Raw genomic sequence first — 230,686 nt, forward strand, 5'->3', positions numbered from 1 at the left:
AAGTACGGGAGATCGGATTAATTTAACCACCAGAAACCCTCAGAAACCGGGTTTCTTCAACTATCTTTTGATGATTCAACAAAGCTGATGACAGAAACCCGGTTTCTGCCTTAAAAACCTTTATAAGTGGGTTTCCTGGCGTTAGTGGGACTAGGACTATTTAGTTGACTTGTACCACACACCGACTAAAATACTACTTTAACGATTATAATTAACCTGGGATTGCTATATTTTTGACATCAACTCAAAAAATCCTGAATATGAATATCTATTGCACTCGTCCCGGTTGCCCTAACCCTCATAACCATTTCCCCGACTTCCAATATAATATAACCCCAGAAAGGCAACTGTTTTGTCGTACTTGTGGGATGCCCTTAATCTTAACTGCAAAGGGACGACATTATCAACCCTTCCAAGCCTTGGGAAAAGGAGGATTTGGAGCCACTTTTGTATCCGTTGATTTAGATTCAATTAATCAACGGTACTGTGTAGTAAAGCGATTAGAAATTCAACCGCGTTACACACCGAAAGAGGTTGAAGGTATTAAAAAAGCTTTTGAACGGGAAGCTAAAGCTTTGGCAGAATTACATGGAAATCACCTGCAAATTCCTGACCTCTACGATTATTTTATATTGAGAGCACCCCAACTTAATTCCTATATTTCACAAGATTGCAATTATTTAGTTCAGCAATATATTAAAGGTCAAAATTTAAGTCAGGAATTAGAGAAACAAGGTCGTTTTTCAGAAACCCAGATTTTAGAAATCTTGGAGCAAATTTTACCGACATTAGAGTTTATTCACAATCAAAAACTAATTCACCGGGATATTAAACCGAGTAATATTATTCGCCGTCAGGATAATCAAAAGCTTTATTTAATTGATTTTGGTGCAGTTAAACAAGTCACCCGAGGAGTAATATCTCCAGAAAAATCTCTAGTGTTTGGGTGTGAGGGATATGCGCCACCAGAACAAAAACCTGGACAACAAGTTTATCCATCCAGTGATTTATACGCACTGGCGGCTTCTTGTGTTCAATTACTGACTAATCAACATCCACAAAATTTACGCGATACTTATACTCTCAAATGGAATTGGAGATCTATATCTCCTGGCGTTAATCAGGATTTAGCTAATATTTTAGATAAAATGCTCAAACCTGATCCTAGTCATCGGTTTCAGTCGGCAAGGGATGTGATAACTGCTCTAAATAATAAAAATCAGGCTCCAACACCTAATGGTTATTCTAGGAATAAGAATGCTAAGACAACAAGAATTATCAGTCAATCCCAACCTCGAACTTTATTAATTTTAGCAATTGTTTTAACAATTATTGTAATTGTAATTACTCAAATTATTCCTCGTCTTAAATTTGGAGATATTGCGCCCATAACTCAATTAACACCGTCACCCACAACAACACTCCCCACCCCCGCAGCCCAAGTATCCTGGCAAAACCCCACCCTGGTTACTACTCTCACCGGACATTCAGATGCTGTCAGTTCTGTAGCCTTCAGTCCCGATGGTCGGACGTTAGCCAGTGGGAGTTTTGACAACAGGATTAAATTGTGGGATGTGCAGAGCCAACGGGAAATTGCTACTCTCACCGGACATTCAAGTTATGTCACCTCTGTAGCCTTCAGTCCCGATGGTCGGACATTAGCCAGTGGGAGTGATGACAACACGATTAAATTGTGGGATGTGCAGAGCCAACGGCAAATTGCCACTCTCACCGGACATTCAAGTTTTGTCTTGTCTGTAGCCTTCAGTCCCGATGGTCGGACATTAGCCAGTGGGAGTTGGGACACGACGATTAAATTGTGGGATGTACACAGCCAAGGGGAAATTGCTACTCTCACCGGACATTCAAGTTTTGTCTTGTCTGTAGCCTTCAGTCCCGATGGTCGGACATTAGCCAGTGGGAGTTGGGACACGACGATTAAATTGTGGGATGTACACAGCCAAGGGGAAATTGCTACTCTCACCGGACATTCAGATTTTGTCAGGTCTGTAGCCTTCAGTCCCGATGGTCGGATGTTAGCCAGTGGGAGTAAGGACAAGACGATTAAATTGTGGGATGTGCGGAGCCAACGGCAAATTGCTACTCTCACCGGACATTCACATTTTGTCAGGTCTGTAGCCTTCAGTCCTGATGGTCGGACATTAGCCAGTGGGAGTTTGGACACGACGATTAAATTGTGGGATGTGCAGAGCCAAGGGCAAATTGCCACTCTCACCGGACATTCAGATGTAGTCTATTCTGTAGCCTTCAGTCCCGATGGTCGGACATTAGCCAGTGGGAGTTGGGACACCACGATTAAATTGTGGAAAAGACAGTAGGGGTAGATTTATTTACTTTGAATTTCCTTTGCCAAACCCGGCCAATTTTTATCGGCTTTAGTAATATTTCCAGGGATATCCTTTGCCCAGCGCTGTTGAATTTTGGGATTAGCATTTAAGTAGAGCTTCCCATCCACAATTTTCCAGGCATTCGGGTCAATGGGTGCGGTATAACCTTGACTCACCGCCCAAGCACAAAAACCTCCATATTGAGGAACGTATTTTTCAGGATTTTGAACAAATAAATCTCGATTTTCTGCCGTAGAAAATTGCCAATTAACATTCCCCCATTGATAATTAAAGTTAGGATTCCCCGGAATCGCTTGCTCTTGTTGAAAATAGGCAACAACATCAAACCCTTTCAAAGCTATGGAATTTTCGGCATAAAATACTCCCGAAATCCGATCAGATGGCGTAGAATTTGGAGTATTTTGGGGTGGGGGTGGGGTTAAATTAGAATTTGAATTAACCGCAGGTTGAGGACTGGAAATAACAGTTTCCACGTTAAGATTAGAACTACAACTAACTGTTAATCCCAGTATTAATATTGAAGATGTGATTAAAATTGTAAGAGTTGGGTAATTCATCGTTTTATTAATTAGAAATTTATTGGTGTTAACTTAAGTCATAATGCCCTGAACGCGCATTTCGGGCTGTAGAGACGTTGCATACAACATCTCTACTTTTTTAACCCTTTTTAACTGGTTTGAGCTTTTAGCCCGAAATTTATTTCCGGGCGCTGTGTGACTGGGGTTGAGTGCAATAAAACCCAACCTACGTTGGTTAAATTGGCCATTTTCCCATCCATTCTCCCCCCCGAAACCGCCAACGGGGAAATAATAACCGCATCATCACCCAAGCGGATAAATAAACCGCCAACCACACTAAACCATAATGTTTAATGAAGGTAATTAAATCAAATTCAGTTTTAGGAATATTGGGTAAACCGATATTGGCAATCAATAAAGCCAAAACTAATCCCTCCACAACTCCGGCATAAAATTGGAATATTCCTGGCCAATCATGATCCCAAAAATATTTTTGCAGAAAATCATATAATACATCCCAAGCTATTCCCAATAAACCCACATAAAACACAATCCAAAAATAAACAAAATCAGACTTAACGCCTAAATATCCCCAAGAAAAAGGCAAAGAAACTAAAATTCCCACCGTTGCTAATAGAAAAATTCGCGTTTGCCAGCGTCCGAATAAAGTTGGAGTCATGATGATTAATAATACAGTGATCTCAAGTTCTAAACCTTGATTATTGCGTTCTAATTTTTTCACTAAACCATAACAAATTTTATACCAATTTTGGGATTTTCCTTGCTCAACAATGCGTCGCCATTTCTTCCGACTAGCTGTTGTTGTTCCACCCCAAGCCTGCAATAATTCCCGTCGTCCCAAGGGATCTGCCGCCTCTAACATAGCCCGCATATCACCGCCCCAAGTCCCTTTAGGCCAGTTAAAAGGTTGAAATTCCCAATCATGTTCAACCTGGCGTTGGGCTGACTCAAATTGGTTGCCCTTGCGAGGTTCTCGGTTTAAATGAATTACGGTAATATTACGCTGGATTTTATGGGCTTCATACAACCGTTCAAATATTTGTGATGCCACAATTCCCGATCCTCGAATCACAACCGTGCCGCCATTTTTTTCTAACTTCTGATAAATATAATCATGGGATTCATAACCTTGAACTACTGTTTTTTGTTCTCCAGATTCTTCAGGATGTTCTCGATGATATTGTTCCAGATCAGTTAACAGTTTAATGGCTGGATAACCCGTACTGAGATGAATATATTTAGCTAATAAAAATTGGTAATTATCCTGACCCGATGACGAGCGACAATAGGCAATACAATAGCGACCGTCTTCTGTTTTCCGAATGCTGCGAATACTACCATATTCAAGCATTTTATCCCAACTAATGCGATCGCCTTCTCGATTCTACACGCTCACGTCTGATTATTTTACTGTGAAATTTCTGAACCAACTGGACTTTAAAAAACAATTAAATCTAAAATCAATACAAAGTCAATAGGATTTGAGATTAGTTCATTTCTGAATCATTAATTGATAGCCTTGATATATAATTTTTACAGGCTCAGAGACGGTTTGAATAAATTGATCAATTCCTTTACGAGTATCTTCTTCAGGGTGTTCAGGATCTCGATATTCATAATCATCAAAAATTATAATTCCCCCCGGTTTTAGTAAATTCCAAGATAGTAACGCATCCTGTAATACCACTGAGGCTAAATGACAGCCATCAATATAAACAAAATTGTAGGTATTAGGAGTAAGAGTTGATAATATTTCTTGGGAATATCCTTCTAATTTGGTTACTTTTTCAGCTACTCCGGTTTTAGCAATATTCCCATCAAATTCTGGCTTAAAACTTAAATCAATACAGGTTATTTTTGCCGTAGGATGGGTTAAAATATGATCCAGTAACCAACAAGCCGACATCCCTTGAAAACTACCAATTTCTAAGCCTTGAATTTCAGGAATACTCGCGAAAGAATATAATGCTTTTTCCCAATTGAGAATATTAACACTAAACCAATCTTTGGTAAAATGATAATCTTTCTCCAAACTAGCATTCCATCCCCTTAAGTAATGGGATTTTTGATGGGCTTGGATGGCGGTTTCTAATTCCCCAATTTCCGATACAAAGTTCCCTAAATGGGTATGAGCATGGGGTAAATCAGGACTTAATAGGAGGGCTTTTTGAGAAGCTGCGATCGCTTCTTCCCATTGTTTTTGATAACTATAAGCTCGACTTAAAGATAAATAGATAAATGGATTTTTATCTTCTACTTTCAGCGCATCTTGATAACCAGCGATCGCCTGATCCCATTGTTGTAATTTAAACTTAATTTCCGCAATTTGAAAATAGGGTAGATAGGCGGTGGGATTTAATTCTATAACTCGTTGATAACAATGAATGGCATTTTCCCATTTTCTTAATTGTTTATTAGCATTTCCCAAACCCATATAAGAAGGAAACTGTTGATTATTCCTTTCAACAGCTTGACTATAGGCTTGAGCCGCATTTTCCCACTGTTGGAGTTGAAAATAAACTTCCCCTAAATTGTGATAGGCTTCATAAGCATTAGGGTTGGCTTGAATCGCATTTTGATAACAAAAAATTGCTGGGTTAATTTTGCGTTTTTGAAATAGTCGATTTCCCAGGTTTAAATATTCAGTAAATGTTCCTAAACTTGGTTCTAATTGTAAGGCTTTATACCAGAGTTCTTCCCCTTCATCCTGTTGATCAATTTTGATTAAAACCTTGGCTAAATTCCGATAAATTACTGCTAAATTAGGATTACATTCAATCGCTTTTCGATAATTAAAAACAGCCGTTTCCCAGTCCTGTTTTTGACTATAAATATCTCCTAAATTCCCATAAACTTCTGCATAATTCGGCTGTAATTTCAGGGCTTTCTGATACCAAAATTCCGCCTGTTCAAAATCCTCTTGAACTTGCCAAATTACCCCTAAAGTTTTAGAAATAGGTGCATAGTCTGGATCTAAATTAAGAGCTGCTAAACAAACAGAAAGGGCTTGATCAACCTGTTTATGGGCTAAATGATAATTAGCCTGTTGATACAAATACTTAACAAAATTCTGAGGATTTAAAAATGAGTCCATGGGGTCAGTTTGAGTCAAAGTCTTGAGGGTTTCGGTTGACAGTTATAGGTTAACCATCTACTGAAACCGCCATCTATTTTTTAATTAACCTAAGCGGTGATTACTTTCCATTTGAACAGTGCTTTCTTCAGGAGAAGGTGAAGTTAATAAAGGACTATTTTTCGGTTTTAATACCGCTTGAATGGTTCTTAAAAAACGATTGGGTTTAGGTACTTGACCATTTAACAATTGACGTTCTTTTACTTTTTTTGCCAGATGACGCATGACGGATAAATCTAATTCATCAATGAAATGATCAGCAATTCTTTCCCCCATGAATTCAATCGCTTCAGAATACTGTTCCATCAGAGATTCTACGGCTTGGGAAGCATCCGTTGTGATCTGATCAGAAACGGGATTTTGATCAATAATAGGTGGTTGAACTTCTACGGTAGTTTGGACTCGATTTAGGCGATGATTTAAGAAACTTTGATATTCGTCAACGGTCATCCCCAAATTATAAATATGATGATGAACATGATCAATTAAGTCAACTTCCGCCGGGACAAATAGATCATTTTGTTGACAAATTCCATGCAAACTCGCCCAAGTTTTGAGGGTATTAGCATCATGGAGTTGATAGCGGTCTAACAGTTGAGTGGTTGTCATATTGGTTTCGGGAGTTGGCTTAAAATCACTCATAGACTTGTCCTCATTTACAGCTATATCTGACAGTTTGTTTAACACTTTTAATTACATTTAATTTAGCATAATAAGTACCAAAAAACCAAATATTTTGATCTGATTTTCCCTGAGATGTTCAAGGATATAGCAATGAGCAGGTTATTGTTCACAACAACTTCCGTGTCTTTGTGGTTAAATTAAGTCTTCCCGTTGTCAACATAGCCACAATAACTGCTATAGCATCCCGTTGAGTCAATTACCTAAAATTATCACCTCAACTTTTGTATTATCACCGATTTTGGCAAAATTGTATCCGGTTTTCTTTCCCCTTCCCATTTCCTAAAACTTTGGATAAAATTATCCATAATCGGGATCACACCAATTTGCCATTATTGAAATCCAACCCTTTGCTATGCCAATCTACGATTATTTCTGTCCCAGCAACAACCAAACCATAGAAGTTATGCACTCCTATGCCCACGAGATTACCACCTGGGGCGAGGTTTGTCAGTTAGCCAACTGTGACCTCGGAGATACTCCTAAAGATGCTCTAGTGCGTCGGGTGGTGAGTGCACCGATGCTATCTATTCCTACTTCTAATGCCGATTACAAAAACGCCGGATTTACGAAGTTAGTCAAACGAGATCAAGGAGTTTATGAAAATGTCACGGATTCGGATTAACTGAACTAGATTGATGTTTAGCTTTTTCTTTTTTTGGATCACCCATAAATCCCTTTAACTTCTGGTGAAAATCAGGATGTTTTAGGGATAATTTATCGGTTTGACTTGCTTCTAATCCTTGGCTTTCTGGGGTTTTATCTGTTATTAATTTATCTTTGTTTTGACTTTCTAATAACAAGTTTTGGGGAAACCTATTACAAATTAAACGTTCAAATTCTGAAGTAAAATGATAAATTTTTTTCCCTCGCCGTTGCCAAGATATTAAGATATATTCCACAGAAATCGCTTTATAGCGTCCCTGATATAAAGATTCCAAAATAGCGGGTAGAAACCAATCTGGATCATATTGTTTTTCCCAGCGCTTAATAATTTGTTCTGGGGTCTGGTCTGCTAATTCAAAACCATAATATTTGAGCAGATCAGAGGGATTTACCGAACTAGAAATGCTCCTAGGATCTTCCCGAGTCGGTGCTGCGAGATATTTACGGTGTTCTTCATCGTTAAAAGGAAATTCTAAAGCAAACAGAAAAATCACCTCCTTGGCATTATGATCATAAATCTTACACCCTAATTTTCTATTTCAGGAGTAGAACCAAAATAGGGGTCTGGAGTTCCGATCCAGTTAAAATCACTAATTCTGAGATTAATACTGCCAATCCGACGCACCGGATTAATCCTCAGCATCACCCCATAGGTACGGCGACTATATTCTAAGGTTAATTCATTATTTAATGATAAACCACTATCCAAATTAACTGCCGATTCAATCCCAGCCCTTAACCCCCCATAAAGTTGTTGAACTAATCCCATACTTAATACTCGTTGATCGACTAAACGATCAAACAAAAAGGGCGATTGTCCATCCAATATCACTTGAGTATAAAATAGGCTAAACCCCGTATAGTCTAAAAAGTCTTTAGAAAAATGACCCAATTGTCCTTGCACCCCGACGGAGGTACTCAGATAGGATTGGGAATAATCTTGACTATATTGGGTGGTGACTCCTCGGGCAATTAAGGCTAATTGTACAAAGGGAATCACGGGTCGAGGGGTATAACGTAAACCTTCGGTAGCCGTTGGTGGTAAGCCTTCTCCCCGCCATAATAATACCGGATAAATTAAAGTTCCCAACGCCTCATAACGATCTAAAGTGACTCGATTATTCAGACGAGTGGGTTTAAGTAATTCCGGGCGATCGCTATCAGCATTTACCGATTGATAGGATGTTTGAAAGCTAAAGGTAGCCCCCTGGTCATTTAAAGCAATCTTAGGAGAAGTCAGCACCGTCCCTAAACTACTCCAAACGGTACGATACCCCAAAGTTCCATTAAACAAACGGTTACGGTAACTATATTCTCCATTCAGGGCAAATCCAGCCCCCAATTGTTGGCGGACTCGGATACTACCGCGAAGGGCTTTTTCATTCAGATCGGGGAAATTTTCTAAGGTATTTATGGATAAAAACCCACTTAATGCCGTAGTTGGGGTAATTGATCCCGAAATCTTTGCTTCTAACCCCAAGGTTTTCGGATCGAAGGGGGTGACATGATCTTGAAAAGCCCGTTGGATTAATAATCTAGGCGCCACTTGCAGGGTCAACGGGCCAAGGGGAACCGAAGGTAGATTACCTTGAATATAATATCCCCCAAAGTCCCTGAGATCATAACCAAAGGAAAAGGGTAGGGGTTCTTTTTGGCTTCGATCAATGACGGTACGTTCTCGAAATAACGGTAGGTTAAAGGATTGATCCAGCACCAGTCGGGATTTGGTGGTGATCAGTTCATCCCGTAGGGGTGAAACTCGGTTAAATCGGGCGGTATCGGCTCTTAATTCTAGTTCCGGGGGGGAAAAGGGATCATTGGTCAGTCGCACCTGTTGGGCTTCCCATCCCCCATCCCCAAACAGATCAATCCGTTCGGCGGCAAATCTCAAGCGATTCACACTGCCTTTTACCCCAAAGGTTTCCCCCCCTCCGACCGAGACTCCGGCGTTAAGCCCCCCATCAGCTTTGACTTTGGCTAAGGGTTGGGCGGCGGTAATTCGGTCGCTGATCGGGGCATTTAGTAGGGGAGTAACCCCTGGAGTTAGGGGGTCAACTACGGTTAAATCGGTGTCGGCGGAGGGGGTATAAACAACGCCGTTGGCTTGGTAAACTGACCCGGTACCGACAACGAAGTTATAGTCCATGCGATCGCCCCGAATCACTTGATTTCCCCGGGTTAGGGCCACATTCCCTTGGGCAACCACTTGACGGGTATTTAGGTTAACTTGGGCCTGCTCCGCATTGATTAAGGACTGGCGAAACCTCACCATCACGTTCCCTTGGGCGGTGACGATTTGCCTTTGTTGATCATATTCTTGCCGATCGGCGGTGATTTCGACTATATCTGCGGGGGTGGGAACTGGAATAACGGTCGATTCTTGGGTGGGAGTTTTAGGGGGGGTGACAACTATTCTGTTACAAGGACTCTGACAGGAATTATCGCTATTGGTAAAGGAAAAGGAGGCATCAAACCGATATTGATTCTCGGTTAAAGGTGGGGCGGTTTCTATGGTGACGGTTGACCCCAGTAGTTCTGCGGATACAGGGTCGGATGCCTGAATCTGATCTTCAGGTAAAGGATAGCTGATGGTTCTTGGGGTTTTTACCCAGGAAGATATTTGTGGTTCTAATCCGATTATCCCCGTTTCCGTGGTCTGTGGTTGGGGAAGATGACGAATAATTGGGGGTGGTTCAGGTGGTGGTAACGGATAGGGCATACTTGCTGTAACGGAATTCCACAAAATAGCCAGAACTCAGCCCCTTTAGGGAATAGGCTAAAACAATGTCATTAGCTATCAGCCCATCGGGATGATCGCTAATGACACTCCATTTTTTTATCATATCAGGGATTTTGTTCACAGAGGTTGTCGGCATCTGGTTTTGATGTTCAAGCCCTAACTTCTGTTTGGACAACTTCCATGTTTCTCTACTCTAAGTCTCTGCGTTTCGGGTTCCGGGCTGGGTCATTGGACAAGAATCCAAACACGAATAAACTAAAGAAGAACAGAACTACGATATTAACAACGATTTTTAGGGTCAGCATTTGTGAATTTCTCCGAGGCTGCAAGAGTTTATTTATAGCTGTTATGCCGTAAGCACAACTTTACCATCATATCCCAAAATACCCACTGCTTTAAGGATTCTTTTTCTACCCCCTTGACACAAGTTCATTTTGTGTTATTATTATCGTGGGGTATCTATGCTCGCCTATAAAGTATTTTTTCGGTTTCGGCATCTGCCAGAAGGGTTAGAACAATTACGTTACAGTATTCTTCCGATTACCCATTCCCCATCACGGATTTAAGAGGATAACGCAGATTAACACAGATTAAAATCCGTGAAATCCTCCTAAATCCGTGATCCCTATTACCCCATTACTCATAATGGGTAAACCAATACCAAGTTTTAGCGATCGCCTCCTCAACTTTAACCATAACCTGATCTAACCATCCTAAAATCTTCTCTAGGGGATGTTGAATATATCCGGTTGATGTCACCTGAGCTTCTAGCCAGTCGGGGGAATCGGTCGCAGTTGCGGTTTTCTTGGATTCTGTAACACAGTTTTGCGTTTTTGTCAAGGGGTTTTGAGAATTTTCAGAAATTAAACCGATATTTTCCGGGGTCGTTTTTGTGGGGAAACGGTTTAAGGAAGATTGAAGTTTCTGAAAAATCCGATTATTTTCGATAGGGTTATTTTGGGTCTTAGGTTTTTTGAGTTTGGATAAAATATTATTTGTCCGAGTATCAATAGTTGACCAGGGGTCTTCTAGGGAAGAAGATTTTGAATTGGAAATTACCCCGGAATATTCTTCGGGGATATGCTCAGAATTAATAGTATGCTGATGGTCTTTGAAGAAATAATCTATCGCGGCAAAAATCAAGGACTGAACTTGATAAAAATATTGATCAAAACCCGTTTCTAAGGAAGATGCTGATTTTACAGATAAATGGGGATGTTGGCAAGTTTGAATTACGGTTTTTCCCAGGGTTTGACTTTGTTGGACTAAGCTATGGGTAGCTTGAGAGATGGGAATAATAGAATAATCTTCGACTTGCGCGATCGCAAAATCTAAGTTATGAATAAATTCAGGAGAAGGCTGGGGGAGAGAAACCGACTCAACAAAATTAGATTCTCCAAAACAATTAATTTTGACTGCTACAGGACTGGTTTGTACCCAACATAGGACTTGCCAAAATCCTCGAATGGCAGATACAACATTAATAGGATGGCTAAAAGGTTGTAACTGGGGTTGGAAAGGTTTGGGATGTTGTGCTGAATTTCGATAATAATAGTGATAGTCTGCGACTTCTAAACTAATCCGTTGTTGAAGTTGATATTGTTGTTCAACGGTGAGACTATCTAAAATTTGATTATCTTTTTGAACTAATACTAAGGTTTGGGAATCAATTTTACTAGCTACCCCTTGAATTTCTCCTGCTGCGGGTTGGGAAATTATCGAATTTTCAAAGCCTCCCGTGTACGGGGGGTTTGGGGGAGCGGTTTCGGTGGTAACCGTATTTAGAATATGAATAATAGGAGTATCAACATTAGGAGGTTGGGACTTGACCTCAGAATTGAGTTGGGGTAAATGCTGTTTAATCGCCGTCCCTAATTTTTGGGTAGTGACTCGAACGGTTTGCAGGATAAAATAAACTGGGTATAGTGCTGTTTGCAGGGTAATCTCGGTGGCGAACTTAAAATAGCGCCAACTGCGACTGCCCTCATCGGTAAATTTCTGTGCCGTCTGAGAGATAAAATTAAAGAATCGACTTTTGTATGGCCCGGATTCAGCAACAGACATGGTTACACCAAGTTTGATCTATATTCTCCCCTATTAACTATAACATTGACATACTCCCCACGCATAAATGCGGGAGATTCTTGTTCATGGTTCACAGAAATCCACTTGCTATCTCTGGTTTCCCATCAATAGTAGAGGCGGTCTTCTCCCCATGCTTTCCCGATTGCTCGGCAGATCCCTTTTGCCCAAAGGTACTGTTTTGCCATTCTATCCCCAGAATTCCCATACCCTTTTTAAGAATATTAATTGCTGCATTTGTATCACGACAAATCTCTGTTCCACAATTAGGACAGGAATGGGTTCTGGTACTCAATGACTTTTTCGCCCGATAACCGCAACTAGAACAATCTTGAGAGGTATAGTTAGGCGAAACCGCCACAACTGCCTTATCCCAGATCTTTCCGTAATAATCTAGCCATTGGGTGAATTGATACCAACTAGCATCGGAAATCGACTTAGTCAAGTGGTGATTCTTGACCATGTTCGACACCTTTAAATCTTCATAGACAATCACATCGTTAGAGTGAACTACGCACCGAGCTTGCTTAATCGCCCAGTCTTTACGCTATAATATTATTATGGAAATAATAAATAGAAAACGTGCAATAGAGTTAGGGCTAACAATCTATTTTACTGGTAAACCGTGTAAAAATGGGCATACCTGTGAAAGATTTGTAGCCAATAAAACCTGCAAAGAATGCCTTAGATTGTTAAGTGCAAACAGAAGAGAAAATACCCAATTTATAGATGACCATAAAGTATATATGGACAAATACAATAGGGAAAATAGAGAGTCAATACTTCAAAATAGGAGAGACAAACTAAGCCACGACGAAGAGTATAGGCAGAAGGAAAAAAGCAGACAGGCAAGTTGGGCTAAAGAAAACAAGAAGAAAGCGTTAGAGATAAAGGCGCGGTACAGAACATCAAAGGCTAATGCCCCTACAATAGAGGGTAACAAGCAACTAACTAAACAATTCTATTTAGATTGTCCTAGAGATAAAACTGTTGACCACATTATACCTATTTCAAAAGGAGGGGCGCACGATATAGGCAACCTGCAATACCTATCGCCATCACAAAATTCTTCAAAAAAAGATGGTCAGAATATAGCTATTAATGGAATATACTGCATTTCTACGTGGCATATTCTACAGAGCGACAATGTTTTTTAAACTTGGGGTAGCCCTTTTTCTTTTCTTTTTTCTACAACGACTGTAGAAACTAGAAATAGAAGCCCATGCTCTTTCTGCACTAGCTTGACGAGCCGCCGAATTTAACTTTTTGGCAAAAGGAAATAATGCGGCTAAATCTTTGCATAGCGCATACAAACCAGCCTTACCTATTCCTTGATTATCTATCCAGTGTCGAACACATTTGTTTCTGATAAATTGTGCGGTACGAATGGCTTCATCAAGAGCTAGGTATTGCTCCTTGGTTCCGTGCAGTAGTTTGGCTTCTCTAACTATCATGATTCTATTTTATCATAAGGTATTGCAGATAAAGCTATTTTTGTGACAAACTTCTTCAAGGTGGCTAAAGGCTCTCCTGAGCGTAGTCGAAGGGCCACCACCGTGTTCATCCCCACGCCTAAAGTCGGGGGCTTTCCACTCGCTTTTTGGTAAATGTCTTTTTCTACCCCTACCCTGCAATTAAAGATTTCGGAAGTTGCTCAACGGTTACGTCTGTTGACTCAAATTAATCTGCAACCCCATTGGCAGGTTATCAACCCTGGGGAGTCTGATCACCCAGTTGAAATCAATGAAAAAGAACATATTCCTTGGGCGGCGGGAAAACAGGTTTTGAAATTAAGACAAAAAATTATAGTTCCCAGGGAGTTACAGGGTTATCCGTTAATAGGTTTAACTTTAAGATTAGTCTTAAGTTGGTGGGCACAGGATGCTCAAATCTATATTAATAACCAGTTTGTACAAGCCGGAGACTTGTTTGATAGTTATACCCGAATTTTATTAAGTTCATCAGTACAGCCTGGGGATGAATTTGAAATAGAGTTATCTTTGATTAGTCCGGGACACGACCGAGGAGCATTAGTTAATTCCTGCTGTTGGTATGAACTTTCCGACTCCTCAAAAATTGATCCTAGTTTCTTAGCTGACGAGTTAGAAATTTTAGGGATATTTTTAGCATCGGAAAATCACCAACCCGACCTAGAAACCGACTTAACTTCCCTAGGGAAGATTTTAGATATCATTTCTGGCTATATCCTCCCAAAAGTCCCCCGTACACGGGGGGTTTGGGGGGGACAAAATCTAACTGAATTTGAAAATAGCCTGACCCAAGTTCGTCAGATATTAAAATCAGTTATTCCTAAATTAGACTCCTACAAAATTAGCTTACTCGGTCACGCCCATTTAGACTTAGCTTGGTTATGGCCGATAACAGAAACCTGGATAGTCGCGCAAAAAACCTTTGAGTCAGTTTTGCAATTACAAACAGACTTTCCCGAATTAATCTTCTGTCATTCCTCCCCTATTCTTTATGAATGGATAGAAAAACATCGTCCCGATTTATTTAGTCAAATTCAAGATAATATTCAAAAAGGAATCTGGGAAATCGCCGCCGGACTCTGGGTAGAACCAGAATTGAATATTATTAATGGAGAATCTATCGTCCGTCAGGTATTATACGGACAACGATATGTTTTAGAAAAAATGGGTCAACTTTCCACCGTTGCTTGGCTACCAGATACCTTTGGTTTTTGTTGGCAATTACCCCAAATTTTCCAACAAGGAGGTATTGATTATTTTATTACCCAAAAACTGCGTTGGAATGACACAACTAAATTTCCCTACGGGTTGTTTGAATGGCAAGGGTTAGATGGAACTAAAATTATTAGTTTTATGACCGCTTTAATTGGGGAACGAGTTGACCCGGTAAAGATGTTTAAATATGCTCTGGAATGGAAAACCCAAACCGGATTAAATCAGAGTTTATGGTTGCCCGGAGTTGGTGATCATGGGGGCGGGCCGACCCGTGATATGTTAGAAATAACTAGACGCTGGAATCAATCTGCTATTTTTCCAGAGTTTAAGTTTCAAAAGGTGACAGACTATTTAACAGAAGTCCTGAATAATGCCCCCGCACCCCTTCCGATCTGGCAGGATGAATTATATTTAGAATTCCATCGCGGTTGCTATACTACCCACGCAGATCAAAAACGGTTTAATCGTCGGGGGGAAACCCTATTATATGAAGCAGAACTATTTGCAACTATAGCCACCCTTTACTCCGGTTCTATTTATCCCCAGCAGGAAATAGAAACTGCTTGGAAGCAAATTTTGTTAAACCAATTTCACGATATCCTGCCCGGAACTGCCATTACTGAAGTCTACCAGCAGGCAAATCAAGACTGGGAAACCGCTATCAAAACCGCCGAGGAAATTCTCCACCAGTCCTTTGATGCCATTGTTGCCTCTATTTCTGTTAACTTCCCCTCCCAACTCAACGCGCAACCGATTTTTATCTTTAATTCCCTAAATTGGTCACGCTCAGAAGTCGTGGCTGTGCCTATTCCTAATTCCGATAGCTGTTGGCAAATTTATGATTACCAGGGAATACCCCAAACCGCCCAAACACGGGGGGAAAGGTCGGAAAAACCGCAACTGCTATTCCTGGCAAAAAATGTTCCGAGTCTGGGATATCAGGTCTATTGGTTGGGGCGCAAACAGGCTGAAACCCTTGAAATCTCGCAGAAAAACCCCGATATATCCTATATGGGCATACATATTGCTGATTATACTGAAAGTATAGCAGAAAAAAACGGGGTTGTCAAATATTATCAGTTAGAACCTCAAAAGATTAGCTTTGAAAACGATATTTTGCGGGTAATTGTAGATACGGAAACCGGAAATTTAGAACAGGTTTTCGACTTAATTAATCAAAGAAATATCCTCCAACCAGGACTGGGAAATCAATTACAAGTCTTTGCAGATTCAGGACAATATTGGGATGGGTGGAATATTAACCCCAATTATCAACAATATCCCCTAAATTCACCGCAATTAGAATCAATTGAATGGATAGAATCAGGGCCGATAGTTTGGCGGTTGAGAATTATTAAACGATTAAATCAATCAGAGTTTTGCCAGAATTATATTTTAGAACAAGGTTCACCCCTATTAAAAATAGAAACCACCGTTAATTGGCAAGAACGTCATACTTTAATTAAAGTCGCTTTTCCCCTAACTATTAAGGCGGATTTTGCTAGTTATGAAATTCCCTGTGGAGTGATTCAAAGACCTACTAACCCCCAAACCCCCCCAAGCCCTCCGCCCCCCCTGCCCCCCGTCTACGGGGGGTTTCCGGGGGGGAAAGCTAAATGGGAAGTTCCGGCTATTCATTGGGCAGATATTAGTACACCTGATTATGGAATTAGTATATTAAATGATAGTAAATATGGTTATGATGCTCAAAGCGATCAACTGCGATTAACATTATTAAGAGGTTCAACCTGGCCCGACCCAGAAGCCGATTTAGGATGGCATCAATTTAGTTATGCAGTTTATCCCCATGCAGGAGATTGGAAACAAGCAAAAACTGTTCAAAAGGGCTATGAATTTAATCGACCGTTACAGGTTAAAATCTATCCGCCTATATCCGCAACCGCTAATTTAGAATCATCGAGTTGCCAGAGTTTCCTAGAGTTGGGTTCGGAACATTTAATTTTAATGGCATTTAAACAGTCAGAAACTAAGTCCAAACAATGGATATTAAGATGTTATGAATGTCAGGGAGAAGAAACTAGGTTAGAATTACAGAATAATCTGGGATTAACTATAGACTATTCTGTAAATATATTAGAACAACCCCAGGAAACAACTGCTTTTATATCTGCTTGGAAAATAGTTAGTTTTGCTCTAACTTCTAGGGAGAGCTAGATATAATATAGCAATCCTAAATAGGTTGTAATATTTTAATAGGGAATAGAGAATATAGAATAGAGAATGATTGTTTCTTAGATGTCTTGAGTTTGGATTCTGAATTTTGTGCTTTCAGCTACGTTTCTATCCTAAACCCCAAATATCCCAAAAAACTGAAACTTAGCACAGGGTGAATTTTAACCAATGTCAGATATAACTAATGTTTTAGCGATTGCCGTTGGGGCAGTTCCTGGTGCATTATCTCGGTATCAAATTACCGAATGGACAAAAGCCAAATTTGGAGCCAAATTTCCCTACGGAACATTTATTATTAATTTAACTGGATGTTTGGCTATGGGTTTCTTCTTCACTATTTCCAAAGGAATTACAGGCTATCCCAAAGAGTTAGATTTACTGATTAGAACTGGATTTTTAGGTTCTTATACCACATTTTCAACCTATGGCTTTGACACCCTAAGTTTATGGCGGAATAAAGAAACCTTTCTCACAGCTTTTTATTGGGCTGGGAGTGCAATTTTAGGACTAGGAGTAGTGATGATAGGCGTGACGCTCGCCAATGCTGTTGTCCCCCCTTCATCATAAAAAACAGTTGAGATCTAGCTGACAAAAAACCACAAATAATCAATATTTTAGGTAAAACACAATGGAATTTTTGAAAGGACGTTATTCCCTAGCTATAGCAATTGGGGCTATTTTTGGTGCATTGAGTCGTTTCTATTTCACCGAAGCCGCCAAAGCAATTTTTGGCAAAAATTTTGGCTTTTATGGCACATTTTTTATTAACGTGACGGGCTGTTTATTGATTGCTTATATTTTGACTTTAGCGATCGAAAATATTCGGTTGATCTCCCCGGAATTCCGACTGATGACGACAACGGGTTTCTGCGGAGCCTATACAACCTTTTCGACCTACGGTTTAGAAGCCAATAATTTCTTAGCCAAGGGAGATAACCAAACGATGTTCCTTTATTTTTTCGGAAGTGCCGTAGTCGGTATGATTTGTGTCCAAATCGGTGTTTTATTGGCAAGAGCAGGTCTTCCAAAAACTTAAATTGTAGCGGTTTGTAGTCAAATGAGGTAGACTTGCAGTGGCTCTAATTCTGATTAGTAAAGGAGTTGATGCTTGAGGGAAAATATTTCTAAACTTCAGCATTTTAATCCAGCATGGCGAAAAAAGCTGTAACTCTCGTTGTTAGAGAGCTACGCACTAGGGAACAGGGAACAGGATTTAGAAGTATCCTAACTGTAATGCGTAGCGCTATAGATTAAACTTAACCCACCCTTAATATTATTGGACTCCCATGCGAATTTCCGAACAAAAAGAAGCCTGAGTTAGTCCAGTATTATTTTTAACAATGCTAGTTCTAAGTCGGAGATTTGGCATCAAATACCATAACCTTTCTTCTACATAAAAGTTAGGAGATTCTGTAATTATGGTTAATACTTCATCCTCTCCGAAACTATAGCTTCCCGATAGAGATTGATTCGGGTTAGTACCTTGAGATTGGAGTAATTGACCTGCTTGGGGATGTTCAGGATTAATAATTGGAACTAAAATAGCCGAGCCTTTTTGTTGATTAGAGTTTCCTTCTGTTGTTCCATCCCAGGTTAAGCGAAACCCCTCGGAAATTGTGGTCGGGTCAATATGATGCTGTTGACAAAGTTGAATAACTTTAGCATCAGTTTGGGGTAAAGTATCAATGATCAGATTAGACTTACCCGCCTGTAATTGTCCTGATTTTAAATTGTGTAAAGTGCGTTGGGAAAACCATTTGCCAGCACTTAATTCAAAAAATTCAATAATATTCATCTTTGATAAACTAAAAAAGGAAAGGCTGATTTCACTTAGTTTTATTGCATAAAGAAGTTTGATGCAATTGCTTCTTATTGTAGCACAGTCTATTCCAAATTAGAAATAGGGGCGGGTTTAGATAGTTTTGGGGTGAAAATCACAGATAGTCTCGAACCCGCCCCTACGATGATAATTTATATAATGTTTATAACAATTTCTTTGTGTATTTGTGTCTTTGTGGTTAAATTAAATAAACTCTCCCTAACCCCAACTTAATGTTCCCTTTTCTCCATCAAGATTAACCATCATCCCAACGGGTAAAATAGGATTAGATCCTTGATGACCAAAGGGTAAATTAGAGACAATGGGAATGCCTAAATCCCCTAAGCGATCGCGTAATACTTCTTCTAGGGTAAAACTATTATTATTCCCTTTAGCATGACAATCACTAAATCTTCCTAATCCAATTCCTCTAACTCCTTTAAACCCTCCGACCATCCGCCAATAGGTTAACATTCGATCCAAACGATAGGGTTCTTCGTTAACATCTTCAAAAGCAATAATAGTATTAGTTAAATCCGGTTGATAGGCTGTTCCTAATAGGTGGGTTGCTACGGTTAAGTTAGCTGGAAATAATCGACCTGAAACAGATTTTCCACCCCAACCTTCTCCTTGTAAAGTATCAAAAAATCCGGTTTCTATTCCCTTAAATAAACGTTGAATTGACCAATCTGGCTCAGTAGCTAAGGTGGTAATAACTGGGCCATGAATGCCGATAATTTGGGGGTGATTTGCAAAAGCCCATAATAGTCCGGTAATATCAGAAAATCCGATTAAAAATTTAGGATCTGGGGAAATTTGGGTAATATTTTCCCATTTCCAACCTTCTAATAATCGAGTTGACCCAAACCCGCCCCTAGCGCATAAAATCCCGCGACAATTGGGGTCGGTTAAAGCTTCTATTAACTGTTGTCGGCGGTTTTCATCGGTTCCGGCTAAATAGCCTGTAACTTGATCAAAACCTGGTGTTAATTCAATATTATAACCGTGCGATCGCCAAATTTCAACCCCAGCCTCAAACCTTTCCCATTCTCTTAATGCTCCACTGGGGGTAATTACTTTTAATTTATCTCCGGGTTTTAATCTTGGAAAATTGTTCATGATTGTTTGTTTGTGATATAAAATAATAATAAGAAAGCCCTGAAGGGCTTACTACGGGATGAGTTGAAATAACCATTGTTCCATGCGATCGCCTAATCTATCTAAAGAATATTCGGTTTCTGCCTGTTTACGACACACAGAACGGTCAATTTTATCTATATTAATGAATTAATTTACCTTTAAAAAAAGGAGTTAAAAATAAAGGCAACCAATCATAAGCAAAGTTGACAATAATATCATACTGATCAGCAACTTCCCCAGCATAATTCCATAGATTTGTCAATACAGAATTATCGGGTAAAATTACAGGATCATGACGATTTTGGGTTTGGGCATAGGTTTGTAATTCTCCTGAAATTTCTACTACTAAAAAAGATTCTAATTCAGAGGTTTCAGGGGCAACAATTGTAATTTTATGACCCCGTTTTTGCAAAATAGTTGCAATATTTAATACTGTTAACTCTACACCTCCTCCCAACCCAGACCCCAAGGGCCCAACCGGAGTAGATACTAATAATAATTTTAAAGATTTGTTCATATATAGTTATTGTTTTTTGAGTAAATCCACGGCTTCTTGTAATAACTGAATAGCCTGCTCTACTTTACTCAATATTTCTGTTTGACTGACGGGTTTTGGTGTTGGTTTCGGTGTTGTTAATCCGCCTAATTCATTCACATACAGCAATAAATCCCGATCTCGTCGTAACCATCCCGCTAAGAAAACTTCTTGACTGGGGTTAGCTTTTACCCGTTGATAGCGATAGTCAATTCGATTTTGACAATAGCGTTGGGCGGTTGGTAAATTATTGACTTTTTCTAGTGCAGTTTTTGATTTAGCTCCAAAATTTCCATCAACAGTTAACCCGCCAATGGCTTCTTGTAGAAATTCTAAACTACCTTTTACACTAAAATTAACGGCGGTATCAAAATGGGCTACTGCTAAGGGTAACACCATGGAATCTGCTAAACAGGGTTTCCAAAATTGTTCATAATAGACTGCTTCTACTTCAGTTGAGGTAATTTGTAATACCGACTTAGAAGCTAATTTTTTACCTTGTAAATAGCTATCATAAGTTGGTTGAGAAATACCATAATTGACTGTACCCGCTAAATCTCTAGTATCACCTACGCCAGCTTCCCATTTTAAGGTAAATTTTAACGCGGTTTTAAAGGCTTCAGGATATTCAGGCATGATTTTAATTTAGGTAATAGGTAATAGGTAATAGGGAATATTGCAATAGCGAGGGGGGATGCTCGCACTACAACAAATGGAAAGACGATCAACCCCCAAATTTGATTAAAACTAGCTACGCTGAATTTCAGCAAAGATTTCGTTTAAGATTTCTTGGGCTCCTTGATCTTTGAGTTTATGGGCGAGTTGAATACCCAAATCTTCAGCATCAGTGGTATTTCCAATTACAGTATCTTTAATTAACCGTTTGCCATCAAGACTTGCCACCATTCCTACTAAAGTGAGTTGGTCGCCCTCAATAAAAGTATTAACTCCAATGGGAACTTGACAACCGCCTTCCAACTCGCGTAAAAATGCCCTTTCAGCATAACATCTTTGGGCGGTGGGAGTGTGTTCGAGGACTTTAATAATATCAAGAATATCGCTATCTCCTTCTCGACATTCTATCCCTAAAGCACCTTGTCCGACGGCGTGGAGAGAAATTTCTGGGGTGATGACTTGATGAATGCGATCGCTCATATCCAAACGAACTAACCCAGCAACGGCCAGAATAATTGCATCATATTCTCCATTATCCAATTTTTGGAGACGAGTATTCAGGTTGCCGCGAATATCTTTGAATTCTAAATGGGGATAATGATATCTAAGTTGGGCTAGGCGTCGCAGGGAAGAAGTGCCAATAATAGCGCCTGCTGGTAGGGTTTCGAGTTGTTTATCTTTGTGGTTTTCATGAACAACTAAAGCATCGGCCGGATCTTCGCGTTCCGAGACACAGCCTAACATTAATCCTTGGGGAAGTCGAGTTGGTAAATCCTTGAGGGAGTGCACCGCAATATCACTGCTACGGTCAAGCATCCCTAATTCTAATTCTTTGGTAAATAGTCCCTTATCGCCAATTTTAGCCAGGGCGACATCCAGGATGTTATCGCCTTGGGTGGACATAGTTTGCACTTCAAAGGTGATGTCGGGGAAGTGTTTCTGAAGTTCTCCCTGTACCCAATGGGTTTGGACTAGGGCGAGTTGGCTTTTGCGCGATGCAATACGGACGGTACGAGTCGGGGCAGATACAGACATACTAAAGCAATAATACAAGCAAATAAGGTAACTGAATCTAGCCTACCGCAAGGAGGGACGTCAAGGTTGTTAAGGTGTGTGACAAGCGGCGGGTATTTGGTACCGGCATTTTTTATGAGGTGATCTTATAATCTAATTTTTATATGCTATACTTAAAGTTATTATTGATTAAATTTATACAATATGAATGATTACAAATGTCAAAATTTAAAGTTTTATCGGGTCAAGAAGTTATTTCTATCTTAGGTCGCTTTGGTTTTGAAATCCATAGTCAAAAAGGAAGCCATGTTAAACTACGTCGTTATAATTTAGGGAATAAGGAAACTTTAACAGTCCCTAATCACCGACAGTTAGAGCCAGGAACCTGTAAAGCCATTTTTAAACAAGCAGCTAAATATATTCCTGAGTCAGAGCTTGCGGTTTACTTCTATAACAAATATTAATCTTTATAAATAGATCCACTTATTCACGGTTATGAAAAGTTGAATGGAGAAATATAGATTAAAAGTATTGTTGCAGGCGATGTAAATAGAGGCCAGGGTGTGTTAAGTTAAAAGGTAACATACCCTATTTTTTGAGTTTACCGGAAAATTATGTCTATGTCATTAAAAGAAAATATCCAAGCCATTATTCATCGAGGCGAACAACAGGGTTATGTTGCTGAATGCCTTGATATTAATGTAGTCACACAGGGAGAAACCTTAGATGATGTGGTTTATAATTTACAAGAGGCTGTTGCTTTACATTTAGAAGATGAAAATTTAACCGAATTTGGACTCATTGATCATCCTTCAATTTTGATTAAATTTGAGTTAAAGTTTGATTCTGTACCTTTTTTGAAATAAAAAATATGAATTGGATGTTATTGGAAGTATTGTAGATTTACCCACCGATTTGATCACAAATCCTGATTATTTTAATTAATAATGCGATCGCACATCCAAGAAACCGTCTTTCTAAGGATTAATTCTTGTTGGATTTATGGGCCCAAGCCCAACAACGGAGTTTTTAGTTAATCAAAAAAAGGCTATAATATAGTGAGAATTAAACTAATAATTAATAACCCTAAAACAATCAGCCAAACCTTATTCTGTTGTAGCCAAATTCTGAACGCGACAAATAGAGTTTGCTGAGGTTTAATCGCAGTATAAATTAACGGTTCTGAACGATTTTGATAGAGGGTACATTCCTGAGCAAAAGGACGTTGGGGAAAGTTGCAAGTATCATCCTCGTGATAGAGACAAGTTTCACACAAATATTCCTTCCCCGTCGAACGATAGAGGGGAATACCGGGATGTCCAAAGGCTTTGAGTTGAGCTTGACAATGGGGACAACTTAACGCCTGAGAATCAATAAGTTGGTGACACCGGGGACAATGGGACATTTTGAAGACTTCAACCTAGAAAAATCGAATCGGCGAATTGGAGAAAAATACCACAAATTGACACTCCCCCGTCAAGCTCACGCGCTCGACGGGGGATTCTTGTTTCACAGAAGAATGCTTTTTAGTGCAAGTACCAACGAGTCTTACATCCTCTCCACAAGCTTCGATTCCTGTGTGTCCCACAGTATTTGTTGACAATATTCTTATCCCTTCTTCCCTGATGTTTTTTGCTGCATTCTCATCTCTATCATGGTGAGTTTGACAATATGGAGGAAGTCAACCCTTGTATTTGCTATCTTCTCGTGAACCCTAAATCAATCCCTGAAATTTTCCCTATTTTGATTTTGTTAGGGATTAAATCATCGGGTTCAAACAAAATAGCAGCAAAATATTTATCTGTACTGGTTTTGGAAACGGTAACAGATTTTATTTTACTGCTAATTGTTTTTGGGATTTTGGATTTAACAATCCCTAATTTGGGAAGTTTTAAACCATTACCTTTGGTTGTTAGTTTTCTCTAGGTAATAATTCCAAACTAAACGACAGCAGCCAAAACTTTTAGCTAAAGCTATTTCTTGTTCTTTGTTCGGATATATTCTTACCTTGAGAACGTTTAACATTGCGCTGCTACATTGCTACATATTAATCATCCTTTGTTATGATAGCATTAACGGTCAAAAGTTTCAACTATGTATCATCACGGTTTTAGATCGGTTTACAGACTTAACGCTCATATTGTATTAGTCGTAAAGTATCGAAAGTATTTTTACAATAGACCTTATTTTTGGACAGGTTCTTACTTTGTCGCTAGTTGTGGTGGTATTACAGTTGAACAGTAAAAAAATATATTGAGCAACAGGCAACTCCAGAAAATTAAGACGTTAAGATAGAAAATGTGAGTTAGTCTAAACATAAAGCTAGGCTTTATATTTGCACTTTAGCAGCCTAATCAGGTTAGAAACAATGGATAATCAAAATAATTTACTCCGACAACTGTTGATGATTGGGATCGGGACAACTTCCTTAGTAGCGGAAAAATTGCAGGAAGCCACCGATCAGTGGGTCAAAGACGGGACGATGAATACAGACCAAGCCAAAAAGTTTGTCGATGACATGATGCAGGGTCTCAAACTCGATCAAACCAGTTTAGAAGACCTGATGCAGCGCCAATTCCGCAATTTAATGCAGGATGTGGGGGTTCCTCGTCAGTCGGAACTTGATGAGTTACGCGGACGCCTCGACCGCTTAGAACGTCAGATGAGAGACTTGGAAAATCGTCTTTGGCGTTAAAAAGTCCCCAAATAATGTCAAACTTGAATCTTGGGTTTTCCCTGAAACAACAATCCTAAAGGTACATGATTAGATGCAGGAGGATGAATTTTGCGAGAAATTCTAATTAGCTTAGGGGTAATTATTGTTTGTACGGTTGTGTTAGTTGTAGCTCAAATTACAACATCAATAGAACAGGTACAAGCAGCTAATCAAAATACTCCGATTTCAGTGCAACAGACGGTAGCAACTTCTAGTAGTCCTTTGTTCGCACCCGATGTTGTTGCCAATGCTCAAACTCTTATTGCTCAAAATATGACAAATTCAGAAGAAAAGGTAATTACAACTGACTCCGGTTTACAGTATGTGGATTTGGAAGTGGGAGACGGTTCATCTCCTACGAAGGGTCAAACAGTCACGGTTCACTATACGGGAACTTTAACAGATGGTAAAAAGTTTGATAGTTCTCGCGATCGCGAACAACCTTTTCAATTCAAAATTGGTGTTAGTCAAGTGATTAAAGGTTGGGATGAAGGCGTTATGAGCATGAAAGTGGGCGGACGTCGCAAGTTAATTATTCCACCGGAATTGGGGTATGGTTCTCGCGGTGCGGGCGGTGTAATTCCTCCGAATGCAACATTAATTTTTGATGTGGAACTATTGGGCGTGAAGTGAGCCTTTTAGCATCAGAAGTTACCTTATAAACCGGATTTCTAAACACTATCTCTGGACTCCAAACCCAGGTTTTTGTAAAGAAACCCGGTTTTTGATTTATTTTCCTGAATTTAAGCCGATTACACCGATGATAATCAATGCAATTGATATGAATTTAATCGGAGTAATTGACTCCCGAAAAAAACTGACTCCAATAATAGCAATTAGAGTTGTTCCTGCACCAGACCAGACCGAGTAAGCAAGGCTGACTTCAATTTTTTTGAGGACTATGGTTAAACAAGTAAAACTAAGTCCATAGAAAATAAATATTCCCATAGAAGGCCAGATTCGGGTGAAGCCTTGGGATAACTTCATACAGGTTGTCCCCATCACTTCAAACACAATTCCTAATATGAGGTAAATCCCACTGATTGATTCCATCTTAATTTGTCAACGATACTCAAACCATTATCCCTCAAATCGGAAAAATAGGGTTTCAGCAATGTTGTATTGATGGGTAGACAAACCCTAAGTTAAGAATTACAGTTGTTAGAGGTAAAAATCTCTTAATTCCTGTTTAGAGGTAGGGAATCGGGGTTGAATTAGCTAGATCGAGGATTTGCTAAATTTCTAAATTTGGTAAATTGAGGGTCAAATAATAGTTTAATGGTTCCTGTGGGGCCGTTACGATGTTTAGCCATAATAATTTCGGTAATTCCTCGGTCTGGGGTATCAGGATTATAATAATCATCTCGATAGATCATCATCACTAAATCCGCATCTTGTTCGATGGAATTGTGAACAATAATATTATTTGCTACAAAATTATGCAAGCCAGGAACTGTTAAGTCAAATACTTCTTCTTCTCCATCGGGTATAATTGAAACTATTTCATCCCAGTTAATATCACTATTTTCTATTGTAAAACTGGGTAAGGCAATAGGACAGCCTCCATGTAACTCATCTAGTCTTTTCCAACCCTCAATTGTCAGGAATTTATGATTAGCTGTTGCTCTAATTTTTCTCCCTAGTCGAGTTGTTAAGGTAAATACAGGTTTTATACCTGTAGAAAAGGCATTACTCACAATTGCTATTTCTAGCTTCATTGTTTTTTCATTTAATGCCAAAACTGGAAAACCAGATTTACCGATTAATTCTTTAATGGGTACTTGTAATCCAGTATCTGCTAATGTGATTAAGCTATCACCTGTTAAACAACCAGATTCTCTTAAATCCGATAACATTGGCCGTTTATTAGTACGAGATTCAACGCTACGACTTAACTGGGATAGGGCAATTACAGGTACACTTAATTCTCTGGCTAATCCTTTTAATGACCGGGTAATTCTTGATAATTCTTGCACTCGATTATCACTAGCACCTTCCATTAATTGTAAATAATCTATTAAAATTAACCCTAATACCCCCCCATTTTCGGCTTGCAATCTTCGAGCTTTAGAACGCATTTCGGTGACGGTAATATTCGGGGTATCATCAATAAAAATAGGTAATTCTGCTAAGGAACTAATTGCCATGGTTAAAGGTTCCCATTCCGATTGACTAATTCTACCTGAACGAATGCGGTTACTTTCAATTTTTGCTTCACTTGATAATAGTCTTTGGACTAATTGCCCCTTCGACATTTCTAAACTAAAAACCGCAATGGGAAGTTTTTGCCCCTTAGCAATATTATGTCCTAAACCGACCGCAAAACTGGTATTATGAACACAGATATCATTTGCAACAAAATTATGGGTTTCAGGAATGGTTAAGTCATAAACCTGTTTTTCCCCCATAAATTCAATTGAGACAATTTCATCCCAATAAATCTCACTGGTTGCTAACTGTTGTAAGGGTAAATTATCTAAAGTAGTGGCTAAACTCCAAAGTCTTTCCCGTGATAATTGCCGTTTACCAACATGAATATTACTATAGCCTGGAATCCCTGCCCTTTTTGCTAAACTTTGCCAAGATTCATATCCTTTAACCGTTGCGATTTCTTGCCAAATTTTTACGGGAATCAAGTCTCGATTGGTTTGATAGCGTTTATTCATTAACGCATTTTCTATTTTTAAAAGTGCTTTTTCTTTACTAAAAATCCCAATTTCTGAGATAAAGGTTTTAATGGATAAAGCATCAGTAATATCCAGTTGCCAAGCTGTTCGTCCGGTTTCTTTATATTTAATAGAACGCTTTTTCAAAGTTGCAATAACACCAAATCGTAATAATAAGTGTTGAACTTGTCGGGCTAATTCTTCACTAACACTGCCATAACCCAGTTGACATTGACCACTGGCTAATATTGTTGCCCAGCCATCCGTTGCAAACAGACGATTTAGAAATAAAGCAATTTGCGATCGCTCTAATCTAAAAATAATTTCAGGAATAGTTTTTTGATGATAATTTTTACCCCAAAGTCCAATTGTTTCCATCCAAATAACTAACCTCTCCCTAACCCTCCCCTTAGTAAGGAGAGGATAAATTTCGGGTTTATTTTCAATCAATTGTTGAATAGACTCAACAAAATCCTGTTTAATTCTATAATTATCTCTCTTAGCCCCCCATTGACAAGGGGGGGGTGGGGGGGTCGATTTAGGGGAATCCTTGAATGATATTCTATTAATATTCGTCAACCCTCCATCTCCTAGTAAATAACCTAAAATTTTAACTTGATATTCAGGTAATTTTTCCGATCCAAAGCTATTAAATTGACGAGGAACAGCAATTTTATCTCCGGGTTTAATTTCTCCTAAAGGTCGCCATCCTTGAATAGTTAAAAAGGGATGGGTGATGGTAGATTCTACAAAACGCCCTAGTTTTGTGGTGACTCTAAATACGGGTTTAATTCCATCATCAATAAAGTTAGAAGGTTCAGTAATTTTGAATTTCCAATTATTTTCTAACGTTAAAATTTGAGCTTTTTGACGATTATAAATATCTTCAATTGTGACAACACTCCCATCCGATAAAACAATTTTACTATCAAAACTTAAACATTTTCCCATGGACGGTCTACCCGCAATAATAATTAAATCCGACCGTTGAAAACCTCCTGTCATCGCATCTAAATCATAAAATCCGCAGGGAATACCAGGTAAGGAAATTCCCTCATTACGGTCTTCAATTTCTTGGAAAGTATCAATTAAAGTTTCACCAATAGAAACTAAATCCTGTTGCGGTCTAACTTGAGAAATATTAAAGATTTGTTGTTCAGATTTATCGAGAATGGTTTCTAAATCTTGACTGGTATCATAGGCTAATTCAACAATATTATGTCCCCCAGTAATCATACTGCGACGGATTTTTTTATCTAAAACTAATAAACCATATTGATCAATATTAACCGCCGAAACCGTGCGATCTACCAGTTGAGTTAATTTTAATTGTCCTCCCACTTGTTCGAGTAGATTTTGATCCGCTAACCAAGTTGTAACGGTCATTAAATCCGTGGGTTTTCCTTGGGAATGCAGGGTTAAAGTTGCCCGATAAATGATTTGATGGGATTTGAGGGCAAAGGATTCTGGTTGTAATAATTCTGCTACCCGACTAATGGCTTCTGGATCGAGAAGAATACCCCCTAAAATGGCTTCCTCTGCTTCTATGTTTTGAGGGGGAAGGCGATCGCTAATACTAGAAAATTGAGGTTCATTCATCGGATGAGTTAATTGATCAGCAGATTAGACCATTTTATGTTAAACTCTATTATAGAATGGTTATTAGAACTCTTGCAAAATAATTTTATGGTATTATGATAAGTTTTGCTCAATAGTCCTGAGTATGTTTCAACAAGTTAATTTTTAATCTTAATCTTTCAAAAAACGGGTTGATAAATTGCAGCCTGAGTTATCCTCCGTTGAGGATAATTAAAAAATTTATTTCTCAGGATCAAATTGTTTCAACCCGAACAGAAATAACGGCAATTAACGGATATACTCTTTCAAAATACTATTGCGGTTAGGATGACGTAACTTTCTTAACGCTTTCGCCTCTATTTGACGAATTCGTTCCCGGGTGACATTAAAAATCTGACCAATTTCTTCTAATGTCTTCATCCGACCATCATCTAACCCATAACGCAGACGCAATACATCTCGTTCTCTGGGACTGAGGGTATCTAATACATTTTCTAAATCTTCTCGTAATAGATTCTTAGATACTTGATCTTCAGGAGTTTCGCCATCGGATTCAATAAAATCTCCTAAACGAGAATCTTCCTCTTTCCCAATCGGTGTTTCTAAAGAAATCGGAAGTTGAGCCGATTTAGCAATAAACCTTAACTTCTCGATGGTCATTTCCATGCGAGTTGCGATTTCTTCTTCCGTGGGTTTGCGACCCATTTCTTGAGACAATAACTTGGTAGTTTTTTTAATTCGAGAAATGGTTTCATACAGGTGAACTGGTAGTCGAATAGTCCGAGATTGATCGGCGATCGCTCTAGTAATTGCCTGACGAATCCACCAGGTCGCATAAGTGGAAAATTTGTAACCTTTTTCGTGATCAAATTTCTCGGCGGCGCGAATTAATCCTAAACTGCCTTCTTGAATCAAGTCTTGAAAAGAAAGACCCCGATTCATATATTTTTTGGCAATAGAAACCACCAGTCGTAAATTAGACTGTACCATCTTATCTTTTGCCCGACGGCCAATATAAAGACGGCGGCGGAATTCTGGCAACTTCATTTCAACGGCGGTTGCCCATTCTTGCTCATTGGGTTCGCGGTCGTAATGTTCCATCAATTTTTCCCGAATTCGCTCTAGTTCGAGTAAGTCGGCAATTTTACGAGCGAGTTCAATTTCTTCATCTGCGCGTAATAAACGAATCCGACCAATTTCTTGCAGATAGAGACGAATCGAATCTTCTGTAAAGTGTTTTTTCTTTGTCTGAGTTCGACGGCGAGATTTAGCTCCTTTTGCAGCTTTGTTCTCGTCATCTTCCTCCCCGATCACTTCCTCTGAAATTTCTTCTTCTTCAATTAGATCTTCTGCATCTGGCTCATCCTTTGATGAATCCTTGTCCCTGTCCCTGGCTTTATTGTCATTTTTAGGGATATCAACTTGTTTCTCCAGTGGAAGGGTTGCGAGTCCGTTGTTACTTTGGGTCATGCCGCGTTCCTCATGCTCCTCAATTAGTAAAAATTAATTACAGAATAAAGATGTCTATTCATAGACTCCTGAACCAGTGAAACACCGAATCCAGGTTTAAATATTTACCCAGCGAGTTACTGAGTGAGTCATCGTAACCCACCTCAGTCCTAGCATAGTGAAGGTAAATGTTCAAAGGTGATCATTGGATGACGCCAAGACCTTTTCGATTGTAGCCTTTTTAACAAAAATTGCACGGTTTTGTCAAAAAAGAAATCTGATCATCGTTCATTCACCGACGGAGAATTGATCAAGTAGGGAGGGTGAGTACAACTATCTAACCCTTAGGATTGTTCTTTCTTGTAAGTTAACTCAAATCTCTCCGTTTGGGACTCAATCAAACGTTAAATCACGTTAAGTTTTTGACGTCTTTAGGTTGAATCATTATTCAATAGGGGGGAAATAAGTTCTATACAACGTTTATACCTTCAGACATAGACAAATTGATCACGCCTAGCATCCGGTTTTACGATTTGCTGGATTTACTTTTTGCTTCTAAAGTTTCCAAACGACTTCTCAGGTCTTGATTTTCCTTTTTGATTTTGTCGAGTTCCTCCCGCAGTTTTTTCAATGCGGGTTCTGAACCGATTTTTCCCTGAACAGTCTGAATCGCTTCCTCTGCTCGACGGCGAACTCGTCCGTCTAGGGTTTGGTCTGTTAAGGACTGAAGTACATCCATGGCTTTCGGGGTTTCCATCTGTTCCAGGGAGGCAACAACAGCCACTTGCGTCAGGAAAAAGACTTCATTAGATAGTTCTTCTAACCGTTGTACAATCCGTTCGGTATTTGTCGAGGTTTGACCAGTGGAAATACTGCCCAAAGCCCGAATCGAAGTTAACCGTAATGCCTGGGGAATACCGGGGGCTGTATACTTTAAAATCAAGTTTAAGGCGTCTTCTGAGGTTTTGATTTTACTCAGTCCTGAAATTGCCCCGGAACGCACCACTTCATTCCAGCCTTCTCTTTCTTTAAGGACGGATTTTAACAGTTTAACGGTTTGTTCAACTAAATGTTTATCCTCCAGATGGGTAGCGGCAATTTCTCCTAATGCTGTTGCTGTTGAAGATTCAACTAAATAACTAGGATCTCCTTTTTCTAAAAGGGGTTTTAAGACTTGATAACTTTCTGTGGTTTTCAGTTTGGCTAAACTATTAATTACCGCCCGTCTGACCCGGGCATCCTGATCATTTAATCCTTCAACTAATCCTGGGAAAACTTGATCTAATTTTACCCGCACTAATTGTTTGGCAACTTCTACCCGTACCCCCCAAAAACCATCATTTTTTAGAGCATTAGATAGGGCTTTAACGGCTTCTAATCCGCCTTTTTTAGCTAAAGATTTAGCGGCATAAATCCGAGAAATCGGATCGGGATCATATTGTAATTGAGCTTTTAATTCAGCCACCGCATAATCCAAATTTACGGTTTTAAGGATATTATTATTCACATCAAAACTAATAAAATCAGGTTTTTCTTCTGAGGGGAAATAGAAGGTTTGTTCTTTTTCATGAACCTGCACCGTAAAGGTTTTGAGTTTTACTTCCGTTTCTGGGGATTTTTTATCGGGTTTATAGCCAAAACCAATCGGAATTTTTAAATCAAAGAGGTTTGTCTCGCTGAGTTTATCGCTATCTTTAGCTTGATTTTGTTTAATCGTAATTTTGGCTAATTTATTATGATTATCCCAACTATAGGAAACTTTATAATCAGGATGTCCGCCTCGGAATACATATTGATCAAACAGGGGAAGTAAATTAGCTCCGGTTGATTTTTCTAGGGCTCTTAATAAATCAATGGTTTCTACGGTTTTATGGGCATTATCCTGAACAAAAGTTTGAATTGCTTTTTGGAATAGTTCGTCTCCTAATTCGGTTCTAATTAGATGATAAACACAAGCACCTTTTTCATATAAATGGCGATCATAAAGTTCAATTGCTTCCCGATAAATATGGGTGACAATTGGGCGACGATAGCGAGAACTATCCTCAGAAAAATAGTTTCTGGCTTGATTTAAACGATAATAAGCCGCGTCGTCTTTGCCATATTCCTGTTCCGTCCATAATACCTCAGTATAGGTCGCCATGCCTTCTTTAATCCAGGCGTGTGACCAATGTTTAATTACTACTAAATCCCCGAACCATTGATGGGCTAATTCATGGGCAACTAAACTTTCTGTGTTACGATTATCTAGGGTAGCTCGTTCATCTAATAAACAGCGATCGGTTAATAAGGTAGTTGAGGTATTTTCCATCCCGCCAAAAATGAAATCATCTACACAAACTTGAGCATATTTAGGATAGGGATAGACATAGCCAAAATATTTAGAGAAAAACTCAATCATTTGCGGAGTTTTTCCCATGCTCCTTAGAGCATCTTCTTGGCGGTTTTTCTCAACATAATATAAAACAGGAATTCCATTCCATTCGTCTTTAATTTCGGCAAAATCTCCCACCGCTAAGGTCATTAAATAAGTGGGATGAACTTGTTTCTGTGACCAATGATAAATTTTAGTTTTGCCTTTGGTTTCAGTATTAATTAATTCGCCATTGGAAATAGCTAAATATTGTTTAGGAACTTGTACCCGAATTTCTGAAGTCGCTAATTGTCCGGGGTAGTCAAAGCAAGGAAACCAAAAGCGAGAATCTTCATCTTCTCCCTGTGTCCAAACTTGAATCGGTTTATCGGGATAATCTTTATTTGGACTAATAAAATAAAGTCCGCGTTGGGGATTGGTAACGGAATAATTAATGACAATTTTAATTAATTGATTGACCGTTGTAGGTTGCTGTAGATAAATCTGTAATTGTTCGCCATCATAATCAAATTCTTGATTGATGTCCTCAATTTTTACCTTTTTTATTTCTAAGTTGATCGCATCTAAAGTTAAGGTTTCTATGCCACTTTTAACCGGATTCAAATTTAGGGTACAAGTTCCTTTAAAACTTTGATTAGGAATATCGAGAACTAAGTCCAGAAAAATATGTTCTACCTGACCCGGACGGTCAGGGTTATAATGGGGACGAGCGCCTGGTAACTCAAAGGATTTGTGAGTATTGGTTTCTGGATCAAAGTAAAAATTCAGCATCGAATACAATCAAGCTCAAGAATAAGGGATAACAAAACGCGCTATGCGTATGGGTCTATTATATAGCTATAGCAATATTTAGGATTGCTATATAGCAGGGAACAGCCCCCCCAAACCACCCGTGAACGGGGGGCTAGGGGGGGAGGGAACACCGGGGGAAAATACTTAACTGTCTGGGTTCCAAGATCCGTCTTCATCCTAACTGCCTTGGCGGTTGCTGTATATAAAAAAAGTGGGCTATTATTGCCCACCGATAGAATTCTCAAAAACTAAATTAAGATTCTGCTAACACCCTGGCCGCCGCAGCAACTCCCGCACCGGAAGTAAATCCTTGATAACCAAGTTCCTGTAATGCGGCTTCTAAAGATGCGATCGCCGTTAAAATATCGCGATCGCTAACAAATCCTAAATGACCAATGCGGAAAATTTTACCCTTGAGATGATCCTGTCCTCCGGCTAAAACAATATCGAATTTCTTCTTAACAATAGCCCGAATATCTTCAGCATCTAAACCATCGGGAGGAACAACAGCCGTAATCGCCGGACTTGCGCATTCATCGGCGGCAAATAACGATAATCCCATGGCTTTAACCGCCTCACGCGTCACTTTAGTTAAGCGTTGATGACGGGCAAAAATATTTTCTAGCCCTTCTTTTTTCATCATTTGTAAAGTGACTTGTAAAGCAAAAAACAAGTTCACCGGAGGAGTAAAGGGATTAGTATTTTTCTTAGCCGATTTGCTATACAATCCCAAATCTAAATAATAGCGCGGCAGATTAGCGGTTTTATAAGCTTCCCAAGCCTTATCACTCACCGCCACAAATCCCAAACCCGGAGGGATCATATAGCCTTTTTGGGAACCGGAAGCCACCACATCAATCCCCCATTCATCAATAGGAAGATTAAACGCGCCTAAACTGGTGACAGCATCCGCAATCATTAACGCCCCATGAGCTTTTACATGGCGATTAATGGCTTCTAAATCGTTAATTACCCCGGTAGAAGTTTCGCTGTGGGTAATAATAACTGCCTTGATTTCTTTATTAGTATCCGCTTCTAATTTAGCCCGGAATTGTTCGGGGTCGAGGGGTTGTCCCCATTCGGCGGTGACGGTATCGACTTCTAAACCGTAGGCGGTGGCGACTTCAACCCAACGTTCTCCGAATTTACCATTAGAACCACATAATACCTTTTCCCCCCGACTGAGGAAATTAATAATTCCGGCTTCCATCGCCCCGGTGCCACTGACGGTTAAAATTAGCACATCATTTTTGGTTTGGTGTAACCATTTCAGGTTTTCCGTCACCTCGGCCATAATTTTGAAAAAATCGCCACTGCGATGTCCGATGGGGTGTTTGGACAGCGCTAATAAAGCCCCTTCAGGAACCGGAGTTGGCCCTGGAATCATCAACATTAATTTATCGTCCATGGTCTGTTTCTATTAATAAGGGTTCGGTGTTTTGCGTCAGTAGCTAAATTACGAATTACGAATTAGAAATTACGAATTACGAATTAGAAATTTACCCCTTTATGCCTTGTGATTCAGTAATCCCTTTTGGATTAACTTATTGAATTAACATAAGCGAGAATAAGAATCCGTTAGTTAAATTACGAACTACAAATTCGTAATTCGTAATTATCTTCCAATCATATCACTCAACGGCAATCAGTTGACTTAAGGCAACACCAGGATCGGGTTGCTTGATTAAAGATTCCCCAATTAAAACGGCTTTTGCCCCGGCTTGGGTGACTAAACTGATATCCTCACGGGTATATAGTCCCGATTCACTTACGACTAAAATATCACGGGATTGGAATTGAGATTGTCGGCTTTGTAACAATTGGCAAGTGGTTTGTAAATCGACGGAAAAATCCTCTAAATTGCGGTTATTAATTCCAATTAAGTTAACCCCATCGAGGGTTAAGACTCGATCTAATTCTTCGAGGGTATGGACTTCTATTAAGGCGGTCATTCCTAAAACCTTAGCAATTTTTAGGAAATATTGTAGGTCTTGGTCGGAGAGAACCGCCGCAATTAATAAAACCGCATCAGCTCCATAATATCTAGCCAGATAAATTTGATAGGAATAAATAACAAAATCTTTACAAAGTAAGGGTAAATCAACAACATCCCGAACTTTAGACAGGTTATCAAAACTGCCTTGAAAGAATTTTTTATCGGTTAAAACGGATAAACAGCTTGCGCCTCCTTGTTGATAGGATTTAGCGATCGCAACCGGATCAAAATCTTCTCTAATTACTCCTTTACTGGGGGAGGCTTTTTTAACTTCGGCAATCACCGCAGGTTGAGTTTTACTTTGTTTTAAGGCTTGAAAAAAGTTACGGGTGGCAGGAATTGTATTGACTTTTTGCTTTAATTTTTCTAAGGGTAAACGTTCTCGTAGGTCGGTAATTTCTTTTTCTTTATACCAAACAATTTCTTCTAAAATATTTTGGGGCTCCGCACCCGGTATAGCTACTTGATAGCGTAAACCTAAGACTTCAACGGCGGGATTAGGCTGACGACGACGAATTTGTACCATAGAAGTTGAGGAGGTTTACTTTTGTTTAACTCGACTTGATTAAATTAAAGCATAAAATGTGTTATTGTAGGGAAAAGCCCTCCCAAACCCCCCGTGCACGGGGGGGCTAGGGAATTTGTAATTAATTTTGTTTAGGTACTTATCTAATAAACAAAAATAGCGACTCTTTTATAGGCTGGGGTTTCTGATAAAGGATCAATTTGTGCCTTAAATAAAAATATTGGCTTCAGGATAAAACATAAATGCTGCACCAGGTAAAATATTACCCGCAATGATTTCAATAGGGTCTAATTCCCACGCATCTCCTCGAACTTTTACCAGTTGATGGGGTTGAAACCCGGCGTTTTTTATATCTTCGAGATTCATTAAAATACAGTGACGGTGAGGCATTCCTCGATATTTGTCCGCCGGATTATAAACAACGGTATTATGTTGTCCGTAACCTCGACCCGTACCTAAAATTAATAGGTTGTAACATTTTATCGTGGGGGTTGGGTCTCCCAACCCTCTTTGCTAGACCACAATTTACCCCACGCCAACCCATTAGGTCAGCGTGGGGCTTTTCGTCAATTCCGCTCCCACGGATTTAACAAAAATTAACAGTCGTAGTAAAGAGCAAACTCGTAAGGAGTCGGACGTAACCGGGTAGGGTTAACTTCGTTATCGAGTTTGTAGGAAATCCAGTTGGCGATAAAGTCTTCCGTGAACACACCGGGTTCAGTTAAGAAGGCGTGATCCTGTTCCAAGGCTTCCAAGGCCAATTCCAGAGAACCTGGGGTCGAAGGAATTTTCCGCAGTTCTTCAGGACTGAGATCGTAGATATCCACATCCAAAGGTTCACCCGGATCGATTTGGTTTTTAATCCCATCAATCCCGGCGCAGAGCATGGCTGCAAAGGCCATGTAGGGGTTAGCAGTGGCATCAGGACACCGGAACTCTAAACGTTTGGCTTTGGGGTTATTTCCCGACAGAGGAATCCGCACAGAAGCCGAACGGTTGCCTTGAGAGTAGGCCAAGTTCACCGGAGCTTCATACCCAGGAACTAAGCGTTTGTAGGAGTTGGTGCTGGGGTTGGTCAAGGCCAACAACGCCGGGGCGTGTTTGAGAATGCCACCGATGTACCACAGCCCCATGTCGCTGAAACCCGCGTATTTATCGCCAGCAAACATGGGTATACCATCTTTCCAAATGGATTGGTGGACGTGCATCCCAGAGCCGTTATCTGCGAAAACGGGTTTGGGCATGAAGGTGACTGTTCTGCCGTATTTTTTAGCGACGTTTTTGATCACATATTTGTAGATCATCAAGTTATCGGCGGATTCAACCAGCGTCCCGAATTTTAAACCGAGTTCGCACTGTCCACCCGTGGCCACTTCATGGTGATGTTTTTCAATGGGAACCCCACATTTAGCCATGGTTAATAGCATTTCGGTACGAATATCTTGGAAAGTATCCGTGGGAGCTACGGGGAAATAGCCTTCTTTGTAGCCTGGTTTGTAGCCTAAGTTACCACCGGGTTCTTCCCGTCCCGAATTCCAACGACCTTCAACGGAATCGACATAGTAATAGCCGCAATGTTGGGTTTGGTCGAAGCGAACATCATCAAAAATGAAGAATTCCGCTTCCGGGCCAAAAAATGCCGTATCCCCCATTCCGGTCGAAACTAAATAATCAATGGCTTTTTGGGCAATCACCCGGGGACATCGGTTGTAGGGTTCTCCAGTACGGGGTTCTTGAATACTACAAATAATGCTCAGAGTCGGTTCTGCCATGAAAGGATCGATCCAAGCTGTTTTTGGATCTAACACCATGGACATATCAGATTCGTTAATCGCTTTCCAACCGCGAATACTGGAACCATCAAACGGTACGCCGTCTGTAAAGGAGGATTCATCGATTTGGCTGTTGTGTACCGTTAGATGCTGCCAGGTTCCTAGCATATCCACGAATTTCAAGTCAATCATTTGAATCTTTTGGTCTTCGATTAACGATAAGACCTCTTGGGCTGTCTCTGGCATGGATGAATATCTCCTCAAAAATCTTTTTGATTATCTCTGACAGGTTTGGCAGTTGGACTGACAAAGCATCTGGCTGATCATAGTGAGTCAGATTGATTAAGTTTTGTATTGAGTGTTACAATACAACACGTCGCGACTTCAGAATAATTGAAAGATATTATATAGGGAGATAGACTTCATGCAAGATGCCGTTACCAGCTTAATAAAAAATTACGACAGAACGGGTCGCTATTTAGATCGGGACGCCCTCGATCAACTCAAGTCCTATTTTGCAACGGGGACAACCAGAGTTCAAGCTGCTGGGGTGATCAACGGCAATGCTGCGGATTTGGTTAAACAAGCTGCTATGGCTTTGTTCGACGAGATTCCTGAGTTGATTCGTCCTGGGGGAAATGCCTACACTACCCGTCGCTATGCAGCCTGCTTACGCGATATGGGCTACTACCTGCGTTATGCTACCTATGCTCTGGTGGCTGGGAATACGGATGTTTTGGATGAACGGGTGCTTCAAGGTTTACGGGAAACTTACAATTCCTTGAGCGTTCCCGTTGGCCCTACTGTTTTCGGGATCGGGATTCTGAAAGGTTTAGTTACTGCTCAGGTTGCTGCTGCCGGGTTGCCCACTGGAGATTATTTAGAACAACCTTTTGATCATTTAATTCGCGAATTGAGTGAACAGGATATTTAACTCCTTGACTCGATTTTTTTTCAAGCAAATAAAACAGCCAACTCTTATTAAGCCCATGGGTATAATAGGGGTTAGGCTTGATTTGGCTGATAAAAAAATAGGGCGATCAATAATAACTTGGGCGGTAGTCATTTCTACTTTGCCGTTGGGATAAATAATTATGAATCAATTCTCCACTTAAAACGCATCAGTTATCAGTTTATGACCCATTCCCTACTCCCCCTGACCTGTGAAACAACGACTCGATACCTTATTAGTAGACCTGAATTTATGTGAGTCCCGCCAACAGGCTCAAGGTTTAATCCGGGCGGGATCGGTTTTAGTGAATCAACAAATGATTGATAAACCTGGGACGGAAGTTAATGTAGAAGCTAAGATTCAGGTGAAACAGCGATCGCGTTTTGTTTCCAGAGGGGGGGAAAAACTGGCTAAATCGCTGGAGGAATTTAAAATTGAGGTGAGCGATCGCGTCTGTCTGGATGGGGGAATTTCCACTGGAGGTTTTACTGATTGTTTATTAAAAGCCGGGGCGACAAAAGTTTATGGTGTGGATGTGGGTTATGGACAAGTAGACTGGGGAATTAGAAATGATCCCAGGGTGGTTTTGAAAGAACGGACAAACCTGCGATATTTAACTCCCGATCAGTTGTATGGGGAATCAGATACACCGGAAAATTATCCTGATTTTGCCGTTGTGGATGTATCATTTATTTCTTTAACCAAAATCTTGCCACCATTGTGGCAATTATTAAAGCCGAATCGGGAAGTGGTACTCTTAGTCAAACCTCAATTTGAAGTGGGTAGAGAACGGGTGGGTAAAAAGGGAGTTGTCCGAGATTCTAAGGATCAAGCCCGTGCTATCTTTCAGGTGGGTTCTGTGGCGATATCCTTGGGATGGCAATATCGAGATTTAACTTGGTCGCCGCTCCAGGGCCCGGCCGGAAATATTGAGTATTTGTTATGGTTGCATACGGTCGGTCAACCCTTTCCTTCTGAGTTGGCGATCGCCCAAATTACTCAACTCGCCCAACAGTCCCTAACCCAATCCCAGAGTCACCCTTAATCTTTTAAATCTCTTTAATGAATTTACCCAAACTACTAAAGCGAATTACGATTTATGTCATCAGCGCTTTCATGTTTGTTTTCTCTGCATTGGTCTTGACGGTTGTGGCGATCGCAATTAAGGTTTTAGTCCTGAAACTCGCCCATAGATTTGTTTACCCCATTTTTATATTTGGCGATTTACTTAGGGGTTTGGAAATTATTGATTTACTCAATATTTTAGTGTTTGCGATTTTGGGGATGGGATTAGGAGTCGCAACGGGTTTGTTACCTACGACCGATGCTCGAAAAATTAGTCAAGTTTTTCTGATTATTTTAATTCCAATTATTTTAGCGGTTCCTCAAGTGGTTAAATACAATCTTTGGGTCGAGGATATTGCTCAAGATGATGATCTTTCCTTCCATCAAGCGCAAACGGTAGCTGATTCTTTTCTTAAACGTAGAATTAATCAGGATGGGGTTTTTGGGTTTTATTTATATACTGGACAATTTCCGATGGTTCCAACCCGACAATTGCAAATGCAGGAATTAGAACGTTTGGAACAGCAAATTAACTCTAAATTTGTGCGGGTAAGCGGGATTCCTCCGACTTTAATTACGATAATTATGGGGGTTTGTTTTTGGGGAATTCGGATGTTTTATTTTTCCGTTGCTGTGATTACAGCGATCGCCCATTATCGAGAAGGATTAAAGATTGTGGTGAAATAGTTGGATTTTAGAGGGTTAAGGGATTGAGTCGGTTACTATGTTGATTAAAAAGTCAAGAGTATAGTCATGTTAGCCGTAAAGATATTATCTCCTAAATCGAGATTTTTGTCAAGTCGTCTGGGGAACTAATCTGGGGAAAAGTTGGTTTGGAGAAAAAAGACGAAACCGGGTGAGAATGTCAACGCCAATAGGGTCTACCTTTCCAAAATAGACCGATTAAAATTCCCATAATGGTGATTTGAGATGTGCTAAGTAAAATCACAGGGGGAAAGATAGATTTATAGAGGAATAAAACAATTAATAAACTAATAAATAATGCCCATAAACAAGCAACATTAAGAAAAACTTTAGAGGGCTGAATTTCGATTAAATAAATTGATAGGGCTCCCACCCCCACCCCTACTGCAAATATAATCAACATTCCCAGGGGAGGAGTCAATAAAAGCAGCATAATTTGTTTGAATGCTGGAGAGTGGGTGATTCCCCAGAGGGTAAAAACTTCTGCGATCGCAACTATTAAATAAGTCAAGGCGACGCTTTGTAATAAAGATGACCAGGGTAAATTTTTTAGCCGTTGTATAAAATTATTCATAGATTTTTTACTAAAATTCACCAGTCTCAACTGGTAAGATTAAATTATTGGGTAAGTGGGATATCCACACAGACAATGTTAAAGACATGAAACGGGTGCGTTTAATTCGTCCTGTTGAAGTTAGAATCGAGCGTATCTTCAGACCTGAGAGTATCAAAGATTTTTTGATTCAACTTACGTTAAAATTTTTAATGTTGAGAACCCCGAACCAATTCCAAGTCTAAGACCGATAACGCAACAGAGGAGAAACCGTTCACCAACCCCACCCTAAAAGTGCGTCGTCAACTTCACTTAATGCTCCCAGCAAAAAGTGGAATGCGTCGTAAGTATGGGGGTTCTACGACTCGTCATGGATTCCGTAAGGGGGACTTGGTTAAATCTGCCAAGGGTGTTGGTTATGTGTCAGCAGACACCGAAAGACAAGTATCTGTCAGCGATGCTAATTGGAAACGGTTAGGGCAGATTGCTTCTAGTAAAGGACAGTTAATTCGCCGTTCTAACGGGTTGATTGTTATTTAGAAGATTGTGTAAAGCCGTCCTTCGCTTCGCTAAAGGACGGGGTTTCAAACCCATTTTTTCGATGACAGAAACATCAATTAACTGTGCAGAAGCCTGTATAAATGGCTGTGTTTTGGGGGATAAATGCCCTAATCGGGAATATATCCCAGACACGGAGAACTTTATCAATAATACATCCTTAGATCAAATGTTACAAATGGCAGAGGAAGCGATGCGGAAGAAAAGAACGCAGCCCCCCACTTGGATTTTACCGGATTTTCCTGAGTGAATCAATTGGGTAAAGCAAATATTAAACCCGACATACCAATGATCGGGGACTTACGACAATTGAGTTATTGAGAGGGAAAGGGGATAAAATTGATTAGAATATTCCCTTTCCCCCGTGTAATTTACTACTTAATTTTATTAGCTACAATCCGAATTCGCTTGTAGTCAGCAATCCAAGTCCCATTTTTAAATAATTTGGGACGTAAGCGACTTTCGATATCGTTCATAATATGTATTTGTTCTGAGGCTGAAATCCCTTTAAAAAATTCTCCAGCAAACATTCTCAACCAATTATTTAAGCCTTTGTCTCCATCCGTTAATGGAGTGGGACGTTCCACCAAAGTTGCCAGCTTTAACTCAAACCCTTGAGTTTCTAAAAGCATTCCATATTCGCTAATGCTTGGAAAATACCAGGGATTCAGGGTTTTATTTTTAGGGTATCCCGCAGCATCTAAAGCCTGATCAATTGCTGTAATAATCGTATCAATATTGCCTTTCCCGCCAAATTCTGCTATAAAACGTCCGCCGGGTTTTAAGGCTCGACAAACTCCAGAAATAACTTTTTCCGGTTGTTTAATCCAATGTAAAACCGCATTGGAAAACACCGCATCAAATTGTTCTTTCCAGGCTAATTTAGAGGCATCTATGACCAAAAAATTTAGACCGGGATAGGTTTGGCTGGCTCGTTTAATCATGGTTGAAGCATGATCAATCCCCGTAACTTCGGCCCCGGTGTTTGTGATTTTGTAACTCAAGTTACCTGTACCACAACCGAGATCCAGAATGTGTTCCCCTATACGGGGATCAAGCAATTCCAAGAGATCCACAGCTAAATTGGAGACAAAGCTATGGTGACTATCGTATAATTGTGCATCCCAATAAGACACAGGAGCCATGGGCGCATAGTTTACGGTCTTAGTATTCATGGTGGAAGTAAGGCAGAATTTACTTGTCATTATTTATTATCCAACATTCTGTTCGTGATTAACTAAAAGTCAAGGAAAATTTAGACTGATTTCAAGAGGCAGGTTTTGTCCTAAAGCCCAAAGGTTGATTCGGGCGATGAAAGGCGATCTTGACTCCTGGGTGATTGGCGAACAGGAATCTTTTTATACCATCTGGTGAAGCATTATTTCATCTAGTTAAAGATAGAGATTTACTCAACCCCTTATTTTACTTTTATAAAACTATTTAAAATCTTGAGAAAATCTTGATTAGTGAGAGTATATAGCAATCCTAAATAGGTTGTAACATTTTAATTTTGTAGCAGATCCAGAATGCTCTACCCTAGAACATTGGATCTGTATTTTTTTAGGAGAAGTAATTATGTCGGGTAGCGAACTAAAAGCTGATTTTTGGGTGAGTGAGTATATCACACCTTGGGATATTTATGTCCATGGAATTACCAAGGTATTAGCCTATAAAAAAACTGCCTATCAAGATATGTATGTGGTCGAAACCGGGGCTTACGGAAAAGCCTTAGTTCTTGATGGTAAATGGCAATCTTGTACCGGAGATGAATTTCTCTATCATGAGCCATTAGTCCATGTCGCCTCCGTTTATCATGGCGATCCTAAAAAAGTTGCGGTTTTGGGCGGGGGAGAAGGGGCGACCATTCGGGAGGTTTTACGCTGGAAAACTGTTGAATGTGTTGCGATGATTGATTTAGATGGGGATGTGGTCGAAGCCTGTAAAGAGTATCTGCCAGAAATGCACGAAAATGCCTTTGATGACCCCCGTACTCAATTGATTATCGGGGATGCGATCGACTTTTTAGATCAGACTGAGGAAAAATGGGATATTGTGATTTCTGATTTATCCGATCCGATTGAAGATGGGCCATCTTTTAAATTGTTCACCAAGGAATATTTTGAAAAAATTCGTCAAATTTTAACCCCCGATGGCTATGGGGTAATTCAAGCTGGCCCGGTTTCCCCGAATGAGATGAAACTGCACGTCCGCCTGGTGAATACCCTGAAAACGGTTTTTCCCCATGTTCACTCCTATACCAGTTATATTTCCACCTACGGAAGTCCCTGGAGTTTTATTATCGTTTCTGCCCAACCGATTAATACCCGTCCTGAACCGGAAAATGTTGATAAGGTTTTAGAAGCTCAAACCACCGGGGGTCTAAAGATGTTTGATGGGATAACGATGTTAGGAATGTTACAAGTTCCCAAACATCTGCGGGATGCGATCGCGACTGAAACCGAAATTTATACCTTAGCTGAACCGCCGAAATTCTTTGGTAAAGGGGCTAATGCTTAATCAATGATAGGAGGGAACACCGGAACAGCCCCCCTAGCCCCCCGTGCACGGGGGGCTAGGGGGGAGGGAACGCCGGATCTGGGAATAGGGGGACACTTCCTGTTTTCCTCCGATCTCCTGTCTCCTGACTTCTAATTGTATTGATAAACTTTAACCAAAATCCAGTACAATACTCCGTGAACCCTTGATAAAATCGCTAACGGTTATCGTAAATGTTAGGCTGTTCCCTGTTTACTGCTATCAATTCAGTGAATACCCTGAAAAAGTGTGTTCTTTACTGGAACAATTATAAAAAAATCCCACTAATAACCCCTTTTTAGTGATTGAGGAGTCAAACATTAATGGCAAAATCTAAATTATTGCGTCCAGGTAATCTTATTTTACTAGCAGGATTAATCGGTCTGGGTTTTGGGGTACTGGGATGGAAACAACAGTTCGCCAAAGCTCAAAATGCTGAAGTGGCAACGGGTGTAAACTGGTCGGGAGCTTCTTTCCCCGTGGAAGGCTTTCAAGAATATACCTCCCCGTTTGGGTATCGTTCGTCTGGTTTTCACTATGGTTTAGATTTAGCAGCCCCCCAAGGCAGTTATATTCGTAGTTGGTGGCAGGGGACGGTGACAGAAGTTTGGCAAGATGACCGTTGCGGTACTGGCATTGCGATTCAGTCGGGTCAGTGGGAACATATTTATTGTCATATTCAAGGTAGCGTGGAAAAAAACGCTCAAGGGACTTATTTTATTGACCGACAGGGGGGAATTCAACTCTGGGAAGGTCAACAAGTTCCTTCTGGGACGAGAATTGCTAGGGTGGGGATGAGTGGACGGACAACGGGCCCTCACCTACACTGGGGATTAAAGCATAATGGCAACTGGGTTGATCCCGGTCGGGTGTTACGCTCGATGTATAATCAACAAGTTCAACAAGCTAATCGGGGTTAATTGTTGACTCGTACCGCCTGAAGTTAAATTTTTGTCAAAAAAATGAGTAACCCTTGATACAATAGTTAACGTGAGATTTGAACATTTCTACCCGCACCGCAGATGTAGAACGCGGCGTTTAGGTATCTTCAAATTGAAACAACAACGGTATCCATAAACCCAGACCAGCAATTGAGATTTTGCGCTGGTCTTTTTTGTTGGGTAATCGGGAACACGGATTTAAGAGGATTTCACGGATTTCACAGATTTTAATCTGTGTTAATCTGCGTAATCCGTGTTCAGATTTCACGGATTTCAATCCGTGTGAATATGGGTAGTGTCAGAAGATTCCATCGCTTTAGTTAAAAGCTGGATTCTGTAATTTGCCTAGTATTTTTTGAGCAAATGAAACTATTTTTTCGATAAAATACTTTAAATTATCAGGGGATTTAATTGCCCAAATATTAATCACTAAACAGGTTGTTCCTAGGGATAATAGGATATAGGTGGGAATCATTACCACACCAATCATAAACCAAGTGAAAACGTGCAGTACCATCAATCCTGAATACAAACTAGCAAACCCAGAAATTAATAGGATTTGAGAGGTGGGACGATTTAGACCAATAAAAATTAAGGTTTGTAAGGTAGCTAATATATTAAATGGGATTAAAAAGGCACAAATTCCCAAACAGTTATTTCGAGAAAACTCAGCAATTGTTGTTAAATCTATCATGATTAAAACTCTGGTTTTTGAGAATAGCTGGAGATGAAATATTTTTTATACTTTTAACTTCTCTATTATAGCCTTTTTAATGGCTATCGTTTCTTGGTTGTCCAAAAATTGGTAAACATCATCAAAAAACTACCTACAACAATCATTAAAGCGAGTCCGACGGGGAGCGCTGTTTCTAAATCAATATTTTCCATTGTTTCCGTTTCTATACAATCAAGAGATACCTTAACACAGATATTTCTATTTGGGGAAGGGAAAGGCCATAATTTTGAGGATTGACGATTTCACAGACCTTGAGAAACTTTGGCTTTCTTCTGTTACTATTAAATTTGTTACATATCTTAATCTTTAAGTACAGTCCTTTAACAAAATTATCGGGAGAAGGCAATGGTAGAGCAACAAAAAGGACAATGGGATGGGGGAAGGTTTCTAAAAACCCTGGCTTATTTTGGGGTTGTTCCTCTTATTGGTAATATTAGTTGGATACAAAATTTATTGAGAATGGGTACAAAACAACCGCAACAGAAACCGAATATTATATTAGTAGTCGGGGCGACCGGAGGGGTGGGAAAACGAGTTGTTAAACGGTTACAACAGCGGGGAATAACGGTGCGTTGTTTGGTTAGGGATATTAAAAGAGCTAGAACAATATTAGGAAATACGGTAGAATTAATTGAAGCTGATTTAACAATTTCCGAAACCTTGACCTCGGCTATTTTTAAAGATGTTACTGCGATTATTTGTTGTAATGGAACTAAGGTTCAACCTGTGGAGGGAGATACTCCTAATCGAGAAAAATATTATCAAGGAATTAAGTTTTATCTGCCGGAAGTGGTTGATGTGCCGGAATTAGTCGAATATAAAGGCATACAAAATTTAATTTATGCTGTACCTGTAACTCTCAAGAAAGCTGGGGATAAAATTCTGTTTGATTTTACCAAACCCACGGAGGAGATTAAGGAAATTTGGGGAGCATTAGATGATATTGTTATGGGGGGTATTAGTGAAAGTTCGTTAAAATTAATCCCCGATGGCGGATTATTTACGGGATATGTTTCAACGGCTAATTCTGGAGGTTTTGTTTCTATTAGAACTCGCAATTTTGAACCCGCTTTAGATTTATCAGACTATCAGGGAATTGAGTTACGAGTGAAAGGAGATGGAAAACGATATAAATTTATTATTCGCTGTAATGATGGTTGGGATAGTGTGGGATATTGTTATTCTTTTGATACGGTTTATAATATTCCGATTACGATTAGAATTCCGTTTACAGAATTAATTCCGGTATTTCGAGCTAAAACCGTAAAAGATGGAAAACCGTTTGATTCTAGTCAGGTATTTTCCCTACAGTTAATGTTGAGTAAATTTGAATATGATGGAGCTTTAAACCCGAAATTTCAACCTGGATTATTTCAATTAGAAATTGAGTCTATTAAAGCTTATGGTGGGAAAGTATTACCTCGGTTTGTTCAGGTAAGTTCGGCGGGGGTAACTCGTCCGGGGAAACCAGGATTAAATTTAGCAGAAGAACCGCCTGCGGTGCGTTTAAACGAACAATTAGGCGGGATTTTAACTTGGAAGTTAAAAGGAGAGGATGTGATTCGTTCTAGCGGTATTCCCTATACTATTATTCGTCCCTGTGCGTTAACAGAAGTGCCTGGAGGTTCGGCTTTCAAATTTGCCCAAGGTGATACGATTAAAGGGCAAGTTAGTCGAGATGATATTGCCGAACTATGTATCCAAGTATTAACTCAAGCGCCAGCTTGTAATACCACTTTTGAAGTTAAAACAGAACCGGATAGTCAGTTTTCAGGAAATTGGGATGAGTTATTTTCTGAGTTGAAATCCGACTAACATAATTCGTTGTTGCGCTTCAGCGCAATCTTGAGGGCTTTAGCCCAACAACGTTAAAATCCGATTAACATTGGTTCGTTGTTGCGCTTCAGCGCAAAAATAGAGGGCTAAAGCCCAACAACGAACTTTATTAATTATTTAATAAAAAGTGATGTTAAAGTTTAAACCTGTTTTCACGCCTTATTTATTTTTATTTCCGGCTTTATTAATGCTGACCTTAACGGTATTCTGGCCAGCGTTACAAGCATTTTATCTGAGTTTATTTAGTTACGATTTACTCACACCTCCCGAATGGGTGGGATTAAAAAATTTTCAACGGTTATGGACAGATGAGGTATTCTGGGAAACCTTAAAAAATACGTTTCTTTATTTAATCGTAGTGGTTCCAATTTTAGTCTTTGTACCATTAACCTTAGCAATTTTAGTTAACCAAAAATTACGAGGAATGAATGGATTTAGAACTGCTTATTATGTCCCGGTTGTGATTTCTATGGTGGTGGCGGGTATTGCTTGGAAATGGTTATATGCAGAAAATGGTTTTTTCAATCAACTTTTAAACGCTATTGCTATTCCGCCGATTCCTTGGTTAACCAGTCCGAATATTGCCTTATTTAGTGTGATGGCGGTGACTATTTGGAAAGGGTTAGGCTATTATATGGTAATATATTTAGCAGGATTACAAGGGATTCCATTAGAACTATATGAAGCGGCAAGTATTGATGGTTCGGATGGGTTTAAAAAACACTGGGATATTACGTTACCTCTGATGAAACCCTATATGGTTTTAGTTGGGGTAATTTCGGCGATTTCCTCCACGAAAGTATTTGAAGAAGTTTTTATTATGACCCAAGGCGGGCCGAGAAATAGTTCTAAAACCATTGTTTATTATTTATATGAACGAGGATTTCAACAGTTAGAATTTGGCTATGCTTGTACTATCGGGTTAATTCTATTTTTAATTGTTTTAGGATTATCAATTTTACGATTAGTGATTGAAAGATTTACGGAAAATATTAATAGCAGTAATCATTTAACGTAGGATGTTTGATGTCTCGAGGACTGTGGGGTGGGAAGGATTTTTCAGCGAGTGAGGACACTCTGACTGCGAAAAGGATAAAACCTGACAACAGTAATTTGATAGCATAAGTAGTTGCACAAAATAAATTACCTAACCCCCCGTGCACGCGAGGAGCCCCCCAAACCCCCCGTGCACGCGAGGAGCCCCCCCAAACCCCCCGTGCACGGGGGGCTAGGGGGGGAGGGAACAGGGTAGAGGATGTGTAATTAATTTTGTTTAGGTACTTATTAAATTAGACAAGTATTTAGACTCAGAAGGCTTGTAGAAACCATATTGGATTTTTTGATACAATTGTTAATATTCATTTGCAACATTTGTTAATGTTAATTCTCAAGGTTTTGAGAACTTAATCTTTTTTAAGAATAGCCCAAAACTCCCTGGCAGCAATAATCTTTTACATTAGGTTACTATGGAAGTAAAAAGAACCTATATTGTAATAGGGATAGAAGGTGGTAGTCTTGAATATAGAGGAAAAAAACCTCAGTTGAGAACAAAAGTTCAGACCTAGAGAGAAAAACCGGACGCAATTTTAAGAACTGCAAAGTTCAAGAATGATTTAGAGAAACTTAACTTAGAATGTACGAGTAAGTATTAATACGTTCTGACCTAAGTTTGAACTTAAATAAACAATAAAGATTGACTGAATGTTAATAAAACAGTCATTCCAATTGGAGGATTTTAAAAATGGTTAACACTTATGCAACGACTGAAACAGTAAATTCAGAAGCGAAAGAAACAGCTTTTGTACTGTGGTTTGATGAAGTGGGAATTTCTGATATTCCCTCAGTAGGTGGGAAAAACGCATCCTTGGGCGAAATGATTCGAGAACTCGCTTCCCAAGGTGTGAACGTTCCGAATGGATTTGCTACCACTGCCTATGCTTATCGTTATTTTATTGAGTCTGCGGGTTTAGAGAAAAAACTACGGGAACTATTTGCAGACCTCGACGTTGAAGATATGCCAAACCTGCGACAACGCGGGAAACAAGCTCGTTCCTTAATTTTAGACACTCCGTTTCCACCAGAATTAGAAGCAGCGATTACCAGCGCCTATAAAAAACTCTGCGAACGCTACAGCACGGACGGGGATTTTTGTAACCAATTTGGCGAGGAATATAAAGAAGAATGCAAACGCTATTCCAATGATGTAGACGTTGCCGTGCGTTCCTCCGCTACCGCCGAAGACTTACCCGATGCCAGTTTTGCCGGACAACAGGAAACCTACTTAAACGTTTATGGCGAAGAAGGAGTTTTAGAATCCTGCCATAAATGCTTTGCCTCGATTTTCACCGACCGGGCAATTTCCTATCGCACGATTAAAAATTTCGACCATTTTAACGTGGCTCTGTCCGTCGGTGTGCAAAAAATGGTACGGTCTGACCTCGCCTGTTCCGGGGTGATGTTCTCCATTGATACCGAAACCGGATTCAAAAATGCAGCCTTAGTAACTGGAGCCTATGGTTTAGGAGAAAACGTAGTTCAAGGCACGGTTAACCCCGATGAATATTTTGTGTTTAAACCGACCTTACTGCAAGGGTTCCGTCCTATTTTGGAAAAACGCTTAGGCAGTAAAGAACTGAAGATGGTCTATGATATCGGAGGTTCTAAACTAACTAAAAACATCTCAGTTCCTCAGTCTGAACGGGATAAATACTGTATTAACGACGACGAAATTTTACAACTGGCGAAGTGGGCTTGTATTATTGAGAACCACTATTCGCAAGTCCGGGGTACTTATACTCCGATGGATATTGAATGGGCCAAAGATGGAATTACCGGACAATTATTTATCGTCCAGGCCCGTCCTGAAACCGTGCAATCCCAGAAATCCGCTTCCGTTCTCCGCAACTTTAAACTGCTCGGAACCAGTAAGGTTCTATCTCGCGGTCGGGCCGTGGGTGAAATGATTGGTCAAGGGAAAGCGCGGGTGATTCTGGATGTGCATAAAATTGATGAATTCCAAGCGGGTGAAGTGTTAGTCACCAATAAGACTGACCCCGACTGGGAACCCATCATGAAGAAATCCAGCGCTATCGTTACCAACGCGGGCGGACGGACGTGCCACGCAGCAATTATCGCGCGGGAAATGGGCATTCCCGCCATTGTCGGTTGCGGTGATGCCACCTCGGTGATTAAAAACGGCCAAGAAATTACCGTTTCCTCATCTGAAGGAGAAGAAGGTCGGGTTTATGAGGGGTTAGTTCCCTTTGAAATACAAGAAACCGTTCTCGATAATCTGCCCAAAACCCGGACAAAAATTTTAATGAACGTGGGCAACCCGGAAGAAGCCTTCGGTTTGTCTTCGATTCCTTGCGATGGTGTGGGTTTAGCGCGGCTGGAGTTTATTATTGCTAACCATATTAAAGCCCACCCCTTAGCGTTGTTGAAATTTGACCAACTCGAAGATGAGTTAGCCAAACGGGAAATCGCCGAGATGACGAAAATCTACGACCATAAACCGGACTTCTTCGTGGATAAACTGGCCCATGGTATCGGGATGATTGCCGCGGCCTTCTATCCGAATCCGGTGATTGTGCGGATGTCCGACTTCAAGAGTAACGAATACGCCAACCTGTTAGGCGGCCGTCAGTTTGAACCCAAGGAAGAAAACCCGATGATTGGTTGGCGCGGCGCCTCCCGTTACTATGACCCCAACTACCGCGAAGCCTACGGGTTAGAATGTGTGGCCCTGAAACGGGTTCGGGACGAAATGGGTTTAACGAATGTCACCCCGATGATTCCCTTCTGTCGCACCCCCGATGAAGGTCGGAAAGTGTTAGCAGAAATGGAAAAACACGGTCTGAAACGGGGCGTCAATGGTTTGGAAGTTTATGTGATGTGTGAACTTCCCAGTAACGTGATTTTCGCCGATGAATTTGCCGCCGTGTTCGATGGATTCTCGATTGGGTCTAATGATTTAACCCAATTAACGTTAGGTTTAGACCGAGATTCTGCCTTAGTTGCTCATATTTTTGATGAACGGAATGAAGCTGTTCGTCGGATGGTGACCATTGCGATTAAAGCGGCTAAAAAATATGGTCGCAAGATTGGAATTTGTGGTCAAGCACCGAGTGATTATCCTGAGTTTGCCCGGTTCTTGGTGGAGTTAGGAATTGATTCAATTAGTTTGAATCCTGACTCGGTGATTAAAACAATTCTGGATATTGGCAAAATGGAGGAATCTGGCACGTTGTTAGATGAAGTTATGGACGTTGCCAAAGCCAAATAAATTGTTGTAGAGACGTTGTATACAACGTCTCTACGGGGATTGTTTGCTGAATTTTAGGATTTGATATTATTAGGGTATGGCGATGCTGTACCCTTTATTTATTGGGGTTAGGAATAAATGGATGGAAGCTTTAATCTAATTGTCCAAATAATTCTAAAAACTGTTCTAAAAGTTTATAAACTGTTGTACCGATTCTTTGAGGAAAATCCTCATCAGTAGGCTGGCACTCTCCTAGTTTTCTAGCTCGTTCAATTGCAGCAACTAGATACTCACCTTTAATAAATTCTTTATAGTAATTGGATTTAGATTTATCTGGGTGGATATCAGAAAGAACCTTCTTACAGAGTTTGGGTCTACCTTTGATTCCTTCATTTTCAATAACTTCCCTAATTGTAGGTTGTGTAGGTTCTTTGACTTTACGTTTTTTATTGGTTTTACATTTTTTGGGATTATTACCTTTCGCAAATTGACTATCAGCATCTACTTGACTATCAGTGTCTACAAAATGGAGAATTAACCAAAGTTCAAAGCAAGGGTTACTCAATCCCATTTTAAAATTTATCTTTTCGTGAAAGAGTTTTATTAATTCCTCAATTTTATCTTTACGGTTTCTATAATAATCTGTATCAATAATCATCCATAATTCATCATACTCTTGGATATCATATTTTTTAACTAACTCATCATAACATTGCTTTAATTGTGCATAAACAGCAGCAGGATCAGAGTCTCCAGAATTGGTTTTATCAAGATATTTTAACTTAATATTCTTCTTGTTTAACTGTAAACTGTATTGTTGAATTAGCTCTTGAAAATACAAATATTCTGTCTTATCACCTTCTGCTGCAATAACATAAATTTTCCACTTACCATCCTTGCATTCATCTGAAATATCTTGAACTATTCGTTGATAATCCTTTCTTTCTCTAGGCATTTTTTTATCCCCTATTTAGCCAAAATTGGTTCTTCATCATTTTTAATCTCTGGGAAAGAATGGATAGCTCCAAACCGACCGTTAATATAACCTTTAGCTAAATCTAAATTTTCTACATCGGTGTTTGCAAGAGAATAAGCAATTGATTGTCCATGTTTATCTTGTCCAATAAACCAAATTTCATCTTTTCTAAAAAGTTCTTTAATATCCAAAAGAATAGCTTGATGTGTTGTAGCAATTAATTGGCTATTATGCAATTTATCATTTTGATTTTGATTCTCTATTTCAAAATCGAGAAAAAGCTCAAATATTTTCCGTGCTAACAATACATGAAGGCTTCTTTCTATTTCATCAACCACAAAAACAACATCGCCTTGAGAGAGTTTAATTAACATTGGAATTAAATCTATAATTCTTTGGGTTCCATCTGATTCTTCTTCAATTTCAAACAAAACTTCTTTTTTATTTTTATCATGCTTAATTATAACCAATTTCATAACTTTTAAAGCTTTTGAACCTGGAATAGATCGAATCATTAAACTGCTGTCTTTATTTCTCGCTAAAATAAATATTGCATTAGCTGTTTCATCATGATAAGGGAATTCTTCTTGAATCATTTCTTTAACTTCCAGTGGAATTCTCTCATACTTTTCTAAATCAATCTCATTAATATCTACTTTTTCTATTCCTAAATCCAAAGATTTTAATAATTTATTAAATTTTTTTAAAAAACCTTGGTTCAATAATTTTTCATTGTCCTTTAACAGTAACGGAAGTGCAAAAGGTTTACTTTCAGGGAATAAAATTGTTAATACATTTGAGAACCAATTATAAATATTTTCAAAATATTCAATCCTACGTTCTTTACAATTTGTTAAGAACAATAAATTTTGCCTGGTACTTTCTGACTCAAATTCAATTCTAGTTTTTTCTTTATCTTTTATGTCTCTAAATAGAGAATGTTTAAAGTTGAATTGATAATCATTACCATTTCTTTCATAAATGCTTTTTTCTTGATTAATACCTATTTCAAATAACCATTCTTCATAAACTTGAGTAGAATCAATGATAAATCCGTAAGCATACTGTTTTTGATGATGTTTAAACTCAAATTCAAACCGAGAGGGCTTTTTTAAAGAATCTTGATCACGTTTAAATGGACTAACTTTTATATTTTTATTTTTATCAACACCATCTACAATAAAATCTTGAGCAAATTTCATCGCTTTAATCAGGTTAGATTTACCAGCATTAGTAGCTCCATAAATTAAAGAAGTTCTTAATAATCCAATAGATTCTTTGTTATCCTCTTGAACAACATGATCACGATGATTGTTGTCAGGAGAAGCAATCATCGTAAATTCAGTTCTTTCATTAAAAGATAGAAAATTTTCTACAGTAAACCGAATTAACATTGTTTTATTTTAATTTTATTTAAAGTCAAATCATATATAATTTAACTTTAAATATGAAGATAGCTTATTACCTCACAAGTGTCAACCCGATTTTCACGTTTTGAAGGGAAAACGGTTACTTTTGCTTGAGCAGGGGAATTAAGGGGTTTTGCTAGTTCATGCGATCGCAACTTCTTAAACAATGAATCAATCCTTAAAAATTTCTTTCCATAGGGATTATTTAAGCCCACAATTCCCTATTTTTATGCTCTGACTAGGAAAAGAGAAAAAAATGCGATAATGTTGTCTTGATTTACTTACAGCCAGATTTGAGATGACTAATTCACCGAATCCCAATTCTGAATCAATTTTACCCCGCCGACGACGGTTAAAGCGGATTTTGCTTTGGGGCGGTATGGGCTGTGGAGTCACCCTGTTAGCCGTGGGGACGACCGCTAGTTGGTTGATTAGATATCGGTTAGCCCCCATAATTAGCAATGTCTTAGAAGGGATACTACAACGGCCAGTTGATGTTGGCCCCCTGGAACGATTTACCCTAAATAGTATTCGTTTTGGTCATTCGTCCATCCCCCCCACAGCCACGGATACCGATAGGGGGGAAGCGACGGCGGTAGAGGTTAATTTCTCTCTTTTATCCTTGTTTAAACCCAAGGTTAAACTTGATATTACCATAGTTAATCCTAATATTTATATTGAACAAAATTCATCGGGAAACTGGATTGATACTCAACTTAAGTTAGATCCAAATCCTCCAATTACATTGGTTTTTAGAACGATTGGGATTGAAAATGCTCAAATTAATTTAATGCCCTATCAGCTTTTGAAAGCCAAAGAAAAGCCGATTGTGATTGCGGTGGATCAAATCAAAGCTAATTTAACCGAAGATCAGCAGAGCATTCAAGCGGATTTAAGGGGTAAATTTGCAGAAACAGGTACTTTTGCCATCAAGGGAGATGCTTTATTAGAAACAGGAAAAATTAATGCTCAAATTCAAGCTAATAGTTTGAATTTAAGCAATTTAGCTTGGTTTGTAGAAACTCCTGGGATTTCGATTAAACAGGGAAAACTTAATACAAATTTAAACGTTAAATTAAATAATTATAAACCATCAGATGTTCGGGGAACGCTGAATTTAGATCAAGTTAAAATTGCTGTTGATAGTCTTCCTGAACCTGTTAATCTGAGTCAAGCTAAATTACGATTTTCGGGAACTAAATTGATCATTGATCAGTTGAATACTACTATGGCAGATTTGGCTCTAGGATTAACGGGATCGGTTTTAACTAATTCTAACTTAGACTTAGCTAAAACTCAAGTTGATTTATTAGCAAATTTACAACCAGTTCAAGTTTCCACCCTGTTAAAAACCGTAGAAACTATTCAGAACAAACCTGTTACCCTTCCCTTTCCGGTGACGGGAGAATTGAAAGCTAATCTTAACTTAAAAGGAAATTTAAACAGTCCTAAAATTTCAGGAAATATCGGCACAACTCAAAAAACCTTATTAGATCGCGTTTATTTTGATACAATTCAAACGGATTTTAATATATTAACTAAACTTGATCCAAATTTTAAGATTTTAGCTGATCCAATTATTGAGATTCAAAACCTATTAATTCAACCTTCCCTTGGGGGGTCAGTAACCGGAAAAGGGGAAGTTAAATTAGCAGGAATGACCGCGTTATTAGCACCCCCAATAAAACCTCAGCCTACGGTTGATCAAAAAACTTTACTAAAATTACCCCCAAATCCTCAGATTTCACAACAAAAAACCGAACTTAATCCGATTGTTAAGTTAGATTTTAATGTTAATAATATTCCTGTGGATGCGATCGCTAAATCCTACGGATTTATCCCCAGTTTTCCGATTGGAAACCTATCAGCAAATGGTCAAATTTCTGGAGATTTAGACAACTTAAAAGCTAATAGTCAATTCTCCTTACCTTCAACAATTTATCCGATTTTTGGGGAAGCTCAAATTTCAGGAAATACGGCGAAAGCACAGATTAAAATTGCTGAGGGAAATCTGAATATTATTGCTCAACAAACTAATAATCAAATTTGGAATGCTGAAGTCATAGCTAATCAACTTTCCTTAACTCCTTTAGTTGATTTGGGTCTATTATTTGCCACAATTCCTAATACAACTAAACAACAAATTCAATCTATTGATTTAACCGATGGTCAGTTAAATTTAGCCGCCAAATTATCAGCAAATTTGCAAGATTTTTCCCTGAATAGTTTAAAAGCGGATAGTCAAATTCAACTTAATTTTCAGAATAGTACAATTAAGGCGATCGCCCAACTCCAAAACGGACTCCTACAAACGGATTTTTCTAGCGATAATTTATCCTTACCTCGATTAATTAATATTGGATTACCCTTTGCCAACTTAACTGATGCTATCACCTCCCAAATTCAGAGTTTAGATATCAGTCAAGGAACTTTACAAATTGATGGATCTCTATCAGGTAAAATAGAGAATTTTAGCCCAAATAACTTTATCGGAAATGCCAAAACAGTCATTAATTTAGGTAAATTAGGAGGAATAATTACCGCCAATAGTCAACTTAATCAAGGACAATTTCAAGGACAATTCAATGCTCAAGAAATCCAGTTAAATCCTTGGATTAATTTAGGTTTACCCCTCGCTAATTTACCCCCAAACCTCCAGAATCAAATTCAAACCTTAGACTTTCGTAATAGTCGTTTAAACGGAGAAGGAAATCTTACCGGAAATTTAACTAATTTTAATCTTAATAGTCTGATTGCTACGGGATTAGCACAGGTTAATTTAGGGAATTTTGGTGGAATTATTAATGCAGAAGGACAATTAGCAAATAATCAATTAACAGGTCAAGTAATCACCGATCAAATTCCTCTACGACCCTTAATTAATTTCGGATTACCCTTAGCAAATTTACAACCTAGTTTAGTAGCTGAAATTAACGCCTTAAATTTTCAAGGAGGATTCCTACAAGGGTTAGCAAAATTTAATGGGAATCTGACTAATTTTTCCCCTAATAACTTAATAGCTTTCCTCGATAGTAAGGTAAATTTAGGTCGAGACGGCGGTATAGTTTTAGCAACCGGAGAAACTCGACAAGGACAATGGAAAACAACCATTAAAGGAGATCAAATTGCTTTAGGTCGATTCTCTCAATTAGTTGAATCTCAAATACCAAATAGTTTACGTCAAAATGGACTATTACAGCAAGCTGAAAATATGCCTTTATTGCGAGGATTATTAACTACTGAAATCACCGGAGAAGGAAATATTGCCTCCTTTAATCCCAACACTATACAGGCATTAGGTCAATTAAGACTAACAGAATTACCGATTATTAAACAACCTTTTGAAGCCATTGCAAGCTGGAATGGTCGAGAAATTAATATTAAAAAAGCTGAAACCCAGGGATTTTCAACCGATGGCTTAATTGGAGTTGAATTTCAAGGAAATGGTATTCCCCAATTATCTAATTTAAACCTAAATGTTCGGGCTGATAATTTTGATTTACAATCCCCATTAGTGCAAAGTTTCTTAACTGCTTTACCCTTAGAAATTAGAACCGGAGATAGTCCTTTAGTGGCTGGAATTGTTGATTTTAATGGTAAGTTAACTGGAACTCCTTCGGCTTTAAACCTAAACGGAAATTTAAGATTAAATAACTTTGCAGTTCGAGATGTCACCTTTGAACCAATTCTAGCAGGAACGGTTGATATTATTCCGAATCAAAAGGTTAATATTGCCTTGGCAGGAGAAAGGGATAAAATAGAATTAGCTTTGGATAATCAATATTTACCGACTTCATTTTTAGTAAAACGGAATGATAGTCAATTAGTCGGAAACTCTCAAGGGAATAATTTAGAGATTAATTTAGACGACTTTCCTCTACAAACATTAAGTTTATCTCCCTTAGCTGAACTAAATATTGGACAATTAAAAGGTATAGCATCGGGAAAATTAACCGTCTCTAATTTAGCCAGTTTTGATATTAATAAAATAGGGGTAATCGGAAATATTGCGATCCAGAACCTAATTTTAGGTCATATTGAAACCGATTTATTTTTGGGAAATTTTAGTTATCAAAATGGTATTGCTAAGTTAACCGATGCTGAATTGAGCAAAGGCATAACTCAGATTATAATTAATGGTCAAGCCAATATTTCTGATATTTTAGCCAGTCTTTCTACACCTCAAACCCAGAATTTATCCACTGTATCGAATCAATTTGAAGGTACAATTAAAATTCCCCAAGGAAGTTTACAGGATATTTTAACCGCCCTAAAAATCTTTAATTTAGCAGATTTTGGCAGAGGATTAACCCCTCCAAACTATGGAATAGCCGCCGATGTAAAGCCTGTTCCCGTAGGTTTACCCCCCACAGCTACGTTATTTGAACAGTTACAACGCCTAGAAGAAATTAGACGAATATTACAAGAATCCCTAGCAGAAATCGCGGCGGAACCCTTACCTCCTTTACGAGATTTAGACGGAAAATTTACCGGAGAAATTGCATTTAAAGGTTCAATTCAATGGGGAATTAATGCGACAGCAACCATCAAAGGTCAAGATTGGAATTATGGCAGATATACCGCCGATCAGTTTTTATTAGAAGCGAATTTTGTAGATAATGTGGTGCGGGTTGAACCCATTCAATTGCTTGCTGAATCAGCATTATATGATTTTCGCGGACAGTTAAATTTAGCCAATCAACAAATATCAGGTCAGTTTCGGGGTAAAAATATCCGCTTAGAAGAAATTGAAAAAATTGTCGATTTGCCAAATGTGGATTTAACCGGACAATTGAATGTTCGGGCGAGTATTGGGGGAACTTTAGATAATCCCCAATCATCGGGGGAATTAACCTTATTAGAAGCAACGGTTAATAATGAACCAATTCAAGAAGCTCAAAGCAGTTTTAGTTATAATAATGCTCGACTAAGATTTGGCGGAAGTTTGTTGGTGACTGAAACCGATCCAATTAATTTTAGGGGGACTTTACCCTTTCAATTACCCTTTGCAAAAGTGACTTCTGAAAGTGATGTAGTTGATGTTAGAGTTGATATTAAAGATCAAGGATTAGCGGTGATCAATTTACTGAATCCCGAATTAAATTGGCAGGAAGGAAAAGGATTAGTTCAATTAAGAATTAGTGGTAGTTTACAACAACCAGAAACCGGAGGAATTAAACTTGATCTGAAACCAGAAGGATTATTTAAAATCCAAGATGCCGTTTTAACAGCCCGCAGTTTAGAACAATCTATTGTCGGATTAAGTGGAACTGCTGTATTTATTGGCGATCGCATTCAAGTAAAAGATATTGAAGGAGATTTACAAGGAGATAAAGGAACCGGACATATCCGATTAAGTGGGGTTTTACCCGTGTCTCATCCCTTAGATGAAAATGACCCAGATCTGCAAACTCCTCTACAATTAGACCTGGAAAAACTAACACTTAATTTACCCGAACTCTATAAAGGAAATGCTGATGGTGCTATTCTTCTTACAGGAACATTATTAAAACCAAAATTAGGAGGAGAAGTCATATTAAGTCAGGGAAAAGTTACCTTACCTTCGGAACAAACCGCTACCTTACCCACAGATACTACGAATACAACTCAACCTCCTGTTGATGTCAGTCTGAACGGATTAAAACTAACTTTAGGCGACAATATTCAAGTTATGACTCCCCCGATTTTAAATGCACCTTTAATTAATTTTAATGCAAAAGGAACGATTGAATTAAATGGAAGTTTAGCCAGTCTTGATGATATTCGTCCTCAAGGAACGATTGACTTAACCGGAGGACAAGTTAATCTTTATACCAGTCAATTAAGGTTAGATCGAGGCTATCCCCAACGGGCAATATTTGTTCCTTCGGAGGGATTAGATCCAATTTTAGATGTCCGTTTAGTCACCCGTGTTCCTGAAACTTTAAGGTTTGTTTCTCCCCCTTCGGCTTTTCCGGCGGAACAAACGGAAGCCCTAAGTCCTTCTCGATTTGGAACAGTCCGAACTATCCGAATTACCGCAATTGTTCGCGGCCCAGCTTCGGAAATTAATGATATTATTAAGCTACAAAGTTCTCCGTCCCGTTCTCAAAATGAATTGGTGGCTTTATTGGGGGGAAGTGTGATTCAAGGCATTCAAGATGATAGTACATTAGTATTAGCAAATATTGCCAGTACCGGATTATTTGGTAAACTCCAACAGAATGTGATTAACGCCACGGGATTAACGGAATTTAGGATTTATCCCTCACGAATAGCCGAACGTGGTTCCAAGGGCACAGCTTCCGCTTTAGGAGTGGGAATTGAAGTGGGTTTAGATGTGACTGATAATGCTTATGTTTCTTTAAGTCGGGTCTTAGCTGCGGATCAACCGTTTCAATTTAATATTAATTATCGTCTAAATGATAATATATTGTTGCGGGGAGTTACGAATTTTAGGAATGAAAGTGAAATTCGGTTTGAGTATGAAACGAGGTTTTAAATTATTAGATTGTTAACTAGGGTTTTTAAGTCGAAATAGTCGGGTTTTAAACTATAAACTTTGATAAATCCTTCTGAGGTAGTGGGAGGAAAATCTGCGATCGCTTTTCCCATTTGTTCAATCACAGATTCAGGAACTTGACGTTGGCGATTTTGATTCCGCAGCTTGCAAGTTTCTATCGGAGTTTCTAATACCCAAGCAACCCAATATCGAGGGATTTCTGAATAAATTAGAGCGATTTTTTCTAATATATCCAGTCGCCAAGGTCGATAAGCATTAGTCGCATCATAAATAATTGGTTGAGAAGATGCGATCGCTTGTTCCATTTCTTGCAATACTTTTCGTTCAATTTCTAACCAATTCCCCTGAATAATTTCATCCCCATAAAGTTGTTCCCGAATCCGATCCGTCGAAATAATTAAACCCTGGGTGAGATCCGCAAGCTGTTGAGCAACAGTTGACTTTCCCGAACCCGGAATACCGACCAGAAAATGACAAATCATATTGAATAAAATTAAAAAATTTTGCTTGACAATAAATTTATAAGTGTTATAATTTTAGGGTAAGTGACCCGAGAGCTACAATATTTGTATCTAATACAATTCTAAGTTTATTCATCTTCTAATAACTCGGCTAAAATTTCGGGAGTTAAACCGTTAACTTTAGCTTCTTCTCTCACTTGTTTAACAATCTCATCAAAATCAGATGGCTTTAATAATTCTTTCAGAATCAGACTACAAACCCAAATTGCTTTTTCTTGTTTATTACTATCCGCTTCCTGGTAAAGCTTCGCTACTTCATTATCAACTTTAATCGTAATTGCTTCCATTTGTTACTCCTGATTTTATCTAAATTAAAATCTATCTTTATTATATATTCTTTTAGAATTAGAATATTTTTCCCAGAAACCGCGTTTATCAATCAAAAACTCGGTTTCCGTATCAGTCCTATTTTAAAAGTTAACTGAATTAGAGCCGACAAGTTCCCCTCGCCCACTGTCCATCCAGTGAGACAGAAACCTGTGTCCCCGGTTGGACTGCTCCTTTTGATAAGTCGATAACGATGATATCAGCGCCTCCCATATCACCCCCCCGATAAACTAATTCTCCCCGCTCGTTGGGTCGATCATATCTTAATTGATTGGTGCGAGGCGGCCCACTTTGAGGGGTTAAAGTAATCGAGGTAAATCGGCCATCAAGATAACTCACAGAAAACTGCATTCTGTTTTGAGGAAATTGACCCGGACAGTTAAAATTTGTTGCAGCTTCTGCTTTGGGAATGGGTAAAAAGGTTAATGCTGCTATCCCGTAGAGTAGGGTAGATAGGGAAAAAGCCTTAAATTTATTGAGTTTAGTCATCTTTTTAATTGCAATACAATCAACATGAAAACTATATCATGTATAGCTCTAATCTGTTTTAACTCCTGGGGGAGTAAAGCGAATTTCTATCCTTCGTCTAGTTTCATCTGAACTGCGGTTACGGGGAGCATATTTTCCTGATGGTAAAAATAATTGAGCAGCCGAATAAGCTCTAAAGTTCAACCCATTTAAACGACCTTTTTTTTGAATGGCTTGCAATTTTTTCATCACAGCTAAAGCTCGCATTAATCCTAAATCAGCATTAGAACCTGGTTTAAGGTTTTTAACGGGTTGAGAGCCTCCTGCAACTTGTTCTAATATCTGATCTAAATTACTAGCTGGATTAAAAGTTTCTTGACCATCTGTATGTCCGATTATATCCACAACATAACCTTGATAATCTTGAGAATATGTCTCCAGTTTTTCAACAACATTTCCTTCAACAAATAATCGTAAACCTTCTGGTAAATCTGCCTTACCCGTCTCAAATTTTAAGGATCGTCCCTGGGCATCTTTATCAGAGTCTTTAATTACAATTACAGGCGGGGATTGTAATAGTCTAATTTCCGTTTCTAATTGCCTGATTTTCGTATTCGAGTCTTTTATTGTTTGATCTTTTACTTTTGAATCTGATGCTGACTTAAAAATGCCTATTAATAAAAACAAAATCATAATTAAAAAAGCATTGGACATCAAATCCGTGAATGCTTGCCAGATATTTATATCTTCAGAGGAGTTATTAATTTGGGTGGGACGGCGCATAGTTTTAAGTATAATAACAATTAATGGTATTCTTTATCAACCCCAAAATTTGAATTTTTTCTTATTTGGAGTCCTGTTACTTTGTTCTTGTAAAAGTTTGATTAACTGTGATAAATCTGAGTAAATTGTCTTGTTATCTTGTTCTTGCAAAAGTTTAATTACCTGTAATAAATCTGAGTGAATTGTCTTATTATCTTGTGCTTGTAATAGTTTAATTAATTGTGATAAATCTGAGTGAATTGTTGGGTTATCTTGTGCTTGCAAAATCTTAATTACCTGTGATAAATCGTATCTCATCTCAACAAAATACTGAATATTAGGTTTAATTGATTCGTCTAATTTATCTGCGATCGCTTGAGTATAAGATTGATGACTATTCTCTTGATTCCTGATCAGTTTAACCAGAACTTTAGTTAAAAATTCTATTTTTGTATTGACATTATTTGTATAACCATTCATCGTTTCAACGATAGTTTTTAAGTCTTGTTGAACTTGCACAAAACTATCGGATTTATCAACAATTTGTTTTTGGATCTGATCTAAAGTTTGTGAAGCTAATTCAAACCCCTGTGATCCTTCTTTTAGTTGAATAATCATCTCAGATAGAGATTGTTGATTGGTTTGATGCAATTTAAAAACTTGTAATGAACTCTGATTTAGTTGAGTGAAACTGGCTTCCGTCGTCACTAATTGTTGAGTAAAATTCTGAAGTTGAGTTAATGTATTTTCCAGAGATTTAACTGTTTGAGCTAAACCAAATGCTGAGTCAGAAAAATTCTTTTGGTAATCGCCGAAATTAGTAGCTATTGTTGATAATTGTTGGGGAACCTGACTCTGTTCAAAACTTTCTACAACCTGTTCTAATTTTACCACAATTTTATCATTTATTTGTACAGAATTTCCAAAGGCTTCTGTTGCAGTCTGGAAATTATTCGCCCCCCTATCCAATGTTCCGGCTACATTGGATAATTGATTATAAACTGTTTGTGCTAGTTGACTCGCTTCTACATTAGCTTGTGTAATTTCCTTAATATTATCTCTCATGGCTGATTCTACAGCATCTCTAACTGTCTGACCAAAGTTTGTTAAGAAATCCTTAAACTGATTCGACATTCCTGATACAATTTTATCAAGTCGGGTTTGATTATTCAATGTAGAATAATAAATATTATCGAGGTAGTGTTCCAAAGAATTAATTAATTTATATTTGGCTAAATTGGTATTGTAAAAAAAGTTAAAAATAGTTAACAAAGCACTAAAAAATAACCCCGCTAAACTTGTAGAAAAAGCGATCGCCATTCCTTTTAGTGGTTCCTCCAATTTCTTTACTAACTGAATGAAATCCTTGGTTTGATCTGGATTTTGAAGAATAGCTTGACTCAAGGAACTCAAATTCATGGTAATTCCAATAAAAGTTCCAATTAATCCAAAAGCCAGGAGTAAGTTAGGAAGAATTCGACAAAAATAATCAATTTGTTCACAGGATTTCCCTACAACCTTTTCTTGACTATAGGCTTGATCAATTAAAGCCCCCGTGTTCACTTGTTCTAAATTTTGACTAGCTTCCCGAAAACTCTTTTCTAATATTGTGATAATATTAGGCTGAATTCCAGGGGAACTTTTACTAATAACCCGATTAACTTTATCAGCTAAATCATTGAGATGTCGATAAAGATTGAACCGATAATACATACTCATAAACGATGGTAAAACCACAAACAGAATAATCAGAGCTAACATCCAAGGAGGGAGAACAAAAATAGGCATAGCAACATCCTGAAGATTTAAAATAAGTCTGGGAAAAACTCAATCATGGGTTGAGTTAAAGATTCTACAACCCAACTGTTTTTGTTAGGATAAACCATATTTATCCATAATTTCCTTTCTTTTGACTTCATATTCTTTCTGATTAAAATTTCCCTGGTCTAAGCCTTTTTGTAGCTGCTTCAATTCTCGCTCTAAACTGTCACCTCTATTAACTATTAAATCCCCTCTGGCTGTCAGATTGTCATTAACAGAAAGCGGAAGAGTGTTTTGAATTTCTCCTTTAATTCGTTGAATTAAACGATTAATAACTCCTTGTTTTACAATAGTTCCTCGAGCACCGACAACCGTTGATTTACAGGAATAATTAGGACTAGATTCTGGTAATTTATCCACATAATCCACAAACTTCTGTAGCTTCAGTAAATAGTTATTTTCCCAAAGATTAGAATTTTGCCGAATCTGAGAAATCACATCCTCTAATAACTGTTTTAAAGTTGCTGTCATTTCTTGATTATTTGCCAATTCTTCTAAACTTTGATTCCAAACTGGACTAAGTTTGGCTGTATAATAGCAGCTTCTTAAATCATCATAATATTCCAACTGTAAAACCTGGTTTTCTGGATTTAGAAAAATTAACTCAAAAGCCAAACAAGGATAGAAAACATCTGCCAATTTTTCTATTAAGTGTGCATCAGGGGGGATAATATCGGTAAATTGAATCTGATAATCAGAATGACAGGAAGACCCCTCTCGATTTTGTTCTCGGATATAATGATTTCTGATTTCTTCTAAACCATTAATCAATCTTAAAGGAAACCCGCCATATTCCTTGACGATTAAGATTTGATCTTCAGCTTGAGAGGGTTTTAGAATGGTGGGATCGATGCCTAAATCGTGAGTCATGATACTTTTAAATTGGTTAACTTCTAATTCGTCCGTATCTTTAAATCCGATAAATTGTTTGAGTTTATCAGGTAAGTTGGAGAAATAAGGATCACTGGAATTTAAACGTAATAAAGGTTCAGCTTCTTGGATAATTTGCCCTAAACGGATAGGACGGACTGAAGCGGAATAATTTTGGATAAAACGCTTAATTACAGATTTGACAATTTGATTACTACGGGAACCAAATACACTATCTATTTCTTGATTAATTTCGGTTTTTAGTTGTTCAAAAATGCTACGATTCATCAAATAAGAGAGGGATTCTTCCCCGCCTGATGCTTCCGTAATATCTTTACTCACTAACACTAACTGAGAGCGAAAATTAATATCTGGCAAGAGAATTTGATAACATTCTTCAATATCTTCTTGAGCGAAAATTGCCTCCCCACTCATTTCATTAAAATTAGAATTGATTAGATCTTTCTGTTCTTTTTCATAGTCAGTTTTCCAATTTTCAATCACTCGGCTAAAACCGGCGGTTTGTACTGAAAAATCTCTAATACATTTTTGCAAATCGCTGACAATTTTTAAAGCTTCCTGATTCGCTGTTAACTTAAAGTTATCTTCAATTAACTTAAAAATTTTCCTAACAGCACTCTCGGCTTTTTTCTGGATATTGCGATTTTTGCCATTAAATAATGGGAGTTCTATTTTCTCCTCAATATCATCTATTTCCCGTTGTATATCTCGCCATTTATTCTCCATATCTTCAATTTTTTTCATTCCCCCAGCTTGAGAAATTTCTTCCTCTAACTGACGTTGATAACTGTTTAAATCCGCTTCCATGGCATCTAACCAATCTCGAACAGTTTTAATCGAAAAATTGGGATTACTGGGGGTCATTAATTCAGCAATAAACTCATTAATATGATCTTTTAACTGTTTAGTAATGACTGGACTTATCTGTAATAACCGCGTCAACCAAATTCCTCGCGTCGCTTCGGTTTCTCCAGGCTGAACCTTTCTAAATTGAGATCTGAATTGCCACGATAAATCTGTTTTTAATTCCGAACGATTCTCTCGATTTTTACATTCATTGATTTTGTTGTTGATTAAGTTGTTTCTCCATTTTGTCAAGGTATTAGTAAAGCTTTGATTCCCTTCTTGAACGGATTCTGTTAATCGTTCTGTAAAGCCATCCCGTTCTGTTGAATCACTATGCCATCTATACTTGATCATAAATTGTTCAAGTATTAATTGGGGGTCGGGGCTTTGTCCTTCACCATTTAACCAAAAATTTAATAGTTTTAAACTAATCCGATTTAAGGCAATTTTAACAATAATTTCACGCGGGAAATAAATAGCAGCTAACCCAAAGGTTAAATACCCTTGAGGATTAGGACGGGGGTGATTATCCGCTTGAATTAAATGGGTTAATAAATTATCCCGCATTCCTTTAGCGACGGGTGCTAATTCTCCTAAAAAATCTAAAGCAATTTTATGAGCAATCACATTACATAATTTTTGCTGTTCTAATATTGTATATTCACCGTTAGTTTGATTAGAGATTAAATAAGTATAATCAAAGGGGGCGCGAGGTTCTTTAACCAGAACTAAATTTTGCATATCATAACAGGCTTCAAATCGAGTCCCCGGACTGCTGTAATGATTTAATTCTTTTAAGGCGGCATAAGTATTAGCATTCATATAGGAAGCATTGCTATATAATTGCGGACTAATGACTAAATATCCTAATAATTGAGTCCCTTTATCTCCATATAATTTTCTTAAACTATAGGCTATATCTAAAAACATTCCGCTTCCGGTTCCACCACACAAAGAACCAACTACAAAAATATTTAATCCGGGATCAACTTTTAATCCTGATTTGAGTAGAATAGCTTCATGCCCCATAGTTCGTCTTTCTGCGGTTTCAATGGCGGTTCTAATCTTTTGATAATTATGGAAAAAGGCTAATCTTCCCACTGGTCGAATCCCTTTTGCTCCTTCTTCAACTGCTCTAATATTACGCAGTAACTGGGGGGGAAACCACCGCGAGATATGATCATAAGGCCCTTGATGATCATAATTAGAACGCTGTTCTACTCCCTGAACAAAATTACTTACTTCGGCGGCGGTTAGAATCGCATTAATTTTTTCAGAATCTCGGAAACTTAAATCAACACCCCGATAAGTATTACCTGTTTTTAAACTTGAGCCTTGAGTTGCTGTTTTATCGGTATCAATATGAACAAAACTAACAATTGGCAATTTTGTTAAATCCCCATACTGTTCCACAATTAACCGTCGTAGTCGCATTAAAACGTCTCGTCCAGTTCCTCCTAATCCAATACAAATTGTCCGTTGAATTCCTTGCAGTTGATGGTCGTTAGATTGCATGATGAATTTCTCCCTGGTTATTTTTGAATTTTAATTGTAAATTCGTAATTCTTTTTTGCTTTAGAATTTCCTGTTCTTGAATAGGGACAATTTAATTGAAATGAACCACCGGATATAGGTGTTTTTTTAGTCAGGTTTTGACCGTTATATTCAAGGAGACTATCTGGGATTGGTTCTAAATATAATTTTTCTCCTTTCCTAATTAAATAACCTCGAATTTCTGCTCCTGGTGTATCAATAGAATGGTTGCAGTTAGATTCATATTCACCGATAGAAATTCTTTGATGATTACGAAAATAAATGGTTTGTTCTTCTGTCTTTTTATCTGCAAAATTGATAGTAATTTTCCATTTTTTATTGAGATGATAAATTTTAATTCCTAGACCTATACTAGCTAGAATTAGGATGACTAAAGTTAACGCAGGTAAGGATAACTGTTTCCATAAATACGGGGGGACTAAACAAGTTTGTTTAAATCCGGGTGTAGGAGTACAAAATTCTTGGACAGTGGGGGGAAGATCAACAATAGTAAGGTTATATTTTTGCTGATCTTGGGTTTTAATTGATAGAGAACGGGGGGTTAATGGTAATTTATCTAACCACTGTTGACGCTGTTGTGTTTCTTGAGACGTTCCCACTCGGAAAGGACTTTCCCCAGGGGTTTCTATCCATTCTTGGGAAGTAGCGGGGGAGTTCGTGAATAGTTGTGCATCGGTAATCCAAACCACCGATTGGGGTTTAATCGGTTGATTCTGGGTTAAACGACATTGATTCAGATCCGCTAAACCTTGATAGATGGTTAACTCAGCCCGTTGAACATCAGTATTTTGCAGATTCAGATTTGCCTGAAACGGAATCAATTGCAAAATCTTTTCTACATCAGCTTTCCCCTTAAACTGAATTGCGGCTTCCAATTTTAGGAGGTTAATCTCCGGTTCTAAAGGATTAACTTTTGTAGCAAAAGGCACAACATAAACCGTATCTCCTGACTTTAAGCTGTCTTCAACAATTTGGCGTAACCGAATATGGCCTTCATCATTTAAACCGACGCTTTCCGTTAGGTCAATCGCCAGTACCACATCCCGTCCACCCTGTAGACGCCCCACCCATTCCAAGCCTGTTTTTTGGAAATCGGTCAAAGGTTGACCAGGGGTGACTGCTGTACAAATCTCACTCAAGATAGTTTAGTTAGAAACTTATACCGTTGATCATGATATCACAAAACTTTTGACTGACTAGCAAGATTTCGCAAAAAATTAGCTGCATTCTCGTTATCTAAAGTAGCAATAGCCGGAATATTCAGCCGTTCAGAAATAGCAATTGATGATAGCGATCTTTGACACTGTAGTAAGCTACTAGAATTCCACTATCTACAATAATTACGGGATGATAAGTCATTGCGGATCATAAGTAATCACATATAATTAATGACCAGCACCACTGCAAAAATAACGAATATGGAAGAATTACTTACCATCAAAGAACTCCTGCACCAAGGCAATATAACAGAAGCTTTGTTAATTGTAGAAGAATTAGAAGAAATGAGCAAATCTGATAAACTGAATAAAATATTTAGCTATGGGATTATTTTGCTTCTGCACCTGATTAAGCAATCTGCTGAAAACCGCACAACTAGGTTTTGGAATCTTTCTATTCGCAATTCTGTCAAGCAAATTCAACGCACTAATTCTCGTGAAAAAGCAAAAGGAACCTATATGACTGATACAGAATTAGTAACAACCCTGGAAGATGCTTATGATTTGGCATTGGAAAAAGCAGCACTCGAAGCTTTTGAAGGTAAATATGAAGCAGAAGGATTAAGTCAATTAGTCCAACGAGAGGAGATTATAAAAAAGGCAATGAATTTAATCTTGGAACGAGAATAGATACATAATTTATATCGAATACAGTTTCTTATTATACAGAAATAAATTGAAACTGATTAGACGAAATTAAATTAATATCAATCCCGTTTAATTTGGAAGACGCTTTAAACTAATCGGTTTAGATCCTTGGGGTTGTAGATTTTCTTCTAATTCAACCCTTTCCGTGCCCTTTTTGGGATTTAACTGACCCAATTCAGATAGGGTAATTTTGTAGCTGTTTCTCGAATTTCCGCAACATTCGCAATTAACTGTCCGCAACTATCCCACATTCCGGTGATAAAAGATTGACGAGAACCTGCATTCATATTTACATCAATAGTTAAATCTCCACAATAGACTTTCATTGATTCTAAATCTAGGTTAATAGCCACTTTAGGATTAACTTTTAACGCCTCTTGAATCGTCTTGATATCCTCTGGTTCTGCGGTGACACAGGGAATCCCAATTGAGACACAATTGCCCAAGAATATCTCGGCAAAACTTTCACCAATAATCCCTTGAATCCCCCATTTAGTGATAGCTTGTGGCGCGTGTTCTCGGGATGAACCACAACCGAAATTCGCATTAACAACTAATAGATTGGCTCCTTGATATTCGGGTAAATCAAAGGTATGTTTTCCCTGCATTTGTTGGCGATCATCGGCAAAGACCTGTTCCCCTAATCCATCAAAGGTAACACACCGTAAAAACCGCGCTGGAATAATCCGATCGGTATCAATATCATTCCCAACTAAAGGAATCCCTTTTCCTGAAATACTTTTAATTTTGCTCATGGTTGAAATCTTTTAGTTTGTGTGAAGAATTGATCACCATTTTATAGTCAATGTTGATCAATTAAAATTTTGATGAATTCACTCCATCTCCCTATCTTTTCCCCGTCTTAACCGACAACGAAATAGCCCTGGCTTACTCAGGGGATGAAGTGTGCTTATAACCACTCCCGCACATCCGTAATTACCCCGTTGACCGCAGCAGCCACCACCATTACCGGACTCATTAACAATGTGCGTCCTTGGGCCGAACCCTGACGACCTTTAAAGTTGCGGTTAGAGGAAGATGCACTCAGTTGATTTCCCTGTAATTTATCGGGGTTCATCGCCAAACACATCGAACACCCGGCTTCGCGCCATTCAAACCCCGCCGCTTCAAAGATTTTATCGAGCCCTTCGGCTTCGGCTGCAACCTTCACCCGTTCTGAACCAGCAACTACAAAGGCTTTCACCCCATTGGCGACCTTCCGACCCTGGGCAAATTTAGCAGCTTCGCGCAGGTCACTGAGGCGGCCATTGGTACAACTACCAATAAAGCAGACGTCTACTTTTGTCCCTTGAATTGGGGTTCCGGGGGTAAACTCCATATATTGATAGGCTTCTTTTGCAACTTCCCGATCAGTTTCGGTAATCTGCTCTAAAGTCGGAATCAACTCATTAACGGCGATACCCTGTCCCGGGGTAATCCCCCAAGTTACGGTGGGAGCAATCTCGGCGGCATTAAATTTGACTACATCATCATAGACTGCATCCGTACTACTACGGATATTATTCCACCCAGCCACCGCTTTTTCCCAGTCCTCCCCTTTGGGGGCAAAATCCCGACCTTGTAAATAGTCGTAAGTCACCTGATCGGGATTCACATAGCCACATCGAGCACCCCCTTCAATGGACATATTACAGATCGTCATCCGTTCTTCCATGGACATCCCCTCAAGGGTACTTCCAGCGAATTCATAGGCGTAACCTACGCCCCCTTTTACCCCCAATGTTCGGATAATATGGAGCACCACGTCCTTTGCGTATACTCCAGGGGCTAGTTCCCCATTTACCTCAATCCGGCGCACTTTCAGTTTCTCTAACGCTAGGGTTTGAGACGCCAGCACATCCCGCACTTGAGATGTCCCGATGCCAAAGGCGATCGCTCCAAATGCCCCATGGGTGGAGGTGTGGGAGTCTCCGCAAGCAATGGTCATCCCGGGTTGAGTTAACCCCTGTTCCGGTGCGATCACGTGAACAATCCCTTGATTCCCAGAACCGATATTATAAAAACGGATATTGTGTGTTTTGCAGCTTTGTTCTAGGGACTGCATCATTTCTTCCGCTAAGGTATCCACAAATGGACGAGCCTGGTTATCCGTAGGAACGATATGATCTACTGTGGCGACTGTGCGTTCAGGATACAGGACTTTGAGATGGCGATCGCGCAACATGGCAAACGCCTGGGGACTGGTGACTTCATGAATCAGGTGCAAACCAATAAAAAGTTGAGTTTGTCCTGATGATAGGGTTCCAACGGTATGCAACTCCCATACTTTATCAAATAGTGTTCTTTCGCTCATAGAATTCAGATTTAGATGCTCAACAGTTTAGCTCACAAATATTATAGCCGTCGCCATCACAATTAGGACAGGGATTCGGTGCGTGGGCACCGAATGACAGCCTATATATTATCTTAATAACTAATCGCGGTTGCTATATTTAATTCGGAGGAACAATCGGATCATCCTCGCCATGTTTGCGAACTTGAGCTAGAACTATTAATGATTGGGGAGAAACAGCTATTTCAACCATAGAATTACTCCCAATATTGGTGATCATTCGAGAATATTCAGGTAAAAAAACAGTCCCATTGACAACACAAGACAACACAAAAGTCAACATAATTTTATCGTCTCCATTCAAGTGAAAAAAAACACAAAAAACGGGCATCACAAATGCTTCCGTTGCTTTTGTCAGTTATGCCTAAACAGTACGCAGCAGAAATTAATTAAAAAAATCCAGTAGTGTGATTCCTAAAAATTGTCCATTGGTAACAAGGAAGACAAGATTAGAAATCTAGTTGAAAGATGTGTGGTTGTTGAGTAGCAGGTCGAAAACAGCAGAACTAACCCATGGATCTCCCTGAGTACAGTAATTCCATTACCAGTATATATTGAATTCAACACTTATACAAATACCTATACAAATATTGATATTCTGGGACTATCCCCCAATGTCAGGATTTCCCCAGGGGGATGATCTAGCCAAGAGAAACAGGCTAAAGTATGTCCCAACTTGATCAACCCTAAGTTCTCAATAAGTTTTCCGCTATTAGAAACATCCAGAGGGGAAATATCAGCAAACCATCATGAATACAACATCACGAACTCAGCGCGAGTCTGTATTCTATTAACTGGATAATCCTTTAACATTGATTGATGCCCACGAAAGGAGAATAAATGACTGAACCGTTAATTCCTGTTAATGAATGTCCCATCCAAATTGAGGATGATCGGACTGGAACCAGTGTGGAAACCCTGAAACGGGCGTTTGCCGATAATCTATTCTATGAGCTTGGCAAATATGAAGCCATTGCCTCCAAGGAAGATTTTTATATGGCCTTGGCCTATACCCTGCGCGATCGCCTGTTAAGCCGTTGGTTGAAAACCTTTAAAACCTACGATGACAATAACGTCAAAATCGTTTACTACCTATCGGCCGAATTCCTGATGGGGCGACACCTGGGGAACAGTTTAATTAACCTCCACCTGTATGATCGCATCCGTCAGGCCGTGGAAGAATCGGGACTGGATTTAGATGAACTCCTCGAACAAGAACCCGATCCCGGCTTAGGAAATGGGGGTTTAGGACGATTAGCCGCCTGTTTCCTCGACTCCCTGGCTACCTTGGAAATTCCCGCCGTGGGCTACGGAATTCGTTATGAGTTTGGGATTTTTCACCAAATTATGCAGGATGGCTGGCAGGCTGAAATCCCCGATAAATGGTTAAGATTTGGTAATCCTTGGGAAATTCCCCGCCCTGACCAGGCCATTGATGTTAACTTTGGGGGTCATACCGAAACTTATCACGACGAAAAAGGCCGGGAACGAATTCGTTGGATTCCGGCTAAAACCGTGATTGGGATTCCCTACGATACGCCCGTTCCCGGCTATGATACCAATACCGTCAACCCCCTGCGACTGTGGAAAGCCGAAGCTAGTGACGCTTTTAACTTTGACGCCTTCAACGCCGGAAATTATGACGGGGCGGTCGCCGATAAAATGCGATCGGAAACCATCTCTAAAGTTCTATATCCCAATGACAACACCCCCCAGGGTAAACAATTGCGCCTGGAACAACAATATTTCTTTGTGGCTTGTTCTCTGCGCGATATTATCAAACGCCATCTCAAGCACAACAGCAGTCTTTCTAACCTGAATGAAACTGCTGCTATTCAGTTGAATGACACCCACCCGGCGATTGCGATCGCGGAATTAATGCGATTATTGTTGGATGAATATGGCATTGATTGGGATTCCGCCTGGCGAGTCACCCAAAAAACCTTTGCCTATACCAACCATACTCTGTTACCCGAAGCCCTAGAAAAATGGTCTGTGGGTTTGTTTGAGTATTTGTTACCCCGTCATTTGCAAGTCATCTATGAAATTAACCGCCGTTTCATTGAAGATGTGCGCCGTTGGTATCCTGGGGATAATGACTTAATTGGACGGTTATCTCTGATTGAAGAAAGCGGAGAAAAATACGTCCGCATGGCTCATTTAGCCTGCGTCGGTAGTCATGCGGTCAATGGCGTCGCCGCCCTACATACGGAATTGTTGAAACAAGATACCCTGCGGGATTTCTATAAACTCTGGCCAGAGAAGTTTTTCAATAAAACTAATGGTGTCACCCCTCGACGGTGGATTTTATTAAGTAATCCCACCTTGTCCGAATTTTATAGTTCTAAAATTGGGGACGGTTGGCTGAAAGATTTAGACAAACTGCGTCAATTAGAGGCCTACGTTGATGATCCCGAATTCTGCGAACAATGGCATCAAATTAAACTGTACAACAAGAAACTGTTAGCCGATTATATCTGGAAATTTAATGGGATTGAAGCTGACCCCCACTCTATTTTTGATATTCAGGTGAAACGGATTCACGAATACAAACGTCAACATCTGGATGTGCTGCATATTATCACCCTGTATAACCGGATCAAACAGAACCCCAATACCCATATTTGTCCTCGGACTTTTATCTTTGGAGGAAAGGCAGCCCCCGGTTATTTCATGGCAAAATTAATCATTAAATTGATTAATGCCGTTGCGGAAGTTGTTAATAAAGATCCCGATGTCCGGGGACGCTTAAAAGTGGTATTTTTGGCGAACTTTAACGCTTCTTTGGGTCAACGCATCTATCCGGCGGCGGATTTATCCGAACAAATTTCTACGGCTGGAAAAGAAGCCTCTGGAACTGGAAACATGAAATTTGCCATGAATGGTTCCTTAACTATTGGAACTCTGGATGGGGCAAATATTGAAATCCGTGAAGAAGCCGGGTTTGAGAATTTCTTCCTGTTTGGATTAACCGCAGAAGAAGTTTATAATTTGAAATTAAAGGGCTATAAACCCAGCGATTACTATAATAATAACCCGGAATTAAAAGCCGTGATTGATCGAATCTCCTCCGGTTATTTCTCCCATGGTAATCAGGAAATGTTTAAACCCTTGGTAGATTCCTTGATGTACCACGATGAATATATGCTTTTTGCTGATTATCAATCCTATATTGATTGTCAACGGGAAGTTAGTGTGGCATTTCAAGATTCCAAAAAATGGACGAGAATGTCGATTCTCAATGCCCTGCGGATGGGTAAATTCTCAAGCGATCGCACCATCGGCGAATATTGTAACGAAATCTGGAACGTTAAATCCGTACCCGTAGAAATGGAAGGATATAACCCAGAATCCGCCGGATTGCGAGTTATCAATTAGTCTTTGGACTTGTTAAAACGAGGTGGATTTTATCCCCTAAATTCCCCTCGTTTTTTGTCTATTTGAAAGGCACTCCTTCATCCCAATTAAGGGGTGCTTTATTATTCCGGAATTAATTTAGCCACCGAATCCATGTCACAATCCTATCCCCCCAATCCTCGGTCTAATCTCCCCCTAGATGAGATCATCGCCATTGTTGTCGCCCTGGCCACAATTGGGACAATTTTATATTGGGTTTTAAGTCAATCCAACCGAAAATTAGTTTTCAACCCCAATTTAACCTCCCCCACAACCCTAATCCCTTCAACCAATCCAGGTGTCGCCAAAATCCCAAAAGATTCCCCTCCCGATGGGGTTTCCCCTCTCTGGGAAACTCCCACCCCAGCAATAACAACCCCCATTTCACCGACACCACAGGTGAAACAACCTCAATCAGCTATTTTGGGATTAGTCTTTGTAACTCCGGCACAGAAACCGATTCAGCCCGCCCTCAAACCCCAAATTATCCCAGGCACTCAGTCCCAGAACAAAACTTCAACAAAAACCGCTTGTTCGGTTCAACCCACGACAGGAAATATTTGTACAACCCCTTTACCTTCTGCCGTTGTCCCATCTTCCACAACGACCGAATCCTATTGGGCGACTCCATTTATCCTGTATTTTGCTAATCAAAATCGGGCTGTTCAATCGGATCAAAAACAGTTTAAACCCGATGAAAAAATTACCCGGGAACAATTTGCAACTGAACTACAAAAAGCGTTTAATCCTCAACCTAAACAACCTGCTATTCAATTTAAAGATATTCCTCAAAACTCTGCGAATAAATCCGATCTGAAATCGGCTAATCAATCGGGTTTTTTGGCGGGATATCCCCAGGATATATTTAAACCCCAACAGTCGATTCCTCGGGTTCAAGTTTTAGTGGCTTTAGCGAGTGGGCTAGGCTTAAAACCTGCGACTAATTCCCAAGAAACCCTAAAAATATTTAAGGATGCGGATCAAATTCCGCCTTGGGCAATTGAAGGTGTTGCAGCAGCAACAGAAGCCGGATTAGTGGTTAATTATCCTGATAAAAATACCTTAAATCCCAACCAATCGGCGACTTATGGGGAAGTTACCTCGATGATTTACCAAGGGTTAGTCTATCAAAAAAAAGCAGAACCGATTTCCTCTGACTATTTAGTCAAACCGGTTCAACAAAAATAGTAATTCTAATTACGAATTACGAATTGGTAATGGATTATGGGTTGTCAATCAACTAATAACTGATAACTAATAACTAATAACTAATAACTGATAACTGATAACTGATAACTGATAACTGGTAACTGATGACTGATGACTGATTCAGGTTTCACATTCCTTTTTTGTGACTTGATGACGATAATGAAACATATCTTGTAAACGACTATTAACCCAACTTTGTAATATTTGTTCTGCTAAGACTCCACCGGGTAGGGAAAATGCGATCGCATCCGTTAGACGGGTGTGACCATTTTCCGCCACAAATTGATGTCGATGCACCCAACTTTCCAGTATTCCTTCCTGTTGTTCATCGGTAAATAACTGATATAGTTTATATTCAGTATGAACCGCAAGCCATGGCACGGAAAACAACCCTAATCCTATCCGAAATTCAGACATTGCCCCTATTTCTAATCCTCCTTCCCGTCGCAGAATTTCTACAGGTTGCCAAGGGGGAGTTAACACTTGCAAAATATCGGGGCGGGTATGAAACTCCCAAACTACTTCTACAGGGGCATGAATAATCGACGAATATTTAACGTGTTGCATAACGTTCTAAAATTCAGATAACTTATAACTATAAGCTATTTTGCTATAGCAATCCTAAATAGGTTGTAACATTTCAATACTGATATGAAACGGCCAGAAGTATTACCCTAGATCCCTCCCCCCCCTAGCCCCCCGTGCACGGGGGGTTTGGGGGGGGCTGTTCCGGTGTTCCCTTTTGATCAGGGATTTTAAACACAACTCAAATAGGATTGCTATAGTTTCTATCGAGTTTGGTAAAATACAAAATTTAGGGCTATTCTTTTGAATTAAATATGATAGAATTAAGGTTAAATACAGTCACTATTAATTTTGAATCCTATGCTCAATATTTCTCAAATTCTCGCTCAAGAACTGTCTCTTAAACCCTTTCAGGTAGAAAACGCCCTAGAACTGTTTTTCGAGGGAGCAACCATTCCTTTTGTAGCGCGATATCGGAAAGAAATTACGGGTTCCTTAGATGAAATTCAACTGCGGGATCTCTCAGAACGTTATACCTATTTAACAGAATTGGAAGACCGGAAAAAAAGTATTTTAGAAGCGATCGCATCCCAAGAAAAACTTACCGATGAACTCCGAGAACAAATCGAAACCTGTTTACAAAAAACCGAACTAGAAGATTTATATTTACCATACAAACCTAAACGCAGAACTCGCGCCACCGTTGCCAAAGAAAAAGGATTAGAACCCCTAGCTCAATTTATTGCTAATTTTAATCAACCCAATTCCCCAAGTTTTGATTTAAACGCAGAAGCAAAAAAATATATTTCCGAAGAAAAAGGTGTTAAAACTATTGAAGATGCCTTAAATGGAGCCTCTGATATTCTAGCAGAAATCCTATCCGAAAAAGCTAATTTACGAGCCTATTTAAGAGAATATTTAATCAATCGAGGGGTATTTGTTTCCCTAGTCAAAGAAGACTATCCCGAAGGATCAACTAAATTTGAAATGTACCGCCAATATCGAGAAAATGTACAAGATATTAAACCCCATAATCTGTTAGCATTATTGCGGGGAGAAACCGAAGGAATCTTAAAAGTTGAAATTGAATTTGATCAAGATTTTGTGCAGTCTCATTTAGAATCCCAGGAAATTAAAACCAAAAATCCGATAATTAGAAAATTCTATCAACCGATGTTAAAAGATGCTTTTAATCGGTTAATGAAAACATCGTTAATTAGTGAAGTTAGAAGCGATCGCAAAACCTACGCCGATTTAGAATCAATTAAAACCTTTGAATCAAATTTAAGAGAATTATTACTCGCCTCCCCTGCGGGAATGAAACCCACCTTAGCTATTGACCCCGGGTTTAGAACTGGGTGCAAAGTTTCAGTATTATCAGAAACCGGAAAATTCTGTGAATATCATACAATTTTCCCCCATCAAGCGGCAGGTCAACGTCAAGAAGCAGCAAAAAAAGTTAAACAATTAATTGATAAATATAAAATAGAATTAATCGCGATCGGAAATGGAACCGCCGGACGAGAAACCGATGAATTTATAACAGAAATTATCGCTAAATTAGAGCGAAAACCGATCAAAGTAATGGTTAATGAATCCGGTGCATCCATTTATTCCGCTAGTGATGTGGCGCGGCAAGAATTTCCCGATTTAGACTTAACGGTGCGGGGTGCAATTAGTATCGGACGACGGTTACAAGATCCCCTAGCAGAATTAGTAAAAATTGATCCAAAATCCATTGGTGTCGGACAATATCAACACGATGTAGATCAGAAATTATTAAAGAAAAAACTCGATGATACTGTTGAAAGTTGTGTTAATTATGTGGGAGTGGAATTAAACACCGCTTCTAAGGAATTATTAACCTTTGTGTCAGGAATTACCCCAACAGTAGCTCAAAATATTGTCAATTATCGGAATGAAAATGGAGCTTTTAAAACCCGGAAAGAACTGTTAAAAGTCGCTAAATTAGGCCCAAAAGCCTTTCAACAAGCGGCGGGATTTTTAAGAATTCGAGGAGGTGTTAATCCTTTAGATAATACCGCAGTTCACCCCGAAAGTTATGCGGTCGTGGAAATTATGGCGAAGGATGTAGGCGTTACCTTAAATAATATTAGTCAATTTAAGGATAAAATTAAATCGGTGAAACTGGATAAATATGTTACTGATACCATCGGAACTCCTACTTTAAAAGACATTATTAGCGAATTAGAAAAACCCGGACGAGATCCCCGGGCTGAGTTTAAATATGCCACATTCAGAGAAGGAATTAAAGAAATATCCGATTTAAAAATCGGAATGGAATTAGAAGGAAGTGTGACGAATGTGGTGGCTTTTGGTGCATTTGTTGATATTGGAGTCCATCAAGATGGCTTAGTTCATATTTCCCAACTCGCCGATCAATTTGTCGATGACCCGAATAAATTTGTTAAAGTGGGACAAGTTGTTAAAGTGCGAGTTATGGAAATTAATGAGAAGTTAAAACGGATTAGTTTAACCATGAAATTGTAATCAAGGGGTTAAAAATTACTCTGAATTAGGGTTTAAGTTTGATTGAATTTCACTTTTACCCTAATTTATAATAATAGCGATCGCCTTTAATTACAGGAAAACCTATGAATTCAACCACCCATGAACAGGACTTTTATGCCTGGACACAGGAACAATCACAGTTATTAAAAACCGGACAACTCCATCAAATTGATTGGCAAAATATTGCTGAAGAAATAGAAGATATGGGACGCTCGGAAAAACGACAATTAGACAGTAGATTAGAACTTTTAATTATGCACCTCTTAAAATGGCAATTTCAGCCTAATTTACGCTCTCGCAGTTGGCAATTAACCATCAAAGAGCAGCGCCTCCGTTTACAAAAACTTCTGTAAAAAAACCCTAGTCTTGAACCTAATTTGACTGAAGCGATAGAAGATGTTTACCCTTTGGCAACTCTGAGCGCGGAAAGAGAAACCGGGTTATCTTTATTTCCAGAAATTTGTCCCTATACCTTAGCAGAGATTTTATCCCTTGAATTTTTACCCGAATAAAAGAAAGCCAGAACAGTTTAAAATAGCGATCGCTCTTATTTCTTGCTATAATATCCTCCAAAGGTTAACAACACTCAAAAAATATTTATGTCAATTGTTGTAACACTGACTCCCGAACTCGAAGCAAAACTACGAGAAAAAGCCACCAAGCAAGGACAGGATATTAATTATGTTGTCACTGAACTTCTCAATCAAATCTTAACAGGGGAAACGGATGATACAGAAGCAGCGATTGAGGGCATTAAACGAGGGTTAGAAGATTTTGAACAGGGACGATTTCGAGATTTTGAGCAATTTGCTGAAGAACAACGTCGTAAATATAATCTACCTATTGATTGATGAAATATCGCATTGAAATTTCAAGTGTGGCAGAAGCAGAAGCCGATCAAGCGTTTCTCTGGATGTCTCAAGTTACATCCCCAGAAAAGGCAAGACAATGGTATCAAGGACTCTTAAAATCTATTGAATCCCTTTTGCAAATGCCAAAACGTTAAAACTCTAGTATAATAAAATTTAACACCTTAGAGGATAAGGGCTATGATGCAGACAGTATCAATCCAACTCCCTGAAACCGTTTTTTCAGCTTTGCGAAAAGATCCTGAAGAATTAGGCAAAGAAATGAGAATTGCGGCGGCGGTCAAATGGTATGAACTAGGGGAAATTTCTCAAGGGAAAGCGGCAGAAATTGCGGGTATAACTCGGCTAGAATTTATTAATTTGCTCTCCCGTTATCACGTCTCAACTTTTCAATATACCCCGGAAGATATTACTGAGGAGTTAGCTAGTATTAATGGAAAAAGTAGTGATTAATAGTTCCCCTTTAATTGTTTTATTTAAAAGTCAATTAATTAATATACTCCCCCAAGTTTGTCAAGAAATTATTATCCCTAATGCAGTTTGGTTAGAAGTGGTAGAAGCGGGTAAAAACGATCTATCTTCTCAGCAACTTCCTCAAATGACTTGGGGTAAAAAAGTGGATTTAATCTCTGTATCTCCTACAATTACCGCATGGGGATTAGATCCTGGTGAAACTGAGGTATTAAGTTTTGCCTGGGAAAATAAAGGTTATCGTGCAATTATTGATGATGCGGCAGGAAGACGAGTGGCCCGTACTTTAAATATACCATTAGTTGGCACAGCCGGGTTATTATTATTCGCTAAACAAAAGGGTTTTCTGGATTCTATGACTGTTGCTATTCAATTGTTAAAAAATTCTGGTTTATGGTTATCGGATGATTTAGTAAAATATTTGCTAGAACAAGCTGGAGAATAATTAAATCCATTCTCATCTTGCAAAAGTATTCGTTTTAGAGAGAACTAAAAACTGTGCAAAGTCAACCGTCTCAATTTGTGGAACTAATGCAAGAGGTCGATTATTTGACACTAAATTTCAGTTCCTAGTAAAATATGAGCAACAAATCTTGTCCTAGCATAAAAAGCACGAGATGTGCTTCCATGTCCCGGGCCTTTTGTTCTAGGTTGAATTAAAACTCCCATACTACCTGTTAATTTGTCAAATCCCTGCGTAATAATCCTCTCCCGAATTACATTATAGTCATTTTTCACTTGCTCGTAGATAAGAGGATCATCTAAATCAAAAGTTGCTGCTGAGTGTAGTAAGGATGATTCCTCTGCTTTACTCTCAAAAACTCTACCTACAACTACCATTTTTCTCAGTTTATTAAACACATGGCTATCCTCAAAATCTTTTGCAGCTACTTCTACAGGATCAATCATGGTAATAGCCATTGTTTCTTTTAACTAACATAGCCAAAATCTCCTTGTTAAAAATAATTGATCATTTTTCCATCTTCCAATCTTTAGCTTCTAAACGCTTTCTTTTCCCTTCATCCATAATAGTATTTTTTTCACCTAAATAATTAGGCTGATTTGATTCAACTCAACTTACAGGTAATTTTATTCTGTTTAGGGGCATTTTATTTATATCTTGATGATTGTTTTCTAATTCTTCAGAAACATCTAACACTGTTGATAGTGATGCTTCAAATTCTTCTGGTGTCATTCTCAACAACGCTGGAATAACTGCTACTTTTTTACCCTTGAGTAAAATCGTTACCTCGAAATCTGCACCCAAAGCATCTAAATAAGCTAAAACCGATTCAAAAGCATGATCATTATTAGCACTTTCTAACTTAGAAACCCAACTTTGACATACTCCCATTTTTTCAGCTAATTCCGCTTGGGTTAAACCTAATTTTTTTCGCAAATTTCGCATCACTTGAGTTAAGGTTAATCTAAATAATTCCTGTCTTTCGATGAGTTGCATTTCTGGGGTATCAGGAATAATTTGCTCAAGGAAATAGAGAACATCTTGAGTATTCGTTTCTGTCATTAATTTTCCTCCTGTTCTTGAATGATGCGATCGCTCTAATTTCTTGCTATAATACCCTCTAAAGGTTATCTTATTCTCTAAGCAAAGCATTAAACCCTTCTTGCAGAAAATGTTTATCATAAGTCAAAATATCTTGAATTCCTTTTTGACGCATAATTAACATTGAAGCACAGTCTGTTAAGCTGTAACCCTTATCCAATCTTTGACTATAAAATTCAACAGCACTTTTAAACAATTCGCTAGTTTGAAGAACTATTTCAACCTGTGAATCATTTTGTAATTTAGTAGTAATCTCAAGTGCAATTTGTCGCAAATACCGACCTTTGCTCGATAGGGCATTCAAAAGTTCCGTAAGTACCATTTCACTGGTAACAGGAACAAATGCACCCAGCTTTTCTGTTACTTCTATGGCACGTTGATGTAAATCATCACCTGGGTTAGCTAAAGCTTGTAAATATGATGTATCCAAGAAAATAAACTTCATGAATCTTTAGCAACCCCATACAAATAATGTTCAAAGTTTTTAGAAAAATCTTTGGGTAATTTTTCCCATTCTGCTTGAGAAACAGTTGTACCAATTTCTATGATTTTTTGCCAGAAAGGAAGCTGATAATTGTCATCTTCTAAATTCTTGCCCTTGTCCTTTTCAATAATTTTTTGTATGGCATAGTCTATATATTCTAAAATCTCTTGTTTTGCATCTTCTTTCAGAAAAATATTATTCTTAATTAAATTGAGAGATTCAATTAAGCAGCTAGGAGATAAAGATAACGTATCAAGGATATTGGTTTGTAACGCTTCACCTAATGCTGTTTTATCATTTATAACTAAAGAGTATCCGATTAAATATAGATAAAAACTAATATCACCAGTTATTTTTTCCTCCCTCTGTGAAGTTAAAAACAGATCAGGATGACTGTGCTTCAAAGATCGAATTGTATTTTCAATGATTAGTTTTTCATACTTCCCTAAATACTTAGCTGCTTCTAAGAGAGTTTCATTGGATTTTAACCATTCCATAAACTGCTGGAGTTCATGACTGGTCGGAAAAGGTTTTTCAGACTTTACAGATAGGATTGTACTATCAATATTGATTTCCATTTCTTTAACCTGTATTTTATTACTTTGATTTTTACGATCTAATACTAATATAGTAACAGTCCCTTTTCAGATTCACAACTCCCAGATGCCAATGGTAACGCTAAGATAATTAAGGACTGTACCACTCGAAATGTAGTGAACTCAAAATTGCTCTCTGACCCCCTACCCTATCCCAACAACACCCCCAACACCATCCGCATTCGGGGGGCGAAACAACATAACTTGAAAAATGTTGATTTGGAGTTACCCCGCGATCGCCTGATCGTTTTTACGGGGGTTTCCGGCTCTGGGAAATCGTCCCTCGCCTTTGATACCATCTTCGCCGAAGGTCAGCGCCGCTATGTGGAGTCCCTGAGCGCCTACGCCCGCCAATTCCTGGGACAACTGGATAAACCCGACGTCGACGCGATCGATGGCTTGAGTCCCTCCATTTCCATTGACCAAAAATCCACCTCCCATAACCCTCGCTCTACCGTTGGGACGGTGACGGAGATTTATGATTATTTGCGGTTGCTATTTGGTCGGGCTGGACAGCCCCATTGTCCGATGTGCGATCGCAATATTGCGCCCCAAACTATTGATGAAATGTGCGATCGGATCATGGAACTTCCAGACCGGACAAAATTTATTATCCTGGCTCCGGTTGTTAGGGGGAAAAAAGGAACTCACCGCAAGTTATTATCTAGTTTAGCCTCCCAAGGATTTGTGCGCGTTAGGGTGAATAATGAGGTTTTGGAACTATCAGAAAATATTGAATTAGATAAAAACCATACCCATAATATTGAAATTGTTATTGACCGCTTAATTAAAAAACCAGGATTACAAGAACGTCTCGCCGATTCCTTAACTACCTGTTTAAAACAATCGAATGGAATTGCAATTATAAAACTCTTAGATGATAGATCAAATGAAAACTCTGAAGATCAAAAAGATCCAGAACATCGCGATCCTTTAGAACCAGATAACTTTGAAACCCCCTCAATTAAAGGCGTAGAATCTTTACAATTAATATTTTCAGAAAATTTTGCTTGTCCCGAACATGGGGCGGTAATGGAAGAACTTTCTCCTCGGTTATTTTCGTTTAATTCTCCCTTTGGTGCTTGTCCGAGTTGTCATGGTTTAGGACATCTAAAAACCTTTTCCCCAGAGTTAGTAATTCCCGACTTAACTCAACCAGTTTATACTGCAATTGCTCCTTGGTCAGAAAAGGATAATTCCTATTATTTATCAATATTGCATAGTATCGGTCAAGCCTTTGGTTTCGAGATTACAACCCCTTGGAATCAACTCACAAAAGAACAACAACATATTATCCTTTATGGTTCAGAGGAACCTATTTTAATTGAAACCGATTCTCGCTATCGAGAAAATAAAGGATATTATCGACCCTACGCCGGGGTAATTCCATTATTACAACGTCAATATCAAGATAGTGCCTCCGAATTACAAAAGCAAAAATTAGAACAATATTTAATTGATCAACCCTGCGAAGTTTGTCTGGGAAAACGACTCAAACCCGAAGCCCTAGCGGTGCGAGTGGGACAATATCAAATAGATGAATTAACAGGAGTTTCAATTCAGGATTGTTTAAACCGAATTAATCAGTTAAACTTAACCGAAAGACAAGCAAAAATAGCGGAATTAGTCCTACGGGAAATTAGAGCCAGATTGCAATTTTTACTCGATGTAGGATTAGACTATTTAACCTTAGCTAGAACCGCATCTACCCTATCAGGAGGAGAAGCCCAACGCATTCGGTTAGCAACCCAAATTGGAGCGGGTTTAACGGGGGTTTTATATGTATTAGATGAACCCAGTATTGGGTTACATCAACGGGATAATACAAAGTTATTAAATACCTTAATAAAATTACGGGATTTAGGTAACACTTTAATTGTAGTTGAACATGATGAAGAAACTATTCGGGCGGCGGATCATTTAGTGGATATTGGGCCGGGGGCGGGGGTGCATGGCGGTGAAATTGTTGCTCAAGGAAATATAGAGGTTTTATTAAAAACTGAGCGCTCTTTAACGGGTGCTTATTTATCAGGAAGAAAGCAAATTGAGACCCCCACAGAGAGGAGAATGGGGAATGGAAAACGGATTAAATTAATTAACGCTACCCGCAATAACTTAAATAATATTACCGTCGAAATTCCGTTAGGAAAACTGGTTAGTATTACGGGGGTTTCTGGTTCAGGAAAATCAACCTTAATGAGTGAATTACTGTATCCGGCTTTACAACATCATTTTACCAAAAAAGTGCCTTTTCCCAAGAATTTAAAAGCCATAGAAGGATTAGAAGTATTAGATAAAGTAATTGTAATTGATCAATCTCCCATTGGTCGAACCCCCAGATCTAACCCCGCAACTTATACCGGAGTTTTTGATATTATTCGAGAGGTTTTTACAGAAACAATTGAAGCAAAAGCTAGAGGTTATAAAGCCGGACAATTTTCTTTTAATGTTAAAGGAGGGCGTTGTGAAGCCTGCGGCGGACAAGGAGTAAATATAATTGAAATGAACTTTTTACCCGATGTTTATGTGCAGTGTGAAGTGTGCAAAGGAGCCAGATATAACAGGGAAACCTTACAGGTAAAATATAAAGGATATTCGATAGCAGATGTGTTAAATATGCCCGTAGAAACAGCTTTAGAAGTGTTTCAAAATATCCCCAGGGCGGCAGGTCGGTTACAAACTTTAGTGGATGTCGGTTTGGGTTATATTCAGTTAGGACAACCCGCCCCAACGCTATCAGGAGGAGAAGCCCAACGGGTTAAATTAGCATCGGAATTATCTAAAAGAGCCACGGGAAAAACGTTATATTTAATTGACGAACCTACAACGGGTTTATCCTTTTATGACGTGCATCAATTATTAAATGTATTGCAAAGATTAGTGGATAAAGGTAATTCTATTTTAGTAATTGAACATAATTTAGATGTAATTCGTTGTGCAGATTGGGTAATTGATTTAGGGCCAGAGGGGGGAGATAAAGGGGGGGAATTAATTGCCGAAGGAACCCCGGAAGATATTGTTAAAAATGATAAATCTTACACGGGAATATATTTAAAACAGGTGTTAAAACAACATATATAGCAGGGAACAGGGAACAGTTCCCCAAGCCCCCCGTACACGCAGGGCTGTTTCATTCTCTAGGAAAAACTGTGTGACCTCTCCCCCAACCCCTCTCCTCGCAGGAGAGGGGGGACTAATTATTACTATTAAACATAAAAAATTATTTATTACTCCCCCTTCCCTAGTAGGGAAGGGGGTTGGGGGGTTAGGTCTTAGGGGTTGGCAATGGAAAATGAAACAGCCCTGGGGGTTTGGGGGGGCTATTTCCTATTGCTAAAATAGGTTTTAAAAATATCCTGAGCAATCGGAGCCGCAGAAACCGCCCCATATCCTCCGGCTTCGACCAAAACAGCGATCGCAATTTCCGGTTTATTCGCAGGCCCAAACCCCACATACATCGCATTATCAGGCTGTCCATGGATTTCCACGGTTCCTGTTTTACCTCCCGTTAAAGGAATTGAACCATCATTTAATCCCCGTCCAGTTCCTTCTTTTACTACATCAATTAACCCAGCTTGAATCAGATTTAAAGTAGATACAGAAATCTTAGTTTTAATCGGTTTTGTTTGAATTGTATTAGTTTGAGATGTTAATAAATGGGGTTGAACTCGCCAACCACTATTAGCCACGGTAGAAACCATCACAGCTAATTCTAACGGGGTGACTAAGACTAAACCTTGACCAATTGCCATGGTCACCGTATCCCCAATATACCAAGGTTCGCCATATAATTTTTCTTTCTCTTTAGGAGTAGGAATTTGCCCGGGATTTGCGCCATCTAACCCCAATAAATCCAAATTAATTGTCCCAGCAATTCCTAATTCTTTACCCCATTTAGCAATATTTTCTGGCCCCGTTTTCACCCCAACCTGATAGAAAAAGGTATTACTACTAAAAGCTAAAGCTTCTTTAAATCCAATTATACCATAACCTTTTCCATGTTCATTAAAAGAAATTCCCCCAAATTTAATTGATGTAGCAGTAGGGATTTTAGAAGTAATGGAAAAATTCCCCGATTCAATTCCCGCCGTGGTGGTGACAATCTTAAAGGTACTACCCGGAGGATATCCCTGTAAAGCTCGATTTAATAACGGTTGTTCCGCACTTTGTAGCTTTTTCCAGTCCTGATTTGTTACCTGATTTATAAATAAATTAGGATCAAAAGTTGGGCCACTAGCTAATGCTAAAATAGCTCCGGTTTTAACATCTAAAACCACCACCGCTCCCCGACGATTTGCTAAGGATTTTTCGGCGGTTTTTTGTAATTCTAAATCTATGGTTAACTGCACCGATTGACCCGGTTTAGGAGATTGCAACCCTAACTCTTGAATTTCCTGACCTTTGGCATCGACTTCAATTAATCTATTCCCCCAAATACCTTTTATTTGGGAATTTACTAATTTTTCAACTCCCATTTTTCCGACCATCATTCCCATCGGATAATTAGGATTTGCTTTTAATTCTTCCGGTGTTGCCTCTCCAATATAACCTAAAATATGAGCCGCTAATTTTCCATTAGGATAATGACGCCGAGATTCTCCCCGCACTTCAACACCATGTAAATTTTCCACTTTTTCTGCTAAACCAATAAACATTTCAGCAGAAAGATTCGGACTCACTCTGACTGGAATTCGAGATCTATATCCAGTTTTTTCTAATTTTTGCAGAATCTCAGAAGCGGGAAGATTTAAAATAGTATGGAGTTGTTCCGCCGTGATTTTCCATTGTTCAGGAGACTGTTCTTGGGGCCATAAATATACGGAACGCGAGAGTTGACTTCCCGCTAATAAATCTCCTTTTCGGTCTAAAATTTGACCCCGTTTAGCCGGGACAGGAATCAGACGTAAACGGTTATTTTCCGCCCGAATACGATTATATTCTCCCTCGATTAATTGTAACTGTATCAGTTTAATTCCTAAACATCCAAAAAAACACCCAATTAATAATAATAAAATCACCCCTTTATGAGTCCGACGACGTTGGATGATTGAATTTTGTTGGGTTGGGATTGTCAGATATGGAGATTTAGACGGAAATAGAGATTCGTTAGCCATAGTTAAGAAATTCTTAGGTTAAACTTCATTATTCTTAATTGTTAATTCCGGTTTCTTGCCTTAAAATCAGAACAAACTGCCACGTTTTCATGGGGGTCAGATGAATGAGTAGTAGTCATCATCTTGTTTTTCCTCCCCAGAGTTACTCTGGGGAATCCCTTACCACCTCTGAGGTTTTAACTCAACTGAATTTTCCTAACCGTGATGTTGCTGTTGGGAATGATTTGCTGATGTTTTTGGCTATACAAGCTCTACAAAGACAAGTTCCCCCCCGTCTGAAAGCTTTTGATGATTTTACGACCGAATTTCAACGGGAAATCTGCAACTATTTTGGCAGTTATCAACAGACCTGTATTTTGATCAATCAATTATTAATAACTGTTGAAAATCTGAATATTATTACTCAATATTGTCAACAAAGTTCTCTAGGAAAAAAACTACCCAACGCTTTATATATTCATCGTTCAGCTTTACCTGAGTTAAATATTGTATTAAGAATATACGAACAATTAAGTCGCTTTTATTTACCTTCATTCAAACCATTTACTCTGATTAAATTTCATACCAATCAATCATTAATTTCTTATTTGTTTTATCCTGATTTTGATCAAGATCCCCATCCTGCCTTAACAGCTAGTTTTCAAGTAAATGTTAAAACCGGACAGGTAAATATTATGGATTATTCTAATAGTGATAATCCTCCAATTTTACATCGAAAAGAAACCTTTGTAACTGCCAATTATCCCAATTACCAAACGTTTAAACAACTAACCAAAACCGAAGAACGATTAGGATTATTAGAAATACCTAAACTTTCATCACTTCAAGAATTTGTTCACCCAGAAACCCGTTTATATCGAACCATTGGAACTCGTAAAGGTTGGCAACAACACTTACATAAACATGGGGTAGAAATCTATGATCATCGAGTGATGAAACTTTCAGAAATTACTAATGATTTAACCGAATTTAATTCCGAAAATGCCTTGCATTTTTCACCAAAAATCGAACGTCATCGCGCCGCTATTCCGCGTAAAAATTTATCCCGTCCGGTGCGTTTAGCCCTGGAAGCGGAAGTATTTCAAGAACACAGCACTTTTTTTGATTATGGTTGTGGATATGGGGGAGATATTCAACGGTTAGCTGAACAGGGGTATACAGGGAGCGGATGGGATCCTTATTATTCTCCACAGACTCCCCAAATAGAATCGGATATTGTGAATTTGGGATATGTAATTAATGTAATTGAATGTCAAAATGAACGACGGGAAGCCTTAATTCAAGCATGGAATTTAGCTCAAAAAGTTTTAATTGTTGCAGCCCAAGTATTAGTGGATGCTCAAGAAAAAGGGATTATGGTGTATGGAGATGGGGTGATTACCAGTCGCAATACCTTTCAAAAATATTATCAACAGGAAGAACTTAAAGTTTATATTGATCAAGCCTTAACTGTTGATGCAATTCCCTTGGATTTAGGGGTTTATATTGTATTTAGAGATGAGAGCGAAGCCGAAAAATTTCGAGCTTCTCGCTTCCGATCTCGGTTAACTTCTCCCCGAATTCGTTTAAACTTAAAACGGTTTGAAGATTATCAAGAATTACTCCAACCTTTAATTGAATTTATCAGCGATCACGGTCGTTTACCCGTGGAAACTGAACTTCCAGAAGCCGAACAAATTCAACAGGAATTTGGCACTATTAAACGAGCTTTTCAAATTATTTTACAAGTTACAAATCCCGAAGAATGGGACGTAATCGCCCATAAACGCCGTCAAGATTTACTGGTTTATATTGCCTTAAGTCGATTTAGTCGTCGTCCGAAACTGTTTCAACTTTCAGAAGCAATGAAAAATGATATAAAAGGTTTATTCGGTAGTTATAGAAAATCTTGTGATTTAGCAGATTTAATGTTATATACTCTGGGTGATCCTAAAATTATTGCCAATCATTGCCAAAACAGTGAAGTAGGTCAAAAACGAGCCAATTCCCTCTGGATTCATATTTGCGCACTGGAAAAACTATCTCCATTACTGCGACTCTATGAAGGATGTGCTAGTCAAACCCTGGGTCGTCCTGAAGGGGCAAACTTAATTAAGTTTCATATCAAAACTCCCAAAATTTCCTATTTATTTTCCGCAGATTTTGATCTCGAAACCCATCCGACCCTAAGTAACTGTATGCAAATTGACCTGCGGGATCTTCATGTTAGCTATCAAACTTATGATGGCCCCAACCCTCCAATTTTGCATCGTAAACACACCTTAGTCACCCCAGAGTATCCCCACCATCAACAGTTGGTAAAACTCTCTGACCAAGAGGAAAAATGGGGGCTATTCGATAACTTTGGGTTGATTCAAACGCGCCTGGGTTGGTTAAAATGTTTAGAAGATCATTGTGCTCAAATCAGGGGTTATCGTGTCTACTGGCGTACTGATGCCGATCCTTATCGGGTAAAATTATTACGTTCCGCTCGTCGGAATCGCAATAAATTATAGATTTTAACCCCGATATCTTTGTTCATCAGTAGCAAATTTATTGTCGAGTCGGGGTAACACGAATTAGATTAAACATTAAACAATGGATATTAAACAATTACTAGAAAAATACGCCCACGGGGAAAGGGATTTTCGAGGTGCCATCTTAATTGGGATTCAACTCAATGGCGTTGATTTAAGTAGTGTCGATTTAAGTGGAGCAAATTTGATTAATGCCGACTTGCAAGAAGCGGATTTAAGCGAAGCCGATTTGACCGGGGTTAACCTAATTAATGCTAATTTAAGTGGCGCTGATTTAAGTGGTTCTGATCTAAGTCGCGCCTATCTGAATGGAGCTAAATTAGTTGGTGCTTATCTTAACCGCACCCATTTAATTAATACCTATTTAAGTGGAGCTAATTTAATTTATACTAAACTAATTGGAGCTAATTTAACCGGGGCTAATCTAACTAATGTTAAATTAATTAATGCGAATTTGACTAGGGCAATTTTGACCAATTCTAATCTCACTGGAGTTAATTTAATTGGGGCTGATCTCACAAGTGCTAACCTTTTAGGGGCCGATCTTAGGGGTGCAAATTTAAGTGGAACCTTAATTGATGAAACCACCCAACTGAGTGATAAATGGCGACTGGTTCAAGAAATTGTCACCCAGGGGGGAATAGAACGGGATTTACGTTATGCAGATTTGAAAGAAACTAATTTAATTGGAGCAAATTTAACCCGCGCTAATTTAAGTGATGCGGATTTAAGCGGTTCTAATTTAAGTGGAATTTATCTCACCGATACAATTGTTGAAAATGCCAAATTTGTCGGTGTTGTCGGACTCTCTCCCGAAGCTAAATTAAACCTCAAACAACGGGGGGCTATATTAGATTAGGAATGAATTTTCTCTTGATCAATCTCTACTTAACTGTTAATTTTATTCAGGACTTGTAAATTCTGCCAAGCTTGAATAAAATTACCCTGCATCAGTTGAGAAACCCCGGTTAAAATCTTAAATTCAGGTTGATTGGGGTTTAACTCTAAAGCTGGTTTTAAAGCCTGTTCTGCTAATTTTGCTTGTAAATTATACAGATAAACAAATCCTAAATAGGCGTGAGCATTGGGGTTTTTACTATCAAGTTGAGTCACTATTTTTAATGCTGCGATCGCACCTTCAGCATCCTGTTGTAAAACATTAGCCAAAGCCAAATTATAAGCAAAATCCAATCTATTAGGTTCCTGTTTTAAGCGATATTCTAACGCCTTTTCCGCTTGAATGGTATAATCTTGAGTCGGATCATATTGATTAATTCTTCCCACCTGAGCAAAAATCGGATCTAACCCCTTAATTCCTGCGGGTAAATTCACAATTAATAATCTTAACTGCGTCACTAAATCCAACTCAGGGGCGACCATAGGAGCAGCTTTAGGATCAATTTTCAAGGTGACATCAGGGGTATTAATATTATAGCTTTCCCCCGTTTCTCGGTTCAAATAAGTGGCTTCTAATTGATAATTTCCTGGGATCAGATTAACCAAAGGTAGCATCGCCATTCGTTCTATAACTTGATAACTTTGATCCGGTGCATCCCCATATAATTGTCCTGTTCCTATCCCATGATCATGAATCAAAACCGATAAACCTTTAGGGTTAGGGTTAGTTAATTTCCAATTTAAAATCACAATTCCCTGCTGTAATTCCTGTAACGATCCTCGCCATTGATAAGTAACTGGAACCGGAACCCCAGGAGGAGCTTGAGATGGAATTAAAACCCTTTCTAACTCTATTTTGGGAATCGATTCTTTTAGAGGTAAAACCTCTACAAAGGGGATTATTCTTTCATATAAATTTAAAAAACTATTATCCGGTAAAAGCCATTGTTTATTTAGCTTAAATTCGGGACTAATTTCTAAAGTTTGCATCGTCATTTCTTGAGCATCCTGAACCCGATCTACTGAGCCCTGTTGTCCGGTTTTAGTCACAAACCAAGACATTGATCGCACATCCTGTAAAACATGATTTTTATTCGTTCCCACCTGTCTCCCGTGAACCTGAGAACCTTTTAACGAACCATAATAGTTTAAATTATGTTGATTAATTTCTGGCGTTGAAGGTAATACTCCTAAATTGCTTTTTAAATAGGGTTGTGATGCAATCATAGCGCTAATTACTTGTTCATGGGGCCAAGGATTTCCTAAATAAACATGATGTTCATTTCCTGGGTTTAAAGTTCTAATTACTTGTCTAACTGGATAACTCCCAATTGGCCATAAATTAAACATCATTAATATTATTCCTAAACCCAAAGTTCCCCACCGAATTTGTCGCCCCCAAGATTGAGGAAATAAGGTTAAAAAATAGGCTAAAACAATTGCTAAAACTGGAAGTAAGGGCAAAGTATAGCGAAAATCCTTATTAATATTTAACGAAGAAATCAAATATCCTCCCCACCAAAATATCCCTAACCATTTTAAGGATATCCAGTTTAATTGTAATTTTGAGAAATGATCAAAGGGATGATGCTGTTGATCCCAAGATAAAGAATAGTGTTTAATAATATAGAATAAAAGACCAATAATCGGAATAATTAATAGGGGGAAAGAAACATGGGCGGGAAGTAATTTAAAATAATATGTCCAAGCATCTAAAGTATTTAAAGCCGGATCACCTTCGGCGATCGCAGAATCAAGAGTCGCTCTTTTTCCTGAAGTTAACATTAATAACCAATTAGTTCTCGCCCAAGGAAAAATAATCGCTATTGATAATAATAAGGCTGCGAATAATTGTAAAAAACGGTTCCACTGACGATGTTTTAACACTCCTATTGTTACCCATAATAGGGGAGTAAATAGGAAAAAAAGAGCCGTTTGTTTAGTCAAAAGAGCTAACCCAAAAGTCAACCCAAATAGAATAGCCCACCGCCAAGAATGAGTTAGTTTTTTATCGGAATTAGATAGACCAGAAAACCACCATAAAGTCAAGCTATAGAAACTTAATGTCACCATAGCAGTTAAGGGATAATCGAGCAAAAATTGTAACCGATGTTGATAAAGTCCTGGTAAAATAACGCATAACGCCGTTGCCCAAAATCCTACGGAACGATTAAATAATAATGTGCCTAAACCATAAACAGAAGCAAATAAAATAGCACTAAATAATAGATGAACCCCGTTAGTTTGATCCGGCCCTATTCCTAATAAATTCTGAAAGGGAATAGTTAATAAATAGGTCAACGGCGGAATTTTAGGGGACATCATCCACATCTGAGTCCACCAGTCCCCGGAAAACCATTGGGGATGTTGCCAAACTTGCCAATAATTTAACGCCTCATTCAGATAATCAGCCTGATCCCAAGCGGGAACAGACCGATCCATCCTAAACCATAGGCGATCGCTAACGGCCACCACCAGCCAAATTAAGCCAACCCCAATAAGCTCTGCGGGGGGTCTGTTGTGCTTCATCGTTGTACTTTCTAATAAGATTTGTGAACCCAACCCCGAGGGCCGAATCTCCAAAGTCAATTAATCACAGGGTTTGGAGACTAAACCCCTACAATAAAATACTATGACCGATGCCGATCGGAAAAAATTTCTTCACAGGGGGGGTTGCCAAACTCGATCAGATTTGCTAGATTAGTGAAAGTGAAAACAAGCCGGGATAGCTCAGTCGGTAGAGCAGAGGACTGAAAATCCTCGTGTCGGGAGTTCAAGTCTCCCTCCTGGCATTATCAAACACTAGACCGTTGCTGATTAACTCAGTTGCGGTCTAATTTTGTAATGGCGATAACGCCAATAATCTTTGAGAATCCGATCATGATCAAAACAGAGGTTTTGCGGGATTCTCCAGGGTTCAAAAAGTTCTAAATGTTTCGCATCATCGGCGGCTTGGGGTTCACCAATTGCTGTGGCTAAAAAAACCACACTGAGGGTATGTTGACGGGGATCTCGATTCGGATCGGAATATACATAAAATTGTTCAATTAATTCGATATCTAATCCCGTTTCTTCTTTTGCTTCCCGAATGGCGGCGGTTTCAACGGATTCTCCATAATCCACAAACCCCCCAGGAATTGCCCATCCAAAGGGCGGATTTTTGCGTTCAATTAATACAATCGGTCTAGCTGGGCGATCGCTTAATTCAATAATAATATCAACGGTGGGAGCAGGATTGCGATAATCAGTCATCAGTTATCAGTTATCAGTTATCAGTTATCAGTTTAAGAGTTTACAGTTTAATTCAAACCATAAGATTGAGGTTTTAAAATGGTGGGAATTTTTTCTAAGATTTGGGTAACAACCTGTTGAGGGACACCACCAGGATTAATTTTAATTTCGAGATCAGCTTGAGCATATAAAGATTGACGTTTTTCTAATAGAATTTGTAATTGTTGTAACGGGTCGGGATGTTGTAATAAGGGTCGAGTTTGATCTTCTTTTAAACGGTGATAGAGTTCTTCAACAGGAACATTAAGCCAAATAATCATTCCATGTCTGAGATAACTCCAATTCATTTGTTTAAGAATAATTCCTCCTCCTGTCGCCACCACAAATTTTTTATAGGCACAAATTTCCGATAAAACTTTAGACTCTAAATCTCTAAAAACATCTTCGCCTTCTGTAGCAAAAATATCAGTAATAGACCGATGGGTTGTTTGGCTAATTATGTCATCGGTATCCATGAATCGATACCCTAACTGTTTGGCTAATAATCCGCCAATGGTACTTTTCCCTGAACCCATCATCCCAATTAAATAAATATTGATTCCTTTTAATCGTTCTTGCAAAGTTATTAGATCTCCTGAGAAATTAGCCGTCAATTATATCATTTTATAGTTCAAATTTTCAACAGTAAATCTTAATTTTAGGGAAAATTAGGTTGATCCTCCTCATCTTCTAATCCCCAATCTTCTTGATCATAATTATTATGACTTTGAGGTTTAATATCATCTTGAATTTTTGTTTTAGGAGGCGGGGTAATAATTCGATAATCAGCATCATACACCGTTTCAACTTTCCCGACTCCGGTACTACTAGAATCTCGATCTTCGTAGGAATAGGCATAGGATGAATCCGAATCCGTTGCGGTTTGGGGTGATTTTTCTGGGGTTTCTCTCCCTTCTCGCTCCCAAGCAGGGTCAAAAGGTTTTACTTCTGTTTCCCAATCATCATCATCCGCAAAACGACTCCGACGGGGTTCGGGTTCAGAAGGACTCACGGAACTATGGGCCGTATAAACCGCTTCTGGAGTGGGTTCGACGGGTTCGGGAGTATAACCCCAAGAAGACTGATTAACAGGGTCTAGGGGCGGTTTAGCAACGGTTTCAGGGGATGTTTTAGAGGGAGAAAACGGTTTAACCTTCTGATGATTAATTTGAAATAAATTATGAATGATTAAATAGGTTAATATTCCCGCAGCGATCGCAATTAAAATCCAAACAGAAATAGGTAAAGTTGGCAATTGATTTCCTAAAAAAATCAAAGGTAAAGAGGGGGATAGATTTTGGATCGTAAAGATCGCCAAACCCCCCACCAGAATCAGTAAACTAATTAATTGTGTAATAGACATTTTACCAATTACGAATTATGAATTACGAATTTAAGAGGATGACGCAGATTAACACAGATTAAAATCCGTGAAATCCTCTTAAATCCGCGTTAAGATTTAGGAAAAATAGGGTTCGTCGTTATCCTCTGAGGCCTCACTACCACCACCGACCGCGACTAAATCAATTTGTTGACGATAGTAGTCTACACTTTTTACCTGGACTTCGACATTATCCCCTAGACGGTATTGGTTGCGATTTTTGCGACCGACTAAGGTTTGTTGACGAGAACGGTATTCATACCAGTCATCCTTGAGGGAGGAGACATGAACCAGTCCTTCCACCCGTAAAACCTTACCGCCGGGGGACTTCACCTCAATTTCCACAAAAAATCCATAGGACTGAACCCCGGTAATCAACCCAATGAAGTTTTGACCCGTGCGTTCCTTCATGAACCCGGTTTTCTTGAGTCCTTCTAAGTCCTCCTCCCCATCCACAGCCACGCTTTCCCGTTCACTCAAATGAATCACTAACTGGTTAAACTGACTTTCTAAGTCATGCTGAATTTCCGGGGGGAGCACATTCCAGGTAATTTTCCCATGACAGGAAGAATGGCCCAAATCCACCCCCTCCTTAGCCCGGGTGGAACGGCGATCGCGTCCTTCCTCAAATACGCTTTTGAGTACCCGCAAAATCTGTAAATCGCAATAGCGAGACAGAGGGGAAGTGCAATGGGTATAACAGGGAAGGGCCAAACCAAAATGAAGTTTAGCAGTGGTGCTATAAACCGCAGGTTTGAGAGTTTCCTCTAATAAATAACTCAAAACCCTTTCCGCCCGACTATTTGCCAATTCCTCCGTAAATTGTTGGAAGGTACTGGGTTCTACTTCTTCATCCTCATCCAAAAATAATTCCGTCCCCAAATGGGTTGCTAATTTCGCTAACTCCGAGACATCAGACGCTTCTGGAGGTGGTTGGACGCGGTAAATCGCCGGAACACCCAAAGTATGTAAATGACTCCCGACAATTTGATTCGCCAAAACCACCAATTCAGAAACCATCGCCCGGGCGGGAGATAAAGATGAGAGAACAATTGGCCCAAGTTCCCCTTCATCATTAAAATGACAATGACTATCGGGTAAATTTAGTTCAAAACTTCCCCGTTCTAAGCGAATTTGGCGTACCGCCCGACTTAGTTCCAAGAAATTTTCTAGGACATTCGCAAAAGGCGAGGGTTCACCATCGAGAATGGTCTGGGTTTGTTCAAAGCCGAGTTGATGATCAACCCGGATCACGCTGGGTTGGATCTCGTATTCCGTTACCCGTCCCGCCATATCGAGGGTGATCATAATTGAGATAGCCAATCGTTCCTCGTCGGGAACTAGAGCCAAGCGATCACCAGAAATGGTTTCGGGATAAATCGGAATTAATTTATCCGCTAAATGAATCGCCGTTCCCCGTTTGCGGGCTTCTCGGTCAAGATCACTATCGGGAAGAATATAATGGGCAGCATCAGCTAAATGAATCCCTAATTGCCAATGATCGGATTTTGTTTGTTCAATACTAAAGGCATGATCGATACAGGGTGGATGGTTCGGCCGTTCTGAATCCTTGAAAACCGAAAATTCAGGATTGCCTAAATCTGGTTGAAAACTAATCGTTAAAACATTGCGAATATCAACCCGATTTTTTAAGTCACTTTTTTTCGGGTTACGGTCAATCGCCTCCGCTTCCCGTAGGACTCCGGCGGGCCATTTGCGGGGTAAATCGTGTTTACAACAAACAATATCCAAATCATCGGCATCTTCGGCATCGGAACCGAGAATTTGGACAACGTGACCCAGGGGACGATGGACACCAATGGGATAACGCAGGACTTCGACATGAACTAAATGATCCACAGCCCCAGACAGTTCCGACGGATCATTAATTAGGTCTAATTCAAATAACAACCGATCATCTAAAGGAACCGCCCGATATCCGGTTTTGGATTGTTTAATTCTGGCTAAAACTGAAGGATTCGCCCGTTCTAAAATTACATAAACTTCTCCTTCGGGAGAACGGCGGCGACTGCCTTCTTTAATGATTCTAACCAGAACCCGATCGCCATTCCAAGCCGTACTTAGATGACTTTCCCGAATATAAACATCTTCGGCTCCTTCAGCATCTTGAATGGCAAAACAGAAGCCTTTACTGGAACATCGGAGTTTGGCTTCGACAATTCCTTCTTCGGGAACCCGACGATAGCGACCTTTATCTTTTTCCAGAATTCCAATTCTTTCCAAAGCATCCAAAGCAATCTGAAACTTTCGGAGACTTTCCTCGTCGGGGGCGAGTTTTTTCTCTAAAGCCTTGGGGGTGACTAATTTATCATCGGAAAAATAGGCTAATAGTGTAGCGATTGAAAATTCCATGTAGCGATTAATCCTCTTTTTGTCAGAATCAGGTTTTGGGTGTTAGGGATAGGATATTGGGTGTTAAACGGGTGAAGATTGAGCAAAGAAGTGATTTGGTGCTTTCCACACATCGGACACCCAACACCCAATCCCCAAAACCCCATCTTTAAAACACCTGGGGGGGAACTTCTCACGGGCTGATTGTACCAACCCCATAGGGACAGTGTTACAATCAAGGATGCACAAAAGCCGTCCGTTAGATATAGAGGCTACAGGCTAAACAGAGGAGACCCTAGTATCTATTCCCTTGGGCAATGCTAACTTCGAGCTTATGAAATAGCACCTAATGTTGATTCCCTTGGTGCTTGTGAGATAGGGTATAGAATTTGTGACGTTTAGCTTTGTGAATGACTAATCTTTAAGTATATCGTAGTTTGTTTAGGAATTATTTATTATGTTGGCTCAATTGCGATCGCGTTATCCGACGGCAAGTTTAATTTCTGAGTTACTCACCATTTACCTAGGAAAATATGTGGTACGGGCGGTGGTTGAAATCGACGGGGCGATCCTAACCACGGGATTAGCCGCCGCCGATACCGTTGAGTTAGCAGAGGATCAAGCCAAAAAACGGGCGATTCAATCCCTAGATATTGATACCACCCGACCCCAACCTTCTACCCCCAGGGAACCTTTAAAACCGACACCCATGGAACTCAAACCGGAAGTTGCGACGCCTGTTTCAGTTCCCGCAGCCTCTCCTAACCTTGAGAGTCCACCCCCCCTCGCTCCATCTTCTATCCCCGATCAAGATTCTGAGGGAATTCCCTCCGCGTCTCTCACCTCCGATGATTGGTTATCAGCCACCTATATTCAGCCCAAAACCGACAAGACCCCGGACAAGGATACGGAGAGCAAATCGTCCTCTGCTAAGGGTTCTAAAGGACGTAGTGCTTCCTTACCTCCGGTTCCTGCAAGTCCCGAAGTTATCCCCACCTATCCCGATGAACCCGAATTTAGCCAAGCCTCGGCGGGTTCTGGTCGTTCTTTCGAAACAACGGATTTTTCCTCGGATATTGCTAAAACGGATATTGAATTAAAGCGGCTACAATGGACGCAGGAACAAGGTCGCGCCCATTTACTCAAAACCTATGGGAAACGGTCTCGCCAGCATTTAACTGATAATGAATTATTGGATTTTCTGCACTATTTAGAGTCCATTTCCATACCGACCGAATCCCCCTAAAATCGGTTTTAGTCTCCCGTAATATGTACGACTAATTCCCGTGTTTGACGATGACGTCGATGTTCCCAGAGATAGATTCCTTGCCAGGTTCCTAATAGTAACCGTCCTTGGGAAATCGGAATTTCTTCAGAAGTATTGGTCAGAACAGTGCGAATATGGGCGGGCATATCATCGGCTCCTTCGGCATCATGAATATAATAATTGCCTTCGGGAACCAACTTAGATAAAAAGTTCTCTAAATCCCTCAAAACATCAGGATCAGCGTTTTCTTGGATAATTAAACTGGCGGAAGTATGACGTAAAAATAGATGGCAAATTCCGATTTTTATCCCAGAATTATTAACCACTTCCTGTACATAAGCCGTAATTGTAGAAAAGGATTTTCCACTGGTTTGTATTTCCAAAATTTCTTGATAATGCGCCATAATTTCACCCGTAGTAAGCCCTTCAGGGCTTAATTATCCTTAAATAATAAAGTCAACCCATAAGATAGTCAATCACAGATTGAGCGATCGCTTCATTCCCATTTTTATCTAAGGTTTCAGATAAACGGGGTTTGATCAAAGGTTGGTGTAGAAAATTCCAATCCTCTTGAAAAAATTCCGTCGCCTGAATAATCTGATGTGTCCCATAATTTTCTAACCATTCTAATAAAACCGGAGCTTCTGCAAATCCATCTCTGGTTAAAGAAACCACAGGAATATCTAACCGTAATGCCTCCGCAAAGGTACTATAACCGGGTTTAGAAATTACCTGACTACATAGGGGCATTAAATCCACCGGACGGAGATGGAAGGGATGGGAATTGTGATCGGGTAATTTCTGAGAATTACTAACTTGAATTAAATTGGGAAAGGGGGGTAAATGCTGATCAAATGTAATAAACGTATAATCCGATAACCGTTCAATATTATGATAGGGAATTGCCGATAATCCCAAACCACCAAAAGTTAATAATAGGGTTTTTTCGGGTGGGGTTTTAATCCCTAACTTTGCCCGGAGATAGTCTAAATCAAACCGAGGATTTCCCCCGGTTAAACCCACATCAATTTGATGGGGAAAAGCCGTCATCGGTTCATGGAGAGGAAGCCGAAACAGGCGATCGCATTGACTAAAACAACCGCAAATCCAATCTGCTAACTCCATAAATTCTTCCCCCAAATCTCGATAGATAAAATCCCAACCAAAATTACCCATCATCCAACAGGGAATCCCCGCAGCCTTAGCAATTTCCGTGGCAAGGGGAGAAATATCAGCTAAGATTAAATCAACTTTATTTTGTTTAATAAAACTCACTTCCCCAGCAATAATTGCCCGTTGCTGTTGACGGATTTGTTGCCATTGTTCCCGGGTTGCTGTATTATCCATCGTCAAACTATCCGACTGTACCACCCCCACATCAAAACCGCGAGGACGGATAATAAAATCTCCCTCCAAATAAGATTCTAATAACCATCGGGGAGCCGTTGTGACGAGAATTAATAACACATCAGGACAACGTTTTTGGATTTCATTGGCAACCGCAGAGGTTCTAACCGCATGACCAAATCCATGATTGGTAATTGCTAAATATACAGTAGGTCTTGACATTGTAAAAAAAATTTAGTTTGGATTAGATTAACAGAAATTCAATTTTGGTGATTTGATCAAATAATCATACTTAAGATAGATAAAAATTAAGCCAATTTTACCTACAGTCAATAAAATTAGAAACTAAAAATCCATGAAAGTATTGCTGATCTATCCTCAATTTCCCCAATCTTTCTGGTCTTATGATCGCTTCATGGAAATTGCTGGTCTAAAAGCAGTGATTCCACCGTTAGGTATTATTACAGTTGCAGCCCTGTTACCGCAAGACTGGGAGATGAGATTTCGCGATCGCAATGTCACCTGTGAAACCCAAGCCGACTGGGACTGGTGCGATCTGGTGATTCTTTCCGCCATGCTAGTGCAGAAACCTGACTTTGAAGCCTTAATTCAAAAAGCGGTGCGCCTGGGTAAAACCGTAGCCGTGGGTGGCCCCTATCCCACATCCGTCCCCCAAGACGCCCTCGACGCTGGGGCTGATTTCCTGATTCTTGATGAAGGGGAAATGACTATTCCCCTATTCCTAGAAGCCCTGAGTCAAGGTCAAACCCAGGGGATCTTTGGCTCCACTGAAAAGCCCGATGTTAGGCAAAGTCCGATCCCGCGTTTTGACCTGCTTCAGAGGGATAGCTATCTTATGATGGCGATGCAGTTTTCCCGAGGCTGTCCCTTCAACTGCGAATTTTGTGACATTATTTCCCTGTATGGCCGCAAACCCCGCACCAAAGAGCCGTCTCAGGCCCTAGGGGAGTTACAAACCCTCTATGATCTGGGGTGGCGTGGTTCTCTGTTTATTGTCGATGACAACTTTATTGGTAATCAGAAGAATGTTAAGTCCTTTCTGCGGGAATTGATTCCCTGGATGGAGCAACATAACCATCCCTTCACTTTTATTACCGAAGCCTCGGTCAATTTAGCCGAAGATGATGAACTCTTACAACTGATGGGGAAAGCGGGTTTTTATGCGGTTTTCTTGGGAATTGAAACCCCTGACCAAGATAGGCTGAAATTCACCCGCAAACAGCAGAATACCCGTAGTCCCTTATCCGAAGCCTGTCGTAAAATTAACCAGGCGGGGCTACTGATTTATGCCGGGTTTATCCTAGGTTTTGATGGAGAGAAGGCGGGCGCGGGCGATCGGATTCAAGCCTTTATTGAAGAAACCAGTATTCCGCAACCGATGCTGGGTATCCTTCAGGCTCTCCCCAATACGGCGCTTTGGGATCGGCTGAAACAAGAAAAACGCTTAATGGCGGGAAACGGCCATCCCACTGGCGACCAAAATACCCTGATGAATTTCATCCCGACTCGCCCCATGGCCGATATCGCCCAGGAGTATATCGAAGGGTTTTGGACATTATACGAGCCAGAAAATTATCTGCGTCGCTGTTTGCAACAATGTCTGAAAATTAACTGCTCCACAACTAAAAAACAAACCATGCAGTTTCCCCTGGGTAAAGGGTTAAGATTAGTAACCCAGGTGATCTGGCATCAGGGGATACGGCGGCCTGAGATTAGGGGACAGTTTTGGAGTCAACTGTGGATCATCCTCCAGAAAAAACCCCAACTGCTGAATCTGTATCTGGGGCTATGTGCAGCCGGGGAACATTTCTGGGAATATCGGGCCTTGGCCCGAGAAAGGATTAATCAACAGATGAATCTTCACCCCTTAGTAAGTCCTGAATAATTCAGAAATTGAATATACTATTAATTCAGGAAATGTACCGAATCATTAAAAAAGTAGGGTGCAGACGTTAATTTTAGTAACTGATGATCCCAGTTCCCAACTCTGGCAGGATGCTCATACTCAAATCCGGCAATATATGGCTTCGGTATTAGCTACCAAACCGGACTTTCAGGAAGTTCAGATTTTGAGGGCAACTGGGGGACAAATTGTTTTTTCTACTAATCCCAAATCCGAAGGTCAATATCGGGATCAAGAAAAATATTTTCAATCTGGTATTTACAAGACTTTTGTTCAAAATCTTTATATTTCATCTATTACAAATAAACTAAATTTAACGATCTCGACACCAATTAACGGAGATAATGCTGACATGATAAAATGAGCTAACGGAGTTTTTTGGATCAGCCGATAATGGGTCAGTTAACAATTTGAATTAATATTAAATCAATAATGTTATAAATCTAATTTCATCCTTTATGGTAAGTATAAGTTAATGAAAAATGAGCATCTTTCTGAAAAACAACTGTTAGATTATATCAGCCGACTTCGCCAAGATATAGAAACTCTTAAACAAGAAAAAGCTGATCTGGAAATTATATTAGAAGTTATCATTGATCACGGAGATTTAGTCGAAACTCAGTTACGCGAATCCCAGAAAAAACTCAAAGCCGAAATCGAACAACACTATTTAGCCCAACTCAAACTCGAAGCATCTCAAGAACATTTACAATCCTTAGTCACTTTATTAAGTCAGGGAAAAAATAACTTAGAGTTAATCCTAGAAACAACCATCGAACATAGTAATATTGTCGAAGAATCCTTACATTATGATAGTATTCATGATCCCCTAACCGGGTTATTTAATCGGAGATATTTAGATCTCGTATTACCCCAGGTATTCAAATCAGCCCAAAAAATACAAGAGTGTTTAAGTATTTTAATTGCGGATATTGATCATTTTAAGCAATTTAACGATAATTTCGGTCATAAAGCTGGAGATATTGTTTTAAAATTAGTCTCTCAAGCGGTACAAGGAGTGATGCGAACTTCTGATCTGGCTTATCGTTATGGGGGAGAAGAATTAGTCTTTATTTTACCCAATACAAATGTTGAAGTTGCTGAAATTATTGCGGAAGAAATACGTCAAAAGATTAAAAACTTACAGTATGAGTATTCCTATGATTTTTTAATAGGAGTAACTATATCAATTGGGGTCGCGGGGTTTCCTGAACATACCCAATCCTGTGATAATTTATTACAATTTGCAGACCAGGCATTATATCAAGCTAAAGCCCAGGGACGCGATCAGGTTGTTGTTATTAATCCTAATATGAATCAGCAATTTTAAATTGATATTTCCAGTAACTTTTTAACCACTTGCTAAGGATTATAATGGTAATTATTTTTGCTCATTTCATTTTTTTATGTTATACTGAAGTCAAAGATTTAAGCGTTAAATCAAATTTTGATTTAATCTTAACTTACTGATCCTTTTCTTGCTAATTTTGACATCAAAACTATGAAACTTAATGCTCGGTTTTTATTACCCATCCTAGGTCTTCCTATTACCTTGATTTTGGGAGCTTGTACAATGCTTCAATCCCATTCTAAACCCATGACTTCAGAAACAGCAACTCCCGTTAGTTCGGAAACAGTTCTAGCCCAAAATAACGGCATGATGCCAGGAAATCATAGCATGATGATGGATTTGGGGCCGGCTGATGCTGAGTATGATTTACGTTTTATTGATGGGATGATTCCCCACCATCAAGGGGCGATTAAAATGGCTGAACAGGTGCTTCAAAAATCTAATAATCCTGAACTTAAAAAATTAGCAGAAGAAATTATTAAAGCCCAGAAAAAAGAAATTGCTCAGATGCAGGAATGGCGGAAAACATGGTATCCCCAAGCGAAAGATGCTGTCATGTATCATGCCGCTATGGGTCACAGTATGTCCATGTCTAAGGAACAGATGGAATCAATGATGATGATGGTTGATTTAGGCGCTGCTGATGGTAGTTTTGATCAACGATTTATTCAGGCGATGATTCCTCACCATGAAGGGGCATTAATTATGGCAAAAGATGCTCAATCGAAGTCAAAACGACCTGAAATTCAGCAACTTTCCCAAGCTATTTTAGTTTCCCAAGCAGCAGAAATTAAGCTGATGAAACAATGGTTAAAACCCGGATCTAATTAATGTATTATCCCTGTTCCCTTGTACCCAGGAATAATGAATGTAAAGAGTTGATAAAAATTAATTAAAAAAAGGGGTAAATCCGTATTATTAAGTTTAGATGCTGGATTACTCAGTCTACTGCGTTAAGAAAAGCACAAATTAAACTTTTAAAAGGAGAGATAAAATTGGAAAATGGTTATTTACAATTAGACGATAAACAAGCCATTCCTTTACCTCCAGAATTGCAAAATTTACCCTCTAAAAGTCTGACTCACCCCTATTATTGGTCGGGTTTTACCTTAATTGGTAGTCCTTGGTAAATTGAGGTATAATATTTAATATCCATATTGACCTTAGACGCTTTAAAATTAATAACCAATCAATTACCCACAAATAATTATGAGCCAAGATAAAACCCCATCACCGACCCTTAGTGAAGAATCAACGACTCGGACACCGCCTTGGGGTCAGGTTAGCCTACTAGAAGAAGGCGAGCGCTATCGGATTAATCGAATTGTGGTAAATCCGGGTTATCATATCAGTACCCAAATGCACTATCATCGCAGTGAACACTGGATTGTTGTCGCTGGAACCGCTAGGGTCATCTGTGGCGGAGAGGAAATTTTACTACTTCCAAAACAGTCCACCTATGTTCCCATGAATACCCCCCACCGCCTAGAAAATCCTGGGGTAATTCCTTTAGTGATGATTGAAGTTCAAAATGGCGAATATTTAGGAGATGATGATATTACTCGTTTTCCCGAAGAAGATACCAAAAGCCAGACTAAAAAATAACTCGACAGAACGGACAAAATGATAGACAATTTACCTGAGTCTATCAATTTTCTCCTTTACTAAAATACTCATGGATTTAAAGTCTCTCATTCGCAATATTCCCGATTTTCCTAAGCCTGGAATTTTATTTCGAGATATTACTACCCTGTTACAAAACCCCCATGGACTTCGATATACAATTGATTCTTTAACAGAAAAATGTCGTCCTTTGTCTCCTGACTATATTCTGGGAATGGAGTCGAGGGGTTTTTTATTTGGAATGCCCTTAGCCTATCAATTAGAAGTAGGTTTTATTCCAATTCGTAAGCCCAAAAAATTACCCGCAGCCGTCTATCGGGCAGAATATGAATTGGAATATGGGACAGATTGTTTGGAGATGCACCAAGATGCCCTTTCATCGGGGGATAAAGTCTTAATTGTTGATGATTTAATTGCCACTGGAGGCACAGCCAAAGCCACCGCAGAATTAGTTGAACAAGCCGGGGCTACGATAGCAGGATTTTGTTTTGTGGTTGAACTCACCGGGTTAAAGGGACGGGAACAATTGCCCGATGTTCCGGTAATTAGTCTGTTACAATATGATTAATAGTTTTAGAGTTTTTCCAGGGTAAATTTGTTAGTTATCAAGGGGTAAAATTAGGATTATGAGTGAAACATTAGTCTATATTGGTAAGCGATTATTACAAGCGCTTTTAACTCTACTTTTAGCATCGGCTTTATGTTTTACCATTACTCAACTTGCTCCCGGAGATTATTTAGATAACCTCTCAAATAATCCTCAAATTTCCCCTGAAACCTTAGACCAACTGCGAGAACAATTTCTCCTAGATAAATCTCCCCTAGAACAATATTGGCATTGGTTAACCCAAATTGTCACCCGGGGAAATTTTGGCTTTAGTTTTGCCAATCAACGTTCCGTTACTTCCTTGCTAATAGAACGAGTTCCTGCTACATTATTATTAGCATTTTCATCGTTAATTTTAACCTGGATAATCGGCATTCCATTAGGGATAATTGGGGCGGTAAATCAGAATCGTTTTACCGACCGATTTTTGCAAGTTATTAGTTACACCGGACAGGGTTTTCCCAGTTTCATCACCGCTTTATTATTATTATTTTTAGCTCAAAAAACCTCTCCCCTATTTCCCGTTGGCGGCATGACCAGTATTAATTTTCCCGATTTATCACCCCTGGGAAAAATAGCCGATATTGCTTGGCATAGTATTTTACCGACATTAGCATTAAGTATTACCAGTTTTGCCGGGTTACAAAGATTAATGCGAGGACAACTTTTAGATGTTTTACGCCAAGATTATATTCAAACGGCGAGGGCGAAAGGACTCCCAGAAAATCGGGTGATTTATGTTCACGCCCTACGGAATGCCATTAACCCTTTAATCACATTATTAGGCTTTGAATTTGCCAGTTTATTAGGGGGAGCTTTTATCGCCGAAACCTTTTTTAACTGGCCAGGATTGGGTAAATTAATTTTACAAGCGGTACAACAACAGGATTTATATTTAGTTATGGCGAGTTTAATGATGGGGGCGGTTATGTTAATTATTGGGAATTTATTAGCGGATTTACTCTTAAAAGCCGTTGACCCTAGAATTAAATTAGAAGATTTACGATGAAATTTTAGCGGTAAAATAGAGATAATAGGATCAAAATAAATTAGGTTTAACCTAGTTTGCAATTTTAAGGAGACGGTTTAAATGCTCTCTGAAGTTTATTATATTCTGCGCTCAAAAGCTGATGGACGTTATGTTACCGCCCATCCTGAACCCGATAGTCCATCGGCCTATTTATTATTATTTTCAGAAAATTTTGATGCTTTGAGTTATTTAAACAAACACGCTACGGATGTCAAAGATCGGTTTGCGGTAGAATCAGTTACAGGTTATCAAATTAAACCGATTTTACAGCGTTGGGGATTTACTGGTATTGCGATGGTTAAAGAGCCCCTTTTACCGCAGATTGAATTTATCCAAATTAAACAAAATTAACCGGGTAACAAAACAAAGTAAACTGATAGAGTTTGATAGCGATCGCAATTTTCTCTTGGGTTAATTAGAACAGGATCAAAATATTTGTTAGGGTTTTTATCCCTAGAAAACCTCTATATGTACCAGCGTTAGATTTAGGATCTAATTCGAGATTTTCAACAACCAGTTTTTTTCGTTTTGGTTTTGAAGATTTATCGGGTTTTTGATCATTCGTCTGATTAATCATATCCCTAAGAAATCCTCGCACCATTTTTTGTAAAGGATTCGGCTGTTTTTTTGCCATAAATTATTTAAGATATTAAACTTTAGTAGGGTGGGTGATCAACTGTGACTTGATGCTTCAGATTAAAACAGTTGTCAAGTTACCCACCCTATAGTTAACAAAAATTGCTATTGGCTTTAGTCTTTAGATGTTGCTTTCTTCAGTCCATAGGCAGCAAGTCCAACAATTGCACCTAAGCCCACAACAGGCGCCATCCCAATCCCAACAGCAGTTCCACCGATAGCTAAACCCATTCCTCCCAATAAGGCACTTGCTCCTGCTCCTGCTGCTGCTCCTCCGGCGGCAAAACCTGCGGCTTCTTTTAGATTGTCTTCTGGCGGTTGTTTACTCATAACGTTAATCCTCTTTCAAAGGGAACTTGTCAATTCAACATTAACAAAAATAACCATAACTGGGAATTCGTATTTATACGGAACTTTAATATCTTTAATATAATTAGTGATACATCAAGAAAAGGCCGAGTCACCTTTTAAGGGTTTAGAATGGACTCAGGGGATATTGAGTATGCAGCTTTGACGGGACACTATTATAGACTAGATAAAAATACTTTTTGACGGTCAATGGTGATGGGATTGACTGATTTTTAAACTTAAGAAAATAACCGGAATCATCCCCACTAAAACAATCGCTAATGCGGGGGCAGCGGCTTCAGCTAATCGTTCATCGGAAGCTAAATTATAAACCCGAACTGCCAAGGTATCAAAATTAAATGGACGAATCACTAAGGTCGCTGATAATTCTTTCATGACATCGACAAAAGTTAACATTCCGGCTGTTAATAACCCACTCCACATAATCGGGGTATGCACCTTAATTAAAGTGCTAGTTGCTCCATATCCTAAGCTCCGGGCAGCTTCATCTAAATTAGGTTTAATTTTACTCAAACTCGATTCCACTGTCCCAAAAGAAACTGCTAAAAATCGGACTAAATAGGCATAAATTAAAGCGATAATTGTGCCACTCAATAACAATCCCGTAGAAATACCAAAGGTAGACCGCATTACCCCATCAATTGCATTATCTAATCTACCAATAGGAATTAAAATACCCACCGCAATTACCGAACCTGGAATCGCATATCCCATAGCAGCAATACGGGTGGATAATCGCATCAGGGAATTAGCATTTAACCGGACACCATAGGCCATAATTAAGGCGATCAGAACCGCTAAAATTCCGCTAATAGTCGCTAAAGTTAAACTGTGTAAGGCATAACTCCAAAACTCAGCATTCAAAAAAGTGCCTAAATTTTCTAAGGTCATTTTCAATAAAATAATACTAGGAATTAGAAACCCAAAAACAATCGGGAATAAACAGATAAAAAAAGCTAATCCTGCCCGAAATCCCGTGAGTTTAAATTGATTTAAAGATTGAAAGCGATTTCCCGTTTGGTAATATTGGGCTTGACGACGTGACCAAAGTTCGAGTAAAATTAATCCTAAAATAAATAACATTAAAACCGCCGCTAATTGGGAAGCTGCCACCCGTTCTCCCATCCCAAACCAAGTTCGATAAATTCCGGTTGTAAAAGTATCAACTCCGAAATATTGAACGGTTCCAAAATCATTCAGGGTTTCCATTAATGCTAAAGCTAATCCGGCAATAATAGAGGGACGGGCGAGGGGTAAAGCTACGGTAAAAAAACTTTGCCAAGGGTTACAACCGAGGGAACGACTTGCTTCTAAGGTGCAGGTTGATTGTTCTAAAAACGCAACTCTGGTTAATAAATAAACGTAGGGATATAAAGTTAAAGATAATAAAAAAATTGCTCCCCAAATCGAACGAATATCAGGAAACCAATAGTCATCAATTCCGCTCCATCCAAAAGTGTTTCTTAGGAGGGTTTGCACCGGGCCATAAAATTCTAACCATTCAGTGTACACATAGGCGAGAATATAACTAGGGGCGGCCAGGGGAATTAACAACCCCCATTCAAACAAACGGCTACCCGGAAATCGGCACAGGGTAACTAACCAAGCACTACTCACCCCGAGCAGCAACACAATACTACCAACGCCAAAGATTAGCAATAAGGAATTAAGAATATAACCTGGGAGAACCGTTGAGCCTAAATGGTTCCAGACCTCAGTAGAATTGACGAAAACACTGCTTAATACAAATAATACCGGAGTTGCAATCAAAACAGCGATCGCCACCACAAAAACAGTCCAAACGTCCAGCTTCAAGCTACGCAGGGCTTTGCTCAAGGACTCCCAGGACAATAATGACACAACCAAACACTCCTAAAAATTTAATTAAGTCTTAGTGAGAATATATCCTAAAAAGGGAGTATAATTAGAATGAAGTTTCAGCAATATTAGTTTCAACAGTACCGTTCAACCCTAAGATCAAATTAATGCCTGTAAAGATGACTCAATCTGTAATTCTGCATTTAGAGGACGTCGGTAAACAGTTTCCTCAAAACCAGACCCCAGCCGTTCAAGCCGTTAACCTAGACTTACATGAAGGGGATATCCTCGGACTATTAGGCCCTTCTGGGTGTGGGAAAACCACGTTATTGCGAATGATTGCCGGATTTGAACAACCGGACACCGGAACCATTACCCTAGCGGGGCGGGAAGTCGCCGGTTTGGACTATTGGATACCGCCAGAACAAAGAGATGTGGGAATGGTGTTTCAGGATTATGCCTTATTTCCCCATTTAACCGTTGCTAAAAATATTGCCTTTGGCTTAAAAAATACTAAGAAAAAATCTAGTTTAGGGATGAACAGACGGGTAGCAGAAGTTTTAGAATTAGTGGGATTATCGGGTTATGAAAAACGCTATCCCCATGAAATATCGGGAGGACAACAACAACGGGTCGCCCTAGCCCGCGCCTTAGCTCCCCATCCAGCTTTAGTATTATTAGATGAACCTTTAAGTAATTTAGATGTACAGGTTCGGTTAAGATTGCGACAGGAATTACGCGATATTTTAAAAGTAGCAGGAACCACCGCAATTTTTGTTACCCATGACCAAGAAGAAGCCCTAGCCATTTCTGATTGGTTGGCGGTGATGCGAGACGGACACCTAGAACAGTTTGGCACACCGGAAACGATTTATCGACAACCCGCCTCTCGGTTTGTGGCAGAATTTGTTACCCAAGCTAATTTTATTCCCGCCAAACGTCGAGGAGATTTTTGGGAAACGGAATTGGGTTGTTTTGCTATTAACCCCTATCTTGTAGATGCTGTTAACCCAGATTGGGATAAATTAGACCGGGTAGAATTAATGGTACGACAAGAGGATTTTATTCTTAAACCTGATGATAACGCCCCGGTTGTGATTCGCGATCGCCAATTTCTCGGACGGGAAAATCACTATAGTTTGCAGGTTCCATCCGGTCGGGAACTCATCGCCAGAACCAGTGCTACAACGGCTTTACCTGTGGGAATGCGGGTTAATGTTTCTGTCCTTGAAAATGCTTTGCGGGTGTTTCCTAGTCGGAAAAATTAGGGGTTAGTTGACGGATAAATTTGGCAACAATTTTAACAAATTCTGAGGTCGATTCGTAGGGTAAAACATTACGCCCTGGAATTATAGCAGATTGGCAATTTTTCCAGCCTTTTTCATAAAGTTGACAACGTTGTTCTGGGGTTTCTGAAAATCCACTGCGACTAATACTAGATGCAGTTGTCCCAAAAACCGCTAAGGTGGGAATCGAAATTTCTGCCATAATATCCGTATAGTTTTGTCGCCAGAATCCAGCTAAAAAGGAATAAACGGCATAACGGCTTTGATCATTTTTTGCCCCTGTTTCTAATAAGTCTAACCAATTTTGATCGACATCTTCGGCTTTGGCAAAAAGTTGACGAATGGAGAAGGATTCGATAAATTGACGACGACGGGCATAGAGCCAGAATAAATTGCCAATGGGAGAATCAAAGAATAGATTCCAGACGAGTTTTTGCTGTTTTTCTGAACTGGGTTCGTTCATGACTCGCCAAGCTGGGGGGCCGGATAATATTAATCCTTTAATTAAGTTAGAATTAGATTTGTTTTGGAGTTGAGTTAGGGCGATCGCAACGGGTAATAACGCTCCTTGTACTATTATAATGACAGGTTTTTGAATAATATTCTGTAAAAAATAATGCAATTGTTCCGCCCAATCTTGGGGATAATAGGCAAATTTTGGAATATCAGAATTTCCACAACCGATTAAATCGGGATTATAAATGGCATGATTTAATCCATTTTCCCGCGATTCTTGACAAAATCTATACCAAAAATTTCCAGATAATCCCACTCCAATCGGATGAATTAATAATAATGAAATATCATTATCAATATTAGGATTAACGGTCGGATAATATTCATAATAACATTCATATCCCTGCCAATTATAGGATTTTGATTCAGGAGTAAATAGGGAAGATTGGGAATTAGCTTTCATAATATCGGTAAATAATTAATTGAATGAATTTTACAGATTACATTAACCTTTAAACAAACTATTAACGTAATCTGTAAAATTAGATAGTTTACTCGATGTCAACGGTTTGGGTTTCTTCGGTGATGATTTCGGGTTCAATTGTTGATTCTGGTGTGGAATCTTCTATTTAGGGAAGTTCGGGAACTAGATTAATATTTTCTGACCGTTGGGGTTTGGTGACAGGTTCTGAAATGGAAACTTGATCAACAATTTCAGGTGAGGGTATCGGAGAATTAGATGTTATAGCAAGAGGCAATAGGGAATAGGCAATCTCGCTATAGGTAAATACTTACTGTGAGCAGTTTTTAGCTTTCAAGAATGTCCTAATAGATGCGGCAACTGCTATACCTGAACTGGATTTAAAAAAGGAAGATGAAAACGACTCAAAAACTCACCTAATTGTTTAATTAGGGACTCAGGGGAAATATCCGGCGTGGTTTTTTCTGCTGGAATTTCAGTTGCTACTGGTTCCAATGGAGTAGTTTCAGATTCTACTATTGATTCTATATTTTCCAATGGAGTAGTTTCAGATTCTACTATTGATTCTATATTTTCCAATGGAGTAGTTTCAGATTCTACTATTGATTCTATATTTTCCGATGGAGTAGTTTCAGATTCTACTATTGATTCTATAGTTTCCGATGGAGTAGTTTCAGATTCTACTATTGATTCTATAGTTTCCGATGGAGTAGTTTCAGGTTCTACGATTAATTCTGCTTCTGGTGTCGTTTCCTCAAGAGGTTCGGGCGTGGGTTCGTCTAGGGGAGTCGAAATAACTTCGGGTTCGGTGTTAGGAAGTTCTTCCGGTTCAGGGGTTTTAATCAGGTCTTGAGTGGCAAAATTAGGATTCAGGATTCCTTTAACTTCTGCAAAGGATAATTTTTCTTGAGTCAGTTGAGACAGGGTATTTTTGAAATTGGGATTATAGGTAATCACCCGGGCGGTTTTATTAAAAACGTTATCAACTGGATTTCCCTGTTCATTCAGATATTCAATTTGTACCCAGTTTTTACCCGGTTTTAACCCTTTTAGATATAGAGGTTGCCATTTATCGGTGGTGAAACTTTCGCCGTTAAGGGTAATCCGAATTTGCCAATCTATTATTTCATCCGTTGGGTTGTCTTGAGCCACAATATGTAGAGGGGCGTTATTCAGGTGGAAGTCTAGTAAAACTGGTTCCGCACCGTATACTCCTTGGGGACGGTTATAGGTAAGTAGGGGTAAATTTTGGTCGGGGTGATCATTAGGGGTTTTTGTGAAAACATGAAAGGTAGTTTGGGCAAAAGACCCTTCGTTTTTGTAGCTTTCATCCCAGGGATAGGCTGCAAACACCCTTAGAGTATGGGTTCCGGGGTCTAGTTTGGGGAAGGTTATGGGGGTAGTGATATCGTAAATATCAATATTGGGCTGGTTATCGAGGATTACTTGTAAATGTGGCCCTAAACCGAATTTAGGATCTTGGAATAGTGGTAAACCCTGAACTTGGAGTTGCAGGTTAATTGTATCGTCTTCGATTAGTTGATCGGGTTTAGGATTGAGGATGGTAACTTGAGGCTGGTAAGCATCCAAGGATTGATGCAGTTTCTGGATTAGTTTGGGGGAAGAAACTTGGGAAATCGGTGACGCGGATTTGGATATCGTCAGGGTTGGAGGAGTTTGGGGCGGAACTTCTGAGGAGGAATTTCCACATCCAGCCAGACTGACGATTATTAAGAGTGCTAACAGGGTTTTGAGTTGGGTTTTTACTCTTGTCCATATCTGAAGTATGGGATTTAGCACCTGATTTTTTTGAAAGAAGCCCAATCTAATTTTATCCATAAGTTTTTTATTGAAAATCATAAGCCCAGCCTTAATCTATCGGTTTTAGGGGGGTATTTAACCTCCCTGGGTTCGGTAGGGTGCCACTTGAGGAGTTCAGACCAATCCTAGCGCGGAATCGGGACATCAAGCACATAGAGATGAAAGTCCGGTGGAATTGATTTTGATTCCAGCTTGAAATGGACAAGGTTTTCAACCTTCTAAGTTATTTTGATAAATTTTAAGTTTTGTAACATTTATTGAGAAAGATTTGACTTTTTGAAACCCTTATGGAAACTAAAATGATGATTTTGTAAAGAATCAGGGGAAATTTTAATTATTGTTACCAAGTCATTCCCCCCGGATTCAAAAAGATGATATATCATTTAAAGACAACAGCTACCCCAAACGGAAAGCCATTGCTATGCAAGGGTTTAAGTCTGGGTTAGTTGTGGAAATAAAATTTTAAAAGCCTTAAGGCAAACACAGGGGCGTTCTGTTGCCCCCGAACAAAGGTTGGTTTTAGTGCAGGTATAAACCTGAATAATTAGTCTCATAGAAATTTATCTATGGAACAAGTTAACGAAACACTAACTTTTGTTAAGGATTTTGAAAAAGGGGTATAACTTCTGTCAAAATCTGCAACGTTACTTATTTTTTGTCACAGGTCGAGGAGAGTCTAAATGACAATCAGTCCTCCAGAGCGTGAGGCAAAAGTAAAGGTTACGGTTGATAAAGATCCGGTTCCTACATCTTTTGAAAGATGGTCTAAACCTGGACACTTTCGCCGTGACCTCGCCAAAGGGCCAAATACCACCACTTGGATTTGGAACCTACACGCCGACGCTCACGACTTCGATAGTCATACCAGCGATTTAGAAGATATTTCGCGTAAAATCTTTAGCGCCCATTTTGGTCATTTAGCCGTGATTTTTATCTGGTTAAGTGGTGCCTACTTCCACGGCGCTAAATTTTCGAACTACGAAGCTTGGTTGGCTAACCCTACGGGGATTAAGCCTAGCGCTCAAGTTGTATGGCCAATTTTCGGCCAAGAAATTTTAAACGGTGATGTTGGTGGTGGCTTCCACGGGATTCAGATTACCTCTGGGTTATTCCAACTGTGGCGAGCTTCTGGTTTCACCAACACATACCAGCTTTATTGCACCGCCATTGGTGGGCTGGTAATGGCAGGTTTGATGCTGTTTGCTGGTTGGTTCCACTATCACAAACGCGCTCCCAAACTGGAATGGTTTCAGAATGTGGAGTCGATGATGAACCACCACTTAGCTGGCTTGTTGGGTCTAGGCTGTTTGTCTTGGGCAGGACACCAAATTCATGTGTCCTTACCCGTGAACAAATTGCTGGATGCGGGAGTGGCGGCGAAGGATATTCCTTTACCCCATGAATTCATTCTCAATCCCAACCTGATGGCAGAACTGTATCCCAGTTTTAAACAAGGTTTAACACCATTCTTTACCTTGAATTGGGGAGTCTATTCGGACTTCTTAACCTTCAAAGGTGGATTAAACCCCCAAACAGGCGGTCTGTGGTTATCCGATACTGCACACCATCACCTGGCACTGGCAGTCCTGTTCATCATTGCTGGCCATATGTACCGGACAAACTGGGGCATTGGTCACAGCATGAAGGAAATCTTAGTAGCCCATAAAGGCCCCTTCACTGGAGAAGGCCATAAAGGACTCTATGAAATCCTGACCACCTCTTGGCACGCTCAGTTGGCGATTAACCTCGCAATGATGGGTTCTTTGAGTATTATTGTGGCTCAACACATGTACGCAATGCCTCCCTATCCTTACATTGCGACGGATTACCCCACGCAGTTGTCCCTGTTCACGCATCATATGTGGATTGGTGGCTTCCTGATTGTGGGTGCGGGCGCTCACGCTTCCATTTTCATGGTGCGTGATTATGTTCCGGCCAACAATGTCAACAACTTGCTTGATCGGGTGCTTCGTCACCGCGACGCAATTATCTCCCACCTAAACTGGGTCTGTATCTTCCTGGGATTCCATAGCTTTGGGTTATATGTCCATAACGACACCATGCGTGCGTTTGGTCGTCCCCAAGATATGTTCTCGGATACAGGGATTCAACTCCAACCCGTATTTGCCCAATGGATACAAAACATTCACACTCTGGCCCCTGGTAGCACTGCTCCCCATGCCTTAGCCAGTGTTAGCCCCGTGTTTGGTGGCGGTGTCGTAGCCGTCGGTGGCAAAGTAGCAATGATGCCGATTGTGTTAGGTACGGCGGACTTCATGGTTCACCATATCCATGCCTTCACAATTCACGTCACGGTTTTAATTCTGCTGAAAGGCGTTTTATACGCCCGTAGCTCTCGCTTGGTTCCTGACAAGAGTGAATTGGGTTTCCGGTTCCCTTGCGATGGGCCAGGTCGGGGTGGTACTTGCCAAGTCTCTGGCTGGGATCACGTTTTCCTGGGTCTGTTCTGGATGTACAACTCCCTCTCCATCGTAATTTTCCACTTTAGCTGGAAGATGCAATCCGATGTCTGGGGAACAGTTGGTTCAGACGGCACCGTTTCTCACATCACCAGTGGCAACTTTGCCCAGAGTGCCATTACCATCAACGGATGGCTGCGTGATTTCCTGTGGGCGCAAGCTGCTCAGGTAATCAGTTCCTACGGATCAGCCCTCTCCGCCTACGGTCTGTTGTTCTTGGGTGCCCACTTCGTTTGGGCGTTCAGCTTAATGTTCCTGTTCAGTGGCCGCGGTTACTGGCAAGAACTGATTGAGTCCATTGTTTGGGCCCATAACAAGCTGAAATTAGCCCCAGCAATTCAACCTCGCGCTCTGAGTATTACTCAAGGTCGTGCGGTTGGTGTAGCTCACTACCTCTTAGGAGGCATTGCTACAACTTGGGCATTCTTCCTAGCCCGAATTATTTCAGTAGGATGAAAACTCTCTGCTCAGAGGTGGGAGGAAATCTAATCTACTTTCTTCCCCCTTCTGAAGCGGAATCACAAAGAACACGATTTAGTTAGGACTTATGGCAACTAAATTCCCAAAATTTAGCCAGGACTTGGCCCAAGACCCGACAACACGTCGGATTTGGTACGGGATTGCCACAGCCCATGATTTCGAGACCCATGATGGTATAACAGAGGAAAATCTTTACCAAAAGATTTTTGCTTCCCACTTCGGTCACCTCGCTATCATTTTCCTCTGGACTTCAGGCAACCTGTTCCACGTCGCTTGGCAAGGTAATTTTGAACAATGGGTTAAAGATCCTTTAAATGTTCGCCCCATTGCTCACGCCATTTGGGATCCCCAATTTGGCCAACCTGCGGTAGAAGCTTTCACCCAAGCGGGTGCTTCTAACCCAGTTAACATCGCCTATTCTGGGGTGTACCACTGGTGGTATACCATCGGAATGCGCTCAAATGCTGACCTGTATCAAGGGTCTATCTTCCTGTTGCTTTTGGCTGCTACCTTCCTGTTCGCAGGTTGGTTACACCTGCAACCTAAGTATCGTCCCAGTCTGTCTTGGTTCAAGAATGCTGAATCTCGTTTGAACCACCACTTGGCAGGTCTGTTCGGGGTTAGTTCCCTGGCTTGGACTGGTCACTTGGTTCACGTTGCCATTCCTGAATCTCGCGGACAGCACGTGGGTTGGGATAATTTCCTCAGCACTCTGCCCCACCCGGCAGGTCTGGCTCCCTTCTTCACGGGTAACTGGGGTGTGTACGCACAAAACCCAGATACCGCTGGTCACATTTTTGGAACCTCTACGGGTTCTGGAACCGCTATTCTGACCTTCTTAGGTGGTTTCCATCCTCAAACGGAGTCTCTCTGGTTGACGGATATGGCTCACCACCATTTGGCGATCGCAGTGTTATTCATCATTGCGGGCCATATGTACCGGACAAACTTCGGAATTGGTCATAGCATCAAAGAAATGATGAATTCCAAAGATCCTTTGTTCGGATTTAAAAATGAAGGGCCGTTCAACCTGCCTCATCAAGGGTTGTACGACACCATGAATAACTCCCTGCACTTCCAGTTAGCATTTGCTCTGGCTGCGCTGGGTGTGATCACCTCCCTGGTAGCGCAACATATGTACGCGCTGCCTCCCTACGCCTTCATCGCTAAGGATTACACCACGATGGCGGCGCTGTATACCCACCACCAATATATTGCTGGGTTCTTAATGGTCGGGGCTTTCGCTCACGGGGCAATCTTCCTGGTGCGCGACTATGATTCCGAACAGAACAAAGGCAACGTCTTGGATCGGATGTTACAGCACAAAGAGGCCCTCATCTCTCACTTAAGCTGGGTGTCTCTGTTCCTCGGTTTCCACACCCTGGGCTTATATGTCCATAACGATGTTGTGGTTGCCTTTGGAACTCCTGAAAAGCAAATTCTGATTGAACCGGTTTTTGCTCAATTCGTTCAAGCGGCTTCGGGTAAAGTGCTGTACGGCATGGATGTTTTATTGTCCAACGCTGACAGCATCGCCACCACTGCTTGGCCTAACGCTGGTAACGTTTGGTTGCCCGGTTGGTTAGATGCTATCAACTCTGGTAGCAACTCCCTATTCCTGAGCATTGGCCCTGGAGACTTCTTAGTTCACCATGCCATCGCTCTAGGTCTGCACACCACCACCCTGATTTTGGTCAAAGGTGCGTTGGATGCCCGTGGCTCTAAGCTGATGCCCGACAAGAAAGACTTCGGTTATGCCTTCCCTTGTGATGGCCCTGGCCGTGGTGGTACTTGCGACATCTCCGCTTGGGACTCTTTCTACCTGTCGATGTTCTGGATGCTGAATACCATTGGTTGGACTACCTTCTACTGGCACTGGAAGCACCTGGGCGTTTGGCAAGGAAACGTTGCTCAGTTCAACGAATCCTCCACCTACCTGATGGGCTGGTTCCGTGACTATCTGTGGCTGAATTCGGCTCAGTTAATTAACGGTTACAACCCTTATGGAACCAATAACCTGTCGGTTTGGGCTTGGATGTTCCTATTCGGACACCTAGTTTGGGCGACTGGATTTATGTTCCTGATCTCTTGGCGGGGTTACTGGCAAGAGTTAATCGAAACGATTGTCTGGGCCCATGAGCGGACTCCTCTGGCGAACTTAGTTCGTTGGAAAGACAAACCCGTGGCTCTGTCTATCGTTCAAGCTCGTGTGGTTGGTTTAGCTCACTTCACCGTTGGCTATATCCTCACCTACGCGGCGTTCCTAATTGCCTCGACTGCGAGTAAGTTTGGTTGATGTAACTGTTAACTGAATCCTCGTTTCATCGGTAATTAAAAATATCCCCTGCCTTCGAGTGGGGGATTTTTATTGGTTATTTTTTAATAAGTAAAGAGGATTTAACTGATTAATTCCTACCCCATTTTCAAATCTTTGTAGCCATTGATCATGTTTTTCAGCTACAAATTGATAATCAAATGATATCAAAACTTTTTTGCTTGTTTCATCTACAATTACCTGAAAACCTCTATCGCTTCGATTTAAACCATGAATAGTTTGTCGAAAGCTCATTTCCGTTTCTGGATATTTCTTACCGGCTTGTTTGTGCCTCCACCCGTAGCAAGGTAGTAATAATGATGGTACCAGTTTTAATGCCGTTGGAGAGGGTTCAAAATGAAATAATGTCGTTAAAGAGGTCGTATTAATTCGTTGAGTTTTTAATTCCCATTCAGCCGCATTAGGTATGGGTAGGTTATTCTCAGTAATACCGAGTAAATCTTCGAGAGTATTACCAATTCCACCATCATTTCCTTTACGAGCATTTTGGATATATCCTAGCTCACGAATTCTTGCTAATTCCGCTTTTAGTTCATTTTTGGTGTATATTTTCATGAAAATGATAATTCCAATTGAGGTGTATCAGTTCTTAGCCTGTGTTCAGCTTTTTGACAGTATTCTGCCGATAGATCAATCCCAATAAAACTTCTTCCTAGCCTTTTTGCTGCTACTGCTGTCGTGCCACTACCCATAAAAGGATCAAGAATTATTTCGGCATTTGTTGACTCAATACATCGCCTGGCTAATGCTATGGGAAAAGGTGCGGGATGGGAGTTATTCATTTCCTGCGTGAACTCCCAAACATCACCATGAGCATTAGCTTTAGGTGTCAACTTAAATTTTGGCTTCGTTATTAAATAAATGACTTCGTAGGTGGGTAAGAAATAACCCGGGTTGAAGTTAATTCCTCCTTTTCGTCGCCAAATGATAATTTGTCGGACTGGAAAACCCGAAACTATATCTTGTCTGTCTTGAAGCAAACCATCTTGAACCCGCCATTTATGGTTGTAAAATATTGCCCCATCATCTTTTAATAAACGTATCATTTGCGATAGACATTCTCTTTGCCATTCCACATATTTTTCGTGGGGCATATTGTCGTCATAGTCTGAATAACCATGCACAAGTTGAGCATTTTTCCACTTGCCACCTCTACCATCCTTCATCCCATTTCCGGTAGAATTTTTTAGGTTGTAGGGTGGGGAAGTTACAACTAAATCCAGACAATTATCTGGCATTCGACTCATTATGGATATACAATCTCCACAAATAAACTTATCTAATAATTCATTCTGATTCATTATTTATTCCTGATAATAACTTAAAGGTCTTTTATTTGAGTAAAAATAACTAGATATTGACCTGCATTTGCTTTAAAAACACAGCTTTTGCCTCCAGTCAAGAGCTACTCAAAAAAATTGATTATTTTCCAGTATCCATGATTTACGGTAAAATACTTATAGACCCAAAGGGTAATGGAAAATGAGTTCAGCTAATGATCAACTTTCCCTTAACTTTGAGCTAGTTTTAGCCTTGGTCAAACAACTGCAACACTATCATAACCCATAGTGAAGATAACCTCCATTTGCTCGGCTAACACTAACATAAATACGTCTTTAGTTAAAAATCCAGTTAAAGCTATAGATTTAATATAAAATGAGTGTCTCCACCTCGGTATTAACGGAATTGGTGCAGTTTTTGCCCAGTTTAAAGCCCCAAATTTATTTTAAATCCTCTTTAACTGCCCTATCTCATGCGATGGAGGATCAAGTTTTAGCCACAACTGAACAACCTCTAGTAATTGCTACCTTTCAACAGGAAAGATTTTATCGTCAAGAAGCTCACCGTTACCGAAAAATTGCCGCGATCACACCCCAGGTTTATGTGATGGCAGCCGAAAAAACAGAGTTTCAAAACTCCTCTGATATTCACGAAACAGTAGCATTTGATCCCCAGGATAAACTGAGTCAAGAATGGAATTTATTGGTTTTAGGACAATATTATGCAACCTGTTTAGTTTGTGTTGAACGCGAAGATTTAGTACAGAATTCCGATATAACCGAAAAATTATTAATGGATCAGGCTCGTCCCTTTGAAGGGATTTGGACATCCGATCGGCAAGTTTCGATTAAGGTTGCCGAATTACTATTAGAACGGACTTTATATTACCGTCCTGAATTAGCTGAAAAAGTTGAACAAGCCTTTCTATTTTATAATATTCGTTCCGCAACTAAAAAAAGTAAAAAATCTTCAAATCGAACAAAATCTAATTCGAGTTCTAGCGATTATTCTTCCCTGAATGATCCCTTTGCTTATCGTTTAGTCACCTATTTACAAGCGGGTCAACATAAACTTTTACGAGTTTATCGGTCTTTAGCTGCTAAGGAACGAAAAGAACGTTTAGTTAATTCTATTACATCCACCATTCGCCAATCTCTCAATCCTCAAGAGGTGATTAAAGTCGCAACTCATGAGTTAGGGGAAGCTATGGGTGCTTGTCGTTGTCTGATTTATCGCTGCAAAGCCACGGATAATTCTGTTAAAATTTCTAATGAATATTTATGTAATGATGTAGTTTCTATCATCGGAAAAACTTGGCTTTTGCGAGAAAATCCGCTCTTTCAAGAAGTTGTTAAACGTCAAGAACCAATTTATATTAATCAAACGGATGAAATTGACATAGACTGGCTTAATAACAATAATAATAATTCAGTAAAATCCCAAGAATCCTTAAAAAAAATAACCCAAAAATTGGAAATTAAAGGTTGGTTAATGATTCCTATTTTATACCAAGGTCAACTTTTGGGAATGGTAGAATTACACCAATGTAATTGTAATCTTTCCGAGTGGCAAGAAGATGATTTATTAATGGTAGATGCGATCGCAACTCAACTAGGTGCTGCAATTATTCAAGCGGAAACCTATGCCAACTTAGAAGATCTAAACCAACAATTAGAAGCATTAGAACGGACTCGTAGTAATTTAATTGCGATTACCGGCCATGAACTTAGAACTCCCTTATCCACCATTTTAATTTGTTTAGAAAGTTTGAATCAAGAACCAGATATGCCCGTGGAAATGCGAAAAGTAATGTTAGATACGGCCTTAGAAGATGCAGAAAGGTTAAGAAAATTAGTCCAAGATTTTTTAAAATTGTCTCATTTAGAAAGTGGTCGAGTTGATTGGAACCCCGAATCTTTAAGACTCAAAGAATGTATTGATTTAGCAATTAGTGGAATTCGTACCCATCATAATCAAAATCAAGTTCCCGCGATTCAAACAGAAGTTCCCTCGAATTTACCTTTAGTTCAAGCCGACGGCGAATGGTTAGTAGAATTACTCTCTAAACTATTAGATAATGCCTGTAAATTTACCAATTCTGATGGTAAAGTTAAAATTAACGCCAAATGTAATGGAGATCAAATGATAGAAGTGACGATCTCCGATACCGGACGGGGGATTGAACCCAATCGTTTAGACGCGGTATTTGAGCGGTTTTATCAAGAAGAAGGTTCCTTGCGTCGGAGTGTGGGTGGAACGGGCCTAGGATTAGCGATCAGCAGACAAATTGTGAATGGTTGGGGCGGGGAAATTTGGGCAGATTCTCAGGGGAAAAATCAAGGGAGTCAGTTCCATTTTACGATTCCTTATGTTGAAAGTGATTCTTGACTTGTAGTAAGTCTTTTAGGGCTATCTAACTCTGAGTCCTGAAGGACTCTACGAGTTTTGTAGTAAGCCCTTTAGGGCTATCTAACTCTGAGTCCTGAAGGACTCACTACAATAGTGACCAGTGTGGTAAAACATGAGATCCTAGAAAGAGTCAACAATAGTAAATTGAGTTAGAATTTCATGGCAAATCAAGCAACAGTTGTGATTACGGGAGCGTCTTCGGGCGTTGGTTTGCAAGCCGCTAGAGCCTTGGCCGAAAAGGGTTGGTATGTGGTGATGGCCTGTCGGGATTTAGCCAAAACCGAACGGGCGGCCCAATCCGTGGGAATGTCCAAGGACAGCTATACAATTCTTCCCATAGATTTAGGATCTTTAGCCAGTGTAAAACAGTTTGTTGCTAATTTCCGGTCTTTGGGTCGCTCCCTGGATGCCTTGGTCTGTAATGCGGCGATTTATATGCCCTTAATTAAGGAGCCATTATGGAGTCCAGAGGGCTATGAATTAACGATGGCGACCAACCATTTAAACCATTTTTACCTCTGCAATGTCATGTTAGAGGATATGAAAAGATCAACTTTTGCTGATCGCAGAATGGTGATTTTAGGAACAGTTACTCACAACCCCGACGAGTTAGGAGGTAAAATTCCCCCGCGTCCAGATTTAGGAAATCTCGAAGGTTTTGCGGAAGGTTTCAAAGATCCGATTACGATGATTAATGGCAAACAATTTGAACCTGTTAAAGCCTATAAAGATAGTAAGGTTTGTAATGTTTTAACCATGCGAGAATTACATCGCCGTTACCATGATTCTACGGGGATTACTTTTACTTCTCTTTATCCGGGTTGTGTGGCAACAACGGCTTTATTCCGCAACCATTATCCCCTATTTCAAAAGATTTTTCCCCTATTTCAAAAATATATTACCGGGGGATTTGTCACGGAGGAATTATCGGGCGATCGCGTCGCAATGGTGGTGGCTGATCCTGAATATAAACAGTCTGGAATGTATTGGAGTTGGGGAAATCGTCAGAAGAAAGATCGCCAGTCTTTTGTGCAGAAGGTTTCTCCTCAAGCCAGTGATGATGAAAAAGGCAAAAAAATGTGGGATTTAAGTGCTAGGTTGGTGGGATTAGCTTACTAATAAAACGCTTTTAATTGTTGGTAAATAGAACCCCTCCCCTTCCCCCCCTAGCCCGCACGGGGGGTTTGGGGGCCTGTTCCCTGCTATACAATTCATTTAGGATTGCTATAGATTATAATTATGTTAATCAACAAGGAGGTTAAAATGTCAATCCAAGTTTTAAAAAGATATTTTACCGTTGAAGACTATCAGAAAATGGGAGAAGTTGGGGTTTTTAAAGCCGATGAAAATAATGAATTAGTAGCAGGAGAAATCATTAAAATGTCACCAATTGGAAAACGTCATGCGGCTTGTGTTAATCGCTGTAACCATTTATTTTATCAAATATTGGGTGATCGAATTCTGATCAGTGTTCAAAACCCGATTCAATTAAATAATTTATCACAACCTCAACCCGATTTAGTTCTACTGCAACCTCGTCCAGATTTTTATGAAGAAAGACATCCACAACCCTCAGACATTATATTATTAATAGAAGTCTCAGATACAACAATTGATTTTGACCAACAGGTAAAAATTCCTCTCTATTGTCAGAGTGATATTCAGGAAGTTTGGTTAATTGACCTGAATCAAAATATTGTGCGGGTGTATCGAAATCCCACCGCCAACGGTTATCAATCTATTCAGTTTTTTACAGTAGAACAAACCTTAACTTTAGCTGCTTTTCCTGAATTTAATATTAACATTAATCAGATTTTTTGACAACTGCCTAAGCATTTAAAATCAATAAAAACAATAAAATCAAGGAACTGGAACAAAATCATAACCCAATCCCGAAGTATTTCCGGGTTCAATTGTAACTAATTGTAAGGGTTGATTGCGATCGCCCGATGGTAAAAATCTAATCACACCCGTTGCACCTTGGGGAGTAAAATCTGGGGCGGAAAGTGCTTGTTGAACCCCGGTTCGGGTAGGGTTTTTAGTAATAGCAGCAACCAAGGCTTTTGTAGCATCATAGGCGGTGGCGGTACGCCAGTTAACACTCGCTCCCCAGAGTTGATTTGCTGTTTGAGCAAAAGCCGAATTAGGATTAGCTAAAATATGCCAAGGAATCGCAATTACCATCCCCACAGCATCACTTCCAACCTTTAAGGTTTCCGGTCGATATAAACTATCTCCTCCCAATAAAGGTAACTGTCTACGATTAATTCTCACCACTTGTAACGCCTGTTCAATAGTAGAAGAATCGGGAGTTAAGACAATTACTTCTGCTCCCTGTTGGCGAGCTTGTTCTAAGGATTGAAGCGGGTTAAAATCAGGTTTTGCAATATCAAAAACGCTGACTATTTCCCCCCCATCTCCACTTAAAGCGGTGGTAAATTCTGTTTGTAAAGAGGTGCTATATTGATTAGCACTATTAAAAAATATAACCGCTTTTTTTAGGTTTAAAGTATTTAGTAAATATCGAGACAAACTACTTCCAGCAAAGCGATCACTAGGAACAGTTCTAAAAATATAGTCTCCCGCATTAGAAATATTTGTTGATGTACTGGTAGGAGAAATTAAGACTAATTTCCCGGCTTCATAAATCGGTGCTGCGGCTTCGGTGGTATTACTCCCAAAATGACCAACTACTCCTAAAACTTCTGAATTATTGACTAATTTTTGAGCAACTTCTTTAGCAACTTCAGGACTATTATCATCATTGACAATAATCACATTTAATGATTTTCCTGCAATTCCTCCCCCTTGATTGACTTCTATTTGAGCTTGAGCAACTCCCCTTAAAATCTCCTGGGCGGTATTAACAGAAGTTCCAATCGGAATCGAGACAGCTATAGTATAAAAGGGTTGATTATTTTGCAGAATTTGGGCGTTATTTCGATAGACTAAGGCTTCAGGATCGTTTTTATTTTGTTGTAAAGCTGCATTAAATTGTTGAACAGCGTTCTGATATTGACGAGACGCTAAAGCCGCAACTCCCGCCTGTTTGAGAGCTAAATTTCCTGAAGCAATTAAAACTTTTTCCCCTTGACTAATTCGAGTTTCGATAGGCCCAACCGCAATATTAGGTGAGGACGTTGGGGGTAAAGTTCCAGAGGGGTTATTCGTATTCAATAGGGGTTTAGGAGAAAATCTGAAAAATAAAAAATAACCCGCCCCTAATAAGCTCCCTGTAATTAGCAGGGCTAAAAATAAGATTAGAGATTCATTTTTTTGAGACATCGGATTATAAATTGATTGATGCTTAGGTTCTATTTTAACATTTTTTTCTGGGATTAACCTCTAATCTAAGTTAACAGACAGAAACATACCCAGCCCAGAAAACTTAACGGATTCTAATAAATCCCAATTTTTCAATTAAATCTTGACCTTGAGAAGTTAATAAAAGTTGAGTGTATGCTTCCCCGGCTTGTTGTTCAGCTTGATTATTTTGTTTGACAATAATAAATAAACGTCTGGTAAGAGGATATTCTCCATTTTTAAATACAACAGAATCAATTTGATTCCGTTGTTGAGGGCAATTTTCCGGTGGAATTAAGGGGTTTTTATAGGGTTGAACTAAAGCATCAGATGTTATACCAATAGCTAGGGGTTTAATTTTACATTGTTCGACAACTTCCGGGGCGGAAGCATAATATATTCCCCCAGGATTATTAGCGATTTCTCTTAGGGCTTCTGTAGTGGTAGGAATAAATTTTACCGCTTCTCCAAAAGACTCTTTTCCTAATACATTCAGGATGAAAAATTCCGTTGTTCCTCCGGCTTCTTTAGTCCGAGAATAGGCAACAATTGGAATATTTTCGCCTCCGAGTTGATTCCAATTAGTGATTTTACCTGTATAAATTTGTTTTAATTCGTTGATAGTTAACCCTTGAATATTCAAGTTAGGATTAACCGCCACTACAATCCCATCAAGAGCAATAGGAACTTCGATTAAATTTAACCCCCTTTGTCGGGCTTGTTGATATTCTGATTCTTGCAAAGGTCGGGAAGATTCAGCAAAGGTAATTTGATTATCAATTAACATTTTAATCCCACTTCCTGAACCTGGGGATTGACTGGGATTTTGAAAATATCGTAATTGAAATTGAGGAAAAATATTTTGAATTTCGGGATTAATTACTTTACGAATTGGTGCAAATGTGGTACTCCCGCCATAGGTAAAAAGTCCATTAGGAACATTAGGAACTTCAGCAAAGGTTTTAAAATCTTTTGTGGAGATTTGAGGGACAGAGGTAGGTGGAATTGGGGTCGGTTTAGGTGGAATTGAACTTGAGGGAGAGGGATTAGAATTTAAGACTGTGGGCAAATTCATATTGCGAGTAAACCACCAAATTCCGCCACCAATTAATCCTCCGGTAATCAGTAAGGCGAGGATTAAAGTTGTAGTGTCATTTTTTTGAGCCATAAATCTCAAGGGTTTTGGATATTAGGTAAAATTTTAACACTTTTGTAGGATTGTCGGGGCAGTTATTGATATAATGTTACTAAACAGATCAAATAATGGCACAAAAATTATCTAGGATAATTCAAGGAATAATTGCTTATGGTGTCCTCAATAGAGCCTCAATCTAAACTCTCCTTACAAGAGTTTTTGCAATTACCAGAAACGAAACCAGCGCGCGAATATATTAATAGTTATATCTATCAAAAATCTATGCCACAAGGAGAACATAGTATTTTACAAACTCGCTTAGTGACTGCGATTAATCGAGTGGGTGAACCGCAGAAATTAGCCTATGTACTGACCGAATTGCGTTGCATTTTTGGGGGGAGTTCAATTGTTCCAGATATTGCTATTTTTGAATGGGATAATATTCCTTTACGCCCTAATAAAAGGATTAAAAATCGGTTTGAAATTCCTCCAGATTGGATCATTGAAATTCTCTCTCCAGAACAATCTCCTAATCGAGTGATTCAAAAAATTGCTTTCTGTCTTAATCATGGAACAAAGTTAGGTTGGTTTATCGATCCTGAAGATGAATCTGTCAGTATTTTTCAACCGAATTGTATTCCAGAAGTTAAATCAGGTATGGATAGTTTACCCGTGCTGAATGTGTTAAATAATTGGCAATTTTCGGTAACAGATTTATTCAGTTTACTCTATTTAGTCTAGTCTTTAAGTATTTTTAGTTATAAGATTCGTTTGAGCATGAGATAAATTAAGCGAAATAAAGTAGTCACAGCTACGCTAAATATAGCCATAATTAAAGGAACTATAGTTAATGACAAAAAGCCTAATTTTAATAAGATAAAATATAAAACTCCTAGGGAAATTAAGGGGATAATAATAAAATCTAACCCGACTTCGATCCAGCGATGATACAGGGCAAATATTAATCCAGTCACCCCGACTAAACCGATAATCAATAAAACAATAGGGTTAAAATTAAATACTTTAAATATAGCAAATCCTAAGCTGGCGAAAACTCCAACTTCAAACCCAACAAAGGCGGCATTGGATAACAATTCTAAGCTAGAAAAAGAACGAGTTATTGTTAGAGGTTGAACTGGGGTTACTGGAGGGGAAATAGGAGGTAATCGGAGTGGAGGAGGTTGGGGAATGGGTTGAATTTGGGGAGAGTTTAAGGCGGTTAAAACTTGAGTAGCGGAACCAAAGCGATCGCTAGGTGTAGGTAATAACATTTTATCTAAAATATTAGCTAATTCATCGGAAACCCCAACAAATTGTTTCCAGTTCCATTGATTACTATAACTATCAAATAGATCTTGGGGTTCTTTTGCTGTTAATAAGACAAGACAAGTCACCGCTAACGCATATAAATCCGTGGAAGGAAAGACAGTATAACCTCGCATTTGTTCAGGGGGTGCAAACCCTAAAGAATAAATTCCAGTTGATGTTCCCCCTGGACTTTGGGTGACTTGTTTAACTGCACCAAAATCTAATAAATGTAAAATTCCTTGGCGATCGCGCATAATATTAGAAGGTTTAATATCACGGTGAATCACATCATGATCATGAACAAATTCTAGGATTTTAAGAATTTCCTGTAGCACTTCTCGGACTTCCGCTTCCGAAAATTGTCCCTTTGAATTTATTTCTGCTTCTAAATTTTCGCCATTAATATACTCTTGAACAATATAAAAAAATTGTTCCGTTTTTGATGTTCGCCATCCGGGTGCTTCTAAAGGAAAATAGGCAAATAAATCGGGAATTTGGGGATGCTTATTACCTAATTGTTCCAAAACATGAGCTTCTCTTTCAAATAAAATCTGAGCCGTTGCTAATTGTTGAGGGTTTAAATCAGATGAGGGTTTAAATTGTTTAACTACACAATATTTAAAGGTAGGAGAACGGCGATCTTTAGCTAAATAGGCTGTCCCAAATCCCCCTTGTCCTAATAATATTTCCGGTAGATAACGACCATCTAAAATTAAAGGCATTCCGCAGGTGGTACAGAATTTTTGCTGTACTGTTTTGAGGGTCATTTGATCATCTAAATCCGTAAAATTATTGCGATCAGCCCCCAGACAGCCCGGACGAGTACAGTAAATTTTCATATTGTTACTGCCGATAAAAAATTAAAAACGCAGGTTGTAACATTTTAATACTGATATGAAACAGTCAGAAGTATTATCCGGTGTTCCGGTGTTCCGGTGTTCCCTATTCCCTATTCCCTTTTGATCAAGACAACTCAAATAAGATTGCTATAGGTCTTGAGTTTATTCAAAATCCGTAGGAGAAACAAACGTCTCAATGTTAATCAATTTTTTAGAAGAATTTGAGGAAAAACTATGGGTGTTTAATGTCCAATTTTGAGCCGTAAACAAGGGTAAGATATCTCGAATAAAAGCCTCAGATGCCTTGGACTGATAGCGATGGTGGTTAACAATGACTGAAAGCATTCGTTTAACCACAATATCTTCAATCACCATGCGGTGTAAAACTTTCATTTCTAATTCTTTTTCAATGGCTGAAGTCGAAACAAAAGCAGCCCCTAATCCGGCTTGTACCGTATTTTTAATCGCTTCAATAGAATTTAACTCCATTTCAACTTTTAAACAGCGTGGATCAATCTCGGCACGGGTTAAAACTTGATCAATGACTTTGCGAATAGTAGACTGAGAATCTAAAGCCACAAATTCCAATTGATATAAGTCTTCTTTTTGAATTTTATCTAATTTGGCAAAGGGATGGGAAGGGGGAATAATTAAGGCTAATTCATCTTCAATATAGGGTTGAATTGTCAAAGCATCTTGCAATTCCGGCGGCACTTCCCCGCCAACAATTGCTAAATCAATTTGTCCATTTGCCACACTCCAAGCGGTGCGTCGAGTCGAATGAACGTGCAGTTGCACCGCGACATCGGGATATTTTTCTCGAAATAAACCAATCATTCGAGGGAGTAAATAGGTTCCGGTAGTTTGAGAAGCCCCGACAATTAAAGTTCCCCCTTGCAGATTTTGTAAATCCTCAATAGCGCGGCAGGTTTCCTGACATAAACTCAAGATTTTTTCGCCATAATTTAATAAAAGATGTCCAGCTTCTGTTAATTTAGCTCTGCGTCCTCCTCGATCAAATAAAGGAACATTTAACTGTCGTTCTAAATTTTGGACTTGTAAACTAATAGCGGGCTGGGAAACATATAAACTATCCGCCGCCCGCTTAAAACTTCCCTCAGCCGCGATCGCTTTGAGAATGCGTAATTGATCTAAAGTAAAAGGAACATCTGTCATTGTGAGAGTGGGTAAAGAATTGAACAAAAATAGAATCAAAAATCAGTCAGAAAGGGTAAAAAACAACCCAGTGAAATCAATCTGATAAAGGTAAAGCCGTATATTCAGTTGGGTATTGAACATCTATACTATGTTTGTTAAAATCGGGGCTGGCAAACTTGGGTAAAATTTCATTAGTAAATGCCTCGGCTGCCTTGGATCGATAGCGATTCGGATTATAAATCACTGATAATGTCCGTTTGACAATTACCTGATCAATTTTAACCCGTTTGATTACCCCCATTTGTAACTCTTTTTCAATGGCAGATATAGAAACAAACGCGACTCCCAACCCCGATTGAACTGCATTTTTTATCGCTTCAATCGAACTGAGTTCCATTTCTAATTGCAGATGGGTGGTATCAATACCACAACGGGTTAAAACTTGATCAATGACTTTCCGAATGGTTGATTGAGAATCCAAACTAATAAATTTTAAGGAGTATAAATCCTCTTTTAGAATCGTTTCTTGTTGACTAAATTCATGGGAAGTAGGAACAATTAACGCCAGTTCATCCTCCGCATAGGGAACAATTTCTAAAGCTGACATCAATTCCGGGGCAATTTCTCCCCCCACAATAGCTAAGTCAATTTGTCCATTCACCACACTCCAAGCGGTGCGCCGGGTCGAATGAACGTGCAACTGTACCGAAACATCGGGGTATTTTTCTCGAAATAACCCGATCATCCTTGGTAACATATATGTCCCGGTGGTTTGAGACGCCCCAATAATTAAAGTTCCTCCCCGCAAATTTTGTAAATCTTCAATGGCGCGGCAAGTTTCTTGGCACAGGGACAAAATTTTATCCCCATAACTCAGGAGTAAATGACCCGCTTCCGTGAGTTGGGCACGACGTCCTCCTCGGTCAAACAGTGGCACGTTTAACTGTCGCTCCAGGTTTTGTACCTGGAGACTCACGGCAGGTTGGGAGACATAAAGACTATCAGCAGCGCGTTTGAAGCTACCTTCAGCCGCGATCGCTTTCAGGATGCGTAACTGATCTAAAGTAAATGGAACGTCAGACATATTCCTCAACCTCGGTAAAATAAGGAAGCGTGATGACTTTTAGGATGGGGGATCAAGTTCTTTCAGCATACTGCAACCATGAAGGGTAATTGAAATTAAGTTTATTATTAATGGAGAAAAGGTCAAAATGTCTGAGTATTGGCTAACATCTAGCCATTTTGTGATGTTGGGTTTAATTTTAGGGTTTGCGATCGCCCATAGTGGGTTAGCAGCCCTACGACCCTGGGGAGAATCAAAAATTGGGGCGAGGGCTTATCGAGTTTTATTTGCTTTGGTGAGTATCCCCTTTGCCACAGTTCTAATTATCTACTTTTTTAATCATCGTTACGATGGATTACAACTTTGGATGGTACAGGATCGGGTTGTTGTTAAACCCATGGTTTGGATTTTATCAGCAATTTCATTTGTTTTTCTCTATCCAGCCACGTTTAATTTGTTAGAAATTGCCGCCATTCAAAAACCGGAAGTCCATCTCTATGAAACCGGAATTATCCGCATTACCAGACATCCGCAAATGGTGGGTCAAGTAATTTGGTGTGTGGGTCATACCCTGTGGTTGGGGACAAGTTTCACCCTGTTAACCTCCCTGGGGTTGATCTTGCATCACTTATTTGCCGTTTGGCATGGCGATCGCCGTTTGTTGGCCCGTTATGGCAAATCCTTTGAAACCGTGAGATCTCGCACCTCAGTAATTCCATTTTTAGCGATCGCCCAAGGTCGCCAAACCCTTGAATTAAAAGAGTTTTTCCGATGGTCTTATTTAGGAGTCAGTATTTTTATCCTGTTACTCTGGGAAATTCATCCCTTATTAATGCGTGCAACAGGTAACATAGACTGGTAGCATAATCTCAAGGATATAAAAACAGTGATTAATAAAATTTGAGAAATGATGCTATTGTCAGTCAATGAGCAGATGTTTACTCAAGAAGTTCTGAAATCTTCTTCTCCGGTTTTAGTACATTTTTGGGCGCCTTGGTGTGGACTGTGTAAGCTGATTACGCCTCAACTTTGTCAATTCCAGCAGGACTGGCGAGGCACAATTAAAGTGGTTGGTGTGAATGCAGATCAAAGTTTAAAGTTAGCGAATACCTATCGCCTCCAAACTTTACCAACATTAATTATTTTTGATCGAGGTCAAATTTTATATCGGCTCGAACATTTTCAAGGTCGAGAAGATTTACGACGTCGCCTTGATAGTTTTATGGTTAGTGATCTGAATTATCGAAAAATCCGTCAAGCTCAAGAAGTTTTACCCCTAGAAGTTTGACGGACTCCGAGATTAATTTTTTTCGATTCCCAAGCTAGAGCTTGGGAATGCTTTTTTTCAGGGTTAAAAGGTTATTCCTGTTTTTCTTGAAGTTTGCAAGTAGGGGATGGGGGTGTATTTTTGATTCAGTCTTCGACAACAATAGTAATTATTGGTGGAGTATCAATAATATTATTGTCTGGAGCTTTTTCCTGACTGAGTTGGCTTTTTATCTTAAGTTTCAAAGAGTCTGTAACCGGTAAAATATCAATTTCTTTGAGCAAATTGTCTAAAATTTCAGTTTTGCTCCGCTCTACATAAAAGGTGGCAAGAATGATCTCGATTCCATAGCCGGTTAAACTATCTCCGATCACACCAATTGAGCCAGACAAAGCGGTGGCGAGAGTAACTATCAGTCCCGTACCACCAAATGTGGTAAATGTAGCTGCCAGGAGGATACCAGGCAAGCTGAGAGAGGCAAACTTTTTAGCGATTTCGTCAAGAGAAATTCCCATCGACACCAGTTGTTTAGAAATTTCCTCTGGAGAAACTCCTAGATCGCTTAGTTGTTTATTGATTTCGTCCATTGATTTACAACTTTCCCAAATTTTAGTAAATTTTGTGGTTCGATCTTAACTGGATCACAGTATACCGGATTGGGTAATTGTAATCAAACGTTATACTTTTGCCGATGGGTTGAAAGATGTTGACAGCGGCGTTAATATCTCGATCATGAGAAATGCCAATGGTCCTCTTTTGTCACTGGCCTTTAATCTGGATGGCAAAAAAAGCGAGGACAATCCTTAGCAGATGCCAGAAATGCTACTACTCGCCAGGTGGCCAAGATGGTATTCGAGAAACTTTATCGAGAATGGAATAGGTAATTAATCACCCCCCGTTGCTAGAATGGGGGGGTTATCAATCAACTATGCAAAATAGTACAGAATCAAGCTATTACAGTGAATGATCAAAATTTGATTGAAAAAGCACTTTTACTGAAAGTGAAACGACTCACTTCAGCCCGGGGACAACTGGTTCTCCCTTGTGCGCCAGCTTTGATCGATGAATATATGACTCAGTTTAACGCTCTGCTGGCGGCGTTGGGACAGAACTTTACCCCGGAGGAAATGAATGGGTTACGTCAACTTGTCGAACGCAAACTGCATGAAGGATATCAGGCTTCACCCCATGCCCGTTTAATCTTTAGATATGAACCCCCCGAACCCACTCAAGGCTTAACCAGTGGTTTAAAACTAACCGTAACCACCGAAGTCGCCTCTTTAGAAAACAAATATCAACGCTGGTTAACCACCCGCGAGGGGCCATTGTTCGGAGCCCATCCCGATACTAAATTAATGGCCGTGGTGTCCGAATTTCCTGACCCAGCCCGAACTCCGATTTTAGATGTGGGGGCGGGGGTGGGCCGTAATACCTTACCTTTAGCCCGCAAAGGACATCCGGTGGATGCGGTGGAACTCACCCCAGACTTTGCCCAAATTATCGCCAAGGAAGCCAAAGACGCCAGTTTACCAATTCGGGTAATCCAAAGTAATATTCTCAACCCGGCTTTAGTCCTTCCGGCTAATTATTATCGGTTAGGGTTAATTGCAGAAGTGATTTCCCATTTTCGCAACTTGGATGATGTCCAAACCCTGTTAAGCAAAGTCTGTGATGCGGTGGCGGCCGGGGGTTTAATTTTATTCAGTACGTTTATCACCGATGCCGATTTCGAGCCGGATGATAAAATTCGAGAAATGGGTCAAATTCAATGGTCTTATGTGATTACCCCAGGTGAGATGAATTCCTTGCTCCAGGGTTTACCGCTACAATTGATTTCCAATGAGTCGGTGTATGAGTATGAACGCGCTCACCTCCCCCCGGAATCCTGGCCGCCAACGGGTTGGTTTGAACATTGGTCACAGGGTCGAGATGTAGTTCCGATCCAAAAACCCCCGATGTCCTTGCGTTGGTTATTATGTCGGGTAAATAAATAAAGTTTGAGTTTGAGGGGAAGATCATGCTTCCTCATAATGACGAATTACGAATTAGAAATTACGAATTATCTTAATTATTCTGTAATTCGTAATTCGTAATTTTCTGTTTCTAAACATCTAAGTACCTAAACAAAATTAATTACACATCCTCCACTCTGTTCCCTTCCCCCCTAGCCCCCCGTGCACGGGTGGTTCGGGGGGGCTTTTCCGGTGTTCCCTCTCTCAACTAGGTAATTTATTTTGTGTAACTACTTATTATGATTAAGCGAAAAATCTCTAAAATTTGGATTTTGCCCGCGATCGCATCTGGGGCTTTGTTAGTGGGTGTGTTCTTTCCGATGGCGGTCTTTCAGGGATGGAAACAGTCCGTTGAACAAAGTTATTCGGTTGATCAACAAATCCCTGAGTCAAAAGTATTACGATTGGCTTTATCCCCAGTTTCTGAACGTCAAACGGAATTAGAAGCGATCGCCCAAGACCGAAGTGCTTCTTTAGAAAGAAGTCGAGCACGATATTTATTAGCTAGTGATACTTTAGCTGAAAATCCCGAAACAGCGATTAAATTATTAAAAGGATTAGAGCAGGATTATCCCATATTAGGAGGTCATATTTTAGTCAAACGGGCGCGGGCTTATGAAAAAATTGGAGATGTGGAAAAAGCCGAAAAAACTTGGCAGGAATTGTTAACAAACTATGGTGATCAACCCGTTGTAGTCGAAGCATTATATACATTAGGAAAGACAAATCCTGAATATTGGGATCAGGCGATCGCCAAATTTCCCAGTCATCCCAGAACTATAGAAATTGCTGAAACTCGCCTAAAACAAAATCCGAATCAACCGGAATTATTATTCTTAATTGCAAACCATGGATTATCTTTAAAAGACTATGGAACCTATTTAGAACAATTAAAAGCCAAATTCGGAAATCAACTCACCCCGGAACAATGGGAAATTGTAGCTTTTGGCTATTGGGAAAAACAGGATTATGGCAAAGCGGCTATTGCCTATGCTAAAGCACCCAAGACCCCTAAAAATCTTTATCGTCAGGCGAGAGGATTATGGTTAAATGACAAAATTCCTGAGTCTCGAATTGCCTATAAACAATTAATTAATACCTTTCCCCAGGAAATAGATCCTCAAGGAGAAGATGCAGGATTTGGTTTATTGCGTTTATCACGGCTTTCCGATAAAAAAGAGGCTTTAGGGTATTTAGATCAAGTTATTGCTAAATTTCCCCGCCATGCAGCCGAGGCTTTATTAGATAAATCTAAACTATTAGATAAAATGGGATCTGAAAAATTTGCTTCGGAAACTCGTCAACAATTACTCAGTAAATATAGTGATTCTGAAGCCGCTGCCCAATTGCGTTGGGAACTCGCCCAACAAGCCTTAAAAGCCGGGGATTTAAAATCAGCATCCGACTGGGCAAAACAAGTTTCAACGAAGAATCCTGACAGTGAATTTGCCCCAGAAGCGACATTTTGGGTAGGGAAATGGGCGGAAAAAAATGGCAATTCTCAAGAGGCAAAAAAAGCCTTTGAATATTTAATTGTTCGTTATCCTTCCTCCTATTATGCTTGGCGTTCAGCCGTTCATTTAGGATGGCCTGTAGGGGATTTTACCACCGTTCGACCTCTCTCTCCCCATGTGGAACATCCTGATATTAGAGAAGTGCCTCCGGCTGGTTCTGAAACTTTACAAGAACTGTATGCGTTAGGACAAAATCAAGAGGCTTGGAAACTATGGCAAACGGAGTTTAAAAATATTAAACAGCCTTCGGTTGCCGAACAATATACCGATGGTTTAATGCGGATGGGAATTGGGGATAATTTAGAGGGGATTTGGATGTTATCAAGTTTAAATCGTCGGGATGATCCCCAAGAGCGATCGCAATATTTAGAAATTAAACAAAAACCTGCTTATTGGGAAGCATTATATCCATTTCCCTACTTAGAAACTATTGTTAATTGGTCAAAAGAACGGCAGTTAAATCCGGTATTAGTAACGGCATTAATTCGTCAAGAATCGCGGTTTATGCCAGGGATTAAATCCGTTGTTGGCGCTACGGGATTAATGCAAGTAATGCCGGAAACGGGGGCGGATGTGGCTAAACAAATTAAATTGACGGATTATTCCTTGGATAATGTCAATGATAACATCAATTTAGGAACCTATTATCTGGATTTTACCCATCGAGAATATAACAATAATTCGATGTTAGCAGTAGCTAGTTATAATGCTGGGCCGGGGGCTGTTTCGGGTTGGTTACAGCGCTTTGGATTTCAAGATCCCGATGAATTTGTGGTTAAAATCCCCTATCCTGAAACTCAAGATTATGTGAAATCCGTATTTGAGAATTATTGGAATTATCTCAGAATTTATAACCCAGATGTTGCCCAATTAATGGAAGATCATGCCAAGAATTACAAAAATTAATTAGGGAATAGGGATCACGGATTTAAGAGGATTTCACGGATTTCACGGATTTCACGGATTTTAATCTGTGTTAATCTGCGTAATCCGTTTAATCCGTGTTCAGATTTTAATCTGTGTTAATCTCCGTAATCCTCTTATTAAAAACCTAATTTGTTGAACAAACTAAACGAATAAATTGACAGGGATAACCGGAAATATTGCTGTTAAAAGTGCCAATTTCTTGAAATCCGGCTTTTTTATAAAATGCGATCGCCCGTTGATTTCCTGCCATTACAATTGTATAAATAGGAGAACCAATTAGTTTTAAAGCTAAGTCTAACAACCGTTTACCAATGCCTTGATTTTGATAATCTGGATCAACATATAATAAAGCAATACAGTGAGAATCTAGGGCAACAAAAGCGACAACTTTTTTGCCTTTACAGGCTACGAATTTATCGTAAGTATAGCAAATATGATGAACATTGGGATTTTGTTCCAGAGGTCTCATCGCCCTTAAATCACAAGACCCTTTAAATTCATCGGGTTGGGAGCGATCATGCACCTGACAAATAGCCGACCAATCTGTTTCTAAATAAGGACGGATAGTAATTATTTTCATTCATGTTTAGACAAATTGTGGACGTTCTAAAACCTGGGAAAATAGGGTTTTAAATTCAACTTTTTGGGTTTCTAATTCCATCATTTGTTTCCAGGTTTCATAGAAGAAAAATGTGGTTCCGGCGAATTGGCGATCGCGAGTCAGTTGAATTTGTTCTTTGACATTAACAAAAGACATCGGTTTAATTCTTAACCCGGTTAAAATACCAATACTAACAGGAATATGGCTTTTTGCTTCCAAAAGTTCAGGACGTTTTAAATCCGCTAAAAATCCATTGATATCATCCCGATATACTTGTAAAACTAATTCTTCTAAATAGCCTTCTTGTTCCCAGGTTTTCCAATCTTGTAAAAACTGAGAATAGGCAAAAAGATAGGGATTTGGGGATAAAGAAAGAATACAATTCGGTTTATAATCTTTGATCACCCAGAAAACTCTATTCACAAATTCTGTGATCTTTTTCGCTCTCCAACTTACCCAATTTACATCTTGAAAGTCTGTGGGGGGTTGGGGATTTCCCGTTTCTTTCCGATATAATTGGATTGTAAATTCATCATAGCCTAAATCGACAGGTAAACCAAAATGATCATCAAATTGAATCCCATCAACATCATAGGTTTTGACGACTTCAATGATTAAACCTAAAAGAAACTGTTGTACTTGAGGATGAAAGGGATTTAACCATAATTGATTAACTTGACTTTCTTTATAAACTTTCGTACCATCTTGACGACAGGTAATCCAATGGGGACGCAGTTCAACAATTTTAGAGTTTGGGGGAACCATAAACCCATATTCAAACCAAGGAATCACACTAATCTTTTTTTGTTTAGCTAAGGGAATCATTTCCTTGAGAATATCTCGGTCTTTTAATTCAGGAATCGGATAGATTTGAGTTCCGGTAAACCGTTCCATTAAAACACTTGGATAAAGGGTATAACCGTTATTCCAAATGGTAGGATAAATGGTGTTAAAATTATATTCTGCTAATAAATTAATAGCATTAGTTAAGGTATTTTTAGAGAACAAAACATCACTATCAATATTTGTTAACCAAACTCCCCTTAATTCACCCCTAGGAACGGGAATAATTGGCGGTTTAACAATATACTGTTCAGCAATAGTTAAGGCTTCATCAACTTGGCGCAAGGCTTGACAGAAAAACACAGCGACTTCGGCGCGAGTTGCGGGTTTATTAGGGTTTAAAAGTTTCACCTCTGGATAATTAACCACTAACCCAAATTCAATCGCTGCCGTGATCGCATTTTTAGCATAATTAGGAACATCTTTAGCATCATTTAAACTTTGATTTAGGGTTTTAATAATAGACTGACTGGGTTCATAATTTAACCCCTTAACTAAAGCGACTAATGCTTGTACTCTAGGGATATTTTGTTGGGGTTTAAAACTTTGGTCTTCATAGCCACTCATAAACCCCGTACTATAGGTTTTTTGAATCACACTATGAGCCCAAAAATCAGCCGAAACATCCTTAAATTGGATGGTTTCTCGAATGTCTAAAAGTTGGGGAAAGGCTTTAATTAGCATGGTGGCAAACTCAGCACGAGTTAAGGTAGCATCGGGCTTAAAAGTTCCATCTCGATAGCCACTAATAATGCCTTTATTTGCCAGAGTTTCAATACTGTTTTTCGCCCAATGATTTGTGATATCTGTAAAGTTTACCATAGCGTTTAAAAGGGGTAAAAATTGATAAAATTAGTTAGATATTCGTTAAAGATTTCCGTTTAATTGTTAATATTTTTTAACAAAACGATACGATCTATTAACTTTGCCTCTAATTTGATTCAGAAAGAATATAATAGCAGTATGAATTGTACACCAAAGTAGGATAAGTTACAATCTTTAAAAAATGTCAACTTGTCCATATTTTTTCAATCCTTGTTTAGAGGTTTAGAGCTAAATTATGAAACTCATTTCTACCCTGTTTTCTGGAATTACCACCTCGATTACCGCCCTGACCTTGGTGACAGGTCTAGCCATGGCTCAAATGGCCGAAGTCCCCAAACCCAATATGAAAGGAGATTTTATCACAGCAAAAGTTCAAGGAAATCGAGGACTTTATAATAATATTAACTGGTTAGTTGTCGATCCTGAATATTTGAACTGTCGCAATACTCCCGAAGGAACGGTTAAGGCTCGCTTAGAGTCGGGCGCAATGATGACAGCCCTGTTTTCTAATGATGGAAAAGGTGATGCTATTGTACTTAAAAATGGTCAATCTTGGTTAAAAGTAGAAAGTATTCATCCTTATGGGCCTCGATTAAATTCTGGAGTCTGTTATGTTCGGGCTAATTTGAAATATATTGCCCCAATTAATGGTGATTATTTCGATATGTTAAAAAGGAAATAAAAGCTATGCGTTTTATCAATCCCAAAACTGATTTTGCCTTTAAAAAAATATTTGGTTCTTCGGAAAGTAAGGATATTTTAATCAGTTTTCTGAATGCAATGGTTTATAATTCTGAGCTAGTTATTCAGGATTTAGAGATTATTGATCCTTACCTTGCGCCCAAAGTTACCGGATTAAAAGATACTTATTTAGACGTTAAAGCTCAACTAAATACAGGTGAAATTGTCATTATTGAGATGCAGGTGATTAATGTAGAAGCCTTTACCAAACGAGTCTTATATAATGCAGCTAAGACCTATTCTCTGCAATTAGATGTGGGACAAGGCTATCGGTTTTTAAAACCTGTGATTGCTTTAACAATTACGGATTTTATCCAATTTGAAAATACGAATTCTGGGATTTCTCACTTTATTTTTAAAGAAAAAAATCAAAATTTTAATTATTCTGAGAATGAATTAGAGTTAGTATTTGTGGAATTACCTAAATTTCAAAAATCCTTAGAACAATTAGAAACTTTAACGGATAAATGGATTTATTTTATGCAAAGTGCTAGAATCTTAGAAACTGTTCCTGAAACCTTAGAAACTGTCCCTCAAATTCAACGGGCTTTTCAAATTGCTAATCAAACTAATTTAACCCGTGAGGAACTCGATGAAGTTGAAAAAGTAGAACTGTTTTTACAAGATCAAAGAAATGCAATTAGTTTTGCAGAGAATGAAGCTAGACAAGAAAAAGCGGTAGAAATTGCTCGTCAACTTTTGAATATTTTAGATGATCAAACTATTAGTCGAACAACGGGGTTAAGTTTAGCAGAAATTCAAAATTTAAGACCCTAATTTTTCAAGAATTAAGAGGAATATCGACCGTATTTTGCGATCGCATTTTCTTCTGGATTTTGTTGATTTGTTAACCACGCCCAAAGTTGATCACCCTGGGAAAAATGCCACCATTCATTCGGATGTTGTTGAAATCCTGTTAATAGCATAACTTGGGACAAAATTAGACGATTTTGATGATATTCTTTCTCTATTTGATCAGAACTATGCTCAAAATAATTAGGATAGGATCGAGGAGAAATCTGATCAATTTCTGAGCCCATATTGACTATTTTTCCGGTCTGATCAACTAAAGTAATATCCAAAGCCGCACCCGTACTATGGGGGGGAGGAGTGGCAGGATCTAAGCTCGGAGCTGCCCAAAATTGATCAACTTCTGTTAATATAGATTGGTGTTGTTCGGCGGAAAGATTGTCTGGCGTTAATCCCCTTTCTTTTAACAGTTGTTCATAAGAATAATCTACCATAAATTGTTGCACTTCTACGGGACGATAGGCGTCAAAAATCAATATCTTCCAGTTAGGATAATTATTCTCCAATTGTAGTTGTGCTGCGAGCAGACGTTCTAAAATACCTCGTCTTAAATAATAGGGAGAATCTACCGAAGAAAAATGATAAGGTGCCCCTAATTTTTGATAAGCATGGGGAGTTTCTACTACAAATTTTTCCAGGGGGATATTAACTAAAGGTTCGCCACATTCTTGAATCGAAATTTGTTGATAAGGTTTCATAATATTATTTTAAGTAGTAAGCCCTTTAGGGCTTAGAGGTTTAGAGAACCCTGAAGGGCTCACTACGGTTAAGATTTTCGGGATGCAATTAAAGCATAAAATGGGTCGCTTCCTCCCATTCCTAACATTTGCATAAATAGAGGGGTTTTAGATTGACTAGCAATAACTTTAGGGCTATTAAATCCAGGTAAGTTATTGATTTTAACAGAATTAATATAGCTTTTAACTAATTCTATTCTATCGGTTTCTATTGCTTCTCGCCAGGCGGAAATTGCTTTTTGATAAAACATTCGATTAGAAAAGCTAATAATGGTAATTCCACCGGGTTTTAAAATTCGATGAATTTCGGATAAAATTGCTTCAGGATATTGCAAATATTGGATGGAAACACAAATTAAAACCGCATCAAAATCTTGATCGGATAGGGGAAGTTTGAGATTTTGGTTTAAGTCTTGAATAAAATAATGATCAAGTTGAGAATTTTTAGTTAATTCTTCTTCATTCATTCCATGTCCTTCGACATAGGAAAATTGAATTTCAGGGGGAAGGTGAGATACCCAGCTACTCATTAAATCTAAAATCCGAGTTTGGGGTTTAAGATGCTTTTGATACAGAGTTGTTAATTTATCAATAAACCCTTGATCAACGTGGGTTACAAAGCGAGGAAACGAGTAAAATAGTGAGTCCTCTGTCTCGTCTAATTTAATCCGTTCATGGCGTTGGAGTAACATAATTCTATTGATCCTGATAGATGCTATGGGTCTGTCAATCTGAATATGAAGAATTGTATACTAATTTTGATCCAATGGGTATAATTATTCTAATATTGATTAATAAGTCAAAGATATCTTGATTCAAAATCGCTATTAAAAACACCATAGAAACCCATGCCTCGCACACCTACATTATCCTTTGATCGGGGTACACTTTTATTACATCCTCCCCCAAAGGGAAAAAGTTGGATTGATTTTGTGACCTGGGATGATCGGGTAGAAAAATTTAGAAGTCCGGCTTTTTATTATCGCAATTTAGTAGAAACTTTACGCAAAAATCAAGTAGATTTTATCGATCAAGCTCATAATTTTAACCGACTAGAATTAACTCCCAGTTTTGAAATGCCCCCCTATCTTCATCAACAGGAAGCATTAGCAGCTTGGCAAGCGGTAGGAAGTCAAGGAGTGGTGGTTTTACCAACAGCTTCAGGGAAAACCTATTTAGCTCAATTAGCAATGCAAGAGACAGGATATAGTAGCTTAATTATTGTGCCAACCTTGGATTTAATGCACCAGTGGTATGCCCATTTATTAGCGGCTTTTCCTGATATTGAAATTGGATTATTGGGGGGAGGATCAAAGGATAGAACCCCAATTTTAGTGGCAACTTATGATAGTGCAACGATTAATTCTGAGACATTAGGAAATAAATATGGACTGTTAATTTTTGATGAATGTCATCACTTACCCACGGACTTTTATCGAGTTATTGCGGAATATTCCCTCGCTCCTTATCGTTTAGGGCTAACAGCAACTCCTGAACGTTCAGATGGTAAACATAGTGATTTATCCTTGTTAATTGGGTCTACGGTTTATCGCAAAACCCCAGAAGATTTAGCGGGATCGGCATTAGCAAATCATCGAGTTCTACAAATTTTAGTTAAACTTTCTCCCAAGGAAAGAGAAACTTATCAAGAACAAATGAAAGTCAGAAATGAGTTTATTAAAGAGAATAATATTAAATTATCGAGTTTAGAAGGTTGGAAACAATTTGTAATGTTAAGTGCGCGATCGCCTTTAGGAAGAAGGGCAATGTTAGCCCACCGACAAGCTAAGGAAATATCATTATGTACTAACGGAAAATTGAGGATATTAGCAGATTTATTGAGTCAACATCATCTGGAAAAAACCCTAATTTTTACCGCCGATAATTCAACGGTTTATAAAATTTCTCAAAGTTTTTTAATTCCAGCTATTACCCATCAAACCCCCGTAAAAGAACGCCATGAAATCTTAACTAAATTCCGAGCAGGAGACTATAAAACCCTAGTTGCATCCCATGTTTTAAATGAAGGAGTCGATGTTCCCGATGCTAAGATAGCAATTATTTTATCAGGGACAGGTTCAGAACGGGAATATATTCAACGGTTGGGACGAGTTTTACGCAAAGGAAATACCCCCAATAAACAGGCGATTTTGTATGAAGTAGTTACGGAAGATACCAGCGAAGAGCGCACATCCCAACGTCGCAAAGGTGAAACAAAATCTCAACCTCAACCGCCCAAAAAAGTGCCTAAATCTGATTATCAGCAGTTGGATATATTTCAACCTAAACCTTTATATGGTGTTCAGAATTTTCCAGGTAAACGAGTTGCAGAATCCTCAGAAATTTGGAATAATCCAGAAGAATCTGATACCCAAAACCCATCACAGATTTAAAATGATTACGCAGATTAACACAGATTAAAATCCGTGAAATTCGTGAAATATTCTTAAATTCGTGATCCCCATTACCCATTACTCTTCTTATGCTACCTACTGAACTTTTAAGTTATAAACAACAGGGAGAAACAGTAATTCCCCTACGGCTAAATATTGATCCAAAACATATCAATCTAGCAACGGATGTGATTCAATGTTTTGAAGAATCTGTGAATAAAACCCAAGGGGAATTAAATAAACGCTTACAGGAATTTGAAGGGGATAGTCCTGACTATCGGTTAAAAAGAGGGTTAGCCCATTTATTAAGAAGTGGTTTTTGTACTTTTGAGATAGTTAGTCCCCTAGAACCTGTGGAATTACGACAAAAAGTATTTACCTTATCCGCCAAAACAATACCCAGTTTAGCCGCAACAGAACAGACATTAGAACAGTTAGCAACTCAACTAACTCAAGACTTAAATCGAGAGGTTTTACCCCATCAAATTTTATCGGGTATTTATGCAGATTTACAGGAAAATCGGATTTTAACCCAATTAGATTCTCCCACTCCAGAAGCATTATTACATCGGTATAATTTATCTCAAGTTCAGGGAATTTTCTATCAAGCAAGTCAAATTATTATTAACGCCTATCGGAATGATCCAGGGGAATATAAACTCTTATTTCGCTATTTAAAATTATTCCAATTAATGACTTACATTGAAGGAGATGCAGATCACGGTTTTACTTTAACTATTGATGGCCCAACCAGTTTATTTAAAGCCAGTACCCGCTATGGTTTATCTTTAGCTAAAATGATTCCCGCCTTACTTCATGTTACCAAATGGAGTTTAAAAGCTAAATTACAACAACGTGATCCCTATACTCGGGCGATAAAAACGGGTTATTTTAGTCTAAATTCTGATTGCGGTTTAGTCAGTCATTATCCTCCGGGTAAACCCTATGATAGTATGATTGAACAGTCTTTTGCCGAGCGCTGGAATACCTTAAAAACCGAGTGGAAATTAGAACGGGAAGTCGATTTAATTCCGGTTCCAGGTAGTGTAATGATTCCTGATTTTCGCTTAGTTCATCCCGATGGGAGAATGTTTTTATTAGAGATTATTGGTTATTGGCGACCGGAATATTTACAGAAAAAGTTTTATCAAGTTCAATCTTCTGGCTGTGACTATTTAATATTAGCAATTTCTGAACGATTGAATTTAGAAAATGCCGGAATTAATATTAATCGTCTCCCGGTTCCTGTGGTTTGGTTTAAGGATAAATTATCTCCGAAGGCGGTATTAGAAATTTTAGAAAATCAGGTTGACAATTTGAGCATCTCCTAAAATTGCAATTTTGGCAAGGAGAAAGGGAACGAAATCAAGGACATTGGAAAGGAGAAATTATGGCATTTAGGAGACAAATTAACAAGCAACTTAAAAGCAGTCCTAGTCTAAAACCTTATATTTTAGAAATCTTTGATGAATGTTATGAAGATGCGCGAAAAGAAGCGAGCGCTCGTTCTCAACTTCCGTTAGATACTTTTCCGGTAATTTGAATTGGATCTTTAGAACAAATTTTAGATGAAAATTTGTTTCCGATTTAACTTTTCTCTAATTATGCTCACCTCAATTCTCCACTTATTTCGAGATTCATTTCTTTCAGCAATATGATTGATTTTCGAGATTTAGAGTGTTTTTTTAGTATAAATTATTATTTGCTTGTTATGTAATTAATTTTGTTTACCTACTTATAATTAGCTAGAAGCATCAATTTCCGCTAATTCTAACCATCTTTCTGTGGCATTATCAATTTCTATGATAATATTTTCCACCTGTTGATGCAAGTCTTGAACATTAGAAACCGCCCCCGGAGGTGCATAATATAATTTCTGTTCTAATTGGGCTTTTTTCCCTTCTAGTTCAGCAATTTTTGTCTCTAACTTTTCATATTCTCGCTTTTCTTTAGAAGATAATTTCCGTTGTCCGCTTTTATCCCAAGAATACCGTTGAGACTTTTCCGAATCTGTACCCGCAGATAAGTTTTTTTCTTCTGTTTTTACCCCTTGACGACTTAACTCTAATTCCTCGGCTTTTTTATAATCTAAATAAACCGAATAATTCCCCGGATATTGTCGTAAAATTCCCCCTGCTTCAAAGGAAAAAATGGTTTCTACTGTCCGGTCTAAAAAATATCGGTCATGGGAAACCACAATTACACAACCATTAAAATCCTCTAAATAATCTTCTAAAACCGATAATGTTTGGACATCTAAATCATTAGTAGGTTCATCTAAAATCAATACATTGGGCGCACTCATTAATACCCGCAATAAAAATAACCGTCGTTTTTCACCCCCAGAAAGTTTGTTCAAGGGAGAATATTGTTGATTAGGAGGAAACAAAAACCTTTCCAACATTTGTGATGCTGTAATCTGGGTTCCATCGGCAGTTTTTACAAATTCTGCAACTTCTTTTAAGTAATCAATCACACGCTGATTTTCATTCATCGCCGCCAACAAATCCTCCGAATGTTGGTCAAAATAACCGATATGAATTGTTGACCCAATTTCTACTATTCCCTCATCTGGTTTGATTCTACCCGTAATCATATCTAATAAAGTTGATTTTCCTACCCCATTTCCCCCAATAATTCCTAAACGGTCATCGGGATTAAAACTATAGGTAAAATCTTGAATTAAAGGTCGATTATCATAGGACTTAAAAACATGGTTTAATTCAATAACTTTTTTACCGATGCGACGACCGGGCGTGGAAATTTCGACTTTCCCATGGACTTGTTTAAACTCCGTATCTTGCAGCCCTTCAACCCTTTGAATCCTGGCTTTTTGCTTGGTACTCCTAGCTTTTGGCCCCCGTCTTAACCACTCTAATTCCCGACGCAAAACCCCCCGATGTTTGCGTTGTTGACTAACAGCAATATCCTCAGCTTCTGCTTTCTTTTCTAAAAAATAAGAATAATTTCCCCCATGGGTAAATAAATCACCTCGGTCTAATTCTAAAATTCGATTGGTTACTTGGTCTAAAAAGTAGCGGTCGTGGGTAATTAATAATAAAGCCCCGCGATAATTTTTTAAATAATCCTGTAACCATTCCACGGAAGCTGCATCTAAATGGTTTGTAGGTTCATCCATTAATAAAACATCCGGTTCTACTAATAATGCTGTTGCTAAAGCAATGCGTTTGCGATATCCCCCCGATAATTGGCGAATGGGAGTATCAAAATCTTCTATTCCTAATTTTGTTAAAATAATTTTAGCTGTGTTTTCTAATTCCCAAGCATTGGTGGCATCCATGCGTTGCATAACTTGGGAAAATTGCGTTAAGAGTTGGGAATCTTCAGGATGTTTTGCTAATTTGTGGGAGAGGTCTTCATACTCTTGAATTAGGTGCATTTGTTCGCCACTATCGGCAAAAATTTGTTCTAAAACCGTGAGGTTTTCATCTAAATTAGGTTGTTGGGGTAAATAGATAACTTTTGCCCTGGGATTAACCCAAAGTTGCCCTTCATCAATAGATTCTTGTCCCGCAATCATCTTTAATAAAGTTGATTTTCCTGACCCATTGGTTCCAATTAAACCGACTTTATCCGTCGCATCTAAACTAAAGTTAGCATCTCGGAGAATTTCTTTGGTTCCAAATTCTTTTTTAACGGATTGTAAGGTAAAAATAGACATAAGCGTTAAGGGATTAAAAATAGATGATTGTAGCAGAATAAATTAATTCACGGGAATCTACTATAATTATACTATGAAATAGCCGAACTTAAACCGATAAAAATAGGTAAAGTATGATGTCAGCAGATTTACTGTCTCGAATTTCTATTGACCCTAATATTTGTTTTGGTAAACCCTGCATTCGGGGTCATCGCATTTGGGTGTCTCTAATCTTAGATTTTTTAGCCAGTGGAGTCACCATTGAATACCTTTTAGAAGAATATTCTGGAATAGAACGAGAAGATATTCTAGCTTGTATTGCTTATGGTGCTGAATAATTAGAGGGTTTAGTAATTCCTTCTGCTATAAACCCTCTAATTATTTAGGAATTGTGGTTATTCATAACTCATTTCTGAAGTATTCCCTAAATTAAATAAGAAGGGAATCATGCTTTTATCATCCCCATTCATAATTAACACTCTTGGCATTTGAGAACCGCCTTGTTTCCAGGCTTCAATTGCTTCTTTTTGTAAGACTAATTCTCCTCCCGTTGCTTTCAAAGTTTCTGCTAATAAACGTTGAGCTTCCGCCGTTCCTTTTGCTCGGTTAATATCAGCTTGAGCTTGTTGTTCTGCTTCCTGGGCAATATAAACCGCCCGTTTTGATCTTTGTTCAGCAATTTGTTTTTCTTCAACTGCTTTAGCAAATTCAGGAGAAAATGACAAATCAACCACACTGGTATCTAAGACAATAATTCCATATTTATCTAATCGTTCATTCAAGGCTTCATCAAAGTCTGATTTTAATAATTCCCGTTGAGTAATGGCTTCTTCAATGGTTCGTTTTGCCGCTGCAATTTTAAAGCATTCTTGGGTTTGGGGAGCCACAACTTTAGAAACAACATTTTGTAAGGTTCCCTGTTCTCGTCTAATTCTGACTACTTGTATCGGGTCAAGCCTAAAGTTAATGGCAAAACTTGCCGATAATTCTTGTAAATCTTTTGTAGAACTTTGAGCCGGAACTTCAAATTTTTGTACCGTCAAATCGTAAATATCAACAGCAGAAATTAAGGGCGGTTTGAAATGAATGCCTTCTAATAATACCCCATCTTGAGCTTTTCCTAAAATACTCAATACCCCAGCTTGACCTGGGTTAATAATCACAAAAGAATTGACAGAAATCAAAGCTAATATTGCCAAAGCAATTCCGAAAATAATACTGGTTAACCCAGCTTGTGGTTCTGCACTTTTCATGAAACTTACTCCAATTGATAAAATAATTATACCGTTATTGATCAAATCTGAACCACAGCTAAGGTTAATCCGATAGAATTGATTATTGTTTACAAAATTTTCTTTGTCTAGTTTCTTCAGTATCTTGCCAGTCATAACCATAATGACTAAAAGCATTAATTTGAGGAATTGTGCTGTAAATATCTATCATTTGTTGTTCCAAAGACGGGCGATTTTTGATCGATTTTCCCCAGTCTCCCGCTAAAGCTGGGATAACTTGAGTTCCTGGGGGCGCCTGAGTCACAACTTGCTGCACTTGAGCCGTAATACAATTCACCTGACCACAGACAGCATAGGACATGGGATGCCATTCAATCGAGGGCGAAAATTGATCCCAAGGCTGCATTCGAGAGTCAAAACCCATCTGTCCAATTCTGCGATTTCCTTCGGGAAAAAATACCGCTCCGGCTGGAATTCCTTGGCTTTGTACGGGTTGAGTTGCTATTGCTAAAAAATCTAAAACTCCCTGTCTAGCATGGGCAACACTTAGCCGCCATAATTGTAATTGTAAAGTTTCTCCCATCTTGGGAATAGAGGCTAAAGTCTTCCACTGTTTTTCATCTAGCCAATAGGGTTTATCCTTTTCATCTGGATGCTTTTCATTCACTGTTTTAACATCTATTTCGGTAATAAATCCCTGCTGTAAAAATCGCTGCATCAAGTCTCGCCCTTTCTGACTACTGGCTCGATTTAAAAATGCTTGTTGAGAATATTCTCCATAAATCCATAGGTCTTTGACTTTTGAGGCAACGGAATCTGCTCCTAACCCTTTGGGATAGCGAACATAGTCAAATAAAACCCCATCGGGACGACGTTGTAAGATGGCATTTAATAAGGTTAAATAATCTTGTCTGGCTACGGGATGATAGGGGTCAACAAACCCTTGATTCACAAAACTTTCCCCATATTCGTCTATTTTGGTTTGGTCTACTACTGCTGTTGTGGTGGTTTCTCCTTTCCCATTTATGGCTAAAACTGATGTTCGATCTGGTTTTAATGTGTAAGTATAGCCATAGTTTAACATAAACATCCAAGCATAGACTTTCAAACCCCGTTGTCTACCTTTTTGGATGGTTTCTGCTAATAAATCTTGGTTTTCTGTTCCAGGTATTCGGATAGCTGCTGGCCATGCCGTGGGATTCTTTGCCGAAGGTAATAAGACTTGACCATCATAAAAGACTTCTAAATAAACTTTGTTATAACCTTTGTTAATAATATTATCTAAAATCCGATCAATTTCTCCGGTTCTCGTATCACAGGGATATAATCTTAACCAAATGGCTTGATTTTTAGGGGTAATTTGTTGACGACATTGATTGACTTGTTGGGCGTGTTGAGTTAGAATAGTATTATAGTTTTTAACAGCTTCTGAATTTCCCGTTAATACGGCTTGTCGTAAACTTTCTTTTTGGGCGATGGCTTGGGGAGATAGTTTGCAATAGGCTAAGGTTTGAGAATTAGCTACAGAAACTAATAAAAAAGGATTTAAGGAAAGGGTTATCAAAAAATTTAATAATAACCCTGAAAAACGGCGTTGCTGAATCATTAAATTTGACATAAAATTTTATTAGATTTTACTACATTTTCAAGCATTCACAACGTTCTAAATAAAATCAGTAGGGAAACACACTGATAAATAGAACCCGCCCGTATAACTGATAACTGATAACTGACTATGCTCCTCGACTAACGGCAATTTCTACTTGTTTAAATTCCTGTTGCAAACGTTCTTTTAACTTATCTGGGATGGGACGGTTAGGATAGGAGCTATAATGACCCGCTAGGGCGTTGAGGGCTGTACGCATGGTAGTAAAGGAACTCAGGGTGGTTACGGCACTATCGCGACGGTAACGAGCGATAAATTCGTTAATGATTTCCTTGGCTTGACCTTGGGCCTCGGCCTTCTGGGGAGCATCTTCAGGTAACAGAATCGCGGTTCTCAAGCTATCGACAACAACTAAAGTATCTTTAGAATAATTGCCCGTTAACATTCCCGATGGACTTCCACTGCATCCGACTAGAGTAACGGCAGCCACGAGAACTAGGGCTAACAGACGAGAAATGTATTTTTTCATGAGCTTTATTACAATTGGCATTAAAAATTATAATCAAAATCTGGGTCTATCCCCATGCTGAAATAGATTTTTTTTGATTTTCCCCTATTTTTGATTAAGAATAGGGGGGATAATTGTTATAGAAAGTGATTTAAAAAAGTTTCAACTTCTGTTAAGGTAGGTTGGGCTGAAATAGCACCTGGTTTTGTTGTAGTTAATGCCCCGACTGCACTGGCAAACCTAACTATTTTTTCAGCTATTTTAGGATGATTAATTGATTCTATTCCTAATTTACAGAATTGATCAATAATTCCGGCGGTAAAACCATCCCCGGCTCCGGTTGTATCTTCTACTGTAACAGAAAATGCGGGTATTTTCCCATAATTCCCTGCTAAGTAATAGGTACAACCCCCTTCTCCGGCGGTGACAAATACTCCTTTAATTTGTAACTGTTTAGCGATCGCTTCTGGATCTATGGTATTAAATAATAATTCTGCTTCTTCGTCGGTTAATTTCAAAAAATCGGCATTGTGAACAAAGTTTAAAATCAGTTCAATTGCTTGATCGCAATTTTGCCAAAACATCGGTCGCCAGTTAATATCAATAAATAATTTAACGTTATAATTTTTAGCTAATTTAACGGCTGTTAATATAGCCTCTTGACTCTGTTGATAGGCTAACTCTAATGTTCCTAAAACTAGGAAATGTGCAGTTTTAAATAAGTCTTTTGGAAGTTGTTCAGATTGTAAATAAGTATCAGCAAATTCAGTGGTTTTTCGCTCTCCAAATCCTGCAAAACTGCGATCGCCCTTTTCATCTCTCACTACATAAACAATCCGAGTCGGCGCACTAGAATGCCGTTGAACTCCGACAATATTAACCCCAGTTTGAGTTAATACTTCTACTAATTTATCTCCCGATTTATCCTCCCCAATACAGCCAATAAAAGCCGTAGAAATCCCTAATTTCACTAATCCACAAGCCGTATTTGCCGGAGCACCTCCGGGGTAATCTGTCCAAGATTTAACGGTTTCTAAGGGTTTTCCTAATTCATTTGATAACCGATCAAATAGGATTTCACCAATACAAATCACTTGAGGATGAGTCATAATTTTTCACAATAATAAACATTCTAAACTATTGTAGGGTGAGTCAGCAATGCGCAAATACCAGCACCCAGACTTGCATTTATAGGACTTACACACAAGACCAAAGAAACCGGGTTTCTGGCCCTAATTTTGCGGATGAAATCTGGATTTCTCGTTCAGAAACCCGGTTTCTGCGTAAGTCCTAATTTACTTATAAATATAATAGAGAGTTTGCCTCATTCCATCCCGGTTATAATAAGTTGTCACTTGACAATTTGAGTACAATAAACTATAGTTTATACAAGCTCAGAATTTTATGTCTAGGAAAAAACATCCTAAGCCAGAAATTGAAGCAGCCTTGAAGTATGCTGAACAAAATGGATGGCGTATTGTAGAGGGGGGTTCTCATGCGTGGGGAAAGATTTACTGCCCTTATAATGACAATGATTGTCGCTGTGGAGAATTTTGTATTGCCAGTGTTTGGAGTACCCCTAGAAATCCAGGTAATCATGCTAAACTAATCCGTCGTGTTATTGATAACTGTACTATTCATAATCAAACAAAAGAGAAAGAGGAGAACTAAAAAGGTGTCAGAATATAATTTTATTTTAAACTTTAATCTCCCAGATACTCAAGTCAATCCCGATAATTACCTAGAGAGTTTAGCAACAGAAGGCTGTGATGATGCCTTAATTGGAATCGGTAAAAAGGGGAAAATTGCCCTCAATTTTATCCGTGAATCTTCATCTGCTAGAAAAGCAGTTTATAGCGCAATTCAGGATGTGAAACGGGCTATTCCCCAGGCAATTTTGACTGAAGTTAGCCCGGATTATATTAGTTTAACCGAGGTTGCTAAATTGCTCGGATGTACAAGGCAAAATATTCGTAATTTGTTGATAAAGAGTGAAGAAAAATGTCCCAGACCTATCTATAGCGGGACTCCTTCTATCTGGCACTTATCAGATATATTGAACTGGTTATATGAGGAGAAAAAATATAGAAATAGAATTGACCCGACTTTATTAGAGTTATCTAAGGTTAGTAAGGATTTTAATATTGTTAGGCAATGGGAAACAGTTGATTCTGAAGAAAAGGAAAAGATTCAATTATTATTGGCGGAAACTTGTGCTTAATTGACTAATCCCTGGCATTTGTTGTAAGATTGATTCAATAATATTCATAAGGCAATTTGTTAAGCTGGTATATTTTTTTAGCTTAACTTAAAAGAGTGCCTTTTTTCTGTTTTATTTGGCTTCAGATTACACTTACTTTTTTGGTTTCTGGGGTGGGCTACGTTAGTGAAGCTTGCCGTAGGCATCGCTTCCCTATTTAAAAACTGTCCGAAGTATTGCTGAGGTAAGCTGTTGTAATAAATCCATCTGAGTTACTTACTTCCAGATAAGCTGTTGAGCATTTAAACTGCATATTTTAGAGGCTGAAACCCCTTACTGGCTTGGATCGCCTCGAAAATTTAGATAATTAACAGCTTACACCACTACTAAAAACTTCCTACTATCAGGAATTAGGGAATAAAGGAGGTTTTTACAGTTTTCATTTATTCTCGTACTTTTTCCAAAAAAGTTATTTTTTCAAAAGAGCGATCAAGGTTGATAAAATTTGCTCCTTCAAAATTCTTCAGGGCATTAGAAGCTTGTTCCCAAAAATAAATTTCAACGGCCCACCCTTTTTTTACACAACGCTCTAGTGCCGGAATTTGGTCTTGATCTCCTGTGACAATCGCTATAGTACCTGGAGTTGGGTTATCCTCTAATGTATCTCGAATAGCGTTGGTTAATTCTGCATCGACTCGTTTTTCTTTTCCTGTGAATGTACTACGATCAAAAATTCTTGGTTCGATTCCAACGGTTTTTAACTGATTCCAAAATGAATCATTATTGGGAGGTCGAGAGCCAACAAGCACTGTTTCTGCAAGTTTTCTTCCTTGTCTAATTTCCTCCAGTAGATCACCATAGCTAATCCGAACACGAATTACGAGTTCGTCATCGTAGAAATATTGCTGACGAGCTACTCTTTGAGCTTCAATGAATATATTAGAGTTATCTATGAACAAATGTAATCCATTCATTTGCGATTGCCAAAGTTTGACGGAACTATTATACCACAACGACTTGAAAAAAGGCAAAAGGAAAAAAAGCTTTAGCTCATCAACAAAAACTAGAAGAAAAAATGCGTAAGTCCTGACCAGATATTTCTTGTTGCTAGTTTCTACCTAGCAATACTTTAATCAGGCTCCGCCTGCTGTTAACGGGAGGCTCTGCCTCCTGAACAGGGTTCCCTGGTAGAACCAGGGAACCAGAGTTTTTAGTTAAACAATATAAGGAGAATCAACAGCTTGCGCCCGATTAACGGCTACCAAAGTTTGATAGAAAATTGCAGCAATTTCCCCACGAGTAACATCTTTTAACGGGTTAAAAACCTCTTTTTTCGGGTAATTAACCACTATATTTAATTCCGTCGCCGTAATTACTGCATTGGTAGCAAAAGCCGGAATTTGAACACGGTCAGTATAAACGCCCAAACTATTAGATGTTCCCCCGGTTAATTTCAACCCATTGACTAAGGAAACAATCGCTTGAGAACGAGTTAAATTTTGATTTGGTCGGAAAGTTTTATCGGGATAACCTGATAGGAAACCCGCCCGATTTGCCTTGTCAATTGCCTCTTTTCCCCAAAAATTTGCCGCCACATCGGTAAACACAATTCCTTCCCGAATTGGTGTTAATTCAAATGCTTTCATTAACATCGCCGCGTGTTGGGCGCGGGTTAAGGTGGCATCGGGTTTAAACGAACCATCGGGGAAACCGCTAATAATCCCCATATCCGCTAACCTTTCAATAAAAGTTCTCGCCCAATATCCGCCAATATCGTTGAATTTCGCCCCTCCAGGAACCGGAGTTGGAGTCGGTGTGGGACTAGAGCCGCCGGGGGTCGGTGTGGGACTAGGGCCAGGAGTTGGGGTTTGATTGGCTGTAAACTCAATACTTCCCAAAGTTCGGGTCGGGTTAATTTGATTTCCCACAGAAACTAAGGTAAATTTACTGGCATTTTGAACATCATATTTGCCATTATCAACAAATACATTCCCGCCATTATCTTGAGGGCTACCAATATCCGGGGCAGAATCAGCAATTACCGTTAAACCATCTTGAAGATTTTTCTTAATTTGATTTTTTCGTAATACGGGTTTAGACTGTCCTGATAACACAATCCCAGACCGATTTTCCAGAATTTCGTTTTCAATAATTAAGGGAGAAGCTTGGGCTTGGACAGAAATAGCATATCCGGTATTTTGGAATTTATTCCCCCGAATTTCCCCCTTAGCATTTCCCCCCAAAGCAATTCCATTGCCCACATTTTCGATAAAATCACTATTCGTCACCGCAGCAATGGCCGTTCCCGTGGCAAAAACCCCTTCCCGTTTGGATTTCGTCAGGGTACAACTGCCGATATTACAGTAAACCGATTCTACCCAAATTCCAGTCCCTCGCGTTTGGTCATTGGTAATGCTCAACCCCTTAACCGTTGAGTTATTTTCCATCAAAATCGTCACATTTTGAGCCGCCGAACTGGGACTACTGAAGCGACCACTCCCCACAATTACGACATCTTTGCCCTTGGTCGTCTCATTCCCAACAATAGTTACTCCCGACCGCACAATTAACGGAAACGCTTCCCCCGTAGTGGCGTTATAGGTTCCTGGAGCGACTTGAATCAGGGTTCCCGACTGGGCACTGATAATAGCTTTAGCAATGGTTTTTAAGGGGGTAGATTGACCGCCTGTGGCCGAATCATTCCCGGTAGCCGAATTAACAAATAAGGTTGCAGATGCGGCGGTTGGTACGCTTTGAGTCACGACTTGTATATTTCCTTTAACGCGAGTAGAACTAAGAATATTTCCAAAGGATGTTAGGCTGGCAGTTCCGGCATTTTGGACATCAAAACCGCCATTATTCCGAATAGTATTTCCCCCTGGGGTTTGGGCGGTTCCTAAATCCGGTGTAGCTTGATTCATAATTACCACCCCATCCCCGGTATTGCGTTCAATTAAGTTTTGGCGCAAAATCGGTTGGGAGTCCCCGGCAATTAATATCCCAGAACGGTTTTCTACAATAGCATTATCCCGAATTAACGGAGCAGCTTGATTTTTAAGAGAAATCCCGTATCCGGTGTTTTCAAAGGTATTTCCTCCGATTTCTCCTTTGATATCCCCTTCGATGGAGACTCCATAGCCTTCATTTTGGACAAAAATACTATTGAGAATCTGAGGATTTCCCGAACCTACGGCATAAATCCCTTCTCGTTTGCATCGGGTAAAGGTAGAATTAGCAATTATCGGAGATTGAGATTCAATCCAAACTCCCGTTCCTCTAGTTTGAATATTGGTAACGGTGACGCCTCGCAATTGGGCGTTATTTTCCATCAAAATTGTGATATTTTGACTCCCAGCACTGCTACTGCTATGGAGTCCATTCCCTTCGATTAAAATGCCACTGCCTTTTCCCGACTCATTCCCGATGACTATGACACCATCTGCGAGGATAAGGGGAAAGACTTCACCACTTGAACTACTATAAGTTCCTGGTTCTAGGTAAATTGTGGTTCCCGACTGAGCTTGGGAAAGGGCTTTTTTTAGGGTTTTAAAGGGTTTATTCGACTCCCCGGAACTAAAATCATTTCCAGTGGCGGGGTTGACGTAAAGAGTTACCATAGTTTTGTTTTTGTTGAAACTATCTGCGCTTTATTGTAAACTTTAGTTACACCCTTCGTGTTAGGGATTCGGTCAAAAAACCGGAAAAATTCAATTTATTTTAATATTATTGTTTTGTTAGTTACACCCTTAGAGGGTTTGAGCCATTAAGGGTGTTTGTTGTAATTTTAACCGTTGAATGTGCGATTTCGCCATTTGGATAGTTGAGATTCTCCAAAGGAAGCTAACCCATGCAGTTCTAAAACCCGTTTTTCCAAAACATTAATTAAATCATCTTGTTCTTGCAGATAGTTTTTTAGGGCATCATAACTAGCAGTTCCTTGATGTTGGGTTTTAGTGGAAATTAAACTCGCTAATTTTTGTTCCAAAGTTGCCATTTGTGTTTTTTGAGTCGCACAGAGATATTCTAAATTATGATAATTATCTTCTGAAATACTATGATCTAACTTTGCTTCTAATTCCGCAATTCTCCCTTGTTTAACTTGCAGTTCAGCTAGAGAACTATTGCTTTTTTCCACTTCTTTTTCCAGGGTTTCAAGGCGCTGGTTGAGTTGCAATATAGTATTTTGTTCCTGTTCTAACTGGTTTTGCAAGGCTTGGTGAGTTTCTGCGGTCATCGTTTCTGTACCCTGATGTTGGAGTTGTTGTTGTAAATCAGCTAGGGTTTGTTTTTGTTGTTCTGCTTCTTGTTTTAAGGTTTGATATGTTTGGACAGAAACGGTTTGAGCGAGTTGCTGTTTTAACTCTTGAATCGTATTAGCTTGGGCTTCAATCTCCTGTTTTAAAGCAGTATCATCAGTCGCAGGCGCAGGAGATTCTACGTTAACGGTGGCTGTGGTTTCTTCCTCTGGGGTAGCTTGGTTTAAATGTTCTTTAGTCAAACGTTCAAATAATTCTGATTTTGATACCCCTAATTCCTTAGCAAGCACCTCCACCTGTTGAGCAGCATCAGCCGTTAAAGAAACCGTAACTTTTACTTTGTCACTAATGGCAGAAGTGTTACGGGTAGCAGGAGTCGTGCGTTTTTTTCTATTGGTGGACATGAGAATATATTCCTTAAAAATTTCACTGAGGATGCAAAGATTTAGGACTTGGGATGTTCTTTGAACTTAACCCGAAATTTAAAATCGTTTTTGATCCCAAATTGTTAATTTGATGGCGGTAGACTTTCAATTGTGAGGTTATAGGGCTCACTTTTGGGCAGGATAAACGTTGACGCTTTGAATTCCGGTTCAACATTATCCCGCAATCGCCTACATTTAGCAGTATAGGTTGGTGCAAACACAAAAAACTGTAAATTTTGTAAAGAATGAAGAAGGCGGTCTGTGGAGCGGGTATCGTCGCTCGCTAAGGGTGTAGGGAAGATTATAGCAATCCGTGTATGAAAAAAACAATGTAGGGTAGGGGTTGGGAGACAAAACCCCGACGAGAAAATATTACTACCTCGGCGGGGATTGCTATATAATTATTAGTCTAGGCTTCTTGTGGGGACTCACCAGAATTATCAACTTATTAATTAGTGAAAAAATCATGCTAAAAACTTTCAATGCTATTTTAAAAAACAATTCTATTCAATGGCTGGATCAAACTCCAGATATCAACTTAGATAATTCAGTTGAAGTTAAAATTACTTTTTTAGAAGAAGAAATATCAACGAATGCAACTAAATCTAATGGTCAAAAAATGTCTGAAGCCTTAAATAAATTAGCAAAAAACAATGTCTATTCTAAAATCAATCCTCAAAAATGGCAACAAGAAATTCGTCAAGATCGTTCCCTTCCTAATCGAGATTAAAGTTTTTTACATATTTCCCAAAAATAGAAGACAATTTAAACATAATTTTATCCTGTTTTATTTTAGTAACTAAATACCGTTGTTGTAAAGATTGTAACCCATTAATTAAATCCGTTGATGATAATTCTACACTTTCTCTCAATGTTTCTCTGGATAAGGGTTGCTCAAATTCACTTAATTTTAAAACGATTTGTTGTTCAATAGGTGAAAGTCTGTGAAATAATTGGTTAAACTGCGATCGCATTTCCTGAGTAATCACTAATTCATTCTCCGCTAAAAACTCAGCAACATCACCATCAAAAATATTTTTAATTAAAATAGCAATACTTTTTAAACAAACGGGATTACCTTCATATAAATTAATTAAATTTAACCAAGATTCATCATTTTTTAATCCTTTATTATTCAGAATTTCCAGATCATATAAACCTGATAAATCTAAACAATTAATCGGATATAATTCGTTTTCCCAACCTTGCATTTCTGGACATTGCTCTTGACTGATTAAAATTAAGCTTTTTATTGTAGGGTTGTTGAGGGCGCGATCGCTCATTTTAAATCTCTGAATGGATTGATAATCTGTAAAGTATCTTCGATGATTAAACTATCTTGCATATCTTCTGAATATAGAATAGTTATATCGCCTAAAATTGCACTAGCAATGATTATACTATCCCAAAATGAAAATAAATAGCAATCCCGCAATTTTACAGCATACTGAATTGTTGCAAAAGAAACAGGTAAAATTTCACAGCCCGCTCCAAAATCATCAATTATATTTTGAATCTGTGAATTATCAAATTTGGCTTTGCGAATTAAATTTGAGCAGACTTCATTGACAACCTGCGTGCTAATAACTAGGTTTTCTTGACTGGTAATACTTGTAGCTATTTGTTGTTTTGCTCTAGCATCTGAATCATTAGGATTAACGATAAAACGATAGAGCCAAATATTAGAATCAACAAAAAAACGTTGAGGTTTACCAGCGTTCATTCGCTTCCTCTCTTGTCAGGGAATGAAAGTTAGGAATCACAAGAGGATTTGCTGTTAGTTTAGCAATAATTCCCGTTTTAGGAAAGCCTTTCGTTTTTTTCATAGATTCCGATTCTATAATCAGTTTTACGGTTTGACCTTCTGTTAATTGGAAATCAGCTAAGGGGCGAAAAACCCCGTTTTCAAAAACCGCATCAAAACTTTGTTGCATAATGAATTAGGTGATTATTTAACTGCTTGCTATTATAACCTATTTTATTGTAGGAGTGTTGAGAGTGCGATCGCTTTTGCTATTTTGTGCTAACATTAAATTTAATGCAAATTTAGTGCAAAGTCCCCAATCATGATTAATCTAAATCGAGATATTCAATCCCTCTCCACCTTTAAACGGAATACAAATGAAATGATTACCCAGATGAAAGAAACAGGTAATCCTATCGTTTTAACTGTTAATGGGAAAGCCGAATTAGTAGTACAAGATGCTGGATCTTATCAAAAATTACTGGATTTTATAGAGAAATTAGAAACTATTATTGGGATTAAAAAAGGATTAGAAGATATAGCAACAGGTGACACACAACCTCTAAATCAATTCATCGAAGAAATGCAGCAAAAACATGGAATTTCAAGTTAAATTAACCCGGAATGCTAAACTAGAAATAGAATCTGCTTATCTTTGGTTAAAAAATCTTAACCCTAATTATGCTGATCAATGGTTTAGAGATTTAATGAATACTATTGCTACTTTACAAGATAAGCCAAAACGTTTTGCTTTAGCTAGAGAAAACGATGATTTTCCTGAAGAAATCAGACAAATTATTTATGGGAAATCAAGGAATAAATACCGGATTATTTTCACCATTCGAGAGGATATAGTTTATATTCTTTATCTTCGTCATAGCGCACAATCTTTAATTACTTTTAATCCCCTTGATCTGGAGTAAAATTATTAATGCGATCGCTTTTTATTGTAGGGTTGTTAATGGTGCGATCGCTTTTTAGTCTAAGGCAGTTAGGAGTGCGATCGCTTGAAGTACACTAATTTACAAGTCAGGATGTTTTACTGTTGAAATAGATAAACTTTGAGACTTTTTAATAAATTTTTCATCAAAAGTATAAAATTCTAAACAATGATTACTTGAAGCTAAATGAAAAGCATCGGCAAAATCTATACCATTTTCATGCCATTTAATAATTTGTAGAATTAATTTTTCATTTGTTAAATAAATATTCGGTAAACCCAAAACCTTTCTAAAAGATTGGCAAATTTCTAAAGGTTTAAACTTGTAAGCAAACCGCAAAACCCATTCAGTTTCCAAGATGACAGTATCAGGAATAAAAATATTTTTATTTTTGAACAATTCTAAACTTTGTTGATACTGTAATTCATCATCTCTAGTAATAAATCTAACAATAATATTAGTATCAATAGCAATCATTGATTCCATAATTCTTCTATTCCCTGAGCAATTGCTCGATCCATTTCTTCAATTGTTTTGGCTTTTCCTTGATACTTCAAACACCCAGCAACTTCATCTAATGTTGTTTCTGGGAAAGTTTTTTTAGGCTTTAATAAAATTCCATCACCTAGATTAATTATGATTAATTCTTGACCCGCTTCCCAATGATACTGATCTCTTAAGATTTGAGGAATAGTAACTTGACCTTGACTTGACAATTTAGTAGTTTCCATTGAAATAATATTTACATACTTTTTCCTATCTTAAGTTTAACATAAATTACTGTGTGTATCAAACCGATCATTATGCGATCGCTTTAGGGTTGTTGAGGGTGCGATCGCTTCTTGAGATGTAAGGGAATTAGGAGTGCGATCGCTTTTTATTGTAGGGTTGTTGAGGGTGCGATCGCTATATAACACCTCTAACAAAACTTCAACTTATCACTCTACCCAATTCTCTAAACTTAAACCCTCAACTCTCAATAAATCACTATCATTAGAAACCAGAATTAAACCTTTAACAATAGCAGTCGCAGCAATTAAAATATCTTCTGTTTGGATCGGTAATCCTCTTAACCTTAAATTGGCATGAATTTCGGCTGCTTTCTCTAAAATTGCTAAATCATCTAATAAAATAATTTTATAATCTTGGCAAAATTCATTAAATCTCTCTAGTTGTTTAGTTGCTTTTACTGCAAATAATCCTCTTTTAATTTCAAAATAAGTAATGCAACTGATACAGAGTAATTCTTTTTGAGATTCTAATTGTTTGAGCTTTTCCTTAACTTTAAGATTATTTTTCAGGGATAAGGAAACAATATTAGTATCTAATAAATAACTCATACTCATCTATTTCCGTTTAATTACTTCATCAAAAATAGCCATTTGTTCAGGTGTTAATTCATTCAAAGTTCCCGCCACTGCTTCTGTCACCATAATCAGACTACAATGTTTCTTTAATTCCTGATCTGACATCGTGTTAAATTTTTCAAAAGGTAAGTTTTCTTGAAAGAGTTTAAATAACTCTTCAATCATTTTTGACTGATTCAGTTCTTCTTTAAACAAAGGACGTTCTTCCATTAAAATCGAAACAACTTGCTCAATTCTTTTGATCATGGATTCTTGTCTAACATCAGTTGATAACATATTGATTGCCTCCATTCAAATACAATTAGATAACCATTCTAATCTTAGCATATTACAGAAATCTTGTCCAATGATGTTCAAAGATATACTTTTGTTGGTGTAAGGGGTTTAGGAGAATTTGGGATATGGGGTGTAAGGGAGTTAGGAGTGCGATCGCTGCTATAATATACACAGGTAACTTTAGGTTAGGAAAATATTATGAACTTAGTCACCTTAAATCAATCAGGATTTATTGAAATTCCCGAAATTATTAGACAACAATTTAAAAATCAAGAAGCCCAACAAGTGTGGTCAGGAAAGTTACCCGCTTTCCAATGTTGACGTAACTTAACCTCTGCTCTAACTAAAAGATGTTGATAATTTTCACTATTAATAGGTTCAATTTCTTGAATTGTTCCCTGATGTTTATCAAGATGAATCTTTCCTAAATGTTCAGAGTCACTTCCAAAATTATAAGTAACACCTTGCTCATCTTCGTTGACCTTAATTAACATTACATAAAAAGCCATAAAACATTCCTCTAAATAAAGTTTAAATTGATACTCATTAAGGAGTCCATGTTCTCCCTGACTTAATTGTAGCATTATGGGAAGTCCGATAATCAGTTTGAAATATTCCCTCAAAACGAGCTTCAAAATATTCATGCTTCAATAACCTTAGATCCTGATCATTATAATCTCCTTCTTGTAACCTAAACCAAGCATCAGCAATATCAGGATCAGGATCAAACAACCTGATACCATCATCTAATTGATGTTCTTTAAAAAATATATGTTCCTTAATTTTTGCAATTTTAACCTGAGAAAACCCCGTCTTTTCAGCAATTATCTGAATATCATTGGTTGCTCGTATTTTCTGGTAAGATTGTGGTGCATAAACCTCCCATCGGTTAAGATATTCATCAAGTTTACCACCAGTAAAACTAGATAAAATTCCCCGTTTTCTAATTCCAAATAAGACTAAAATTAGGATGATTATGAAAACAATAATAAAGTCAATAAATGTCATTTTTATCAGGAAACAATATTAGTATCTAATAAATAACTCATACTCATCTATTTCCGTTTAATTACTTCATCAAAAACAGTATCAGGAATAAAAATATTTTTATTTTTGAACAATTCTAAACTTTGTTGATACTGTAATTCATTATCTCTAGTAATAAATCTAACAATAATATTAGTATCAATAGCAATTATCAGGAGGAATTTTAACAGAACGCAAGAATGCAGCACTTTCTTCGGGTAAAGCGGTGTTAATATACATTCCACTGCCTAATTCAAATCCGGCGGATAAAGAAACCCTAGGAATTAATGCAATATACCAATGGGAATAATCGGTGCGTTGTTCGGCGGTGGGAATTGAACGAATAGTATAATTATAATCGGGATTATTTAAGCCATAGTAAAATTTAGCTAGAACATTTTTTAAGGTTTTAGCTAAATCCAAGATTTCCACATCTGTAATTTCATCAAATGAGGAACTATGACGACGGGGAAAAATCCAAGTATGGAAGGGAGAAAGGGCGGCATAGGGAATAAAAGCAACGAAATGTTCACTGGTAAAAACAATTCGTTCTTGGGCTTCTAATTCTTCCTTTAATGTGCGACAAAAAATACATTCTCCGGTATCATCATAATGACGAATTGCTTCCCTAACACGGTCACGCCATTGATAGGGAACAATGGGAATTGCAGCAATTTGGGAATGAGGATGTTCTAAAGAAGTTCCCGCTCCTTGACCATGATTTTTAAAGATAATAATAGTTTCTACCCGAGCATCTTGGCGAATATGAATATAACGTTGGCGATAAACTTGAATCACATTTGCTATATCTTTAATTTCCATTAACGCCATTGTTAAATCATGGCGAGGATGTTCAATGACTACTTCATGAAACCCAAACCCTGATAAAGAGTGAAAAATACCATCGGTTTCTCGGACTCTTTCACCTTCAGGAGATAAAGCAGGATACTTATTAGAAACAACGCGAACTTTCCAGTTTAAATCATCCGATAACCGCAATATTTCTCGACCTCCAGTTAACAATTCATTCCCTGGACAAAAGGGACAATTAGAACGATATTCAGGAGTGGGAATAAGTTGGGTTTCAGTTTTAGTAAATTCATCGGGTCGTTTTGCCCTTTCGGTGGCAATAATTACCCAATCTCTGGTGATTAGATTCTGTCTGAGTTCAGTCATATAGAAGGGAACAGGCAACAGGGAACAGGGAATAGCCCCCCCAAACCCCCCGTGCACGCAGGGCTAGGGGGGGGAGGGAATAGGGAATAGGGAACGGATAACAGGGAACGGAGAACACCGGAGGAAAAGAGTATGTATTAGTCTTTGTCCTAACCGCACAGGCGCATTTGCTAATAAAAAGGATTGATTATTTTTTATGGCTGTTTAAACCTCTTTTTGTTCCTAGATAAACGGCAAAACTTCCTAACCAATGACTTCCGCCATAGAAATTACCAGATACAGGATTTAACCCGACTTGGTAATGAAGATTTGCTACAGTTTTCAAAGCGGGGATGCGGTTATCTGTTGGTAATAAACCAGAGATTATCCCTTCTAACATCCACGCCCGACTCAAGTTTAACCCATCAAAATGGGATTGTCCGTAATCTTCAGGATTATTAATAATAATCGGAGAAAACCAATCGGTTTCCAACTTTTGGGGAAGGTGGGGTAAAAAAATAGTTAACCATTCTCCAAATTCAAAATGCGGTAAAATCCGGCGCATTAAATCTGCTTCCGCTAGACAGGGAGAGAGAAAATCATCACCCAAGGGTTCACAATGGAGGGAATAATTGTAATCATGGTAATAAAATTTTTGGATTTTATGTGCAACTTCTTCTAATAATTGTTGATGCTGAGTTAAGGTTGCCCAATCCCAAATTAATCCCAATGCAAAAGCTGTTTGATTATGTAATCCGGTGCGGTTGGGATAGGATAAAGTTAATAACCATTTATGAATATTATTAATAATAACAGTTTTTAAAGGTTGTAAATATTCTAATAAGATTTTAGCTTGTTCGTCTTCCCATTCAGTCAATTCGGCTATTAATTGTAAAAACCAAGCTAACCCATAGGGACATTCAAATCGAGGCTGAGATTGTAAAAATTTAGCTTCTATTTTAATATGTTCTGGGGTAATATTTTTAGTTAAAATATCTCTAGCAGAAGACACAAAATCCCCATCGGGAAAATATTTAATTAACCGAGTTAACATCCAATGGTTATGAACCGCCGAATGCCAATCTAAACAGCCATAAAATGCCGGATTAAGTTGTCGATGGGGAATTAAATCCTGAGAACTTTCTAACCAATAATATTGAATATGAGGATATTCTTGTATAACACATTGCAAGCCAAACTGAGCAAATCGGTTAGCTAAATTTACCGGAAATATTTCTGATTCTAAATTCATGATTGGAATAGGGAACAGCCCCCCCAAACCCCCCGTGCACGGGGGGCTAGAGGGGAGGGAACAGGGAATGGGGATAATACTTTTGACTGTTTCATAGTTGCACTCGTTGTTGCGCTTCAGCGCACTCCTAACAGCTAAATTGACATTATTTAGGACTAGCGGAAGGTGTAGGAATGGGTTGAGGTGTAGGAGGTTTAGGAGGTGTTTGCGGAATTTCTGGGGGCAGTTTCCACTCCTCTATGGGACGATTAATAGTTGATAAAATATCATTAGAAATCACCAAAATATTGACTTCCTTTGTAGAAGGTTGGGGGGAGTCAATTTGGGCATATAAATAATTTCCGCGAAAATCATTTTTCCCTAAACTTAATTTATAGATTGTATTATTTTTAAGTTTAATTTCTATTTTATCCGTGACCGTATCTAACCCATAATCCTTAAGTTTTTCTTTAGAAACCGTTAATTTCTGAATCCCCGAGTTAACATCCGAGGGATTACTTTGATTTTTAAATAGTTCTCTAAGCAAATAATCTACCGAAGCCGGATTAGCCAAAAATTGTATTGGTGCGGTGATTTTCCAAGGAGATTTTTTCAACTCATCGGCGTTAGTCACCCGTTCCAAAGTAACAGTTTGTTGGGGAGTTGTAATAGTAAAGAATTGAATCTCATTCTTAGGAAAAGAAAAAATTTGTTGTTGTTTAGCCTGAATTTCCTGCTGTTGTGTTTTCCCATGAATTTCAAATACATAAACAGCCCCGGTCAAACCCAAAGCTAAACCCATTAAAATTAATGTTGAACGTTGAAATTTCATCAGTTATTAGTTATTAGTTATTAGTAGAGACGTGCGGTGAGCGCAGCGATGCCGTAGGCTATTGGCGCGTCTGTACCAGTTATTAGTTATCAGTTATCGGAAATATTAACTCTTACAGCAGTCGCCAGACCTATTAGGACAAAGAGTGATGCAGCAAAGCTAGACGGTGAAGTCTTTTCCTCCGAGATCCGGCGTTCCCAGATCCGGCGTTCCCTGCTATACTGATAACTGATAACTGTTTACTGATAACTGATTACTCCGTGGGCGTAGGATCAAAACGCTCAATTTTAGCACCCAATTGTCGGAGTTTAGCTTCCAATTGTTCATAACCCCGATCCAGATGTTTTAATCCCTGAATCGTCGTTTCTCCTTCAGCAGCTAAGGCGGCGAGAACTAAAGCAGCCGAAGCCCGTAAATCCGTCGCTGTGACCGGAGCACCCGATAGCAAAGGAACACCTCGGACTAAAACCGTATTCCCCTTCACCTGAATATCAGCACCCATGCGACTGAGTTCAGGAACATGACCAAAACGATTTTCAAATACCGTTTCACTGATCAAACTATTGCCTTCACACAGCGTTAATAGCGCCATAAAGGGGGCTTGCATATCAGTAGGGAAGCCTGGATAGGGTAGGGTTTTAATATCCGTCGCCTTTAGCTGTTCCCCGGGGAGAATGCTTAAATGGTTTAGCCCTTCCATGCGGATTTTCACCCCCATAGTTTTGAGTTTAGCCAGTACAGGACTCAAATGTTCTGGAATAATCGGCGATAGGTTGATTTCACAACCTGTAATCGCCCCAGCTATTAAAAAAGTTCCGGCTTCTATTCGGTCAGGAATAATCGAATAATCCGCAGAATGTAGACTCGGAACTCCAGAAATGATAATAGTTTTACTGCCAGCCCCATGAATTCTGGCTCCCATCGCCCGGCAGAAATTCGCTAAATCGATAACTTCCGGTTCTTGAGCCGCATTTTCAATGATGGTTTCCCCATCCGCTAGGGTGGCCGCCATCATCAAAGTTTCCGTCGCCCCGACACTGGGATAATCCAGATAGATGCGAGCACCCTTGAGCCGACGATTCGCCCCAGCTACATGAGCATGAACAATCCCATGTTCGATGTGTACTTCCGCGCCCATGGATTGAAGTCCACGAACATGAAGATCCACAGGTCTAGCACCAATGGCACATCCCCCAGGTAAGGGAACCCGGGCTATCCCTAAACGAGCCAATATTGGCCCAATGGCAAAGAAACTCGCCCGTAGTTGGCTCACCAGTTCATAGGGGGCTTGTGATTCTGATAACTCACCCGCCTTAATGTCGATAATGTCGCCCTGGCGGTCAATCTTGACACCCAGAGTCATGAGAATCTCACTCATGCTATTGACATCGGCTAAAGAGGGAACATTCCGTAGCCGACAATCTTCGGAACAGAGTAATGCACCCGCCATTAGGACTAAAGCAGAATTCTTAGCTCCGCTAATCGGAACATGACCTTGCAGGGGTTGACGTCCCCAAATTTTAAGACTGGACTGGTTAGCGTGGGACGCAGTTGAAACATTCGATGAACGTATAGCTAGTGTAATGGGTCTATCCTCCAAAAATGGTTTGTACGTTTACGATACTTAGATTTTTTGTTCTGATTCTACCTAAAAGATTCTAAATGTCTAGGGGTTAGACAAATTTTATGTCCCTTATAAACCCGAAATCAGGCCTTGGAAGGGTTTTATAGGAATATCATTCTTGGTATAGCAAAAGTCTTATCGATCTTTAAATCCAGTGTAAAAATCTAATTAAGACTTAGGAGAAATCAGAATTTATGGAAATTGGTATTCCCAAAGAAATCAAGGATCAGGAATTTAGAGTGGGCTTGAATCCTGATAGTGTCAGGGTTTGCACGGAACGAGGTCATCAAGTTTTTGTAGAAACAGGTGCAGGGGAGGGTTCGGGGTTTAGCAATCGCGATTATACACGAGCCGGAGCCACAATCGTTAATTCTGCGACCGATGCCTGGAGTCGGGAACTTGTGGTTAAAGTCAAAGAACCTTTACCCGCCGAATATGGCTTAATTCAAAAAAATCAACTGTTGTTTACCTATCTGCATCTGGCGGCTAATCGAGAACTCACAGAACAATTAATTACAAGTGGTGTCCAGGCGATCGCCTATGAAACCGTAGAACTTCCTGACGGTCGATTACCTTTATTAACGCCCATGAGTATCATCGCCGGACGTTTATCAATTCAGTTTGGCTCCCGTTATTTGGAACGACAACAGGGCGGGAGAGGGGTACTTTTAGCCGGAATTCCTGGGGTAAAAGCCGGAAAAGTTGTGATTTTAGGCGGGGGAATAGTCGGGACTGAAGCAGCAAGAATTGCGATCGGAATGGGGGCAAAAGTTCAAATTTTAGATGTGAATTTGGATCGGTTAGCTTATTTAGAAACGGTGTTTGGTTCGAGTGTGGAATTACTCTATAGTCATCCGTCTCAAATTGAAGAAAGTGTTCCTGAAGCTGATTTATTAATTGGTGCGGTTTTAATCCTAGGAAAACGCGCTCCTAAGTTAGTTTCTCGTAATTTAGTCGCCCAAATGCGCCCCGGTTCTGTGATTGTCGATGTGGCGGTAGATCAAGGGGGATGTATTGAAACCCTCCGTCCGACCTCCCACACTAATCCTACCTATATTGAGGAAGGTATCGTTCATTATGGTGTTCCGAATATGCCTGGGGCTGTGCCTTGGACAGCAACCCAAGCCTTAAATAATAGTACATTACCTTATGTTATTCAGTTAGCAGATAAGGGACTCAAGGCTTTAGAATTAAATCCGGTTTTAGCCAAGGGATTAAATGTGGAAAATCATCATTTAGTTCATCCTGCTGTTAGGGAAGTTTTTCCTGATTTAGTTTAATTCCTATTCTGGGCGAGGTTTACTCGCCCCTACAACGCTACTTGTTTTAAAACGGTTAAGGGATGATAGGATTTAAGCTGTTGCAGTTGTTCTGAATTTTTAACTAATAACGTCCCCCCAAATCCTAAAGAATTAATCGAAATTCCCTCAAATTTTTCTTGAGATCGAGGAATAATCATCATCCAATTTCGAGTTGCTAATAAATTATAAGCCCCGGATTGAAAGGGTTGATCTCCAACGGATAACCCCACTTTAGCTAATAACTCAAGATATAATTCTAAAGTAAAAATTGCTGCGGTTGAAGATTGATTAATCCAGTCAGGGTTAAAGGATGCGATCGCATGAACAAAAGGAAATTCAGGAATTATACCAATAGAATTATTAAACTGTACAGAAGCGATCGCTGGTTCAATCGGAAGATTAATTCCATCTGGGACTAATGGAAACGGAACTAATTGTAAATGTTTATGACGCTGACTCGCCCCGGCTAATTTTCCCCCATTATAAAAAACTAAACCATCAATTTCGGCTAAACTCAGCCACATCGCCTCAAAATCTGCCTGGGTTAGCCAAGTTTCCTGTTCTTCAAATTGTCGAGTAATGATTAATAAATGATAATCAACAACATTAAATTTATTCAGTAAACATAAATGAGTTTCTGACAAATTACCTACAAATAAATCCTGTTCATAAGGCAGAAATGGATTAAACTCCTTACCGGATTTAGCTAATTTTTTTTGCTGTTTTTTCTTGGCTTTCTGCTTTCGAGCTAAGTTAGACAGAATTCTCACCAAAAAGTGAATATTCCCCTCCTCTATAAAATCATAATCCGTTGGAATTGATGCCAATGCACCACAATTGAGCGCATATTCGGTTTGAGTAATTATCCGTTGCCATAATGTACCCGATGGTAACATCAAGTTTGCAGTTGTTGTACTGATCATTTCAGTGTAGGCTATAGCCTAGATTACAATCTTCTTTTTTTATCCTACAGGAGTTAGGGAAACAAGAAACAAGAAGATCCAGCGATTGAAATCGTGGCTACACAAACGAAGTCCGCCTGCGCGGACTATTAACCTCCTTTGCGGCGAGGGTTTGTTCTTCGATTAACCTCCTTTGATCAAGGGTTTAAAACCCGCGCAGGCGGGTTTTGTTTGTGTAGCCACGGTTTTAACCGATGGATCACTGGATCTTTAGGGATGGGAGTGTCAAAACCCGATAGAATTTGATATTTTAGGAATGGGGGTAACTTTGGTTTTCGGTTTCCAGTCATACTCCATATATTGAGCCGTTTTTAAAGCCTTACTATCCCCTAAAAGTTTAGCCACAACATAAAGAGACATATCAATTCCTGCCGAAATTCCCCCAGCCGTAATAATTTTTCCATTATCAACAAATCGTTGATTATCAACAACAGTGGTTTGGGGTGCCATCGCCTGTAATTGATCTAATGCTTGATGATGAGTTGTCGCTACTAAACCATCCAATAAACCGACTTTTGCTAACAGTAAAGCACCCGTACAAACTGATAAAATTAACTCGGCATGATATCCTTTAGATTGAATCCAAGCTAGAATTTGCAGTTGATTCAGAGCCTCTCTAGTCCCTATACCACCAGGAATAATAATAATATCGGGAGGAGGACTATCTAATAGAGTACAATCTGGATTAAAGCTCAAACCATAATGGCATTGAACTGAATTTAAGGTTTCTGCGACTAGAAACACATTAAAAGGTTGATCCTCATTAATTTCTGATGTAATCGAAAATACCTCAAAAGGGCCGATAAAATCTAATAGTTGCACCCCATTAAAAATTAAAATAGCAACATTTGTTTGAGTCATTGGTCAGTAATCCTAAACGCAAAGGGATAAAAGATTAAAATATGTTAAAAAAGTGTCTTAAGCTCCAAAATATTATTCTGGTTATTCTGATTACTCTAGCAATTGTACTAGGTTGGAATAATTTAACTTTAGCACAAGGTTCTACCACTCAACTTGAATATCGCATGAGCCGCATGAGAAACTAAATAATTCATAAAAAAATAGGTGCTGCCATGATCTGAGGAGTTAAAGATGTTCTCCTCATCTTAGAAGATTGATCAAGAGCAGCACAGTCTTTAAAAATTGATGATGTTTAAATTACACAATGATACCGAAATAGTAAGCGGCAACTAAAAAGTTAATTCCTAACAGAAGAATTGCCCAAAATGCACGAAAGGTATAAGAGCCACTGGATGTTTGAGTTTTGGTAGCCATATTTGGTTCCTAAATACAATGATTCAATTAAACCACAGAAGCAACTGCATCGGGATCGGACTCTCCAGCATGATAGGAACTCCGCACTAATGGCCCAGAGCGGACGTGAGCAAACCCGATTTTGGTGGCGATCGCTCCCAAATGCTGAAATTCTTCCGGTGTCCAATATTTTCGCACGGGAAGATGTTTCAGGGACGGACGCATATATTGACCCAGGGTAATTCGGTCACATCCGGCTTCCCGTAAATCTTCCAGGGTTTGAATAATTTCGGCTTCGGTTTCTCCATGTCCTAACATTAAGCCGGATTTTGTGGGAATGCGGGGATCAAGTTGTTTCACAATTCTTAATACGTCCAGCGATCGCCCATACTTAGCCCCCCTTCTCACTGGTGCTTGCAGTCTTTGGACTGTTTCGACATTATGGTTATAACAGGCAGGTTCCGCTTCAACTACGGTGGCAATCCGTTGATATTGGAGTTCCTGGGGATTACCGCCCCCTTGCCCGCCCCAAAAATCCGCCGTCAGGACTTCAATCTGGGTTTCGGGGTTAAGCTCTCGAATTCTGTCCATTGTCGCCACGAACCACCGGGCCCCCCCATCGGCCAAATCATCCCTGGCCACGGAAGTTAAGACCACGTAGCCTAACCCTAAAATTTGTACAGCTTCGGCCACTTTTTGGGGTTCTTCGGGATCAAGGGGCATCGGTGCATGACCCTTATCCACTTGACAAAAGCCACAGGAGCGGGTACAAGTTGGCCCCATTAATAAAAAAGTTGCGGTTTTCTGGGCATAACATTCCCCCCGGTTGGGACAACGACCTTCCTCACAAATCGTATGAATTTGGCGCTGTTTGATAATCCGTTGTACAGAGGATAATTCACTGGCCTTACCGATGGGACGACGTAACCAGGCCGGGATAGGTTCAATGGCATTTTGATCCCGATCACGATAAGATTGTTCTAGTGCTAAATCAGAAGGGGCGGACATATTCAAGTTCCGTTGTTATTTTGGCTTCTTCTCAGATTAATCTAGTTATGTATTCTAAAGATGCAGGTCTTTTTAATCATTGGATCACTTTAACCCAATATAATAATAGTTAACGCATCATTATCGTTATGGGAGTTAGTTGTGGCAGGTCGGAAAATACTGGTTATTGATGATAGTAAAGTAATTAGAGTTCGAGTCAGAGAAATGTTACCCCCTGGTAACTTTGAGGTATTAGAAGCCAAAGATGGCAAAGAAGGACTCGAATTCGTGCAAAAAGAACATCCCAATTTAATTATGCTGGATTTCCTCCTGCCTAAGTTAAGTGGCTGGGATGTGTTTCAGCGAATTCAAGCGGATGAAACCTTGCGGCGCATTCCCCTTGTCCTGATGTCGGGACGGAAAGAAGAAGTCACCGAAAAAATTTCTGAACCCTTTCAATATTTTGAATTTATTGAAAAGCCCTTTGAGAAGAATCAACTAATTTCTGCAATTAAATTGGCCTTCCAAAAAGCCAATCTCCCCCGGCCACCCCTATCCACCCCTGGAACTCCTGCACCGACTTCTGCACCTGCTCCTCAAGTTTCTCATGCTGGAGACGCGACGGATATTGCAGCAATTAAGGCTCAAATGGATACAATGCAGGCGGAACTGGATGCCTTGAAAAAACAAGTGTTGCAACTGAAAAGATTCATTCAGGGGAAATTAAAGTAGAAATATTGACAGTTGACTGTTGATAGTTGACTGTTAATAGTTGAACGACAACTGATCAGAAATATGATACTGGATGCTTCATTTTTGACCCAATTAAACGCCGCAATGGATTCATTATTAAAACGAATGAATCTATTTTCCCAGGCGCGGGTTTTGGTGGTAGGGGATTTAACTTTAGATGAATTTTTGACAGGTCAAGTGGAACGTTTATCCCGTGAAGCTCCGGTATTAATTCTCCGCCATGAACATACCCATCAAATTCCTGGGGGGGGTGCGAATGCGGTTTACAATTTGGCAAAATTAGGAGCCTCGGTAAAGGTTGCTGGACTGGTGGGAAAGGATGATCAAGGAATTGCCCTTTGTGGAATTTTTGAACAGGCGGGAATTGATATTGGGGGAATTTTTATTGATCCCAACCGTCCCACGGTAACGAAAACTCGGATTTCGGGTCATGCTCGTCAATCTGTTACCCAACAAATTGTCAGAGTTGATCGCAAATCTGACGAATTACCGGATATTAAATTACAGTTAAAATTAGCTGAATATATTAGTGAAAATATTGATACTGTAGATGCGGTGGTTTGTTCAGATTATGGGGATGGAGTTTTAACCCAATTGGTAATTGAATCGGCATTAAAAGCTCCTTTAACTATTGTTGATACTCAAAAAGATTTACCTAGATTTACGGGTGCAACTTTGTTTACTCCTAACCTTCCTGAAGCGGAAAAAGCTGTGGGATATTCGATTAAAAATCAGCGAACTTTACAACAGGCGGGACAGGATTTATTAAGATTAACTCAAGCTAGTTCAATGTTAATTACACGCGGGGAAGAAGGAATGAGTTTGTTTGAGGGAGAGCAACAATTTCAAATCCCGCCTTTTAATCGCACGGATGTTTTTGATGTTACGGGTGCAGGAGATACGGTCGTGGCGGCTTTAACTTTGGGTTTATGTACGGGTTCATCGTTGTGGGAATCGGCAGTTTTAGGGAATTTAGCGGCTAGTTTAGTCGTGCGTCAATTTGGAACGGCGACAACAACAATTGAAGAAATGAAAGAGGCTTTGCGATCGCTTTTAAATCCAGAATAATCAATAGGTAATGGGTAATGGGTAATGGGTAATGGGTAATAGGTTTTAGGTTTTAGGTTTTAGATAATGGGTGATGAACAGTTAACTGGTACGGGCGGGTTCATCGAGATTTAGGTGATTAACAAAGATTTAGCACCAACCCGCCCCTACAACTGATTACTTGACAAATATTGATTTTAAGATAAGATTCTGGGGAACCGATATTTATAGGAAAGCGAATGTTAACCCAAGATCAGCCTTTAACTGAAACGGTATTTCTGGCTAAACTCAACGAAATTATTGAAAGTAATCACCTGCTCAAGCACCCCTTTTATCAAATGTGGACGGAAGGGAAGCTGACATTAACCATGTTACAAGAGTATGCCCAGGAATATTATTTGCACGTTCATAACTTCCCCACCTATGTCAGTGCCACCCATGCGGCTTGTGATGACATCAACATTCGCAAAATGTTATTAGAAAACCTGATTGAAGAAGAACGGGGCTCGGCCCATCATCCCGAATTATGGTTACAGTTTGCAGAAGGTTTAGGAGTAGAACGGAGTGCTGTTCTTGACCGTCAACCTTTAAATAAAACCCAAGAATCTGTTAAAATTCTGAAAAAATTATCGCGTAGTGAAGAAGCAGAAAAAGGGTTAGCCGCACTCTATGCTTATGAATCCCAATTTCCTGAAGTTTCTACCACAAAAATTGCCGGATTAGAAGAATTTTATGGTATTAAAGAAGAATCAGCTTTATCCTTCTTTAAAGTTCATGAAAAAGCTGATGAAATCCATAGTCAAATGACTCGTAAAGCTTTGTTACAACTGTGTCAAACCACCGAACAACAACGAGCCGCATTAGACTCCGTACAAACAGCCGTTGATGCGTTTAACTTGCTTTTAGACGGTGTTTACGAAGAATATTGTCAGAATTAAAGTCTAATATCAAGCGGTAGGGGCGAATAGCCATTCGCCCTTACCTGATTTAGACAGACTCACCCTTTGGGTAGAGGCGTGGGGCTTTTGCTATTTAATCTTAAATTAGTTCAACCATTCCATTAGAACTAATACTAATATTTTTATGACCTGCACCACCTGAAGAAATATTGACGGTCAGTTCATTTTTTTCCTCGTCAAATGTTGGTTTCATCCCCAGACGAGTGCCATCTTGGGTATAAACTAAAATGTTGACTTCCCCCGGCTTCGTTTTTATCTGGGAAAACGGTAGAACAGTTGATTGTCCACTGGCTAAAGTTTTAGAGGGATTTTGACTTAAACCAAATAAAACAGGTTTTCCCGCTTCATTGATGAGTCGAACTGTAAAGGGTTTATCGGTTTTAACCCGAAATCCGGTATAAATTTGGGCAACACTGGGACTAGGGGAGAATACAACAGGGGTAACGAAACCTAATATTCCGACCAAAGCAACCGTCGTTAGAAGTTTGATTTTCATAGATTTTATGGAATTAAATCAGAATGAGTTTGGTAATTATTCTAGTCTATATTTTTGAACTTCACACTTTAATTTTTTTAGCTTGTCTTTGATAAAAATTTTATATTTTCTCAACATTTCAACTAGATTAGACTATTTAACAAAACCCCTAAATTCCATGACTTTTCCCAATCACCCAATTCCGACGGAAAAAACGGGATAGGGCCGATTCTTCTAGTTGTAAAACAATTGGACGACCATGGGGACAGGTACGAGGATTGCGGGTTTTCATCCATTGATCTAATATGGTTTGCATCTGGGTTAAACTCAGGGGTGTGCCATTTTTGATCGCACTCCGACAGGCGGTGGCGACCTGTGCGGTTTGTAAATCTCCTCCTAAACTTAATTCTAATAAGGCTTCTGAACAATCACTACGTTTGATTAGTAATTCCGGGGCGTTTCTGACTACCCAAACCCCGTCTCCAAAGGGATCAACTTCTAATCCTAAACGCTGCATTTGTTCTAATTGTGCTGTTGATAAGGATTGTAAAATAATGCTGGGTTCGAGGGGAATTAATCGCCATTGATCACAGATTTGTTCATATAAAATCCGTTCATGGGCAATATGTTGTTCAATTAACCATAATCCGCTAGAATGTTCGGCAATAATATAGGTATTTAAAACTTGGGCGATCGCTTTTATTTCTAATATTCCTAATTCGGTTTGACAGCTTGTAGCATCTAACTGAGTTTCCGAATTAATATTATAGCTGCCTTTTTCTTCCGATACTTTTAATAACTTCTCAATCCGATTTTGCGGAGGAGAAATTCGCTCAAAATTTAACCTTAAAGCCTGTTCAATTCCTTGACTAATCAGTTCTTGCCATTGGTTCAAATTCTGGAGATAAACTTCACTTTTATCCGGGTTTCTATTCCAGTCTATTTGTTCGGGGAACAGGTGTAAATGCACAAAACAAATGGGATAGCGATCGCGGGGACAGGTGCGTGCTAGGGCGGTTAATAGGGTTTGTTCTAATTCCGGCGATCGTACCATTCGGCCATTAATAGCAACCTTAACCCAATCGGGTCGGCGACGTGAAGCGCGATCGGGTAATCCTAATATTAATTCAATTTCCTTTAGATTAATATTATCATAATCTGGCGGAATTTTCAAATAAAATAAATCACTGAATTGAATATTTTTAATAATCTGGGGTAAAATCTGTTGAGCATTCACCCCCGGACTAATTTGAAACCAAGGATTATTGCCTTGACGCAGTTGCCAAGTTACTTGGGGATGACATAAAGCAATTTGCTGAATTATTAACTGAATACCGCGCAATTGTTGAGCCGAAGCAGGTAAAGATTGACGTCGATTTTGCCAATTTTCAAACAAATTAGAAACTGTAATAACTGTTCCCTGGGCGACAGCAATAGTTTCGGTTTTAACAACTTCTCCTTGATGATTATAACTAATACGCCAACCGGAATTAGCAAGGGAAGGAGAACTAGGACGGCTAATAATTTCTAAATCCGATAATTGGGCTAAACTGTGTAAGGCTTCCCCCCGAAATCCTAAACTATTAATTTGAAATAAATCGGTAATCGTGTTAATTTTACTCGTACTATGGGCGACGGCAGCTTGTTCTAAATTAGTTAAGTCCATTCCTAAACCATTATCTACCACTTGCACCCGCCAAGACTCCGGCCAGACTGAAATTGTAATCCGGTTTGCTTGGGCATCTAAGGCATTTTCAACTAATTCCCGAACCACCGCCACTAAGGAGTCAATGACTTCACTCGCCGCAATTAAATCAACAACATCTTTGGGGAGAGGACGAATAGAATTCAAGGAAATAGGTAATGGGTAATGGGTAATAGGTTTAAAGTTTAATTCTAGTTTAATTTGACTTCTTCGGCAACTTCAGCGTGCATTTCTTTTAGTTGAGTTTGGGGGAGTTTAATATAAAAAGTAGTGCCTTGATTGGAAACGGATTTAAACCGAATTTGACCGCCATGGGCATCAATATAGCTAAGAAATCGGTGGGAGGATATATCCATTTTTATAACCCGGGTTGTGATCAAAAATTAGGGTAATCTGGTTTGGTGATATTCAGTATCGGAATTAATCAATTTGAGGGCTGAAAAAGGCAGCTTTCAATAAGGGCAAATTGCTTTTGGAGATTAGAAAAATACAACCGGATAGTATAATAAATTATAGCGTAGATGTTCCCAGCATTTGAGCCAAAGATGTTTGCAATATCGGGGGTAAACGACGCATAATTTTCCCCGTTTGTCCATCAATAGGAACCAAAGTCACTTGGGCGCTGAGATAGTGGGATTGACCATCTAGGGATTCAATCCGGTATTCCCAGGGAATTCGTACCCCCTTAGTAGGTAGGATTCGACTTTTAACCACCACCTGCATTCCCATTTTCACGGGTTTATAGTAGCGAATGTTCAACTCGACAACGGGTAATTCGCAACCCATTTCTACTAAGGTATGATACTCTAATCCCGCCAAACGTAACCGTTCTACCCGGGCTTCTTCCATCCAAGATATATAGGTTCCATGCCAAACGATACCACCATAATCGGTATGGTGGGGAGAAACCCGCACAACATAGTCAAACCAAGGGGTTGACCGGAGAGTATCCGTTGAGCAGGGGGACTGGGGAACGGGATTTGTTTCAAACACTTTACAAATAGATTTAGAACGCAACATTTCTACAAATTATCTGTCAACACGGGGGATTATTCTAGGTATGGATACTGTTTGATCCGTGTTGGATAGATCTGAGCCCTGATAAATAATCTATTTTAATCTGAAGGAAAACCCATGATAAAAAAAATTCTAGTTGCGGTTGCCGGTCGGGGATTATGTGAAGAAATGCTGAATATGCTTTTGGATATCCCCTCTTTCCAACAAGCATCGGTCACGCTTCTACACGTTGTTTCCCCTGAAGTGAGTTCGGATACGATGTCGGAAAAGTTAACTGAGGCTGGGAAAATTCTGGCCGAAGCTGTTACCTTGATTAAACTCGACCCTAAGCAAATTAATCCTCTACTTAAACAAGGTGATCCTAAAGATATCGTTTGTCAAGTGGCCAACGAGGAAGATGTGGATTTAATTATTATGGGTTCCCGGGGTTTAGGACTTCTACAAGCGATTCTGGAAAACTCCGTCAGTCAGTATGTGTTTCAACTCACCACTCGTCCGATGCTATTAGTCAAGGACGATATCTATGTCAAAAAACTGCGTAAAATTATGGTGGCGGTGGATAATTCCGAAGCATCCAAACAGTGTTTACAATTGGCAATTTCCTTTGCTAAAGATATCGCTGGGACTCAACTAATTTTAGTCCACATTAATAAAGATATATCAGGGAAATCGAGCCAAGATTTCAGTAATAATGCCGAAAAAGATCCTATTTTAGCCCCGGCAATTGAAGAAGTAAAACGCATGGGAATCAGCTATCGTTGTGTTAGTGGGATTGGTAAACCAGGCCCAGAATTGTGTAGCGTTGCTGAAGAATTGGGGGCGGATTTATTAATGTTAGGTTCCCCAGACCGTCGCCCCAACATGGCTAAGAGCTTTATTGACTTAGACCGATTGTTGGGAAGTTCCCTCTCAGATTATGTCCGAGTTTATGCTAATTGTCCTGTGTTGTTAACACGGACAACGGCAAAATAATCCACTCTGAATTAACAAATAAGTAGTTGCACAAAATAAATTACCTAGTTGAGAGAGGGAACACCGGAACAGCCCCCCAAACCCAGGGCTGTTTCATTTTACGGCGGGGTGGATGTCAAAATAAAAAGCGCCACAGTAACAGTCTGATGGCGCTTTTTTTGAATTAAAATTCAATCAAAATTCAGGAAAAACTGGTATTAACCTTGTTTACCATCCTGACTTTGGGTTTGAATATACAGAATCAACAGAAAAACCGCAGGAACTGACACAAACAAAATGCTGGCAACAAATCCTAAATCATTAACTTGCATAATTACCCTACCTTAACTTAAATGGGAAATTCAAATACCTCTAGGATATCATTAATTAGCGTTTTTGAATAGATTGATTTTATAGTGGGGAATAGGGAATTACGAATGGGTTTTGGGTTTTGGGTGATATTCAGCGAGCGAGGACGCTCGCACTGCTTCTGCTCTCCCTGCTTCTCCTTCCCCAGTTTAAATACTTAATAGCTTACCAAATCGAAGTTAAATCCAATACAAAACCGGGCAAAATATCCTCGCCTGAAACTTGATTAGGGTGTGCCAAGATTTCCACATCTTGATGCAGACGATAAACTTCAATTTGTTGCTGTTTACGATTAATTAACCAACCTAATTTTGCCCCATTCTCCTGATATTCTTGCATTTTTTGACGAGTTTTTTCTAAACTATCACTTGGAGACATTAATTCCACCACAAAATCAGGACACAAAGGCACAAATTTATCTTGTTGTTCAGGTGTTAAAGATTCCCAACGTTCTCGACTTACCCAAGAAGCATCAGGAGCGCGGTCAGCACCATTAGGAAGGGTAAAACCCGTATTGGAATCAAAAACTTCACCTAAATTATTCTGACGTTTCCAGACTAAAAGTTGAAAAATTAAATCAGCATTCCGTTTACCTGTATTTCCTCCAGTTGGTGGCATAATAATTAACTCTCCTGAAGTCGTGCGTTCAAATTGAAAATCATTATTTTCTTGACACAATTGCCAAAATTGTTCCGAGGTTAAATCCAGTTTTAATTTTAAAATCGGCGGTAAGGTCAGAATATTGGTTTCCATAGTAATTTGGGTTTTTGAAGGGAATGGGGATTAAATACTAAATCGCTTACCAAATCGAAGTTAAATCTAACACAAAACCTGGTAAAATATCCTCACCTGAAACTTGATTAGGGTGTGCCAAGATTTCTACATCTTGATGCAGACGATAAACTTCAATTTGTTGCTGTTTACGATTAATTAACCAACCTAATTTTGCCCCATTCTCCTGATATTCTTGCATTTTTTGACGAGTTTTTTCTAAACTATCACTCGGAGACATTAATTCCACCACAAAATCAGGACACAAAGGCACAAATTTATCTTGTTGTTCAGGTGTTAAAGATTCCCAACGTTCTCGACTTACCCAAGAAGCATCAGGAGCGCGGTCAGCACCATTAGGAAGGGTAAAACCTGTATTAGAATCAAAAACTTCACCTAAACGGGTTTTTGAATTCCATAAATCAATTTGAGTGGTAATTTTAACATTCCGTTTTCCTGTATTTCCTCCAGTTGGTGGCATAATAATTAACTCTCCTGAGTTCGTGCGTTCAAATCTAAAATCATGATTTTCTTGACACAATTGCCAAAATTGTTCCGAGGTTAAATCCAGTTTTAATTTTAAAATCGGCGGTAAGGTTAGAATATTTGTTTCCATAGTAATATGGGTAATGGGTAATGGAGATTTGTTCTATTATATAATAAGGAATATTAGAATTAACTGTCATGATGAACAAACTCATCTCTAGTTGAAGTTAATTTTTGTTACAAAACTGATCAGAGATTCAGATTTTTTCCCATTTTTGAAGCCCAAACATAAACTAAAATTAAATCTTCTGGAATATTCTGGGATTTTGATTAGAATATCTGTTATTACATAAGAAACTATCATAACCGAATCCGATGATAAATTCTAGCCGATTTCGCTTGATTCGCAAGCAGTTTGTCTTCGTTTTTCTATTTATATTAACCTTGGTGGGATGCCGAATTATCAGTAATTCCCCCGTTAGCGAAGTCATCCCGATGATTGCTGACTTACCCAAACCTCAAATTCCTGAATGGATTGAAACAATTAATCCTATCGGTGAAAGTCCAGAATTAAGTCAAATTCATGTTATTTTTAAAAGTCCTTTAATTCCCCTAGAAAGTTTAGATAGTTCAGGACAAAAAAAACTCCTGAATAATTTTGAAATTACCCCAAAAATACCTGGCGAATTTCGATTTTTAACACCTAGAATGATAGGGTTTCAAGCCGATAAAGCCCTACCCTTAGCTACCCGTTTACAAGTTACTATCAAAAAAGGATTAACCGATTTAAACAAAAATCAATTAGACCAGGATATTAGCTGGACATTTGCCACCGAACCGATTAAATTATCTAATTTACCTGGAAGTGAAGAACAACCCGGTTCTCCAGAAAATCCATTAGGATTAAATCCCGAACTCACATTTAATTCCAACGTAGAATTAGATTTAGCATCCTTAAAAGAACACTTACAACTAATTTCTCAAAAAACCAATAAAGCAATTCCTATTGAAGTTAAAATTGCCCAATCAGAAGACAATCAAACCCAGATTGAACCTTTAAAAAGATTCAATTCAGCAACTCAAAACCCAGAATATATTGTTACTCCCAAACAACCATTACAATCTGCTACTAAATATCAATTTAAAATCACACCTGGCTTACGTCCAGTTAAAGGAAATTTAGAAACCCAAGTTGAGATTTCTAGCCAGATTCAAACCTATGATAATTTAAAATTTGTCAGTTTAGAACTTCAGGGTAAAGCTTCCGAAGAAGGAACATCAGGACGATTTGTAACTGGAAATCCTCAACTGCAATTTAATAATGGAATTATTGCCGAATCAGCCCTAAAAAATATTACCATTAAACCTGCCCCTAAACCCGATATTAAAGTCATTCAAGCCTATAATGATTATGAGAGAGTTACCATCAATCCTTGGGCTTTAGAACCCCAAACCAATTATACTATTACGATTGGTGCAGAAGTCGAAGATACATTTAACCAGAAATTAGGAAAACCAGTTACTGTTAGTTATAAAACTGGAGATTTAACCCCAGATATTTCCGTACCTTCGGGATTAAATATTTTCCCCTCTCAACAAAATTTAGAACTGAATATTTCTACTTTAAATTTACCAGAATCCAAATATCAAGCCGCTTATAAAGTGGTGCAACCCACGGATTTAGTTTATACCGATACGGCTTATTCGAGAGATGAAGGAAGAAAAAATCTATTACTTCCCCAGGAAAAATGGACAAATTTTGATGTTCCAACCCCGAAAAATAACATTCAAGAAACCTCAATTAATTTAAAAGATAAATTAGGAGGAAATACGGGAATGTTAGCCTACGGAGTCACGGCAAAAACCACCCGTTATCAACAGGAAGGGGAACAAAAATGGAGTGAACCTCAATTTAATGGACTGGTACAATTAACTAATTTAGGCGTTTTTGCCCAATGGTTTCCAGAGTCAGGAATGGTGCGGGTTAATCACTTAGATAATGGCTCCGTTGTTGCAGGAGCAACCGTTGAAATTTATCCCTCTAAACTCGATGCTAAATCCCATCCTAAACCTCAAACTTGTGCAAAGGGAATTACCAATAATCAAGGCATATTATGGTTAAATTCTCAACAGTTAAAACAATGTATGCAGGGGGAAAGATTTGCCAAAGCACCGGAATTATTAGTGATTGCTAAAGAAGGCAAAGATTGGGCATTTACTCGCACGTTATCCTATAGTGGAGAATATGGATATGGAATTGATGCCAATTGGGAAGATAAACAAACCCTATCCCGGGGCGTGATTTTTTCAGACCGTCAACTGTATCAACCTGGGGAAAAAGTTGCCTTAACGGGTATCGCCTATTCCCTAGAAAATGGCACATTAAAACCAAATAAAAATCAAAATTATACGGTGACTTTGGAAAATCCCAAAAAACAAAAGCAAGTATTAGGAGAGTATAAAACCAATGAATTTGCGACGTTTTCTGTAGAATTTTCCTTAGAAGCAAACCAACCTTTGGGAAATTATATTATTCATGCAGAAGACAAAAATGGGGTAGAACTTTTAGGTGATTTCCGCGTTGCTGAATTTAAACCACCTAATTTTAAAGTATCCCTAAATTTAGATCAAAAATTCGCCAAAATTGGAGATAAAATCACGGCAAATGCTCAGAGTGAATATCTGTTTGGGGCTCCCGTAGCCGACGGTGCTGCTAAATATTATGTTACTCGGAATGGAACGGATTTTATTCCGAAAGCATGGGAAAATTATTCCTTTGGTCGTCAATGGTTTTGGCCGGAAGAAAAACCCAATGTTTCTGATAGTGTATTGCAAGAAAATCAACAGTTAAATGCACAAGGTCAGGGGAGTAAAACCATCACCATTGATAAGGATTTACCCTATCCCATGACCTATCGGGTTGATGTGGAAGTGACGGATATTTCTAACTTATCCGTTGCCAATTCTGAATCCTTTACCGCCCTTCCCAGTGACCGTTTTATTGGGTTAAAAACACCATTTATTGCCGAAGCGGGTAAGGCATTTCCTATTGATATGATTGTCACTGATATTCAAGGAAAACCCATAGAAAATATTGGAGTAAATTTGCAATTGCAAAAAATGGATTATAGCCAAGTGACGCGGGTTGTTGAAGGAGCGCGAACCCCTAAAAATCAAATTCAATATCAAACCGTTGCTCAAGTTGATATTAAGTCGGGTCAAAAGGAACAAAAGGTTGATTTAACCGCCCCAGAGTCCGGTTCCTATCGCATTCGTGCTAATTTTAGCGATGGAAATAATGAAATTACCGCCACGGATTTACAAATTTGGGTGACAGGAAGTGGGTTAGTTTATTGGGGAGGAGATGAAGAACAATTAATAATTAAACTGAATAAAACTACTTATAAACCCGGAGAAACTGCAACGGCTTTAATTCAATCTCCCTATCCAGAAGCAGAATTATATTTTGCCGTAGTACGGGATAAACCCCTTTACGAAAAGGTAATTAAAGTTAAAGGTGGTGCGCCAGAAATTCAGTTTCAAGTCACCCCGGAAATGTTACCAAATGCGGCAGTTGAAGCGGTATTAGTTCGACAAGGAAAACCGATTTCCGAACTCGAACCTGGGAGTTTAGAAAATTTAGCTAAAATTGGATTTACACCCTTTAAAATCAACCTAGAAGATCAATATTTGCAAGTCCAAGTTAATCCCCAACAAGCCAAACTAGAACCCGGTTCCCAACAGACCTTAGACCTAACTTTAACTGATACCAAAAATCAACCTATTCGCGGACAATTCACCGTGATGGTGGTCAATGATTCAGTTTTACAACTCAATAATTATCGACCTCCGAATTTAATAGAAACCGTCTATGCGGAACAACCGATTTCCACAAGATTTAGTGATAATCGTCCGGCGGTTATTTTAAATCAATTAGCCTCTGCTTTAGAAAAAGGTTGGGGTTATGGAGGCGGTTTGTCTACTGCTACAGCTAATACTCGAATTCGCAAAGATTTTCAAGCCTTAGCATTTTATAATGGTTCAATTATTACCGATAATCTAGGAAAAGCCACGGTTAATTTTAAACTTCCTGATGATTTAACTACCTGGCGAGTGATGGTAATAGCAACGGATGGGAGTCAAAAATTTGGGTCGGCTGAAACTACATTTATGACCACTCAAGCATTAATTTCTAACCCCATTTTACCACAATTTGCCCGTCCTGGCGATCGCATTTTAGCCGGATTATCTATTACCAATTTAACCGAAGAAAAGGGCAAATTAAATATTACGGGAACTGTTAACGGTGGGATTCAATTTTCCCCTGAAAACGCCAATCAACAAACCTTAAAAACTAATGCAGAAGCGGGAACAAATGCCTATCGCTTTCCAATTTTAGTTAAACAAGCGGGGGAGGCTCAAGTTCAATTTACCACGGAATTTAACGGTAAATCCGATGGGTTTGAAGTGCCTTTAACGGTTAAAACTTTTGACGTGAATGAACAGGTAATTGAGTCAGGACGGACAACCAATACTGTCACAATTCCCCTGAATATCAGTAAAAAAGTAGTTCCCGATTTCGGAGGATTAGATATTAATTTAGCCAGTACCCTAATTCCCCAACTAACTGCTTCCGCTGAACAGGTATTTAATCGAGAAAAATGGCCGTTTCTCGAACCTGCTGTTAGTGAATTAATTATCGCTGCTAATATGCAGATTTTGGGTAAAAAATACGGTCAAAATTTCAGTAATTTGCAGTTATCTGAACGGGCTAAAACCGCTTTAACAGATATTAAAACACTGCAACTAGAAGACGGTGGAATTACAGCCTATCCTGGTTCAATAGTCTCTAGTCCTTTCCTTTCTGCTTATACAGGGGAAGCCTTAGCTCAAGCTCAAAATACTGGATTTTCGGTTAATTCTAAGTTAATTAAATCTCTCAAAACCTATTTAACTCAAGGTGTAAATGATCCCCTAAAATATGATTTTTGTAGCGATGAAGTTTGCAAAAATCAAATCCGTTTAAATGCCTTAATTGCTTTAGATGCTCTGGGGGAAAAACGCAGTGATTTCTTAGATGATATCTTGCAAAATTTTGATAAATTTGATCAAGTTACCCAGATTAAATTTGTACAATATTTATCTCAATTTCCCCAATGGAAACAGGAGTATAATCGTCTATTTGAGCAAGTGCAAAAACAGATTTATGTAACCGGAAGAACAGCAACTCTGAACTTACCTCAAGGTTATAGTTGGTTGAATTCTGATACAACGATTCAATCCCAAGGGTTACGTTTATTGTTAACTAAAAATTCCCAATCTGCCACCGTTGATAAGCTAGTGGAAAGTTTATTAAATCTGCGTCGAGATGGAACCTGGGGAGGCAGTTATGATAATGCCCAGGCGTTAACAGCTTTAACTGCATATAGTCAAACAGAAGCTACACCCCCTAACTTTAATGTGGCGATTAATTTAGGAGATCAAACATTAGGAGAAACTCAATTCAAAGGGTATAAAGATTCTACTTTTAGTTTGAATATACCCATGTCGGAATTACCCAAGGGCGAAAATAACTTAATTTTAAAACCGTCAAATCAAGGTAAATTAAATTATTGGGTCGCCTATCGTTATCGCTTAAAAGGAAATCAACCCGGACGTTTAAATGGGTTAAGAATTACCCGCACAATTCGCCCAGCTAATGAGGATAAAGTCTTACAAACAATTGACTTAAATTCCCCTAAAGATTTGCTGAAAGTGACACCCGGACAAGTGTTTGATATCGGTTTAGATATTATTACTGATCGTCCCGTTAATCAAGTAATGATTACTGACCCCCTTCCCGCCGGATTTGAAGCTATTAATGCTAGTTTTAAAACCAGTAATTTAGCAGTAGAAGCTCAAAAAAGTAGTTGGCAAATTGACTATCAAACGGTTCATAATGACCGAATTACTGCCTATAGCGATCGCTTAGAACCGGGTATTTATCAACTACATTATTTAGTTCGTGCTGTTACTCCAGGGGAATATTTATGGCCGGGTGCGGAAGCGAAATTACAACATACTCCCGAACAATTTGGCCGCAGTGCATCGACAACTTTATTGGTTTCTAAATCTTAGTTGAGATCCCCCTAAATCCCCCTTATTAATGGGGGTTAGGGGGGATCATCTTACAAAAAAATATTTTAACAAAGCAGAAAAAATGGTAAAATTAAAATAGTTTCAAACCACAGGATAAGGAAATAAATCAATGTCTGTGATCGCGGTAATTGACTATGATATGGGGAATTTGCACTCCGTTTGTAAAGGCTTAGAAAAAGCCGGGGTAACACCTCAAGTAACTGACTCAGCTACAATTATTAAAAATGCTGATGCGGTTGTATTACCTGGGGTGGGTTCCTTTGACCCCGCGATGCAACATTTGCGATCGCGCAATTTAGTCGAACCAATTCAAGATGTAATTGCTTCCGGTATTCCCTTTTTAGGGATTTGTTTAGGGTTACAAATTCTGTTTGAATCTTCAGAAGAAGGTCAAGAAAAAGGCTTAGGAATATTCCCTGGAACAGTCCGACGTTTTCAGTCCGAACCTGGGTTAACTATACCCCATATTGGTTGGAATCAACTATCTTTAATTCAACCTGATTTACCATTATGGAAAACCATTGGTTCCCAACCTTGGGTATATTTTGTGCATTCCTATTATGTTGATCCAACTGATAGGAATTTAACCGCCGCTACCATTCAACATGGAAGTCAAATTATCACGGCTGCGATCGCAAAAGATAACGTGATGGCGGTACAATTTCACCCGGAAAAATCCTCTAACGCCGGGTTAAAAATATTGGATAATTTTGTTGAATTAGTTCAGGGTGAACCTCAAACCATTGAGATGAGAAACCAAGTTTCTGTATAATATAAACCCAGTTTATTATTGATTGGAGGAATAAATTTTTGAGTTTAAGAATCTATGGAAACCGCCTCTTAAAAACCTTACCCGGAGAAGAAACCAGACCGACATTAGCTAGAGTGAGGGAAGCGGTTTTTAATATTTGGCAGGTTAAAATAAAAGGCTGTTGCTGGTTAGATTTATGTACGGGTAGTGGGTCAATGGGGGCCGAGGCATTATGTCGGGGGGCGGCGGTTGTGATCGGGATTGAACAACACGGGAAAGCCTGTAAAGTTATTCAAGAAAATTGGCAAACAATGGCGGATTCTTCCCAACAAATTCAAGTAATTCGGGGAGATATTTTAGGGAAATTAAAGATATTATCGGGGCAAAAATTTGATTGTATTTATTTCGATCCGCCCTATAATAGCAATCTTTATCAACCTGTATTAGAAGCCATATCTCAATATCAACTTCTATCTGATCACGGGGAAATTGCCGTAGAACACCATACCCATCGTTGGCAGATTCAACCAATTACAGACCTAGAAATTTGTCGAGAAAAAACCTACGGCAATTGTGCTTTAACCTTTTATTGTTTAAAATAATAAACACAGATTTAAGAGGGTTTCACAGATTTTAATCTGTGTTAATCTGCGTAATCCTTTTAAATCTGTGATCCCCATTATTGGAGTTTTTATGTCCTACGAAAAAGAAAAAGAAATTGCGATTACAGCCACATTAAGTGCTTGGAAACTGTGTGAAAGAGTGCGGGAAAATATTCCCCAAGCTATGGAGAAAAATGATAAAAGTCCTGTCACCGTGGCTGATTATGGTTCTCAAGCTATTATTTGTAAAGCTTTAGCAGAAGTATTCCCTAATGATCCGGTTGTCGGGGAAGAAGATGCCACGGAATTACGAACTCCAGAAATGGCGGAAAATTTAGCAAAAATTACTGAATATGTACAGGAAATTATTCCTGATGCTACTTCAGAACAAATTATAAACTGGATTAATCAAGGGAATGGCAAGGTTGAAAAAAGGTTTTGGACATTAGACCCAATTGATGGTACAAAGGGCTTTTTAAGACAGGATCAATATGCGATCGCCTTGGCTTTAATTGAGGATGGAGAGGTGAAAGTTGGGGTGATGGGATGCCCAGCTTATCCGGTGGAAAATCATCAACCTGGGGCCCTATTTGTGGCGGTTAGGGGACAGGGTGCAACGATGATAATAGTAGCCACGGGGGAAGAAATTCCGATTCAAGTTGTACCGGAAAATGATATGGAAAATCTGCGATTTGTAGGTAGTATTGAAGCCAGTCATGGTGATATTGAACGCCAGGATGCTGTGGCTAAAGCGGTGGGAATTATTGCCCCAGCAGTTAAGATGGATTCTCAGGCAAAATATGGGGCGGTGGCGTCTGGAAAAGCGGCTTTATATTTGCGACTTCCCTCTCCTAAAACCCCTAATTATCGGGAGAATATTTGGGATCATGCGGCGGGGGCAATTGTAGTAGAAGAAGCGGGGGGACGGGTGAGTGATATGTTTGGTAAACCTTTGGATTTTGCCTCTAATCCTAAGATGTTAGATAACCGGGGTATTATTGTTAGTAATGGGATTATTCATGATACGGTTTTAGGGGTATTAAATCAATAATTATTTGATGGTTTCTGCAAGGCTCAGGCAAAATGGCTATAATGTCTGTTCTCTTGTCGGGAGCCTCGCTATCCCTCTGGGTTTAAATTTGGGTCGCTTAGAGAAACTGAAAAAAGTCAATGATTACCGGAAAGGGGAACAAGGTATATAGCAACCGCTAAGGCAGTTAGGACACCAGACGGATCTTGGAACCCAGACGGTGAAGTATTTCCCCCGGTGTTCCCTCCCCCCCTAGCCCCCTGTGCACCGGGGGTTTGGGGGGGCTGTTCCGGTGTTCCCTGCTATATTACAGAACCCGCCCCTACGGGTTATCCATTTTCTCCTTAAAAATATCACCTAATTTTTGTCCTTTGGGTAACTCAATAAAAACCCGATCTCCAGTTTGTAAACCTTTCAATACTTGAATTTGATTACCGATTTGGGAACCAACGGTAACGGGGTGAAATTGTGGCTTATTATTAGCATCGGGAAGTAACACCCCCGCTTTACCTTTATTTGTTACAATAGCAACGGTGGGAACCACTAACGCTTGTTTGAGTTTCTCCCCAATAAAACGTAAATCAACATTCATTCCCGACTGAAGTTGATCTTTTCCGGTTTCGATAATAATTCGAGCTTGAAATAACGTAACATCCCGTTCTTTTACCGCTTCGGGGGCAATAATATTAACTCGACCTTTAAATACTTGATCGGGATAGGAGTCGGCAATAATTTCAACGGGTTGATTAGGTTTAATTTGAGCAATATCCGCCTCTGGAATTTTAGCTAAAACTTCTATATCTTTGGCTAAAGCAACAATAGAAGTGGAAGTGGCTGAAGTGGCTTCGGAAGCTGAAGTTGCTGGGGTAACAAAGGCACCTTCAACGGCATAACGTTGGGTAATAATTCCCGAAAACGGGGCGCGAACTTTGGTATCTTCGATTTGAACTTGATAGAATTTTACCTGTCCTTCGGCTTCAGCAACTTCCGCTTTTGCGGAGGTAATTTCCTCTGAACGAGTGCCATTTTTTAACTGATTTAATTTACTTTGGGATTCAGCAACTTCTGCTTCTGAACGAGCAATTTCTTCAGCACGAGTGCCATTTTTGAGTTGATTTAAGGCTTGACGTTCCTGTTCAACATTAGCTTGTCTTTGTTGAATTTGCGATCGCTGACTTTGTTGTAATTGTTCTAAGCGTTTTTCCGCTTCATTTTGTAATGCTTCTAACCGTCGTTGATCGCGGAAATATTCATCTAATCGATCCTGAGAAATTGCCCCTTCTCCTTTTAAATTTTGATAGCGTTGTACCCGTTCCGTCGCTAATTTTAATTCGGCTTTGTTGGCATCAATTCTAGCTTTTGCTTGATCAATTTCATCAATTAAACTACCTGATTGAGCATCTTTTAAACGAGATTCCGATTCTTTTAAACGAGCTTTTGCCTGAGCAATTTCTTCGGGACGAGTCCCCGATCGCAGTTGAGATAAATTAGCTTTAACCTGATTTAAACGAGCTTGAGCTTGAACAATTTCCTCCGGTCGGGTTCCGGTTTGCAGCTTGTCTAAATTAGCTTTAACCCGATCCAAACGGGCTTGGGCTTGGAACAGTTGGGCTTCAATTTCGCCACTTTCCATCCGCGCCACAATATCCCCAGCTTGGACAATATCCCCCTGTTCCACATATAATTGCGCTAACCGCCCTTGGGTTTTGGGACTGAGGTTTACCCGGCGCACGGGTTGAACTACCCCACTGGCGGTAATTTTCACCGTTAAATCCTTCGCTTCCACCGGAACCGTCAGGGTCGCGATCGCATCGGGCTTAATTTGATTCCGACTCCGGGCTAAATAAACCGTTGCCAGAATAGCCAATAGTCCCGAAGCCAAAATTGCAATCATCCAAGGTTTCCATCGCCGTCGGGGAACTTCCGAGAACTGAACGGGATGTTTCACTTCCCCATTGCGTTGTACCGTTTCCTCTTTTGGGCCAGTTAACATAACAGATGCGGGTGCGGGTTGATCAGGAACAGAATCAGCCCTGAAGTTCAGAACATGATTCTGTTAATATATCAATTCTAACGATTTCCGTTAATATTTCTTGACGATTAACCGTCAACCCTCTTGAAATAAAGGTGTACTCAAATAACGTTCACCGAAACTTGGCTGGATCAAAACAATCAGTTTTCCTTTATTTTCAGGACGTTTACCCACTTGAATAGCCGCATATAAGGCTGCCCCGGTGGAAATTCCCGATAAAATCCCTTCTTCCCTGGAAATCCGACGGCCAAAAATCATGGCATTTTCATCAGTAACTTGAATCACTTCGTCAATCATATCCACATTCAAAACCGGAGGAACGAACCCCGCCCCAATCCCTTGAATTTTATGGGGGCCAGGTTTACCCCCGGATAAAATTGGACTATTGGCGGGTTCTACTGCGATCGCCTGAAAATCCGTTTTGCGTTGTTTCAGGACTTCAGCTATCCCGGTTAAAGTCCCTCCAGTTCCCACTCCAGAGATTAAAATATCTACAGAGCCATCGGTATCGGCCCAAATTTCCTCGGCGGTGGTTTTGCGGTGAATTTGGGGGTTGGCCGGATTCTGAAATTGTTGCAACATATAGGCATCGGGCAGGGTATCCACAATTTCCTGCGCCCGGCGGATACAGCCACTCATCCCTTCAATTCCGGGGGTGAGTTCCAATTCGGCACCATAGGCTTTTAACATTGCCCGCCGTTCTGAACTCATGGTTTCGGGCATAGTTAAAATTAAACGATAGCCCCTAGCGGCGGCCACCATTGCTAAGGCAATTCCAGTATTACCCGATGTTGGTTCGACTAATACCGTCTTACCCGGAGTAATCATTCCTTCTTTTTCAGCAACATTAATCATATTCACCCCAATTCGATCCTTGACCGAAGCCGAGGGGTTCATGCCTTCTAATTTGACCACTATTTGAGCCACACACCCTTCCGCCTTGGGAATCCGGTTGAGTTGGACGAGGGGGGTGTTACCGACTAATTCCGTAATGTTATGGGCGATACGCATAATTAACTTGAAGATAAACAACAATGATACAAATAGTTTGAGGAACTCATCCCTAAGCCTTCAGATGTAATACATGATATCCTTCTGTTGTCGGGCATCTCTTTGTTCACAAAGGTCTTTTAAGCTGTATTTTTGTAATACAGAATTCGCCATTTGCTCTGCTTCCTGCCAAAATTCCCAGATCACCGTACCTTCAACGGTATTAGGGCAAGAATTTTGAGGAGACGCTTCGGGATCTGATCCCTCTAAGCACTTCACCACATCAAACAGAGTAATTTTCCCTGGTTCCTTCCCCAGATAATATCCACCTTTTGAGCCTCGTTGACTGCGAACAAGGCCACAGCGCCGCAAGGTAGCCAGCAATTGTTCAAGATAGCGATCAGGAATGTTATGCTGGGCGGAAATTTGGCGGACTTGCCTCGGTTCTGGATCATCATAGTGAGTTGCCAACTCCATCAGGGCGAGAAGGGCATACTGACTTTTGCAAGAGAGTTCCACGCAGAAATCATTCAAAAATGTTTCACGATTCTAGTATACTCCGGTTTTCCCCTGGGAATTTGTTAGTTTCGCGACGTTATACCCGATATAGCAGTCCTAAATCAGTGTCAAGAGCATGATATACAGAATTAATTGAATAGATTTGGAGAATTTAGAAATTTTTTATCAGAAATAAATGGGGATAAAGAACCTGATGATTTTTTAATTACTTGTATTTTATTTGCTCCTAATGCTCCGCAACAAAATCCGGTTGAAGATATTTGGTTACAAGCGAAAAACTTTTTGAGGAAGTATTGGTATTTATGCAGGTCGTTTAAGATTATCAAATTTTTGTTTGAGTTCTTTACCAAAGAACATAAATTTGATTTTCCCAAAATTCATCAGTATACTTATACATAGAAAATCATTTAGGATTGCTATAGTTTTTTATTATGCCTTTATAATTTAACCCTCTCTGATCAGGCTCAATAATGCAGCTAAACCAAACCCAATAATTATAATTCCTGAAATCCGGTTAATCCATTGTAAAATATGAGTGTTAATTCTATCTTGAAATAAACTAACCCCACTGACTAAAATTAACCACCATAATCCCGATCCTAAAAAGACTCCTAAAACCAGGATTCCCGCATCCCAATAATTGTTTGTTATGCCTAAACCCAATCCAGCAAAAATAGCAATAAATGATAAAATAGTGATGGGATTGGTAATTGTTAGAAAAAAGGTTGAAGCGTAAGCACTTATCATTTTTTTCGATGTTTTTGCCACTTCTTCTGTTGGTTTTTCTAAGGCTATTTTAAATCCCAAATAACATAAAAATAATCCACCCATCAGTTTTAATCCCATTTGTTGACTCACCAAATAATTAGAAATGATGGTCAATCCAAATCCCGCAATAAAGCCATATAAGGCATCAGCAGTAGCGGCCCCCAATCCAGTAAAAAATCCCGCCCAATACCCTTGAGACAAACAACGACGAATACACAAAATCCCGATGGGCCCAACGGGGGCGGCAATGGAAAAACCAATGATTAAACCCTTAGCTAAAAAACTGATATCCATAATCAATTTAAGGACAAAAGGACTTAGATAGCCCTAAAGGGCTTACTACTATATGATCAGGAGGTAAACTCAGCATAACTCAAAACGGAACCATGATCACCCATAACACTTTAGTTTTAGCAACGGATTTAGATGGGACATTTTTAGGGGGTTCTCTACAGGAACGACAGAAATTTTATAACTATTTGCAGTCAAAACGCGATCGCTTATTATTAATTTTTGTCACAGGTCGTAGTTTAGAATTGACCTTGCGTTTATACGAAGAAAAAAACCTAATCATTCCCAGACCTGATTATATTATTGGGGATGTAGGAACAACCGTTTATGAGGGAAAAACCTTAACACCCGTTGCCCAAGTCCAAAATTGGATTGCCGATATTTGGGGAAATTCTAGCGAATTTGCTACCAAAATATTAGTCGATGAACCGAAATTAATCCTACAACCCCTATCCCCTAAATATCGAGTTTCCTATTATTATAAACCCGATCAAAATCAAGATCGAATCATTAAAAAAATTCAAGATGCCGGATTTGATTGTATTACCTCGGCGGATAAATATTTAGATATTTTGCCCAAAGGTATTGCTAAAGGTTCAACGTTGCTAAAACTAATGAATTACTTAAAAATTGCTTCCCATCAAGTGATTACATCTGGGGATTCCTTAAATGATTTACCCTTATTTGAAACCGGACTTAAAAGTATTGCGGTAGGAAACTCCGAATTAAAATTACTCGATAAAATCAAACCTTTAAAAAATGTTTATTATAGTAATTTCCCTGGAGTTACAGGAATTTTTGATGGAATTCAATATTATAATCAAACCTTCTAAAATCTGATGGGCTTTATGATTCAAGATTCTACTATTATGTCTGACTCCTCAGTATCAAATGAACCCTTAACTTTAGCCATTTTAGGTGCGGGGGCTTGGGGTTCAGCCCTCGCCCAATTAGCTCGTTATAATGGTCATACCGTCCATTTGTGGTCACGGCGTTTAGATAATTCCTTAGCCGAAAGTATTGACTCCATTGATGTCTTAGTTTCTGCAATTTCAATGAGAGGAGTTGCCGTCACCATCGAACAACTGCAAACCCTAAAATTACCCGATAAAATCCCGATTGTCACCGCTACAAAAGGTTTAGATCCTGATAGTACCCTAACTCCTTCCCAACTTTGGGGAATGGGGTTTCCTGACCATCCAATTGTAGTTTTATCTGGGCCGAATTTATCCGCAGAAATTGAACAGGGTTTACCCGCCGCCACGGTGGTAGCGAGTGAAGATTTAGAGGCGGCAAAGATTGTGCAACAGGTATTTGCTTCTAATCGCTTTCGGGTTTATACCAGTTTCGATCCGATGGGAACAGAATTAGGAGGAACCCTAAAAAATGTAATTGCGATCGCGGCGGGGGTTTGCGATGGGTTACAGTTAGGAACTAATGCTAAATCGGCATTATTAACTCGCGCCTTAACCGAAATTATTAGAATTGGAACCCATTTAGGGGGGAAAACAGAAACGTTTTTTGGATTATCCGGTTTGGGGGATATGTTAACCACTTGTAATAGCGCTTTAAGCCGTAATTATCGGGTAGGTTATGGATTAGCAAAAGGCAAAACCTTAGAACAAGTATTAACGGAATTAGGAAGTACGGCCGAAGGTGTAAATACTACTAATGTTTTAATTGAAATTGCCCATCGGGAACAGATTCCTATACCAATTTCCTGGCAAGTTTATCAGCTTTTAAATCATCAAATCACCCCCCAAAAAGCCGTAGAAGCCTTAATGGAAAGGGATTTAAAACCCGAATTTTATCGTTAGAAGGTGAAGGAAGAAACCAATTAGGTATCAGACCCAGCACTCCCAGGACTTACGCAAAACAACCATATCTAGTAGGGGCGAACGGCCGTTAGCCCCTACAGATGGTGTATAATTGGGTATTCTGCGTAAGTCCTGACTCCCCTCAAGATTCCGGTCAAACCAGACACCGTTTGATTGTTAAAGATTTTTCTGCTAATCTCTATCTATAGATAGAGGCACGACTAGAGGAGAGTCCCCTATATTGATAAGCGTACTGGGTGCAATCCTTTATTCCCTCTGGTTAGTCTGGTGGAAACAGAGAGTCAATTCAATCGAGTTATCGATTGTGACTCTCTATTATTTTTTGGGGGTTATTTTGTCGGAGTCTATAGCGCTACGCATTAAAGTTAGGACACTTCTAAATCCTGAAACTCATTCACTGCTTACTGATCCGGTGTTCCGGTGTTCCGGTGTTCCCTAGTGCGTAGCGCTATAGTGGGACAAATGGAAAATATCTGCAAACACTTCCCGCTCAGATAAAATTCGCGTAGGATTTGGCGAATCATACACCACTAATAAACCGGGTTGTCCTAAACTATTAAAAAGTTCTAATCCGTCTGCTTTATGGGTAGTGTTGACTATCATTATTTTGGCACTGCTAACTAGCAATATTACTTATAAGCAAAAACATAAAAACCTTTAACAGTATATGAAGAAAAAGATGTTAGTCATGGACGAAACATTTGCAGAAAAAATTAAAGCACATTGGTTAATTGAAAATCAAGTACATTGGGTCAAAGATGTGAATTTTAATAAAAATAATGGCTATCTTTTGTTATCAATAAATATCAAAATCGTTCATGTTTAATATTTCCAAATTATTTGATAGAAACTAGAGAGAATTTGACCGAAAAAATCATCAATTTTTTTTGAATATAGCGATCGCATTTTTGAAAATGAAAAAACCCTGCCGTGCACGGGGGGTTGTTCCGGTGTTCCCTCTCTCAACTAGGTAATTTATTTTGTGCAATTACTTATATGAATAACTCAGAAATTGTGTCTCATTCTTTTGATAGATGATTTATGAAATGCTTTTCTATATAATCGGGAGTACAAATAGCTTTATCAATAAAAAATGTCTAATTTAATTGAATTTTATCTTTTCGCTCCTTATAACAAAGAAGTAGCTTTAATCGGAAATTTTTCTAACTGGAAAGATATTCCGATGCAAAAGGATGACAAGGGTTATTTTCGGACTCAAGTTGAGTTAGAAGACGAAATCTATCAATACAAATTTCGAGTCCGTTCAAAAAGTTGGTTTTTAGAACCCGATGAGTGGATAGAAGTTGTTGACCCCTACGCCACGGATATTGATGATGCGACTCAAAACGGCATAATTAGGATTAAAGATGGGGAAAAAATTGTTGATACTTATGTTTGGAAAAATGATGACAAACCCTTACCCCCCGATCATAAATTAGTGATTTATGAAATGCACGTCGGGGATTTTTCGGGAGGAGAAGATGATATCCATTCCCGGGGTAAATATCAACACGTTATGGAAAAGTTAGATTATTTGTATGAATTAGGGATAAATGCGATTGAATTAATGCCTGTTAAAGAACATCCAGGGGATCATAGTTGGGGATATAATCCTCGCTATTTCTTCGCGTCCGAGTCTAGTTACGGCACAACGGAACAATTAAAAAACCTGATTGATGAATGTCACGGGCGAGGAATTCGAGTGTTAATTGATGGGGTTTATAACCATTCCGAAGCATCCTGTCCTTTAACTCAAATTGATCATGATTATTGGTATCACCATAGCCAGCAAGATACGGAATATAACTGGGGCCCAGAATTTAATTATGAACACTATGATGAAAAATTAGGCACTTATCCGGCTCGGAAATTTATTGGGGATACGGTAAGATTTTGGACTAAAGAATATCATATTGATGGTATTCGTTATGATGGAGCCAAGCAAATTGGCAACTATGATTTTATGGCTTGGGTCGTGCAGGAAGCTAAACAGGAAGCTGGGGTAAAACCCTTTTATAATGTGGCTGAATATGTGCCGGAAACCCCCACTATTACCAACAGTGATGGGCCGATGGATGGCTGTTGGCATGATAGTTTTTATCATACTCTCACGGATCATTTATGTGGCGATACCTTTGATTTAGAACAACTTAAAGACATTTTAGATGGTAAACGTCAAGGGTTTATGGGGCCGAATAATATTGTAAATTATTTGGGTAATCATGATCATAATCGCTTAATCGTGGAATTAGGAAATCGGGGAATTTTTGATGATGAAGTGTTTAAACGAGTGAAATTAGGGGCGGCATTATTAATCACGGCCGTAGGTATTCCGATGATTTGGATGGGAGAAGAATTCGGAGAATATAAACCCAAAACCTTTGAATCTGCTAAACTGGATTGGAAATTACTGAAAAATGACAGTAATCAGAGTTTATTTGAACATTATAAAGGCTTGATTTTTCTACGGGAAACTAATCATGCTTTATATAGTGGCAATATTGATTTTTTCCATGAAGATCCTGATAATAAAGTTTTAGCTTATACCCGATGGAATGATCAAGGTTCTCGGATTGTGGTGGTTGTGAATTTCTCTGACAATTATTTTGCAGGTTATCAAGTTTCTCACTTCCCAGCCAATGGAACTTGGCATGAGTGGACAAGTAATTATGATATTCAATCGGGAGATGATAATATTATGATCGATTTACCTGAATATGAGGCTAAAGTTTTTGTTTGGAAAGGATAAACAGGAGGGTAATGATTTGCCCACATCCTCTCTTACCCATTAATAGTTTATATAGCAACCGCCAAGGCAGTTAGGATACCAGATGGATCTTGGAACCCAGACGGTGAAGTATTTTCCCCCGGTGTTCCCTCCCCCCCTAGCCCCCCGTGTACGGGGGGTTTGGGGGGGCTGTTCCCAGATCCGGCGTTCCCTGCTATAGCACCTAACTCTGCTCAATTTTTTGGGCTTGATAGAGTTGTTTAAACAGACGTTGTTGTTGATTATGATCGACAATAGGTTCGGGATAACCGCAGGATTTGCGATCGCGAGTTGATATCTTTCCAGTGACTAATTGTTCTATTTCTAAACTTCTTAATTCTGGCAACCATTGGCGAATATATTCGGCTTCGGGATCGAATTTTTGGGTTTGACTGGCGGGGTTAAAAATTCTTAATGGTTTAGTATCCATTCCACTGGACGCACTCCATTGCCATCCCCCATTATTAGCAGCTAAATCTCCATCTATTAGGGTTTGCATAAAGTATTTTTCTCCCCATTGCCAATTAATAATTAAATCCTTGGTTAAAAAATTAGCCACAATCATCCGACATCGGTTGTGCATCCAGCCACTTTCATTTAATTGTCGCATGGCGGCATCAACAATTGGATAACCTGTTTTTCCTTCGCACCAGGCTTGAAAATGTTGTTCATTATTATGCCAAGGAAAGGTTTTAAATGGTTCTCGATAGGGGCCTAATTCTAATTCGGGAAAATGATATAAAGCGTGTTGATAAAATTCCCGCCAAGCCAATTCCTGTTGCCAAGATTGAATTTGCTTTCGGGCTTCATCACTGCGACAAGTTTCTATCGCTTCGAGGGTTTTTTCCCAGACTTTTCTAATACTAATTACCCCAAATTTCAAGGCTGCACTCAGTTGAGATGTGCCATCAATGGCGGGAAAATTACGCTGTTCGTCATATTCATATAAAGCGCGATCGCAAAATTCCTCTAGGCGTTCTTGGGCGGCTATTTCTCCAGGTTCCAAGATTAAGGAATTTTCCCAAATAAAGCCTAATTTTTGGGCGGAAGGTAAGGGAATAACGCCGATTTTTTCGGCTAATTCCTGTTCGGATTCAGTTAAACTAATTAAGCTGGGAGAGAGGGGAGGTTTTGGTTTAGCTTTCGGTTTAAGATTAAAATTACGCCAAAAAGGAGTATAAACTTTATAGGGTTCTTGAGATTGGGTAAAAATTTGATCCGGGGGGTGAAATAACTGATCCCAAGTCGTTTTTGTAATAATTCCCATCGAATTTAATGCTTCTGAAACGATGCGATCGCGTTCTCTAGCCAATGGTTCAATATCTAAATTAAAGTAAACAGCTTTCGCTTTTAATTCCCTGGCTAATTTAGGAATTATTTCTTGAGGTTTTCCCTCTAATATTAATAATTGACTTCCTAGTTTTTGATATTGTTTCTGTAGATAGTCTAAACAACCAATCATATAGTGAACCCGGACTGGAGCAATATCATCTCGGTTTAAAATATTGGGATCTAAGCAAAATAAACCGACCACTTTAGAACTATATTCACAAGCATTGAACAGTCCTAAATTATCATCAATTCTTAGATCTCGTCGATGCCAAAATAAAATTAAATCTTCAGACATGATTGGATTTCAGTATATAAACTCTCTTTATTTTATCCTATTTTAATTAAAATTAATAATTAGGATTGAAGATTAAATATTTAAAAATGGTTTAGCTAATAGAAAACTAGAAATAGTTTTAGCATCTACAGGTTCACCATCTAAAATTGCTTGTTCTAGTTCTTTGGGAGTCATTAAAACCGTCTCAATATCCTCATCCTCATCCTGTTGCGGGGGCGTTTCTAATTTTTCTAAATCTTGGGCTAAAAACGCATAAATAATTTCATCACAATAACCGGGTGCTAATATAAATTGTCCTAATTTTTGCCAGCGATGGGCGCGATATCCGGTTTCTTCTTCGATTTCTCGCTTAACAGTTTCGGCGGGATCTTCATTTGGTTCAATTGTTCCGGCGGGAAATTCTAAAGTTCGTCCGGCGACCGCAAACCGATATTGTTTGACTAAGACTAATTTACCTTCTGAAGTCACGGGAATAACTAACGCCCCCCCGGGATGACGAATACATTCCCAGTCCCCTTCTACTCCATTAGGAAGACGTAAAGTATTGACATCAAAACTAAACTTTCGTCCTTGATAAAACAGACGATTTTGTAAAATAGTTGGGGGTTCCGATCCGGGTTTTGTCATAATATTTTAAGAGTAATTAGGGTTAAAAAAATTAAAGTTTTTGAATTCCTGAACAATCAACGGTTTCTAGGAGTTGAAAGACAGTTTTTTGTGTCACCGGATCAATCCAATTCGGGGCGATTTCCGCCAGAGGAATTAATACAAACGCCCGTTCTCTCATCCGGGGATGGGGAATTTGTAAGGTCGGTGTTTCCCAGATTAAATTATCAAACAAAAGTACATCTAGGTCAAGGGTTCTTGGCCCCCAAGGTTCTCGTCGCACCCGCCCCAGTTGGATTTCAATAGCTAATAGTATTTCTAATAGACTATCAGGTTTGAGTTGAACTTCCAGAATAGCACAACCATTAATATAATCCGGCTGTGGAGGGCCAACAGGAGCGGTTTGATACCAACTCGAACAGGATTTAACTTGGATCTGGGGATGCTGATTTAGGAGAGTTAATGCGGTTTTAACTGTTGTTTTAGAGTCTCCCAAATTACTACCAAATGCGATCGCAACGGGGCTATACTTCATGGTTTTAGATATAGGGAATAGTAATGGGTAATGGACTGAAAACTGTTAACTCTTAACTGATGACTGATGACTGATAACTGATAACTGATGACTGATTAACTTCCTCCAGCAAATTGAATCGGACTACCTGGTTGACCAATATTAGTATCAAATTTAAAATCAGTGATACCATCAAGAATTGCAATCAATTCTGTCTCTTTTCCAGTTAATAAATATATCGCTGTTCCTTGGGGTAAATTTTCCGGGGCGGGGGCTGGTAGATAATTACCAGGGCCTAAAAGAATCACATCTTCGGTGGGATTAAAATTAACAATCAGCGCATAATCCACAAATCCAATGATACTTCCTGCCCCATTAACATAATAGGTTTGAGTTCCGTCTCCCAAAACAAAGGTATCATTCCCCACTCCTCCGCTTAAAGTATCAATTTCCACAAATCCCGCCGGTTGAGAATTCGGGTCAACCCCAGTCAAAACATCATTTCCTTTATCACCACTGACAAAATCATTGCCAGCACCGCCAATCAGGGTATCATCGACTTGACCTCCATAAAGGCTATCATCACCTTTACCACCATTGATTTGATCACTTTGCTTATCCCCTTGGAGAAAATCATTCCCTAGACCCCCTACAAGGGAATCTTCCCCCTGACCACCATAGATAAAATCATCATCCTCTGCTCCGAGTATGGTGTCATTATCCTCGCCGCCATAAAGGGTATCGCTACGCAGTCCCCCATTCATACTATCGTCACCTTTATCACCTATAATTAGATCTCGACCATCCTCACCTAATAGGCTGTCATTATTAATCCCCCCATATAAGGTATCGTTATCCGCGCCTCCATTGATTAAATCATCACCTTTATTTCCTTGTAGTAGGTCATTTCCCCCTTCTCCGACCAGGGTATCGTTATTTTGACCGCCATAGAGAATATCATTACCTGCATTCCCATTCAGAGAATCATCTCCGGTAAATCCTGAAATCAGGTCATCCCCCCCTAAACCAGCGACTAAATCCGGTCTATCAGTTCCTAACAAGGTATCATTTCCCTCGCTTCCCTGAACCAAAGAGGACGTGATCGGAGTTGGTGTGGGAGTTGTCGGGGTAGGAGTTGTTGGCGTTATAGGGCCTGTGGGAGTAGGAGTTGTCGGTGTGGGAGTTGTCGGTGTGGGAGTTGTCGGTGTGGGAGTAGGAGTTGTCGGTGTGGGAGTAGGAGTTGTTGGTGTCGTGGGTGTGGGGGGAGGTGAAGGGGGAAGGGTGGGAATTGGGGGAGTTACGGGGGGCTGAGGTTGAGGAATAACAGGGGTAGGAGGTTCAAGAATATCACCAGTGCCCTCCCTACCTTGGGGAATTGGAGAGAGAATTTCGACCTTTGGGTTAAAGCTGATGGTAACTTCAGGTTGATTATGAAAGGAAGGACTAGAGTTTAACAGATTAAATACAATATTTGTGCTATTATTTTCTCGAATACGGTGGGCTTGGAATTCATTCATAGAATTAACCTCGGTTCTCGGTTAAGATTAGCTTAATACTTATATATCTCATAAGTTGAACAACTTGTAAAATTTTTTTTGATTAATTTTCTATTTATTCATGTTTTTTAAATATTTTCAAAGCTCGATTCGACTTTTTTTTCAATATAAATATTTTAAAAGTTTCCGTTCGTTTTTTCCTGGCGATCGCTCTTTTTTTATTCATTAATTTTCAACAATCTTGGAGTCAGGGTCTACCCCATTCCCCTGAAATTCGGGGGGTTTGGTTAACTAATGTTGATAGTGATATTTTATATTCTTCCCAGCATTTAACTTCTGGATTACAACGCTTAAAATCCTTAAATTTTAATACTATATATCCGACTATTTGGCAAGGAGGTTATACCTTATACCCCAGTCCCGTTGCTCAAAGAGTGTTTGGAGTTGCAATTGATCCTAACCCGGGATTGAAAAAAAGAGATGTTTTACAGGAAATCGTGACTCAAGGACATCAACAGAATTTTACTGTTATTCCCTGGTTTGAATTTGGGTTTATGGCCCCTGCTAGTTCAGAATTAGTTAAAAAACATCCAAGTTGGCTCACTCGAAAACAAGACGGTAGTTTGATCGAAAAAGAAGGAGTTGAAGAACGGGTTTGGTTAAATCCTTTCCATCCTGAAGTTCAACAATTTATTTTAGATTTAATTGCTGAAGTTGTTAAAAATTATGATATTGATGGGATTCAATTTGATGATCATTTTGGTTTACCTGCGGAATTTGGCTATGATGATCATACCATTAAATTATATCAAAAGGAACATAACGGACAATCTCCTTCTCCTGATTTTTATGAAACCTATTGGGTCAGATGGAGAGCCGATAAAATTAATCAATTCATGAAAAAAACCTTTGAAACCATCAAATCAATTAAACCCAATTGTATTGTATCTTTATCCCCAAATCCCTTACATTTTTCCTTACCTGCTTACCTACAAGATTGGTTTACTTGGGAAAGAAAAGGATGGATAGAACAATTGGTTTTACAGATTTATCGTCCTGATTTAAACCGATTTATCACGGAGTTAGAACGTTCAGAAGTCACCTTGGCAAAAAATCATATTCCCGTAGCCATTGGAATTTTAAGCGGGTTAAAAAATCGTTCAACTCCGATGAATATTATAGAACAACAAATAGCAGAAATCCGCAAACGTAAATTTGCTGGGGTATCTTTCTTTTTCTATGAAAGTTTATGGAATTGGTCAGAGGAATCTGAATCAGAACGTCAACAAAAACTAAAACATTTATTCCCGAATTATGTAAATATTAATGATGTTCAGGTTGAGTTTAAATCCTAAATTTGCTCATTTTTTTATAGAATTTGATCAATACTCTCAACCACTTGCTCAATAAAGTTACAGGTAACTATAGCAAGCCCTAAAATAGATTTTGCGACTACCCTATCAAAAAATCAAATTATTTTTTAGAGCAAATCGGATTAACTCTGTACGATTATTACTATCTGTTTTCCTTAATAAACTACTCACATATTTCTCAACAGTTCTGGGACTTAGGTGTAAGTGATCGCCAATGGCAATATTAGAGAGTCCTTCGGATAACAACTCTAGGACTTGATGCTCTCGTTCGGTTAGACTAATCTTTAAAGCGGGTTGTAACCTCCTTGCTACAGGATCTAAATCCCCATCAGGGAAATCCGCAACCGAATCAGATAGACGGACTCGCCATTCCGACTCAATTAATTGCGATCGCTCTAATAAAGCCCGAATTACGACCCCTAATTCCTCTAACTCAAAGGGTTTGGGCAAATAATTATCACATCCGAGTTGATACCCTCGAATTCGTTCTTTGGTACTGGTATGGGCGGTTAAAAAAATCACCGGAAGCAGACGAAAAACAGGACGAGCACGGACTTTCTTGATCAGTTCATAGCCATCCATCTCAGGCATACCAATATCTGTCACGATCAGGTGAGGCTGATATTGCTCCACTAGGTGCAGCGCCTCCCGACCATTCTCCGCGGCAATTACCGAATAGCCCGAAATGTCCAAGTAATCACTAATCGAGAGGCGAGTCCCTAAATCATCATCAACAACTAGAATTGTTAGAGGCATAGGGGCAGAGGGTCAGGGGGAGCAGGGGCAGGGGAGGTAGGGGGGCAGGGGCAGTAGGGGAGTAAGCGGTGCGAGCGTCCTCGCTCGCTAATAATCAATACATCAATACCTCAACAATTAATAATTGAAAATCAGCAGTTACCAGTGAATACTTGCCATTAAGGATGCTGGTTTTGCTAGATTTCCTACTAATAATACGCCTCGTTGATTGGTAGCTAAATGTCGCAGAATTTTATAAATGGCTTCAATTTGATCAGGGACTCCCGCCTTTTCAGCCAGGGTTTCCAGAGATAGAGCTTGACCTGCATCTTGGAGGACTTGAATAATTTTATGTTGTAATTCCAGAACCTCTGCGGCTGCTTTTTTCCCGGCTTCAACCCCCGGTTGATGGTAAGCGTTAATATTGACTAAAGACGCATATAAACCCACCGCCCGCTCATACAAAGCAATTAACGCGCCAACAATTTCGGGGTTAACTTCTGGAACCGTAATGGTAATTGAATCCCGATGATTTTCATACAATGCTTGCCGGGTTCCGAGTAAAAATCCCGATAAATAATCCCCTGATGTTACACCAGGTTCTACTTCAATAGAAGGCAAGGATCGATCCTGTAAGACTTCAATAAAGGTGGCAAAAAAGTTAGGAACTCCGTCGCGTAATTGTTGAACATAGGCGTGTTGATCTGTTGATCCTTTATTGCCATAAACCGCAATTCCTTGATAGACAATATTACTATCGAGGTCTTTTTCTTTCCCTAAAGATTCCATAACTAACTGTTGTAAATAACGACTAAACAACAGCAAACTATCTTTATAGGGTAAAACCACCATATCTTTTTCGCCCTTACCATTTCCGGCATAATACCAAGCTAAGGCTAATAAGGCCGCCGGATTGGTTTTTACCTCCGGTTTACGGGTAGCGATATCCATAGCTTTCCCCCCGGCTAACATTTCCCGAATCTCAATCCCCTGTAGGGCCGCAGGTAATAGCCCAACGGCCGACAATTCAGAAGTTCGTCCCCCCACCCAATCGGCCATGGGAAAGGTGGTTAACCAGCCTTCAGCATGGGCCTGTTGATCGAGTTTACTGCCAACACCCGTAACAGCCACGGCTTGTTGGGCAAAGTTTAAGTTTTGGGCAGAAAAGGCATTTCGTACCTCAATCATGCCGTTACGGGGTTCTGGAGTGCCGCCGGACTTAGAAATGACCAGCACTATGGTACTTTTGAGGCGATCGCCAATTTTAGCCAAAACCCGATCGATGCCTCTAGGATCAGTGTTATCAATAAAATGAATATTCAGGACTGGGTGATCTGGGGCTAGGGCTTCCGCCACAAATTCAGGCCCCAAAGCCGATCCGCCAATGCCAATGGATAAAATATCAGTGAATTGGGCTGCGTTTGGCGGTTTAATCTCCCCTTGATGAATCTTGGCCGTAAAGGTTTCTATTTTTTCTAAGGTTTCAACAATTTCTTGCTTGAGATCCTGGGTTGGGGCTAGATCGGGGTCACGCAACCAATAATGGCCGACCATCCGGTTTTCATCGGGGTTGGCGATCGCTCCTTTTTCCAAGGCGTCCATAGCTTTAAAAGCCTGATCAAACTTGGGGGATAAGGATGCAACAAAATCATTGTCGAATCCCATCCGACTAATATCCAGGTACAGTCCTAAGCTGTCGTGGTAGTATAGCCAATCTTGGTAGCGTTGCCAGAGTGCAGTGGCATCCATAGTCTTAAATTCCGCTATATTAATTTTTAGCTTAAAGTATAATGGGTTTAGATTAACTCTTTTTCGGTTAACAATTAAAGTTGACACTCCCCGCGTCTAAAGCCGGGGGATTCTTGAAGACTCCACAAACGAAGTTTCAATGGCGCTGGCAAAAACACCCTAGACGCTCAAAACAACTACCAGTACAAGAGGTATTGTAATTGCGCTTACTTTTGATTTTTTTAACGCTTTCCGAGTCCATCACAACGCCAATTAGGTACGCTCAACATCCTGCCATTATTCGCCCTTTAACTATTCCAAATCAAGTTGGATATGTCCGTTGCCGGGATTGCTCCGCACTAGGATGGTTCAACACGTAGATGGTTATTCTTCTTGCTTTGTCTTCATCATACCACTGTGGCTGAAGCCACACAGTCGTTTCACAGGATTTAAAAATCCCTACCGACTTATCCATGAGTCTGAAGCCAAGGGCTTGCGTCTCGTTTTTTGGTCAAGGCTGTCTCTTGATCCGTTAAACTGAAATGTGCTTGCCACCGGATCTATGAACTATGGCCAAAATTCTTGCGATCGCCAATGGAAAAGGGGGAGTGGGTAAAACCACAACCGCCATTAACCTGGCCGCCATTCTCGCCAACAACTTTAGCACCCTTTTAGTCGATACAGACCCCCAGGGTTCGGCTTGTTGGTGGGCTGAACAGGGTAACGGGGGAGAAATGCCCTTTGAGCATTCTTCCGAGACTGATCCCAGTTTGCTGTCTCGATTGAAGCAGGTAAAGGACTATGAATTGGTAGTGGTCGATACCCCTCCAGCTTTAAAGTCCGATGCGTTATTAGCCGTGGTACAGGTGGCCGATTATTTGGTACTACCAACCCAAGCCGCCCCGATGGATTTAGTGGCTTTAATTGAAACCGTCAGATCGGCGATTACCCCTTCTAAAGTTCCCCATCGGGTCTTGATGACTAAAGTTGACCCCCGCAGTTTAGGGGATGCTTTTGATGCCCAAAAATCCTTACAAGAAGCGGGGATTCCGGTATTTAAAAACATTATTCGCGCCTATAAAGCCCATGAACGTTGTCCCTTGGAAGGGGTACCAATTATTCAAGCCAAAAGTCATAATTCCAGGGAAGCCGCTTCGGATTATCGACGGGTAGCGGTGGAATTATTGAGGAGTTTAACAGAAAACAAAATTATTTAAACTTAATTCGATTAATTTGATTTTGTAACTCCTCAATTTGTCGGCGCAAATCATCGACTTCATCCTGAGATTTTTCGGCTTTCACATTAACCGAACCCTCTGCGGTAGCTTGTTGATAATTACCGGAACGAATTTTACTATATTCAACTGAATCATTCCACTCTTTTAAATATTGAATTCGTTCCACGGGAAAGGGATGACTTAACATCATGCCTTGACCCCCATTATAAAATAAAAACTTATAGACTTGATTTAAACCATCTTGATCTAAATCGCGATATTGTTCGGATTGACGAATAAATTCATCTAAACTACATTCATGGGCATATTTTGTACTCACTCCCGCTAATTGCATCATAGATTTCATCACGGATTTGAGATCATCCGTTACTAATAATGCCGCTCGGTCTGCGGATAATTCGGCTTTTCTTCGCCATTCATAAAAGGCATAAATTAAGCCACTATTGACTAAATTTCCTAACCCAAAAGTTAATTCCCCAATCATTGAAGCCACACCCATCGCCCAAATTGACATCTGATTTAAAATCGGATGACCACATTTTATATGTCCTAATTCATGGGCTAAAACGACCCTTAGTTCGGCTTCATCTACTAAGTCTAAAAGACCCGTATTCAAAATAATATAGGGGTGTTCCTGTCCGAGAGCATAACTATTAACTTGGGGATTTTGAGAGACAAATAAACCCGGTTCGGGAAAGATATCTAAATCTCTCACACATTCCCGAAAAATATGATAAATACTAGCATATTGTCTTGGCCCTACTTGCAGAGCATTTCCCATTAAGTAAACATATTGAGGACGTTCATAGATAAACTCAACAAATTTACTGGCGATTAAATCAAAGCCTGGAACACTTCTCAAAGCAACTTCTGCTTCTTTATCCAGGGGATGACGAAAGGCTTCGCTAGAAATTCCGGTGTAAGTTGGCATAATAATAATAATTTACAGGTTATCTGCTCAAGACGCACAGCTTTTGCCAGAAATTGTCTTAAATCAATCTCTGAATCTGGAGTGTCTGCAATTAATTCTATCACAGCTTGACTATCGGCTTCAATTGACGCTTGATAGAGTTGATTCATCCAGTCCTTAGACATCACTTTTAACTCCTCAGAAATCAACTCATTCTCTGAGTTTATATCTAAAATAGGCTGTATTTCTGCATAGATATACTGAATTCCTAGATGTTTAGCCAAAACCTCAAAAATATGATCTTCTGTAAAAGGTTTTCTAATAAAATCATCACAACCCGCCGAAAGCACAATCGCTTTTTCTTCTTCTAATACACTGGCTGTTACGGCAATTATGGCTGTAAGGTTGACCAGGAGCTAGTTTGATCACTCTTAGATGTGCTTCTTTACTATTATTGACTATTTCTTGACCCAATTTTACCTGAATATAAAATTGGAAAGTTGTACCTTTTCCTAATTCACTTTCAACGGAAATATCCCCACCCATCAGTTGAATAAATTTCCGACTAATGGCTAATCCTAAACCCGTGCCTTCTTGCGATTCTTTCCCCGCTCTAAGAGACGACTTTTTTTCATTTAAAGCAAAATGCTAATCGTAGTATGTAGATTTATAGTTAGCATTTCTATATCCTGTAATCAACTTTCAATTTGATTGTTGTTTAAATGGCGAAAGCAGAAATTTTAGTAAAGTTTGGAAACAAAGTTAGGCAAGAAAGACTAAAACAAAATCTTTCACAAGAAGAGCTTGCTGAGAAAGCCAACGTTCACAGGACATATATTGGCATGATTGAAAGATATGAAAAAAATATCACGTTAATCAATATTGAGAAAATTGCTATTGCTTTAGGTGTAACCATATCCGACTTATTTACTGAATAAACATATATGCAACCAAACCGTCAGCTAATCACTATTGGGGACAATCTAAATCAAATTAAGCAGTTGCTAAGTGAACTTGTTCTTTATCCTAGAATAAATGCTCTAAAATGGTCGAAGATAACGCAGCAAACACCTAATATTAAGATTGGTTATCCAGGGCAACATTTAGCATCTTTAATAACAGGAATGCCAGGGGAAAGGACTGGAGCAAGAGGTCACGATTTAGCAGACGGCTCTGAAGTTAAATCTTGTTCTAGAATTGATCAACTCGATCAATGCGAGATTTGTCAAGCTGCCGTTTCCAGAAGCGAACAGTTCTGTCCTGAATGCGGTTCAGAAAAGGTTAAACGCAAAGAGGATTCTAAGTGGCTCTTTACTATTAAGAGTGACAATGACCTTCGTGTACTTACACAAGAAGTAAGAAGATTAATACTTATTCTAGGTGATTATCCTAATTTTGAAGCGAACGATTTTGAGACATTAAGATTCCAATGTTTTGAAATATGGACACAAAGTGATCGTCATAAGCGCTTCAAGGATATTATGACTAATTATTACGATAATATTTATCTGCCAAAGAAACAAAAAAACTTAAATAATATAGCTCCTCAAAATTTTTGGCCGTACCAGTATCAATTTTATCTTTGCAACCCTATTTTAACATTTTCCTGCTTGGTACATAATTCAACAACAACATCTCTAAGAATAGAAGTTCAGACTTATATAGAGCCTGACTTAGATCGCTCTTCTCAGCCATCATTATTAATGCCAGCCAAACTTTTAAATAAGCAAGAAAAAAAGATAATTATCACTAAATTAAACTTAAAAAATATTGAGGATATACCGCAGATGATAACCGAAGAAATGAGGCATGATTTACCTCTAAGAAAAAGTAAAACATTTTCGACTAAAACTCCTTATCAAAGAAGAAAAAGAAAAAAATAAAAGATAACCCGCTAGATATAGGTAAAAACCTCGTATCAGGTGAGTATTTAATCTATTGCAGGCTATCAAAATCAATAACTAGCTGCTCATAAGGTGAACTCAACAAATCAGTGTTTGATATTTTTTTGTTTTTTTTGAAATTCGTTTGATCTATGATATTTTTATCATAAGTAATAAAACTTTCTTGATTGCTTTGAAATTCTAATTTTTTAATTCTTTCTTCAGCTATTCTTACATACTTATCTTCTTTTTCAATTCCCATAAAATGCCGTTTTAAATTAATACAAGCTAAAGCGGTGGAACCCGACCCCATAAAGGGATCTAAAACAATCATTCCTTCATTACTACTAGCTTTAATAATCCTCTCCATTAATTTAACAGGTTTTTGTGTAGGATGTTCCCTTTCTTCTTGATAAAAATCAATATCAGTCCACACATCTGTCACGCCCATCTCAATATTGAAAACTTGAGCAATATTTTCATAAGGATACTCAAACTCAAGAATTTCTTGTAACTTTCCCCACATTTCTCTGGTAGGAACTTGAGCAAGAATATTGTCACCTGTGTAAAGCGACCACATTCCACCACCATTCTCTTTGACACCAAGCTTTTTATTAATTTCCTGTGCTGTTAATTTGAGTTCTTTTTGCCGATCTTTCAGAAATTGCTTTATAAAAGGTTTACTGTCAAAAATAAAGAATAGTAAACTTTCTGTCACATTGGGGAACATTTTATAGCCTTTAGTTGCTCTGCCACCTATGGCTCTTATTCCCTTATCAATCACGATTTGCTGTCTTAAAAGAAATCCTAAATCACCGATTTCTGAACATAAAGGGATTAAGTTTCTCAAATAACCAAATAAATATAAGCTTCCTGATAATTTAATCACTCTTGCAATTTCCGACAGCCATGCAAAACACCATTGCGAATAATCGTTATGAGTTCGCCATTTGTAGTCCCATTGTTCACTAATTACTTTCCAGTATGGGGGATCGAGAATGATTAAATCTATACTGCGATCCGGTATCTCCTTTAAAATTTCGATGCAATCACCATGAATTATTTTATCTAAATCCATCATTAGCTAATTTTTGGGGTTTACTCTACATTCCTAACGATCGCTATTGAGAAAATCATCCGGTTCAATAGCAGCCTGCTTTAAAATTGCACGGAGCGTACCCTCTGGCATATCACCAGCATGATTGGGAATCGTTGTGTAGCGTTCTGTTCTGTTTCAGAATTTCTCGTTGCTAGGTTCTACCTAGCAATGCTCAAGTGCAGGCTCCGTCTGCTGTTGAATCAAACGGAGCCAGAGCCTCCCTGTTCTTATTCCCAGGTGGAACCTGGAAGATGGAACGAGAGGAAAGTCGCCGGGTTTCTAAACCGTTTTTTACCCTAAGAAGCCACTCTTGCGGTGCTGCGAGGACGACGACGACCTGTTAGTTTTGTAGCAGGTTCTTCGTCGGGAATTTGAACTAATAAAACCAACAAAGGATTACTAGCAATTTCACGGCGCAGGACACGCTGGATCGAGCGTTCGACTTGAACTTTTAACCCTTCCCAATCCACTTCTTTTGTTTCTGAGTCAAAAGTGCGGGCAAATTCTGTCCAACGTTCACTTAAAACCGTCTCAATAGTTTGGGTTAATTGTTCTTGTAAAGAAGCCTGATTAACGCTGTTGACAACCCCTTTCAAATGAATCTCAGGCCGTGCCAATAACTTACCATCGGTTCCCACAGCTACGGCCATTGTAACTATCCCTTCTTCGGCTAACTGACGCCGTTCCTTCATGGTTTCATCTTTAACCACCCCAGAGCGAGAGGCATCCACAGGTTCAATTCCGGCTTGAACTTTACCCGCAATTCGGATTGATTCTTTAGTTAATTCTACCACAAAACCGTTATCAATTAACACCATATTTTCTGCTGGAATACCCATACTTTGGGCAGTCTTTTGGTGTTGAACTAACATCCGGTGTTCTCCATGCACAGGAACAAAGAATTTCGGACGAGTTAAAGCTAACATTAACTTCTGATCTTCTTGACATCCATGACCGGAAACGTGAATCCCTTTTTCCCGTCCATAAATCACATTTGCTCCCTGGATCATCAATTTATCAATGGTGTTCACCACTGCAATTGTATTCCCAGGGATCGGGTTAGCTGAAAAGACAACGGTATCGCCTTGCTTAATATTAATTTGACGATGGGCTCCTTCAGCAATGCGGGTTAATGCCGATAAAGGTTCCCCTTGAGATCCGGTGGTTAAAATCAGTAATTTATCATTAGGAATCCCACTAATTGCATTCAGGGGCACAAATAACCGATCTTCACATTTGATATATCCTAATGTCCGAGCGTGGGCAATCACATTTAACATGGAGCGACCCACCACCGATACCAACCTTCCCTGCTTTTGAGCAATATCTAAAATAATATTTAGACGGTGAACAGAGGAAGCAAAAGTTGTGACTAAAATCCGACCCTGAGCTTGGGCAAAAACTCGCTCCAAGTTGGGATAAACGGAACTTTCCGAAGGGGTAAACCCTGGAATTTCGGCATTTGTAGAGTCACTTAATAGACAGTGAACCCCTTTTTCTCCGTATTCGGCTAACCGTTGGAAATCAAAAAATTCTCCATCTACAGGAGTATGATCAATTTTAAAATCTCCCGTATGAATTACCACACCCACAGGAGTAGTAATGGCGACGGTAAAACTATCAGCAATGGAGTGGGTATTGCGAATATATTCTACTAGGAAATATTTCCCAATTCTGACCATTTCCCGGGGACGAACCGAGCGTAATTCCGTGCGATCGGCCACGGCGGCTTCTTCTAATTTTCCTTGTAATAATGCCATCGCTAACCGAGGGCCATAAATTACCGGAATATCGAATTGTTTCAGGTGAAAAGCAATTCCTCCAATATGATCTTCATGACCATGGGTAACAATCATCCCCTTGATTTTTTCTCGGTTTTCCCGCAGATAGGTGACATCGGGTAAAACAATATTAACGCCGTGCATTCCATCAGTTGGAAACGCTAAACCCGCATCTAAAATCACAATTTCATCTTCATATTCAAAGATGCAAGTGTTTTTTCCGATTTCATGTAATCCCCCTAAAGGAATAATTTTCAGAGAACCGGAACTAAATACCGGAGTTGAAGTGGGGGTAGCCATGGTTGAGCTTTTTTTTCTAATCACGGGAGTGTTGCTGTTTTTAATCATGCTGATCCTTTTTTGTTAGGGGTTGACAATTGAAATAATCAAGGCAAAATTTAAGAGTTGATAGAATTTCCAGAATTATCCTAATTATTTTGAAAATTCTGTCAATCAGGAGTGGATATTTAGTTTTCACAAAGCCTAGAAAACTGTGCCGAGATCCTACTTAACTAGATTTAATTGACTCAGCACGTCCTTCAATGCGTTTGTCACTTCAGCCGTTGGGTCACACAAAGGCAAACGGGTCGATCCCACATTCCAGCCTAGCAAGTTAAGTGCCACTTTCAACGGAATCGGGTTGGTGGTGACAAACAAGGCTTTAAACAACCCTAATAACCGGATATGGATGTCAGTTGCTACTTGTATTTGACCCGCTTCAAAGGCTTGAATCATCTGTTGGAGTTGCGTTCCCACTAGATGACTGGCGACGCTGACCACCCCGGAACTGCCAACGGCTAACATGGGCAAGGTCAGAGAATCATCTCCAGAGTAGATCGAAAATTCCGAAGGTGTCAACCGTCGAACTTGGCTGACTTGATCTAAATTGCCACTAGCTTCCTTAATCCCCACAATATTTTCAATCTCCGCCAAACGCGCTACCGTTTCTGGGAGGAGATTTTGTCCTGTGCGTCCGGGTACATTGTAAAGCATAATTGGCAAATCGGGACAGGCCTGGGCGATCGCTTGGAAATGCCGATACAAACCCTCCTGGGGGGGTTTATTGTAATAGGGGACAACCTGTAATGTGCCATCTAAACCCAGTTTAGTAGCCTTTTGGGTGGCATCGATCGCCTCTTGGGTGCAATTCGATCCTGTTCCCGCGATTACCTTAGCCTTGCCTGACACCGCCTTCTGCACGACTTGAAATAACTCGTATTCTTCATCCCAAGTCAAGGTCGGAGATTCCCCCGTAGTTCCGCACACAACTACGGCATCGCTTCCGGTGCTCACCAGATGGGCGGCCAACTTTTCCGCCACTGCATAATTCACACTACCGTCTTCGTGAAACGGCGTTACCATAGCCGTTATGACTCGTCCAAAACTTACCATTTGTCTTTAATATCAGTTATCGGTGTTTCCTGCGTTTGTCATGGTTAAAACCTCAACGCCGTAAACCTAAAAGTTGTTTTTCCACTAACAATTCAGCAATTTGCACCGCGTTTAATGCTGCACCCTTGCGAATTTGATCACCACAGAGCCACAATTCTAACCCACAGGGATGGGACAAATCCTGACGAATCCGACCTACTAACACCGGATCACGTCCACTCGCATCAATCGGCATGGGGAAATAGTTGGCTTTGGGATCATCCACCAGTTCCACTCCGGGGGCGGTGCTGAGGATATGCCGGGCTTTTTCTACACTCAAGGGTTGCTCGAATTCTAAGTTAACCGCTTCTGAATGGGCGCGTAACACGGGAACCCGCACACAAGTTGCAGAAATCATCAGATCACTGACCCCAAAAATTTTGCGGGTTTCATTAATCATTTTCATTTCTTCTTCACAATAACCCAATTCATTAATCGGTGTGTTGTGAGGGAAAAGATTAAAGGCCAAGGGATAGGGAAAAATCTCGGTTTTGGGTGTTTCTCCTTGCAAAATGGCTAAAGTCTGTTGCTTCACTTCTTCCATAGCCCTAGCCCCGGCCCCACTTGCCGATTGATAGGTAGCAACAACCATCCGGCGAATCGGTTGTACCTGATATAATGGCCAAACTGCCACCGTCATTAAAATCGTGGTGCAGTTGGGGTTAGCAATAATCCCCTTATGGTGGTTAAGAGCCTCTGGGTTAACTTCCGGGACGACTAACGGGACATCGGGGTTCATGCGGAAGGCACTGGAGTTATCAATCATCACCGCCCCGGCCGCGACTATTTTTGATGCCCAAAGCTTAGAGGTTGCTCCTCCAGCCGATGCCAACACAATATCAACATGATCGAAGCTGGTTTCCGACACCGCTTCCACGGGTAAAGTTTCCCCCCTAAAGGTTAAGGAGGTTCCCGCCGAACGGGGAGAAGCCAATAACTTTAACTCCACCACTGGAAAATTTCGACTTTCCAGGAGTTCGATTAACTCCGCCCCGACCGCACCCGTTGCCCCCAGAATGGCAACTCGATAAGAATTTGACAAAATTGTAACCTCCGTGATCAAAAAATAGTATTTTTAATAAATCTAAATTTTTATAGGGCGTAAAACTTTTGGGTTAATAATTATTAATCGTTTGGGTAGGGGCTTAATCTCCCTTATCTATTATAGTTTGGCCGTTCCGATTCCAACCAAAATCTAACAAAATCTAATAAATGGTCACACAAGGGCGCATAATCAGTTAGGATCACTATTTGATTACACAAACCGACATTAGCAATTTTAACTTGCTAATGTCGGTGATTATGGTTCCCCCGCGAGTTAAATGTGTTGGGGGTGTTGAATTCAGAATATCACGATTTTTTATGAAAGTAACCCAGGAAAAACTTCCCGCAAGTCAAATTGGATTAGACATTGAGATTACTCCTGAAATGTCTAAAAGTGCTTATGAGCAAGTTGTTCAGAAGATGAGTCGCTCGGTGAATATTCCTGGGTTCCGCAAAGGCAAAGTGCCTCGCCACGTTTTGGTTCAGCGCTTGGGTCAGGAACGAATTAAGGCGGCTGCGTTGGATGATTTAATGAATCAGTATTTACCCAAAGCTGTCGAACAGGAAAAGATTCCGGCGATTGGCAACTTTGAGCCTCAAGACGATATTGATCAACTGATTCAGCAATTTGAACCCGGACAAACCCTGACGATTAAAGTGGTTGTGGATGTGGAACCCGAAGTTCAACTCGGTGAATATAAGGGCTTAACTGTCCAAGCCGAAGAAGTTAAGTTTGACCCCGAACAGGTAGAACAGGTATTAAAACAGGAACAGGAAAAAAGAGCTACCTTAATTCCGGTTGAAGCTAGACCCGCCCAATTAGGGGATGTGGCGTTTGTTGATTTTAAAGGGTATTTTACCCAAGAGTCGGAAACGGACGAACCTGAAGAAATTCCGGGTGCTAAGGGTGATAATTTCCAAGTAGATTTAGAGGAAGGTCGGTTTATCCCTGGTTTTGTTGATGGGATTGTGGGCATGAATTCAGGGGAAACCAAAACCTTAAACCTAAAGTTTCCCGATGAATATGGGGATAAGGATGTAGCTGGGAAAGATGCCACTTTTACAATTACTGTCAATGAAATTAAGGAAAAAGAACTTCCTGAGTTAGATGATGATTTTGCCGAAGAAGTCAGCGAGTTTTCCACTTTAGCCGAACTGCGGGAATCTTTGGAAAAACGCTTTCAAGGTGAAAAGGACGACCAAACCAAGGCCAATCAACGGAAGGCGTTAGTGGATGCTTTAGCAGAAACCATTGAAGTTGATTTACCGGAAACTTTAATTCGTCAGGAGGTTGACCGACTGATTACCGAACAGGTGATGCAGTTGAGCAAGATGGGGTTAGATGTTAAGCGGTTATTGACGGGGGAAATGTTACCTCGGCTACGGGAACAAGCCCGTCCAGAGGCGATTGAGGCTTTGAAACGTTCTTTGGCCTTGAAGGAAGTCGCCAAATTAGAATCTTTGACCGTCACCGAGGAAGAAATTAAAGCCGAAGAAATTAAAGTTCTTTCAGAACTCAAGGGTCAAGATGTTGATCCTCAAAGGTTACGCGCTTTTGTGACCGAAGATTTAGTTCAACAAAAAACCTTTACCTGGCTGGAAGAAAACTCAACTATTGAGTTATTTCCCGAAGGGACTTTAACCCCTGAAGAAGACGATGAAGACTATGAAGACGATGAAGATGAAGATGATGATGAAATTGATAGTACCGAAGCAGAATAATCGACGGGACGACTATTCAGTTATCAGTTAACAGTTAACAGTTATCAGTTAAGAAGTTTACAGTTAATTTATTAACTCCTCAACTGATAACTCTTTGACTGCTAGGGGCGGGTTATTTTAGATATGAGTTAATCACCTAAATCTGGATGAACCCGCCCCTACAACTGATAACTGATTCCTACCTCGGTAGGAGTTGTTTTATTGTACTCAACAGTTCTTCGGGACGGAAAGGTTTGGAAATATAGGCATCAGCCCCTTGTCTGATTCCCCAGATGCGATCAAAGTCCTCACTTTTACTAGAACACATAACTACGGGAATATTCTGGGTTTTGGGATTTTTTTTAATCTGGCGACACAACTCATAGCCGTTCATATTGGGCATAACAATATCTAATACCACTAAATCCAGTTGTGTGACCTGTTCAATTTTTTCTAAGGCTTGAACTCCATCTTCGGCTGAGATCACCTCCATCCCACTGTCTTGCAACATCTTAGCAATTATCTCTCGGAGAGCGTTGCTATCATCGACAATCATCACTGTAGTCATTTTTAATTTTGGCTATTAAAAGCTAGAATATAGGGATTTTTGAGAGTGTTTTTACGTTTCTTGATCCTATTCTAGCGGATTTCACCAAAAAACGAGCGGAAGCCCCTAGCTTTAGCTATGGGGAGGTAAGCGGTGGTGGCTTTAGCCACCGTCAAGATTAAATTCTCTAATAAGTCTTTTGAGTGCAGCAGACATACTGCACCCCCACAAACTAGCAATCATTGAGCCAGTAGGTGCAACAATGGTAGACTGTTGTTTTTGAATTCGGAGTTTTGCCCAATGGCCCGTTTAGCTTTATTGAGTGTATCTGATAAACGAGGACTGATTGAGTTTGCTAAAAACCTAGTTGAAGAATTGGGTTTCGACTTAATTAGTAGTGGCGGTACAGCAACAGCTTTAAAATCGGCCGGACTTGCTGTTACTAAAGTCTCTGATTATACGGGATTTCCTGAGATTTTAGGCGGACGAGTTAAAACCCTCCATCCTCGCATTCATGGCGGAATTTTAGCCCGTCGAGATGTTCCTCAAGATTTAAGTGAGTTAGAAACCCATAATATTCGTGCTATTGATTTAGTCGTAGTTAATCTTTATCCCTTTGAACAAACTATTGCTAAACCCGATGTTTCTTTAGCAGACGCGATCGAAAATATTGATATTGGTGGCCCAACTTTATTACGGGCATCGGCTAAAAATTATGCCCATTTAACTGTATTATGTAATCCCGAACAATATGGATCTTATTTAGAAGAATTTAAGCAAAAAAATGGGGAAATTTCTTTAGAATTTCGTCAACATTGTTCCTTAAAAGCCTTTCAACATACGGGAGCTTATGATAGCGCGATCGCAGCCTATTTAGAACAACAAGAACTCAATTCTGAATCTCCCTTACCCCAAAGTTTTGTCCTAGCAGGAACTCAAATTCAATCCTTAAGATATGGCGAAAATCCCCATCAACCTGCGGCTTGGTATCAAAGTGGAACTCAACCCACCGGATGGGCATCGGGTCAGATTTTACAAGGAAAACCCTTAAGTTATAATAACTTAGTGGATTTAGAAGCCGCTAGACGGATTATTTGTGAGTTTCCAGATCAACCCGCCGCCGCTATTTTAAAACATACTAATCCCTGTGGTGTTGCCGTTGCTAATAGTCTATCTACAGCTTATGAAAAAGCCTTTAATGCTGATTCAACCTCTGCCTTTGGGGGAATTGTAGCATTAAATCGAACTATTGATCAAGAGACAGCAACGGCTTTAAGCAAAACCTTTTTAGAGTGTATTGTTGCCCCAGATTGTACTCCAGAAGCGTCTCAAATTCTCAAGAAAAAATCTAACCTACGGGTGTTAATTTTACCTAATTTAACTCAAGGGCCAAAAGAAACAATTAAACTAATTGCAGGTGGTTTTTTAGTCCAAACCGCCGATGATATTGTGGAACAATCTACGGACTGGAAAGTGGTGACAGAAAAGCAACCTACTCCAGAAGAATTAGAGGAATTAATGTTTGCTTGGAAAATAGTTAAGCACGTTAAATCTAATGCTATTGTTGTTACTAAAAATCAGACGACATTAGGGGTTGGGGCTGGACAAATGAATCGGGTGGGGTCGGTAGAAATTGCCCTGAAACAAGCCGGAGACAACGCTCAAGGCGGGGTTTTAGGAAGTGATGCCTTTTTCCCCTTCGATGATTCAGTTCGCACGGCGGCGGCGGCAGGTATTTCTGCGATCGTCCAACCGGGAGGAAGTATGCGGGATCAAGATTCAATTAAGGCAGCCAATGAGTTAGGATTAGTTATGGTTTTCACAGGGATTCGTCATTTTCTGCATTAATTAAAATATAATCAATATTCCGGTAGATAACAACCTATCGGAATATTTTGCAGAAAGAGTTTAAGATCAGATTACAATTACAAAGATGAAAAATAAACCGTTAAATTTAACCTGGGTAACAACAATAATTTTAGGAATAATTATTGTATTATCATCCAAAGTACAAGCTCAAAATGATTTACCCAGTCCCAGCGAGTTGCGGGGTAAACCCAGTGAAGCAGAACAGGAAAAGTTAGATAAGAAACAATCTCGACAAGCAATATTTCGTCAAGCAATTCAACTCTATCAAACTGGAAATTATGCCGCTTCCGAAGCAATTTTTCGTCAATTGGTAGAAAATCAACCCAAAGAAGCTAAATATTATTTTTATTTAGGAAATTCTTTATTTTATCAACGAAAAATAGAAGAAGCTACTCAAGTCTATCAAGAAGCTATTAGTTTGAATCCTCAATATGGGCTGGCTTATAATGCTTTGGGATTTTTACACGCCAGTCAAGGACAATGGGATGAAGCGATCGCCCAATATCAAAAAGCCTTAGAAATTAATCCTGACTATGCGGAAGCCTTAAAAAATTTAGGGGAATCTTTATGGAAAAAAGGCAATACCGCCGAAGCCAATAATGCTTGGAAAAAAGCCTTAGAATTATATACACAACAGGGGAATAATAAAGCCGTCCTCCAACTTCAAGAAATGTTAAATAAAACCTCACAATAATATTAATTGTAGGGGCGGGTTCCGTCATAATTTCTGATTTCTACAAATAAGATTTGTAAACCCGCCCTACTAGATTTTTTAGATTATCTGATCAACATTAATTCAAGGGAAATTCTTGACTTTCAACCTGTTCTGAAATCGGTACAACCACACAATTAACAACATTTGTAATTACACAAACAATCGGGGATAAATCCGTGCCTTGGAGAAGACTTCCCCTGAGTGTAGTTTGAGATAATTTAGCCCGATCAATGTTAGTATTAGCTAGAATTGTAGCGGTTAAATTGGCATTTTCTAAAATAGTCCGATCCAGATTAGCTCTGCGTAAATCCGCACCTAATAAATTAGCCCGGGTGAGATTTGCTGCTTCTAAATCAGTTTGAAATAAAAATGCCTTACGCAAATCAGCATTTTCTAAATTAGCTTGGTTAAGATAGGATTGGCTAAAATTTGTACCGACTAAACTGGCGTCTCTTAAATCCGCTTTGATTAAATTTGCCTGAGCTAAATCCGCTTGGGAAAGATCCGCTTCTCTAAAATCCACTCGCTCTAATATAGTATTCCTTAAATTAGCATCAAATAAGTTAGCAGATGCTAGATTAGCTTGAGTTAAATCTGCATTATATAAATTTGCTTGATTTAGATTAGCACTGCGAAGATCAACTCCTCTTAAATCTGCTCCTTGCAGTTGAGCTTTAAATAAATTAGCCCCTCGCAAATCAAACTGTTGCAGATTTGCGCCTCTTAAATCACATTCGGGACAACGATTTGTAGTTCTTAATTGTTGCAAATCCGATTCGTTTTCTGCTTGAGCAACGGTCGCCAATCCCAATGTAGATAGAATAACAGACAATGCTAAGGTTTTAAAATTCATCATCCTCACTCCATTTTTTAGTATTTCTGCTCAATCGTTTCTAACCTGGGGGTTAGCAATGGATTGAGCGTTTGCCCAAATTCTATCACAGACAGCAGAAGTAACAAGGTTTTTTTAACTGAATGATTGCCATTTTAGAAAATAGGGGTAAAATTAAGCTGTAATTAACTTAACTTTTTTTCAGAGGAAACTATGGACAACGGAACTTATGAGTTTAATGAATCTCAGAATCAACTGATTTTGGATTTGTCTAAAAAAATGAGGTTTGTGAGTTACTTTCTGATTGTGAGTGGGGCATTAGGGGCAATTAGTGGCTTCATCACAATTTTACAAGGGGTGCAAGGGGGATTTAGTGGCATAGTTCAAGGAGTCATTTTATTAGTAACAGGAATTTGGACAATTAATGCGGCAAAAGCGTTTCAATTAATTGTTGATACCCAAGGAAATGATATTGAAAATTTGATGGGTGCTTTGGGACAATTGCGGAAACTTTATACGCTGCAATATTGGCTATTTTTGATTGCTGTAATCTTTATGATAATTGGTTTAATTCTGATTCTTGTATTCGGTATTGCAGCAGGTGGAAGTTAATCTAGTTTCATCAATTTGAAACAACTTTAATCCTTACCCCTTTAAGTTATCTTTTCTGATATAACGAATTACTGAGCCAAATTTTTTATTGATATTTTTACAAAAAATTTGGCTGATTCTGCTATAATAAAAGTTAACAAAAAGGGGTACGATTGATGATTTACCATCCGTTAGTAGTTGAAAAATAGACGATTTACCCTAATGAAATTAGCCTATCAATATAGAAATTTTAAAACGGGGATTTTTATTAGCTACTTTTGCGATTGTTTTACAACATTTTCGACCAACAGTAATTAGTCCCGAATCTAATTCCGAAAAATGGCAACTCGCCTTAATCGGATTTGGGGTATTATTTTTTATGTTTGTGCAATTACCTAAGTTTATTCCTAAATGGATTAATTTGGTTATAAATTTCCTCGGTTTGGGGGTGGAGATCGCAATTTTAACTCAAATTCAATATCCCCATGATCCTAAATTTCCTCAATTTTCTCTCTATCGAAGTGATATTATTTTATTAGTATTAACTAATATTATTTTTTTTACTTCTTTGATTTGGCTATTCACTCGCCATCATCCCCAATTTAGAATCGGTTTACTGGGAGTTTTATTAGGTTTAATTCTCTCGAAATCCGCCGGAGGATGGATAACAGATATTCTATCAATATCCCCGATTCCTTGGTTATATAAATTTGAATATTTAAAATATTTATTTATTGCGATCCCCGGAACTTTTGTAGGGGAGGAAATCATTAATTATCAACAAGTTGAGGATCAAGATATCCCCAAAAATTGGAACCAATTTCGCTTAATTGGAATTGTGATTGTCATGGGATTAATTATTTTAAATTTACTCATTGGTTTACAATCCCGCTTACTCCCCCAAACCACAGGAATTAGTTTGATTTTATTACTTTTTAGTTATCGCTTACTCAGGGAACCTCATCATCCCTTAGAACTTTTATTATATCAAATGTATCAATGGGGAATATATGGGTTAATTTTAGGATTAGCTTTTGAACCCTATCAAGGAGGAATCAAAAAAGATCCCGCCACGATGAGTTATTTTTTTATTACCACGGCGATCGCTATTTTTATATTGCGGATTATCCTATACTATAATTGTAGCACTATTTGTGAGTTTATGTACAAGATTAAAATTATTTTGGAAAACCTAATATGAATTCTTTAATTATTCCTTCTGAATTAATAGTAGTAACTGGCCCAGCCCGTTCAGGAAAAAGTGAATGGGCGGAAACCTTAGCCCTACAGTCGGAAAAACCAGTGATTTATATTGCTACATCTCAACGAGATCCAACGGATCAAGAATGGCAAATTAGGATTCAAAAACATCAAGAACGTCGCCCGATGTCCTGGGAAATTTTAGAAGTTCCGATAGACCTAACTGCAACCTTAGAAAAAATATCGGGTCAAAATACTTGTATTTTAGTCGATTCCTTGGGAACTTGGTTAGCTAATTTGCTCGAACAAGATAAAGTTACCTGGGAAAATACGCAGGATGAATTATTACAAATATTAGATAAACTTCCAGGAATGATCATCTTAGTAGCCGAAGAAACTGGATGGGGAGTGGTTCCCGCATATCCCATGGGTAGAACCTTCCGCGATCGTTTAGGGGCGTTAGTGCGTCATTTAGGGGCGATAGCGGACTCCGTTTATCTGGTGACAGGGGGTTATGTTTTGAATTTGACCCAATTGGGTTCACCCTTGGAGTCAAAATAACCGCTTTGCTGATACCCTATTCCTAAGCTAAACTTTGTCTCTCCCACGGTTAACTTCAATCTTATGCCTAAATGGTTTATCTTGCACTGGCGTTTTCTGATTTTATTAATGGTTTTGGTGACAGTATTAGTCCCTTTTTTATTGACGATTTATATTAAAACTGTTACGAATAATCGTCGATTTACGCAACCAGAAACCGTCCCAAAAGAACCTGTAGCAATTGTGTTTGGGGCGGGAGTTTGGGCGGATGGAACCCCAACACCGATGTTAGCAGATCGGGTAGAAGGGGCAGTGGAATTATATCGTTTGGGGCGAATTCATAAAATATTAATGACGGGGGATAATGGCACTCCTGAATATAATGAAGTGGTGGCAATGCAGCAATATGCAGAACGTTTAGGAGTTCCAAATAAGGATATTAAATTAGATTATGCTGGATTTAGTACCTATGAAAGTTGTTATCGTGCTAGAGCAATTTTTGGCATAGAAAAGGCGGTTTTAATTACTCAAAAATATCATCTTCCCCGGGCGGTTTACACCTGTAATAAATTGGGTATAGACTCGGTAGGCTTGGGAACACCAGACTGGGGAAAATTTCAGGATGATTCCATGAGATTCTATACCCAAAGAGAAATTTTAGCGGTAATTAAAGCTATCCTAGAACTGCATATTGTTCGCCCCAAACCGACATTTTTAGGGCCATTTGAAGGAATGTCATGAATCAGTTATCAGTTATCAGTTAAGAGTTATCAGTTGAGAGCTATCAGTTGAGAGCTATCAGTTGAGAGTTATAGGATAATACTAAACCTTGTAACAAGGGGCATAACTTACTATTCCCTATTCCCTATTCTGGTGTTCCGGTGTTCCCTAGCTCTATAAAAACCAACACCTAAAAAAAATTAAATCTATGGCTTTATATTTGGATTCGGCAATTATTTCAGAAGCACAAATAGTTAAGGATTGGGGATGGGTGAAAGGACTTACAACCAATCCTACTTTATTGGCAAAAAGTGAATTATCTCCTGAAGAAACCTTAAAACAGTTAAAACAATTAATTTCGGGGGAAATCTATTATCAATTAATGGCATCGGATTTTCAGGGAATGGTAAGGGAAGGAAAAAAAGCCTTTGAATTACTAGGAGAACAAACGGTTTTAAAAATTCCAGCGACTTCCGTAGGATTTCAAACAGTTGCCTATTTATCTGCCGAAATACCCTGTTCTGTGACTGCCATTTATAGTGCCGCCCAAGCTGCTGTAGCGATGGAAGCGGGGGCCAAATATGCGATCGCCTATGTGAATCGGGCAACTCGATTATTAGGGGATGGTATTGAATTAGTCAAACAAATGAACGACATATTAACAGGAAGTCCGACTAAAATATTAGCCGCCAGTATTAAATCCCCCCAGGAAGCCGCTGCCACCCTACAAGCCGGAGCCCATCATTTAACCTTACCCTTAGAAATCTTAAGGGCAATCACAACCCATGAATTATCAGAACAAACTGTTATAGAGTTTAATCAAAATGGTCGGGGAATCGGTGCTGGTTAAATGGGGATGCTGAATTGATCTCGGTGGCAAACAGCTCAACCCCCCTTGGAGGAAATCCCCATCCGCCTTAGAATTATAGAGGGGATCTTTCCCCGATTTTGATGATTGTCTAAGCTTGGAGAACGATTCGTGGATTTATCAAAGATTGCGCCCCAACCCAAACCGGGTTTAATTAACGTTTTGATTGAGATTCCCGCCGGAAGCAAAAACAAATACGAATACGATAAAGAGTTACAAGCCTTTGCCCTTGATCGGGTTTTGTTTGCCTCTGTCCAATATCCCTTTGATTATGGCTTCATTCCCAATACCCTAGGGGAAGACGGAGATCCCTTAGATGGTTTAGTGATTATGGATCAACCCACCTTTCCCGGTTGTGTGATCGCAGCCCGACCCGTTGGGTTTTTAGAAATGATCGATGGTGGTGATCGGGATGAAAAAATTCTTTGTGTTCCCGCAGCCGATCCACGCTACGCAGATGTAAAATCTCTTAAAGATATTCCCCATCATCGCCTAGAAGAAATTGCTGAATTTTTCCGAACCTATAAAAACCTAGAACGGAAAGTCACTGAAATTCTGGGTTGGCAGGATGTGGATCAGGTTGGGCCCCTAGTAGAAAAAGGGATTAAAGCCGCCAGTAAACAGTGAATTACAAATTATGAATTACGAAATTAATTACGAGTTACGAATTACGAATTACGAATTGTGTCTTATCGTAATTATTAATTCGTAATTCATAATTGTTTAAGATGCACCAAACACTACTCTACGCTAAGATTTATCGAAAAAATGGGTAGAAACCCCGTGGTTCTACAGACGGCTTTGTGTTAGAATGTGGATGGTCACTGACCCACCCGTGACGATGGATTCAGACAGCCTAACGAGCGAAGCCCAGTTGTACTGGCGGCGCAGACAAATCGGTAGACAGGGAAAAGAGGATAGGGCAATGGGCAGTCCACCCCTAGAATCAACACAAACTTAAGAATTCTCTTTTTGAGACTTCGACACATAAGAACCGCAGGGCTTGCGGGGATAGTCTGTGGAGCGAACATAAGACCAGAAAACTCCTTGTGGGTAGAGGCAGTTGCTAAGAAGCAGAAACCTAAATCGTGAGGTTTGGGAATCACCGTACGTTTATGGCGGGGAGGATGTCAATTCCATGCCTTTTCAATTGTAGGCTGAGTCAACCTTCTACGTCCAAGGCTAAAACAAACGATGCCAGTTTCTGATCCTTCAGCCCAGAACCCACATTCTTATGATCAAGCAACCCCCATGGACAAGAACTCTGAAACTGATTTTTCCGTAAGATTCTGGGGGGTGCGGGGCAGTATACCCACGCCTGGATCGCAAACGGTTGAATACGGAGGAAATACCTCCTGTGTGGAAATGCGCTTGGGTGAAAAACGCTTAATTTTTGATGCAGGTACAGGCTTAAGAGTCTTGGGAATGGATCTGCTCAGACAAATGCCCGTGGAAGCCTATATGTTTTTTTCCCATACCCATTGGGATCATATCCAGGGATTTCCCTTTTTCGTTCCCGCTTTTATTCCAATTAATCGTTTTCATATTTATGGGGCGATCGCACCGGATGGCAGTACCATCAAAGATCGTCTCTGTGATCAGATGGTTCACCCCAATTTTCCTGTCCCTATCCAGGTCATGCAGTCAGACATGAAGTTCTATGACCTATTTCCGGGAGATACATTAACTTTAGATGATATCAAAATTGAAACCGCACCCCTGAATCATCCCAATGGGGCGGTGGGATATCGAGTTACTTGGCAAGGAAAGACGGCGGTTTATTGTACCGATACCGAACATTTTCCCGATCACTTCGATAAAAATGTTTTACATCTGGCCAGGGACGCAGATGTTTTTATTTATGATGCCACCTATACCAACGAAGAATATCACAATCACGAATTGCCTAGAATTGGTTGGGGACATTCCACCTGGGAAATGGGTGTAGAAGTCGCCAAAAAAGCTGGAGTCAAGCAGGTGGTTATGTATCAACATGATCCATCCCATACCGATGAAATTCTGAATCAAATTGAAGCCCAAGTTCAGGCTGTTTTTCCCAACGGGGTTGTTGCTAGGGAAGGCATGATCTTAAACCTGAATTAACTGAAAGTCTCCAAAAACAGTGCTAATCTGAGCTAGGATTTCAGTGATGTTGCCAGATCATTTGTCTTGGTTATGGGTTTTTTAAGTCAAAACAGAATTCAAAAGCAAAAGGGACGTTCTCCTTCCTGGGTATTAATTGTAATAGTCGGGCTGTGGAGTATCGGTATTGCCTTGGGGATAACACAAACACCCCCTTTAGTCTCCCCAGTAGTCCTGGCTGAAAACGCGCCTAGCCCCAATCAGATCGGCAGTGTGGACAGTATTCAACCCGCATATAAACTGGGACATGAACTTTATCTCAACACCTGTTCAAGCTGTCATATTGCTATCCCACCCCAGGTATTTCCCACCCAAACTTGGCAGCAAGTGATTCAAGATCCAGAACATTATGGTGCAACGCTGCAACCCTTAGAAGGGCCATCATTATTGTTAATG

The 230,686-nt window shown here is 39.3% G+C and carries 215 protein-coding genes, 1 tRNA gene and 4 pseudogenes (1 of these 220 cut by a window edge); 95 read left to right on the forward strand and 125 right to left on the reverse strand.

What is annotated here, in order from left to right:
* Positions 1–260: 260 nt before the first annotated feature.
* The gene (locus NMG88_RS14540) at positions 261–2,339 is read left to right on the forward strand and encodes a serine/threonine-protein kinase (RefSeq protein ID WP_254035561.1); all 2,079 of its coding nucleotides are present in this window, start codon (positions 261–263) and stop codon (positions 2,337–2,339) included.
* Between the two features lie 8 nt (positions 2,340–2,347).
* On the opposite strand, the gene NMG88_RS14545 is transcribed toward NMG88_RS14540, so the two are convergent.
* The 4 genes from NMG88_RS14545 to NMG88_RS14560 form a co-directional block, all read right to left on the reverse strand.
* The gene (locus NMG88_RS14545) at positions 2,348–2,926 is read right to left on the reverse strand and encodes a YHS domain-containing (seleno)protein (protein ID WP_027250004.1); all 579 of its coding nucleotides are present in this window, start codon (positions 2,924–2,926) and stop codon (positions 2,348–2,350) included.
* A gap of 196 nt (positions 2,927–3,122) precedes the next feature.
* Entirely contained in the window at positions 3,123–4,259 is a 1,137-nt protein-coding gene (locus NMG88_RS22600) for a hypothetical protein (protein ID WP_313656307.1), read from the reverse strand.
* 141 nt (positions 4,260–4,400) lie between these two features.
* Positions 4,401–6,002 carry a tetratricopeptide repeat protein gene (locus tag NMG88_RS14555; protein ID WP_227397877.1) on the reverse strand — a complete coding sequence of 534 codons (1,602 nt, stop codon included), beginning with the start codon at positions 6,000–6,002 and terminating at the stop codon, positions 4,401–4,403.
* An 84-nt stretch (positions 6,003–6,086) separates the two neighbouring features.
* A complete protein-coding gene (locus tag NMG88_RS14560) occupies positions 6,087–6,683 on the reverse strand; it encodes a hypothetical protein (RefSeq protein ID WP_042154479.1) in 597 nt (198 codons plus the stop codon).
* A 394-nt stretch (positions 6,684–7,077) separates the two neighbouring features.
* Here NMG88_RS14560 and NMG88_RS14565 point away from each other — a divergent pair, with 394 nt between their 5' ends.
* The gene (locus NMG88_RS14565; RefSeq protein ID WP_235751544.1) at positions 7,078–7,347 is read left to right on the forward strand and encodes an FmdB family zinc ribbon protein; all 270 of its coding nucleotides are present in this window, start codon (positions 7,078–7,080) and stop codon (positions 7,345–7,347) included.
* Here NMG88_RS14565 and NMG88_RS14570 read toward each other — a convergent pair.
* The 6 genes from NMG88_RS14570 to NMG88_RS14595 all read right to left on the reverse strand — a co-directional run bounded on the left by NMG88_RS14570 (position 7,331) and on the right by NMG88_RS14595 (position 12,706).
* Positions 7,331–7,882, reverse strand: a complete 552-nt coding sequence (locus NMG88_RS14570) for a hypothetical protein (protein WP_227350694.1) — start codon at positions 7,880–7,882, stop codon at positions 7,331–7,333. The two genes, NMG88_RS14565 and NMG88_RS14570, sit on opposite strands and share 17 nt — an antisense overlap.
* Before the next feature lie 32 nt (positions 7,883–7,914).
* Complete coding sequence (locus NMG88_RS14575) at positions 7,915–10,107, reverse strand: DUF3769 domain-containing protein (protein ID WP_227397876.1); 2,193 nt, start codon at positions 10,105–10,107, stop codon at positions 7,915–7,917.
* On the reverse strand, positions 10,082–10,264 hold the full coding sequence (locus NMG88_RS14580) for a hypothetical protein (protein WP_144390457.1): 183 nt from the start codon (positions 10,262–10,264) through the stop codon (positions 10,082–10,084). Before NMG88_RS14580 ends, NMG88_RS14575 begins: the two co-directional genes overlap by 26 nt.
* Before the next feature lie 52 nt (positions 10,265–10,316).
* On the reverse strand, positions 10,317–10,433 hold the full coding sequence (locus NMG88_RS14585) for a photosystem II reaction center protein I (protein WP_071782591.1): 117 nt from the start codon (positions 10,431–10,433) through the stop codon (positions 10,317–10,319).
* Positions 10,434–10,764: 331 nt separating this feature from the next.
* Positions 10,765–12,192: a hypothetical protein gene (locus NMG88_RS14590; protein WP_042154474.1), complete on the reverse strand. Its 1,428-nt coding sequence runs from the start codon at positions 12,190–12,192 to the stop codon at positions 10,765–10,767.
* A gap of 91 nt (positions 12,193–12,283) precedes the next feature.
* On the reverse strand, positions 12,284–12,706 hold the full coding sequence (locus NMG88_RS14595) for an RNA-guided endonuclease InsQ/TnpB family protein (protein ID WP_375295611.1): 423 nt from the start codon (positions 12,704–12,706) through the stop codon (positions 12,284–12,286).
* A gap of 250 nt (positions 12,707–12,956) precedes the next feature.
* Here NMG88_RS14595 and NMG88_RS14600 point away from each other — a divergent pair, with 250 nt between their 5' ends.
* Positions 12,957–13,367: an HNH endonuclease signature motif containing protein gene (locus NMG88_RS14600; RefSeq protein WP_227351497.1), complete on the forward strand. Its 411-nt coding sequence runs from the start codon at positions 12,957–12,959 to the stop codon at positions 13,365–13,367.
* Here the strand turns inward: NMG88_RS14600 and NMG88_RS14605 are convergent.
* Positions 13,333–13,664: pseudogene (locus NMG88_RS14605) on the reverse strand (RNA-guided endonuclease TnpB family protein); the annotation flags it as partial. The gene NMG88_RS14600 and the pseudogene NMG88_RS14605 sit on opposite strands and share 35 nt — an antisense overlap.
* A 153-nt stretch (positions 13,665–13,817) precedes the next feature.
* Here NMG88_RS14605 and NMG88_RS14610 point away from each other — a divergent pair.
* The 3 genes from NMG88_RS14610 (at position 13,818) to crcB (NMG88_RS14620) (ending at position 18,144) form a co-directional block, all read left to right on the forward strand.
* Positions 13,818–17,090 (forward strand): alpha-mannosidase, encoded by a 3,273-nt coding sequence (locus NMG88_RS14610; protein WP_254035562.1) that lies wholly within the window; start codon positions 13,818–13,820, stop codon positions 17,088–17,090.
* Positions 17,091–17,276: 186 nt separating this feature from the next.
* Positions 17,277–17,675, forward strand: a complete 399-nt coding sequence (gene crcB / locus NMG88_RS14615; protein ID WP_042154468.1) for a fluoride efflux transporter CrcB — start codon at positions 17,277–17,279, stop codon at positions 17,673–17,675.
* A 61-nt stretch (positions 17,676–17,736) separates the two neighbouring features.
* Positions 17,737–18,144 (forward strand): fluoride efflux transporter CrcB, encoded by a 408-nt coding sequence (gene crcB / locus NMG88_RS14620; RefSeq protein ID WP_042154466.1) that lies wholly within the window; start codon positions 17,737–17,739, stop codon positions 18,142–18,144.
* A gap of 237 nt (positions 18,145–18,381) precedes the next feature.
* Here the strand turns inward: crcB (NMG88_RS14620) and NMG88_RS14625 are convergent, their stop codons facing one another.
* The 5 genes from NMG88_RS14625 to hemC form a co-directional block, all read right to left on the reverse strand.
* Positions 18,382–18,903, reverse strand: coding sequence for a phycobiliprotein lyase (locus tag NMG88_RS14625; RefSeq protein ID WP_227365516.1), 522 nt, complete (start codon positions 18,901–18,903; stop codon positions 18,382–18,384).
* A gap of 243 nt (positions 18,904–19,146) precedes the next feature.
* Positions 19,147–20,046: a S66 peptidase family protein gene (locus NMG88_RS14630; protein WP_042154462.1), complete on the reverse strand. Its 900-nt coding sequence runs from the start codon at positions 20,044–20,046 to the stop codon at positions 19,147–19,149.
* 160 nt (positions 20,047–20,206) lie between these two features.
* Entirely contained in the window at positions 20,207–20,584 is a 378-nt protein-coding gene (locus NMG88_RS14635) for a UDP-glucose--tetrahydrobiopterin glucosyltransferase (RefSeq protein ID WP_042157530.1), read from the reverse strand.
* A gap of 6 nt (positions 20,585–20,590) precedes the next feature.
* On the reverse strand, positions 20,591–21,238 hold the full coding sequence (locus tag NMG88_RS14640) for a glycoside hydrolase family 108 protein (RefSeq protein ID WP_042154460.1): 648 nt from the start codon (positions 21,236–21,238) through the stop codon (positions 20,591–20,593).
* Between the two features lie 111 nt (positions 21,239–21,349).
* Positions 21,350–22,312 carry a hydroxymethylbilane synthase gene (hemC, locus tag NMG88_RS14645; RefSeq protein WP_042154458.1) on the reverse strand — a complete coding sequence of 321 codons (963 nt, stop codon included), beginning with the start codon at positions 22,310–22,312 and terminating at the stop codon, positions 21,350–21,352.
* A gap of 197 nt (positions 22,313–22,509) precedes the next feature.
* On the opposite strand from hemC, the gene NMG88_RS14650 reads away from it, so the two are divergent.
* Together NMG88_RS14650 and NMG88_RS14655 are read left to right on the forward strand one after the other, a co-directional pair.
* Positions 22,510–22,755 carry a type II toxin-antitoxin system HicA family toxin gene (locus NMG88_RS14650; RefSeq protein WP_042154456.1) on the forward strand — a complete coding sequence of 82 codons (246 nt, stop codon included), beginning with the start codon at positions 22,510–22,512 and terminating at the stop codon, positions 22,753–22,755.
* Positions 22,756–22,905: 150 nt separating this feature from the next.
* The gene (locus tag NMG88_RS14655; protein WP_227350690.1) at positions 22,906–23,157 is read left to right on the forward strand and encodes a type II toxin-antitoxin system HicB family antitoxin; all 252 of its coding nucleotides are present in this window, start codon (positions 22,906–22,908) and stop codon (positions 23,155–23,157) included.
* Between the two features lie 182 nt (positions 23,158–23,339).
* Here the strand turns inward: NMG88_RS14655 and NMG88_RS14660 are convergent, their stop codons facing one another.
* Both NMG88_RS14660 and NMG88_RS22720 read right to left on the reverse strand, forming a co-directional pair.
* Entirely contained in the window at positions 23,340–23,696 is a 357-nt protein-coding gene (locus NMG88_RS14660) for a zinc ribbon domain-containing protein (RefSeq protein WP_042154452.1), read from the reverse strand.
* 494 nt (positions 23,697–24,190) lie between these two features.
* Positions 24,191–24,316, reverse strand: coding sequence for a helix-turn-helix domain-containing protein (locus NMG88_RS22720; protein WP_254035563.1), 126 nt, complete (start codon positions 24,314–24,316; stop codon positions 24,191–24,193).
* 144 nt (positions 24,317–24,460) lie between these two features.
* On the opposite strand from NMG88_RS22720, the pseudogene NMG88_RS22725 reads away from it, so the two are divergent.
* The 3 genes and pseudogenes from NMG88_RS22725 to NMG88_RS14680 all read left to right on the forward strand — a co-directional run.
* Positions 24,461–24,573, forward strand: a pseudogene (locus NMG88_RS22725) (transposase); the annotation flags it as partial.
* Between the two features lie 86 nt (positions 24,574–24,659).
* Positions 24,660–24,986, forward strand: coding sequence for a phasin family protein (locus NMG88_RS14675; RefSeq protein ID WP_026795407.1), 327 nt, complete (start codon positions 24,660–24,662; stop codon positions 24,984–24,986).
* Positions 24,987–25,076: 90 nt separating this feature from the next.
* Positions 25,077–25,640 carry an FKBP-type peptidyl-prolyl cis-trans isomerase gene (locus NMG88_RS14680; protein WP_026787806.1) on the forward strand — a complete coding sequence of 188 codons (564 nt, stop codon included), beginning with the start codon at positions 25,077–25,079 and terminating at the stop codon, positions 25,638–25,640.
* A 96-nt stretch (positions 25,641–25,736) separates the two neighbouring features.
* On the opposite strand, the gene NMG88_RS14685 is transcribed toward NMG88_RS14680, so the two are convergent.
* The 8 genes from NMG88_RS14685 to glnA all read right to left on the reverse strand — a co-directional run bounded on the left by NMG88_RS14685 (position 25,737) and on the right by glnA (position 38,406).
* Positions 25,737–26,060, reverse strand: coding sequence for a DMT family transporter (locus tag NMG88_RS14685; RefSeq protein ID WP_042154449.1), 324 nt, complete (start codon positions 26,058–26,060; stop codon positions 25,737–25,739).
* A 161-nt stretch (positions 26,061–26,221) separates the two neighbouring features.
* Positions 26,222–29,272, reverse strand: a complete 3,051-nt coding sequence (dnaB, locus tag NMG88_RS14690; protein WP_254035564.1) for a replicative DNA helicase — start codon at positions 29,270–29,272, stop codon at positions 26,222–26,224.
* 267 nt (positions 29,273–29,539) lie between these two features.
* Positions 29,540–30,721, reverse strand: a complete 1,182-nt coding sequence (rpoD, locus tag NMG88_RS14695) for an RNA polymerase sigma factor RpoD (protein ID WP_141296158.1) — start codon at positions 30,719–30,721, stop codon at positions 29,540–29,542.
* A 505-nt stretch (positions 30,722–31,226) separates the two neighbouring features.
* Entirely contained in the window at positions 31,227–33,845 is a 2,619-nt protein-coding gene (locus tag NMG88_RS14700) for a M1 family metallopeptidase (RefSeq protein WP_254035565.1), read from the reverse strand.
* Between the two features lie 274 nt (positions 33,846–34,119).
* The gene (locus tag NMG88_RS14705; RefSeq protein WP_026796569.1) at positions 34,120–35,274 is read right to left on the reverse strand and encodes a pyridoxal-phosphate-dependent aminotransferase family protein; all 1,155 of its coding nucleotides are present in this window, start codon (positions 35,272–35,274) and stop codon (positions 34,120–34,122) included.
* 223 nt (positions 35,275–35,497) lie between these two features.
* Complete coding sequence (gene trpC / locus NMG88_RS14710) at positions 35,498–36,388, reverse strand: indole-3-glycerol phosphate synthase TrpC (RefSeq protein WP_042154438.1); 891 nt, start codon at positions 36,386–36,388, stop codon at positions 35,498–35,500.
* A 207-nt stretch (positions 36,389–36,595) separates the two neighbouring features.
* A complete protein-coding gene (locus tag NMG88_RS14715) occupies positions 36,596–36,892 on the reverse strand; it encodes a molybdopterin dinucleotide binding domain-containing protein (RefSeq protein ID WP_254034793.1) in 297 nt (98 codons plus the stop codon).
* A 92-nt stretch (positions 36,893–36,984) separates the two neighbouring features.
* Complete coding sequence (glnA, locus tag NMG88_RS14720) at positions 36,985–38,406, reverse strand: type I glutamate--ammonia ligase (RefSeq protein WP_042154436.1); 1,422 nt, start codon at positions 38,404–38,406, stop codon at positions 36,985–36,987.
* Between the two features lie 178 nt (positions 38,407–38,584).
* Here glnA and apcB point away from each other — a divergent pair, with 178 nt between their 5' ends.
* The 3 genes from apcB to NMG88_RS14735 all read left to right on the forward strand — a co-directional run bounded on the left by apcB (position 38,585) and on the right by NMG88_RS14735 (position 40,864).
* Positions 38,585–39,094 carry an allophycocyanin subunit beta gene (apcB, locus tag NMG88_RS14725; protein ID WP_042154434.1) on the forward strand — a complete coding sequence of 170 codons (510 nt, stop codon included), beginning with the start codon at positions 38,585–38,587 and terminating at the stop codon, positions 39,092–39,094.
* 229 nt (positions 39,095–39,323) lie between these two features.
* Positions 39,324–40,157, forward strand: a complete 834-nt coding sequence (locus tag NMG88_RS14730; protein ID WP_235751536.1) for a TlyA family RNA methyltransferase — start codon at positions 39,324–39,326, stop codon at positions 40,155–40,157.
* Between the two features lie 71 nt (positions 40,158–40,228).
* Positions 40,229–40,864, forward strand: coding sequence for a hypothetical protein (locus NMG88_RS14735; RefSeq protein ID WP_233423102.1), 636 nt, complete (start codon positions 40,229–40,231; stop codon positions 40,862–40,864).
* A 178-nt stretch (positions 40,865–41,042) separates the two neighbouring features.
* Here the strand turns inward: NMG88_RS14735 and NMG88_RS14740 are convergent, their stop codons facing one another.
* Positions 41,043–41,456 (reverse strand): hypothetical protein, encoded by a 414-nt coding sequence (locus NMG88_RS14740; RefSeq protein WP_042154427.1) that lies wholly within the window; start codon positions 41,454–41,456, stop codon positions 41,043–41,045.
* A 273-nt stretch (positions 41,457–41,729) separates the two neighbouring features.
* On the opposite strand from NMG88_RS14740, the gene NMG88_RS14745 reads away from it, so the two are divergent.
* Positions 41,730–41,975 carry a hypothetical protein gene (locus NMG88_RS14745; RefSeq protein WP_227357958.1) on the forward strand — a complete coding sequence of 82 codons (246 nt, stop codon included), beginning with the start codon at positions 41,730–41,732 and terminating at the stop codon, positions 41,973–41,975.
* Positions 41,976–42,036: 61 nt separating this feature from the next.
* Positions 42,037–42,243 (forward strand): hypothetical protein, encoded by a 207-nt coding sequence (locus NMG88_RS14750; protein ID WP_042154425.1) that lies wholly within the window; start codon positions 42,037–42,039, stop codon positions 42,241–42,243.
* Between the two features lie 124 nt (positions 42,244–42,367).
* Here NMG88_RS14750 and NMG88_RS14755 read toward each other — a convergent pair whose 3' ends face one another.
* Positions 42,368–43,138, reverse strand: a complete 771-nt coding sequence (locus tag NMG88_RS14755) for a class I SAM-dependent methyltransferase (RefSeq protein ID WP_233427959.1) — start codon at positions 43,136–43,138, stop codon at positions 42,368–42,370.
* 430 nt (positions 43,139–43,568) lie between these two features.
* On the opposite strand from NMG88_RS14755, the gene NMG88_RS14760 reads away from it, so the two are divergent.
* Together NMG88_RS14760 and NMG88_RS14765 are read left to right on the forward strand one after the other, a co-directional pair.
* Positions 43,569–44,510 carry a spermine/spermidine synthase domain-containing protein gene (locus NMG88_RS14760; protein WP_042154421.1) on the forward strand — a complete coding sequence of 314 codons (942 nt, stop codon included), beginning with the start codon at positions 43,569–43,571 and terminating at the stop codon, positions 44,508–44,510.
* A 341-nt stretch (positions 44,511–44,851) separates the two neighbouring features.
* Positions 44,852–45,448 (forward strand): M23 family metallopeptidase, encoded by a 597-nt coding sequence (locus NMG88_RS14765; RefSeq protein ID WP_081846380.1) that lies wholly within the window; start codon positions 44,852–44,854, stop codon positions 45,446–45,448.
* 337 nt (positions 45,449–45,785) lie between these two features.
* Here NMG88_RS14765 and NMG88_RS14770 read toward each other — a convergent pair whose 3' ends face one another.
* Positions 45,786–46,163: a hypothetical protein gene (locus NMG88_RS14770; protein WP_027250027.1), complete on the reverse strand. Its 378-nt coding sequence runs from the start codon at positions 46,161–46,163 to the stop codon at positions 45,786–45,788.
* Between the two features lie 387 nt (positions 46,164–46,550).
* Here NMG88_RS14770 and NMG88_RS14775 point away from each other — a divergent pair, with 387 nt between their 5' ends.
* The 3 genes from NMG88_RS14775 (at position 46,551) to ppsA (ending at position 52,326) form a co-directional block, all read left to right on the forward strand.
* A complete protein-coding gene (locus tag NMG88_RS14775) occupies positions 46,551–48,020 on the forward strand; it encodes a CIA30 family protein (protein WP_254035566.1) in 1,470 nt (489 codons plus the stop codon).
* 151 nt (positions 48,021–48,171) lie between these two features.
* The gene (locus tag NMG88_RS14780; RefSeq protein ID WP_042154413.1) at positions 48,172–49,059 is read left to right on the forward strand and encodes a carbohydrate ABC transporter permease; all 888 of its coding nucleotides are present in this window, start codon (positions 48,172–48,174) and stop codon (positions 49,057–49,059) included.
* 723 nt (positions 49,060–49,782) lie between these two features.
* On the forward strand, positions 49,783–52,326 hold the full coding sequence (gene ppsA, locus NMG88_RS14785) for a phosphoenolpyruvate synthase (RefSeq protein WP_227365529.1): 2,544 nt from the start codon (positions 49,783–49,785) through the stop codon (positions 52,324–52,326).
* Between the two features lie 130 nt (positions 52,327–52,456).
* Here the strand turns inward: ppsA and NMG88_RS14790 are convergent, their stop codons facing one another.
* Both NMG88_RS14790 and NMG88_RS14795 read right to left on the reverse strand, forming a co-directional pair.
* Positions 52,457–53,260, reverse strand: coding sequence for an RloB family protein (locus NMG88_RS14790; protein ID WP_227350681.1), 804 nt, complete (start codon positions 53,258–53,260; stop codon positions 52,457–52,459).
* A gap of 11 nt (positions 53,261–53,271) precedes the next feature.
* Positions 53,272–54,675: an AAA family ATPase gene (locus tag NMG88_RS14795; protein WP_227397869.1), complete on the reverse strand. Its 1,404-nt coding sequence runs from the start codon at positions 54,673–54,675 to the stop codon at positions 53,272–53,274.
* Positions 54,676–54,988: 313 nt separating this feature from the next.
* On the opposite strand from NMG88_RS14795, the gene NMG88_RS14800 reads away from it, so the two are divergent.
* Positions 54,989–61,171 (forward strand): translocation/assembly module TamB domain-containing protein, encoded by a 6,183-nt coding sequence (locus NMG88_RS14800; RefSeq protein WP_254035567.1) that lies wholly within the window; start codon positions 54,989–54,991, stop codon positions 61,169–61,171.
* Here NMG88_RS14800 and NMG88_RS14805 read toward each other — a convergent pair.
* From NMG88_RS14805 to NMG88_RS14835, 7 genes are all read right to left on the reverse strand, one after another.
* Positions 61,168–61,674, reverse strand: a complete 507-nt coding sequence (locus NMG88_RS14805) for an ATP-binding protein (protein ID WP_042154404.1) — start codon at positions 61,672–61,674, stop codon at positions 61,168–61,170. The two genes, NMG88_RS14800 and NMG88_RS14805, sit on opposite strands and share 4 nt — an antisense overlap.
* 107 nt (positions 61,675–61,781) lie before the next feature.
* Positions 61,782–62,000 (reverse strand): hypothetical protein, encoded by a 219-nt coding sequence (locus tag NMG88_RS14810; protein WP_026796555.1) that lies wholly within the window; start codon positions 61,998–62,000, stop codon positions 61,782–61,784.
* Between the two features lie 139 nt (positions 62,001–62,139).
* Positions 62,140–62,529 carry a hypothetical protein gene (locus NMG88_RS14815; protein ID WP_052369551.1) on the reverse strand — a complete coding sequence of 130 codons (390 nt, stop codon included), beginning with the start codon at positions 62,527–62,529 and terminating at the stop codon, positions 62,140–62,142.
* Positions 62,530–62,577: 48 nt separating this feature from the next.
* A complete protein-coding gene (locus tag NMG88_RS14820) occupies positions 62,578–63,291 on the reverse strand; it encodes an OmpA family protein (RefSeq protein WP_042154402.1) in 714 nt (237 codons plus the stop codon).
* Positions 63,292–63,327: 36 nt separating this feature from the next.
* Positions 63,328–65,058 (reverse strand): hypothetical protein, encoded by a 1,731-nt coding sequence (locus tag NMG88_RS14825; RefSeq protein ID WP_042154400.1) that lies wholly within the window; start codon positions 65,056–65,058, stop codon positions 63,328–63,330.
* Between the two features lie 84 nt (positions 65,059–65,142).
* Positions 65,143–68,343 carry a tubulin-like doman-containing protein gene (locus tag NMG88_RS14830; RefSeq protein WP_254035568.1) on the reverse strand — a complete coding sequence of 1,067 codons (3,201 nt, stop codon included), beginning with the start codon at positions 68,341–68,343 and terminating at the stop codon, positions 65,143–65,145.
* A 17-nt stretch (positions 68,344–68,360) separates the two neighbouring features.
* The gene (locus NMG88_RS14835; RefSeq protein ID WP_254035569.1) at positions 68,361–69,521 is read right to left on the reverse strand and encodes a vWA domain-containing protein; all 1,161 of its coding nucleotides are present in this window, start codon (positions 69,519–69,521) and stop codon (positions 68,361–68,363) included.
* Positions 69,522–69,800: 279 nt separating this feature from the next.
* Between NMG88_RS14835 and NMG88_RS14840 the strand changes: the two genes are divergently transcribed.
* The gene (locus NMG88_RS14840; RefSeq protein WP_026787772.1) at positions 69,801–70,229 is read left to right on the forward strand and encodes a DUF29 family protein; all 429 of its coding nucleotides are present in this window, start codon (positions 69,801–69,803) and stop codon (positions 70,227–70,229) included.
* A 179-nt stretch (positions 70,230–70,408) separates the two neighbouring features.
* On the opposite strand, the gene leuD is transcribed toward NMG88_RS14840, so the two are convergent.
* From leuD to NMG88_RS14855, 3 genes are all read right to left on the reverse strand, one after another.
* Positions 70,409–71,002 (reverse strand): 3-isopropylmalate dehydratase small subunit, encoded by a 594-nt coding sequence (gene leuD, locus NMG88_RS14845; RefSeq protein ID WP_254035570.1) that lies wholly within the window; start codon positions 71,000–71,002, stop codon positions 70,409–70,411.
* A 155-nt stretch (positions 71,003–71,157) separates the two neighbouring features.
* The gene (leuC, locus tag NMG88_RS14850) at positions 71,158–72,561 is read right to left on the reverse strand and encodes a 3-isopropylmalate dehydratase large subunit (protein WP_027250040.1); all 1,404 of its coding nucleotides are present in this window, start codon (positions 72,559–72,561) and stop codon (positions 71,158–71,160) included.
* A 139-nt stretch (positions 72,562–72,700) separates the two neighbouring features.
* A complete protein-coding gene (locus NMG88_RS14855) occupies positions 72,701–72,883 on the reverse strand; it encodes a hypothetical protein (RefSeq protein ID WP_141293294.1) in 183 nt (60 codons plus the stop codon).
* Between the two features lie 557 nt (positions 72,884–73,440).
* Between NMG88_RS14855 and NMG88_RS14860 the strand changes: the two genes are divergently transcribed.
* Entirely contained in the window at positions 73,441–75,978 is a 2,538-nt protein-coding gene (locus tag NMG88_RS14860; RefSeq protein ID WP_026796549.1) for a glycogen/starch/alpha-glucan phosphorylase, read from the forward strand.
* Positions 75,979–76,071: 93 nt separating this feature from the next.
* Positions 76,072–77,184, forward strand: a complete 1,113-nt coding sequence (locus NMG88_RS14865) for an S-layer homology domain-containing protein (protein ID WP_052369549.1) — start codon at positions 76,072–76,074, stop codon at positions 77,182–77,184.
* 141 nt (positions 77,185–77,325) lie between these two features.
* Here NMG88_RS14865 and NMG88_RS14870 read toward each other — a convergent pair whose 3' ends face one another.
* Positions 77,326–77,772: an SRPBCC family protein gene (locus tag NMG88_RS14870; RefSeq protein WP_042154392.1), complete on the reverse strand. Its 447-nt coding sequence runs from the start codon at positions 77,770–77,772 to the stop codon at positions 77,326–77,328.
* Positions 77,773–78,090: 318 nt separating this feature from the next.
* On the opposite strand from NMG88_RS14870, the gene NMG88_RS14875 reads away from it, so the two are divergent.
* The 6 genes and pseudogenes from NMG88_RS14875 (at position 78,091) to NMG88_RS14900 (ending at position 82,047) form a co-directional block, all read left to right on the forward strand.
* On the forward strand, positions 78,091–80,241 hold the full coding sequence (locus NMG88_RS14875) for a Tex family protein (RefSeq protein ID WP_227350675.1): 2,151 nt from the start codon (positions 78,091–78,093) through the stop codon (positions 80,239–80,241).
* A 104-nt stretch (positions 80,242–80,345) separates the two neighbouring features.
* Positions 80,346–80,774: pseudogene (locus NMG88_RS14880) on the forward strand (DUF29 domain-containing protein).
* Between the two features lie 87 nt (positions 80,775–80,861).
* Positions 80,862–81,113 (forward strand): hypothetical protein, encoded by a 252-nt coding sequence (locus NMG88_RS14885; RefSeq protein ID WP_227365534.1) that lies wholly within the window; start codon positions 80,862–80,864, stop codon positions 81,111–81,113.
* Positions 81,113–81,268, forward strand: coding sequence for a hypothetical protein (locus tag NMG88_RS14890; RefSeq protein ID WP_227365536.1), 156 nt, complete (start codon positions 81,113–81,115; stop codon positions 81,266–81,268). The genes NMG88_RS14885 and NMG88_RS14890 overlap by 1 nt, the downstream gene beginning before the upstream one ends.
* A gap of 43 nt (positions 81,269–81,311) precedes the next feature.
* Positions 81,312–81,584: a UPF0175 family protein gene (locus NMG88_RS14895; RefSeq protein WP_254035571.1), complete on the forward strand. Its 273-nt coding sequence runs from the start codon at positions 81,312–81,314 to the stop codon at positions 81,582–81,584.
* Positions 81,565–82,047, forward strand: coding sequence for a PIN domain-containing protein (locus NMG88_RS14900; protein WP_254035572.1), 483 nt, complete (start codon positions 81,565–81,567; stop codon positions 82,045–82,047). The genes NMG88_RS14895 and NMG88_RS14900 overlap by 20 nt, the downstream gene beginning before the upstream one ends.
* 110 nt (positions 82,048–82,157) lie before the next feature.
* Here NMG88_RS14900 and NMG88_RS14905 read toward each other — a convergent pair whose 3' ends face one another.
* The 4 genes from NMG88_RS14905 to NMG88_RS14920 all read right to left on the reverse strand — a co-directional run bounded on the left by NMG88_RS14905 (position 82,158) and on the right by NMG88_RS14920 (position 84,228).
* Positions 82,158–82,523 carry a PDDEXK family nuclease gene (locus tag NMG88_RS14905; RefSeq protein ID WP_254035573.1) on the reverse strand — a complete coding sequence of 122 codons (366 nt, stop codon included), beginning with the start codon at positions 82,521–82,523 and terminating at the stop codon, positions 82,158–82,160.
* 151 nt (positions 82,524–82,674) lie between these two features.
* Positions 82,675–83,127, reverse strand: a complete 453-nt coding sequence (locus tag NMG88_RS14910) for a helix-turn-helix domain-containing protein (protein WP_254035574.1) — start codon at positions 83,125–83,127, stop codon at positions 82,675–82,677.
* 70 nt (positions 83,128–83,197) lie between these two features.
* Complete coding sequence (locus NMG88_RS14915) at positions 83,198–83,611, reverse strand: type II toxin-antitoxin system VapC family toxin (RefSeq protein WP_026787761.1); 414 nt, start codon at positions 83,609–83,611, stop codon at positions 83,198–83,200.
* Positions 83,608–84,228, reverse strand: coding sequence for a globin family protein (locus NMG88_RS14920; RefSeq protein WP_235751525.1), 621 nt, complete (start codon positions 84,226–84,228; stop codon positions 83,608–83,610). The genes NMG88_RS14915 and NMG88_RS14920 overlap by 4 nt, the downstream gene beginning before the upstream one ends.
* Before the next feature lie 135 nt (positions 84,229–84,363).
* On the opposite strand from NMG88_RS14920, the gene uvrA reads away from it, so the two are divergent.
* Entirely contained in the window at positions 84,364–87,327 is a 2,964-nt protein-coding gene (gene uvrA / locus NMG88_RS14925) for an excinuclease ABC subunit UvrA (protein WP_227350668.1), read from the forward strand.
* Between the two features lie 239 nt (positions 87,328–87,566).
* On the opposite strand, the gene mrdA is transcribed toward uvrA, so the two are convergent.
* On the reverse strand, positions 87,567–89,360 hold the full coding sequence (gene mrdA / locus NMG88_RS14930) for a penicillin-binding protein 2 (RefSeq protein ID WP_042154383.1): 1,794 nt from the start codon (positions 89,358–89,360) through the stop codon (positions 87,567–87,569).
* A 104-nt stretch (positions 89,361–89,464) separates the two neighbouring features.
* On the opposite strand from mrdA, the gene NMG88_RS14935 reads away from it, so the two are divergent.
* Both NMG88_RS14935 and NMG88_RS14940 read left to right on the forward strand, forming a co-directional pair.
* Positions 89,465–91,855, forward strand: coding sequence for a DNA phosphorothioation-associated putative methyltransferase (locus tag NMG88_RS14935; protein WP_268951562.1), 2,391 nt, complete (start codon positions 89,465–89,467; stop codon positions 91,853–91,855).
* Positions 91,856–91,937: 82 nt separating this feature from the next.
* Complete coding sequence (locus NMG88_RS14940) at positions 91,938–92,735, forward strand: pentapeptide repeat-containing protein (RefSeq protein ID WP_026787759.1); 798 nt, start codon at positions 91,938–91,940, stop codon at positions 92,733–92,735.
* 29 nt (positions 92,736–92,764) lie between these two features.
* Here NMG88_RS14940 and NMG88_RS14945 read toward each other — a convergent pair whose 3' ends face one another.
* Positions 92,765–95,302 carry a phospholipid carrier-dependent glycosyltransferase gene (locus tag NMG88_RS14945; RefSeq protein ID WP_227397860.1) on the reverse strand — a complete coding sequence of 846 codons (2,538 nt, stop codon included), beginning with the start codon at positions 95,300–95,302 and terminating at the stop codon, positions 92,765–92,767.
* Between the two features lie 190 nt (positions 95,303–95,492).
* Between NMG88_RS14945 and NMG88_RS14950 the strand changes: the two genes are divergently transcribed.
* Positions 95,493–95,565, forward strand: a tRNA-Phe gene (locus tag NMG88_RS14950).
* 25 nt (positions 95,566–95,590) lie between these two features.
* Here NMG88_RS14950 and NMG88_RS14955 read toward each other — a convergent pair.
* From NMG88_RS14955 to NMG88_RS14970, 4 genes are all read right to left on the reverse strand, one after another.
* The gene (locus NMG88_RS14955; RefSeq protein WP_042154381.1) at positions 95,591–96,025 is read right to left on the reverse strand and encodes an NUDIX domain-containing protein; all 435 of its coding nucleotides are present in this window, start codon (positions 96,023–96,025) and stop codon (positions 95,591–95,593) included.
* Between the two features lie 47 nt (positions 96,026–96,072).
* Positions 96,073–96,624 carry a shikimate kinase gene (locus NMG88_RS14960; protein WP_227365552.1) on the reverse strand — a complete coding sequence of 184 codons (552 nt, stop codon included), beginning with the start codon at positions 96,622–96,624 and terminating at the stop codon, positions 96,073–96,075.
* A 77-nt stretch (positions 96,625–96,701) separates the two neighbouring features.
* On the reverse strand, positions 96,702–97,406 hold the full coding sequence (locus NMG88_RS14965) for an ABC transporter permease (protein WP_026796540.1): 705 nt from the start codon (positions 97,404–97,406) through the stop codon (positions 96,702–96,704).
* A 96-nt stretch (positions 97,407–97,502) separates the two neighbouring features.
* Complete coding sequence (locus NMG88_RS14970) at positions 97,503–99,797, reverse strand: ribonuclease R family protein (RefSeq protein ID WP_042154377.1); 2,295 nt, start codon at positions 99,795–99,797, stop codon at positions 97,503–97,505.
* A gap of 436 nt (positions 99,798–100,233) precedes the next feature.
* Between NMG88_RS14970 and NMG88_RS14975 the strand changes: the two genes are divergently transcribed.
* Positions 100,234–101,022, forward strand: a complete 789-nt coding sequence (locus NMG88_RS14975) for a hypothetical protein (protein WP_052369545.1) — start codon at positions 100,234–100,236, stop codon at positions 101,020–101,022.
* Positions 101,023–101,030: 8 nt separating this feature from the next.
* On the opposite strand, the gene NMG88_RS14980 is transcribed toward NMG88_RS14975, so the two are convergent.
* A complete protein-coding gene (locus tag NMG88_RS14980; protein ID WP_026787753.1) occupies positions 101,031–101,447 on the reverse strand; it encodes a secondary thiamine-phosphate synthase enzyme YjbQ in 417 nt (138 codons plus the stop codon).
* A gap of 52 nt (positions 101,448–101,499) precedes the next feature.
* Positions 101,500–102,612, reverse strand: coding sequence for a precorrin-6A/cobalt-precorrin-6A reductase family protein (locus NMG88_RS14985; RefSeq protein ID WP_042154374.1), 1,113 nt, complete (start codon positions 102,610–102,612; stop codon positions 101,500–101,502).
* Positions 102,613–102,745: 133 nt separating this feature from the next.
* Between NMG88_RS14985 and NMG88_RS14990 the strand changes: the two genes are divergently transcribed.
* The 9 genes from NMG88_RS14990 to NMG88_RS15025 all read left to right on the forward strand — a co-directional run bounded on the left by NMG88_RS14990 (position 102,746) and on the right by NMG88_RS15025 (position 109,276).
* On the forward strand, positions 102,746–104,296 hold the full coding sequence (locus tag NMG88_RS14990; RefSeq protein ID WP_227365553.1) for a B12-binding domain-containing radical SAM protein: 1,551 nt from the start codon (positions 102,746–102,748) through the stop codon (positions 104,294–104,296).
* 58 nt (positions 104,297–104,354) lie between these two features.
* On the forward strand, positions 104,355–104,678 hold the full coding sequence (locus tag NMG88_RS14995) for a PDC sensor domain-containing protein (protein ID WP_042154371.1): 324 nt from the start codon (positions 104,355–104,357) through the stop codon (positions 104,676–104,678).
* Between the two features lie 111 nt (positions 104,679–104,789).
* On the forward strand, positions 104,790–105,644 hold the full coding sequence (locus tag NMG88_RS15000; protein WP_042154369.1) for a GGDEF domain-containing protein: 855 nt from the start codon (positions 104,790–104,792) through the stop codon (positions 105,642–105,644).
* Positions 105,645–105,815: 171 nt separating this feature from the next.
* A complete protein-coding gene (locus NMG88_RS15005) occupies positions 105,816–106,496 on the forward strand; it encodes a DUF305 domain-containing protein (protein WP_227350663.1) in 681 nt (226 codons plus the stop codon).
* Between the two features lie 164 nt (positions 106,497–106,660).
* Complete coding sequence (locus NMG88_RS22510) at positions 106,661–106,795, forward strand: hypothetical protein (RefSeq protein WP_264477055.1); 135 nt, start codon at positions 106,661–106,663, stop codon at positions 106,793–106,795.
* A 79-nt stretch (positions 106,796–106,874) separates the two neighbouring features.
* Positions 106,875–107,270: a phosphomannose isomerase type II C-terminal cupin domain gene (locus NMG88_RS15010; RefSeq protein WP_042154368.1), complete on the forward strand. Its 396-nt coding sequence runs from the start codon at positions 106,875–106,877 to the stop codon at positions 107,268–107,270.
* A gap of 70 nt (positions 107,271–107,340) precedes the next feature.
* Positions 107,341–107,856, forward strand: a complete 516-nt coding sequence (locus tag NMG88_RS15015; RefSeq protein ID WP_042154366.1) for an adenine phosphoribosyltransferase — start codon at positions 107,341–107,343, stop codon at positions 107,854–107,856.
* A gap of 58 nt (positions 107,857–107,914) precedes the next feature.
* Positions 107,915–108,904: an ABC transporter permease gene (locus NMG88_RS15020; protein ID WP_042154364.1), complete on the forward strand. Its 990-nt coding sequence runs from the start codon at positions 107,915–107,917 to the stop codon at positions 108,902–108,904.
* 81 nt (positions 108,905–108,985) lie between these two features.
* Entirely contained in the window at positions 108,986–109,276 is a 291-nt protein-coding gene (locus NMG88_RS15025) for a hypothetical protein (protein WP_042154363.1), read from the forward strand.
* A gap of 64 nt (positions 109,277–109,340) precedes the next feature.
* On the opposite strand, the gene NMG88_RS15030 is transcribed toward NMG88_RS15025, so the two are convergent.
* The 3 genes from NMG88_RS15030 to NMG88_RS15040 form a co-directional block, all read right to left on the reverse strand.
* Positions 109,341–109,559, reverse strand: a complete 219-nt coding sequence (locus NMG88_RS15030; RefSeq protein ID WP_042154361.1) for a hypothetical protein — start codon at positions 109,557–109,559, stop codon at positions 109,341–109,343.
* Positions 109,560–109,675: 116 nt separating this feature from the next.
* A complete protein-coding gene (locus NMG88_RS15035) occupies positions 109,676–109,891 on the reverse strand; it encodes a hypothetical protein (RefSeq protein ID WP_052369541.1) in 216 nt (71 codons plus the stop codon).
* Between the two features lie 225 nt (positions 109,892–110,116).
* Positions 110,117–111,790: an ABC transporter permease gene (locus tag NMG88_RS15040; protein WP_227350662.1), complete on the reverse strand. Its 1,674-nt coding sequence runs from the start codon at positions 111,788–111,790 to the stop codon at positions 110,117–110,119.
* A 137-nt stretch (positions 111,791–111,927) separates the two neighbouring features.
* On the opposite strand from NMG88_RS15040, the gene NMG88_RS15045 reads away from it, so the two are divergent.
* A complete protein-coding gene (locus NMG88_RS15045) occupies positions 111,928–113,016 on the forward strand; it encodes an ABC transporter ATP-binding protein (protein WP_042154359.1) in 1,089 nt (362 codons plus the stop codon).
* Here NMG88_RS15045 and NMG88_RS15050 read toward each other — a convergent pair.
* Positions 113,000–113,953: an alpha/beta fold hydrolase gene (locus NMG88_RS15050; RefSeq protein ID WP_144390455.1), complete on the reverse strand. Its 954-nt coding sequence runs from the start codon at positions 113,951–113,953 to the stop codon at positions 113,000–113,002. The two genes, NMG88_RS15045 and NMG88_RS15050, sit on opposite strands and share 17 nt — an antisense overlap.
* A 381-nt stretch (positions 113,954–114,334) precedes the next feature.
* A complete protein-coding gene (locus tag NMG88_RS15055) occupies positions 114,335–115,810 on the reverse strand; it encodes a hypothetical protein (protein ID WP_254035575.1) in 1,476 nt (491 codons plus the stop codon).
* A gap of 662 nt (positions 115,811–116,472) precedes the next feature.
* Here NMG88_RS15055 and psaA point away from each other — a divergent pair.
* The gene (psaA, locus tag NMG88_RS15060) at positions 116,473–118,728 is read left to right on the forward strand and encodes a photosystem I core protein PsaA (RefSeq protein ID WP_026787738.1); all 2,256 of its coding nucleotides are present in this window, start codon (positions 116,473–116,475) and stop codon (positions 118,726–118,728) included.
* A 91-nt stretch (positions 118,729–118,819) separates the two neighbouring features.
* Positions 118,820–121,048, forward strand: coding sequence for a photosystem I core protein PsaB (gene psaB, locus NMG88_RS15065; protein ID WP_042154357.1), 2,229 nt, complete (start codon positions 118,820–118,822; stop codon positions 121,046–121,048).
* A gap of 69 nt (positions 121,049–121,117) precedes the next feature.
* Here psaB and NMG88_RS15070 read toward each other — a convergent pair whose 3' ends face one another.
* Positions 121,118–121,642, reverse strand: coding sequence for an MvaI/BcnI family restriction endonuclease (locus NMG88_RS15070; RefSeq protein WP_254034811.1), 525 nt, complete (start codon positions 121,640–121,642; stop codon positions 121,118–121,120).
* Positions 121,639–122,388 carry a DNA-methyltransferase gene (locus NMG88_RS15075; protein ID WP_254035576.1) on the reverse strand — a complete coding sequence of 250 codons (750 nt, stop codon included), beginning with the start codon at positions 122,386–122,388 and terminating at the stop codon, positions 121,639–121,641. Before NMG88_RS15075 ends, NMG88_RS15070 begins: the two co-directional genes overlap by 4 nt.
* Before the next feature lie 355 nt (positions 122,389–122,743).
* Here NMG88_RS15075 and NMG88_RS15080 point away from each other — a divergent pair, with 355 nt between their 5' ends.
* From NMG88_RS15080 to NMG88_RS15090, 3 genes are all read left to right on the forward strand, one after another.
* Positions 122,744–124,756, forward strand: a complete 2,013-nt coding sequence (locus tag NMG88_RS15080) for a DICT sensory domain-containing protein (protein ID WP_227357950.1) — start codon at positions 122,744–122,746, stop codon at positions 124,754–124,756.
* Positions 124,757–124,936: 180 nt separating this feature from the next.
* Entirely contained in the window at positions 124,937–125,896 is a 960-nt protein-coding gene (locus tag NMG88_RS15085) for a protochlorophyllide reductase (RefSeq protein WP_026787734.1), read from the forward strand.
* Between the two features lie 144 nt (positions 125,897–126,040).
* Positions 126,041–126,598 carry a Uma2 family endonuclease gene (locus tag NMG88_RS15090; RefSeq protein WP_254035577.1) on the forward strand — a complete coding sequence of 186 codons (558 nt, stop codon included), beginning with the start codon at positions 126,041–126,043 and terminating at the stop codon, positions 126,596–126,598.
* A 39-nt stretch (positions 126,599–126,637) separates the two neighbouring features.
* On the opposite strand, the gene NMG88_RS15095 is transcribed toward NMG88_RS15090, so the two are convergent.
* Positions 126,638–128,062 (reverse strand): ABC transporter substrate-binding protein, encoded by a 1,425-nt coding sequence (locus tag NMG88_RS15095; protein WP_254035578.1) that lies wholly within the window; start codon positions 128,060–128,062, stop codon positions 126,638–126,640.
* Positions 128,063–128,165: 103 nt separating this feature from the next.
* Positions 128,166–129,248, reverse strand: a complete 1,083-nt coding sequence (locus NMG88_RS15100; RefSeq protein WP_227382417.1) for a PstS family phosphate ABC transporter substrate-binding protein — start codon at positions 129,246–129,248, stop codon at positions 128,166–128,168.
* Between the two features lie 138 nt (positions 129,249–129,386).
* On the opposite strand from NMG88_RS15100, the gene NMG88_RS15105 reads away from it, so the two are divergent.
* The gene (locus NMG88_RS15105; RefSeq protein ID WP_254033979.1) at positions 129,387–129,956 is read left to right on the forward strand and encodes a Uma2 family endonuclease; all 570 of its coding nucleotides are present in this window, start codon (positions 129,387–129,389) and stop codon (positions 129,954–129,956) included.
* Positions 129,957–129,973: 17 nt separating this feature from the next.
* Here the strand turns inward: NMG88_RS15105 and NMG88_RS15110 are convergent, their stop codons facing one another.
* The 3 genes from NMG88_RS15110 to NMG88_RS15120 all read right to left on the reverse strand — a co-directional run bounded on the left by NMG88_RS15110 (position 129,974) and on the right by NMG88_RS15120 (position 133,604).
* Complete coding sequence (locus NMG88_RS15110; RefSeq protein ID WP_254035579.1) at positions 129,974–131,362, reverse strand: serine/threonine-protein kinase; 1,389 nt, start codon at positions 131,360–131,362, stop codon at positions 129,974–129,976.
* A 162-nt stretch (positions 131,363–131,524) separates the two neighbouring features.
* Complete coding sequence (locus tag NMG88_RS15115) at positions 131,525–132,538, reverse strand: LysR family transcriptional regulator (protein WP_042154343.1); 1,014 nt, start codon at positions 132,536–132,538, stop codon at positions 131,525–131,527.
* 76 nt (positions 132,539–132,614) lie between these two features.
* Complete coding sequence (locus NMG88_RS15120; RefSeq protein ID WP_254035580.1) at positions 132,615–133,604, reverse strand: LysR family transcriptional regulator; 990 nt, start codon at positions 133,602–133,604, stop codon at positions 132,615–132,617.
* A 127-nt stretch (positions 133,605–133,731) separates the two neighbouring features.
* Between NMG88_RS15120 and NMG88_RS15125 the strand changes: the two genes are divergently transcribed.
* Entirely contained in the window at positions 133,732–134,445 is a 714-nt protein-coding gene (locus NMG88_RS15125; RefSeq protein ID WP_042154339.1) for an NnrU family protein, read from the forward strand.
* A 48-nt stretch (positions 134,446–134,493) separates the two neighbouring features.
* Positions 134,494–134,871, forward strand: coding sequence for a thioredoxin family protein (locus NMG88_RS15130; protein ID WP_026787725.1), 378 nt, complete (start codon positions 134,494–134,496; stop codon positions 134,869–134,871).
* A gap of 125 nt (positions 134,872–134,996) precedes the next feature.
* Here the strand turns inward: NMG88_RS15130 and NMG88_RS15135 are convergent, their stop codons facing one another.
* The gene (locus tag NMG88_RS15135; RefSeq protein ID WP_227365565.1) at positions 134,997–135,437 is read right to left on the reverse strand and encodes a hypothetical protein; all 441 of its coding nucleotides are present in this window, start codon (positions 135,435–135,437) and stop codon (positions 134,997–134,999) included.
* A gap of 372 nt (positions 135,438–135,809) precedes the next feature.
* Between NMG88_RS15135 and NMG88_RS15140 the strand changes: the two genes are divergently transcribed.
* Together NMG88_RS15140 and NMG88_RS15145 are read left to right on the forward strand one after the other, a co-directional pair.
* The gene (locus NMG88_RS15140; protein ID WP_227350655.1) at positions 135,810–136,844 is read left to right on the forward strand and encodes a class I SAM-dependent methyltransferase; all 1,035 of its coding nucleotides are present in this window, start codon (positions 135,810–135,812) and stop codon (positions 136,842–136,844) included.
* A 257-nt stretch (positions 136,845–137,101) separates the two neighbouring features.
* Positions 137,102–139,282 carry a lytic transglycosylase domain-containing protein gene (locus tag NMG88_RS15145; RefSeq protein WP_042154333.1) on the forward strand — a complete coding sequence of 727 codons (2,181 nt, stop codon included), beginning with the start codon at positions 137,102–137,104 and terminating at the stop codon, positions 139,280–139,282.
* Positions 139,283–139,427: 145 nt separating this feature from the next.
* On the opposite strand, the gene NMG88_RS15150 is transcribed toward NMG88_RS15145, so the two are convergent.
* Both NMG88_RS15150 and NMG88_RS15155 read right to left on the reverse strand, forming a co-directional pair.
* Positions 139,428–139,883 carry a GNAT family N-acetyltransferase gene (locus tag NMG88_RS15150; protein ID WP_036843496.1) on the reverse strand — a complete coding sequence of 152 codons (456 nt, stop codon included), beginning with the start codon at positions 139,881–139,883 and terminating at the stop codon, positions 139,428–139,430.
* A 6-nt stretch (positions 139,884–139,889) separates the two neighbouring features.
* The gene (locus tag NMG88_RS15155; protein WP_227350653.1) at positions 139,890–141,569 is read right to left on the reverse strand and encodes a glycoside hydrolase family 10-like protein; all 1,680 of its coding nucleotides are present in this window, start codon (positions 141,567–141,569) and stop codon (positions 139,890–139,892) included.
* Positions 141,570–141,807: 238 nt separating this feature from the next.
* On the opposite strand from NMG88_RS15155, the gene NMG88_RS15160 reads away from it, so the two are divergent.
* Positions 141,808–142,254, forward strand: a complete 447-nt coding sequence (locus NMG88_RS15160) for a hypothetical protein (protein WP_227357944.1) — start codon at positions 141,808–141,810, stop codon at positions 142,252–142,254.
* A 5-nt stretch (positions 142,255–142,259) separates the two neighbouring features.
* Entirely contained in the window at positions 142,260–143,090 is an 831-nt protein-coding gene (locus NMG88_RS15165; protein WP_141293339.1) for an Rpn family recombination-promoting nuclease/putative transposase, read from the forward strand.
* An 11-nt stretch (positions 143,091–143,101) separates the two neighbouring features.
* Here the strand turns inward: NMG88_RS15165 and NMG88_RS15170 are convergent, their stop codons facing one another.
* The gene (locus tag NMG88_RS15170) at positions 143,102–143,821 is read right to left on the reverse strand and encodes a M15 family metallopeptidase (protein ID WP_227350652.1); all 720 of its coding nucleotides are present in this window, start codon (positions 143,819–143,821) and stop codon (positions 143,102–143,104) included.
* A 68-nt stretch (positions 143,822–143,889) separates the two neighbouring features.
* Entirely contained in the window at positions 143,890–144,552 is a 663-nt protein-coding gene (locus NMG88_RS15175; protein ID WP_042154326.1) for a class I SAM-dependent methyltransferase, read from the reverse strand.
* A 156-nt stretch (positions 144,553–144,708) separates the two neighbouring features.
* Here NMG88_RS15175 and NMG88_RS15180 point away from each other — a divergent pair, with 156 nt between their 5' ends.
* The 3 genes from NMG88_RS15180 (at position 144,709) to NMG88_RS15190 (ending at position 147,796) form a co-directional block, all read left to right on the forward strand.
* The gene (locus NMG88_RS15180) at positions 144,709–146,253 is read left to right on the forward strand and encodes a DEAD/DEAH box helicase (protein ID WP_227350651.1); all 1,545 of its coding nucleotides are present in this window, start codon (positions 144,709–144,711) and stop codon (positions 146,251–146,253) included.
* A gap of 89 nt (positions 146,254–146,342) precedes the next feature.
* Positions 146,343–147,584 carry a DUF790 family protein gene (locus tag NMG88_RS15185; RefSeq protein WP_042154322.1) on the forward strand — a complete coding sequence of 414 codons (1,242 nt, stop codon included), beginning with the start codon at positions 146,343–146,345 and terminating at the stop codon, positions 147,582–147,584.
* A 2-nt stretch (positions 147,585–147,586) separates the two neighbouring features.
* Positions 147,587–147,796 carry a DUF29 domain-containing protein gene (locus NMG88_RS15190; RefSeq protein WP_081846377.1) on the forward strand — a complete coding sequence of 70 codons (210 nt, stop codon included), beginning with the start codon at positions 147,587–147,589 and terminating at the stop codon, positions 147,794–147,796.
* 198 nt (positions 147,797–147,994) lie between these two features.
* Here NMG88_RS15190 and NMG88_RS15195 read toward each other — a convergent pair whose 3' ends face one another.
* The gene (locus tag NMG88_RS15195; protein ID WP_042154320.1) at positions 147,995–149,935 is read right to left on the reverse strand and encodes an ABC-F family ATP-binding cassette domain-containing protein; all 1,941 of its coding nucleotides are present in this window, start codon (positions 149,933–149,935) and stop codon (positions 147,995–147,997) included.
* Between the two features lie 113 nt (positions 149,936–150,048).
* Here NMG88_RS15195 and NMG88_RS15200 point away from each other — a divergent pair, with 113 nt between their 5' ends.
* Complete coding sequence (locus NMG88_RS15200; protein WP_043937747.1) at positions 150,049–150,252, forward strand: DUF433 domain-containing protein; 204 nt, start codon at positions 150,049–150,051, stop codon at positions 150,250–150,252.
* 57 nt (positions 150,253–150,309) lie between these two features.
* Here the strand turns inward: NMG88_RS15200 and NMG88_RS15205 are convergent, their stop codons facing one another.
* The 4 genes from NMG88_RS15205 to NMG88_RS15220 form a co-directional block, all read right to left on the reverse strand.
* Positions 150,310–151,167 (reverse strand): prohibitin family protein, encoded by an 858-nt coding sequence (locus NMG88_RS15205; protein ID WP_026787710.1) that lies wholly within the window; start codon positions 151,165–151,167, stop codon positions 150,310–150,312.
* 82 nt (positions 151,168–151,249) lie between these two features.
* Positions 151,250–152,764 carry a family 10 glycosylhydrolase gene (locus NMG88_RS15210; protein ID WP_254034816.1) on the reverse strand — a complete coding sequence of 505 codons (1,515 nt, stop codon included), beginning with the start codon at positions 152,762–152,764 and terminating at the stop codon, positions 151,250–151,252.
* Positions 152,765–152,879: 115 nt separating this feature from the next.
* Complete coding sequence (psb27, locus tag NMG88_RS15215) at positions 152,880–153,281, reverse strand: photosystem II protein Psb27 (protein WP_214560368.1); 402 nt, start codon at positions 153,279–153,281, stop codon at positions 152,880–152,882.
* 116 nt (positions 153,282–153,397) lie between these two features.
* On the reverse strand, positions 153,398–154,369 hold the full coding sequence (locus NMG88_RS15220) for a carbohydrate kinase family protein (protein WP_254033984.1): 972 nt from the start codon (positions 154,367–154,369) through the stop codon (positions 153,398–153,400).
* Positions 154,370–154,664: 295 nt separating this feature from the next.
* Here NMG88_RS15220 and NMG88_RS15225 point away from each other — a divergent pair, with 295 nt between their 5' ends.
* Entirely contained in the window at positions 154,665–154,931 is a 267-nt protein-coding gene (locus tag NMG88_RS15225; protein WP_254034818.1) for a hypothetical protein, read from the forward strand.
* Between the two features lie 4 nt (positions 154,932–154,935).
* Positions 154,936–155,481: a helix-turn-helix transcriptional regulator gene (locus NMG88_RS15230; RefSeq protein WP_254035581.1), complete on the forward strand. Its 546-nt coding sequence runs from the start codon at positions 154,936–154,938 to the stop codon at positions 155,479–155,481.
* Between the two features lie 422 nt (positions 155,482–155,903).
* On the opposite strand, the gene NMG88_RS15235 is transcribed toward NMG88_RS15230, so the two are convergent.
* From NMG88_RS15235 to NMG88_RS15245, 3 genes are all read right to left on the reverse strand, one after another.
* On the reverse strand, positions 155,904–156,434 hold the full coding sequence (locus NMG88_RS15235) for an NYN domain-containing protein (protein WP_042154308.1): 531 nt from the start codon (positions 156,432–156,434) through the stop codon (positions 155,904–155,906).
* A 240-nt stretch (positions 156,435–156,674) separates the two neighbouring features.
* On the reverse strand, positions 156,675–159,077 hold the full coding sequence (locus NMG88_RS15240; RefSeq protein WP_254035582.1) for a DUF1565 domain-containing protein: 2,403 nt from the start codon (positions 159,075–159,077) through the stop codon (positions 156,675–156,677).
* A gap of 167 nt (positions 159,078–159,244) precedes the next feature.
* Positions 159,245–160,120, reverse strand: a complete 876-nt coding sequence (locus tag NMG88_RS15245) for a ribbon-helix-helix domain-containing protein (RefSeq protein ID WP_227382401.1) — start codon at positions 160,118–160,120, stop codon at positions 159,245–159,247.
* Positions 160,121–160,607: 487 nt separating this feature from the next.
* Here NMG88_RS15245 and NMG88_RS15250 point away from each other — a divergent pair, with 487 nt between their 5' ends.
* Positions 160,608–160,871 carry a hypothetical protein gene (locus NMG88_RS15250; protein ID WP_026787704.1) on the forward strand — a complete coding sequence of 88 codons (264 nt, stop codon included), beginning with the start codon at positions 160,608–160,610 and terminating at the stop codon, positions 160,869–160,871.
* On the opposite strand, the gene NMG88_RS15255 is transcribed toward NMG88_RS15250, so the two are convergent.
* From NMG88_RS15255 to NMG88_RS15265, 3 genes are read right to left on the reverse strand one after another with little or no spacing between them, the layout of a single operon-like run.
* Positions 160,858–161,424: a hypothetical protein gene (locus tag NMG88_RS15255; RefSeq protein ID WP_254035583.1), complete on the reverse strand. Its 567-nt coding sequence runs from the start codon at positions 161,422–161,424 to the stop codon at positions 160,858–160,860. The two genes, NMG88_RS15250 and NMG88_RS15255, sit on opposite strands and share 14 nt — an antisense overlap.
* Positions 161,421–161,864 carry a PIN domain-containing protein gene (locus tag NMG88_RS15260; RefSeq protein ID WP_042154300.1) on the reverse strand — a complete coding sequence of 148 codons (444 nt, stop codon included), beginning with the start codon at positions 161,862–161,864 and terminating at the stop codon, positions 161,421–161,423. Before NMG88_RS15260 ends, NMG88_RS15255 begins: the two co-directional genes overlap by 4 nt.
* Positions 161,851–162,075 (reverse strand): antitoxin family protein, encoded by a 225-nt coding sequence (locus NMG88_RS15265; protein WP_235751503.1) that lies wholly within the window; start codon positions 162,073–162,075, stop codon positions 161,851–161,853. Before NMG88_RS15265 ends, NMG88_RS15260 begins: the two co-directional genes overlap by 14 nt.
* Positions 162,076–162,207: 132 nt before the next feature.
* On the opposite strand from NMG88_RS15265, the gene NMG88_RS15270 reads away from it, so the two are divergent.
* Complete coding sequence (locus NMG88_RS15270) at positions 162,208–162,498, forward strand: type II toxin-antitoxin system Phd/YefM family antitoxin (protein WP_026787701.1); 291 nt, start codon at positions 162,208–162,210, stop codon at positions 162,496–162,498.
* Positions 162,482–162,808, forward strand: coding sequence for a type II toxin-antitoxin system RelE/ParE family toxin (locus NMG88_RS15275; protein ID WP_026787700.1), 327 nt, complete (start codon positions 162,482–162,484; stop codon positions 162,806–162,808). Before NMG88_RS15270 ends, NMG88_RS15275 begins: the two co-directional genes overlap by 17 nt.
* Before the next feature lie 99 nt (positions 162,809–162,907).
* Here the strand turns inward: NMG88_RS15275 and NMG88_RS15280 are convergent, their stop codons facing one another.
* The 11 genes from NMG88_RS15280 to murA all read right to left on the reverse strand — a co-directional run bounded on the left by NMG88_RS15280 (position 162,908) and on the right by murA (position 170,313).
* Entirely contained in the window at positions 162,908–163,312 is a 405-nt protein-coding gene (locus NMG88_RS15280) for a type II toxin-antitoxin system VapC family toxin (RefSeq protein ID WP_235751501.1), read from the reverse strand.
* The gene (locus tag NMG88_RS15285; RefSeq protein WP_026795486.1) at positions 163,300–163,557 is read right to left on the reverse strand and encodes an AbrB/MazE/SpoVT family DNA-binding domain-containing protein; all 258 of its coding nucleotides are present in this window, start codon (positions 163,555–163,557) and stop codon (positions 163,300–163,302) included. The genes NMG88_RS15280 and NMG88_RS15285 overlap by 13 nt, the downstream gene beginning before the upstream one ends.
* 36 nt (positions 163,558–163,593) lie before the next feature.
* On the reverse strand, positions 163,594–163,752 hold the full coding sequence (locus tag NMG88_RS15290; protein WP_158442081.1) for a hypothetical protein: 159 nt from the start codon (positions 163,750–163,752) through the stop codon (positions 163,594–163,596).
* Positions 163,753–163,764: 12 nt separating this feature from the next.
* The gene (locus tag NMG88_RS15295; RefSeq protein ID WP_027250071.1) at positions 163,765–164,166 is read right to left on the reverse strand and encodes a type II toxin-antitoxin system VapC family toxin; all 402 of its coding nucleotides are present in this window, start codon (positions 164,164–164,166) and stop codon (positions 163,765–163,767) included.
* Positions 164,167–164,172: 6 nt separating this feature from the next.
* A complete protein-coding gene (locus NMG88_RS15300; RefSeq protein WP_026787698.1) occupies positions 164,173–164,469 on the reverse strand; it encodes a hypothetical protein in 297 nt (98 codons plus the stop codon).
* Between the two features lie 269 nt (positions 164,470–164,738).
* Complete coding sequence (locus NMG88_RS15305) at positions 164,739–165,053, reverse strand: hypothetical protein (RefSeq protein WP_199918583.1); 315 nt, start codon at positions 165,051–165,053, stop codon at positions 164,739–164,741.
* Positions 165,016–165,477: a hypothetical protein gene (locus tag NMG88_RS15310; RefSeq protein WP_199918582.1), complete on the reverse strand. Its 462-nt coding sequence runs from the start codon at positions 165,475–165,477 to the stop codon at positions 165,016–165,018. The genes NMG88_RS15305 and NMG88_RS15310 overlap by 38 nt, the downstream gene beginning before the upstream one ends.
* Positions 165,478–165,654: 177 nt before the next feature.
* Positions 165,655–166,671, reverse strand: a complete 1,017-nt coding sequence (gene galT / locus NMG88_RS15315; RefSeq protein ID WP_026795488.1) for a galactose-1-phosphate uridylyltransferase — start codon at positions 166,669–166,671, stop codon at positions 165,655–165,657.
* A 187-nt stretch (positions 166,672–166,858) separates the two neighbouring features.
* Positions 166,859–167,902 carry a DUF2891 domain-containing protein gene (locus tag NMG88_RS15320; protein ID WP_254035584.1) on the reverse strand — a complete coding sequence of 348 codons (1,044 nt, stop codon included), beginning with the start codon at positions 167,900–167,902 and terminating at the stop codon, positions 166,859–166,861.
* 145 nt (positions 167,903–168,047) lie between these two features.
* Positions 168,048–168,713, reverse strand: a complete 666-nt coding sequence (locus tag NMG88_RS15325) for a DUF4340 domain-containing protein (protein ID WP_227357940.1) — start codon at positions 168,711–168,713, stop codon at positions 168,048–168,050.
* Between the two features lie 253 nt (positions 168,714–168,966).
* A complete protein-coding gene (gene murA, locus NMG88_RS15330; RefSeq protein ID WP_254035585.1) occupies positions 168,967–170,313 on the reverse strand; it encodes a UDP-N-acetylglucosamine 1-carboxyvinyltransferase in 1,347 nt (448 codons plus the stop codon).
* A 218-nt stretch (positions 170,314–170,531) separates the two neighbouring features.
* On the opposite strand from murA, the gene ald reads away from it, so the two are divergent.
* Entirely contained in the window at positions 170,532–171,617 is a 1,086-nt protein-coding gene (ald, locus tag NMG88_RS15335; protein WP_227373492.1) for an alanine dehydrogenase, read from the forward strand.
* Positions 171,618–171,646: 29 nt separating this feature from the next.
* On the opposite strand, the gene NMG88_RS15340 is transcribed toward ald, so the two are convergent.
* The 4 genes from NMG88_RS15340 to lipA form a co-directional block, all read right to left on the reverse strand.
* Entirely contained in the window at positions 171,647–172,534 is an 888-nt protein-coding gene (locus NMG88_RS15340) for an ATP adenylyltransferase family protein (RefSeq protein WP_254034913.1), read from the reverse strand.
* A gap of 291 nt (positions 172,535–172,825) precedes the next feature.
* On the reverse strand, positions 172,826–173,461 hold the full coding sequence (locus NMG88_RS15345; RefSeq protein WP_042154279.1) for a DJ-1/PfpI family protein: 636 nt from the start codon (positions 173,459–173,461) through the stop codon (positions 172,826–172,828).
* Positions 173,462–173,758: 297 nt separating this feature from the next.
* Positions 173,759–173,875, reverse strand: coding sequence for a photosystem I protein PsaX (psaX, locus tag NMG88_RS15350; RefSeq protein ID WP_071782595.1), 117 nt, complete (start codon positions 173,873–173,875; stop codon positions 173,759–173,761).
* Positions 173,876–173,902: 27 nt separating this feature from the next.
* A complete protein-coding gene (lipA, locus tag NMG88_RS15355) occupies positions 173,903–174,862 on the reverse strand; it encodes a lipoyl synthase (protein ID WP_042154277.1) in 960 nt (319 codons plus the stop codon).
* Between the two features lie 141 nt (positions 174,863–175,003).
* Here lipA and NMG88_RS15360 point away from each other — a divergent pair, with 141 nt between their 5' ends.
* The 3 genes from NMG88_RS15360 to NMG88_RS15370 all read left to right on the forward strand — a co-directional run bounded on the left by NMG88_RS15360 (position 175,004) and on the right by NMG88_RS15370 (position 177,579).
* Positions 175,004–175,573 carry a response regulator gene (locus NMG88_RS15360; RefSeq protein WP_042154275.1) on the forward strand — a complete coding sequence of 190 codons (570 nt, stop codon included), beginning with the start codon at positions 175,004–175,006 and terminating at the stop codon, positions 175,571–175,573.
* Between the two features lie 63 nt (positions 175,574–175,636).
* Complete coding sequence (locus NMG88_RS15365) at positions 175,637–176,662, forward strand: bifunctional heptose 7-phosphate kinase/heptose 1-phosphate adenyltransferase (protein ID WP_042154273.1); 1,026 nt, start codon at positions 175,637–175,639, stop codon at positions 176,660–176,662.
* 218 nt (positions 176,663–176,880) lie between these two features.
* Positions 176,881–177,579: a CADD family putative folate metabolism protein gene (locus NMG88_RS15370; protein WP_026796510.1), complete on the forward strand. Its 699-nt coding sequence runs from the start codon at positions 176,881–176,883 to the stop codon at positions 177,577–177,579.
* Between the two features lie 100 nt (positions 177,580–177,679).
* On the opposite strand, the gene NMG88_RS15375 is transcribed toward NMG88_RS15370, so the two are convergent.
* From NMG88_RS15375 to NMG88_RS15390, 4 genes are all read right to left on the reverse strand, one after another.
* Positions 177,680–178,096, reverse strand: coding sequence for a hypothetical protein (locus NMG88_RS15375; protein ID WP_042154272.1), 417 nt, complete (start codon positions 178,094–178,096; stop codon positions 177,680–177,682).
* Between the two features lie 148 nt (positions 178,097–178,244).
* On the reverse strand, positions 178,245–179,927 hold the full coding sequence (mutL, locus tag NMG88_RS15380; protein WP_235765797.1) for a DNA mismatch repair endonuclease MutL: 1,683 nt from the start codon (positions 179,925–179,927) through the stop codon (positions 178,245–178,247).
* A 44-nt stretch (positions 179,928–179,971) separates the two neighbouring features.
* Positions 179,972–180,136 carry an ATP-binding protein gene (locus NMG88_RS15385; RefSeq protein WP_227357936.1) on the reverse strand — a complete coding sequence of 55 codons (165 nt, stop codon included), beginning with the start codon at positions 180,134–180,136 and terminating at the stop codon, positions 179,972–179,974.
* Positions 180,137–180,290: 154 nt separating this feature from the next.
* Complete coding sequence (locus NMG88_RS15390; RefSeq protein WP_235751498.1) at positions 180,291–180,800, reverse strand: acyl-CoA thioesterase; 510 nt, start codon at positions 180,798–180,800, stop codon at positions 180,291–180,293.
* A 114-nt stretch (positions 180,801–180,914) separates the two neighbouring features.
* On the opposite strand from NMG88_RS15390, the gene NMG88_RS15395 reads away from it, so the two are divergent.
* Positions 180,915–181,769, forward strand: a complete 855-nt coding sequence (locus tag NMG88_RS15395; protein ID WP_141293373.1) for a universal stress protein — start codon at positions 180,915–180,917, stop codon at positions 181,767–181,769.
* Positions 181,770–181,966: 197 nt separating this feature from the next.
* Here the strand turns inward: NMG88_RS15395 and psbM are convergent, their stop codons facing one another.
* From psbM to NMG88_RS15410, 3 genes are all read right to left on the reverse strand, one after another.
* Entirely contained in the window at positions 181,967–182,080 is a 114-nt protein-coding gene (psbM, locus tag NMG88_RS15400) for a photosystem II reaction center protein PsbM (RefSeq protein ID WP_026787680.1), read from the reverse strand.
* A 202-nt stretch (positions 182,081–182,282) separates the two neighbouring features.
* Positions 182,283–182,870, reverse strand: coding sequence for a Uma2 family endonuclease (locus NMG88_RS15405; protein WP_227357934.1), 588 nt, complete (start codon positions 182,868–182,870; stop codon positions 182,283–182,285).
* 46 nt (positions 182,871–182,916) lie between these two features.
* Entirely contained in the window at positions 182,917–183,504 is a 588-nt protein-coding gene (locus tag NMG88_RS15410) for a Uma2 family endonuclease (RefSeq protein ID WP_026796506.1), read from the reverse strand.
* Positions 183,505–183,749: 245 nt separating this feature from the next.
* Here NMG88_RS15410 and NMG88_RS15415 point away from each other — a divergent pair, with 245 nt between their 5' ends.
* From NMG88_RS15415 to NMG88_RS15430, 4 genes are all read left to right on the forward strand, one after another.
* A complete protein-coding gene (locus NMG88_RS15415; RefSeq protein ID WP_254035586.1) occupies positions 183,750–189,491 on the forward strand; it encodes an alpha-2-macroglobulin family protein in 5,742 nt (1,913 codons plus the stop codon).
* A gap of 130 nt (positions 189,492–189,621) precedes the next feature.
* Positions 189,622–190,284: an imidazole glycerol phosphate synthase subunit HisH gene (gene hisH, locus NMG88_RS15420; RefSeq protein ID WP_026796504.1), complete on the forward strand. Its 663-nt coding sequence runs from the start codon at positions 189,622–189,624 to the stop codon at positions 190,282–190,284.
* 38 nt (positions 190,285–190,322) lie between these two features.
* Positions 190,323–190,865, forward strand: coding sequence for a 16S rRNA (guanine(966)-N(2))-methyltransferase RsmD (rsmD, locus tag NMG88_RS15425; protein WP_026796503.1), 543 nt, complete (start codon positions 190,323–190,325; stop codon positions 190,863–190,865).
* A 91-nt stretch (positions 190,866–190,956) separates the two neighbouring features.
* Complete coding sequence (locus NMG88_RS15430) at positions 190,957–191,916, forward strand: 3'(2'),5'-bisphosphate nucleotidase (protein ID WP_227397850.1); 960 nt, start codon at positions 190,957–190,959, stop codon at positions 191,914–191,916.
* 301 nt (positions 191,917–192,217) lie between these two features.
* Here NMG88_RS15430 and NMG88_RS15435 read toward each other — a convergent pair whose 3' ends face one another.
* The 4 genes from NMG88_RS15435 to NMG88_RS15455 form a co-directional block, all read right to left on the reverse strand.
* A complete protein-coding gene (locus tag NMG88_RS15435) occupies positions 192,218–193,888 on the reverse strand; it encodes an efflux RND transporter periplasmic adaptor subunit (RefSeq protein WP_235765796.1) in 1,671 nt (556 codons plus the stop codon).
* A 114-nt stretch (positions 193,889–194,002) separates the two neighbouring features.
* Positions 194,003–194,938, reverse strand: coding sequence for a cysteine synthase A (gene cysK / locus NMG88_RS15440; protein ID WP_026795504.1), 936 nt, complete (start codon positions 194,936–194,938; stop codon positions 194,003–194,005).
* 60 nt (positions 194,939–194,998) lie between these two features.
* Complete coding sequence (locus NMG88_RS15445; protein WP_026787671.1) at positions 194,999–195,436, reverse strand: RrF2 family transcriptional regulator; 438 nt, start codon at positions 195,434–195,436, stop codon at positions 194,999–195,001.
* A gap of 444 nt (positions 195,437–195,880) precedes the next feature.
* Positions 195,881–196,498 (reverse strand): LysE family translocator, encoded by a 618-nt coding sequence (locus NMG88_RS15455; protein WP_042154248.1) that lies wholly within the window; start codon positions 196,496–196,498, stop codon positions 195,881–195,883.
* A gap of 92 nt (positions 196,499–196,590) precedes the next feature.
* Between NMG88_RS15455 and NMG88_RS15460 the strand changes: the two genes are divergently transcribed.
* Together NMG88_RS15460 and NMG88_RS15465 are read left to right on the forward strand one after the other, a co-directional pair.
* A complete protein-coding gene (locus NMG88_RS15460) occupies positions 196,591–197,328 on the forward strand; it encodes an HAD-IIB family hydrolase (protein WP_026796499.1) in 738 nt (245 codons plus the stop codon).
* Between the two features lie 36 nt (positions 197,329–197,364).
* Positions 197,365–198,312, forward strand: a complete 948-nt coding sequence (locus NMG88_RS15465) for an NAD(P)H-dependent glycerol-3-phosphate dehydrogenase (RefSeq protein ID WP_227365584.1) — start codon at positions 197,365–197,367, stop codon at positions 198,310–198,312.
* A 456-nt stretch (positions 198,313–198,768) separates the two neighbouring features.
* On the opposite strand, the gene NMG88_RS15470 is transcribed toward NMG88_RS15465, so the two are convergent.
* Positions 198,769–198,936, reverse strand: a complete 168-nt coding sequence (locus NMG88_RS15470; RefSeq protein ID WP_144018136.1) for a DUF3616 domain-containing protein — start codon at positions 198,934–198,936, stop codon at positions 198,769–198,771.
* An 85-nt stretch (positions 198,937–199,021) separates the two neighbouring features.
* Here NMG88_RS15470 and NMG88_RS15475 point away from each other — a divergent pair, with 85 nt between their 5' ends.
* Positions 199,022–199,159 carry a hypothetical protein gene (locus NMG88_RS15475; protein ID WP_158442131.1) on the forward strand — a complete coding sequence of 46 codons (138 nt, stop codon included), beginning with the start codon at positions 199,022–199,024 and terminating at the stop codon, positions 199,157–199,159.
* 267 nt (positions 199,160–199,426) lie between these two features.
* Positions 199,427–201,082: an alpha-amylase family glycosyl hydrolase gene (locus tag NMG88_RS15480; protein WP_026796497.1), complete on the forward strand. Its 1,656-nt coding sequence runs from the start codon at positions 199,427–199,429 to the stop codon at positions 201,080–201,082.
* Positions 201,083–201,284: 202 nt separating this feature from the next.
* Here the strand turns inward: NMG88_RS15480 and NMG88_RS15485 are convergent, their stop codons facing one another.
* From NMG88_RS15485 to NMG88_RS15500, 4 genes are all read right to left on the reverse strand, one after another.
* Entirely contained in the window at positions 201,285–202,727 is a 1,443-nt protein-coding gene (locus NMG88_RS15485; protein WP_254034826.1) for an FAD-binding domain-containing protein, read from the reverse strand.
* Between the two features lie 72 nt (positions 202,728–202,799).
* Entirely contained in the window at positions 202,800–203,354 is a 555-nt protein-coding gene (locus NMG88_RS15490) for an NUDIX hydrolase (protein ID WP_042154245.1), read from the reverse strand.
* A gap of 31 nt (positions 203,355–203,385) precedes the next feature.
* Positions 203,386–203,868 carry a 2-amino-4-hydroxy-6-hydroxymethyldihydropteridine diphosphokinase gene (gene folK, locus NMG88_RS15495; protein WP_026796494.1) on the reverse strand — a complete coding sequence of 161 codons (483 nt, stop codon included), beginning with the start codon at positions 203,866–203,868 and terminating at the stop codon, positions 203,386–203,388.
* Positions 203,869–203,963: 95 nt separating this feature from the next.
* Positions 203,964–205,364, reverse strand: a complete 1,401-nt coding sequence (locus NMG88_RS15500; protein WP_254035587.1) for a calcium-binding protein — start codon at positions 205,362–205,364, stop codon at positions 203,964–203,966.
* Between the two features lie 152 nt (positions 205,365–205,516).
* Between NMG88_RS15500 and NMG88_RS15505 the strand changes: the two genes are divergently transcribed.
* The gene (locus NMG88_RS15505) at positions 205,517–206,698 is read left to right on the forward strand and encodes a glycoside hydrolase family 10-like protein (RefSeq protein ID WP_430204153.1); all 1,182 of its coding nucleotides are present in this window, start codon (positions 205,517–205,519) and stop codon (positions 206,696–206,698) included.
* Positions 206,699–206,803: 105 nt separating this feature from the next.
* On the opposite strand, the gene NMG88_RS15510 is transcribed toward NMG88_RS15505, so the two are convergent.
* Positions 206,804–207,472 carry a response regulator transcription factor gene (locus tag NMG88_RS15510; RefSeq protein ID WP_042154239.1) on the reverse strand — a complete coding sequence of 223 codons (669 nt, stop codon included), beginning with the start codon at positions 207,470–207,472 and terminating at the stop codon, positions 206,804–206,806.
* Between the two features lie 138 nt (positions 207,473–207,610).
* The gene (locus NMG88_RS15515) at positions 207,611–209,200 is read right to left on the reverse strand and encodes a glucose-6-phosphate isomerase (RefSeq protein ID WP_042154237.1); all 1,590 of its coding nucleotides are present in this window, start codon (positions 209,198–209,200) and stop codon (positions 207,611–207,613) included.
* Between the two features lie 548 nt (positions 209,201–209,748).
* Here NMG88_RS15515 and NMG88_RS15520 point away from each other — a divergent pair.
* Entirely contained in the window at positions 209,749–210,396 is a 648-nt protein-coding gene (locus tag NMG88_RS15520) for a ParA family protein (protein WP_042154235.1), read from the forward strand.
* Here the strand turns inward: NMG88_RS15520 and NMG88_RS15525 are convergent.
* The 3 genes from NMG88_RS15525 to NMG88_RS15535 are packed head-to-tail and all read right to left on the reverse strand — an operon-like array spanning position 210,389 to position 211,897.
* Positions 210,389–211,348: a M48 family metallopeptidase gene (locus NMG88_RS15525; RefSeq protein WP_235752787.1), complete on the reverse strand. Its 960-nt coding sequence runs from the start codon at positions 211,346–211,348 to the stop codon at positions 210,389–210,391. The genes NMG88_RS15520 and NMG88_RS15525 overlap by 8 nt on opposite strands.
* Positions 211,276–211,677 carry a hypothetical protein gene (locus NMG88_RS15530; RefSeq protein ID WP_227350624.1) on the reverse strand — a complete coding sequence of 134 codons (402 nt, stop codon included), beginning with the start codon at positions 211,675–211,677 and terminating at the stop codon, positions 211,276–211,278. The genes NMG88_RS15525 and NMG88_RS15530 overlap by 73 nt, the downstream gene beginning before the upstream one ends.
* A complete protein-coding gene (locus tag NMG88_RS15535) occupies positions 211,658–211,897 on the reverse strand; it encodes an ATP-binding protein (RefSeq protein ID WP_144390534.1) in 240 nt (79 codons plus the stop codon). The genes NMG88_RS15530 and NMG88_RS15535 overlap by 20 nt, the downstream gene beginning before the upstream one ends.
* Positions 211,898–212,049: 152 nt before the next feature.
* On the opposite strand from NMG88_RS15535, the gene NMG88_RS15540 reads away from it, so the two are divergent.
* A complete protein-coding gene (locus NMG88_RS15540) occupies positions 212,050–212,265 on the forward strand; it encodes a helix-turn-helix domain-containing protein (protein ID WP_042154231.1) in 216 nt (71 codons plus the stop codon).
* Positions 212,266–212,271: 6 nt separating this feature from the next.
* Positions 212,272–213,210 (forward strand): MamI family restriction endonuclease, encoded by a 939-nt coding sequence (locus NMG88_RS15545; RefSeq protein WP_042154229.1) that lies wholly within the window; start codon positions 212,272–212,274, stop codon positions 213,208–213,210.
* Positions 213,211–213,262: 52 nt separating this feature from the next.
* On the opposite strand, the gene NMG88_RS15550 is transcribed toward NMG88_RS15545, so the two are convergent.
* The 5 genes and pseudogenes from NMG88_RS15550 to NMG88_RS15570 form a co-directional block, all read right to left on the reverse strand.
* Positions 213,263–214,291 carry a DNA-methyltransferase gene (locus NMG88_RS15550; protein WP_042154226.1) on the reverse strand — a complete coding sequence of 343 codons (1,029 nt, stop codon included), beginning with the start codon at positions 214,289–214,291 and terminating at the stop codon, positions 213,263–213,265.
* Between the two features lie 30 nt (positions 214,292–214,321).
* Positions 214,322–214,423, reverse strand: a pseudogene (locus tag NMG88_RS15555) (type II toxin-antitoxin system HicA family toxin); the annotation flags it as partial.
* A 182-nt stretch (positions 214,424–214,605) separates the two neighbouring features.
* Positions 214,606–216,390, reverse strand: coding sequence for a ribonuclease J (locus tag NMG88_RS15560; RefSeq protein WP_042154223.1), 1,785 nt, complete (start codon positions 216,388–216,390; stop codon positions 214,606–214,608).
* A gap of 204 nt (positions 216,391–216,594) precedes the next feature.
* The gene (gene dapA / locus NMG88_RS15565) at positions 216,595–217,482 is read right to left on the reverse strand and encodes a 4-hydroxy-tetrahydrodipicolinate synthase (protein WP_026787650.1); all 888 of its coding nucleotides are present in this window, start codon (positions 217,480–217,482) and stop codon (positions 216,595–216,597) included.
* A 52-nt stretch (positions 217,483–217,534) separates the two neighbouring features.
* Positions 217,535–218,563, reverse strand: coding sequence for an aspartate-semialdehyde dehydrogenase (locus tag NMG88_RS15570; RefSeq protein WP_042154219.1), 1,029 nt, complete (start codon positions 218,561–218,563; stop codon positions 217,535–217,537).
* A 320-nt stretch (positions 218,564–218,883) separates the two neighbouring features.
* Here NMG88_RS15570 and tig point away from each other — a divergent pair, with 320 nt between their 5' ends.
* Positions 218,884–220,287: a trigger factor gene (gene tig, locus NMG88_RS15575; protein WP_042157477.1), complete on the forward strand. Its 1,404-nt coding sequence runs from the start codon at positions 218,884–218,886 to the stop codon at positions 220,285–220,287.
* A 178-nt stretch (positions 220,288–220,465) separates the two neighbouring features.
* Here tig and NMG88_RS15580 read toward each other — a convergent pair whose 3' ends face one another.
* Positions 220,466–220,834, reverse strand: coding sequence for a response regulator transcription factor (locus NMG88_RS15580; RefSeq protein WP_214560400.1), 369 nt, complete (start codon positions 220,832–220,834; stop codon positions 220,466–220,468).
* Positions 220,835–221,113: 279 nt separating this feature from the next.
* On the opposite strand from NMG88_RS15580, the gene purH reads away from it, so the two are divergent.
* Both purH and NMG88_RS15590 read left to right on the forward strand, forming a co-directional pair.
* Positions 221,114–222,661, forward strand: a complete 1,548-nt coding sequence (purH, locus tag NMG88_RS15585; RefSeq protein ID WP_254035588.1) for a bifunctional phosphoribosylaminoimidazolecarboxamide formyltransferase/IMP cyclohydrolase — start codon at positions 221,114–221,116, stop codon at positions 222,659–222,661.
* An 85-nt stretch (positions 222,662–222,746) separates the two neighbouring features.
* Entirely contained in the window at positions 222,747–223,376 is a 630-nt protein-coding gene (locus NMG88_RS15590) for a tetratricopeptide repeat protein (protein ID WP_227365589.1), read from the forward strand.
* 97 nt (positions 223,377–223,473) lie between these two features.
* Here NMG88_RS15590 and NMG88_RS15595 read toward each other — a convergent pair whose 3' ends face one another.
* The gene (locus NMG88_RS15595) at positions 223,474–224,253 is read right to left on the reverse strand and encodes a pentapeptide repeat-containing protein (RefSeq protein WP_235765792.1); all 780 of its coding nucleotides are present in this window, start codon (positions 224,251–224,253) and stop codon (positions 223,474–223,476) included.
* Positions 224,254–224,442: 189 nt separating this feature from the next.
* Between NMG88_RS15595 and NMG88_RS15600 the strand changes: the two genes are divergently transcribed.
* From NMG88_RS15600 to NMG88_RS15635, 8 genes are all read left to right on the forward strand, one after another.
* Positions 224,443–224,841 carry a hypothetical protein gene (locus tag NMG88_RS15600; protein WP_042154207.1) on the forward strand — a complete coding sequence of 133 codons (399 nt, stop codon included), beginning with the start codon at positions 224,443–224,445 and terminating at the stop codon, positions 224,839–224,841.
* A gap of 226 nt (positions 224,842–225,067) precedes the next feature.
* Positions 225,068–226,021, forward strand: coding sequence for a DUF5009 domain-containing protein (locus tag NMG88_RS15605; RefSeq protein WP_227366472.1), 954 nt, complete (start codon positions 225,068–225,070; stop codon positions 226,019–226,021).
* Positions 226,018–226,581, forward strand: coding sequence for a bifunctional adenosylcobinamide kinase/adenosylcobinamide-phosphate guanylyltransferase (gene cobU, locus NMG88_RS15610; protein WP_042154205.1), 564 nt, complete (start codon positions 226,018–226,020; stop codon positions 226,579–226,581). Before NMG88_RS15605 ends, cobU begins: the two co-directional genes overlap by 4 nt.
* Positions 226,582–226,644: 63 nt before the next feature.
* Positions 226,645–227,301, forward strand: coding sequence for a SanA/YdcF family protein (locus tag NMG88_RS15615; RefSeq protein WP_042154202.1), 657 nt, complete (start codon positions 226,645–226,647; stop codon positions 227,299–227,301).
* Between the two features lie 187 nt (positions 227,302–227,488).
* Complete coding sequence (locus NMG88_RS15620) at positions 227,489–228,130, forward strand: transaldolase family protein (protein ID WP_042154200.1); 642 nt, start codon at positions 227,489–227,491, stop codon at positions 228,128–228,130.
* Between the two features lie 129 nt (positions 228,131–228,259).
* On the forward strand, positions 228,260–228,775 hold the full coding sequence (locus NMG88_RS15625; RefSeq protein WP_042154198.1) for an inorganic diphosphatase: 516 nt from the start codon (positions 228,260–228,262) through the stop codon (positions 228,773–228,775).
* A gap of 567 nt (positions 228,776–229,342) precedes the next feature.
* Entirely contained in the window at positions 229,343–230,251 is a 909-nt protein-coding gene (locus NMG88_RS15630) for an MBL fold metallo-hydrolase (protein ID WP_042154196.1), read from the forward strand.
* Between the two features lie 72 nt (positions 230,252–230,323).
* Positions 230,324–230,686, forward strand: the 5' portion of a protein-coding gene (locus NMG88_RS15635; RefSeq protein WP_026787635.1) for a hypothetical protein. The gene runs 210 nt beyond the window's last position; 363 of the gene's 573 nt are visible here — the first part of the coding sequence; its start codon is at positions 230,324–230,326; its stop codon lies beyond the right edge, outside the window.

It is taken from the genome of Planktothrix agardhii, from assembly GCF_904830935.1.
GTDB classification, from domain to species: Bacteria; Cyanobacteriota; Cyanobacteriia; order Cyanobacteriales; family Microcoleaceae; genus Planktothrix; species Planktothrix agardhii.

Bases quoted from the DNA above. Each gene is read 5' to 3' on its own strand.
- NMG88_RS14540 (WP_254035561.1), top strand. From the start codon at position 261: ATGAATATCTATTGCACTCGTCCCGGTTGCCCTAACCCTCATAACCAT.
- NMG88_RS14545 (WP_027250004.1), bottom strand. From the start codon at position 2,926: ATGAATTACCCAACTCTTACAATTTTAATCACATCTTCAATATTAATA.
- NMG88_RS22600 (WP_313656307.1), bottom strand. From the start codon at position 4,259: ATGCTTGAATATGGTAGTATTCGCAGCATTCGGAAAACAGAAGACGGT.
- NMG88_RS14555 (WP_227397877.1), bottom strand. From the start codon at position 6,002: ATGGACTCATTTTTAAATCCTCAGAATTTTGTTAAGTATTTGTATCAA.
- NMG88_RS14560 (WP_042154479.1), bottom strand. From the start codon at position 6,683: ATGAGTGATTTTAAGCCAACTCCCGAAACCAATATGACAACCACTCAA.
- NMG88_RS14565 (WP_235751544.1), top strand. From the start codon at position 7,078: ATGCCAATCTACGATTATTTCTGTCCCAGCAACAACCAAACCATAGAA.
- NMG88_RS14575 (WP_227397876.1), bottom strand. From the start codon at position 10,107: ATGCCCTATCCGTTACCACCACCTGAACCACCCCCAATTATTCGTCAT.
- NMG88_RS14580 (WP_144390457.1), bottom strand. From the start codon at position 10,264: ATGCCGACAACCTCTGTGAACAAAATCCCTGATATGATAAAAAAATGG.
- NMG88_RS14585 (WP_071782591.1), bottom strand. From the start codon at position 10,433: ATGCTGACCCTAAAAATCGTTGTTAATATCGTAGTTCTGTTCTTCTTT.
- NMG88_RS14590 (WP_042154474.1), bottom strand. From the start codon at position 12,192: ATGTCTGTTGCTGAATCCGGGCCATACAAAAGTCGATTCTTTAATTTT.
- NMG88_RS14600 (WP_227351497.1), top strand. From the start codon at position 12,957: ATGGACAAATACAATAGGGAAAATAGAGAGTCAATACTTCAAAATAGG.
- NMG88_RS14610 (WP_254035562.1), top strand. From the start codon at position 13,818: ATGTCTTTTTCTACCCCTACCCTGCAATTAAAGATTTCGGAAGTTGCT.
- crcB (WP_042154468.1), top strand. From the start codon at position 17,277: ATGTCAGATATAACTAATGTTTTAGCGATTGCCGTTGGGGCAGTTCCT.
- crcB (WP_042154466.1), top strand. From the start codon at position 17,737: ATGGAATTTTTGAAAGGACGTTATTCCCTAGCTATAGCAATTGGGGCT.
- NMG88_RS14625 (WP_227365516.1), bottom strand. From the start codon at position 18,903: ATGAATATTATTGAATTTTTTGAATTAAGTGCTGGCAAATGGTTTTCC.
- NMG88_RS14630 (WP_042154462.1), bottom strand. From the start codon at position 20,046: ATGAACAATTTTCCAAGATTAAAACCCGGAGATAAATTAAAAGTAATT.
- NMG88_RS14635 (WP_042157530.1), bottom strand. From the start codon at position 20,584: ATGAACAAATCTTTAAAATTATTATTAGTATCTACTCCGGTTGGGCCC.
- NMG88_RS14640 (WP_042154460.1), bottom strand. From the start codon at position 21,238: ATGCCTGAATATCCTGAAGCCTTTAAAACCGCGTTAAAATTTACCTTA.
- hemC (WP_042154458.1), bottom strand. From the start codon at position 22,312: ATGTCTGTATCTGCCCCGACTCGTACCGTCCGTATTGCATCGCGCAAA.
- NMG88_RS14650 (WP_042154456.1), top strand. From the start codon at position 22,510: ATGTCAAAATTTAAAGTTTTATCGGGTCAAGAAGTTATTTCTATCTTA.
- NMG88_RS14655 (WP_227350690.1), top strand. From the start codon at position 22,906: ATGTCTATGTCATTAAAAGAAAATATCCAAGCCATTATTCATCGAGGC.
- NMG88_RS14660 (WP_042154452.1), bottom strand. From the start codon at position 23,696: ATGTCCCATTGTCCCCGGTGTCACCAACTTATTGATTCTCAGGCGTTA.
- NMG88_RS22720 (WP_254035563.1), bottom strand. From the start codon at position 24,316: ATGTTAAACGTTCTCAAGGTAAGAATATATCCGAACAAAGAACAAGAA.
- NMG88_RS14675 (WP_026795407.1), top strand. From the start codon at position 24,660: ATGGATAATCAAAATAATTTACTCCGACAACTGTTGATGATTGGGATC.
- NMG88_RS14685 (WP_042154449.1), bottom strand. From the start codon at position 26,060: ATGGAATCAATCAGTGGGATTTACCTCATATTAGGAATTGTGTTTGAA.
- dnaB (WP_254035564.1), bottom strand. From the start codon at position 29,272: ATGAATGAACCTCAATTTTCTAGTATTAGCGATCGCCTTCCCCCTCAA.
- rpoD (WP_141296158.1), bottom strand. From the start codon at position 30,721: ATGACCCAAAGTAACAACGGACTCGCAACCCTTCCACTGGAGAAACAA.
- NMG88_RS14700 (WP_254035565.1), bottom strand. From the start codon at position 33,845: ATGCTGAATTTTTACTTTGATCCAGAAACCAATACTCACAAATCCTTT.
- NMG88_RS14705 (WP_026796569.1), bottom strand. From the start codon at position 35,274: ATGGACGATAAATTAATGTTGATGATTCCAGGGCCAACTCCGGTTCCT.
- trpC (WP_042154438.1), bottom strand. From the start codon at position 36,388: ATGGTACAAATTCGTCGTCGTCAGCCTAATCCCGCCGTTGAAGTCTTA.
- glnA (WP_042154436.1), bottom strand. From the start codon at position 38,406: ATGCCAGAGACAGCCCAAGAGGTCTTATCGTTAATCGAAGACCAAAAG.
- apcB (WP_042154434.1), top strand. From the start codon at position 38,585: ATGCAAGATGCCGTTACCAGCTTAATAAAAAATTACGACAGAACGGGT.
- NMG88_RS14735 (WP_233423102.1), top strand. From the start codon at position 40,229: ATGTTTGTTTTCTCTGCATTGGTCTTGACGGTTGTGGCGATCGCAATT.
- NMG88_RS14740 (WP_042154427.1), bottom strand. From the start codon at position 41,456: ATGAATAATTTTATACAACGGCTAAAAAATTTACCCTGGTCATCTTTA.
- NMG88_RS14750 (WP_042154425.1), top strand. From the start codon at position 42,037: ATGACAGAAACATCAATTAACTGTGCAGAAGCCTGTATAAATGGCTGT.
- NMG88_RS14755 (WP_233427959.1), bottom strand. From the start codon at position 43,138: ATGGCTCCTGTGTCTTATTGGGATGCACAATTATACGATAGTCACCAT.
- NMG88_RS14760 (WP_042154421.1), top strand. From the start codon at position 43,569: ATGTCGGGTAGCGAACTAAAAGCTGATTTTTGGGTGAGTGAGTATATC.
- NMG88_RS14765 (WP_081846380.1), top strand. From the start codon at position 44,852: ATGGCAAAATCTAAATTATTGCGTCCAGGTAATCTTATTTTACTAGCA.
- NMG88_RS14770 (WP_027250027.1), bottom strand. From the start codon at position 46,163: ATGATAGATTTAACAACAATTGCTGAGTTTTCTCGAAATAACTGTTTG.
- NMG88_RS14775 (WP_254035566.1), top strand. From the start codon at position 46,551: ATGGTAGAGCAACAAAAAGGACAATGGGATGGGGGAAGGTTTCTAAAA.
- NMG88_RS14780 (WP_042154413.1), top strand. From the start codon at position 48,172: ATGTTAAAGTTTAAACCTGTTTTCACGCCTTATTTATTTTTATTTCCG.
- ppsA (WP_227365529.1), top strand. From the start codon at position 49,783: ATGGTTAACACTTATGCAACGACTGAAACAGTAAATTCAGAAGCGAAA.
- NMG88_RS14790 (WP_227350681.1), bottom strand. From the start codon at position 53,260: ATGCCTAGAGAAAGAAAGGATTATCAACGAATAGTTCAAGATATTTCA.
- NMG88_RS14795 (WP_227397869.1), bottom strand. From the start codon at position 54,675: ATGTTAATTCGGTTTACTGTAGAAAATTTTCTATCTTTTAATGAAAGA.
- NMG88_RS14800 (WP_254035567.1), top strand. From the start codon at position 54,989: ATGACTAATTCACCGAATCCCAATTCTGAATCAATTTTACCCCGCCGA.
- NMG88_RS14805 (WP_042154404.1), bottom strand. From the start codon at position 61,674: ATGATTTGTCATTTTCTGGTCGGTATTCCGGGTTCGGGAAAGTCAACT.
- NMG88_RS14810 (WP_026796555.1), bottom strand. From the start codon at position 62,000: ATGGAAGCAATTACGATTAAAGTTGATAATGAAGTAGCGAAGCTTTAC.
- NMG88_RS14815 (WP_052369551.1), bottom strand. From the start codon at position 62,529: ATGACTAAACTCAATAAATTTAAGGCTTTTTCCCTATCTACCCTACTC.
- NMG88_RS14820 (WP_042154402.1), bottom strand. From the start codon at position 63,291: ATGCGCCGTCCCACCCAAATTAATAACTCCTCTGAAGATATAAATATC.
- NMG88_RS14825 (WP_042154400.1), bottom strand. From the start codon at position 65,058: ATGCCTATTTTTGTTCTCCCTCCTTGGATGTTAGCTCTGATTATTCTG.
- NMG88_RS14830 (WP_254035568.1), bottom strand. From the start codon at position 68,343: ATGCAATCTAACGACCATCAACTGCAAGGAATTCAACGGACAATTTGT.
- NMG88_RS14840 (WP_026787772.1), top strand. From the start codon at position 69,801: ATGGAAGAATTACTTACCATCAAAGAACTCCTGCACCAAGGCAATATA.
- leuD (WP_254035570.1), bottom strand. From the start codon at position 71,002: ATGAGCAAAATTAAAAGTATTTCAGGAAAAGGGATTCCTTTAGTTGGG.
- leuC (WP_027250040.1), bottom strand. From the start codon at position 72,561: ATGAGCGAAAGAACACTATTTGATAAAGTATGGGAGTTGCATACCGTT.
- NMG88_RS14855 (WP_141293294.1), bottom strand. From the start codon at position 72,883: ATGTTGACTTTTGTGTTGTCTTGTGTTGTCAATGGGACTGTTTTTTTA.
- NMG88_RS14860 (WP_026796549.1), top strand. From the start codon at position 73,441: ATGACTGAACCGTTAATTCCTGTTAATGAATGTCCCATCCAAATTGAG.
- NMG88_RS14870 (WP_042154392.1), bottom strand. From the start codon at position 77,772: ATGCAACACGTTAAATATTCGTCGATTATTCATGCCCCTGTAGAAGTA.
- NMG88_RS14875 (WP_227350675.1), top strand. From the start codon at position 78,091: ATGCTCAATATTTCTCAAATTCTCGCTCAAGAACTGTCTCTTAAACCC.
- NMG88_RS14885 (WP_227365534.1), top strand. From the start codon at position 80,862: ATGTCAATTGTTGTAACACTGACTCCCGAACTCGAAGCAAAACTACGA.
- NMG88_RS14890 (WP_227365536.1), top strand. From the start codon at position 81,113: ATGAAATATCGCATTGAAATTTCAAGTGTGGCAGAAGCAGAAGCCGAT.
- NMG88_RS14895 (WP_254035571.1), top strand. From the start codon at position 81,312: ATGATGCAGACAGTATCAATCCAACTCCCTGAAACCGTTTTTTCAGCT.
- NMG88_RS14900 (WP_254035572.1), top strand. From the start codon at position 81,565: ATGGAAAAAGTAGTGATTAATAGTTCCCCTTTAATTGTTTTATTTAAA.
- NMG88_RS14905 (WP_254035573.1), bottom strand. From the start codon at position 82,523: ATGGCTATTACCATGATTGATCCTGTAGAAGTAGCTGCAAAAGATTTT.
- NMG88_RS14910 (WP_254035574.1), bottom strand. From the start codon at position 83,127: ATGACAGAAACGAATACTCAAGATGTTCTCTATTTCCTTGAGCAAATT.
- NMG88_RS14915 (WP_026787761.1), bottom strand. From the start codon at position 83,611: ATGAAGTTTATTTTCTTGGATACATCATATTTACAAGCTTTAGCTAAC.
- NMG88_RS14920 (WP_235751525.1), bottom strand. From the start codon at position 84,228: ATGGAAATCAATATTGATAGTACAATCCTATCTGTAAAGTCTGAAAAA.
- mrdA (WP_042154383.1), bottom strand. From the start codon at position 89,360: ATGGCTAACGAATCTCTATTTCCGTCTAAATCTCCATATCTGACAATC.
- NMG88_RS14935 (WP_268951562.1), top strand. From the start codon at position 89,465: ATGAGTAGTAGTCATCATCTTGTTTTTCCTCCCCAGAGTTACTCTGGG.
- NMG88_RS14940 (WP_026787759.1), top strand. From the start codon at position 91,938: ATGGATATTAAACAATTACTAGAAAAATACGCCCACGGGGAAAGGGAT.
- NMG88_RS14945 (WP_227397860.1), bottom strand. From the start codon at position 95,302: ATGAAGCACAACAGACCCCCCGCAGAGCTTATTGGGGTTGGCTTAATT.
- NMG88_RS14955 (WP_042154381.1), bottom strand. From the start codon at position 96,025: ATGACTGATTATCGCAATCCTGCTCCCACCGTTGATATTATTATTGAA.
- NMG88_RS14965 (WP_026796540.1), bottom strand. From the start codon at position 97,406: ATGTCTATTACACAATTAATTAGTTTACTGATTCTGGTGGGGGGTTTG.
- NMG88_RS14970 (WP_042154377.1), bottom strand. From the start codon at position 99,797: ATGGAATTTTCAATCGCTACACTATTAGCCTATTTTTCCGATGATAAA.
- NMG88_RS14975 (WP_052369545.1), top strand. From the start codon at position 100,234: ATGTTGGCTCAATTGCGATCGCGTTATCCGACGGCAAGTTTAATTTCT.
- NMG88_RS14980 (WP_026787753.1), bottom strand. From the start codon at position 101,447: ATGGCGCATTATCAAGAAATTTTGGAAATACAAACCAGTGGAAAATCC.
- NMG88_RS14985 (WP_042154374.1), bottom strand. From the start codon at position 102,612: ATGTCAAGACCTACTGTATATTTAGCAATTACCAATCATGGATTTGGT.
- NMG88_RS14990 (WP_227365553.1), top strand. From the start codon at position 102,746: ATGAAAGTATTGCTGATCTATCCTCAATTTCCCCAATCTTTCTGGTCT.
- NMG88_RS15000 (WP_042154369.1), top strand. From the start codon at position 104,790: ATGAAAAATGAGCATCTTTCTGAAAAACAACTGTTAGATTATATCAGC.
- NMG88_RS15005 (WP_227350663.1), top strand. From the start codon at position 105,816: ATGAAACTTAATGCTCGGTTTTTATTACCCATCCTAGGTCTTCCTATT.
- NMG88_RS15010 (WP_042154368.1), top strand. From the start codon at position 106,875: ATGAGCCAAGATAAAACCCCATCACCGACCCTTAGTGAAGAATCAACG.
- NMG88_RS15015 (WP_042154366.1), top strand. From the start codon at position 107,341: ATGGATTTAAAGTCTCTCATTCGCAATATTCCCGATTTTCCTAAGCCT.
- NMG88_RS15020 (WP_042154364.1), top strand. From the start codon at position 107,915: ATGAGTGAAACATTAGTCTATATTGGTAAGCGATTATTACAAGCGCTT.
- NMG88_RS15025 (WP_042154363.1), top strand. From the start codon at position 108,986: ATGCTCTCTGAAGTTTATTATATTCTGCGCTCAAAAGCTGATGGACGT.
- NMG88_RS15030 (WP_042154361.1), bottom strand. From the start codon at position 109,559: ATGGCAAAAAAACAGCCGAATCCTTTACAAAAAATGGTGCGAGGATTT.
- NMG88_RS15035 (WP_052369541.1), bottom strand. From the start codon at position 109,891: ATGAGTAAACAACCGCCAGAAGACAATCTAAAAGAAGCCGCAGGTTTT.
- NMG88_RS15045 (WP_042154359.1), top strand. From the start codon at position 111,928: ATGACTCAATCTGTAATTCTGCATTTAGAGGACGTCGGTAAACAGTTT.
- NMG88_RS15050 (WP_144390455.1), bottom strand. From the start codon at position 113,953: ATGAAAGCTAATTCCCAATCTTCCCTATTTACTCCTGAATCAAAATCC.
- NMG88_RS15055 (WP_254035575.1), bottom strand. From the start codon at position 115,810: ATGGATAAAATTAGATTGGGCTTCTTTCAAAAAAATCAGGTGCTAAAT.
- psaA (WP_026787738.1), top strand. From the start codon at position 116,473: ATGACAATCAGTCCTCCAGAGCGTGAGGCAAAAGTAAAGGTTACGGTT.
- psaB (WP_042154357.1), top strand. From the start codon at position 118,820: ATGGCAACTAAATTCCCAAAATTTAGCCAGGACTTGGCCCAAGACCCG.
- NMG88_RS15070 (WP_254034811.1), bottom strand. From the start codon at position 121,642: ATGAAAATATACACCAAAAATGAACTAAAAGCGGAATTAGCAAGAATT.
- NMG88_RS15075 (WP_254035576.1), bottom strand. From the start codon at position 122,388: ATGAATCAGAATGAATTATTAGATAAGTTTATTTGTGGAGATTGTATA.
- NMG88_RS15080 (WP_227357950.1), top strand. From the start codon at position 122,744: ATGAGTGTCTCCACCTCGGTATTAACGGAATTGGTGCAGTTTTTGCCC.
- NMG88_RS15085 (WP_026787734.1), top strand. From the start codon at position 124,937: ATGGCAAATCAAGCAACAGTTGTGATTACGGGAGCGTCTTCGGGCGTT.
- NMG88_RS15090 (WP_254035577.1), top strand. From the start codon at position 126,041: ATGTCAATCCAAGTTTTAAAAAGATATTTTACCGTTGAAGACTATCAG.
- NMG88_RS15095 (WP_254035578.1), bottom strand. From the start codon at position 128,062: ATGTCTCAAAAAAATGAATCTCTAATCTTATTTTTAGCCCTGCTAATT.
- NMG88_RS15100 (WP_227382417.1), bottom strand. From the start codon at position 129,248: ATGGCTCAAAAAAATGACACTACAACTTTAATCCTCGCCTTACTGATT.
- NMG88_RS15105 (WP_254033979.1), top strand. From the start codon at position 129,387: ATGGTGTCCTCAATAGAGCCTCAATCTAAACTCTCCTTACAAGAGTTT.
- NMG88_RS15110 (WP_254035579.1), bottom strand. From the start codon at position 131,362: ATGAAAATTTACTGTACTCGTCCGGGCTGTCTGGGGGCTGATCGCAAT.
- NMG88_RS15115 (WP_042154343.1), bottom strand. From the start codon at position 132,538: ATGACAGATGTTCCTTTTACTTTAGATCAATTACGCATTCTCAAAGCG.
- NMG88_RS15120 (WP_254035580.1), bottom strand. From the start codon at position 133,604: ATGTCTGACGTTCCATTTACTTTAGATCAGTTACGCATCCTGAAAGCG.
- NMG88_RS15125 (WP_042154339.1), top strand. From the start codon at position 133,732: ATGTCTGAGTATTGGCTAACATCTAGCCATTTTGTGATGTTGGGTTTA.
- NMG88_RS15130 (WP_026787725.1), top strand. From the start codon at position 134,494: ATGCTATTGTCAGTCAATGAGCAGATGTTTACTCAAGAAGTTCTGAAA.
- NMG88_RS15135 (WP_227365565.1), bottom strand. From the start codon at position 135,437: ATGGACGAAATCAATAAACAACTAAGCGATCTAGGAGTTTCTCCAGAG.
- NMG88_RS15145 (WP_042154333.1), top strand. From the start codon at position 137,102: ATGATTAAGCGAAAAATCTCTAAAATTTGGATTTTGCCCGCGATCGCA.
- NMG88_RS15150 (WP_036843496.1), bottom strand. From the start codon at position 139,883: ATGAAAATAATTACTATCCGTCCTTATTTAGAAACAGATTGGTCGGCT.
- NMG88_RS15155 (WP_227350653.1), bottom strand. From the start codon at position 141,569: ATGGTAAACTTTACAGATATCACAAATCATTGGGCGAAAAACAGTATT.
- NMG88_RS15160 (WP_227357944.1), top strand. From the start codon at position 141,808: ATGAAACTCATTTCTACCCTGTTTTCTGGAATTACCACCTCGATTACC.
- NMG88_RS15165 (WP_141293339.1), top strand. From the start codon at position 142,260: ATGCGTTTTATCAATCCCAAAACTGATTTTGCCTTTAAAAAAATATTT.
- NMG88_RS15170 (WP_227350652.1), bottom strand. From the start codon at position 143,821: ATGAAACCTTATCAACAAATTTCGATTCAAGAATGTGGCGAACCTTTA.
- NMG88_RS15175 (WP_042154326.1), bottom strand. From the start codon at position 144,552: ATGTTACTCCAACGCCATGAACGGATTAAATTAGACGAGACAGAGGAC.
- NMG88_RS15180 (WP_227350651.1), top strand. From the start codon at position 144,709: ATGCCTCGCACACCTACATTATCCTTTGATCGGGGTACACTTTTATTA.
- NMG88_RS15185 (WP_042154322.1), top strand. From the start codon at position 146,343: ATGCTACCTACTGAACTTTTAAGTTATAAACAACAGGGAGAAACAGTA.
- NMG88_RS15195 (WP_042154320.1), bottom strand. From the start codon at position 149,935: ATGTCTATTTTTACCTTACAATCCGTTAAAAAAGAATTTGGAACCAAA.
- NMG88_RS15200 (WP_043937747.1), top strand. From the start codon at position 150,049: ATGATGTCAGCAGATTTACTGTCTCGAATTTCTATTGACCCTAATATT.
- NMG88_RS15205 (WP_026787710.1), bottom strand. From the start codon at position 151,167: ATGAAAAGTGCAGAACCACAAGCTGGGTTAACCAGTATTATTTTCGGA.
- NMG88_RS15210 (WP_254034816.1), bottom strand. From the start codon at position 152,764: ATGTCAAATTTAATGATTCAGCAACGCCGTTTTTCAGGGTTATTATTA.
- psb27 (WP_214560368.1), bottom strand. From the start codon at position 153,281: ATGAAAAAATACATTTCTCGTCTGTTAGCCCTAGTTCTCGTGGCTGCC.
- NMG88_RS15220 (WP_254033984.1), bottom strand. From the start codon at position 154,369: ATGACTCATCCTCAAGTGATTTGTATTGGTGAAATCCTATTTGATCGG.
- NMG88_RS15225 (WP_254034818.1), top strand. From the start codon at position 154,665: ATGTCTAGGAAAAAACATCCTAAGCCAGAAATTGAAGCAGCCTTGAAG.
- NMG88_RS15235 (WP_042154308.1), bottom strand. From the start codon at position 156,434: ATGAATGGATTACATTTGTTCATAGATAACTCTAATATATTCATTGAA.
- NMG88_RS15240 (WP_254035582.1), bottom strand. From the start codon at position 159,077: ATGGTAACTCTTTACGTCAACCCCGCCACTGGAAATGATTTTAGTTCC.
- NMG88_RS15245 (WP_227382401.1), bottom strand. From the start codon at position 160,120: ATGTCCACCAATAGAAAAAAACGCACGACTCCTGCTACCCGTAACACT.
- NMG88_RS15250 (WP_026787704.1), top strand. From the start codon at position 160,608: ATGCTAAAAACTTTCAATGCTATTTTAAAAAACAATTCTATTCAATGG.
- NMG88_RS15255 (WP_254035583.1), bottom strand. From the start codon at position 161,424: ATGAGCGATCGCGCCCTCAACAACCCTACAATAAAAAGCTTAATTTTA.
- NMG88_RS15260 (WP_042154300.1), bottom strand. From the start codon at position 161,864: ATGAACGCTGGTAAACCTCAACGTTTTTTTGTTGATTCTAATATTTGG.
- NMG88_RS15265 (WP_235751503.1), bottom strand. From the start codon at position 162,075: ATGCAACAAAGTTTTGATGCGGTTTTTGAAAACGGGGTTTTTCGCCCC.
- NMG88_RS15270 (WP_026787701.1), top strand. From the start codon at position 162,208: ATGATTAATCTAAATCGAGATATTCAATCCCTCTCCACCTTTAAACGG.
- NMG88_RS15275 (WP_026787700.1), top strand. From the start codon at position 162,482: ATGGAATTTCAAGTTAAATTAACCCGGAATGCTAAACTAGAAATAGAA.
- NMG88_RS15280 (WP_235751501.1), bottom strand. From the start codon at position 163,312: ATGGAATCAATGATTGCTATTGATACTAATATTATTGTTAGATTTATT.
- NMG88_RS15285 (WP_026795486.1), bottom strand. From the start codon at position 163,557: ATGGAAACTACTAAATTGTCAAGTCAAGGTCAAGTTACTATTCCTCAA.
- NMG88_RS15295 (WP_027250071.1), bottom strand. From the start codon at position 164,166: ATGAGTTATTTATTAGATACTAATATTGTTTCCTTATCCCTGAAAAAT.
- NMG88_RS15300 (WP_026787698.1), bottom strand. From the start codon at position 164,469: ATGTTATCAACTGATGTTAGACAAGAATCCATGATCAAAAGAATTGAG.
- NMG88_RS15305 (WP_199918583.1), bottom strand. From the start codon at position 165,053: ATGCTACAATTAAGTCAGGGAGAACATGGACTCCTTAATGAGTATCAA.
- NMG88_RS15310 (WP_199918582.1), bottom strand. From the start codon at position 165,477: ATGACATTTATTGACTTTATTATTGTTTTCATAATCATCCTAATTTTA.
- galT (WP_026795488.1), bottom strand. From the start codon at position 166,671: ATGACTGAACTCAGACAGAATCTAATCACCAGAGATTGGGTAATTATT.
- NMG88_RS15320 (WP_254035584.1), bottom strand. From the start codon at position 167,902: ATGAATTTAGAATCAGAAATATTTCCGGTAAATTTAGCTAACCGATTT.
- NMG88_RS15325 (WP_227357940.1), bottom strand. From the start codon at position 168,713: ATGAAATTTCAACGTTCAACATTAATTTTAATGGGTTTAGCTTTGGGT.
- ald (WP_227373492.1), top strand. From the start codon at position 170,532: ATGGAAATTGGTATTCCCAAAGAAATCAAGGATCAGGAATTTAGAGTG.
- NMG88_RS15340 (WP_254034913.1), bottom strand. From the start codon at position 172,534: ATGTTACCATCGGGTACATTATGGCAACGGATAATTACTCAAACCGAA.
- NMG88_RS15345 (WP_042154279.1), bottom strand. From the start codon at position 173,461: ATGACTCAAACAAATGTTGCTATTTTAATTTTTAATGGGGTGCAACTA.
- psaX (WP_071782595.1), bottom strand. From the start codon at position 173,875: ATGGCTACCAAAACTCAAACATCCAGTGGCTCTTATACCTTTCGTGCA.
- lipA (WP_042154277.1), bottom strand. From the start codon at position 174,862: ATGTCCGCCCCTTCTGATTTAGCACTAGAACAATCTTATCGTGATCGG.
- NMG88_RS15365 (WP_042154273.1), top strand. From the start codon at position 175,637: ATGATACTGGATGCTTCATTTTTGACCCAATTAAACGCCGCAATGGAT.
- NMG88_RS15370 (WP_026796510.1), top strand. From the start codon at position 176,881: ATGTTAACCCAAGATCAGCCTTTAACTGAAACGGTATTTCTGGCTAAA.
- NMG88_RS15375 (WP_042154272.1), bottom strand. From the start codon at position 178,096: ATGAAAATCAAACTTCTAACGACGGTTGCTTTGGTCGGAATATTAGGT.
- NMG88_RS15385 (WP_227357936.1), bottom strand. From the start codon at position 180,136: ATGGATATATCCTCCCACCGATTTCTTAGCTATATTGATGCCCATGGC.
- NMG88_RS15390 (WP_235751498.1), bottom strand. From the start codon at position 180,800: ATGTTGCGTTCTAAATCTATTTGTAAAGTGTTTGAAACAAATCCCGTT.
- NMG88_RS15395 (WP_141293373.1), top strand. From the start codon at position 180,915: ATGATAAAAAAAATTCTAGTTGCGGTTGCCGGTCGGGGATTATGTGAA.
- psbM (WP_026787680.1), bottom strand. From the start codon at position 182,080: ATGCAAGTTAATGATTTAGGATTTGTTGCCAGCATTTTGTTTGTGTCA.
- NMG88_RS15405 (WP_227357934.1), bottom strand. From the start codon at position 182,870: ATGGAAACCAATATTCTGACCTTACCGCCGATTTTAAAATTAAAACTG.
- NMG88_RS15410 (WP_026796506.1), bottom strand. From the start codon at position 183,504: ATGGAAACAAATATTCTAACCTTACCGCCGATTTTAAAATTAAAACTG.
- NMG88_RS15415 (WP_254035586.1), top strand. From the start codon at position 183,750: ATGATAAATTCTAGCCGATTTCGCTTGATTCGCAAGCAGTTTGTCTTC.
- hisH (WP_026796504.1), top strand. From the start codon at position 189,622: ATGTCTGTGATCGCGGTAATTGACTATGATATGGGGAATTTGCACTCC.
- NMG88_RS15430 (WP_227397850.1), top strand. From the start codon at position 190,957: ATGTCCTACGAAAAAGAAAAAGAAATTGCGATTACAGCCACATTAAGT.
- NMG88_RS15435 (WP_235765796.1), bottom strand. From the start codon at position 193,888: ATGTTAACTGGCCCAAAAGAGGAAACGGTACAACGCAATGGGGAAGTG.
- cysK (WP_026795504.1), bottom strand. From the start codon at position 194,938: ATGCGTATCGCCCATAACATTACGGAATTAGTCGGTAACACCCCCCTC.
- NMG88_RS15455 (WP_042154248.1), bottom strand. From the start codon at position 196,498: ATGGATATCAGTTTTTTAGCTAAGGGTTTAATCATTGGTTTTTCCATT.
- NMG88_RS15460 (WP_026796499.1), top strand. From the start codon at position 196,591: ATGATCACCCATAACACTTTAGTTTTAGCAACGGATTTAGATGGGACA.
- NMG88_RS15465 (WP_227365584.1), top strand. From the start codon at position 197,365: ATGTCTGACTCCTCAGTATCAAATGAACCCTTAACTTTAGCCATTTTA.
- NMG88_RS15470 (WP_144018136.1), bottom strand. From the start codon at position 198,936: ATGATAGTCAACACTACCCATAAAGCAGACGGATTAGAACTTTTTAAT.
- NMG88_RS15475 (WP_158442131.1), top strand. From the start codon at position 199,022: ATGGACGAAACATTTGCAGAAAAAATTAAAGCACATTGGTTAATTGAA.
- NMG88_RS15480 (WP_026796497.1), top strand. From the start codon at position 199,427: ATGTCTAATTTAATTGAATTTTATCTTTTCGCTCCTTATAACAAAGAA.
- NMG88_RS15485 (WP_254034826.1), bottom strand. From the start codon at position 202,727: ATGTCTGAAGATTTAATTTTATTTTGGCATCGACGAGATCTAAGAATT.
- NMG88_RS15490 (WP_042154245.1), bottom strand. From the start codon at position 203,354: ATGACAAAACCCGGATCGGAACCCCCAACTATTTTACAAAATCGTCTG.
- folK (WP_026796494.1), bottom strand. From the start codon at position 203,868: ATGAAGTATAGCCCCGTTGCGATCGCATTTGGTAGTAATTTGGGAGAC.
- NMG88_RS15500 (WP_254035587.1), bottom strand. From the start codon at position 205,364: ATGAATGAATTCCAAGCCCACCGTATTCGAGAAAATAATAGCACAAAT.
- NMG88_RS15510 (WP_042154239.1), bottom strand. From the start codon at position 207,472: ATGCCTCTAACAATTCTAGTTGTTGATGATGATTTAGGGACTCGCCTC.
- NMG88_RS15515 (WP_042154237.1), bottom strand. From the start codon at position 209,200: ATGGATGCCACTGCACTCTGGCAACGCTACCAAGATTGGCTATACTAC.
- NMG88_RS15520 (WP_042154235.1), top strand. From the start codon at position 209,749: ATGGCCAAAATTCTTGCGATCGCCAATGGAAAAGGGGGAGTGGGTAAA.
- NMG88_RS15525 (WP_235752787.1), bottom strand. From the start codon at position 211,348: ATGCCAACTTACACCGGAATTTCTAGCGAAGCCTTTCGTCATCCCCTG.
- NMG88_RS15540 (WP_042154231.1), top strand. From the start codon at position 212,050: ATGGCGAAAGCAGAAATTTTAGTAAAGTTTGGAAACAAAGTTAGGCAA.
- NMG88_RS15545 (WP_042154229.1), top strand. From the start codon at position 212,272: ATGCAACCAAACCGTCAGCTAATCACTATTGGGGACAATCTAAATCAA.
- NMG88_RS15550 (WP_042154226.1), bottom strand. From the start codon at position 214,291: ATGATGGATTTAGATAAAATAATTCATGGTGATTGCATCGAAATTTTA.
- NMG88_RS15560 (WP_042154223.1), bottom strand. From the start codon at position 216,390: ATGGCTACCCCCACTTCAACTCCGGTATTTAGTTCCGGTTCTCTGAAA.
- dapA (WP_026787650.1), bottom strand. From the start codon at position 217,482: ATGGTAAGTTTTGGACGAGTCATAACGGCTATGGTAACGCCGTTTCAC.
- tig (WP_042157477.1), top strand. From the start codon at position 218,884: ATGAAAGTAACCCAGGAAAAACTTCCCGCAAGTCAAATTGGATTAGAC.
- NMG88_RS15580 (WP_214560400.1), bottom strand. From the start codon at position 220,834: ATGACTACAGTGATGATTGTCGATGATAGCAACGCTCTCCGAGAGATA.
- purH (WP_254035588.1), top strand. From the start codon at position 221,114: ATGGCCCGTTTAGCTTTATTGAGTGTATCTGATAAACGAGGACTGATT.
- NMG88_RS15590 (WP_227365589.1), top strand. From the start codon at position 222,747: ATGAAAAATAAACCGTTAAATTTAACCTGGGTAACAACAATAATTTTA.
- NMG88_RS15595 (WP_235765792.1), bottom strand. From the start codon at position 224,253: ATGATGAATTTTAAAACCTTAGCATTGTCTGTTATTCTATCTACATTG.
- NMG88_RS15600 (WP_042154207.1), top strand. From the start codon at position 224,443: ATGGACAACGGAACTTATGAGTTTAATGAATCTCAGAATCAACTGATT.
- cobU (WP_042154205.1), top strand. From the start codon at position 226,018: ATGAATTCTTTAATTATTCCTTCTGAATTAATAGTAGTAACTGGCCCA.
- NMG88_RS15615 (WP_042154202.1), top strand. From the start codon at position 226,645: ATGCCTAAATGGTTTATCTTGCACTGGCGTTTTCTGATTTTATTAATG.
- NMG88_RS15620 (WP_042154200.1), top strand. From the start codon at position 227,489: ATGGCTTTATATTTGGATTCGGCAATTATTTCAGAAGCACAAATAGTT.
- NMG88_RS15630 (WP_042154196.1), top strand. From the start codon at position 229,343: ATGCCAGTTTCTGATCCTTCAGCCCAGAACCCACATTCTTATGATCAA.